The sequence below is a fragment of the Colwellia sp. 6_MG-2023 genome (assembly GCF_030547765.1).
In the GTDB taxonomy this organism is placed as follows: domain Bacteria; phylum Pseudomonadota; class Gammaproteobacteria; order Enterobacterales; family Alteromonadaceae; genus Colwellia.
In genome coordinates this window covers 1-186750 of sequence record NZ_JAUOPP010000006.1, presented here as the reverse complement: position 1 = coordinate 186750, position 186750 = coordinate 1, and the positions used below count along the sequence as shown (strand labels likewise).

General features: G+C 35.3%; 152 protein-coding genes. 68 read left to right on the top strand and 84 right to left on the bottom strand.

The features are described 5' to 3' along the window. Positions 1-352: 352 nt before the first annotated feature. The 3 genes from Q4503_RS06145 to Q4503_RS06135 all read right to left on the bottom strand — a co-directional run bounded on the left by Q4503_RS06145 (position 353) and on the right by Q4503_RS06135 (position 4040). Entirely contained in the window at positions 353-868 is a 516-nt protein-coding gene (locus tag Q4503_RS06145; RefSeq protein WP_303601705.1) for a hypothetical protein, read from the bottom strand. A gap of 200 nt (positions 869-1068) precedes the next feature. Next, entirely contained in the window at positions 1069-2889 is a 1821-nt protein-coding gene (locus tag Q4503_RS06140) for a bifunctional diguanylate cyclase/phosphodiesterase (protein ID WP_303601704.1), read from the bottom strand. A 14-nt stretch (positions 2890-2903) separates the two neighbouring features. Then, positions 2904-4040 carry an FIST signal transduction protein gene (locus Q4503_RS06135; RefSeq protein ID WP_303601703.1) on the bottom strand — a complete coding sequence of 379 codons (1137 nt, stop codon included), beginning with the start codon at positions 4038-4040 and terminating at the stop codon, positions 2904-2906. A 265-nt stretch (positions 4041-4305) separates the two neighbouring features. Between Q4503_RS06135 and Q4503_RS06130 the strand changes: the two genes are divergently transcribed. Beyond that, complete coding sequence (locus tag Q4503_RS06130) at positions 4306-5472, top strand: diguanylate cyclase (RefSeq protein ID WP_303601702.1); 1167 nt, start codon at positions 4306-4308, stop codon at positions 5470-5472. Between the two features lie 144 nt (positions 5473-5616). Then, a complete protein-coding gene (locus tag Q4503_RS06125) occupies positions 5617-6297 on the top strand; it encodes a phosphoglycolate phosphatase (protein ID WP_303601701.1) in 681 nt (226 codons plus the stop codon). A 116-nt stretch (positions 6298-6413) separates the two neighbouring features. Here the strand turns inward: Q4503_RS06125 and Q4503_RS06120 are convergent, their stop codons facing one another. Beyond that, positions 6414-7919, bottom strand: a complete 1506-nt coding sequence (locus Q4503_RS06120; RefSeq protein WP_215972494.1) for an FAD-dependent oxidoreductase — start codon at positions 7917-7919, stop codon at positions 6414-6416. A 561-nt stretch (positions 7920-8480) separates the two neighbouring features. Between Q4503_RS06120 and Q4503_RS06115 the strand changes: the two genes are divergently transcribed. Further along, the gene (locus Q4503_RS06115; RefSeq protein WP_303601700.1) at positions 8481-10277 is read left to right on the top strand and encodes a DUF885 family protein; all 1797 of its coding nucleotides are present in this window, start codon (positions 8481-8483) and stop codon (positions 10275-10277) included. 504 nt (positions 10278-10781) lie between these two features. Here Q4503_RS06115 and Q4503_RS06110 read toward each other — a convergent pair. Then, on the bottom strand, positions 10782-11354 hold the full coding sequence (locus Q4503_RS06110; RefSeq protein ID WP_303601699.1) for a DNA-J related domain-containing protein: 573 nt from the start codon (positions 11352-11354) through the stop codon (positions 10782-10784). Positions 11355-11637: 283 nt separating this feature from the next. Then, positions 11638-15015 carry a tetratricopeptide repeat protein gene (locus tag Q4503_RS06105; protein WP_303601698.1) on the bottom strand — a complete coding sequence of 1126 codons (3378 nt, stop codon included), beginning with the start codon at positions 15013-15015 and terminating at the stop codon, positions 11638-11640. A 298-nt stretch (positions 15016-15313) separates the two neighbouring features. Here Q4503_RS06105 and Q4503_RS06100 point away from each other — a divergent pair, with 298 nt between their 5' ends. After that, the gene (locus Q4503_RS06100) at positions 15314-15967 is read left to right on the top strand and encodes a hypothetical protein (RefSeq protein ID WP_303601697.1); all 654 of its coding nucleotides are present in this window, start codon (positions 15314-15316) and stop codon (positions 15965-15967) included. Positions 15968-15987: 20 nt separating this feature from the next. Here the strand turns inward: Q4503_RS06100 and Q4503_RS06095 are convergent, their stop codons facing one another. From Q4503_RS06095 to Q4503_RS06055, 9 genes are all read right to left on the bottom strand, one after another. After that, complete coding sequence (locus tag Q4503_RS06095) at positions 15988-16443, bottom strand: hypothetical protein (protein ID WP_303601696.1); 456 nt, start codon at positions 16441-16443, stop codon at positions 15988-15990. A gap of 340 nt (positions 16444-16783) precedes the next feature. Further along, on the bottom strand, positions 16784-17803 hold the full coding sequence (locus Q4503_RS06090; RefSeq protein WP_303601695.1) for an NAD(P)/FAD-dependent oxidoreductase: 1020 nt from the start codon (positions 17801-17803) through the stop codon (positions 16784-16786). Between the two features lie 394 nt (positions 17804-18197). Then, positions 18198-18566: a DUF1294 domain-containing protein gene (locus Q4503_RS06085; RefSeq protein WP_303601694.1), complete on the bottom strand. Its 369-nt coding sequence runs from the start codon at positions 18564-18566 to the stop codon at positions 18198-18200. Further along, the gene (locus Q4503_RS06080) at positions 18563-18802 is read right to left on the bottom strand and encodes a cold-shock protein (protein ID WP_303601693.1); all 240 of its coding nucleotides are present in this window, start codon (positions 18800-18802) and stop codon (positions 18563-18565) included. The genes Q4503_RS06085 and Q4503_RS06080 overlap by 4 nt, the downstream gene beginning before the upstream one ends. A 108-nt stretch (positions 18803-18910) precedes the next feature. Next, entirely contained in the window at positions 18911-19678 is a 768-nt protein-coding gene (locus Q4503_RS06075; RefSeq protein ID WP_159820768.1) for a TatD family hydrolase, read from the bottom strand. 108 nt (positions 19679-19786) lie between these two features. Next, positions 19787-20113, bottom strand: a complete 327-nt coding sequence (locus Q4503_RS06070; protein WP_215972486.1) for a PilZ domain-containing protein — start codon at positions 20111-20113, stop codon at positions 19787-19789. 10 nt (positions 20114-20123) lie between these two features. Then, entirely contained in the window at positions 20124-21086 is a 963-nt protein-coding gene (locus tag Q4503_RS06065; RefSeq protein ID WP_303601692.1) for a DNA polymerase III subunit, read from the bottom strand. 1 nt (position 21087) lies between these two features. Then, entirely contained in the window at positions 21088-21735 is a 648-nt protein-coding gene (gene tmk, locus Q4503_RS06060; protein ID WP_303601691.1) for a dTMP kinase, read from the bottom strand. Between the two features lie 194 nt (positions 21736-21929). Continuing rightward, positions 21930-22955 (bottom strand): DUF21 domain-containing protein, encoded by a 1026-nt coding sequence (locus Q4503_RS06055; RefSeq protein ID WP_215972483.1) that lies wholly within the window; start codon positions 22953-22955, stop codon positions 21930-21932. A 323-nt stretch (positions 22956-23278) separates the two neighbouring features. Here Q4503_RS06055 and Q4503_RS06050 point away from each other — a divergent pair, with 323 nt between their 5' ends. From Q4503_RS06050 to Q4503_RS06035, 4 genes are all read left to right on the top strand, one after another. Then, positions 23279-24064, top strand: coding sequence for a hypothetical protein (locus Q4503_RS06050; RefSeq protein ID WP_215972482.1), 786 nt, complete (start codon positions 23279-23281; stop codon positions 24062-24064). Between the two features lie 7 nt (positions 24065-24071). Next, a complete protein-coding gene (locus Q4503_RS06045; RefSeq protein ID WP_303601690.1) occupies positions 24072-24941 on the top strand; it encodes a mechanosensitive ion channel family protein in 870 nt (289 codons plus the stop codon). Positions 24942-25147: 206 nt separating this feature from the next. Next, complete coding sequence (locus Q4503_RS06040; protein ID WP_303601689.1) at positions 25148-26986, top strand: autotransporter assembly complex family protein; 1839 nt, start codon at positions 25148-25150, stop codon at positions 26984-26986. After that, on the top strand, positions 26983-30702 hold the full coding sequence (locus Q4503_RS06035; protein ID WP_303601688.1) for a translocation/assembly module TamB domain-containing protein: 3720 nt from the start codon (positions 26983-26985) through the stop codon (positions 30700-30702). The genes Q4503_RS06040 and Q4503_RS06035 overlap by 4 nt, the downstream gene beginning before the upstream one ends. Positions 30703-30904: 202 nt before the next feature. Here Q4503_RS06035 and mltG read toward each other — a convergent pair whose 3' ends face one another. The 9 genes from mltG to yceD all read right to left on the bottom strand — a co-directional run bounded on the left by mltG (position 30905) and on the right by yceD (position 38236). Continuing rightward, positions 30905-31909: an endolytic transglycosylase MltG gene (mltG, locus tag Q4503_RS06030; protein ID WP_303601687.1), complete on the bottom strand. Its 1005-nt coding sequence runs from the start codon at positions 31907-31909 to the stop codon at positions 30905-30907. A gap of 18 nt (positions 31910-31927) precedes the next feature. Then, on the bottom strand, positions 31928-32740 hold the full coding sequence (gene pabC, locus Q4503_RS06025) for an aminodeoxychorismate lyase (protein ID WP_215972477.1): 813 nt from the start codon (positions 32738-32740) through the stop codon (positions 31928-31930). Between the two features lie 121 nt (positions 32741-32861). Next, positions 32862-34103 carry a beta-ketoacyl-ACP synthase II gene (fabF, locus tag Q4503_RS06020; protein ID WP_303601686.1) on the bottom strand — a complete coding sequence of 414 codons (1242 nt, stop codon included), beginning with the start codon at positions 34101-34103 and terminating at the stop codon, positions 32862-32864. 120 nt (positions 34104-34223) lie between these two features. Continuing rightward, the gene (gene acpP, locus Q4503_RS06015; RefSeq protein ID WP_159820781.1) at positions 34224-34457 is read right to left on the bottom strand and encodes an acyl carrier protein; all 234 of its coding nucleotides are present in this window, start codon (positions 34455-34457) and stop codon (positions 34224-34226) included. A 163-nt stretch (positions 34458-34620) separates the two neighbouring features. Beyond that, the gene (fabG, locus tag Q4503_RS06010) at positions 34621-35355 is read right to left on the bottom strand and encodes a 3-oxoacyl-ACP reductase FabG (RefSeq protein ID WP_215972475.1); all 735 of its coding nucleotides are present in this window, start codon (positions 35353-35355) and stop codon (positions 34621-34623) included. Positions 35356-35389: 34 nt separating this feature from the next. Further along, positions 35390-36358: an ACP S-malonyltransferase gene (gene fabD, locus Q4503_RS06005; protein ID WP_303601685.1), complete on the bottom strand. Its 969-nt coding sequence runs from the start codon at positions 36356-36358 to the stop codon at positions 35390-35392. 52 nt (positions 36359-36410) lie between these two features. Beyond that, positions 36411-37460 (bottom strand): phosphate acyltransferase PlsX, encoded by a 1050-nt coding sequence (plsX, locus tag Q4503_RS06000; protein ID WP_303601684.1) that lies wholly within the window; start codon positions 37458-37460, stop codon positions 36411-36413. Positions 37461-37504: 44 nt separating this feature from the next. Further along, entirely contained in the window at positions 37505-37675 is a 171-nt protein-coding gene (gene rpmF / locus Q4503_RS05995; RefSeq protein ID WP_215972473.1) for a 50S ribosomal protein L32, read from the bottom strand. Positions 37676-37723: 48 nt separating this feature from the next. Then, the gene (gene yceD, locus Q4503_RS05990; RefSeq protein WP_215972472.1) at positions 37724-38236 is read right to left on the bottom strand and encodes a 23S rRNA accumulation protein YceD; all 513 of its coding nucleotides are present in this window, start codon (positions 38234-38236) and stop codon (positions 37724-37726) included. A gap of 157 nt (positions 38237-38393) precedes the next feature. Between yceD and Q4503_RS05985 the strand changes: the two genes are divergently transcribed. The 3 genes from Q4503_RS05985 to Q4503_RS05975 all read left to right on the top strand — a co-directional run bounded on the left by Q4503_RS05985 (position 38394) and on the right by Q4503_RS05975 (position 40329). Then, the gene (locus tag Q4503_RS05985) at positions 38394-38993 is read left to right on the top strand and encodes a nucleoside triphosphate pyrophosphatase (protein ID WP_303601683.1); all 600 of its coding nucleotides are present in this window, start codon (positions 38394-38396) and stop codon (positions 38991-38993) included. A 334-nt stretch (positions 38994-39327) separates the two neighbouring features. Further along, positions 39328-39906: a YceI family protein gene (locus Q4503_RS05980; RefSeq protein WP_215972470.1), complete on the top strand. Its 579-nt coding sequence runs from the start codon at positions 39328-39330 to the stop codon at positions 39904-39906. 51 nt (positions 39907-39957) lie between these two features. Further along, entirely contained in the window at positions 39958-40329 is a 372-nt protein-coding gene (locus Q4503_RS05975; RefSeq protein WP_215972469.1) for a hypothetical protein, read from the top strand. A 67-nt stretch (positions 40330-40396) separates the two neighbouring features. Here Q4503_RS05975 and Q4503_RS05970 read toward each other — a convergent pair whose 3' ends face one another. Beyond that, positions 40397-41044, bottom strand: coding sequence for an HAD-IA family hydrolase (locus Q4503_RS05970; RefSeq protein WP_215972468.1), 648 nt, complete (start codon positions 41042-41044; stop codon positions 40397-40399). A gap of 25 nt (positions 41045-41069) precedes the next feature. Further along, complete coding sequence (gene rluC / locus Q4503_RS05965; RefSeq protein ID WP_303601682.1) at positions 41070-42080, bottom strand: 23S rRNA pseudouridine(955/2504/2580) synthase RluC; 1011 nt, start codon at positions 42078-42080, stop codon at positions 41070-41072. Between the two features lie 728 nt (positions 42081-42808). Here rluC and rne point away from each other — a divergent pair. Next, on the top strand, positions 42809-46087 hold the full coding sequence (gene rne / locus Q4503_RS05960; RefSeq protein WP_303601681.1) for a ribonuclease E: 3279 nt from the start codon (positions 42809-42811) through the stop codon (positions 46085-46087). A 329-nt stretch (positions 46088-46416) separates the two neighbouring features. Here rne and Q4503_RS05955 read toward each other — a convergent pair whose 3' ends face one another. After that, complete coding sequence (locus Q4503_RS05955) at positions 46417-47571, bottom strand: PLP-dependent aminotransferase family protein (protein ID WP_215972465.1); 1155 nt, start codon at positions 47569-47571, stop codon at positions 46417-46419. 110 nt (positions 47572-47681) lie between these two features. On the opposite strand from Q4503_RS05955, the gene Q4503_RS05950 reads away from it, so the two are divergent. Beyond that, complete coding sequence (locus Q4503_RS05950; RefSeq protein ID WP_252727423.1) at positions 47682-48566, top strand: GyrI-like domain-containing protein; 885 nt, start codon at positions 47682-47684, stop codon at positions 48564-48566. A gap of 32 nt (positions 48567-48598) precedes the next feature. Here the strand turns inward: Q4503_RS05950 and Q4503_RS05945 are convergent, their stop codons facing one another. Then, complete coding sequence (locus tag Q4503_RS05945; protein WP_215972464.1) at positions 48599-49222, bottom strand: LysE family translocator; 624 nt, start codon at positions 49220-49222, stop codon at positions 48599-48601. A 262-nt stretch (positions 49223-49484) separates the two neighbouring features. Here Q4503_RS05945 and Q4503_RS05940 point away from each other — a divergent pair, with 262 nt between their 5' ends. Continuing rightward, positions 49485-51194 (top strand): proline--tRNA ligase, encoded by a 1710-nt coding sequence (locus Q4503_RS05940; protein ID WP_303601680.1) that lies wholly within the window; start codon positions 49485-49487, stop codon positions 51192-51194. A 206-nt stretch (positions 51195-51400) separates the two neighbouring features. Beyond that, on the top strand, positions 51401-52618 hold the full coding sequence (locus Q4503_RS05935) for a pyridoxal phosphate-dependent aminotransferase (RefSeq protein ID WP_303601679.1): 1218 nt from the start codon (positions 51401-51403) through the stop codon (positions 52616-52618). A gap of 58 nt (positions 52619-52676) precedes the next feature. Here the strand turns inward: Q4503_RS05935 and yfbR are convergent, their stop codons facing one another. From yfbR to Q4503_RS05920, 3 genes are all read right to left on the bottom strand, one after another. Further along, the gene (gene yfbR / locus Q4503_RS05930; protein ID WP_215972461.1) at positions 52677-53291 is read right to left on the bottom strand and encodes a 5'-deoxynucleotidase; all 615 of its coding nucleotides are present in this window, start codon (positions 53289-53291) and stop codon (positions 52677-52679) included. Positions 53292-53303: 12 nt separating this feature from the next. After that, a complete protein-coding gene (locus tag Q4503_RS05925; protein WP_303601678.1) occupies positions 53304-54845 on the bottom strand; it encodes a response regulator in 1542 nt (513 codons plus the stop codon). Positions 54846-54967: 122 nt separating this feature from the next. Then, positions 54968-55531, bottom strand: coding sequence for a DUF4136 domain-containing protein (locus Q4503_RS05920; protein ID WP_215972459.1), 564 nt, complete (start codon positions 55529-55531; stop codon positions 54968-54970). 512 nt (positions 55532-56043) lie between these two features. Between Q4503_RS05920 and Q4503_RS05915 the strand changes: the two genes are divergently transcribed. From Q4503_RS05915 to Q4503_RS05905, 3 genes are all read left to right on the top strand, one after another. After that, positions 56044-57771 carry an acetolactate synthase 3 large subunit gene (locus Q4503_RS05915; RefSeq protein ID WP_215972458.1) on the top strand — a complete coding sequence of 576 codons (1728 nt, stop codon included), beginning with the start codon at positions 56044-56046 and terminating at the stop codon, positions 57769-57771. Between the two features lie 85 nt (positions 57772-57856). Further along, positions 57857-58354 carry an acetolactate synthase small subunit gene (gene ilvN / locus Q4503_RS05910; protein WP_303601677.1) on the top strand — a complete coding sequence of 166 codons (498 nt, stop codon included), beginning with the start codon at positions 57857-57859 and terminating at the stop codon, positions 58352-58354. A gap of 88 nt (positions 58355-58442) precedes the next feature. Further along, entirely contained in the window at positions 58443-58652 is a 210-nt protein-coding gene (locus Q4503_RS05905) for a DUF1653 domain-containing protein (RefSeq protein ID WP_303601676.1), read from the top strand. Positions 58653-58691: 39 nt separating this feature from the next. Here Q4503_RS05905 and Q4503_RS05900 read toward each other — a convergent pair whose 3' ends face one another. The 7 genes from Q4503_RS05900 to Q4503_RS05870 form a co-directional block, all read right to left on the bottom strand. Further along, complete coding sequence (locus Q4503_RS05900; protein ID WP_215972455.1) at positions 58692-58961, bottom strand: acylphosphatase; 270 nt, start codon at positions 58959-58961, stop codon at positions 58692-58694. Positions 58962-59052: 91 nt separating this feature from the next. Next, positions 59053-59907, bottom strand: a complete 855-nt coding sequence (locus Q4503_RS05895) for a LytTR family DNA-binding domain-containing protein (protein ID WP_215972454.1) — start codon at positions 59905-59907, stop codon at positions 59053-59055. A gap of 44 nt (positions 59908-59951) precedes the next feature. After that, positions 59952-61016, bottom strand: a complete 1065-nt coding sequence (locus Q4503_RS05890) for a sensor histidine kinase (protein WP_303601675.1) — start codon at positions 61014-61016, stop codon at positions 59952-59954. A 121-nt stretch (positions 61017-61137) separates the two neighbouring features. Next, the gene (locus Q4503_RS05885) at positions 61138-61488 is read right to left on the bottom strand and encodes an HIT domain-containing protein (protein ID WP_215972452.1); all 351 of its coding nucleotides are present in this window, start codon (positions 61486-61488) and stop codon (positions 61138-61140) included. Between the two features lie 205 nt (positions 61489-61693). Then, positions 61694-62995, bottom strand: coding sequence for a thymidine phosphorylase (deoA, locus tag Q4503_RS05880; protein WP_303601674.1), 1302 nt, complete (start codon positions 62993-62995; stop codon positions 61694-61696). Between the two features lie 56 nt (positions 62996-63051). Continuing rightward, positions 63052-63552 carry a cytidine deaminase gene (locus Q4503_RS05875; protein WP_368506795.1) on the bottom strand — a complete coding sequence of 167 codons (501 nt, stop codon included), beginning with the start codon at positions 63550-63552 and terminating at the stop codon, positions 63052-63054. A gap of 130 nt (positions 63553-63682) precedes the next feature. After that, positions 63683-66802, bottom strand: coding sequence for a TonB-dependent receptor (locus Q4503_RS05870; protein WP_215972449.1), 3120 nt, complete (start codon positions 66800-66802; stop codon positions 63683-63685). Positions 66803-67284: 482 nt separating this feature from the next. On the opposite strand from Q4503_RS05870, the gene Q4503_RS05865 reads away from it, so the two are divergent. The 3 genes from Q4503_RS05865 (at position 67285) to Q4503_RS05855 (ending at position 70608) form a co-directional block, all read left to right on the top strand. Further along, entirely contained in the window at positions 67285-67908 is a 624-nt protein-coding gene (locus tag Q4503_RS05865) for a TetR/AcrR family transcriptional regulator (RefSeq protein ID WP_215972448.1), read from the top strand. Between the two features lie 77 nt (positions 67909-67985). Next, entirely contained in the window at positions 67986-69146 is a 1161-nt protein-coding gene (locus tag Q4503_RS05860; RefSeq protein ID WP_303601706.1) for an endonuclease/exonuclease/phosphatase family protein, read from the top strand. A gap of 22 nt (positions 69147-69168) precedes the next feature. Then, positions 69169-70608: an alkaline phosphatase gene (locus Q4503_RS05855; RefSeq protein WP_303601673.1), complete on the top strand. Its 1440-nt coding sequence runs from the start codon at positions 69169-69171 to the stop codon at positions 70606-70608. Between the two features lie 86 nt (positions 70609-70694). Here Q4503_RS05855 and Q4503_RS05850 read toward each other — a convergent pair whose 3' ends face one another. The 3 genes from Q4503_RS05850 to Q4503_RS05840 form a co-directional block, all read right to left on the bottom strand. Further along, positions 70695-71867, bottom strand: a complete 1173-nt coding sequence (locus Q4503_RS05850) for a cystathionine beta-lyase (RefSeq protein ID WP_303601672.1) — start codon at positions 71865-71867, stop codon at positions 70695-70697. 220 nt (positions 71868-72087) lie between these two features. Continuing rightward, positions 72088-72648 (bottom strand): hypothetical protein, encoded by a 561-nt coding sequence (locus tag Q4503_RS05845; protein ID WP_303601671.1) that lies wholly within the window; start codon positions 72646-72648, stop codon positions 72088-72090. Between the two features lie 215 nt (positions 72649-72863). Beyond that, positions 72864-75314, bottom strand: coding sequence for a DNA polymerase II (locus tag Q4503_RS05840; RefSeq protein WP_303601670.1), 2451 nt, complete (start codon positions 75312-75314; stop codon positions 72864-72866). Between the two features lie 90 nt (positions 75315-75404). On the opposite strand from Q4503_RS05840, the gene dinG reads away from it, so the two are divergent. After that, positions 75405-77534, top strand: a complete 2130-nt coding sequence (dinG, locus tag Q4503_RS05835; RefSeq protein ID WP_303601669.1) for an ATP-dependent DNA helicase DinG — start codon at positions 75405-75407, stop codon at positions 77532-77534. Positions 77535-77554: 20 nt separating this feature from the next. On the opposite strand, the gene Q4503_RS05830 is transcribed toward dinG, so the two are convergent. From Q4503_RS05830 to Q4503_RS05820, 3 genes are all read right to left on the bottom strand, one after another. Then, entirely contained in the window at positions 77555-78742 is a 1188-nt protein-coding gene (locus Q4503_RS05830) for a YbfB/YjiJ family MFS transporter (protein WP_303601668.1), read from the bottom strand. Positions 78743-79282: 540 nt separating this feature from the next. After that, the gene (locus Q4503_RS05825) at positions 79283-79903 is read right to left on the bottom strand and encodes a PEP-CTERM sorting domain-containing protein (protein ID WP_303601667.1); all 621 of its coding nucleotides are present in this window, start codon (positions 79901-79903) and stop codon (positions 79283-79285) included. A 146-nt stretch (positions 79904-80049) separates the two neighbouring features. Further along, positions 80050-80688, bottom strand: coding sequence for a PEP-CTERM sorting domain-containing protein (locus tag Q4503_RS05820; RefSeq protein WP_303601666.1), 639 nt, complete (start codon positions 80686-80688; stop codon positions 80050-80052). Positions 80689-81091: 403 nt separating this feature from the next. Here Q4503_RS05820 and Q4503_RS05815 point away from each other — a divergent pair, with 403 nt between their 5' ends. Continuing rightward, positions 81092-81964, top strand: a complete 873-nt coding sequence (locus Q4503_RS05815) for an alpha/beta fold hydrolase (protein ID WP_303601665.1) — start codon at positions 81092-81094, stop codon at positions 81962-81964. A gap of 85 nt (positions 81965-82049) precedes the next feature. After that, a complete protein-coding gene (locus tag Q4503_RS05810; protein WP_303601664.1) occupies positions 82050-83525 on the top strand; it encodes a Fic family protein in 1476 nt (491 codons plus the stop codon). A 298-nt stretch (positions 83526-83823) separates the two neighbouring features. Here Q4503_RS05810 and Q4503_RS05805 read toward each other — a convergent pair whose 3' ends face one another. Further along, a complete protein-coding gene (locus Q4503_RS05805) occupies positions 83824-84819 on the bottom strand; it encodes a helix-turn-helix transcriptional regulator (protein ID WP_159820818.1) in 996 nt (331 codons plus the stop codon). A gap of 126 nt (positions 84820-84945) precedes the next feature. On the opposite strand from Q4503_RS05805, the gene Q4503_RS05800 reads away from it, so the two are divergent. Together Q4503_RS05800 and Q4503_RS05795 are read left to right on the top strand one after the other, a co-directional pair. Beyond that, the gene (locus Q4503_RS05800; RefSeq protein ID WP_303601663.1) at positions 84946-86607 is read left to right on the top strand and encodes an FAD-dependent oxidoreductase; all 1662 of its coding nucleotides are present in this window, start codon (positions 84946-84948) and stop codon (positions 86605-86607) included. Continuing rightward, positions 86607-88343, top strand: coding sequence for a thiamine pyrophosphate-binding protein (locus Q4503_RS05795; RefSeq protein ID WP_303601662.1), 1737 nt, complete (start codon positions 86607-86609; stop codon positions 88341-88343). Before Q4503_RS05800 ends, Q4503_RS05795 begins: the two co-directional genes overlap by 1 nt. On the opposite strand, the gene Q4503_RS05790 is transcribed toward Q4503_RS05795, so the two are convergent. Both Q4503_RS05790 and Q4503_RS05785 read right to left on the bottom strand, forming a co-directional pair. After that, positions 88344-90368, bottom strand: a complete 2025-nt coding sequence (locus tag Q4503_RS05790; protein WP_303601661.1) for a tetratricopeptide repeat-containing sulfotransferase family protein — start codon at positions 90366-90368, stop codon at positions 88344-88346. 165 nt (positions 90369-90533) lie between these two features. Then, positions 90534-93185, bottom strand: a complete 2652-nt coding sequence (locus tag Q4503_RS05785; protein WP_303601660.1) for a TonB-dependent receptor — start codon at positions 93183-93185, stop codon at positions 90534-90536. Positions 93186-93413: 228 nt separating this feature from the next. On the opposite strand from Q4503_RS05785, the gene Q4503_RS05780 reads away from it, so the two are divergent. Then, entirely contained in the window at positions 93414-95363 is a 1950-nt protein-coding gene (locus Q4503_RS05780) for a choline BCCT transporter BetT (RefSeq protein WP_215972434.1), read from the top strand. 2 nt (positions 95364-95365) lie between these two features. Here Q4503_RS05780 and Q4503_RS05775 read toward each other — a convergent pair whose 3' ends face one another. Together Q4503_RS05775 and pdsO are read right to left on the bottom strand one after the other, a co-directional pair. Further along, the gene (locus Q4503_RS05775) at positions 95366-95863 is read right to left on the bottom strand and encodes a MarR family winged helix-turn-helix transcriptional regulator (RefSeq protein ID WP_303601659.1); all 498 of its coding nucleotides are present in this window, start codon (positions 95861-95863) and stop codon (positions 95366-95368) included. A gap of 158 nt (positions 95864-96021) precedes the next feature. After that, positions 96022-96894 (bottom strand): sortase-associated OmpA-like protein PdsO, encoded by an 873-nt coding sequence (pdsO, locus tag Q4503_RS05770; protein ID WP_303601658.1) that lies wholly within the window; start codon positions 96892-96894, stop codon positions 96022-96024. A 301-nt stretch (positions 96895-97195) separates the two neighbouring features. Here pdsO and pdsR point away from each other — a divergent pair, with 301 nt between their 5' ends. The 4 genes from pdsR to Q4503_RS05750 all read left to right on the top strand — a co-directional run bounded on the left by pdsR (position 97196) and on the right by Q4503_RS05750 (position 103397). Next, a complete protein-coding gene (gene pdsR / locus Q4503_RS05765) occupies positions 97196-97915 on the top strand; it encodes a proteobacterial dedicated sortase system response regulator (RefSeq protein WP_215972431.1) in 720 nt (239 codons plus the stop codon). Then, positions 97905-100124, top strand: coding sequence for a proteobacterial dedicated sortase system histidine kinase (gene pdsS / locus Q4503_RS05760; RefSeq protein ID WP_303601657.1), 2220 nt, complete (start codon positions 97905-97907; stop codon positions 100122-100124). Before pdsR ends, pdsS begins: the two co-directional genes overlap by 11 nt. 115 nt (positions 100125-100239) lie before the next feature. Then, positions 100240-101556 (top strand): 3-oxoacyl-ACP reductase, encoded by a 1317-nt coding sequence (locus Q4503_RS05755; protein ID WP_303601656.1) that lies wholly within the window; start codon positions 100240-100242, stop codon positions 101554-101556. Between the two features lie 320 nt (positions 101557-101876). Continuing rightward, positions 101877-103397 carry a hypothetical protein gene (locus Q4503_RS05750; protein ID WP_303601655.1) on the top strand — a complete coding sequence of 507 codons (1521 nt, stop codon included), beginning with the start codon at positions 101877-101879 and terminating at the stop codon, positions 103395-103397. A 129-nt stretch (positions 103398-103526) separates the two neighbouring features. Here the strand turns inward: Q4503_RS05750 and Q4503_RS05745 are convergent, their stop codons facing one another. From Q4503_RS05745 to Q4503_RS05720, 6 genes are all read right to left on the bottom strand, one after another. Next, complete coding sequence (locus tag Q4503_RS05745) at positions 103527-104285, bottom strand: Nif3-like dinuclear metal center hexameric protein (RefSeq protein WP_303601654.1); 759 nt, start codon at positions 104283-104285, stop codon at positions 103527-103529. Between the two features lie 253 nt (positions 104286-104538). Continuing rightward, positions 104539-104811 (bottom strand): DUF3325 domain-containing protein, encoded by a 273-nt coding sequence (locus Q4503_RS05740; protein ID WP_303601653.1) that lies wholly within the window; start codon positions 104809-104811, stop codon positions 104539-104541. Positions 104812-104818: 7 nt separating this feature from the next. Continuing rightward, positions 104819-106330, bottom strand: a complete 1512-nt coding sequence (locus tag Q4503_RS05735; RefSeq protein ID WP_303601652.1) for a PepSY domain-containing protein — start codon at positions 106328-106330, stop codon at positions 104819-104821. Further along, positions 106327-106608, bottom strand: a complete 282-nt coding sequence (locus tag Q4503_RS05730; protein ID WP_303601651.1) for a hypothetical protein — start codon at positions 106606-106608, stop codon at positions 106327-106329. Before Q4503_RS05730 ends, Q4503_RS05735 begins: the two co-directional genes overlap by 4 nt. A gap of 18 nt (positions 106609-106626) precedes the next feature. Further along, the gene (locus tag Q4503_RS05725; protein ID WP_303601650.1) at positions 106627-109038 is read right to left on the bottom strand and encodes a TonB-dependent siderophore receptor; all 2412 of its coding nucleotides are present in this window, start codon (positions 109036-109038) and stop codon (positions 106627-106629) included. 361 nt (positions 109039-109399) lie between these two features. Further along, a complete protein-coding gene (locus tag Q4503_RS05720) occupies positions 109400-110200 on the bottom strand; it encodes a class I SAM-dependent methyltransferase (RefSeq protein WP_303601649.1) in 801 nt (266 codons plus the stop codon). 80 nt (positions 110201-110280) lie between these two features. On the opposite strand from Q4503_RS05720, the gene gloB reads away from it, so the two are divergent. Together gloB and Q4503_RS05710 are read left to right on the top strand one after the other, a co-directional pair. Next, positions 110281-111096: a hydroxyacylglutathione hydrolase gene (gene gloB, locus Q4503_RS05715; protein ID WP_303601648.1), complete on the top strand. Its 816-nt coding sequence runs from the start codon at positions 110281-110283 to the stop codon at positions 111094-111096. A 76-nt stretch (positions 111097-111172) separates the two neighbouring features. Beyond that, positions 111173-112816, top strand: coding sequence for a LysM peptidoglycan-binding domain-containing protein (locus Q4503_RS05710; RefSeq protein WP_303601647.1), 1644 nt, complete (start codon positions 111173-111175; stop codon positions 112814-112816). Between the two features lie 99 nt (positions 112817-112915). On the opposite strand, the gene Q4503_RS05705 is transcribed toward Q4503_RS05710, so the two are convergent. Continuing rightward, the gene (locus Q4503_RS05705; RefSeq protein ID WP_303601646.1) at positions 112916-113398 is read right to left on the bottom strand and encodes a hypothetical protein; all 483 of its coding nucleotides are present in this window, start codon (positions 113396-113398) and stop codon (positions 112916-112918) included. Between the two features lie 887 nt (positions 113399-114285). On the opposite strand from Q4503_RS05705, the gene ccoN reads away from it, so the two are divergent. The 11 genes from ccoN to ttcA all read left to right on the top strand — a co-directional run bounded on the left by ccoN (position 114286) and on the right by ttcA (position 124698). Continuing rightward, positions 114286-115710: a cytochrome-c oxidase, cbb3-type subunit I gene (ccoN, locus tag Q4503_RS05700; protein WP_215972421.1), complete on the top strand. Its 1425-nt coding sequence runs from the start codon at positions 114286-114288 to the stop codon at positions 115708-115710. A gap of 11 nt (positions 115711-115721) precedes the next feature. Then, positions 115722-116366: a cytochrome-c oxidase, cbb3-type subunit II gene (ccoO, locus tag Q4503_RS05695; RefSeq protein ID WP_215972420.1), complete on the top strand. Its 645-nt coding sequence runs from the start codon at positions 115722-115724 to the stop codon at positions 116364-116366. Between the two features lie 10 nt (positions 116367-116376). After that, positions 116377-116598 carry a CcoQ/FixQ family Cbb3-type cytochrome c oxidase assembly chaperone gene (locus Q4503_RS05690; protein ID WP_215972506.1) on the top strand — a complete coding sequence of 74 codons (222 nt, stop codon included), beginning with the start codon at positions 116377-116379 and terminating at the stop codon, positions 116596-116598. Beyond that, entirely contained in the window at positions 116591-117562 is a 972-nt protein-coding gene (gene ccoP, locus Q4503_RS05685; protein WP_215972419.1) for a cytochrome-c oxidase, cbb3-type subunit III, read from the top strand. Before Q4503_RS05690 ends, ccoP begins: the two co-directional genes overlap by 8 nt. Before the next feature lie 184 nt (positions 117563-117746). Then, entirely contained in the window at positions 117747-118241 is a 495-nt protein-coding gene (locus Q4503_RS05680) for a FixH family protein (RefSeq protein ID WP_215972418.1), read from the top strand. Between the two features lie 3 nt (positions 118242-118244). Beyond that, positions 118245-120737 (top strand): heavy metal translocating P-type ATPase, encoded by a 2493-nt coding sequence (locus Q4503_RS05675; RefSeq protein WP_303601645.1) that lies wholly within the window; start codon positions 118245-118247, stop codon positions 120735-120737. 27 nt (positions 120738-120764) lie between these two features. After that, positions 120765-120962 carry a cbb3-type cytochrome oxidase assembly protein CcoS gene (gene ccoS, locus Q4503_RS05670; protein WP_215972416.1) on the top strand — a complete coding sequence of 66 codons (198 nt, stop codon included), beginning with the start codon at positions 120765-120767 and terminating at the stop codon, positions 120960-120962. Between the two features lie 35 nt (positions 120963-120997). Then, positions 120998-121735 (top strand): sulfite exporter TauE/SafE family protein, encoded by a 738-nt coding sequence (locus Q4503_RS05665; protein ID WP_303601644.1) that lies wholly within the window; start codon positions 120998-121000, stop codon positions 121733-121735. Between the two features lie 80 nt (positions 121736-121815). Beyond that, a complete protein-coding gene (fnr, locus tag Q4503_RS05660; protein WP_303601643.1) occupies positions 121816-122535 on the top strand; it encodes a fumarate/nitrate reduction transcriptional regulator Fnr in 720 nt (239 codons plus the stop codon). A 152-nt stretch (positions 122536-122687) separates the two neighbouring features. Beyond that, entirely contained in the window at positions 122688-123626 is a 939-nt protein-coding gene (gene uspE, locus Q4503_RS05655) for a universal stress protein UspE (RefSeq protein ID WP_303601642.1), read from the top strand. Between the two features lie 190 nt (positions 123627-123816). Continuing rightward, on the top strand, positions 123817-124698 hold the full coding sequence (gene ttcA / locus Q4503_RS05650; RefSeq protein ID WP_303601641.1) for a tRNA 2-thiocytidine(32) synthetase TtcA: 882 nt from the start codon (positions 123817-123819) through the stop codon (positions 124696-124698). A 154-nt stretch (positions 124699-124852) separates the two neighbouring features. On the opposite strand, the gene Q4503_RS05645 is transcribed toward ttcA, so the two are convergent. The 3 genes from Q4503_RS05645 to Q4503_RS05635 all read right to left on the bottom strand — a co-directional run bounded on the left by Q4503_RS05645 (position 124853) and on the right by Q4503_RS05635 (position 128782). Continuing rightward, entirely contained in the window at positions 124853-126151 is a 1299-nt protein-coding gene (locus tag Q4503_RS05645) for an Ig-like domain-containing protein (RefSeq protein ID WP_303601640.1), read from the bottom strand. Between the two features lie 64 nt (positions 126152-126215). Beyond that, positions 126216-126746, bottom strand: a complete 531-nt coding sequence (locus Q4503_RS05640; RefSeq protein WP_303601639.1) for an outer membrane beta-barrel protein — start codon at positions 126744-126746, stop codon at positions 126216-126218. 215 nt (positions 126747-126961) lie between these two features. After that, on the bottom strand, positions 126962-128782 hold the full coding sequence (locus Q4503_RS05635; protein WP_303601638.1) for an acyl-CoA dehydrogenase C-terminal domain-containing protein: 1821 nt from the start codon (positions 128780-128782) through the stop codon (positions 126962-126964). A gap of 291 nt (positions 128783-129073) precedes the next feature. Here Q4503_RS05635 and Q4503_RS05630 point away from each other — a divergent pair, with 291 nt between their 5' ends. After that, positions 129074-129478, top strand: a complete 405-nt coding sequence (locus Q4503_RS05630) for an RNA-binding S4 domain-containing protein (protein WP_215972408.1) — start codon at positions 129074-129076, stop codon at positions 129476-129478. A 28-nt stretch (positions 129479-129506) separates the two neighbouring features. Here Q4503_RS05630 and Q4503_RS05625 read toward each other — a convergent pair whose 3' ends face one another. From Q4503_RS05625 to zwf, 4 genes are all read right to left on the bottom strand, one after another. After that, positions 129507-130154 carry a bifunctional 4-hydroxy-2-oxoglutarate aldolase/2-dehydro-3-deoxy-phosphogluconate aldolase gene (locus tag Q4503_RS05625; RefSeq protein ID WP_215972407.1) on the bottom strand — a complete coding sequence of 216 codons (648 nt, stop codon included), beginning with the start codon at positions 130152-130154 and terminating at the stop codon, positions 129507-129509. 111 nt (positions 130155-130265) lie between these two features. Further along, entirely contained in the window at positions 130266-132080 is a 1815-nt protein-coding gene (edd, locus tag Q4503_RS05620) for a phosphogluconate dehydratase (protein ID WP_215972505.1), read from the bottom strand. Positions 132081-132169: 89 nt separating this feature from the next. After that, positions 132170-132865: a 6-phosphogluconolactonase gene (gene pgl, locus Q4503_RS05615; protein WP_303601637.1), complete on the bottom strand. Its 696-nt coding sequence runs from the start codon at positions 132863-132865 to the stop codon at positions 132170-132172. 2 nt (positions 132866-132867) lie between these two features. After that, positions 132868-134337, bottom strand: a complete 1470-nt coding sequence (gene zwf / locus Q4503_RS05610) for a glucose-6-phosphate dehydrogenase (RefSeq protein ID WP_215972405.1) — start codon at positions 134335-134337, stop codon at positions 132868-132870. Between the two features lie 528 nt (positions 134338-134865). Between zwf and Q4503_RS05605 the strand changes: the two genes are divergently transcribed. Both Q4503_RS05605 and pyk read left to right on the top strand, forming a co-directional pair. Then, positions 134866-135714 (top strand): MurR/RpiR family transcriptional regulator, encoded by an 849-nt coding sequence (locus tag Q4503_RS05605; protein WP_215972404.1) that lies wholly within the window; start codon positions 134866-134868, stop codon positions 135712-135714. 80 nt (positions 135715-135794) lie between these two features. Further along, positions 135795-137246, top strand: coding sequence for a pyruvate kinase (pyk, locus tag Q4503_RS05600; protein ID WP_215972403.1), 1452 nt, complete (start codon positions 135795-135797; stop codon positions 137244-137246). 173 nt (positions 137247-137419) lie between these two features. On the opposite strand, the gene Q4503_RS05595 is transcribed toward pyk, so the two are convergent. The 8 genes from Q4503_RS05595 to Q4503_RS05560 all read right to left on the bottom strand — a co-directional run bounded on the left by Q4503_RS05595 (position 137420) and on the right by Q4503_RS05560 (position 146129). Then, positions 137420-138877, bottom strand: coding sequence for an NAD-dependent succinate-semialdehyde dehydrogenase (locus tag Q4503_RS05595; protein WP_303601636.1), 1458 nt, complete (start codon positions 138875-138877; stop codon positions 137420-137422). A gap of 1031 nt (positions 138878-139908) precedes the next feature. Next, complete coding sequence (locus Q4503_RS05590; RefSeq protein ID WP_215972401.1) at positions 139909-140469, bottom strand: CBS domain-containing protein; 561 nt, start codon at positions 140467-140469, stop codon at positions 139909-139911. Between the two features lie 245 nt (positions 140470-140714). Further along, entirely contained in the window at positions 140715-141005 is a 291-nt protein-coding gene (locus tag Q4503_RS05585; RefSeq protein WP_215972400.1) for a hypothetical protein, read from the bottom strand. Between the two features lie 129 nt (positions 141006-141134). Beyond that, on the bottom strand, positions 141135-142019 hold the full coding sequence (locus Q4503_RS05580; protein WP_303601635.1) for a glucosaminidase domain-containing protein: 885 nt from the start codon (positions 142017-142019) through the stop codon (positions 141135-141137). 32 nt (positions 142020-142051) lie between these two features. Continuing rightward, the gene (locus Q4503_RS05575) at positions 142052-142885 is read right to left on the bottom strand and encodes a hypothetical protein (RefSeq protein ID WP_215972398.1); all 834 of its coding nucleotides are present in this window, start codon (positions 142883-142885) and stop codon (positions 142052-142054) included. Between the two features lie 118 nt (positions 142886-143003). Continuing rightward, positions 143004-143639, bottom strand: coding sequence for a LysE family translocator (locus tag Q4503_RS05570; protein ID WP_303601634.1), 636 nt, complete (start codon positions 143637-143639; stop codon positions 143004-143006). A gap of 15 nt (positions 143640-143654) precedes the next feature. Next, the gene (locus Q4503_RS05565; protein WP_215972396.1) at positions 143655-144245 is read right to left on the bottom strand and encodes a DUF1415 domain-containing protein; all 591 of its coding nucleotides are present in this window, start codon (positions 144243-144245) and stop codon (positions 143655-143657) included. Between the two features lie 96 nt (positions 144246-144341). Beyond that, positions 144342-146129: an ABC transporter ATP-binding protein/permease gene (locus tag Q4503_RS05560; RefSeq protein ID WP_303601633.1), complete on the bottom strand. Its 1788-nt coding sequence runs from the start codon at positions 146127-146129 to the stop codon at positions 144342-144344. A gap of 591 nt (positions 146130-146720) precedes the next feature. Here Q4503_RS05560 and Q4503_RS05555 point away from each other — a divergent pair. The 3 genes from Q4503_RS05555 to Q4503_RS05545 all read left to right on the top strand — a co-directional run bounded on the left by Q4503_RS05555 (position 146721) and on the right by Q4503_RS05545 (position 148129). Next, positions 146721-146969 carry a DUF3297 family protein gene (locus Q4503_RS05555; RefSeq protein WP_215972394.1) on the top strand — a complete coding sequence of 83 codons (249 nt, stop codon included), beginning with the start codon at positions 146721-146723 and terminating at the stop codon, positions 146967-146969. Positions 146970-147094: 125 nt separating this feature from the next. Beyond that, positions 147095-147400, top strand: a complete 306-nt coding sequence (locus Q4503_RS05550; RefSeq protein ID WP_215972393.1) for a DUF962 domain-containing protein — start codon at positions 147095-147097, stop codon at positions 147398-147400. A 132-nt stretch (positions 147401-147532) separates the two neighbouring features. Next, positions 147533-148129, top strand: a complete 597-nt coding sequence (locus Q4503_RS05545; RefSeq protein ID WP_303601632.1) for a 3'-5' exonuclease — start codon at positions 147533-147535, stop codon at positions 148127-148129. A gap of 735 nt (positions 148130-148864) precedes the next feature. On the opposite strand, the gene Q4503_RS05540 is transcribed toward Q4503_RS05545, so the two are convergent. From Q4503_RS05540 to Q4503_RS05505, 8 genes are all read right to left on the bottom strand, one after another. Further along, positions 148865-149806, bottom strand: coding sequence for a M14 family metallocarboxypeptidase (locus Q4503_RS05540; RefSeq protein WP_303601631.1), 942 nt, complete (start codon positions 149804-149806; stop codon positions 148865-148867). A 34-nt stretch (positions 149807-149840) separates the two neighbouring features. Next, positions 149841-150416 (bottom strand): elongation factor P-like protein YeiP, encoded by a 576-nt coding sequence (yeiP, locus tag Q4503_RS05535; RefSeq protein WP_215972390.1) that lies wholly within the window; start codon positions 150414-150416, stop codon positions 149841-149843. Between the two features lie 252 nt (positions 150417-150668). Beyond that, on the bottom strand, positions 150669-150806 hold the full coding sequence (locus tag Q4503_RS05530; protein ID WP_215972512.1) for a hypothetical protein: 138 nt from the start codon (positions 150804-150806) through the stop codon (positions 150669-150671). A 142-nt stretch (positions 150807-150948) separates the two neighbouring features. Continuing rightward, positions 150949-151500, bottom strand: a complete 552-nt coding sequence (locus Q4503_RS05525; RefSeq protein WP_215972389.1) for a DUF2058 domain-containing protein — start codon at positions 151498-151500, stop codon at positions 150949-150951. Between the two features lie 407 nt (positions 151501-151907). Further along, complete coding sequence (locus Q4503_RS05520; RefSeq protein WP_303601630.1) at positions 151908-155162, bottom strand: S41 family peptidase; 3255 nt, start codon at positions 155160-155162, stop codon at positions 151908-151910. An 808-nt stretch (positions 155163-155970) separates the two neighbouring features. Beyond that, entirely contained in the window at positions 155971-156471 is a 501-nt protein-coding gene (locus Q4503_RS05515) for a GNAT family N-acetyltransferase (protein WP_303601629.1), read from the bottom strand. A 354-nt stretch (positions 156472-156825) separates the two neighbouring features. After that, positions 156826-157467: an NTP transferase domain-containing protein gene (locus tag Q4503_RS05510; protein ID WP_215972927.1), complete on the bottom strand. Its 642-nt coding sequence runs from the start codon at positions 157465-157467 to the stop codon at positions 156826-156828. A 107-nt stretch (positions 157468-157574) separates the two neighbouring features. Then, a complete protein-coding gene (locus tag Q4503_RS05505) occupies positions 157575-157922 on the bottom strand; it encodes a hypothetical protein (protein ID WP_215972928.1) in 348 nt (115 codons plus the stop codon). Positions 157923-158144: 222 nt separating this feature from the next. Between Q4503_RS05505 and Q4503_RS05500 the strand changes: the two genes are divergently transcribed. From Q4503_RS05500 to pheA, 3 genes are all read left to right on the top strand, one after another. Beyond that, complete coding sequence (locus Q4503_RS05500; RefSeq protein ID WP_303601628.1) at positions 158145-160580, top strand: penicillin acylase family protein; 2436 nt, start codon at positions 158145-158147, stop codon at positions 160578-160580. Between the two features lie 74 nt (positions 160581-160654). Further along, entirely contained in the window at positions 160655-161041 is a 387-nt protein-coding gene (locus Q4503_RS05495; RefSeq protein WP_303601627.1) for an MAPEG family protein, read from the top strand. A 157-nt stretch (positions 161042-161198) separates the two neighbouring features. Then, positions 161199-162374 (top strand): prephenate dehydratase, encoded by a 1176-nt coding sequence (gene pheA / locus Q4503_RS05490; protein WP_215972931.1) that lies wholly within the window; start codon positions 161199-161201, stop codon positions 162372-162374. Between the two features lie 505 nt (positions 162375-162879). Here pheA and Q4503_RS05485 read toward each other — a convergent pair. Together Q4503_RS05485 and Q4503_RS05480 are read right to left on the bottom strand one after the other, a co-directional pair. Further along, entirely contained in the window at positions 162880-165996 is a 3117-nt protein-coding gene (locus tag Q4503_RS05485) for an efflux RND transporter permease subunit (protein ID WP_303601626.1), read from the bottom strand. After that, positions 165993-167096, bottom strand: coding sequence for an efflux RND transporter periplasmic adaptor subunit (locus Q4503_RS05480; RefSeq protein ID WP_303601625.1), 1104 nt, complete (start codon positions 167094-167096; stop codon positions 165993-165995). Before Q4503_RS05480 ends, Q4503_RS05485 begins: the two co-directional genes overlap by 4 nt. A gap of 135 nt (positions 167097-167231) precedes the next feature. Between Q4503_RS05480 and Q4503_RS05475 the strand changes: the two genes are divergently transcribed. The 3 genes from Q4503_RS05475 (at position 167232) to Q4503_RS05465 (ending at position 170407) form a co-directional block, all read left to right on the top strand. Next, positions 167232-167975: a hypothetical protein gene (locus tag Q4503_RS05475; protein WP_303601624.1), complete on the top strand. Its 744-nt coding sequence runs from the start codon at positions 167232-167234 to the stop codon at positions 167973-167975. Positions 167976-168097: 122 nt separating this feature from the next. Continuing rightward, positions 168098-168709 carry a hypothetical protein gene (locus Q4503_RS05470; RefSeq protein ID WP_303601623.1) on the top strand — a complete coding sequence of 204 codons (612 nt, stop codon included), beginning with the start codon at positions 168098-168100 and terminating at the stop codon, positions 168707-168709. 180 nt (positions 168710-168889) lie between these two features. Further along, positions 168890-170407 carry a methyl-accepting chemotaxis protein gene (locus Q4503_RS05465; protein WP_303601622.1) on the top strand — a complete coding sequence of 506 codons (1518 nt, stop codon included), beginning with the start codon at positions 168890-168892 and terminating at the stop codon, positions 170405-170407. Positions 170408-170479: 72 nt separating this feature from the next. On the opposite strand, the gene tyrA is transcribed toward Q4503_RS05465, so the two are convergent. Together tyrA and Q4503_RS05455 are read right to left on the bottom strand one after the other, a co-directional pair. Continuing rightward, positions 170480-171613 carry a bifunctional chorismate mutase/prephenate dehydrogenase gene (gene tyrA / locus Q4503_RS05460; protein WP_215972937.1) on the bottom strand — a complete coding sequence of 378 codons (1134 nt, stop codon included), beginning with the start codon at positions 171611-171613 and terminating at the stop codon, positions 170480-170482. Positions 171614-171700: 87 nt separating this feature from the next. Beyond that, complete coding sequence (locus Q4503_RS05455; RefSeq protein ID WP_215972938.1) at positions 171701-172795, bottom strand: 3-deoxy-7-phosphoheptulonate synthase; 1095 nt, start codon at positions 172793-172795, stop codon at positions 171701-171703. A gap of 347 nt (positions 172796-173142) precedes the next feature. On the opposite strand from Q4503_RS05455, the gene Q4503_RS05450 reads away from it, so the two are divergent. The 8 genes from Q4503_RS05450 to Q4503_RS05415 all read left to right on the top strand — a co-directional run bounded on the left by Q4503_RS05450 (position 173143) and on the right by Q4503_RS05415 (position 180427). Continuing rightward, positions 173143-174222 carry a PstS family phosphate ABC transporter substrate-binding protein gene (locus tag Q4503_RS05450; protein ID WP_215972939.1) on the top strand — a complete coding sequence of 360 codons (1080 nt, stop codon included), beginning with the start codon at positions 173143-173145 and terminating at the stop codon, positions 174220-174222. A 163-nt stretch (positions 174223-174385) separates the two neighbouring features. Next, a complete protein-coding gene (gene pstC, locus Q4503_RS05445) occupies positions 174386-175816 on the top strand; it encodes a phosphate ABC transporter permease subunit PstC (RefSeq protein ID WP_215972940.1) in 1431 nt (476 codons plus the stop codon). Further along, on the top strand, positions 175809-177167 hold the full coding sequence (gene pstA / locus Q4503_RS05440) for a phosphate ABC transporter permease PstA (protein ID WP_303601621.1): 1359 nt from the start codon (positions 175809-175811) through the stop codon (positions 177165-177167). Before pstC ends, pstA begins: the two co-directional genes overlap by 8 nt. Before the next feature lie 33 nt (positions 177168-177200). After that, positions 177201-178034, top strand: coding sequence for a phosphate ABC transporter ATP-binding protein PstB (gene pstB / locus Q4503_RS05435; protein ID WP_215972942.1), 834 nt, complete (start codon positions 177201-177203; stop codon positions 178032-178034). A gap of 12 nt (positions 178035-178046) precedes the next feature. Then, positions 178047-178811, top strand: a complete 765-nt coding sequence (gene phoU, locus Q4503_RS05430) for a phosphate signaling complex protein PhoU (protein WP_303601620.1) — start codon at positions 178047-178049, stop codon at positions 178809-178811. A 259-nt stretch (positions 178812-179070) separates the two neighbouring features. After that, on the top strand, positions 179071-179304 hold the full coding sequence (locus Q4503_RS05425; RefSeq protein ID WP_303601619.1) for a cysteine-rich CWC family protein: 234 nt from the start codon (positions 179071-179073) through the stop codon (positions 179302-179304). Positions 179305-179316: 12 nt separating this feature from the next. Beyond that, complete coding sequence (locus tag Q4503_RS05420) at positions 179317-179883, top strand: uracil-DNA glycosylase family protein (RefSeq protein WP_303601618.1); 567 nt, start codon at positions 179317-179319, stop codon at positions 179881-179883. A gap of 115 nt (positions 179884-179998) precedes the next feature. After that, the gene (locus Q4503_RS05415; RefSeq protein ID WP_215972946.1) at positions 179999-180427 is read left to right on the top strand and encodes a hypothetical protein; all 429 of its coding nucleotides are present in this window, start codon (positions 179999-180001) and stop codon (positions 180425-180427) included. A 199-nt stretch (positions 180428-180626) separates the two neighbouring features. On the opposite strand, the gene Q4503_RS05410 is transcribed toward Q4503_RS05415, so the two are convergent. Then, positions 180627-180803, bottom strand: a complete 177-nt coding sequence (locus tag Q4503_RS05410; protein WP_215972947.1) for a DUF3545 family protein — start codon at positions 180801-180803, stop codon at positions 180627-180629. A 217-nt stretch (positions 180804-181020) separates the two neighbouring features. Here Q4503_RS05410 and Q4503_RS05405 point away from each other — a divergent pair, with 217 nt between their 5' ends. From Q4503_RS05405 to Q4503_RS05390, 4 genes are all read left to right on the top strand, one after another. Beyond that, positions 181021-181935, top strand: coding sequence for a dienelactone hydrolase family protein (locus tag Q4503_RS05405; RefSeq protein ID WP_303601617.1), 915 nt, complete (start codon positions 181021-181023; stop codon positions 181933-181935). A 374-nt stretch (positions 181936-182309) separates the two neighbouring features. Next, positions 182310-182810: a hypothetical protein gene (locus Q4503_RS05400; RefSeq protein WP_303601616.1), complete on the top strand. Its 501-nt coding sequence runs from the start codon at positions 182310-182312 to the stop codon at positions 182808-182810. A 734-nt stretch (positions 182811-183544) separates the two neighbouring features. Next, positions 183545-183976, top strand: a complete 432-nt coding sequence (locus Q4503_RS05395) for a hypothetical protein (RefSeq protein WP_215972950.1) — start codon at positions 183545-183547, stop codon at positions 183974-183976. A 253-nt stretch (positions 183977-184229) separates the two neighbouring features. Continuing rightward, entirely contained in the window at positions 184230-185444 is a 1215-nt protein-coding gene (locus Q4503_RS05390; protein ID WP_215972951.1) for a Xaa-Pro peptidase family protein, read from the top strand. Positions 185445-186750 lie beyond the last annotated feature (1306 nt).

The following is a 186750-nucleotide window of genomic DNA, read 5'->3' as shown; positions in this document are numbered from 1 at the left end:
AAGAAAATAAGCCAACCCTTAATATTAATGACGTAGAGAAGAATGCTATGGTTAGGGCTTAACCCGATCTGAGGTTAATTAGTTGGCATGTTTAATTCTCAGTTAACTAAAGTCTATTGTCGGTACTGGTATTTCGGTACTGGTATTATAGAGAACGTTTATCTCTATTCTATCTATTGATTTATCATTTAAAATATCCACATTAATACTTATAATTATTGGTATTTATGACCTTTAAGAAGGATATGTATATTCATTTATACCCCACCCTTCTATTAATTGAAGTCAATATTAATTTTACTGAGTAAGTTTACATATCACTACTTAAAATCCATCAACAGTAATGTCAATTTCATCGTTCAGCCTGCTTTATAAAGTTTTTTCTATCGGCAGCTGTTGCGCTCTCATTACACTCACCATGTATAGTGTAAATTGACTTGTTAAGTGTACGATTCAGTTCAAAAAATCCTTTTCGGCAGTAACCATTTTCTTCAAGTTTTTCAACTAAACGAGTTTCAAGTTCATTGGTCATTTGACTGTCTCGTTTGTTACTTTTATTCGAACTTTTTGATTCTTGTTTATTAGGTCGTTCACCGCCTTTATCTCCCTTTTTGCCTTTTCCCTTTTCTTTGGCTTGCTTGTGTGATTTACCCTCGTTGCTATCGTCTTGTGGCGTAGTCTTGTATACAAAAATTAATGAAAAAGAAAACATTTTTGTATCATCTACAATATTACTTCTAAACACTTCTGTTATCTTATTGTCATATTTACTACTGCAACCAGATAAAATAAATAAAGTTATTAAAAAAACGACAATCGAATTTTTTAATGAAGTAGCATGTAGAAAGTTAGCGTGAATAAAGGTCATATAATGTAATCATAATAAAAAGAAGAGTAGATAAATATAATACTCCTTATTTAGTAAAGAAACGTAAAGCGGGTTATTTAATTAAACAACTAGCCAATTAACACTAATTAGCCTCTCGGCTATCTTAATACCTTAATACCTGAACAGTCAAAAAGAGAAAGCTTGATTCTAAGGTAAAGTGAGCTTAGTTTACTATTATCTTATTTTTGTGCATCGAATAACTGACAGAATTCTTCAAAAGGTAACGCTTTATTAAAAAAGTACCCTTGATATTGATAACAGCCGAGTTTTTTCAAACAATTTAATTCTTCTAGGGTTTCAACGCCTTCGGCTAAAACAGCCATATTAAGCGCCTTCCCCAAACTGATAATCATATTAACAATCGCTAGGCTTTCATCACTTTCTTCTATGCTGGACACGAAAGATCGATCTATTTTTAATATACTTGCGGGTATAAGCTTTAAGTAAGTTAAAGACGAATAACCCGTGCCAAAATCATCAATACCGCACGCAATTCCTTTGGCTTTTAAAGATGCAATCAGTTCAATGGAATCAGTAATATTTTCTATTAATAAGCTCTCTGTTAATTCCAAAGCTAAACGATTAGCTGAAATATTGTTTTGCTCAATAGCCGTCATGATTTTACTTTGAAAATTGTTCTCTATTAATTGTTTAGCGCTGACATTAATAGAGATTGCACCAAAACTTTGCGGTAGCCCACGTTGTTCTAGTTTTTTAATATCACGACATGCTTGTTCAAGCACCCATTGACCAATATATAAAATTAAATCACTTTCTTCAGCGATAGGAATATAGATAGCAGGGGATTCAATACCATGTTCCGGGTGATTCCAACGTAATAATGCTTCTGCCCCAATAATTTCATTATGATGGTTAAATTGGGGCTGGTAATACAATTCAAACTCTTTTGCTATTAATCCTTTTTTCATATCGTCGACATACGCAAGTCGTTTGTTTATTTTGTCTGACATTGCAGGATGATATTGCTTGCCTTGCAAATTCTTTTCACGTTTTGCTTCATACATGGCAATATCAGCAAATTTAATTAGGCTACTAGCAGTACTCTTTTGTAATGGGAAAAACACATAGCCAATACTACAATTAAGCTTATATGAATTATCTTTAATAATGAAAGGTTCTTCTATCGCTTGGTTAATTTCTTTAATAAATAAATTAGCTACCTGTTGATAATTTTGATCTAGCCCCTGCAAAATAATGATGAACTCATCGCCACCAAAACGTCCAACATGAACATTTTCATTACTTAAAGAATTAAGTCTATTTGCTAAGGTTATTAGTATGAGATCGCCAATACTATGCCCCATAGCATCATTAATAGGCTTAAACTTATTTAAATCAATAAATATAGTACAACCATACTCTGCTTTGATACTGGTCTGCTCAATAGCATTTTTAAGTAGTTTCTTAATATGTTGTCGATTGAATAAGCCAGTTAAGCCATCATGTTGTGATTGAAAAGCAAGTTTTTCTTCAATAAGCTGTCTAGAGTGTATTTCTTTGACCAAAGAATCATGTATTAAGGACGCATAACAACTTGTCGCTAATTTATTTAAAATAGGAGATAACGCCTTTTGAACATCCATAGCAAGAATATAATGCGTTTCAAAAACTAAAAAACCATGTCCAGGTACGATAAAACCATATAATTGATGGCCATTATCGTATTCCATTGCTATCGTCTCTTGCTGCTTATTTAATTGTTTAACAAAGCTTGATAATTTCAAGCAGTCTTGCCATGGTTTACCTGAATTGATTTTTGGGATACTTAATAAATTACGATAATCACCTTCTGCTATTGTTTCTATTTTCCTCGGAACGCCATTTTCATCGCAATAAACATAAAAGTGAGTACTGGTTAAATTTAAACGGCTAAAGCACACTTTTAAAAATACTTTTACCATGGCTTTTAAGTCAAGTTTATTGCCAATAGCCATGGCGAGTTCATGTTGCAACGAAATAAGTGATAAGGCTTTATTCATAAATTACCTATTTATTACCAGGTACTAATGACAATTGATCGGTTAAGAAGACTAAGCGCACCACTTTGACCGTTAGCAATTTCGCCAATGGAGAGTACACCAAATAATTCAGAAGATTTATTGTGTTTACTAATGACTTGTAGCTCCTGATTATACCTATCTTCCATATATAACACTCTACTTACACAGTCGAACATCATTGATGCTTGTTGGCTACCATTGATGTTTGAAAAAACTTCAATTGCGGCTTCTTCAGCTGCATTAATTAAGTTATCTTCACTGCCATGAAGTAAATATACCATAGAGTTAATAGCTATTTTACCAACACATTGTAAGTGACCATTAATCGCTAAAACAGGATCGCGAACAATTAAATTATTATTGATATCTTCAATACCTAATGGAAAGTGTTTGGTAATATCGTGAAAGTTACCGCTATCAAACTTGTAATGACTATTAATTTCTATGGCTTGGGCATAAACGTCAAATGCTGCTTGATAATTTAAGCTTAGTACTGTTTGTTCGTGTACCTCCGAGGCTAAAAAAGGCCCTTCCAATATTTGCCAACCATGAGCAATACTTGTCGTTATTTTAGAAGGTAAGGAAACGAGCAATACTGAATTACTATAGATACCGTTATTGGTAATAACACTTGGCCGTTGAACGAAATCTAAATAGCCCGCTCCACCTCCAGCAATAGAAATAGTATGATCGAGACAATCAAAAAGGCAATCAATGAAATCTTCGATATTAGTCATTAAGCCATCATAAAACATTAAGAAATCATCTTGATGATTAAGATTTTCATTTTTTTCTAATACTCTATTGATCTGTTCTTCTAATTCATCTTCATCACTGACTTGATCTAAGTCAGAAAAAAGTGACGTTTGATAAACCTCTTTAAAACCTATAATTAAAGCTCCTTGTTTATACAAAGCAGTTTGGTGAGTAATCATAGGGTACATTCCGCCAAAAACGGGTAACGAACAACCTGTTAACAATAACGTCAGTGCTTTTTCGTTGTATTCATTTTGGCTACAAATTAGCAGCATTAAGCTTTTTGCTCCTTTACCCTGAGCTAGCTGTAAACCTTTATTTAAATCATCAAGTGCTACACTTTCAATATACAAAGTGAATAATTCTTTATTCATATACTGGTATCCATCTGCATCTACCCATTTTTTTGTTATCAAAAATGCTTTTATTATATAAAAGTAGCGCTAATGCATAAAATTGTCTAGCTAATAGTAATCTCAAAACCTAGCCCCCCTTTTTTATTTCGCCTTAAAATAACCGACTTCAGAGCGTGTATTTTTTTTATCGAATCTAAAACTAGAAAAGCAATTAGTATATCAATACAATGGTGACTTTATTTAAGTAGAAGTTTTGGAGTATCAGTTGGTTAAGTTAAAAGGGATGAAGTCTACATTTTTATGTTTAATGGCAGTTACAGGCTTATTCTCATTATTAATTCACTTTCAAATACAGTGGCAAAGTCAATTAACGTTAATCAATTATTTGGTTTATCCATTACTGATCGTTACTGCTATCTTTGCAACCCAATTTAATCGCAGTAGAATTGCTATTTTATGCGGCTTATGGCTGGCATTTTTAGTTACAACAAACTCTCCGTCTATTAACACAAAACCTTTAATGCTAAATACACAATGGCTACTTTTATATGGCGCTAGTTTATTTATGCTATTGGCTTTAATAAAAGATCGCGCACTTTTATCTGTTCATATCGTCAGTAGGCTTATATTTATTGGTTTATGTGCCGCGATAACTTTTTATTGGCTACAGCTGAGCCAAAGTTTACATAGCTTAATACCACAAACGCCATTATGGACATCAGTTTTACCTTACGTTCCTATTATCATACCACTTGGCTTGTTGGGCCTTTTATTGGTATGGCGTAGTATTAGTAATCACGATTTAACACTCACAGCGCTACTGATTACCTTTATTGTTTGGTGTCTAAATCAGCTAAATATTATTGCTTTACCTTGGACGCTTATTGCCATAGTGATGTCTGCACTATATTTACTTGCCGTTAGCACTGACTCGTACTATTTAGCTTACCGCGATGATTTAACTGGATTACCTACTCGTCGTGCATTAAACCAACTCGCCTTATCACTGGGGCGTAAATACACAGTGGCTATGCTTGATATTGATCATTTTAAAAAATTTAATGATACCTACGGACATGACATTGGTGATGAAGTGCTAAAGCTGGTAGCAGCAAGAATGGCTGAAATGCGTAGTAGTGGTAAAATTTATCGCTATGGCGGCGAAGAATTTACTGTTGTTTTTCCAAGAAAAACAGCCGAGCAAGCTATTCCTGAGCTAGACAAACTACGTCAAAGTATTGCTAATTACGACATGGTGATTCGTAGCGATAAACGAACAGATAAAAAGAGTAGGAACACCAAAAAGAATAATAACAAAACGGTCAATGTTGCAGTATCAATTGGTGTAGCACAAAGAGAGCCAAAACAAAGTTTTGAGCAAGCATTAAAAAATGCTGATTTAGCACTATATCGCGCTAAAAAGAAAGGCCGAAATAATGTCAGTCAGTAGCATTATAACTTTTCTACTTAAGCTCGTGTAATACGAGCTTTAACACAAAGTTTTCAAACACTGTTATATTTTTCATATACGATGAAGCCTAAATGATATAATCGTGTAAATAACCACTAAATTAAAATGTTAATTGAGATCTTCATGAGTATAAAACAAAAACAGGTATTACTTTTCGATCTTGACGGCACATTGGTTGATAGCGCGCCCGATATTGCTTTGGCAGTTAATAGCACCCTAAAAGATCTAAATAAACCGGCATTTGATGAAAATACTATTCGTCAGTGGGTAGGTAATGGCGCTAAAGCATTAATAGAGCGTGCGTTATCTGGCTCAACCAATATTAATAAAGAACTCGATCGCACAGTAGTTGAAGATACTTTAGCTATTTTCTTAAGGCATTATCAACAATGTATATGTGTCAATTCTGTTTTATATTATGGTGTTAAAGAAGGTTTGCTTACTTTAAAAAAAGCGGGTTTTCGTTTAGCGATAATCACCAATAAACCTGAAAAGTTAATTCAGCCAATACTCTCAGGCTTAGGTATTGGTGATATGTTCGAAATATTGATTGGTGGCGACACCTTACCAGAAAAGAAACCTAACCCTGCACCACTTTTATTAGCCTTAAAGCAGCTTGATGTTACCGCAGACCAGTGCTTAATGATTGGTGATTCTAAAAATGATATTCTAGCCGCAAAAGCAGCTAACATAGACAGTGTTGGTTTTACTTATGGTTATAATTACGGTGAAGATATCGCACAATATAATCCACAATGGTGTTTTAATACTTTCCCTGAATTCACTTCAGCAGCTTTTGATTAAGCAATATAAGCTAAGTGTTAATTGCGTCATACTAATTAAAACTTAGATTCAAATAACAAACTGACTTACGCTAAGCGCCAAATCGCCAAATCGCCAAATCAATTATAGATTAAAGATTAAAGATTCTTCGCTAACGCCACAGGATAATCTCGCTGCTGTGCTAACGCTATAGCTCGCTCTGTTACTTCAGTTTCAGAGCATTTCAAGCTAACAGGAAAGTAATGTTCTGTTAAATAGTTTATGCCTATTTTTGCTAATTTCTCATCTGCATACATTAATTGCTCAGCAATAAGTCCACAATCAATAAAATTCTTTAAGATCGCATCGGCGGCGTCTAAAGCTGAAGAGGCTTTCACTATTTCAGCACGAGCGTAATGTTGACCATAAAAAGATACATCTGCAGTCCGTAAATTAGCATCTTCGCCCGGGATTTGTTGTGCCCCAAAAAGTGGTTTTGCCGCCACAGTCGCTGAACTAAATTCTGGCAGAAACTGCGCCATATGTTCAATTGAACCTAGCGTTCTGTTTTGAATTAATTGCTCAGGCCACTGTTTATCAATTTTTTCTATAAAGCGTTTGGCTAATTTAGGCTGAGCACTATTAACCGAGCTAGCCACTAAACCTTGATCAAAAAGTGTGATGTCTTGCGTCATGCCATGTAATTGAAAATATCCGTCTGGGTAAGGCGTTAATTGTGCCATACCTTGCGGCGTTCCCCGCTCACCATAAAAGACAATTTCAGGCCATATACCATGACATTGCGGCCAATGTGCAACATAAGCGGCTTTAAATTCAACCATGCGCTTACGTTTGGCACTTACCATGTCATCAATTTCACCGGTTTTGAAACCGCAGGCATTAATGACATAATCATAATTTTTATGCTGAACAATATCACTGCCATGTTGCTTTGTTGATACCTGCCAACCTGGTTTATCTGTTTGTTGAGTGAGCCCAACAACTTGATTATTTGTTTGCAGGTGACACGTAGGTAAACGCTCTATAGCTAAACTAACAATGGCTGCAAAACGAAATGCGGACAAGCCATATTCTTGTACTAACAACACCGGAAACTTAAGCTTGTTTAAATCAACGTTTTGCGCAAATGAAATTAACCAATCACTCGCATCTGCCGCTTTTTCTGGTATTGCTTTTCGCTGTAATACCTCAAGCTCAGCACGAGAATAAAAGCGAAAATAATCCGCTGGTTTACCCAATACTTGATTACGATTGTCTTTATTAACTAATTCTTGATATTTAGCACGCAATTTTTCTAAACGGGGTAATAAGTCTTCTGGCTCACCATTGTCTGTTTTAGGTAACGCAATCACCGTGGGGCGAATATTGACACTGTGAGGGTAAACTTTAACCGTATCAATTGATTGCTGCAATAAAACCAAACACTGCTCATCACTGATTTCACGATATAGGTTGCCACCCGCATGTAAATGACAAATAGGAGGGCCGTTAACCAAACTCGGTCCTTTTTCTATCAAGGTAGTATCTAAACCTAATTCAGCAAAACGTAATGCAATAGTCGATCCTGCAACGCCGCCGCCAATAATGGCAATTTTAATTTTAGAGTTGGATAAAGGTTGTTGAGTAATTAAAGGTTTATGCATATTTTCGGGTAATGTTATATCAAGTGAGTTAATTCAACTTGAACTTGCAGCTTTATCGATAAATTAACTTATCGTTTAATAAGTAACCTGAGTTCGGTTTAATAAATTAAAAACATCTTAAACCGAGTTCAGGATAAGTAATATCAACGTGATAAATAATATTTTACTACCTTTATAGCAAAGTTAAGGTCTTTGCAAAGGATCTACTAAATTAGGCGAGATTATACAGTAATGTTGTTAAGGGTGGTACTTATCACGTTTGTTTAATCATTACCCTACCGCTCTTTAATCCTATGTCTAATAAGTCATATTATTACGACAGATAAAAATAAAGCTCTAGTAGGTAGATCAACTTACCTATAAACAATACAATCTATTAATAAAGAGTCATTAGCTGAAAAGATTAAGCTAATTAGTCTGGCTAACAAGAACGACTAGCGTCATTGTTAAAGACCTAAAATGTAAGCCTCTCTTCATAGTAAATATGCTCAAATAGTATTGTTAATCTCGATTACTTTAATTACCTTAAAATATTTATACCTGCAAAAAATTAGGAAAACAATGAAATACAATAACGTAACTAAAAATTATAAAATCCGAAGTTTGCTTACCTGTCTGTGGCTTTTTGTTTATAGCAGCTGTTCATTTGCTAATGAGCAAGTAACTATAAATGCCAATGAAAAGCTAACAGAAATAATTAATGAAAGATGGGATTATTCTTTAAAAGAAAGTCCTTTATCTGCGACTCGTTCTGGATTAAGTGAATATAATCATTTACTTCCTCGTGTATCACCAAAAGATAACAATAATCGCCTTGTCGCAGAACAGGAATTTCTTAGCCGATTATCGAGCATAGACATTGAACAACTTACCGACGAAAATCGAATTAACCACCAATTACTAAAATGGGTGATTGAAGATTCTATCAGTCGCTATCAATTAAACTTATCTCGTATCCCACTAAATACCTTCAGTAGCTTTTTTCTATCGGTTCTTAGTATGGGTAATGGTTTAGTAATGAGTAATACTAAAGACTATCAAGACTATATTGCTCGATTAAATGAAATACCAAGGTATTTCAACGAAAACATTGAGAATATGCACACAGGAATTGAAACCAATTTTACCCTGCCAAAAATAGTTATTGAAGGGATCCTTCCTACCGTTAAAGCACAAATATATAAAGATCCAACAAAAAGCAGTTTATATAAACCATTTTTAAAGATGAATAACACGCTTTCAGAAGAAACAAAAGCACAGCTTAGAGCAAGCGCTAAACAAGCGATATCAAAATCGGCGATACCGGCGTTTGAAACATTTGCTGAATTTTTTGGTGGTGAATACTTAAAAGCAGCGCCTGAAAACCTTGGCGCAGAACAAATGAATAATGGCAAAGCCTATTATGCTCACCAAATTAAAACCTACACCACATTAACAGACATTACGGCACAAGAAATACATCAAATAGGGCTTAACGAAGTAAAGCGTATTCGTGAAGAAATGGACCAAATCATCAAGGACCTTAACTTCAAAGGCTCTTTTGAAGAGTTTACTCAATTTCTTCGAACTGATCCGCAATTCTATGCTAAATCTGCGAAAGACTTATTAAAAGAAGCTTCTTACGTTGCCAAACGTATTGATTATGTAATGCCTGAGTTCTTTGGAAAGCTACCACGTTTACCCTACGGCGTAGTACCCGTACCTAAAGAAATAGCGCCCAATTATACAACCGCTTCATATAATGGTGCTGTTATTGGTGGTAATCGTGGCGGCGCATACTGGTTAAATACTTATCAACTGGATCAACGCCCTTTATACGAACTTACCGCACTCACATTACACGAAGCAGTACCAGGTCATCATCATCAGTCAGCTATTTCAAGTGAACTAAAAAATGTACCTAAATTTCGTTTAGGGCTTTATTTTAGTGCATATGGTGAAGGTTGGGGATTATATTCAGAAAAGTTAGGTGTTGAAATGGGCGTTTACGACACACCCTATGATCATTTTGGCCGCTTAAGTTACGAAATGTGGCGAGCCTGTCGTTTGGTTATTGATACAGGCATACATTCTCAAGGTTGGAGTAGACAGCAAGGTATCGATTTTCTTGCCAGTAACACTTCGTTATCTGAAGCGAATGTAAGAGCTGAAGTAGATCGCTATATATCGTGGCCTGGACAAGCACTTTCATATAAATTAGGCGAGATTGCTATTTGGAAGCTTAGAAATAAAGCAGAAACAGCACTAGGCGAAAAATTCAACCTTCCTGATTTTCATGATGCTTTACTAGGCAATGGTGCATTACCACTAACCATGGTTGAAGCTGAAATTAACCGATTTATAGCAGCTAATAAGTGAGTTGATTTCAAATTAAATAAGTTAAACTCTACTACGTTAACGTTGATAAAATTTAATTGGAAAAATTAGGTAGTAAAAATAAAATATCATAAACTGCTCAGCCAACGGTTGTGCAGTTTATGAGTAATAACTATTCAAAAATAAACAGGCTGGTTATTTAAAGATCTGATCTTCCCTCTAATACCAAACGGATTATTAAATTGACCAACTTAGAGCTACATTAGCGAGCTTAGAACAAACACAATGAGTTAATTATAGTCATTCTATATTTCATTCATTTTGTGCGGTTATCAGTTTGCTAATGAGCTCCCGAAGGGCGAGTTTATAAGGCTTATATGCCGCGTTATTGATTTTGACAAGGGAATAACCATTCTCTGCAATCAATGCCTTGCCTCTAAGCCTTTTAATTCTCGCTAAGTGATCAATTAATTAGTCCGATTGGTATAACAACCTTGTTGTTATATAAAGTTCAATCATTACAGAGTCATCAATTAAATTTAGCATTCAACTTCGATAACTAACGCTTAATATTTCATAAGCTTTACGAATTTCAATAAAATCTTCTGGACAGCCTCCTTTATCTGGGTGGCTCATAGTGACTTTGCTTTTGTAAGCCTGACGAATATCCAGCCAATTTACATCTTTCTCTAGGCCTAATATAGTCAACGCTGCATCAACTTTATCAACCGCGCGATACTTTTGCCAAAAGCTTGCAAAGAGTGCGTTAACGTCGTCAACAGTGATGTTATTCAAATTAGACCAAGCTAAATAATAGTGAGCTAAATCAGTATCACGTGTGGTTAAGCTATGTTCATTTGCTGCGTTTTTAGCAATAAGACAAATTTCTAATGGAAAAATAGTGAGTAAGAAACCTTCCGTTTGAATATCACGTTGAATTTGATATAAGGCGTTCATAACAAAAAAGTTCTTCTGAAAAAGAATAACTTGAGGGTCTTCTTCTTTACCAATAAGGGAAATAAGATCATCTTTACAAAGGTTAACTAAATCAATTAATGAGCATGCACTATGTTGTTTTTTTAAATACTCCAAAATAGGAATAATCAAAGGATTGGTCATTAATTTAGCTTCCTTTAAATGAGTTTCTAACATGTATTACCATTGCGCTATGTTTTATATTAATTATGCTTTATATCAACTTTACTAGATACGACTGAATAAATGTTAGATTATTTTATATTTTTCATTATTATCTTTATCTAAAAACTAACCTACTGATAAATAAATGCTTCTAGTTCAAGTTCTATTTTTTTTATTCGTAATCTGACTATCCTAAACCCTAGTTGGGTACTAATGATAGGCAGTTACACAGATTTTGTTACAAGGTCTTTTTATAAGACTATTATTGTAAAGATGCTAACACTTTTTGATAAAAATACTGCTTATCATTATTACTTGTTTGAGTAAAATGAATAATGAATGCGTTCAATGTTTTAATAAGCTCTTCATCCGTAATATTTTTGTTTTCTTTCATTATTGTTAAGCATCGTGTTAAATAGATCTCAGCTTTGTCACTGTCGCCTGTTAATAAATAGAACCGTGCTAAACCAATTAAAGGACCTCTTAGCTCAGGGTGGTGCTCACCTAAGACCTCAATCTTAAAGTTAAGCCCTTCTTGATATAAGCTTAGTGCTTTATCCAACTGATTACTATCGAGATAAAGATTAGCAAGCTCCTGTGATGCAGTTAACGTGGTTGGGTGCTTTATACCTAATTTGGAGGTTAATTTTTTTACCGTATCTTCAATTAAAGGTCGTGCTTCGTCATAGCTTGCATTCAAGCGTAATAAACGTGAAAATTTCATTTGCGTTTGTAAGGTTTCAATATGGCTTTGACCTAGAATATCTTGTCTTAATTGCAATGTTTTTCTAAATAACCGTTCAGCCTCTGCTACTTTACCTAAACCACGGTAACTATCAGCAAGGTTATGCATTGATCTTAATACCGTAATATGACGTTCTCCAAAGACCACTGATGCATGCTGAATATGTGCTTTAATCATAGGCACTGCTAATTGATATTGCCCCATAGCTTCATATAATGAACCTAAGCTACTGGAACATACTAATGTTAATGGATCATATTCACCTAAAAGAACTCGACTATTTTCAATACACAAGTTGTACATCTCTTTAGCTTCTTCGTAGTCTCCTAGCCAGTAAGCTATCGTGCCCAATTGATTTAATGAACGAATGCTATCTTTATTTTTATTACCACAAAGGTTTTTTCGTTTTTCATAAACTTGTGTATATATTATTTTTGCTTTCTCTAGCGATCCCGTATCCTGATAAAAACCACCTAAATTACTTAAATAACCAAGGTATATACTACTTTTTTCACCATACAGCTCTTTACTTAGCGTGATAGACTCTTTAATTAATGGTAATTGAATGTTGAATTCAAATTTATTACCATAAAAACGAATGTACTGATTTAAAAAATTTAAATACTCTTTAGTTTGCTTTAATTGAGTGTCGTTATAGAATATTGACGCTGTAGTTAAATGCTTTTCTGCTGCGTCGAGTAACCCTAAATCTATATAAATACCAGCAATGACTGTTTGAATAGTCGCGTCAATTTCAGGGTGTTTTTTTAAAGCATTATCAGCAGTAATATTTTCACTGGCTTTTACCAAAATATCTTTAACTAATACTTCTTTACCTTTTGCTTTTTGGGGTTGGATTTCCTTAAACATATTAGTTAAAAATGTGGCTATTGCATCAGCTTTTTTACTTTGATATAAAGCGACATCACGTTCATAACCAACCTGCCTTGATTGATACCACGTTAAAAGACTAAAACCAATCATGACTAAGACAAACAGAGTAATGAAATTATTTTTTCTGTTTTCGTGCCGCTTAGATTTGGAAATAAACTCGATTTCATTAGCATTTAGATGAATACCCGAGCGTTTACTTAATTCAATATCGTCTAAAATCTTTTGCTTTGAATTGAGTAAAGTGTCAGTAGACTTATTACTTTCTAACCAATATAAACAATCATCCGCCAATTGTTCACGCTTATAAATTGCTTCACTATTTTCATTAACCCATTTGCTAATTCTATGCCAATGCTTTAATAAGGCTTCATGAGCAATAGTGATAAATTGTACTTCACTATTTATTTTTTCATTTTTAGCTTTTGAAGGAAAGTAACGCTGCTCCCCTGTTGATGTCTGAAGTATTGTTACGAAAAGATGCGCATCAAGAAAGCTTTGAATAAATTGTTTTTCGGCGGGATCAACAAAAATAGCTATTGGTGCTTTTCGTGCCGTAATACTCTGTTTATTACGGTAGTCTATTTTGACTAAAGCGTGCATTATACTATCCCAGCATTTTTGCGCAGATGGTGATAAAAGATTAAAGGTGATTTCTGCTTGCTGAGCTATCGCCCCTTCCATTCCCCCCATATCATGATAAACGCTAAGCAGTAATTTGTTATCTTTACTACGTTGCTGGTATAGCAAGTCAAGTGTGTACTCTAACAGTGGTAAAGCATCGTGGTTTTTAACCGCTGCGGCCAGTAATATCTCATCCAATTGTTCGCCGCTTATTTCATCTTTTTCAAATGTTAAGCCTGCAGCTATGGCTGGATTACGTATCATCCTTGTAATTTCAATGGGGCTGGCGGCTTGTAAGTCGTATTGACGCCCATTATCTTTTAAATCAGGAAAACCATTAACGTCGATACATTCTGCATAAAAATCATTTCGTAACATGGCAATGCATAATAAATTTTCGCATTGTGCTAACTGCTTTATACAAAGAACCAGGTTTTCTTTCAAACGCGTATCTAAATTATCATCCAGTAAAAATTGTTCAAACTGATCAATAACCAATAATTGGTAATTTTTTACTTTATTTGGACCGTCAATGTTTTCTGTTAATTCGCCAGTGTGTACTAGGCCGTTTTGAACGAGACTTTTTGTATATAATCCTGACGTTAGTTTGCGTGGTGTTTGTTCTACTTCCTTTATAAAGTTCGTCAATTCAATATCAGGCTTTAATAGAGATAATGTACTTAAAGCATTGATAATTGTAGCCGTAGGTGATTCATGAATACTTTGGTTGGGCGTTATAATATGATGTTGTTTTACGCGCAATTGAGAAAAGCCGGTTTCGCTGTTTAAATAAGGTAATACCCCTGCTCGAATCAATGACGATTTACCACTACCACTTTTCCCCAATAATAGTAAAAAATGACAACGGCGTTCAATACAATGCTTTAAACTTTGAATAACTTCCGCAATCGCTTTTGTTCTGCCAAAGTAGATAGGCGTATGACTTTCATCAAACGTATTCAAACCCATATATGGTGAACCATGGGTCCATTGTGTAAGACTCTGCCGTGGAGCAAAGTGTGATGTTTCATTTTTAAAAACAACATCACTAATAATTCGATAACCGCGTCGATAGATAGTTTCAATATATATCGGCTGCTTAGCATTACAACCTAACTTTTTTCTTAGACCCGCAATACATTTTTGGACAGGAGCATCGCCATAGAAAGTACCTGACCAACAAGCGATTAACAACTGTTCTGCGCTAATAGTTTGACCCGCGTTTTGACATAGATAAATGAGTACATCCATCATTTTAGGCTCAATGGTAAAACTATTATCTTTACTTATGAGTTGATTTGAACCGCTATCTACGGCCCATTCACCTAAGGTAAAAGAGTATTGTTTATCGGTTACATTTAACTGATCTTTGCTTGCCATTCTAGTACCAATAACTTAATAAGCCTTATCTATTGATATAAAGCTTATAGTATCAACAACGTCTTTACCATAAACATTACATAAAAAATAAAAACCAAAAACAACACTCCAAACCATTGATAATAAACAGATTTAATTAAAATCATCATGGTAAGGAAATCGTAAGGTTCTCTATATTCGCTTTATTGCAATATGGTAAGGAAGTCGTAAGTACTTTTACATAATAATTAGTAATAATAGTTCAAATGCAGGGGGAAGTATAAATTAACAAAGAACAAATCCATAAAGGAGAAAGGCAATGAAAACTATATTTGGTCTACTATTAATATCTGTTTTTTTATTGGTGGGTACAGTAACTAATGCTAACAACTTTAATATAAAAGTTAACACAAACGTTAATAATAAAAACTTGATTGATGTTTGGAATAATGACTTTTCTCAAAAAGCTTTTTTTAATGAGAAAAATAATACCACCTACTTAACTATTTATAATCAGCAAAATGAACTCGTCGCTGAACACCTTATACCAAGAGCAAAAAAACTGAAGAATATTACTTGGTCTACAAACAACAAATACCTAACCTTTACCGAAAATGATCAAAATTTATGGGTGTATAGCATTGAACACAATGCGAGTAAATTAATTGAAAACAACGTTATTAATACCAAAGAAAATAAATTTAGTGTGCAATGGTCGCCAAATAGTGAATGGATTCAATATTTATCGCATGTAAACTCTCGAAATAAAGCAAAAATCTATTCATTAAAACGCCATCGCTCTTTTATCTTACCTATAAATTCAAGCCAAATATCATCTATAAACTGGCAAGGTTATGACAATAAACTCATCATCAATTCCCCGTTTATGGAGCCAGAAAAACCTGAACAGATGATTATTTATGGAATTAAGTTGGTATTACAAGCTGACTCTCAGGTTGCACGCTTACACTAATTTATCAAACCAGTATTTATTTAGATATCATCCATGCGATTAGCAGCATGTATAATTTGTTGAGATTTTGCCGATTGGAGTTCAATTAAATTTTCAAGGTGCGTTTTCACTGTTTCACTTGGCATTAGTGCCTTGATAACGTTTAACCACTCGTTTAGCTGAACTCTTATTTGTGTCGTTACATCGAGTACAGTAGTAATGTTAACATCCGAATTTTCTTTAAAACTGATAATGCTTTCTGAGACCTTATGTTCAATATCTTCATCAATCCACGTACTAAGAACTCCAATAGCTTCATCGCTAATTAACTTTTGAATATCAAGAATATTTTCTGCTTGCTTTTCAATAATGTAATGAAGAAAAATACGTGTTCGTTCATCCTTTGTGTTTTCTAAAAAATGGGTATATAAGCCATTTAATTCTTGGTTTATTTCCATTACGTGCTGATAAATTTCTTTTAATTGATGATATCTCATTTTATTTCCTTAAATTTATAATAATCCCAATGCTATTAAATTATTGCCCACTTGTGCTGGTTAAAATAAGCCAAGGTTGCGTTGCTTTCAATCACAATAGCCAGCTATTGCTCAATCAAGCGTCTTATCTTGATTTATTTTTCCTTCGCACAACAAGATCACAAACTTAATAGAGGTGGTATAAGCCGTATCGCTTTTGATGGTCATGATTGAATTTACAATACCATGTTAACTATTGAAGTAACTATCAATCTCAATCTTAATCTTAACCTTAATCTTAATTTTAATTTTAATTTTAATTTTAATTTTAATTTTAAAAAAATATGTCACAACACATACTTTAAGAGTTAAGCAATTTTTGTAAAATAGGGCTTGTGGTTGTATACAGTGTCGCAACACGTTTTGTAGTATCCATTGACTGCTTAATAGCAAAAGCGGCTAATGCTGATTCATGAAAGCCACTTAAAATTAAATTTCTTTTACCTGGATAATAATTTATATCGCCGACAGCATATATACCCGTAATAGACGTTTGAAACTTTTCCGTATCTACACAAATTTGATGACGGTTCATTTCAAGATTCCAGTCAGCTATGGGACCAATTTTGGGTGATAAACCAAACATAACAAGTAAAGAATCAACATCAACGGTTCTTTTTATACCTGAAGATTGAATTATAAGCTTACTTAGTGAGTCTCCCTCTTTTTTATAATCAACCACTTGTCCACATAAAAATTGCATTTCATAATTTGTGCATAACTGCTCCATTTTATTAATACTCGCTTCTGAGGCTCTAAAATTAGTACTTCGATGAATCATCAAAACACTTTGTGCTATAGGTTGTAATGTCAGTGCCCAATCAAATGCACTATCACCACCACCTAATACCACAACATTTTTATCTTTAAAGGCATTTTTATCTTTTACTCTATAAAAAAGTTGGCGATCTTCAAATGCCTCAATCCCCTTAACTTTTAAACGAACAGGTTCGAAAGCACCACTGCCTGCGGCAATAATTACTGCTCTACATTCGATTAAAACATCTCTATCCGTTTTAACAAAAAACAAATCATCTCTTTCTTTATGTATCTCTATAACCTTTTGAGATAACAAATATTCTGGATTAAATGGTGAGGCTTGCTTTTCTAACGCCTCAATTATCGACTGCGCGGAAGCGACAGGAATAGCGGGAATATCATAAATAGGTTTGTCTGGGTAAAGTTGTGAACACTGGCCTCCTATTTCAGGAACGCTATCAACAACAATAGCTTTCAGACCTTGTAAACCTAATTCAAATATTTGAAATATTCCTACAGGGCCGGCACCAATAATAACAACATCTGTCTTTAAGTTTTCCATATTGAGTATTCCTAATATCTACGAATCTTTCAAGTTAAACTAAGCAAGAACAAGGCGGTAAATTTTTCTTTAAGCTATCTCTAAATTATTTAATAAAAGCAGTGTCATTGGTTCCATAAACTATATCATGAAGCCCATTATTGTATAACCCTAGTATCTTCATTTTTTATAGCGAAAAATACTCAGTATTTTGATAAAACGTTTGTAAAATAAAAGTCTTAAGGAAGTGGTTTTTCTTTAAAATATAACAACTTAGTAAAGAGAACTATTGACGTTTCAAAGCATTCGCCCCTAGTTATTTTAATGTTAGGGTTGATAGCTTTAGCTTCACCTAAATTTAAAAACAGTACGTTAATCTGTTTACTCGTTTACATTCATGATTTTACTCATACTATTAGCCTAGAATTTGTAACACCGTCTCCCCTTTTGGTGTAAAAAGCCACACTAATACAGCTAAATTTACAAATACCGTCAGCCAAAAAACTCTTCTAAATTCTTTCTTTTGAGATTTATGCCTTAATACTTGCTGTGCTATAGCGGCGCCTGGCCAACCACCAATCAAGGCAAGCATATGTAAAGAGCTTTCTGGTGTTCGCCAAACCTTGCGCTTTGCTTTTGACTTATCTGATGCATAAACTAAAAAGGTAATAGCACTAGCGCCTACATATAGGAATATAAGCTTCTGAGGAAAGTATTCGAACAGATAAAATATTATAATCGAGGTAATAAAAACAACCGACAAATAAATTGAAAAACGATTCATTTTTTGGCTGCCTTTATCTTTAATTTTTCACCCGAAAATGTCGCTTGATCTGCACAAATTCTGCCTTGCCTATCTTTTGATAAAGAAAAGGTAATAACATCATTTATTTGAGGTGTTCGATGTCGATTGATTAACGACTTTTTATGAATAAAAACCTGTTCACCACCACCATTAGGCGCGATAAAACCAAAAGCCTTGTCTTCATTCCATTTAATTAACTTACCTTTTGAGCGCATGCTCAACTCCTTATTAATCACTACACTATGCGATAATTTACCAGCGTTTGATAATTAATAAAGAGCTTTTCATTTTAAAAAAGGTCTTCGAAAATTGGTTTTTATAAGTTATAGCTTAAAAAGGCGATTAAAGTTGTCGGTTGATAATTTAGCAATAGTTTCAACCGATTGACCACGAATACTTGCTAAGTGTTTAGCGACTTCTACTACATACGCTGGTTGATTCTCTTTACCTCGATGTGGCACAGGGGCAAGGTATGGTGAATCTGTTTCAATCAAAAATCTATCATCAGGCACAAGTTTAGCAACTTCTCTTAGTTCATTCGCATTTTTAAATGTAACAATACCGGAGAATGAAATATAAAAACCTAGTTCAATTGCTTGCTTAGCCATATCCCAAGACTCTGTAAAACAATGTAAAATACCGCCAACTTCTGCTGCATTTTCAGAGCGTAATAAATCTAAGGTATCTTGCTGAGCAGCACGTGTGTGAATAATTAAAGGTTTATTCAGCTCTTTAGCAACAATGATATGTTTTTTAAACGAGTCTAGTTGTACCGCTTTAGTTTCTGGCGCGTAGTGATAGTCTAACCCTGTTTCACCCACCGCAATAACAGCAGGATCGCTGGCTAAGGTGCGTAACTCATCAATATTGACTTCATCTTCTTGATTTAATGGGTGCATACCACACGTAAGCATTACATTATCAAAGCCTTTAGTTTGTTCAGCCATGGCAGGAAAATCTTTCAAAGTAACACTAACACACAAAAGCTTATCTACTTTTACATCTTTTGCTGCCTGTACTACATTCGCTAAACTGTCACCATGAAGCGATAAATTTAAACGGTCTAAATGGCAATGTGAATCTATAAACAATGGAAAACTCCAATAATACTAAATTGATTAGGTTGGTGTAACTTACTAAAAAAAAAAAGCCCTAAGAATAACTAAAGGGCTTAGTAACAAATTGATAAAATTATGCTATTACATGGTTAATGTTGCTTCTGACGAACTTAACTGTCGTGCAATTGCTTTTTCAATTTGAAAACGTACTTTGTCAGGATCATCCCTAAAACTTACCCCAATTCCTGCAGGTGTTCCGTTTTGTGCTCCTGTTGGTGTTAACCAGCACACTTCACCGGTAATTAATGAAGGCTCTAAAGAGTCAGGTAATAATATATTTAGCTCAACCTCTGCACCTAAATCATAAGGCTCTACGGTACGAACAAACAAACCACCTTCTTTTAAAAAGGGCATATAAGAAATATATAAATCGTGTTCTGATTGAAATTCAATATTAATTGGGATCAAAATCGATATCCTACTCGTTAACTTTCGCTTGCTCAAGCACGTCACTTATCGCCATGATAAGTTTTTCATAAACAAACTGTTTGTTTGCTTGAGTATATGATTTTATTACTTTACACCCATTTATGATGACTTTGTAGAGGTTATTCAAAACTTCAGGGTCTAATGTTAATTTATTCGAAGGCTCGGTCGTAAGAATGAACTGATCACGATATAAATTGACAGTAATTTGCTCTAACCAACGCAAACCATGTTCATTACTTTGTAGCTGTGCAAGTAATTGAGGTTCTACTTGCTGCCCATCAAGAAAATTTACATAACATGTTTTGAACTGTTGAAAAGCATCATTAATAACGATGTTGGTTAACTCAGGTAACTGAGTTAAATTAATAAATGGACTGCTCAGTTCAGTTTTAGCGTCTATATTAACACCTTGCTCTGACATACTTTGCAGTAAAGCTTGCCCTACTTTCGGCCTAATATTAATAACTCTACATCGGCTAATAATGGTTGGTAACAGCATTTCAATATCATTCGTTAATAAAATAATAACGCTATTATCACTGGGCTCTTCAAGAGTTTTTAACAAGGCATTTGCGGCAGCTTGAGTCATTGTTTGTGCATGTTCAATTAAAACCGTTTTAAATTTCCCCAAATGAGCTGTTTGTTGTAAAAAGCGATTAGCATTACGAACGTCATCTACCCCTAAATTACTTTTTTCTGCAATAAGCGCCAGGTGATCGGGGTATGTTTTGCTTTTTAATAATAAACATGACTTACATTGGCCACAACTAACTAACACCTCGGTTTGATTAACCGTTTGCGGTTGCTTACAGCTTAGTAAGTGCAATAACCACTGCGCAAATTCAAGTTTACCTGATCCGGTAACACCATTAATTAAAATAGCATGAGGCAAAATATTACGACGGAACTGATTGCTAAAGATTTGTTGGTGAGAAAGTAGCCATGGTTTCATATTAAGAGTGCTTTTCTTGTTGCTGACTAAGCAAAACATCAATGATGTTGATTACATCTGATAATACTTTTTCTTTTGATTGAGCCGCATCAACCACTTCAAACTTTTCTGGTGATTGCTCTGCTTGCTTTAAATAACCATTGCGAGCACGAATTAAAAAGTCAGCCTTTTCATCTTCTAAGCGGTCAAGCCCTTCTCCACGGCTCTGTACTCTTTTCAAGCCTTCTGCAGGATCTAAGTCCAAAATAATATTCATATCAGGGCTAAAACCATTTAATGCTAAATCATTTACTTTGGTAATAGTCTCTATATCAATGCCTCTCGCATAATGCTGAAAGCTAAAGGTAGCCGCATCGAATCGGTCAGATATAACAACTTTGCCTGCCGATAACGCCGGTATTATTTTTTCTTGAATATGCTGTGCACGCCCAGCACCAAAAAGCATTAACTCAGTCATGAAAGTCATTTCTGGTGTTTTAGGATCTAAAATAACGTCTCTAATTTTTTCACCTATGGGTGTTCCACCAGGCTCTCTGGTAAGTAAAACATCAACCCCCTTTGAAATGAGGTATTTTTCAATGCTTTGTATAACGGTAGTTTTACCTGCGCCATTACTACCATCAAAAACAACCATAAAACCTTTTTTCATATAATTTCTCTATGTTTCAACTAAAATATTCAAGGAGTATATTCAAAATGAATAGTTCCTATTGAATACGTATCTTGTTGACTTTAATTGGTTACAGTAACCTTTATTCGCTGTATTTTCTCAAATTCACCGAGTAAATACAAACAACGGGTAGCTATACTAACACTCAACAATTTAATAAATTATGAACTTAGCTACCTAGTGCTCGGTAACATTCCTTTAAGCAGTAAGCCAAAAATATCTGCTCCGGTGATAATGCGTTTACTTTCGCCCCAAATAAGTAAAACATCATAATCTATAACGCCATCAAAGTTTTTATCGGTCGATCTATTAATTTTCATTTGCAGCATTGCTTCATTTAATGGGGTTGTTTCATCGGTGATAACAACAGGACGATGACAATAGTTATAAGGGTCAAAATTATCTGTTTGATATAATGCAGCCCTTGATAAACCGTCGGCATCTAATATTAATAATGGATAACCTTCTAAATTAGTTAGAATGACCCAACTATGATTTGTTTCGTTAACTTGCATCAGAAAAGGATCATCTGGGCTTTGTTTTATTGGCGGTATCATGGGTAAATCTAACTTAGTTGGTAAAGCGATGATTGACTTAGGATCAATAATTTCACCTTCTTCTGTTACATGTATTTCATCTAAAGCAAAAAAGTTTAATGCACCGATTCCTTCTACTTGATTAAGATCGGCTTCTTCGGCTGTAATATGTTGACGTATGATATTTCTAAGTTCGCTTTCTTCTAAGTAGGTTATACCTTCTTTTCCTAACCAAGCATCAAGAATCAGTGCAGTAGGTTTAGCAACAGGATAAAAAACAAACTGATAAAAACGAATAACTGGCGCTAAAATACTGCCCATTTTTAAAGCATTACGTGAAAAGTATGCTTGCGGAGTAATTTCACCAATAATGGTAATCGCGATAGTTGAAAATAAAAAAGCACTAACGCCAGTTAACACTGAATCTGACAACATAGTTAATAAAACATTAATACCAACATTACCCCATAAAATGGTAGATAAAAGAAAATTGGAATCATCTCTAAGCTTTAAAACTTTTTCAGCAGCTTTGTTACCTTTTTTAACTTCAACTTCTAAATGAAGCCGACTGATAGAGAAAAATGCAAGGTTTAAGCCTGAAAAAACAGCTGAATGTGTGATACAAATTGCGATAGCACACCAAGTAATAATGTCAGTTGACATATCAGATCCCTAAAATTAATTTTAAAGCATGTATTAATGCGAAATATTAACTGAACCTGCTTAGATCACAACTAATCATTTGCTATTTACTGCTTTATATTGCTTATAATGTTGTATATTTACTTCATCATTATGTTATACAGCAATGAATAATACTGACCTATTTATAATAAATGATTTTTACTTGTTTCTTTAATATAAGTTGCGGATACGATGGCGATTCTTTCTCTTGGTATTACCATTTTCATTTAAAATACGATAATGAAGGCCATTAAAGATGACTTGGCGTTTTATTTTTTAAATTACGATCTAATGAGTGAGCTATGAAGAACAATAATTGGTGGGGGGAATTTACTTTTGCCCTACAAGAGCAGAAGTGTTGGAGCGTAGGTGAGCGAGCAATTGTCCTTAGGCGTGAAGCCGCTGAATGGAATACCTGGAATATTGAAAGCGAAGAGGAAGATAACGATATTGTCGTGTCTGACGGTGCGTGTGTTAATGTAGACAATTTGACAATCACCGGTCGATTTTTAGAAAAAAACACCTCAGAAAAAATAAAGGTATCTCCTTTATTAGCAGACCGCACCGTTATTGCTCGCCCTTCATCCCCGTTAACACTTCTTGCAGGAGAAAAAATTCAATTATTTATTAGTACGCCTATTTGGTTTTACGCTGAAACATTTCCAAACGGAAAATGTTTGGTAGATTTACCTTTTTGGCGACCATCAGACTCATGGTTTGGCAGCTCTACTATTGATGGACAACTATGCTATGCAAAATATACTTCGGCAAAAACTAAAATTGAAGAGCTAGAGCTCCATCCACATAAAGCGACAACGCCCATTATGGTTATTAATAGCCACAATAAAGAATTAACAATTAATAGAATTAATGTGCCGGTAAATCATTTGAATTTGTACCATGATGATAAAAACCGACTGTGGACATCTCGAATCACCATTGAAATAGCAGACGACTCAGCGGATATTGAATTAATTATTGATAAAAATGTTTCTGCTGAATTCGAACCTCTTACGTTTATCAGTAGTCCACGAATATCTTCAGAGCATGGAAGATTAATCCGCAGAATTAGTAACTTATTTGGGTAAACAGTTTATGGAAGTCATTAGCGAATTTTTTAATATGTTTGAATCATCTCATTGGTACGCCTTAATACAGGCATTAATTTTATTTATTGTCGGTTACTTTGTTGCTAAAGCATTAAGTAGTGCAGCTGAAAAACTTGCCGCAAAAAAAATGACAACACATGGTCTTTTTTTATTAAAAAGAACCATTTTTTATACTGTATTAATATTGTTCCTATTGTCTGCTTTAAAACATATTGGTATCGATCTAACAATCTTACTTGGCGCAGCAGGAATTTTCACTGTTGCTGTTGGTTTTGCCTCACAAACATCTGCTTCAAATTTGATAAGTGGCTTGTTTTTAATGATAGAAAGACCTTTCTCTATTGGTGACGTTATTAAGGTCGATGGTTATACCGGTGAAGTTATTTCTATTGATTTATTATCAGTAAAATTAAGAACATTTGATAACTTGTTTGTTCGAATACCTAATGAGAGTATGATTAAAAGTGCCGTCACAACCTTGACTAAGTTTCCTATAAGAAGAGCTGACTTAAAATTAGGAATTGCCTATAAAGAAGACATTGAAAGAGTTAGACGTGTTTTATTAAACATTGCTGAAAAAAATGTTATTTGTTTAGAAGAACCTGCACCTTTATTTATTTTAACTGGTTTTGGAGAATCATCTGTTGATATTCAATTTTCAGTTTGGTCAAAAAGAGAAAACTACCTCACACTTAAAAATGAAATGTATCAAAATATTAAAAAAACGTTTGATGAACAAGGTATTGAAATACCCTTTCCTCACGTTAGCTTATACGCTGGTATGCAAAGCAAACCTTTCGATATTGTTTTAGCACCCCCAAAAAAAGGCGCTGAAGATAGCGTAAACAAAGAATAATCGTTAATTAACCATTTGAATAACGGCTAAAATAAGTATTTAAACCGTTCGATTATTCGCTAACTATTTTCATAAAGCACTTGATGAACTTGTCATACAAGAAAAGATATAAACATTTTTTGTAATGAAAGTTAGCATGGTGATATTGCATTTACTGTTATGCTATGTGCTTCTTTAATAATTAAAATGTTTATTGAATCGTTAAAATGCAATACATAGTTCAAAACGCAATACAAAGCGTAGCTCCAAAAGTACGACAAAAAACATTGCAAAAAATTAGCAAGCTTAATCTAGTGAAAAAAACTACGTCTTTGTTTTTTGCACTATGCTTAATTTCGCCCTACGCCTTATCAAATACGCTTTTAGTTGAACACCCAGATAAACTACCTCGTGAAGTTGTGCAAAATATTCATGCCTATTTAGGCAAATTACCCAAAGAGAGTAATGAGCGAGCTGCATTTATATTTACTGCGAAAAAAAAGGTTACCAATGCACTCAATGCTTTAGGGTATTACCGTGCAGTAGTAACCAATGTAATTAATAAAGCTACCGACAAAGATGTTTGGACACTAACTTTTAATATCGTGTTAAATGAACCAACACGAATAAAAAAATTACAGCTTAATATTGTTGGTGATGCAAATAAAGATTCCGCTTTTTCAGCAATAGTTAACAATATTCCGATACTAACCGGGGATGTGCTGCATCATGGAAAATACGAAAAATTTAAAGAAGACTTAACCTCGCTTGGATTAGAGCGTGGCTATTTCGATATTAAATTTACTAAGTCGACTATCGCAATACATCAAGATTTACAAACAGCGGATATTATTCTTAATTTAGATAGTGGTGTCCGTTATCAGTTTGGTGAAGTAAAGTTTACCCCATTCGAGCTAAACTCTGATGTTTTAGCGCCATTAATTCCTTTTAAGAAAGAAGATTATTACCAACAAGATTTATTGCAAAATTTACAAAATGAACTCGATGAAACTCAATATTTTAGTAATGTAATTGTTTGGCCTAATACCGAAAAAATTATTGATCATACTTTACCCATTGATATTTCATTAGAGCCAGCAACACGACATCAATTCGATTTAGGCCTAGGTTATTCAACAGATACAAAAGAAAACTTTTCTTTTGTATGGAAAACTCCCTTGGTTAACCGTTATGGACATCGACAAGAAACGAAGTTGTCTTATTCAAAAATAAATCCGACAGGATATTTTATTTACGGTATTCCTTTATCGCACCCTAATAATGATGTTTTACAATTAAAAGCCTTACTAGAAGAAAATGATTTCGCAGACTTAACAAGTAAATTCCTTTCTTTCCAAGTGGGTCGTGTTTACCTAAAAGATAGTATGTTGCGCCAGCCTTACCTTAGACACCTTTCTGAAGACTGGAGTACCGATGGTATAGATGATGATGCTAAATATTATATTCCTGGTTTTACTTGGTCTGATAAAGAATGGCAAGGCTCAGTTTTAGATCCAAGTACTGGTTTCCGCCAATATTATAATATAGAGGGAAGCTATGATAAGTTGGACTCTAAAACTTCATTTTTGCGCTTTAATGCACGTTGGAAATATATTTCATCGATAGCACCAAAACATCGTATTGTGACCCGAGCTGAAATTGGCTATGCCATTGTTAAAGATGATATAGAAGCAGAGCTTTCACCGTCACTGCGTTTTTATGCTGGTGGCGATCAAAGTATTAGAGGTTTCGGTTATCAATCGGTTGGCCCTAAAATAACGCTTACCCAAGGAGATAACACTGAAGAAGAGATCGTTGTTGGCGGAACGAATATGGTTGTTGCTAGTGTAGAGTATCAATACTACTTTACCCCCGAATGGCGAGGTGCACTGTTCACCGATGGCGGTAGTGTGAATAATAAAGACAAATTAGACTTTGTTTATTCTATTGGAACGGGCATTCATTATATTTCTCCTATTGGCCCCATCCGATTTGCCCTAGGTTATCCATTAAGTGAAGATGAGTCGTCATGGCGCATTCACTTTAGCATTGGCGCAGAACTATGATTTATAAACGTATTAGCTTCTACTTGACTACAATATTTACGGGAATACTCTGTTTATTCGCCATATTACTTTCAACACCTTTGGGAGCTCAACTAACCCTTTATTTTGTTGGCGATATTTCTCCTATACAAGTTAAATATCGCAGCGGTGCATTTTTAAAAGATTTACAGTTAAGCCACTTAGCCATTAACAATGAGCAAATGGAGGTTAATGCAACAGACATACGTTTAACATTAAATTTACGCTGTCTTTGGAAAAAACAAGTATGCATTGATGAACTGAGTCTTGCGTCTGTGCAAGTACTTTTAAATGAAAATAGCGCCACGTCATCAGATCAACTTATGGCAGAAATTATTATTCCGCCTATTTTCACCTTACCTTTTTCCATTAAAGTGAAACAGTTCAATTTAGCAAGAGCTCAAATAGAAAATCCAAACCTACAGGTAAAGTTAACTGATTTCTCGAGTATTTTAGAAATCAATGACGCGGCGCTAACAATAGAAAAATTCAGCCTGGCTGCTGCACATATAACCTTAGTTAGATCAGATACTGTTCCAGCTAATACCACTAAAACAGCTTGGCCTTTGGCTTCGTTACCAAAGGTATATTTACCTTTCAAATTTAATGTAAAGTCATTTACCGTTAAAGAGCTTATTGTTAATGAGTTAATAACTACTGGTGATGAGGAAACGTTAGTACATATAGAAAATGCAGTAGCACGCTTATCTTGGTTTAAAACAAAACTCACTATTGACACACTGTCATCAAACATTCAAAAAATGGGATCTTTTTCTTTAAAAGGTAAGCTTGATTTTGTTCCACCTTATAATGTTGATATAACAGTGGAAAACACAATTAAGGACAACGAAATAGTACCTGAGTTAAATGATTCTAGACAACAAACGTTACTCCAAGGAAACCTATCTCATTTAGCTATAACAGTAAGTAGCGAAGGAACCTTAGCATTAACCGCTGATGTAAAAATAGATCTAACCGATGCTAACTTACCTTATGAATTAACCACCCAGGTAATGCAATATACGTTACCTAGTGATATTACCCAAGTCATTACCCCTGCAATGTTTGTATTGCAAAGTCAAGGTGATCTTAATCAACAGACAATCGAATTTAACAGTGAATTCAGTGGGTTTGGTTATCAAAATGTCGCCGTTGAATTAAGTGCAAACTTGCAGAAAGATCTGCTTAAGATAAATACTTTTTATCTAAAAGATTTCAACGCAGATAATGAACTAAATTTAGTAGGCGAATTACAGTTAGGAGACAAATTATCTTGGGATATCAACCTTGATACCTCAGGCTTTACTTTGCCCAATATCGACAAACGTTTATCCGGACGTGTACAGGGTAATATTGCCAGTAAAGGTTTTTGGCATGGTGATGAATGGGCATTAAGTTTAGTAAATTCCAAGCTTACAGGACAAATTAATAATATAAAGCTTTTGGCTGAAGCTAACATTGAACTTAACCATCAAGGTAAATTAGCACCAAGTAAGGTGTTTATTGATTATGGTGATATAGCACTTAACCTTAACGGCTATAGCGATGAAAATTGGCACGTTAATGGACGAGTAAATGTTGACAGTGCCAACTTATGGTTAAAAGATATTGAAAGTAGCTTACGTTCAACAATTGATATTTCGGGACCTATTCAAGATCCTGAAATAACTTTACAAGGTGAGATTGAAAAACTCGTTATGGCAAACTTTTCAAGTGATGCCATTCATTTTAATGCCACCTATCGCCCTTTGAATAATCATGAACATAAAGTGGCGTTTACCAGTATGCTAATGAACTTAAATAAACACACAATTAAAGAGGTGAGCTTTTCAAGTAATGGTGACTTAGCACAACAACAAATTAATTTAGCCTGGCTTGGCGATTCATCACTTAATTTATCACTCGACAGTCAATATTCCCCTACAGATCAGCAATTAACGATACAAGCAGCTAATACTATTTTTTCTTTAGGTGAACAAGTATTCAAATCAAGTCAGCCTATTCATCTGCTTTATAATAATAAACTAAATACGCTAGCCGTTAATCAACATTGCTGGTTAGGAAGTTTGTCGCAATTATGTTTAAACGATAATACTGTTTTAAATTTGACTAAGGGAGATTTGACGGTAGCACTTCAGTTAGATACGGCACTGTTAAAACCTTTTATACCTGAAGAATTTCGCTTTGATAATACCATAAATGGCAATATTTCTATTCGCTGGCAACCAGATGCTACCCCATCTATTGATGCACAATTACTGATTAATGCCGGGCTACTACAAATAAATAAAGAAAATGAATTACATAAGTTGCTCGAATGGGAACAAGGCAAATTAAATTTACAAATGAACGACAACAGTATAAAAGGAAACATGACCTTGTCGACCGCTGTTGATAATACTGAATTATTAAATGCAAGTACGTCCATTTCGTTAACTGATAACAGGATTAAAGATAGCCATATTACCATTAATAATTTTAACCTTTCGCCAATACAAGTTTTTGTTCCCGAGCTCTCTTCATTAGACGGAATATTAAATACTAATATCACAGTCAATGGGATGTTAGATAAACCTATTATAAATGGCGAAATGAAATTAACCGATGGAAAAATAAAAATTGCAAGCAATATGAATACGCTAGAAAACATTAATATGGCTTTTGACTTCAAAGGACAACAAGCCATTGTTTCAGGTGGTGTTGATGTTAATAAAGTAACTGCAAACCTTACCGGTGATGCTGATTGGCAAAATGAATTACAAGGTAACTTTAATCTTGATGGCGAAGCCATAAGTTTTTCTGTTCCCCCAGATCTAGCATTAACCATTTCTCCTCACCTTAATGCACAAATAAATGCCTCAGAGCTTAAGTTATCGGGTCGCATAGAAGTGCTTAAAGGAAAGTTAGCCATCAACAAGTTGCCTCAAGGCAGCGTTAGCTTAAGCAAAGATGTCATCATTGTTAATGATGATGGTGAGCAAGTCACCCTTGAGAAACCTTTTAATATTTTAACAAACGTTCGTGTTGTTATCGCTGACGCTTTCCAAATTGAAGGGCAAGGGTTTGTTGGACGCCTCGGTGGTGAATTACAAGTAAGTCAGCAACCGCAACAACCTTTACAGTTATTTGGTAGTTTAAAAATTCCAGAAGGTCGTTATCGAGCTTATGGACAAGACTTATCAATCACAAAAGGGAATATATCTTTTAATGGCCCAGCCAATACGCCTTATGTCTCAATGCAAGCGACACGTAGTATTGAAAAAGAAGACATCATTGTTGGCATTGATGCTAAAGGTTTAGCGAATAGTTTACATATTACACTGTTTTCAAAACCTACTATGCAGCAATCAGAAGCCTTATCATATTTAGTTAGAGGCCGAGGCTTAGATGCTAAAACGAATAATAGTAATGCTGCAATAGGTGTGGCCTTAGGAACGGCAATAACAAACTTTTCGGGTGTACTAACTCAAATAGAAAAGCTACCCTTGCTCAATAAACTTGAAATTGACGGAGACGATGAACAAGCTTCTATTGCCGGATATTTAGGTGATCAAGTTTATGTGAAATACGGCGTAGGCGTAACTGAACCAATTAAAGAGCTGACGGTTAGGTTTTATATCTATAGTCGTTTATGGGTTGAAGCTGTTTCTGGTTTAGAAAACTCGGCGAATATTTACTATTCATTTGATATAAAGTAAATCGGATGTCGTTAACTGACGGGAGTACCCCACAAAAAATGACATTAATAAGCATATTCTTGCCAATTGACGTCTGTTAAATGCATTTTTGATGAACGGACAGGTAATTATCCTTCGAGTAAACTATGCCATAAGCAACGTAATAAGCAATATAGTAAAGAAAAGCTGTTACAGGCTCAAAATTACGCTTATTTTTTTGCGCTTACTGTTTTGCTCTTAGCTGTTTCAAATAATCTCTAACGGCACTGTTATGCTCCGCTAGCGTTCGGCTAAAAACATGTTTTCCATTCCCTTCGCTAACAAAGTAGTAATAATCACTCTCTTGGGGATTAAGTGCTGCTTTAATAGCTGATAACCCCGGCATTGCTATAGGACTTGGTGGTAAACCATTTATACGATAAGTGTTATAAGCTGTTTTCTCTCTTAAATGCGCCTTAGTAATGTCTCCCTTATAACGTTCACCTAAGCCATAAATAACCGTAGGATCGGTTTGTAATCGCATTTTTTTCGCTAACCGATTCATAAAGACCGAGGCGATCAAAGGCTGTTCGGGTATATGACTGGTCTCTTTTTCAATAATTGATGCCATAATTAAGGCTTCATATGGCGATTCATAAGGTAAACCGACTGCACGCGCTTGCCAAAGCTTGCTTAAGGTGTTTTGCATCGACGCATGAGCACGTTTTAAAATCTGAAGATCTTCTGTACCTTTAGTAAAAGCATAAGTTTCAGGGAGAAACCACCCTTCAGGATTAGCTTGTTCTATATTTAATCGTTGCGATATTTGTTCAATACTTAATGACTCTACAGTATGCATTAACTCTGAATGATTACCTAATTGAGTCAATAGCTCTTTAAACGTTGTGCCTTCAACAATAGTGAATTTAAATTGATGCTCGTTTGCACTAGTGATTAATGTCAGAATATTTTGCAAACTTGAGTTAGGCAAAATTTGATAAGTGCCAACTTTTATAATGGTTTTGTTAGGTTGTAAACGTGCGTAGACTCTAAGCCAAAAACGATTATCTATCCAACCTTTGCTCTCTAATGCCTTTGAAAATGAAGCAACAGAACTACCTTGTTCAATAGTAATTAATTGATGCTGTGTAATTGGTAAAGGCTTATTCATTTCTTTTTCTAATAAAAGAAAAAAGCCAAGAATAAATATAATCGCGCTACCAATACAAACATAAAGTATTTTTTTCATTAAAAACCTATTAATAATTTATTGCTCACGGTTAATACCATTACGGATAGTTAGTGCTATTGCTAAGGGTAAGTCTAATGATAATACCTGCCCGTTATAATTATTCACAGGCATGACGCCCATAACACAATTACACACAAATATTGCCTGTGCTTGAGCAACCTCCTCTAGAGAAATAGCTTTAATAATGGTTTCAGGGTAATGGCGCAATATAGTTTGACGCATAATACCATTTACACCACTTTGACTAACGTCTGGCGTATATAATGTGTCATTTAAGAAAATAAATAGATTAGCACTAGTTGCTTCTATCACGTCATTATTTATATTTGTCACCACCAAGTCATCCACATTACTCAAAGATAACTCTTGCCTTAATAAAACTTGTTCGAGACGGTTTAAATGCTTCAAACCACCTAACATAGGATTAATACCTATTTGTTGCTTACTGAGCCCTAAATTAATGCCGCTATGAATCAAATTATCATAATGTATCGGATAATCATGGATCATAATGATCAGATCATGATGATTGTTTGATGAGCGCGCATAACCTCGCCCACCACTACTTGCTGCAATAATAACTTTGAGCACAGCTAATGGATAGTTTTTTGCTATAGCAGCTAATTGTTGTGTTAATTCGTCTGATGAAGGAGATGAGAACCCCAGTTTTTCACAACCAGAAGTTAAACGTTCTACATGCTGTGTTAAGTATTCTACTTTACCATGAATGACTTTTGCCGTAGTAAACAGGCCATCCCCATAAGCAAGACCACGACTTTCAATATCAATATGATTTTGTTGTATTCCATTAACTAAACATAATTTCATTGTCGGTTCACTATATAGATAAAACAGGTTAAAACTAAATTAAAAAAGCCTGAGAACTTACACATATATGCTAAGTATTCAGGCTTAATAAATTGATTTCAAGCTTTAGTTACAAGTCACTTCAATTATTATATTTTTTAAATATTAATGACCCATTTGTACCACCAAAACCAAATGAATTACACAAAACATAATCTAAATTAATATCACGAGCTGAGCCGCGAATATAATCTAAATCACAACCTTCACCTGGATTATCTAAATTAATTGTTGGAGGAACACAAGAGCTCGCTAATGCTTGAATACTAAAGATACTTTCAACGGCACCAGCAGCACCTAATAAATGCCCAGTCATCGATTTAGTTGATCCCATTAATACATTATATGCATCGGCACCAAAAATTGATTTTACGGCATTAGTTTCAGCGATATCACCTGCAGGCGTTGAAGTACCATGCGCATTAATATAACCAATTTGATTAGCATTTATTTTAGCGTCATTTAAGGCATTTTCCATCGCACGTGCTGCACCAGCACCATCTGCTGGAGGTGATGTCATATGATAAGCATCACCACTCATACCAAAACCAACTAACTCAGCATAAATTTTTGCGCCACGTGCTTTGGCATGTTCATATTCTTCAACAACAACAACACCGGCACCATCACCTAAAACAAAACCATCACGATCTTTATCCCAAGGACGTGAAGCCGATTGAGGGTCATCATTACGTCTAGATAAAGCACGTGCTGCACCAAAACCGCCCATTCCTAATGTGGTAGATGCTTTTTCAGCACCACCAGCCACCATAACATCAGCATCACCGTATGCAATCATGCGAGCTGCATGACCAATATTGTGCACGCCACTAGTACAGGCTGTAGTAATAGAAATATTAGGTCCTTGCAAACCAAACATGATAGATAAATTACCTGAAATCATGTTAATGATTGTAGAAGGCACAAAAAACGGCGAAAGTCTTTTCGGACTACCTGTTTTTACCATTTTTTCATGATTTTGTTCTATTAGGCCTAACCCGCCAATACCAGAGCCAATAGCTACACCGATACGAGGTGAGTTTTGTTCATTAACTTCAATGCCAGAATCTTGGATTGCTTGAACGCCTGCGGCAACACCATATTGAATAAAAAGATCCATTTTTTTGGCTTCTTTTTTTTCCATATAGTTTTGCGCGTCAAAATCGTTAACTAAACCTGCAAACTTAGTTGAATACTCAGTTGTATCGAAATGATCAATATTACGAATACCACTTTTACCAAGTAATAAGTTTTCCCAGGTTTGTTCAGGGGTATTGCCTAGTGGGCTAAGCATACCAAGACCGGTAACAACAACACGTCTCATTGTGTTCTACCTCTTAATTATGAAATAGGAGATACAAAAAAAGCGGTCACTTAAATGATAAGTATACCGCCTTTTTTTCAATTACATTTTTACAATTAACTAGTAATAACTAGTTAACAATTACTGATTAGCGTTAACGTAATCGATTGCCGCTTGAACAGTAGTGATTTTTTCAGCTTCTTCGTCAGGAATTTCAGTATCAAATTCTTCTTCCAACGCCATAACTAATTCTACTGTGTCTAATGAATCAGCACCTAAATCATCAACGAAAGATGAATCAGTTTTAACTTCTGCTTCACTAACACCTAGTTGTTCAATAGTGATTTTTTTAACGCGTTCTTCGATAGTACTCATTTTTTTTCCTTTACTTACTGAAAGTGTAATTTATCAAATTGCGTGTAGTGTATTCGCCAAAGCCCTGCCATGCAAGCCTATAGCTTTATTTTTTTAGGTGGTCGAACCTGTTTACTACACTAAAATAGTGATACGAAACAATGTAGCCCTTTATATTTAAGGGTTACACCATATACATACCACCGTTAACATGAATCGTTTCGCCAGTGATATATGCGGCTGTATCTGACGCTAAAAAGGCGACAGTGCTCGCAATTTCTTCAGGTTTACCTAAACGATTAGCTGGAACTTGTGAGAAAATCCCCTCTTTTTGTTCATCAGTTAACGTTTGTGTCATATCTGTATCGATAAAACCTGGCGCAATAGTATTAACTGTTATGCCACGAGAAGCAACCTCACGTGCCAAAGACTTAGTAAAACCTAATAAACCCGCTTTAGCTGTTGCGTAGTTTACTTGCCCTGCATTACCCATTGAGCCCACTACAGAGCCAATATTAATGATTCGGCCATTACGTTTTTTCATCATAGGACGAATCGCAGCTTTACTTACCTTAAACACAGAAGTTAAGTTAGTATCAATTATATCTTGCCATTCATCATCTTTCATACGCATAAATAGATTATCGCGCGTGATACCGGCATTATTAACTAAAATATCAATACTACCATGTGCGTCTTTAATCGCTGAAAATAGTTCGGTAATAGAATCATCACTCGTCACATTTAATACGAGGCCATTGCCCTCACCTAAATATTCTGAAATTCTTTCTGCGCCATGTTCTGACGTCGCTGTTCCTACAACCGTAGCCCCTAACGCTTGTAATTGTGTCGCTATTGCTTTGCCAATACCACGACTAGCACCTGTAACAAGGGCTATTTTACCTGTTAATGAAAACATAATATTTCCTATTTGTTTTTTATTTTTATTAAATCTATTTAGCTTGCGTCAATTCTTTTGCTTTAACTAATGAGTCTTCTGTATTAAAAGAAACGCAGTTAATCGATTTATTGATACGTTTAACCAATCCTTGTAATACTTTTCCTGGACCTACTTCAATCATTTGAGTAACGCCCATCTCGCCAATTTTTGTTACTGTTTCACTCCAGCGTACAGGACTATATAGCTGTTTAACTAAAGCTGACTTAATAGCTTCACCACTTGTTTCAATAGCAACATCAACGTTATTTACAACATTAATTGATGGTGTTTTAAAGGTAATACCTTCAAGATCGGCAGCTAACTTAACCGCAGCATCAGCCATTAGTGCACAATGAGATGGTACACTTACTGGTAGAGGTAAAACGCGTTTAGCACCTGCTACTTTACACAGTTCACCCGCACGTTCAACAGCATCTTTATGACCCGCGATAACAACTTGACCAGGTGAATTAAAATTAACAGCTGCGACAACTTCTTTAACTTCATGTGAGTCTTGTGCTTGTGCACAAGCATCAATAATCGCTTGATCATCTAATCCAATCACTGCTGCCATTGCACCAACACCCGCCGGAACACAAGTTTGCATATATTCGCCACGTTTTTCGACTAACTTAACACCATCAGTTAACGAAATAACATCTGCACATACTAAAGCTGAGTATTCGCCTAAGCTGTGACCTGCTAAAACAGCAGGTAAAATATCAGATTCGGCTTGCCAAACACGCCACAACGCAACACTCGCAGTTAATAAGGCAGGTTGTGTGAAATTTGTTTGATTAAGTTGTTCTGCTGGTCCTTGCGCAACTAATCGCCACAAGTCATAACCTAGTGCGTCAGATGCTTCTTTAAAAGTATTTTGAACAATATCATTGTCACTAAAGTCACTTAACATAGCAACGGCTTGAGAGCCTTGCCCTGGGAATACGAAGGCTAATTCACCTTGTAAGGATATATTTTGCATTTTTATTTGTTACTCTTATGTTTATAAACAATATAGACAATATAATAAAATATTATTGAGGAGACAGACCTTGCTCTAAAGAGCATTTAATTTTATCAGGTACTTGACGCTCAACTTCTTTAACAGCTTCCATTATAGCGGAGAAAAAAGCGCCTGAATTTGCATTGCCATGGCTTTTTACAACGATACCGCGCAATCCTATCAAACTTGCACCGTTATACTGGTCGGGGTTCATTGACTTAAATAATTTTTTTAAACTAGGTTTAACAATAAAAGCTAACATTTTTACTAAAATGTTCTGTTGGAAGAGTGTTTTTGATCTTTTATACACTAAACGAGCAACACCTTCACAGGTTTTTAGTGCTACATTACCAACAAAGCCATCACAAACAATAACGTCAGCTTTATTAGAGAAAATATCTCCTCCCTCAATAAAACCAATATAATTGATATCTTTATTGTCAGATAATTCAAGTGCAGCTTGCTTAATATGGTCACTGCCTTTAATTGATTCTTCCCCCATATTGAGTAATGCTATACGAGGTTTATCAATACCATCAACTTGCTGGGCCATAACAGAACCCATAATTCCAAATTGGTAGAGTACATGTGAATCACAAAAAACATTCGCACCTAAATCAAGCATAAATACGTGTTTGTCATCATCATGTGTAGGTAAAGAAGAAATTAAGGCTGGACGTTCAACACCAGGTAATGTTTTTAAAACAAAATGTGCCATGGAAAATAAAGCACCTGTATTACCTGCACTAACACATGCTTGGGCTTTACCATCATGAACAAGATCTAATGCTTTACGCATAGATGAATCTTTTTTTGTTCGAAGAGCAAAGGCTGGTTTTTCATCCATTTCAACAACTTCTGAGGTCGGGAAAATAGATAACTGTTGATGTTGAGCTAATGCTTCTTTGGAAATATTTAATCGTGCAAGTTCTGATGTAATGATCTGTTCATCACCACAAAGAATTAGATGCAAGTTAGGCAGATGATTAATTGCCATTATTGCTGAAGGAATTGTTATAGAGGGGCCTTTATCGCCCCCCATAACATCTAACGCTAAGGTTAGTATTTCTTGACTATTCAAGCGAAAATTAATTAGCTATAAATAGGGTATTAAAGTAAATTCGCTTAGTTAGCGATTACTTTAACGCCTTTGTAAAAGCCATCAGCTGTTACATGGTGACGACGATGTGTTTCACCTGATACTGGATCTACTGATAAATTCTCTGCTGTTAAAGCATCATGTGAACGGCGCATGCCACGTCTTGAACGAGACTTTTTGCTTTTTTGAACTGCCATGAGTTACTCCTAAATCGGGTTATTAGTTAAATTGCTAAATGCGTTTAACTATTTAAATTGTTTTAATACGTCAAATGGGTTCGGCTTCTCAAGCTCTTCCGGCAATTCACCCCAAACCGTATCAGCATCAGCTGAACAGTCTTCAATGTTATGCCTTGGAATAAATGGAATAGAAAGTAAAAACTCTTCTTCCACTAGCTCTCGTAAGTTTACTTCACCATCTTCATTTAATTCTATTACATCATAATATGATGGAATATTTTCAGCTGCTTCTTCATTTTTTGCTGGACTAAAAATAAAATCTACTTTTAATTCCATATCAAAAAGCTCATTACACCGCTGACAAGTTAATGCAACTAATGCCGATGCTGTGCCTGACATTACTGTCAAACCACGTTCATCCACATCAAACTTAACACTAACTTGAGCATACTCACTGCGCATTTCGCTGACAGCAAGAAGCCTAGTCATTTCCGACACGTTAAATATACCTTCACACACAAGCCTGCGCTGTGCACTTCGGGATGGACTAATTGTAATCGGAAGCTTAAGATTCTGCATAAGTCGCGCATAATAAAGCTCCAAGAGGCAACTGTCAAAAGAAAATTAGCTTATTTTGTTTAAAAACGATAGATTGACCCAATAATAACAGTAATATGATAATTATTGTTTAATTGTTCATCAAAATTGATCAATTCTCACATTTTTAAGGATCTTCATGAAAACCTTAGTTTTAGGCTCTACCTCCCCTTTTCGTAAAAGTATTTTAGAAAAACTCAACTTAGCTTTTGAATGTGCTAAACCTGATGTGAATGAAACAGCTTTAGCCAATGAAGCACCTCAAGCGTTAGTTGAGCGTTTAGCAATTGCAAAAGCAAAAGCCGTAGCAAGTGAATTTTCTAATGCACTTATTATAGGCTCAGATCAAGTCGCAGTTTGTGACGGTGAAATTTTAGGTAAACCTCATACCTTTGAAAATGGTATAAAGCAGCTGACTAAGTTTAGTAATAAAAGTGTCACCTTTTATACTGGTTTATGTGTCTATGATAGTGCAAGTAATACTAGTACTTCATTAGTTGAACCTTTTATAGTGCATTTTAATGAATTGTCGCGCTCAGAAATAGAAAGCTATTTAAAAGCAGAACAACCTTACAATTGTGCAGGTAGTTTTAAAAGTGAAGGTCTAGGTATTTGTTTATTCAAAAAACTTGAAGGTGATGATCCTAATACGCTTATTGGTTTACCGTTAATTAAATTAGTTAGCTTACTTAAAGAGCATGGCTTAGATACCTTAGCGCAACAAAACCTAACGTGCTAACAACCGCTAGCAAATGCTTAATAAAAGCCGTAACCGGACGCTGTGTAAGCGTCTGGTCAATATCACTCTTTATAGACAATAAATAACCTGAACTATTGTTCTACTATTACATTTATTTTAGACTTTAGACTATTGAATTATTATTATTCAATAGTGATTTTGTTATTATATTCTTGATTTCACATAATCGCCTTGACTGTTAATCCTTTAATATAGGAAAACAGTTGGCATTTGTTCTTTCGTCGCTTATTGTGAACAATTATATTTACCCTATTAATAGGATAAGTAGATCGACTAATAAAAGTCATTGTATTGAAAGTCCAAAGGAATAAAAATGTTAAAAAAATATGTATTTTTACTATCTACGTTACTCTTGTCTTCAAACGCGATAGCTCAATGGGAGCTAGTGAATGATAAATCAACCATTAACTATGTTTCAACTAAAGCATCAAAAGTAGGAGAGGTAAATAGCTTTAAAAAGCTTAATGGTACGCTCAAAGATACAGGAGAATTATCTTTAGCTATTGACTTAAGTAGTGTTGAAACCAATATTGCTATTCGTAATGAACGTGTTAAAACTATGCTTTTTGACGTTGCTTCATTTTCAAACGCAAATATTAGCGCGAATTTAGATCCAAAGTTATTCAGCGAGCTCACTGTTGGTGAGTCATACCAAAGTACAATTAGTTTCAATTTATCTTTACATGGCGTATCACAACAAATAACAACAGATATACAAGTAGTTAAATTAGCTAAGAATGACATATTAGCCTTTTCATTAAGCCCAATCATTATTAATGCTAATAAGTATAATTTAGTCGCTGGTATTGAAAAGTTGCGTGAAGTTGCCAATCTTCCGTCAATCAGCCCTGTTGTTCCAGTGTCATTCAGTTTAGTATTTAAACAGCAATAAATTTAAAACTACAAATCTCTTCACGATTTTACAGCGATAATAAGGATACATATGAGCCAAATTAAAGGATTTGCTTTATCAATTATTCTGGTTATCGCTTTATTTTTAATTTCTGCAATATCTGCTGGTATTGTTGCTGATCTTATCGGCGTTTGGAAAAAGCCTATAATAGGTGCTTTTGCTGCTTTTTGTGTTGTTATGTGTGGTTATATAACAGCACCAAGTTACAAAAGAGAAGCTGCCCTTATTTGGTTCATTGTAGGCGCTATTGCAGCTTGGTTCTTATCAGGAGATTCTTTTTATCCAGAAGATCATGAACATGAATATCAGCTTACAATCATTCCTATTATCGCAACGTATCTCAGTGGTATATTTGCTCTATTGATATGCTTGGTTTGGCATAAACAGCGCGATAATCAATAAGTAGTATTTGAGAACTTTACAGATGCTGTCATTTAAACGTATTTTAAATAACCAAGTAACTCAACAACTAGACTAGCAACGCCTTTAACTCACTTAACGAGTCAACGATAACTTTAGGTGAATACTTTTCAAGTGTTGGCTTATCATGAACACCAAAACTTACTCCAATACTATCAATGCCTGCATTTTTTGCCATTTTTAAATCATAGCTTGTATCACCAATCATTAACGCTTCATGTGAAGATATACCTAATTCAGATAAAATACTAAGCAGCATTGTAGGATCCGGTTTTGATGGCATTTCATCAGCACAACGAGTTGTATGAAACAGATTCGTTGTGTTACTCAAACTTAAGACGCTTGCTAAACCTGCTCTACCTTTTCCTGTTGCAACAGCTAGTAACTTATTGTGCTGTTTTAAAGTAACAAGTAATTCCATCGCATCATTAAATAATGGCGATGGTGTAGTATTAACTTCAAGGTATTGATATTTGTACTGTACTGACATGGCTTCTATTTGTTCAGCTGTTATGTCAGTAAATAACCGGTCGAATACTACAGGCAAGCTTAACCCAATAATGTCTTTTACTTCATTATTGGTTGGTGTAACTAAACCAACAGTGTCGGCGGCTGATTGCATTGACGATACAATACGATCAACCGAATTCATCAATGTGCCATCCCAGTCAAAAATAATTAACTTATAATTTTTCATAAATACGTTCTAATTTAGTTGTTTGTTATTCTCTAACTAATTTAGTCAGTAATTTTTCCAAACTTGGCTCAAGCGGCGCTTCTATTGTTATACGCTCTTCTGTTTTTGGGTGAGTAAATTCAATGCTCGCGGCATGTAAAAACAAACGTTTTAAACCTTTGCTTTTCATCTCAGCATCAAAACCTTCATGACCATACTTTGCATCCATAGCGATAGAATGACCACTCACTTGACAATGCACACGAATTTGATGGGTTCTACCGGTTACAGGAAAAGCACGAACTAAGGTTGCACCGCGATAACGTTCTAATACTTTATATCGTGTTTCTGACTCTTTACCATTGATATTATCGGTAATTACTACGCGCTCTCCGGATTTAAGATCATTCTTTCTTAATCCCTCAGTAACACGGGTTAATTTAGTTGGCCAATGACCTTTCACCAAAGCATGATAAAATTTCTGAACATTTTTACTGCGTAGTTGTTCATGTAAGTGACGTAATGCCGAACGTTTTTTAGCAACCACCAAACAACCTGACGTATCTCTATCAAGTCGATGTACTAACTCTAACATACGAGCATCAGGGCGAAGAGAACGAAGCGCTTCAATTAAGCCAAAACTTAAACCACTACCGCCATGAACAGCCATTCCTGACGGTTTATTAATAACAATTAATCGGTCGTCTTCAAATAATATTTGTTTTTCAAGGTTAGCAACAATACTTAGACCTGTAGATACAGCATCTGCTTTTTCTGATACACGAATTGGCGCAATTCGCACAACATCATCAACCAATAACTTATAAACCGGTTTAATACGTTTTTTATTTACACGTATTTCACCTTTACGCATTAAACGATATAAATGACTTTTAGGAACACCTTTTAAGGTTCTTAATAAAAAATTATCAATACGCTGACCGGCATCTTCACCATCAATAGTTATATATTGTACTTGTGGTTTATCGTCAGTTTGATTTTCATCACCCTTTGATTTTTTTATCTCTGCTTTTTGTACTAGTGGTTTTTGTGACATGGCTTGCGTTTAATTAACTTAGATTCTTAATGACACGCAGTTTAACATACTTTTTTTACTGCATTTTGACATTTAATCTGTTTTTTTATTGGCTTATCATACTTTATAAGGGATAATGACGAGGTTAATACTTAACAACGTTATTTACTGGGTAAATTTCTAAATAAAAACTTACCTACACAGTGAATAAAAAAGTATTATATTTGAAGCTTTACAGAGAGATGTAAGAGGCAAACTGCGGCCACATTAGTATGCATAACCGATAAAAAGGTAATTGACACATTAATAGTACGGCCTATTGTACAATTAACGCGTGTAACTTGTTAATCATGACATAAACAGTTTTATCACTAAAAGATACTAGTCCAGCTCCATAAAGCAATTTATTTAAATTAACTTATTTTGCAAAAAAGTTTTAATTTAATAATTAAATGCGCAACAAAGAAGTGTAAAACATCACTAAGCAAATTTTTATTATTTAATTGCAAATATAAGTGCGCACAGCACATTCGCTGAGCACATAAAGAAACAAGAACGCTATGATACTTGAATAAGTCAGGTCATAGCCAATAGAAACAATCAAAATTTATAACAGCTTATCGTGGTTTGATGACACGTTAGGATTGACACCCGTGAGGTTGACAAAATGCTGTTACATCACTACAGATTGCACTACTTTGTGTACTAAGCACTAGTGTGCTGTGACTTAAAATTGAGTCACACAAACTATGAAACGTATGTTAATAAACGCTACCCAATCGGAAGAATTGCGTGTAGCACTCGTTGATGGACAAAAACTTTACGATTTAGATATCGAAAGTCCTGGCCATGAACAAAAAAAATCAAATATTTATAAAGCAAAAATCACACGTATTGAACCTTCTTTAGAAGCCGCTTTTGTTGACTATGGTGCTGATCGCCATGGTTTCTTACCAATGAAAGAAATCGCGCGTGAATACTTCCCTAAAGGTTATACATTCCAAGGTCGTCCAAGCATCAAAGATGTATTACACGAAGGCCAAGAAGTAATTGTTCAAATCGACAAAGAAGAACGTGGTCAAAAAGGCGCTGCGTTAACTACTTTTATCAGCTTAGCCGGTAGTTATTTAGTATTAATGCCAAATAATCCTCGTGCTGGTGGTATTTCACGTCGTATTGAAGGTGATGAACGTACTGATTTAAAAACCTCACTAAGTAAACTTGACCTACCTAAAGGCATGGGACTTATTGTTCGTACTGCCGGTGTTGGTAAAGCTTATGAAGAATTAGAATGGGATTTAAGCGTTTTATTACATCATTGGAAAGCAATCAGTGATGCAGCTGAAAGTCGTAAAGCACCTTTTTTAATTCATCAAGAAACCAACCTTATTTTACGCGCTATTCGCGATTATTTACGCCGTGACATTGGCGAAGTTTTAATTGATCGCCCAAAAACATTCGAAAGTGTTAAAAAGCATATTGAAATAGTACGCCCTGATTTCTTGAGTAAAATTAAGCTTTATACCAGTGATGTTCCTCTATTCACGCATTATCAAATTGAAACGCAAATTGAAACGGCATTTCAACGTGAAGTACGCTTACCTTCAGGCGGTTCAATCGTAATTGATCCAACAGAAGCTATGACTTCTATCGATATTAACTCTGCTCGCGCAACTAAAGGCAGCGATATCGAAGAAACAGCATTTAATACCAACTTAGAAGCAGCAGAAGAAATAGCCCGTCAATTACGTTTACGTGATTTAGGTGGTTTAGTTGTTATCGATTTTATCGATATGACCCCTGTTCGCCATCAACGTGAAGTTGAAAACCGTATGCGTGATTCTGTTCGTCAAGACAGAGCACGTATTCAATTAGGCCGAATTTCTCGTTTTGGTTTATTAGAAATGTCGCGTCAACGCTTGCGCCCTTCTATTGGTGAAACTAGCCAAGGTGTATGTCCTCGTTGTAGTGGTACTGGCCAAGTGCGTGGCGTTGAATCACTTGCTTTGTCTGTACTTCGTTTAATGGAAGAAGAAGCCATTAAAGAAAATACACTACACGTTCAAGCACAAGTACCTGTGCCTGTTGCTACTTACTTACTTAATGAAAAGCGCCGTTCAGTAATGCATATTGAAAAGCATCATGGCGTACGTGTTTTAATCATCCCTAACCCTCATATGGATACACCACAATATGAAGTGTTACGTGTTAAAAATGATGAAACAGTTAGTGAAGCTAGTTATGACATTTCGATTAAACAAGCAGAGCTTGAAGAAGCGAAAATGCCTAAGTTTGATAAAGTAGCGGTTAAACGTGATGAACCATTAATTCAAGCGATGGGCCAAGGAATGACAGCACCTAATGTTGCTCCTGTTGCGGAACCAGCGAAAGCACCAGTATCGAATAAAGCGGCTATTTCTGAAAGTAAACCTACAGGCTTTTTTACTTGGTTAAAAGGTTTGTTTACCTCAGAAGAAGTAGTTAAAGAAGAGAAAAAAACGGAAAGTAAACCTAAGCCTGAGAACAATAATCAACAACGTAATCGTCAAGGTCAACGCCGTGGTAATAACCGTAATGGTAACCGTGGTAACAACCGTAATGATGAACGTACTAATGATCGCAACCAAAATCGTAATGCAAAAGTAAATGATAAGTCTACTAATGCACGTAATGAACGCGATGATACGAAGAAAAATACACCTAATAAAGCTAAAGCGCATAATAAAAAACCTGAACATGATAAAAATAAACCAGTAAAAGAAGAAGTTGTTGCTGAGCGCCGTCAACGCAGAACTAACCGTAAAAAAGTACGTGTAAATAAGGCAAAGGTAGAGCAAGCCACGACTTCAGCTCAAGTTGCAGTACCTGAACAAAAAGAAGCGGTTAATAAACCCAAAAAACCAGCTAAAAATACGACTACAGAAACAGTTAGCACTACGGCTACTACTGAAAAAGCAGCTGAAACTGATAAACAAGCGACACCGGTAACAACAGAAGAAACGAAAGGAAACAATGAAGAGCGTTCTCGTAATAGACGTTCTCCAAGACACTTACGTTCTAATGGTCAACGTAGACGCCGTGACAAGAAACCAGAGGATGAAGTAGTACAAGGTGCAGCTGAAAATGCACCAGCTACCGATACACCAACGGAAAATACAGCTAAAGAAAATAATGAAGCAATTGAAGCGCGTTACCCGAAAGGTGAAACACCTGTAGCAAAAGCAACAGCAGAAACTGTTAGTGAAGCTACTACAACTGAAAAGCCAAAAGCTACAGTCAAAAAAGAAAGTAATACCGCTAAAAAAGTTGAGACTGAAGCACCAACGCCTGAAGTTACTTCTGAACCTGTTATTGCTGAATCGACTGCTGAATCGACTACTGCCGAGCCAGTTATTTCTGAGCCTGCTAATGCTGAGCCGGTTGTTTCTGATGCTACACCAGCTATTACTGAAGAAAAACACCAAGATTTACCATTAACTGAGGTTAAAGTTGAATCAAGCGTTAACAACGAAACTGCACCAACTAAAGCAGCAACAGCTAACGATAGCGATAGCGAAAAACCTGTTGATACTTCAACTGAGGTAGTAGAGCCAGTTCAAAAACCTATCGTCAATGAGGTTATCGTTGACACTGTTTCAGTAGATGAAACAACTGATAAGGTTGCTGATAATGGTGTTACTAATAATAGTAATGATGTGCAGGTAGAAACTACTGATAAAGTTGAAGCTGAGCAAGAAGCACCAAAAGCAGAGACTAAAGTTAAATCGAAAAAAGTTGAGGCTAAGGTTACCAAAAAAGCCCCAAATAAAGACAAGAAATTAGCAAGACAAGTGAAAAAAGCTAACCGCTTATCTGGTCGTGCTTCTTCACCAATGACAAAAACTGAAACGATAACAACTATTCACGAGATTCCAACTAGCTTTATGGCTAATGAAGACCGTGTAGCACATAAAGTTTCAGGACGTACTGCAATTTCTGCCGATGTAACAAGTAGAAGCTCTGCACCAGCGACAAAACCAACGTTATAAGCTTTAAAAGCTTATAAGCAAAAAGCCAGTTGTTATTATTAACAACTGGCTTTTTTAATTCTAAAATTTAGCTTGTTTTGAAATCAGTTTACATAGCTAGGACTTATGATGAAAAAGTGAAAAACGTTAGTTAACCTGAGCTCGGCTTAATATATTCTTCTCTAACAGCTACTTTTACTTGCTTCATCGTTAAATTGACTTGTAATAGATTAGCTATTGACGCGAAATTTTCCTTGAAGAAAAAACAACTATCAAGCTAGAGCATAAGTTAAATTTTATTAGTCTTTATTTCAATGAATTAAAAACACCTTAAACCGAGCTCAGGTGAGTTAATCACAATGCTGTTTGATCACTTCAGCTAACCGCTCAACAGCTGAAGCTAGCTCTTCTTCACTCGCGTTAGTAAAGTTTAATCGTAAAGCGGGAGTCACACATGTTCTATCATTATAAAATACAGAGCTTGGTACTACAGCTACACCATGCTCCAATGCCGACTTAGCTAAAGCATCTACATCACATTTAGGTAATGATAGCCATATAAACATCCCTCCATCAACTTCATTTACCTGACAAAGCGGCACTAAATGCAATGAGATATTTTTAAATAATGCCTTGTAACGCCTATAATAAAGTTGTCTTAACTCTTCTAAATGTTGTTCAAATCCATCATGTTGTAACAAGTCTAGTAATACTGCTTGCATTGGAATACTTGAGTGTAAGTCAGATGCTTGTTTAACAATATTCAAAGTATTAATCCAGTCAGCTCGACCAGTAACCAAACCTAATCTAATGCCTGGTGTTGCTATTTTCGAGTATGAACGCAGTACCAATGAATTATCAGGACAAAAGCTTGATACTAAGGGTAAAGCTTCTCCCTTAAAACGAAGCTCTCTATAAGGTACATCTTCAATAAATGCCACCTTATATTTATTACACAACGCTGCAACTTTTTGGCGTACAGCTAAAGACCAACATACACCCGTTGGGTTATGAAAGTCAGGTACTGCATAAAAAAGAGTAACATCATTAGTTGAGAAACAAATTTCTAATTCGTCTAAATCGGGTCCGTCAAAGCTTTGTGAAACACTTTTAATGTTAGCTTGAGTCAAACCAAATACTTGAATAGCCCCTAAATAACTCGGCGCTTCCATCACTATGATGTCGCCAGGATTAATAAATGCTCGTGCGATAAGATCTAACCCTTGCTGTGAGCCCGTACAAACAATTCCATCATGTGATTGAGGTAATTGATAACGTTCCTTTAAATATGTCAATAATGGAGCATAACCTGCCGTATTACCATATTGAAACAACTCAGTTCTATTAGGTAAATTAACTAATGCATTTGTCATTAGTGCCAATGGAAATTTATCATTTGCGGGTAAGCCTCCAGCCAAAGATATAACACCTGGCGCACTGGCAGCAGCTAAGATTTCACGGATATAAGAAGGTTGAATATTTTGTAACGATTTTGCTAGTTTCATGGTAAGTACAGTTTTTTATTAATGACTTGTAGAATACGATAACTTGAGATTTTTTACTTGTCCGTTTATGCTGTTATGTATGTCCATTTATGCTATAAATTTCAAAGATAATGCAAACTAACCAACAAATTTCACGCATTAACGACGTATTATATTTTATCCATCAAGATATAAGTCAAACATTACTCGCAAAAGATCTTGCCGCAATTGCCGCTTATTCAGAGCAACACTTTCATCGACTATTCAAAACGATTGTCGGAGAACCTGTACATCATTATATTCGCCGAATTAGAATTGAATTTGCAGCTAACCAGTTAATGTTTGACGCAACAACTTCTGTGTTAAACATCGCCATAAAATCTGGATTTTCATCCGTATCATCATTTAGCCGTGCTTTTAAAACAATATTTGCAATGTCACCAGGTGAATGGCGTAATAAAGATCGTCAACATCAAGATAAACCCTTTTTAGCTGATAAAGAAGTTGCTAAGTACTATCAACAACTTAATACAATGACTGTACCTAAATGTGAATTAATAAACCTTCCCCAGAGACATGTCGCTTATGTCCGTCATCAAGGGTATGATCGTTCTATAGCTAATGCTTGGCAAAAACTAAATGCATGGGCCAGCATTCAACAACGCGACTTTTCACAACAATACGGTTTGCATCATTCAAATCCTGCCTGGGTAGCCCTTGATAAGTGTCGTTATGTTGCATGTTTAGGTATTGATCGACCTATTCAACGCAGAGGATTAATCAATAGTATGACAATACCTGGAGGCTTACATGCTGTATTTAAGTTACAAGGAAAATATGGCGAGCTATTACCACAATTAAGTAATATTTTAGAATATTGGCTGCCCTCTTCAGGATTTAAAATGTTATCAACACCTGCTTACGTTCATTATCGGAAAAATCACTTTTTAACTGAAGATGAACGGTTTGACTTAGATTTTTGTTTACCTATATATTTAGGTGATAACGAGGGTTAAAAGTTATCACAACGAATAATAACATTTACAAACTAGCTTGCTGCTAACCATAAAGCAACAAGGATCATTAAAGTACCCGATAGCCGATTCAAATACTTTACATTATTTTGTTCCGTGAATACCTTACCTATGGTTTTTCCTCCTGCTGCATATAACATCATGCAGGTAAACTCTGAGACTAATATGATGGTAATTAACACTGATAATTGAGGAGCAAGCGCATATTGCGTATTAATAAAAGGCGGTAATAAAGAAATCATAAATGCCCAACCTTTAGGGTTAGCTATTGCCGTTATAAACCCTTGATAGAATAAGCTCCCCTTATTGGTATTGACGGTTGAACTATTATTAATTGAAATTGCTAATTTACCTTTTGAGCGCCACATATTTATACCGATATAAAACAAATACCCCGCACCAATAAATTTTAAAATATCAAATATCTGTGGTAATTCAAGCATAATGGCTGACACACCAATAACTGATGATACAGCCACAATGGCTACGCCAATTAACTCACCCCACATCATCCATAACGTTTTTCTAATACCAATAGACATACCCAGCACCATAGCTAAAGTCATACACATACCGGGTGTAATTGAGACAATAAAAAAGGTCGGAATAAATAAGCTAACTAAAGTAAAGTCTAACAAGCAGCACGCTCAACATAATAATGACAATAATAACGACTTTATCAATAAACCTTACCTTTCACAATTAGCTTATTTACAATAATTACTAATTAAAAATCAACGTCTTATTACTTGAAGAATAACTTACTTTTAGATTTGCAAATAAATTGTAAATTATTTCTGTTTCAACGCTTATCTCCCTGCTAGAATAGCGGCAATTTTATTTGTCATCATGTAACGTACTACTATTTCGTTTACATGATTTTTTCGGAAATACTTAGTAATGCGTACCAGTCAATACTTACTGTCTACTTTAAAAGAAACTCCTGCTAGTGCAGAAGTAATAAGCCACCAATTAATGCTACGCGCTGGGCTGGTAAGAAATCTTGCCTCAGGTCTATACACATGGTTACCAACAGGTTTACGTGTATTAAAAAAAGTTGAAAATATTGTTCGTGAAGAAATGCAACGCACGAATGCTAATGAAATATTAATGCCTATGGTTCAGCCTGCTGATTTATGGGAAGAATCGGGTCGTTGGGATGATTATGGCCCAGAATTATTACGATTAAATGATCGTCATAAACGTCCTTTCGTTTTAGGCCCAACTCATGAAGAAGTGATAACGAAGTTAGTCGCTAATGTAGTAAGTAGTTATAAACAACTACCACTTTCATTATTTCAAATTCAAACCAAATTTCGCGATGAAATTAGACCTAGATTCGGTGTAATGCGTAGTCGTGAATTTTTAATGAAAGATGCCTATTCATTTCATTTAGAGGACGATTGTTTAGAAAAAACATATAAAACAATGTTTGATGCATATTGTCGTATATTTGATCGCTTAGGACTAAACTATCGCCCCGTTTTAGCTGATAGTGGTTCAATTGGTGGTGACGCAAGCCATGAATTCCATGTGTTAGCAGAATCAGGTGAAGATGATATCGCTTTCAGTGACGTTAGCGACTTCGCTGCGAATGTTGAAAAAGCTGAAGCTTTAGCACCAACTGAGCAACGAGCAGAGCCTACGCAAGATTTAACTAAAGTTGCTACACCCAATGTGGCCAGTATCGAAGATGTTACTGACTTTTTAAAAGTAGATATCAAAAATACAGTTAAAACATTGCTTGTTTGTGGTGTTGAGAATGAAGATGGTACAACACCTATTATTGCCCTTGTCTTACGTGGTGATCATCAACTCAATGAAATTAAAGCAGAAAACTTACCACAAGTAGCAACACCATTAGCATTTGCAACCGATGATCAAATAATGTCTGCTGCAAATTGTAAAACAGGCTCTATAGGCCCTGTTGGGCTAGATGTTAAAGTGATTGTCGATAGAACTGCGGCACAATTAAGTGACTTTATTTGTGGTGCTAATGAAAATGATATGCACTTTACCGGTGTAAACTGGGAAAGAGATTGTTCAGACATTGAAATTGCAGACTTACGTAATGTTGTTGAAGGTGATCCAAGCCCTTGTGGCCAAGGAAAAATAATTATCAAACGTGGTATTGAAGTTGGTCATATTTTCCAATTAGGCACCAAATACGCTAAAGCAATGAACTGTACCGTATTAAATGAAGGTGGAAAAAACCAAACGTTAACCATGGGTTGTTATGGTATCGGTATTTCTCGTATTGTGGCTGCTGCAATAGAGCAAAATCATGATGAATATGGCATTAAATGGCCTGAAGCTATTGCCCCATTCCAAGCTGCGATTGTGCCAATGAATATGGCAAAATCAGCACGCGTAAAAGAAACGGCTGAAGCGTTATATGAAACATTAAAACAAAACAATATTGATGTTTTGTTTGATGATAGAAAAGAACGTCCAGGTGTTATGTTTGCTGATCATGAATTAATGGGGACACCATATTTATTGATTGTTGGCGAACGCAACCTCGATGCTCAACAAGTCGAATTGAAAAACCGCATTACAGGTGAAAAATCACTGATTGCTATTGATGATGTTATGTCACTTTTTAGTTAAATGTTAGTTATCATTGTGATGTGAATAAAAAGGAGCTTAGGCTCCTTTTTTGTTATGTTAATACCAATAAAATTGCTTTTTATACTGTTTTATACAAAACAATCACAAATTATCATTAAAAACTTACTCTTAGCTATTTCAATGCGTAGCATTTTTAGCAACAATGGACTATACCTTAACCCCTATACAAAAGAAGTACCCTTGCCATGAAAGCTATTATCAAGTCATCTAAATTAAACAATGTTTGTTATGAAATTAGAGGGCAAATAGCAGCCGAAGCGCGTCGCTTAGAAGATGAAGGCCATAAGATTCTCAAATTGAATATCGGTAACCCTGCCCCATTCGGTTTCGAAGCACCTGATGATATATTAAAAGACGTGATCTATAATTTACCTAGCTCTCAAGGCTACAGTGAATCAAAGGGAATATACTCTGCTCGTGTTGCTGTTATGCAATATTTTCAACAACAAGGCATTAAAGATGTCAGAGTGGATGATATTTTTATTGGTAACGGTGTTAGCGAGCTTATTGTCATGGCAATGCAAGGCTTGTTAAATAATGGCGATGAAGTCTTAATTCCAGCTCCTGACTACCCATTATGGACAGCAGCAGTTGCTTTATCAGGCGGTACTCCTAAGCATTATATTTGTGATGATGAAAATTTTTGGTATCCAGATATCGAAGATATGGAAAGTAAAATCACAGATAAAACTAAAGCCATTGTCTTAATTAATCCTAATAATCCAACCGGCTCTGTATACCCTGCGGAAGTACTTCAAGGCATTATAGCGCTTGCCAGAAAGCATAGTTTGATTATTTTTAGCGATGAAATTTACGATAAAATATTATACGACCAAGCTAAACATATTCCTACAGCATCACTTGCACAAGATGTGTTGATCATCACCATGGGTGGCTTATCTAAAAATTACCGTATTGCCGGTTTTAGAGCAGGTTGGATGGTTGTTTCTGGTCCTAAAATACATGCTGAAGATTATCTAGAAGGCCTTGATATATTAGCGTCAATGCGATTATGTGCCAATGTGCCGTGCCAACATGCTATTCAAACAGCTTTAGGTGGTTATCAAAGTATTAATGAGTTAATCACCGGAGATGGACGCTTATTAAAGCAACGTAATATTGCTGCAAAAATGATTAATGATATTGATGGTTTATCATGTCACCCTGCGATGGGCGCTTTATATCTTTTCGTGAAAGTAGATGCTGAGAAATTTAACATCACTAACGATGAAAAAATGATTTTAGATCTACTTAAACAAGAAAAAATTCTACTCGTTCATGGTAGTGCTTTTAATATTGAAGCTAATAACTATTTCAGATTAGTATTTTTGCCACATGTAGATGAATTAGTGCCAGCATTAGTAAAACTTAAAAATTTCTTTACCACTTACCAGCAAGTATAGGGCATAGACTAAGGTAAGCGAAGGTTAACCTTACCTCGCTTACCTTAAAACTTGCTAACTAATCTGGACGAGAAAGTTCATCTAATGTCTGCATACAAGCAGGGAATTGAGATTGGAAATATTCTTTAACTTCTGGCCATTGTTCGCAATGCTTGCTTACTCTACCTTCTAACAGTTTAGCCGCGTCGATAAATTCTCTATTACCCACATTTACTTCTGATAAACTATAATGATATGCAGCTAAATCATCTGCCGATTTAACAATAGCTTTCGTCTGCTTATCTACATTTGCTTGAATCACCAACGGCGCCATAGCTTGGTGTAAATATTCAGGCAATCCTTGGTATACCATAGAGTGCTCAACTTCACTTTCTATTTGCTTTATTTGCTTGGTTAATTCAGGATTATAATATTTTAATGGACTAGGAATATCCCCCACGCCTCCAGATTCACTGGCTTCATGATACAGTGCAGCTAAAGCTATTGCAGAAGGGTCATAAGTTCGTTTAAATTTTATTTTGCCAATTAAAGCAATTTGATGACTAATTAACGCGACTTCAAATGAGTGTTGTGCACAGGTTTCTGGCTCTCTTGAGGCCATTAATGGCCAACGTATTATTTTTCTTAGTCTTAACATCCACGCGCTAAAACTACCTTTTTTGTGGTGAAACATACAATCCTTTAACTAATTATTAGAAAATTTTTCTCTAATTGCAGTGAATTCATCAAAATTTTCAACAATTAAATCAACCAGCGAAGCATCAAACTTCTTATTTTTTTCTGAAATAATAAAGTCTTTTATTCTCTCATCTGACCATGGCTCTTTATAACACCGTTGCGAGCCTAATGCATCAAACACATCTACAACTGCCATAATTCTAGACTCTATAGGAATGCTCTCTCCTTTTAACCCATCTGGAAAACCAGAGCCATCCCAGTTTTCGTGGTGATAATGCGCCAGCCTCGAGGCTAATTTAGACAAGTTTGCAGTAGATTGTTGTAACATATCGCCGCCAATTTGGGTATGGGCTTTCATTATCTCCCATTCCTCATGGGGTAAATTTTTAGTTTTAAGTAATATATCTTCTGGCACTGCAATTTTTCCTAAATCATGCAATGGCGCAGCTAAATATAATGCTTTAACAAAAGAATCTTCTAACCCCGCTTTTTTTGCTAATAATTCACAAAGCGATGCCACCCGTTTTACATGTGAGCCGGTTTCTTGACTTCGAGCCTCAACTGCTTCACTAATAATGAACAGTAGCTCTTGTTGTGATTTTTCTATTTCTTTTTGTTTGCTTAAACTTTCTAAGATTAACGCGACATTATTCGCAAATAATTCTGCCAAATTTACATTAAAGTGCTCTTTGTCATTTTCAAACTCGATATACAAAACAGACGCAGCATTACCCGGTGACTGATAATAGCCAACAAAGCAATTTTCATTGCTGTAATGGCTTCTATCTTGAAAGACCTTTTTAATTTTTTCTTTGACATCATCTGGTATATTTGAAGACTCTAGAGAATCAGACTTACTGACATATCGACCAGTACAAGCAAGTATTAAACTCGAAGATTGCAGATCAAAATCAATTTGCGTTCGAGCAATGTATAAAGCCGAGCTATCAACATTCATTAACGATAATAAATGACTTAATGCCGCAGAGCCAAAAGCCTTCAATTGATCTTTCTTAAGTAAATCATGCGTCGCTTCAAGTAACTTTTTAAATGCATCTAAGCTACGTTGAATAGTCATAATATCTCGGTATGCTCGAATACTAGCATACACTGTGGTGATCATTTTATTAGAAGTAAAATCTGTCTTTTCTTTATAATCATTAATATCATATTCTTTAATGACTTTTGCTTCTGGGGCAGTTCCCGCTTGCCCTGTTCTAAGCACTAAGCGTATAGCTTGATTCTTTAGCTCCCTTCTTATCCATTGTACTAAATCTAAACCAGCGTGATCGGTTTCCATCACAACATCAACAAATGCCATACAAAAATCATTATCTGCTAATAATGTTTCTTTCGCTTCCTCCATAGAGTAAACCGACACTATTTCTAATTGGCGATTTTCAATTTCAATTTCATTTAACACCAGCTTAGTAACTTGGTGGACAGAATCATCATCATCAACAACCAAAATGCGCCATTTTTTATTGCATTTATGTCCACTTGCACTTTTACTTGCTTCTGATTCTTCTTTAAAAATAAAATCATTCATAGGGTTAATTTTTCATTTTCCGTTTAGCCTTATTAATCAGTGTAATGCACAAAATAAAAAAAGCATTAAAAATATACAAAAAAAGCGGCAAAAGCCGCTTTTAATTTAAAAACAAAAAGTTATTAATGAAATTGTGCCACTACATCATTGACAACTTCTTGGATATTATCTAAATGTATTTCATCATTGGTGATGCGTTTGGTTGCCCAGCCATGCCATACCGGTTGGTGTAATTTAACATCATATACATCAATACCTAATTTACCTTCAGTATATTGGCGAGCTATCGTTCTATATTCATCTGATCTAAACATACTGCCATAATAACCAGGCCACCAGCCAAAACGAGTACGATAAATTGCTGGGTAATTCATTATTTTAATCTTATCTCTATTACCTACAGTATAAGAAACGGTAAAGTCTGCTTTTTCGGCATCTTCAATCAATTGATAACCTTTCGCAATAAACGCTTTTTCAATCGCTTCATCTACACGAAGTTTCATTACTGGGTTAAAATCTTCACTTGCTGCCATGACTTTCTGTGATGTTAGCCAAGCAAAAGTTTTATAGTCTGCGGTATCAATATTTTCATTCTTATCAGAACCCACTTTTACTTTATAATTACTTGCACAGCTTGCAACAAGTAAAACTAATACAGTAACTAAGGTTACTTTTATAGCCTTCATATTTACCACCTTTTGCTTATTTCAATCAAAGTATAACTACAACATTTAGCACTATTTTAAATACTAACGTAAATACCAAAATACTACTGCTTATTAAATGTAACATTGCGTTAACTATAAAACATTACAAGAGACTAAAACAATCAAATTAAAGAGCGAATATATAATATTTCTTATATTTCAAGTAATTTATAATCGAATATTAAAAAAATATTAAGAAACACTATGCATTATTGTAATTAAAGGTTGACAGACTTTACTAAACCCTTTAAAAATAGAGCCAAGTATTATCTTTTTTATAAAAATTAAATTTATCTAAGCATGTATTCAATTAATCAAAACAATAAATTAAATGTCGTCCTCGTGGTCGTAGTGATAGTTAAATCACTCCGAGGATTAGGTTGTTTTAAAAATTAATTTTTAATTAAAGCAGATATACAAATAAATAACCAAACCCTCGCTCTATTTTAGACCGAGGGTTTTTTATGTATTAATCATTAATAGGTATCAATATGACAACAGAACTTTTTACTGGTGCAGAAATGGTAGTAAAAGCATTATCAGCACTAAAGGTTAAATATATTTTTGGCTATCCTGGAGGTTCAGTTTTAGATCTTTATGATGCTATTTTCCAACAAGATGAAATTGAACATATTTTAGTTCGCCATGAGCAAGCTGCAACTCATATGGCTGATGGTTACACTAGAGCGACCGGAGAAGTAGGTGTGGTTTTGGCAACATCAGGTCCAGGTGCTACAAACTGTGTTACAGGAATAGCGACAGCCTACATGGATTCAATTCCAATGGTAGTACTGGCAGGCCAAGTGCCAACAACCTTAATTGGTAATGATGCTTTTCAAGAAACTGATATTGTTGGTTGTACACGCCCTATCATTAAACATAGTTTTAATTGTCGTGATTTAGCCGATATCCCTAATGTTATTGCTAAAGCATTTTATATCGCTAGCACAGGTCGACCTGGACCAGTCGTAGTTGAATTACCAAAAGACTTGCTAATACCACAAAATAAAGCCCCTTTTGCTATTGAAACCAACCCGACAATACGCTCTTATAATCCGAATATTAAAGGCCATCCAAAACAAATTCGTAAAGCAGCTAAAGCAATCAGTGAAGCGAAAAAATTAGTGGTTTATTCTGGTGGTGGTGTAGTTATTGCTAATGCTTCGGAACTATTAACAACACTAGTGGAAACATTAAAAGCCCCCGTAACGAATACCCTAATGGGTCTTGGTGGTATATCAGGAACTCATGACAACTTTATTGGCATGTTAGGTATGCATGGTAGCTTAGAAGCAAATAAAGCAATGGCTAATGCTGATGTTATTCTTGCCCTTGGAGTTCGCTTTGACGATAGGGTAACGAATAATGTTGAAAAGTTCTGCCCTAATGCAAATATTATTCATGTCGATATCGATCCAACGTCAATCTCAAAAACTATCAATGCACATATTCCAGTAGTCGGTTTAGTTGATATTGTAATGCAACAATTGCTTGATGAACTTAGCGCAATTAATTTCATACCTGATGAAATAGCTTTAAAAGATTGGTGGCACCAAATCAATACATGGCGCGATGTAAAAAGTGTGAGCTACAAACAAGTTGAAGGTGAAAAAATCAAGCCTCAACGTGTGATAGAAGCTATGTATCGAATTACGAACGGTGAAGCTTATGTGGCTTCAGATGTTGGTCAGCATCAAATGTTTGCAGCCCAATACTATCCGTTTGATAAACCTCGTCAATGGATAAACTCAGGTGGCGCAGGAACTATGGGGTTTGGTCTACCCGCAGCCATGGGAGCTAAGCTTGCCTTTCCTGATAAACATGTTATTTGCATTACCGGTGACGGATCAATTCAAATGAATATTCAAGAGCTATCAACCTGTAAACAATACAATCTACCAGTAGTGATAATTACGTTAAATAACCGATCTCTGGGTATGGTACGCCAATGGCAAGATATGGTTTATGATGGCAGACATGCCTCATCTTACATGGAATCACTACCTGATTTCATAAAAGTTGCAGAGGCTTACGGCCATGTAGGTATTCAAATTGATACTTTAGATGAATTAGAGCCAAAACTAAAAGAAGCCTTTAGTATTAAAAATCAATTAGTGTTTGTCGACGTGTTAGTTGATGAAAAAGAACATGTGTATCCTATGCATATTCGCCAAGGTGGTATTGATGATATGTGGATCTCTAAAGGAGTTAAAGCCTAATGAAATATTTATCAAAATGTAAAAATAACACAAATAATATTGATGACATGTGGGCTGATATAACCACTAAAGGAGATAAGGCATAATGCGACATATTTTAGCCATTTTACTGGAAAATGAAGCCGGTGCTCTATCACGTATCGTAGGGCTTTTTTCTCAACGCGCTTTTAATATAGAGAGCTTAACTGTTGCTCCAACGGATGATAACAGCTTATCTCGAATCACCATTTCAACCATAGGTGATGACAAAGTTTTAGAGCAAATTGTTAAGCAAGTAAATAAGTTAGTTGACGTTATTAAAATATCTGAGCTAACTGATAGAAAACATGTAGAACGGGAATTATTACTGGTTAAAGTTGCGGCTGTAAATGACAAAGCACGCACAGAAGTTAAACGAGTTACAGATATTTTTCGGGGTTCTATTATCGATATTGGTAAACAGGTTTATACAATAGAATTAACAGGGAATAGTGATAAACTTAATGCCTTTATTGAAGTATTAAGTAATGAAACAGAAATCATAGAATCAGCTCGTTCAGGTTGTGTTGGCATGGCACGTGGCGATAAGTCTTTACGAATATAACATTAGCTTAATCTCCTTAAAAATAAGATGTTGTAAAGTATATTTACTTTACAACATTATTTTAACTTTACATTATTGGAAATATTTAATGATTAAATTAGGAAAATATCAACACTTTAAAGGGAATTATTATCAAGTACTTCACCTTGCAAAACATAGCGAAACAGAAGAATATTTGGTTGTTTATCACCCCTTCGACAACGTAGATGATATTTGGGTTCGCCCTTTAGCAATGTTCAACGAAACGATTGTTAGAGATGAAAAAAAAATACAGCGCTTCAAATATATAGAAGAATGATGACTATCTATTGAAAGTGTAGATTACACTTAGCAGCTATTAGCTGATAGAAAAAAAATTATGCTCTTGCCAATCGACTTGTTTGTGTTGAATTTTGGTAACCTCTGCTAGTGTAGGACCAGTTTCTAACCACACTAGCATTTTTTGGACATCAACATCTTTCCCCGAAAGAAAGACTTCTACGTCACCATCAGCTAAGTTTCGAGCATAACCACTAAGTCCATATTCAATTGCCTTTTGTTGACTTGATACCCGAAAGTAGACCCCTTGGACTTTCCCTGATATATGACTAATGTAACTAACATTCATTATGTAGACTCTTTTAATTATATTATTGATACTTACATAAACTAAAGTATAGACGCTAATTTTAAATTAAAAATTAAACTAGACAATAAAATTAGCTATTTATAGCTTGTTTAACTTTTTCTTTATAGCTGCGACTTACCTTTAATTCTTTGCCATTTTTCAATACCAACAAATATTCACCACTTGCTTGGCTACAAAATTTTTCCACATAATCTTTATTAACAATGGTAGAACGATGGTTTCTAATAAACACTTTAGGATCAAGGTGCTCTTCAAGTTGTTTCATTGTTTTTCTTAAGATATGTGTGTTTTCTTGTGGGATATCTTGCGACTGTTGCTGCATAGTATTAGTGGTATGAACACACATATAATCTCCTGCAGCATCGATCCAAATAATATCTTTGACTGGGACTCTGGTCACTTCACCAACATCTTTAATCGCTAATATATCGGAATAATTAGACAAGCTAACAGGCTGATTATTAGTAAGCTCGGTTAAAATCTGTTGGTAATCATTGCCGGTAACATCACTGACTAATCGAATCAATTTAGACTTATGCTCTGCATCGGTACTTGATCTGAAGTGTTGTCTAATTTTGTCGAGTGTCTGAGCAAGACGATCTTCATTGGTTGGCTTTAAAATATAATCGAGCGCCAATACTTCAAAAGCTTTAATCGCATACTGATCAAACGCTGTGGCAAACACCACCATTGGCATTTTCAACCCTTGCTTTTCAATTTCATCAATAACCTGAAAGCCAGTTAATCCAGGCATTTGAATATCAAGAAACATTAAGTCGACCTGACATTCTTTTATTGTTTCAATAGCTTCTCTACCATTACTGCATTGTTTAATGATATGGATATCGTTAAAGCTTTGTAGACGTATACTTAGTCCCTTTCGAGCAAGTGGCTCATCATCTACAATAATTGTGCGAAAAATCATAACTCAACCCTGATAATGTGTTGTAAATGGTTTTATTGAACACATTATAATAATTCAAACGGCATACGAATACTTACTTTAACACCAGAAGGAATATTATTAGCAACAACAAGCGAATAATTGTTACCATATAGAGCATTTAAACGTTCACGAGTATTCACTAACCCGACCCCATTTTCTCTATATAAATTACCATCAACTATCTCTGCACCAGGCCCATCATCCGCTAGCTCTATCATTAAATCGTTTGCAAATTTATTTACCGTAATTGTAATACTACCGCCTCGTTCTTGCGTGGCTACTGCATGCTTAATTGCGTTCTCAGCAATCGGTTGTAAAATCATGCTAGGTACTAATGCCTTTTCGCAATTTTCATTGATAGAAATATGAACTTGCAACCGTTCTTCAAAACGGACTTTCTCTATATCCAAATATAGCTCTAGTGCTTGAATTTCACTGTTTAGGCTAACTTTTTTCATCGGATCTTTATCAAGAGAATAACGTAAAAATTCACTTAATCTAGTAACCATGCCATTAGCCGTAGCATTATCCTTTAACAGTATGAGGGTTGAAATAGCATTAAGTGTATTAAATAAAAAGTGCGGATTAAGCTGATATCGCAACATTTTTAACTGAGCTTGATGGGCAACTGAATTTGCTTTTAATACATTTTGCTTTTCAACTTGTAACATTTGATAATACTTAGTACCAAAGTACAAAACACTCCAACTGAGAATAATATAAAATGACCAAACACTTGATTGGGTATACATCAATATAAAATCCGGCTTATAACCATGTTTATATATTTCCCAATAATTTAGGTTTTTAACGACTTGCCATAAAACACCGGTGATGTAAGAAGAAAAAATCACCACCAGCGCTACTTTAAATGGCGGAAGATTCCAAACTCTACGATATATATAGCGAAGAGGAACAGAAAGCAACCAGCCAGCATAAGCATTTAAAAAAATAATAACGACAAATATATCGCGCAAATCATGAAGCAAGGACCCCAAATAATGCACTAAAGCAAAGCCAAACCAACCTGCAGAATGTACAAGCCAGAATAGGCGATTTCGATTTTCGAGCAATGCTTTCCAATTCACATAAAATCCTAGAAAGTATAATATCTACATATACCTTAATTATGCGGTAGCCAACAATTAAGTGCACTGTCTTTAATCTTACCAATATAACTACTTATCGTTTTTCCCACTTAAAAGAGAATCAAAGCGCTAACATTTCACCTAAACGTTGACCTCCAAGTAAATGCATATGAATATGATAGACTTCTTGTCCACCATCTTTATTACAATTTACAATCAAGCGATAACCACTTTCATCAACCCCTTCTTGTTTAGCTAACTTTCTAGCAACAGTGAACATACGTCCCATGGTTAACTCATCAGCGTCAGTAACATCATTAGTGGTCGGGATATGCTTATTAGGTACAATTAAAATATGAGTACTTACGCGCGGGGCAATATCTCTAAAAGCGCTTACTAATTCATCTTGGTAAAGTAATGGGGTTGGGATTTCTTGTCTAATAATTTTAGAAAAAATAGTTTCATCTGTCATAGTGGTCTCTACAATATAAGTTACTTTATGATTTCTTTCTATTTTACGTTAAAACAACGTTCGGTAAACAACTAAATTATCCTTCATAAAAAACATCGGTAAAAGATAAAAATTTTACCCTGATTGCTTACACTCACTGTTCTTTATACAATTTATTTCTACTCAAACGGCAGAGTAGAAATAAAAGTAAATGGTGATTTAAACATTAATAAATAATTTGTGCTTCGTCTACTGGCGTATCTGAAAAACTTACTGCATCTGTATATTGTTTACTAGCAAGTTCAGCGCTATCGAGAGAGCTTGCATGCACCCTTGCAATAACATCACCTCGGTTTACACGTGTGCCAATAGGTAAAATACGATCAAAACCAACACTATGGTCAATTTTTTGATCATTACTAATACGCCCACCACCTAAACCAACAACAGAAAAACCAATGTCACGCGTTTGCATTGCTTTAATATATCCATTGCAAGGCGATAATATTTCAATGATATGCTCTGCTTTATTCATTGAACGCCAAGGCTGCTCAAGTAGATCTGTTGGTCCACCTAAAGCACTGATCATTTTAGCAAAAATTTCAGCCGCTTTACCTGAATCTAATGCATTGTCTATTTTTACTTGTGCTTCATCATCACTCTTAGCAAGTTTACTATTGATTAACATCGCTTTAGCTAAAGTTACAACCACTTGATGAAGCCTTGGCTCACGAAGCTTACCCGTTAAATATTTTACGGTTTCATACATTTCTAACGCATTACCCGCAGTATTACCAAGCACTTGATTCATATCAGTAATAATAGCTTGAGTGTTCACCCCTGCACCGTTAGAAACACTGGTAATACTATCTGCCAACGCTTTTGCTTGACTTAAATCTTCCATTTGAGCGCCATTGCCCATTTTTATATCCATGACTAACACATCAAGGCCCGCAGCAAGTTTTTTAGATAAAATAGACGCCGTGATAAGAGGAATAGACGCCACTGTTGCAGTAACATCTCTAATAGCATATAAACGTCTGTCTGCTGGTGCTAAATCAGGAGTTTGAGCAATGATAGCGACACCGAGATCAGCAACAATGCGTTTAAAATCAGATAAATTAGGCTGAACATTAAAACCCGCTATACTTTCAAGCTTATCTGCAGTGCCTCCAGTATGGCCAAGCCCTCGCCCTGATATCATTGGAACATAACCACCACAAGCAGCAACAATAGCTGCAAGCATAAAGCTAACTTTGTCACCAACCCCGCCAGTCGAATGTTTATCAATAACAGGTCCGTCTAAATGCTGCCAAGATAATACCTCCCCTGAATGCATCATGGCTTTTGTTAATTCTACAGTTTCTTGTGGTACTAAGCCTTTTTGAAAAATTGCCATTGCCATTGCGCCAACTTGCGCATCATTAAAATTATTAGATACTAAGCCATCAACAAAAAATTTAATTTCATCTTGTTTAAGTATTTTACCATCTCGTTTTTTAGCGATAATTTCTTGGGGTAATAACATTATTTAATCCTTTCTGTCTTTTTTAATTATTATTTTAATTCGTTGTTATATGTTTACTAAGTTTTATTGATAAGGTTGTAGGGAGTAAATGCATCTGGCAATAACTCTGCTACCGTCCAGTGCTGCTGTTGATTCAAATGGTTAGCTGCCATAATTAGCGCATCTTGAGGGAAAAACTCGGCAATCACTTGTCGGCAAGCACCACACGGCGGCGTCAATATTTCTTGCTCGGTATAAACAACCAATGCCGTGAACTCAACAGTTTTATTACTTGGATTATGAATAACACCTTGAGCAATACAATTACGTTCAGCGCAAACAGTTAACCCATAAGATGCATTTTCAACATTACAGCCTTGCACTATTTTAGTATCTGTCGTTAACGCGGCAGCACCTACTCTAAACTCACTATAAGGTGCATAAGCTTGCTGGTAAGCTTGCTTTGCATTGTCGACAAGGTTTTGCCAAACACTAGCATCAATATTGTTACTCATTAATTTACTCACTTTTTCTAGCTTAAGAATATTACTTGACCATACGGTCAAGTATTTAGTTATACTAACATCAATTATTAAATTTAGTAGTAAATATTTTTCTAAAAATATAATTAAAATAACTAAAATTTAGACATAAAAAAACCGTGCGATAAAGCACGGTTTTTAAAATGACTTTTTTATAAACTAATGATTAGAAATCGTAACTAACACCGATACGAATTTCCCATAATGATGCATCAGTTTGTCTACTTTTGTAACTAGGAGAAGTAAACTTATTATATGAATATTGACCGTCATCAGTAATTGAAGCTTCTACAGCACCTTGTAAGAAGTTACCTTCTTTAAGTACACCCCAATCATCATTTAAGAAGTTACCAACGTTTTCTATTACAAAGTAAGCACTTGCTTTATGATCTTCAGTGAAACCAGGAATTTCTTGCTCTACACGAACATCAAACTTAGTCCACCAACCACCGTCAAGGCTATTACGCTCCATGATTTCACCGCGAGTTAGACCTTCAGAAGCAATAAAGTTGTTAAATGCATCTAAATCAAAATCAGCACCATAAATAACTTTACTATCACTTTCTGTTGGAACATATAATAACTGGCGATTAGAGTCGTTATAACCAAATCCACTTGAGTTATTAGAGAAGTTATAATCATAACCATGAGTTTGCATCGCTTGACCGAACAAACTAAAGTTTGTGTCTAAGCCATCAAAGAATTCATGAGAGTAATGTACATTTAATGTAAATCTATGTGGAACTTCGTAATTTGAAGTTGCAACGCCTGGAGACTGTGGATCAGAAACTGCAATGCCATGGTAGTTAGAAAAGGCAACTGAACTAGTCATTGGGTGAACATCTTTAGCTTCTGTAAACGCATAAGAAGCTGTCATTGATAACCCATTTTCATACTCTTTACTAACACCGAAAGATACAACAGTTGTTTCGCCATCTTGACCACTAACATTTGTTAAGAAGAAGTCATTATCAAAACCACGAGAACTTTCATAGATGCGTCTGCCATCAGGAGCGACATCAGTTACTACTGCTGCTAAATCATTTACAATCGCAGAGTTTTCTTTGTCTGTGTATAAGTAATCTGCTGTGATTACATATTCTGATTCAGTAACATAAGTAAGACCTAATGAATATTTCCATTCTGAAGGAATTTCAAAACCAGGATCAGTTGAATTTGTGCTTGAATCTGCAGTTCCTGTGCTCACATTGTTAATTGATTGAACAGGAATATCATACCCTGCTTGTCCAGTACCATCAAAAGCAATAGCATCAGGACCCAAAATATATGCATCTCTTACAGAGCTATCTTGAATATTACGAACACCATCATTTGAATAACTATTAGAAATCCAAACGTTTGGATTACCACCAGAGTAAAGACCAGCACCGGCACGAACTTCTAATTGATCATTAACAACCCAATTCAAACCTAAACGTGGTTGAAGTAAATCAATACCATCTAAGTTTTGAGCGTTTGAAAAACCATAACGTGATTCGAAGTTAGGATTGTAATTTGGTTTATCATCACTTGTATACCAATCATAACGAAGACCAGCAGTGATGGTGACATCATATGACTCTAACTCAAACTTATCTTGAAAGTATACCGTATTTAATGCATAGCTAAATTCACCAGCAGCATCAGCAGGATTAAGTGAAGCCGCATTACCATAGTAAACATCATCAGCTAAACCATTTTCAAAGTCGGTAACATTATTAAAACGCGTTTCAGTTTGAGAATGTTGAACAAATAAATTGAAAACATCAAGCTCTTCTCTTTCAAAGCCAAAATATAACTCATGTTCATCTAGATAATAAGTACCAGCAATTTTTAATGATAGCGTATCGTAGTTCAATTCATTTGATTGACGAGAATCATCTGGCCCTAAATAAACATCAACGCCTCCAGAACCAACATCTTCAATTCTAAACTCACCAAAACCACTTGATTCATCTAAAGACGTTTGACGATTATCTAATTTAGAATAACCTAAACGAAACTCAGTAGAAAAGTTATCTGTCCAATCTGAATATAAAGATGAAACATAAGACGTAAATTCTGCACCACGTTCATAAAAATGGTTAGATAATGATAGTCGTGTAGAACCTTCGTCAGATTGACCAATTTCATAACCATCATTGTAGTTATAAACAAAGTTTAAACGATGTTGCTCATTAATGTTCCAATCTAACTTAACTAAGATTTTTTCATCATCAACTGGAATACTAGGTACCATTGTACCTGGATCATAATTATAATTATCTTTTGATATTTGAATAATGTTATCAATATCACTTTGTGAAATAGCGCCATTATCAAATGCAGTATATTGCATGATTTGAGAGCCATCTAACTTTTCATAAGCAGCAAAGAAGAATAATTCATCTTCTATTAATGGGAAGCCAACATTAAAACCATAACGTTTTTCGTTATAACTACCTGTATCAATAGAATCGCCTTCTAAACTATCACCTTTTAACGAGTCGCTTGTGTAATCAACAAAAACACTACCATGTAGCTCATTACCACCAGACTTAGTTACAGCATTAATGTTACAAGAGGTAAAGCCACCATATTGAACATCAAAAGGTGCTAGCTCAACAGAAACTTGATCAATTGCATCATATGAAAATGGAATACGAACTGTTGGATAACCATTGCCATTCAAACCAAAGTTATCATTCATACGTGCGCCATCAACAGTTAGACTGTTAAAGCGTGGGTTACCACCGGCACAAACAATTGCATTTGAGCTAGATTCATTAATATATACACGAGGATCAACACGAATAACGTCTTTCAGATCACGATCAACGCTTGGTGCTAGTTCAATATCTTGTAAATTAAAATTAGAAGCAGGACTAGTGCTACCATAATTACTATTAACTACACGTCCCGTTATCTCGATAGTTTCTATAGATTGTTGCGCTTCTAATGAAACACTAACAGGGTAAGTTTCACCTAAGGTTAAAAATACATTCGATAACTCAGTATCTTTAAAGCTATTTGAATCAATAATAATGTTATAAGGTCCGCCAACACGTAGACCCTTAGCAGAGAATTGACCTGATTCATTTACAACAGCTGTTTTCGTCGTTCCTGATGGTACATGTACAATCGTAATTTTTGTACCAGCAGCAGCATTGCCGTTAGGACCGACAATTTGACCTTTAATACCCGAAGAAGTTGTGTTTGCAGCAACATCTGTTGAAATAACAGAGGTTGACAAACCAAGCGCAACAACAAGGGCGCCCGCTATTCGAGAGATAGAGTGGGTTTTCATGTTAATATTCCTATGTGTTTTATGTATAAATTATTATTTTCTTCAGACAATACTCATCTAAAGTTTGTTTACCGTTTTTATCTGACCTAAAGCAATGTAGTCAATTTAACCAAAGTTTCATTACATTTTTATTACATACCTGTATAAATTAACTCAATTTCACTTAAAAAAAAAGCGTTATGATAAAAAACGAACCAAAAGGTCAGCTTTTTGCTTTTTATAGACAAGATCTATAGGATTAACAGATTATTTAGAAACAAATAAATAGACCAACAGGACAAGAAACTAAAAATAGTCAGAAATATAACCACTAAAAAAGTACATATTATTGGTATTGATTATGGTAGATGTAACCATAAAAATCCCCTTTAACTTCAGTGTAACCTTGGTATGATTTAATGGAAAAATGGTTAATAATCACCAGTAAAAGTTATGTAATCTCTTATGAAAAATAGTCAATATTAGTTAAAAATCAAATAAAAATGAATAAAAACTCTAAATCACAAAAAATACGAACAATCAGTACCGATAAAATACTGATTGCCGCTCAAGACGAATTTATATTACAAGGATATAAAGGAGCCACTGTGCAATCTATCGCAGATAACGCGGGGTTACCTAAAGCTAATGTTTTATATTACTTTAAAAATAAAGAAAATATATATCATGCTGTTTTAGAAAAAACCCTTAACATGTGGGATGAAGGCATCGGTGATATTTTACTCGAAGATGGTCCAAAGCTTGCGATAGAAAAATTTATTCGGGCTAAAGTTGCTATGTCTTTCAATAACCCAAAAGCGTCTAAGATTTATGCGATGGAAATTATTCAAGGTGCTCAACACCTAAAAGATTTTGCCCGCACCTACCTTCGTCAATGGGTGAGAGAGAAAGCAAAAATATTTCAGCACTGGATTGATAACGGTGAAATGCATGCAGTAGACCCAGTCAACTTAATATTGCTTATTTGGTCGTCAACTCAACACTATGCTGATTTTGACAATCAAATATTAACCATTATGAATCGTGCTGATTATGAGAGCGATGATATTGAACATGTTACAAATTTTCTGACAGATATAATTTTACGAGGCTGTAAATTAAAATGATAAAAAACTTTTTTAAGTTAAATGGGTTAATACTATTTAGTGCTTTTCTATTAAATACAACTATTGCGAGTAAAGCTATGGCTGCAAATAACACACAACTAAATACAGAAGCAACAACTAAACTACGTATCGCAACCTTCAATGTCAGTATGGAAGCATTCAACTATGCAAAACCGTCACCGAATAGAACACCTAACGTAACAGGTGATGAACTTACGCAAGCGTTAAGAGGTAATAATCCACAAATTAAAAATATTGCTGAAATAATCCAACGTGTTAATCCTGATATCATTTTACTAAATGAATTTGATCATGTAGATAAAAATCATGAAAACATTCTTTATTTTATGAAGAACTATTTAGGTAATGGACAGAATAAACAAAACGAGATTCATTACCCTTACTTTTATCAAGGTACTGTTAATACCGGTGTAAAAGTAAACAAAAACACCAATAATGAGAATAAAGATAATCAACCAACCACGAATAATTTACATGGTTATGGCTATTTTGAAGGTCATTATGGCATGGTATTATTATCAAAATACCCTATTGATAAAAAAGCAATTAGAACTTTCCAGCTCTTCAAATGGCGTGATATGCCAGGCGCTTTGAAGCCAATTGACCCAAGTACTAAAGAGCCTTGGTTTAGTGAAGATGTTTGGAGTAACTTAAGGTTATCATCAAAATCACATTGGGATATTCCAGTAAATATTAATGGCCAGACAGTGCATGTTCTAGCTAGCCACCCGACACCACCTGTGTTCGATGGCCCAGAGAATCGTAACGGTAAACGTAATCATGATGAAATTCGTTTTTGGTTTGATTACATTAATAACACACAAGCTAGCTACATCTATGATGATAATGGCAACAAAGGTGGATTATCCCCTAATCAACCTTTTGTTATAGTAGGCGATCAAAATGCCTCTAGTGTTGAAGGTGACGCAATTAATTCGAGTATTGAAGCGCTAATTACCGACAGTAAATTACAAGATCCTATGCCAACAAGCTTAGGTGGCCAGTTACATAAAAGTGATAATATAAATGCTAAATATCATACAGCATACTGGGGAATGCGAGCAGATTACGTTCTTCCTTCTGTATTTGGCTTTACAATTAGAGATTCTGGCGTATTTTGGCCACAGAAAAATGACGAAGCTTTTCGATTAATCAAAGATAGACAAGCTTCATCAGATCATAGACTTGTCTGGGTTGACCTTGACTTAACTAAATAATTTTTTATAAACAGGAAAAAAGATGAAACTATTTTTATCCGCTATTTCACTGTCATTACTTTGTGTTTCTTGTGCGAACACGGCTCACGTTAATGACAATATAGCAGCACAAGAGACAACGAACACACTAACAACGGTCATGCCAGCTAATTTACCCAAAAATATTATTATGGTGATTGGTGATGGTATGGGACCAGCTTACACAACTGCTTACCGCTATTTTAGTGACAACCCAAAAACAACAGTTGTAGAAGAAACAGTATTTGATCGCCACCTTAAAGGTTTATCAAGTACCTACCCTGCTCCGGTTTCTGGTGTAGTCACTGACTCCGCAGCAAGTGCAACGGCATTATCTACAGGCGTGAAAAGTTACAATGGTGCTATTGGTGTTGATGTAAATAAGAAAGAAATACAAACCGTATTAGAATGGGCAAAATTACAAGGTAAAAAGACAGGTGTAGTCGTAACGTCTCAAATTAATCATGCCACACCAGCTTCATATCTGGCACATAATGAAAGCCGTAGAAATTACAATGAAATTGCCGATAGCTATATCGACAATGGCATAAAAGCAGACCTTTATCTTGGTGGCGGTTGGAAGTACTTCATCCGCGAAGATAGAAACTTAGTTGATGAGTTTAAGAAATCGGGTTTTCATTATGTCGATAATTATCAAGATTTAAATAGTTTTCCTAAAGATAAACCTGTTTTAGGTCTTTTTGCTGATGTTGGTTTACCTTGGGCATTGGATGATACCAATAAACATCGCTTATCAACTATGACTAAAGCAGGTATTCACCATTTAATTGACTTACAAGAAACTGATGATTTAGCTGATAATGGCTTTTTCATGCTCATTGAAGGCAGTCAAGTTGATTGGGCTGCTCATGGTAATGATATAAGCGATGCTATGGCTGAAATGGATGATTTAGCAAAAACAATTGAATATTTAGAGCACTTTGTTGAACATCACCCTGATACACTTGTGGTAATAACTGCCGATCATAGTACAGGTGGTTTTACTATTGCTGCCAATGGTAAATATGAATGGAATGCTGAAAATTTGCGCACAATGAAGCACTCTGTTAATTATATCGCTAAGCAATTAACAACCAATGAAATAAACGCAAAAATCACAACAGAATTATTTAATTTTGAATTATCTGAAGAAGAGCTGAGTTTACTTAATGATAGTAAAAATAACGCTACAATAGAAAAAACTGCGAATATGTATCAAAGTAAAACTACACCTGCAAGTGAATTAGCATTAATAAAAAGTGTTAAGAAGGTGATGGATATGCGTAGTAATAGTGGTTGGACTACTGGTGGTCATACGGCCATCGATGTACCTGTATTTTCTTTTGGACAACACAGTGAGTTATTTAAAGGTCTACAAGACAACACCGATATAGCGAAAAAAATATTTATGTTGTTAGGTAAGGATAACTCAAAGACTAACTAACAGATTTATTAAGTTAAATCATTGATGCTCGTTATAAACCTATAACGAGCATCAATCAATGCGACTTTACAATAATGTGCTTATGGCTAAAGTTTGGTATTAAAACGAGCAAAACCCTGCTCTAAATCAGCAATTAAATCATCGACATCTTCTAGACCAATATGCAAACGAATTAACGGAAACTCTGCCGTCCACTTAGTTGCACTTCGAATTGAATCAATACTCGTAATACCTAAAATAAGTGATTCGAACCCCCCCCATGAATAACCCATTTTAAAATGCGATAAGCCATCAAGAAATGCGGTAAGTGCTGCTCTATTGCCACAGTTTAAGGTAAAAGAAAATAAACCATTAGAGCCGGTGAAGTCACGTTTAAAAAACTCATGCCCTGGACAAGACTCAAAAGCAGGATGTAAAATAGTATCAACCTCTGGTCGCTCTTTTAACCAGCTAGCTACTGTTAACGCACTCTTTTCATGTTGCTTTAAACGTACACCAATCGTTCTAATACCACGTAACGCAAGATATAAATCATCTGGTGAGGTACATTGCCCCATTAAATAACTATTATCGCGTAATTGTGGCCAATATTTTTCTGTTGCTGTCGCGGTGCCTAACATAACGTCAGAGTGTCCAACAATATATTTAGTGGCTGCTTGTATACTAATATCAACACCGTAATCAAAGGGCTTAAAATTAATACCTGCGCCCCAAGTATTATCAAGCATTACAATACAATCATGTTGATGTGCTATTTTGGCAATGGTTGGTACATCTTGTACTTCCATCGTAATTGAACCCGGAGACTCTAAGAAAACAATACGTGTATTGGGCTTTATTAATGCTTCAATACCAGCACCAATAAGTGGGTCATAATAAGTTGTTTCTACACCCATTTTAGCTAAAATTTTATCGCAATAGTCACGTGTTGGCTCATAAGCACTATCAACCATTAAAATATGATCGCCACTTTCTACAAAAGAGATTATTGCATTGGTTATCGCTGCCGTACCTGATGGATAAAGTGCACAACCTGCACCACCTTCTAATTCAGTCATTGCATCACTAAAAGCAAACGCTGTTGTTGTGCCTCTTCTACCATATACCATGGTTTGATTATTACGATTCTTTAAAGCATCATTCATTTCAGCCACAGTTTCAAACACAACAGTTGAAGCCCGTGTAACGCTTGGATTAACTACACCATTTGTCCATTTTGCTTTGCGACCTGCAGTAACAATTTTAGTATCTTGTTTCATTTAAATCTGACCTTTAGGTTTAATTACTTCAAATAGCTATCTAGCCATCTAAACTTATTTGTATTTATACAGGGAAATGAAAGAAAATTCACCTGTTATCTGTTAAGTTTTAAAACTGATAACTAATAAGAGAGAACTGAAATAGATATCTAGAACAACTCATTAGGTTAATCGTTAATAATAAAATTATTGAGATAAGTTTTAGGTTACTGCTATTTTGTTAGGATTGATACAGAACAGCATCCACTTTATTACTTGCCTTTAATTTATTATTTTCTTCATTTAAAATAATATTATCTGCCATTAGCTCTTCTAATTGGCTTTGTAGCTGGATAACTTTACTCGTAGTCGCGATTTTTTCTTGTTTATACTGTTTTTCTCTTTCTAGCGATTCTGAAAGTTTTAGTTGAGCACTTTCAAGTGTTACCATTAGCTTTTTAATGTTCACGTCGTTGTCATGCTTGGCGCTATTACTATTTTGTAATAACGTAAATTCTTCACTATTGTCATCATCAGCTAAAATTTGTGTTAAATAATCAAACCCATAAATAATAAGTGTCAGCATTATCGTTAAAAATAAAACAACTATATATTGATTGGCACTAACAGAGTCAAGGGCAGATTGTAGCCTTACGTACAGCCCCCCATTAGTCATCACCAGTGAACTAATAAACTCATTATGCCAAACAAACCAAATGACAATATACGACATAAGAAAATGAAAAGACGGTTTTAAATTTAAGATGATTCTAAGAAACAATTTTGTTTTATCTGATAACATAAAATTCCCTTTTATATACTTAAGCTCAGCTTAATAAATGTTCATTAAATCATGCCAGTTTTAAAATGGACAAGCAACCAGCATGCACCTAAGTAACTTGCTTAGTAATAAAGAGCTTAAAATAATTGCAGTATAAAAAGACAGAGTACACAAGTGGTAAAATAAAAATAGCGGCTAAAATATCAAATCAGTATGAGATAACGAACAACAATCGATTAAAATAAATTAATTTGCTTACTAACAATCTCATCAAAAGATTTCCCGAGAAAAGGTAAAACATCATCGGCTATTGGCTTAATCTGTTTATCGATATAATGCTCATAATCTAAATTTCCTTTCGATAACTCTATTGGCATTACACCATTTAAGGTCATCACATATTCAATAATACTTCTTTTTCTATACTTAGGTGATTGACCTGAGTCTATTGAAGCTTTATTAGCAATTAAACATGCCTTAATATGAGGTGGCGTATTAACATAATCGTTAAGATCTCTTCTTATTTTTTTCATATAAACTAGATTATTATCATGCTTTCCAGCCCTTATCTCGCTCAATAGAGTACAAATGTACTCATCTATAGGTAAATCATCAAATACTCGTCTGAACAATTCTTGCTGGAACACTTTACTCGCTTGAGTCCAGTCACTTCTAACCGTTTCTAGTCCTTTAAAAATTAATTTTCCATCACTTAACCCAACATACCTTTTTTTCGTACCAACCTTTTGTCCTTTAATTGCTTCCTGTCCACGAATTGTTGGCATTAAAAATTTGGTGAAGTGTGTTTCAAATTCAATTTCTAAATCACAAGGTAAGTCAAAAACTGCTTTTATATAATGTTGCCACTTTGCATTAATAAAGCCTTGTAAATCTCGACCTAAACTTTTACATTCAGCAGCAGCTCTATCATCACCAACATGCACAAAGATTGAATCGGTATCACCGTAAATAACACGAAAACCATGTTCTTCAATCCAGTGAGTTGTCTTTTTTAAAATTTCATGACTACGTTTAGTAATAGAGCCAGAAAGCCTAGGATCAAAAAAACGACACCCTGTTGAGCCTAAAACACCATAAAAACTGTTCATGATAATTTTAATTGCTTGTGACAATGCCGCATTTTTCTGCAATTTCGCCTTATCTCGCTCTAACCAAAGTGAAGTGATTATATCGGGTAAAAAATGTTTATCGCGCGAAAAATACGCGCCATCAAACCCCTCTACCACTTTTTTATTTTGAACGGGTAACGTGGTATTAGCTTCTTCTTTTTCGACAACTAATAAGCCTTCAACTAATCCCATAGGATCTATCTTAAAACTTCGAATAATACTCGGATATAGTGATTTAAAATCGAGCACTAACACATTGCTATACAGACCAGGTATTGAATTCATAACATAGCCACCGGGAGATATTAAGCCAGAAACACCGTCTCCCATATTAGGCGCGACATAACCACTACGGTGAAGTTTAGGTAAGTAAAGGTTAGTAAAAGCGGCAACAGAGCCACCTATTCTGTCAATTGCTAATCCGGTTAATTGCGCACGCAATTGGGCAAATTCTAATAATTGAGTTTTTTCAAAAATTAGCCATACTAATCGGCAATCTTCAAGGTTATAAGCCGCCAATGCTGGTTTATTATTTAAAAAATTATCGGTGATTTCATCAACTCTATTTTCAACATTATCAACTTTTTTCCCTATACCTAATAACGTATTGGCAACGTTGTCTAGGGAAAAACTAGGAAAGCTATAGGTTGCTGTTTTAAGTAAATCAATACCGTCAAGCACGACTCTGCCAGCAATTTCAATAAACTGCTGATCAGTATTATTACTGTTAGTTCGCCAGCGAGGTTCACTACCATCACGTCCAATGGAAAATTTTACTTGATGAAGATCGCAACGTTTTTGTAATAAACGAAAGTCAAAATTAATCACATTCCAACCAATAAAAATATCAGCATCAATAATGTCTACTTGCTTAATGAGTTCAATGAGTAACTCTTTTTCATTGGCAACCCAAACAATATAAGATTCGGCATCATACTGAGGATCACCTATCATTAAAACACGCTTCAATTCTTCATTATTATTAGCATAAAGACCAATTGAATAAAGCTCTCCTGCCATAGAACATTCAATATCAAGTGATAACATACTCAAATGAATTGCTAACGGCTGCGCTGACTTTTTACACTTAACTTTAAGAGGATTAAGATAAGTGTTATGTGTTTCGTGATTCATGCTATTACGGCTAAATAAAAAATCTATATCAGCAGTAATAAATCGCTCCATTAAATAACGATCATCAGGACGTATATCATCTTCATAACACTTAATTTTTTTTGCTCTAAGACATTCTCGCGCACGATAAAATTGCGATAAATTAGCAAAATAAAATCCATGAACATATAGTTGAGTAAAGGTTTTTAATTCTAATAACTGCTGCTTAACAAGCGATATTCCTTGGTGTTGTAATATAGCCTCTGCTTGCTTTGCCTGCGGTTGCTCAACAAAAAAAACGGCTAATTCATTATAAATAACAAGTTTTTGTGCTCCTTTTTCAGTTTTTAACCACAATGTTATCTGTAAATCGTTACCTTTATCTTGCACTTGGCGACTAAGTAAAAAGCCCTGTTGTATTTGTTGTGGCAGATTAGTTTGCATATTTTTTAAAATTAAATAGAGAGAAAAAACAAAGCCTGTTAATATATACAGCAGTGTACTTTATAATCTTACCTTTGGAAACTGCCTTAAATGCTAACTGACAAGTTAAAACTCATAATCCGTCAATCATATAAAGCAATTGGTGAGAATTTAAGTAACTTTAACCCTAGAAAGCAACAAACGTTTTTGATTGCTGAAATAGCAAAAACCTTAGCCGGTGAATACAGTAAAGATAGAAAAATTATCGCGATAGAAGCTGGCACGGGTACAGGTAAATCTCTTGCTTATAGTTTAGGTGCTATTCCTTTAGCCTTAGCGCGTGACAAAAAAGTTTGTATTTCTACTGCAACCGTAGCATTACAAGAGCAACTGGTTGATAAAGACTTACCTTTTTTAAAAAAATATGCCGGCTTAAAATTTGATTTTGCCTTAGTTAAAGGCCGACAACGTTATGTATGCAGACAAAAACTAACACAAGCTGTCGCGACTGATTCCCCTCAAGCAGGTTTTACTTTTGCTGAAAAACCACAAGCGAGCGATATTCGTACATTAAATGCTATGCATAAGGCATTAACTGACGGCTCTTGGCACGGTGACATAGATTCATGGAAAAGCCCTATCCCGCACCATATTTGGTCTCAAGTACAAAGTGATAAACATAGTTGTTTAAAAACGTTATCAGAACATCATCACTGCCCATTTCATAAAGCTCGAGAAACAATGGAACAGGCTCACGTGTTAGTCGTCAATCATAGCTTATTGTTAGCGGACCTTGAATTAGGTGGCGGTAAAATATTATCCCCTCCCGATGAAACTTTTTATATTATTGATGAAGCGCACCATTTACCTAAAGTGACCCGAGACCATTCGAGTGCAAGCGTTACCTTACGTGGTGCTATTGATTGGCTAACTAAGTTAAGGGAGACGGGTGATAAAATGGCGAAGTTGATTAAATCTCAACGTGCTATTTCTCCGGCATTAAAGCTTAGCGATGACTGCCAAGATTTATTAATAGAAATGCAGAAAGTACTTACGTTTGTTGATAATAATGCAAAAACCTATTTTCTAGAAAATAATGCCACAGACAATAGCAATAATTTCAAAAACAATGACGATAAGGTTTACCGCTTCGACAATGGCATAATTCCTAAATCATTAAAAAATTGGGCTGAAGATTGTAATGAATTAAGCAAAAAATCATTAAGCCACTTAAACAAACTTTATAATGCCTTAATTGAAGCAGTAAAAGATGGTGATTGCCAAATGTATCTTGCTGAGCCTGTTTTAAGTGAGGCTGGCTTTATGATACAAAGGTTAGAAAATTTACAGTCGCTTTGGCACATGTACGCTAAAACAGACAGTGATAAAGCTGCACCAATGGCAAGGTGGATTCAAATTCAAGATCCTGTTAAAGCTAGTGCTCGACAAGACTATTTATTGTGTGCTTCGCCAATAGAAGTCGGATTTACGTTAGAAGATAAACTTTGGAGTCAATGTGAAGGCGCTGTATTATGCTCAGCGACATTACTTGCCTTAAATTCCTTTGATAACTTTCGTTTTCAAGCTGGTTTAAGAAACGATGATGGTAGCCAGTATCAACAGGTAACGTCACCATTTGATTATCAAAATAATGCTCAACTGGTTGTTGCAAAAATGACGAACGAACCAAGTGCCATGCAATTCACCGACGAACTGATAGATAAACTACCTAAGTATTTAGAGCAAGGTAGTGCCAGCTTAGTACTTTTTTCTTCTTATTGGCAAATGGAAAAAGTTGCACAAGCGTTACGAGAAAAAAATCAACTTGATATTGCGGTACAGGGAGAGCATTCTCGCCAACATATCATTGAAAAACATAAGAAGAATTGTGACAACAATAAAAACAGTATTATTTTTGGCACACAAAGCTTTTCTGAAGGTTTAGATTTACCTGGTAATTACTTAAACAATTTAATTATCACAAAGCTGCCTTTTTCTGTACCAACCTCTCCCGTTGAACAAGCTCAAGCCGAATATATTACGGCAAAAGGAGGCAATCCTTTTATGTCATTATCAGTACCTGACACGTCTAAAAAACTTGTACAAGCCTGTGGGCGATTATTGCGTAATGAAAAAGACGAAGGCGTAATCACTTTGATGGATAAACGGGTAGTAACTAAAAGATACGGTAAGCAATTACTTGACTCTTTACCACCATTTGAACGTGTAATTGAAAGATAGAAAACACCATAGTAAAGATACTATTGAGCAGTATCTTTAGCTTCTTTATAATTAATTTTTGCATAAGTTAATAGTAAAATACCCATAGTAACAATGGTCGCGGTTAAATATAACGCCTCATTATAATTACCAAATTGTTTTATTAATGCAACTGAATATAATGGACCTAAAATTTGCCCTATGCCATAAGCAGATGTAATTGCTCCCATAATAAACACAGGATTTTTCTTAGAAAGTTGACCACCAAAATTCATAAATAAAGACACTAATCCGATAAAGGTAGCACCAAAAAGCAAACCACTAATAAGGTTCATTACAATATTGCTAGAAAGGGTAGGAATTATAATACCAACAATCTGTAATAGCATAGCAACAATCATAATATTAATGCTGCCAAAACGGTGTGCTAAACGCATCCATATAATACATGATGGAACACCAGCAATACCTACTGCTAACCAGACATATCCACCATAGCCGTCTAGCCCTTGTAACGAATTGACAATGTCGGGTAGAAAAGTTGCTTGTACAACCATACCAATACCTTCGGTAAAATAAGCCAATATTAAAATGATCACCATCGGAGAAAATAACGACTTATCAAATTTGTGTTTAACCACTTCATTGTTAGGCTGTTTATCAAACCGTAAAACATAAGCGGAATAACACGATAACAATGCTCCTAATATCGCTAAGATGATCCATGCATCTTGCCAATTTCCGCCAGCATAAAATACGCCCCTCATAACCAGATCAGTAATGAGTATTGAAAAGCCTAAACCACTAAAGTGTATCCCCATCGCTTTGGTTTTATTTACCGACTTTAGCTTTAACATGACAACGGCCGATCCTACAACCAAGGCCATTGCTGCTCCAAACCCAGCAAATAGCCTTGCAATAAACCAGATTGTACTATTGTCAGTAACGCCTAAAATAAAAGAGGAGATGACACAAATAAACAGTCCAAACCTGAAGTATTTAACTTTAGAATGAATATCTTTAATAAAAACAGAGAAAATAGAGCCAGTTAAATAGCCGACATAGTTGATGGAAGCCAGCACGCCAGCATAGGCAATAGTAATACTATCTTCTAACATTGCAGGTAGCAGCGAAGTAAACACAAAACGAGCCACGCCAACGCCTACAATAAGCGCAAATATACCTGCTAATAAAATAGCACTGTTACTCTCTCGATTAAATATAAGCATACTTCCCCATATATTTTTTTACGGTATATTACAGTCTATAACCAATTAAGTTGCATAAAGAAATCATTAATAATGATAAGTGGTATATAAAATACAAATTTAATCGATAAATTAGATAAGCTAGATAAAATAGTTAACATATTTCAATTAACGTATTTCATTGATGAATTTGTATCTTTCTAGTTTATTTTTAGGTTGTTGCAATAAATTAATATTATTGACAACACTTTCCTCAATTCTTCGATTATTAACTTTCTACGAAAAAAGATAACAACCATAAATTCACCTAAAATTTAACGTGAAAGTTTAACGTGGACAGAAAATTTAACGTGATTTAACGTGGATATGATTTAACGTGGACACCCACCTTTATTTATAAACAAAATTAAAGCAGGTGGAAGATAAAATCGCTAGGCGAGGGCTAATTTTTCAAAACTAACATAGCGGTCTATATTAGTTTTGAAGGCCAATAATACCAACTTACTTACGCGATCAACCTCACTGGTTATTGGTTATTGATTTTAAACAAGCAATATTTATTTAAGACTCCTTATTGCAACGACGCAATGTCAAACCTATTAACCCTAATGCAAAAATAGTCAGTGTCGTTGGCTCTGTTACCGCTTGCAACGGCTTAGGGCTGCTCCATACTGCGTAAGTTGAGGAGTTAGAAATACCGGTATTTAAACCTATACCCACTGTAAAAGGACTCGTTGTGTCCCAATTAGGATTGCTATTATTTAATGCCATTACGCCAAAGAGTGTGTTATTTGTATTACTTTTGTATGGCGTGATTACAAAACAATCATTGTAGGTATCACTACTGCAACCAAAAGTTAAATCAGGTAACGAATCAAATAAACCATCAACTGAATCTACAAAGACATCATTTAATAATGCCAATGATGCGACTTTACTTTCTTCTTCGGTTTGCCAGGAAAAATCGCTCTGTTCATCACATCCGCTAAACAAGTCAGGACAAGTGCCATCAACAAAGCTTACATCATAAAGCTTACCGTTGATGTTTATATTAGAAGCACCTAATAACTTACCGCTGGTCAGATCTATATTCAACATGAGCGTCGCATTGGCCAAGTTAAATAAACTACAGGCCGATATGAGCAAAGATAATATCATTACTTTAAAATATACTTTTTCCATTTTATTTTTTCCTTATGAACTTAACTCAATGTAACTTGGATGAATTTAACTTAGACACCCATTTTTATTTATAATCAAAATGGGTGTCTAAGTTAGTTAGGCTAAACGGATGAAGTAATTTCTATATTCAGCACTAACGGTAGTGCTTAGATGCTTATTTTATGACGAGATACCAATAACATTATACCGAATGCTAAAATGGCAAATGTTGATGGTTCAGGTACCTCGTGTATTATCGGATCAGCGATTGAATCATCAATAATCTCAACCCAATTAGGAGAGCTACCAAAATCTTTTGAACCATGTGCCCCGCCACCACCGCCACTACCGCCACCAGTGTCAGGTTCAATGTCTCTGCAGTTTATACTGCCGGTTATTGCACCAAATACACAACCTGTTTCCCATGCGGTTACTAATGGATCACTAAAACTGAGCGATTCAAAGAAAAACTTACCTGCTGTAATTTCAAAATCATTGTTAATAAGAGTACCTGAAAGACTATCGATACTATTAATATCAGTAACTGAAAATCCACTGAATAAATCGGTATCGAAGTATTCGAAAGAAACAAAATTAGTGAGTAAAATGGCATCGCCCCAAGTATAATCGACTAACTCTAATATTGCCTCAGCGGTTCCATATGAACCATCAGCGTTTGCATAGCAATCTTGGCATTGCCCAGTAAAATAATATGAGGTGATAATTCCGGCATTAGCAAATGGCACAATAATCATGAGTATGATTACGGCATAAATTTTACTCAAATAATTTTTAATATTTTGCATGGAAACTCTCTTTTAATGATTAATTAATTTTTTAATTGTAATCATTATCCTCAAATATTTTATTTAGTCCTTACGCTTTCCTTACCATTATCAATAAATCATATAGTCATCTGATATATATATTAATATTAAATAAAAAATTAAATTTTAGTCACATGCTAAATGCGCTTTTTAAGTTTTTAATCTTTTATAAATATCTTTAGTACTAATAAGAAATTATATATAGCAATGTATTAAGTTATTTGTTAAAAAAAAGGACTCATTAAGTACATGAGCGTGGCATCGGCAGAAATATGCGCGACGAGCGCACTATAAAATTGCTAGTTGCAAAACGTCTAATTCAGTTACGGAGTATCAAATCATTAAGATTACATTAATTATAATTTTATCGTTATTTCTAAATATGACCAATGCGAGTGAATGGGTAGATACAACACAGCACAAAATACATTACGTAGAAATGGGCGACAATATAAAATTGGAGGTGGTTGATTGGGGTGGAAAAGGTACTACTCTTGTATTTCTTGCTGGCCTTGCACTTAATGCCCATACATTTGACCCATTAGTTTCTTCGTTTGTTGATTCATATAGAGTTATCGGTATAACTCGTGTAGGTCATGGAAACTCAGAATCTCGCAATGAAAATTATTCAACAGCTAGGTTAGCCAAAGACATAATTACTATTTTAAATAAAATGAATATTGATAATGCTATTTTTGCAGGTCACTCTTTTGCAGGAGGTGAGTTAAATCATCTTGGAAGGCATTTTCCAGAAAGAGTAAAAGGCCTAATTTATATTGATGCTATTCAAGATTTAAATTATATGGACAGCCACTTAGCAGTGTGCCCAGATTTAGGTTACGCAACAATAGATATATTAAAGTATCAAGATAATTTCTATAATACACAAAGAGTTAAAAATACTGATGGTAGCTATTTACCATATGCTGACCTCTCAGTTTTGGGGAGGTTCTTTACTGAAGAAGAAGAACGCCATTACTCTGGAATTGAAGCACCTGCGATTGCAATTAGTCATATACCAGAACAAACAAAAGACTTTTTCATTGGCCTAGGTAATCCTAGCCAGAAGTGTTTTGAAGAAATGAACAAGCTAACTTACCTTGGTATCGCTAGTTTTATAAAAGATAAACAAAATGCAGATGTGGCAGCTATTCAGAATAGCCAACACATGATACATATGGCCACGCCTGAAAAACTTGTTATGGTAATGAAAAGTTGGCTTGCGAGAACATTTGCAATTAACAAGAATAACTAATCTCGTTATTATGGGTGGCCTGATAAGTTTACTGAATATTTTTCTGGCCAATTCATTCTTCTTAAAAACCAGGGCAACAATTTAAATGATAAGCATTGATGAAGTATATTCACTTGACGGTCGTGATTCTATCAAAGAATTAGAGAGGTCAAAGGAGCAGATTAATGATCTAAATGTTTCAAACTCGGAATTATTAGATCTTGCCGATGATATGTTCAGAGTGGGAAGCAAATCACACCTTAGATCGTTAAACCCATTAATTCGACAAGACTTAGGCTTGCAGCTTCAGTACATGACTCGTTCTGACGCTGAACTTCAATCGAATTATCAAGAATTGAAAAACAAATACGTTAGCCTTGGTAAAAGTTTTTCTTCAATTAGTTTTCTTTTTGATCTTGTCAGTCAAGATTTTACTCTGCTTGATATTGTGTTAATGCATGAGCTGTTGATGGATGATGGACAGTTTCGAACGAATGATGTTTATATACAATCGGCTGATGGTTCAAAACAGATTTTCCCTGCTGTCGATATTGAAGAGAAACTAGAAACTTTATTCGATTGGTATTATTCAATTATTAGTAAAGAGTCAATTTCAAGTTCGGTAATCGCCACACTCTTTCATTATTATTTTGTAGTAATTCACCCTTTTACAGATGCAAATGGAAGAGTGTCAAGACTGTTTCTTAATCTTATTTTAATAAAAGACGGTCTATTTCCTATAGTAATTCCAGACAATATTAGGAAACCATATTACGAATCTTTAGTAGCCGCAGATTCGGGTGATTTTGCAGCGCTAGTAGACCTTATTGCTGGACTTCAAAAAGTCAAAACCGATGAGTATCTAAAGCTTGCAAGCGAACTATCTGCGCTAGAACAAGAAATAGATTGCCTAGTTCTAACAGAAGATGGCAACACAGAAATGATTGAAAAGCTGCTTGAATTTCATGATTTCGATCTAAATAAGACTGCAATCGAGTCTTATTATGGAAAAGACAATATAGCTTCGGCAGTATTTCTGGCTCGTAAGATGAAAGAAAAAAATACTAATGTTAAGCATATTATTTTTCACCGCGACAGAGACAATGAGCAACCCCAGAAACTTAAACAGACCCTAAATAAATTTATAAAGGGTAATGGGCTAAGCAATTGTTCTACTGCTTTTATTACTAAGCTCTATGATATGGAGAGCTACTTTATAAATGCTCGCCACATATCAGAGACATACCCCCAAATAGAGCTTGAGCGCTCTGAAGAGCTTATTGAGCTGGCGACTGTTGAAGCCAGTGAGGTATCAAAAAAGAAGCTAAGAATTGCGTATTTTGAATACGGTAAATTTGGAAAAATTGCCGATCCTGAGGAAAGATCCATTGAAATAAATTCACTTTACGAATCTGACACTAAACAATATAGGTATGGAAAGGAGGTTCTGTTCGAGTTGGAAGCGCTTATAGCTAGAGAAATCGGTGAACCTGAGAAAGTGAGTTTAGTTAAAAAAAGCCAGTATATAAAAATAGAAGAATTTAGAAATGTAAGTTCTCTACTTAATAATGGCAATACATAAATCGGGTAGCCGGAGGTTTCTACCCACCAGCCCCCACACCACCCTGTATGAGGCTCCGCACAGGGCGGTTCATTAACCATGATGGATTTTGACCCAAATATTTCTAAGTGACAATAAACCTGCATTGGCTAAATACTCATTGCTCAATGCCTGATTTATCCCTTTGGTTTTCGCATTTCCCCATAACCCTTTTCTGGTCGTTTTTGCAGTGACATAGTTACTTTGGCCACCTGCTTAGCGATGTTGTTATGCATTTCATATCAACACAGCCACCCTTTAGATTATGTTAACAACTTAATTATGTTAACAACTTAAATAACTCACTTTTACTGCCAATATTCAGTTTTTGATAAATGCGGTAAAGGTGGTTTGACACCGTTGACGGAGAAAGCCCTAACTCTTTTGCTGCTTCTTTAAACGTTAATCCTTTCGCGAGTATTTGTACAACTTCATGTTCCCTAATCGATAAACTATCTAAAGGGCCTTGTGGCCAAATTTCAACAATGATTAAATCATTAAAGGGTTGGAGTTCAACTTGCAGTCCATCTACCGCATAACTTTTTCTAGCTAGATCTAAAGCAAAAGGTAATTTCAGTAAACTGCTCTCCAATTCAGTTTTGTTAGCATAATTCTCTTCAAGTAAATCAATAAAGCTACTTTGTACTTGATGAAAGTAACCTTGTTTATCACAAATCGCTTTATGACTATTAGAATGTAATTTACTGTTAGTTATTGTCGTTTGGTTATCATCAGTACGTGCAAGTTGTAAGAAAAGTGCATGTCTCGCTGCGGTGAGTAAATGATATAGCGCTTGTTTTTGTATTTGTTTATCTTGATCAGAAAAAGGCTTGTTACGCTTAAATCGATATAAGCTTAACAATGTAAATAACCCTGTTCGGTCATCAAGGTGAATTGATGATAAAACTCTTTCTATATTGTGTGGTTTAAAGCAAGTTAGATAAATTTCAGAACGATAAAAGTCTTCATCAGCCATTAAATCACGCATATCTATTGGTGAGCCTAAATTCTCAAACAGACTATTTACCAGAGGGTTTATTGACAAATTATCAAGTAAACACTGCGCTAATGATTCAGGTACATTTATCAAGGTATGATTATGAAAACGAACCGTTTGTTGATGTCCGTTACTCCAAATAGCTCCGTCAAAACTAATTAAGTGTTGTAGCTTTGATAATGCCCAATCACGATATTCAGATAAATCAATTTTACTGGTGCCTAAATAAAGATCACTAATAAACCGGTTCAATTTATCTTGTTCAATAATAACAGTCACAAGTAAAGAGCCTGATACACGTTAGCGATTTTTTTATCGAGTCGATTCATTGGGTAATTTTTACTATAGCGTTAAAAAAATGACGAGCTATGATAATGCTATGGCAACCAAAGTGATGCAAGAAATATGTCTAATGACAAGAACAAAAATACAGATGGCATGAATAGTAATAACAGCAAAGCAACTTACGACACTATTATTATTGGCGCAGGTATTGCTGGCCTAACCGCAGCACTCGAATTAGCAAAAGCCGATAAACAAATACTGATACTTGATGCACAAGATGAAACAAAGGTTGGAGGCTTAGCCAGGAGTGCATTTGGCGGTATGGCGTTGATAGGCACGCCAGAACAACAGCGAAGTAATATTATCGACTCACCAGCCATAGCATTAAAAGATTGGCATGATTTTGCTCATTTCTCCCAAGATGATATTTTCCCAAAACAATGGGCGAAGCTTTATGTGGAAAGCAGTTATCAAGATATTTACCACTATGTTAAAGATCTCGGTGTTAAGTTTTTACCGGCAGTAAATTGGGTTGAACGAGGCTTATACTCAGGCGGTAACTCAGTACCTCGTTACCATGTAATTTGGGGAACATCACTAGAGCTTGTTAATAAAATGCTGCTTGCGATTGCTCCCTTTAAAAATAAAAACATTCACTTTAATTTTAATTGCAAAGTTAACAAACTTATTAAGTCTGATGAAGCGGTTATTGGCTGCCAAGACACTAACAGTAACCTGTACTTTGCTGATAACACTATCGTAGCAAGCGGTGGTTTTACCGGTAATTTAGCAAAAGTAAAAGAACATTGGCCTAAACACTTTGCACCAGCACCTGAAAACCTATTAAACGGCACTCACCCCAGTTGTGATGGCGCCATGCATGACGAAGTTAATAGTATCGGCGGAAATCTTACCCATTTAGATAAAATGTGGAATTATGCTGCCGGCATCCCTCACCCTAAAGCAACATTTAACCAACAAGGTTTAAGTTTAATTCCTTGTAAATCGGCTCTTTGGCTTGATAGCAACGGAAAACGAATTGGTCCAGCCCCTATGGTAACTGGATTCGATACCCATGAATTATGTCGGCGTATGAGTGAACAAAAAGACGGCTATGCATGGCAAGTACTTAATTGGAAAATAGCCAGTAAAGAGTTTGCTGTTTCAGGCGCAGAGCATAATCCAATGATCCGTGATAAAAAATTATTTACTATGCTAAAAGAAACTTTATTAGGGAATCATCGACTAGTAAAACAGATGCAAGAAGAGTGTGACCACTTTATCGTTGCGAATACTGTTAGTGAATTAACTAATAAAATGAATGCATTAACTCAAAAAAAACGTGTTAATAACGAAGTTTTACAACAAACATTAGACGATTACGATGCCATTTTATCTCGACCTTCATCACAATGGAATGATGATCAAATAAGACGAATAGAACATGCTAGAAAATGGAAAGCAGATAAATTAAGAACATGTAAACCACATCCTATTCAAGACGAAAAACACGGCCCTCTCATTGCTATTAAAGTAGCACTGATCAGTCGAAAAAGTTTAGGGGGTATTCAAACAAATCTAAACTCTCAAGTAGTCAACCAACATGCCCAACCAATAACCGGTTTATATGCTATTGGCGAAGCATCTGGATTTGGTGGTGGCGGCTCAAATGGTGAAAAATCTTTAGAAGGTACTTTTTTAGCCGGTTGCATACTAACCGCTCAGCAAGCCGCAAAAAATATCAATAACTTAACGAGTATAAACACACAGGGAACCAAATAATGAAAAAAACAGCTGCATGGTTAACACGATACGCGTTAGAACAAATTGGCGTAAAATATACTTTTGGTATTCCTGGGGTTCACAATACTGAACTTTACGATGAATTAAATAATTCTGATCTAATTACACCCAACCTAGTCATGCACGAAGGTCATGGTGGTTTTATGGCTGATGCGATTAGTAGAGTCACTGATTCCATTGGCACATTAGTTATCGTTCCTGCTGCCGGCGTTACCCACGCAGCAAGTGGCATTGCTGAAGCTTATCTTGATGGTATACCTATGCTTGTTATTACTGGCGGTATTCGTAACGACTCCAAATTTGATTATCAACTCCATGAACTAGACCAACTTAAACTTGTTGCAGGATTTACCAAAGCAGCGTTTAAAATCAACAACCATGATGAGGTTATCGACACTATCTATAAAGCTTATGATATCGCGACCTCAGGAGAGCCTGGTCCGGTATTTATCGAAATCCCTGTAAACTTACAACTTGATAAAGCAGCAATTAATGCATTACCAACTTACGTTAAGCCCGAACAAGCAGCTTTATCAGCGAGTATGCTAACGCAAATTGAAAATGCAGCTCAGATGCTAATGAAAGCGAAAAATCCTGCTATCTTTGCGGGCTGGGGCGCGGCTCATGCGAGTAGTACCTTAATTGAGATTAGTGAAGTGATTGGCAGCCCTGTTGCGACGACTATGCAAGGAATCAGTGTATTTCCGGCAAACCATCCGTTACATACAGGGTTTTGTTTTGGCCCTGCCGCTGTCCCTGCGGCTCAAAATGCATTTGATAATGCTGATTGTGTGCTAGCTATTGGTACGCGTTTCGGAGAAATAGCGACCGGCAGCTTTGGTGGTCAATTACCGCAAAATTTAATTCATATCGATATCAACCCTGATGTTTTCGATGCCAATTATAAAAGTGCAATTGCTATTGAAGGTGATGCTAAACAAATTTGTCAACAACTGCTTAGCACGCTAAAAACTTTAGGAGTAACTACAGATTTTTCTGAGACAGCTAAAAAAATTGCGGCGGATAAAAAATCTTATCGTGAAACATGGTATCAACATGACTCAAAAGAGAAGGTAAATCCAGCTCTATATTTTGACGAGCTTAGAGCACAACTTAGTGATGATGCTCATATTGTTGTGGACGATGGCAATCATACATTTTTAACAGCTGAGCTGATGCCTATTCACCAAGCCTATGGTTTTATTTCACCTACAGATTTCAACTGTATGGGTTATGCGACGCCAGCAGCTATTGCGGTGAAAATGGCTAAGCCACAACAAGAAGTGCACGCTATTGTTGGCGACGGTGCGTTTATGATGACGGCAACTGAATTAGCGACTGCAGTTAGCCAAAATTTAGGGCTTGTTATCGGTGTATTTAACGATGGGGAGCTATCTCAAATAGCACAAGCACAGCAAATTCCTTACAACCGAAAAACATGTACAGTATTACCACAAACTAAACTTAAAGGCCTAGCGATGGCAACGGGTGCTGAATATGTACGCATTGAAAATAACAGTGACATTAAAACGGGGTTAACGAAAGCCAGAAGCTTAGCTCAACAAAATAAAACGGTTATTCTAGACATAAATATTGATTATTCTAAAGCAACCGCTTTTACCGAAGGCGCCGTTAAAACCAACTTAACACGTATGCCTCTACCAACCAAAGTACGTATGGTTGGTCGCGCCTTGGTTAGAAAAGTAACCGGATAGCTACTCTTTGCTATGTTCAATATTTAGCACCTTTTTTAAAGGGTCTAAATATTGTTCAAAATGCTTCCATTGTTCGGTAGCGCTTTTATATATCGGCTGTCGAACTTGTTCCGAGCTGGGTGTTTTAATATTACGTTTAGTTTTATGAAAATCAATACATGACTGTTCAAATGGTAGGCCACAAAAATCAAGTATTCGGTGCACTTGTTTATCTAAATCATCAACAACATCTTCATGGTTAACCGTTAAAACAAAATCAGGTAATACTTCATGCCAATGGTTCATTAACTTTAAATAAGCTTGATAGTAACGACCAATATCTTCTAACTTGTAACTAAAATCTTGCCCTTCAGCAAATAATTGCTTAAATCCGCTAAAACAACAAGCCATTGGCGAGCGTCTAGCATCAATAATTTTAGCATTTGGCAGTATTAATCGGATCAAGCCGATATGAAGAAAATTATTAGGCATTTTATCAATAAATAATGGCGCTTGTTCGCGGTAGACACGCGTTTCATCAATAAATTGCTGTCCAAAACGTTTAAAGTAATCTGGGTTAATCTCATGTAAATTTTTAGGATATTGATTTTCTTTATTTGTATCTACGTTTGAATTACGCCCTCTTAACCGAGAAGCTAGACCTAAGATATTATGCAGTTCCATGGTGCCATCTACTTGGCTATGCGAAGCAAGTATTTGTTCAAGCAAAGTAGAGCCTGCCCTTGGCAAACCGACAATAAAAATAGGATCGGGTGAAGCTAAGCCTAAATGACCTCGTTTTTCAAATAATTCTGCAGTGCAGTATTTTATTTGTTCTTCGACTTGTTGTTCTATTTTACTGATATCAAAACCATTTATTTCATTCTGAAGTTTATTGCCTTGTTGATAATATTGAAAGGCTTGTTGGTATTGAGCTCTATCTTCAAAAGCTTTACCTGTAGCGAAGCTCAATTGAATTTCATCTACTATTGGTAAGTTTTTCTTATCTTGTTGCGCTTGCATTTGGGCTATTTCATCATCGCTAAAGCGATAGGTTTTTGTATTCGCTAAACTCCAAAAGGCATCTCCATAACTTGGATTTATTTGATAGGCTTTTTGGTAAGCTAAAACCGCTTGCTTTATTTCACCTTTAGCCTTAAGTGCGTGGCCTAATTGTAAATGAAATCCTGCTATGTTATTTCCTTGTGAAATAGATTGCGAGATAGCTTGCTCAAAAAGAACAATAGCTTCTTCTATTTTACCCAACCCAGTTAACACATTAGCTTTGGCAACTTTAAAAGTAATATTATTGGGCTGAGCATTGAGTAATGTCTCAACTTGCTTTTCAGCCGCTTTATATTTACCTAAGCGAATAAGTAAATTGAGGTACTGAGAACGAGCATAAAGGTGAGTTGGCTCTAGCTCAAGCGCACTAGCGAGAAGAAATTCAGCATCATCATAGACTTTAAGTTCCATCCCTATTTCAGCTAACAAACACATGCCATCAATATGACGCTTATTGTTCTGTAAAAAATGTCGGCAAATCTGCTCTGCTTTTAATAATTTACCTTCATGCATTAATTCAGTGACCGCAAGTAAAGCTGGCGGTAACTTTTTTAATTTTTCTAATTGATTTGCTGTTTTTTGAACATTGCCTTGTTGTCCTGCATCTCGGTACAGTTCAATTAATTCTTGCCAACTTGCCACTAAACTAGGGTTAAGTTTCACAGCATGTTCAAAGGAGCTCATCGCACTTTTAGACTCTCCTAAAGCAAGATTGATAAAACCTTTTTCTTGATTCGCTCGACTGTGATGATCATCAAGCTTAAGTAACGTATTAATACTTGTTAATGCTTGAGCGTAGTTTTTTGCATAACGCTGTGCAACAGCAATTAAATACCATAGCTCAACTTGTTGTACTTTTTCTGTCGTTTTTGTTTGGAGTTTTTTACTTGCTAAAATAGCATCATTGAATTTTGCTGTTTGGATCAATTGTTGAATTGATTTTAATTGTGTTTCAAATGATTGAGGCGATATGGTGTCCAATGACTTAGCTCCGTGAAATATAAGGCTTAATAGCAATTCAATTAATTACTTTGTACTTTATCAATAAAAAACCGCTTGAGACAAATATCAAGCGGCTTTAGTACACTTAATTAAGTATCAGTTTTATGACTTTTACTTAACTTTATTTTCTACTTATCTTTTTATTTAATAGAAATCATACGAAAATCTAAAGCCAATAGTACGAGGTCTATTAGAGACCACTTTAGGCGTAAACTGCTGAGTATCAATATACAATACTGCACTCTCATCCGTTACATTATCGATAAATATTTCTGCTTTCCATTCATCATTAGTAACACCAAAGCTTAAATTAGCCAAAACATAACTATCTTGTATGTAACGACCACCGGCAAAGGTTTCACCATTTCGGTCTTGATAATTAACACCTGAGAAAACATCAGCTTCTTTTTGTATACTTAAACCTGAACCCGTACCGTAAATCAAATTAGTAGCGTCTTCTACCACATAAGCATCCATAGACATACCAGCAAGTCTATCGCCAGTGTAACTTATCGAGCCGTTAATATAACCTGTCATATCGTTAGCAATTGAATAAAAATATTGTGCTTGTAAATTACCTGAGAACTCGGCGGAATAAGGTAATTGACTGCCAACCGCTGGAGCAATACCGGCAAGTTGACTATTAACAGATGTTAGCTCACTATCAATAAAGCTAAAGGCACCGGATATAATTAAGTTATCTGTTGCTGCCCATGTAAAGTCACCATCAATACCTCTTATTTCTGCTTCACCAACATTGTCGGTAAACACTAAGAAACTAATGTTAGTAGGGTCATAACGCGATGTTTGTAAATCAGATATCTCTGAATAATAAGCTGTAGCATTAAAACGTAGTGATTGATCAAATAATGTTGATTTAAAACCAATTTCAAAGTTATCCAAACTATCCGTTGTTGAGTACACTGGAATACGGAAGCCATCAAAAGCGCCTTCTTGACTTGTCGCTGCTCCGCCGCCTACTCGGTTAGTCACTGGAGGTCTAAAGCCTTCTGAATATGAAGCAAATACCATCACTTCATCTGATATTTTCCAATCAATTGAAGCTTTGATAATGGTGTCATCTACCGTTAATGTACCGTCATCGTCAAGTAAGCTAGTGTCTAATTGACCGCTAGCAATAGCTGCTTGTATAGCAGCAGCTTCTTCTGCGCCGAAAAACTCAGTTAAGGCTTCATCGCTACCATCACCAAAGGCTCTTAATCGACCACTAACATCATCCCCGGTAGTCGCGCCTTTATAAATATCATCTATTTGATACCAACGGGCACCAAAGCTTGCGGTAACAGTGTCTGTTAAGTCATATTCTAACTGTCCAAACACAGCAATTTGATCAATAGTATGGGTTACATCATTTACAAAGCTCACTTCAGAAGGAAAAGGTCCGCCATCACTATTTGTGCCTTCAGAGCCAGCAAGCGTTCTTGCCATATCAGGGAATTTATCTGTACTCGCTATTTTGAATTGACCCACAGTTGATAATTCTTGAGAATCATAAAAAACACCAGCAGTAACACGCCAGCGGTTTTCAGCAGCGGTGCTAAATCTAAGTTCATGCGTAATTCGTGAGGTACTAGTTTCTTCTTTATAGTATTTAGTTGGGTCAAGACATTCTTGTTCTGATTCAACTATGCCTGCATAATTACAAACGTAGTAAGCAGAGAATGAACCACCATTAGTATAACCAGTGTAATCAATCGTTGAATTGATATCTCTATCTAGATAACCACCAGTATAAACAATGTCAAGATTCTGAAGACGACCTTCAAGGGTCCAGGTTGTAAGACCAAAATCATCATTATTGTTTTCTGGGATAAAACGATTCGTTGAAGTTTCACCTTCCAAGTTAGGATCGTAAGCAAAAACACCTTCAGTATCGAGTGACTGCTGAGTATGTTGAACTAAAAGGTTCCATTCATCATTAATAATGTAAGATAAGCCAAAACGTGCACCAGCGTAATCCGCAGTATTAAAGTCATCCTCTACTAAAGCAGCATTTTGTGGAGCGATAACAGGCACGTCTTGAGGATTTGTTAAAACACCACCAGAAATTCTACTAATAACTTCAGCACTGCCAGTATAGCCACCTTCACCAGGTGTGTTGAGTATATTGTCTATCCAACCACCTTGATGATCATTATACGTTGCAACACGTATAGCTAATGAATCTGTTAACGACATATTAAAGTAGGCTTCAACAGAGTTACTCATATCACCGCCTGACGTAGAGCCAGTGCTCGTATCAAAACCAGCAGAAAAACCATCATGGCTAGGTTTGTTAGTGATTATACGTACTGTACCTGATTGAGAGCTAGCCCCAAAAAGCGTGCCTTGAGGGCCAGGTAAAACTTCCACACGCTCAACATCACTCGCATAAACATCTAAATTACGACCTTGCATTGATACAGGTTGTTCATCTAAATAAAAAGCAACTGAAGGTTGTAATGCTTGCACTGATGAAACTGAAATATTTGTTTGTGTCGTTGCAGCGCCACGAATATATATTTCATTTTGCCCAGGGCCTGTCCCCTGAAAAACAACATTAGGTAAAAACTCTACATATTGGTCAAAGTTTGATACACCTAGTTTTTCTAAACTATCACCTGTTAAGGCTGTAACAGTAACAGGTACTTCTTGAATAGACTCTGCTCGTTTAGTTGATGTGACTTCAATAACTTCAATTTTTGATTTTTCTTGTGTTTTTACTTCTTCAGCATAGAGAGAGCCAGAAGCTGCTATCGCTGTTAACACTGCCGCATGCAGCTTTGTTAATTTCATATTATTATCCCTTTAGTATTGTGATTCTATTTTTTAATTATGTTTCGAGTTGATATTATTAGTGTACTAATTAAATTTTTATGAGCGCTAGCTTAACAAAATAAGCGTTCTTTTTCAAAGACGCATATAATGTTAAACTTTATGGAGAAGTTATATATAATGTATGATTATCTACAGCGTGACTAAGATAAAAATAATATCAATACAAATTAAATCAGAGGAATTAAATTGCCTACTACAGTTCAGGGCCACTTAAATAAGAAAGTATTTGTTGGGGCTTCGTCAGTGATCATTGCCCTTTTACTTTATACCGCTTTGCTTCCTAAACAAGCACAAAACTTATTTACACTTATACAGGCGAGCATTATCGATAACGGAAGTTGGTTTTATGTACTTACCGTTGCTTTTATTTTCTTTTTTGTTGTCTTTTTAGGCTTCTCTCGTTATGGAGATATTCGTTTAGGGCCTGATCATGCTACCCCCGATTACTCTATAACCACCTGGCTTTCTATGCTTTTTGCTGCAGGTATGGGCATTGGTTTAATGTTTTTTGGTGTCGCTGAACCATTAATGCATTATTTATCGCCGCCAACAGCTGAAACAGGTTCAATTGAAGCCGTTCGTGAAGCAATGAAAATGACATTCTTCCATTGGGGACTTCACGCTTGGGCAATTTATGCTGTTGTAGCATTAGTATTAGCCTATTTTAGTTATCGTCATAATTTACCGCTAACTTTACGCTCTGCTTTATACCCTTTAATTGGCGATAGAATTTATCAATGGCCAGGGCATTTAGTGGATATTTTTGCCGTTGTTGGTACCGTGTTCGGCGTTGCTACTTCGCTCGGCTTAGGCGCTTCTCAAGTTAACTCTGGTTTTAGTTATTTATTTAATATTGATATATCGCTCACAAACCAAATTATTATTATGTTCGCTATAACTGGATTAGCTGTTATCTCTGTAGCAACGGGGCTAGATAAAGGTATAAAGATCCTATCCGAAACCAACATGATTCTGGCCGTAATATTATTATTATTAGTTTTTATTCTAGGCCCAACCGTGTTTTTATTGCAGGCATATTTGCAAAACATGGGCGACTATTTGGCTGATATAGTACACAACACTTTTAATTTATTTGCTTATAAAAAGACGAACTGGATTGGCGGTTGGACTATTTTTTATTGGGGATGGTGGCTTGCTTGGGCGCCATTTGTTGGCTTATTTATTGCCCGAATTTCTCGTGGACGTACCATTAGAGAATTTATTATCGGCGTAATGCTGATACCAACAGTATTTACCTTATTTTGGATGACTATTTTTGGTAACAGTGCGATTGATTTAGTTCATGATCAAGGAGTTGTCGCCTTAGGCGAAATGGTAAGTAAAGATTCTTCTGTTGCTTTGTTTGTATTTCTTGAAAATTTCCCACTAAGCCAAGTACTTTCTTTTTTTAGTGTTTTAATGATCATAATATTTTTTGTTACCTCATGCGACTCAGGTGCCATGGTGGTTGATATGCTTTGTTCTTATGGCAAAAACAATACACCTCTTTGGCAGCGTATTTATTGGGCTGTAGGGATTGGTGTAGTTGCCAGTATACTTTTACTCGTTGGAGGACTAAATGCACTACAAACAATGACCATTGCCAGCGCATTACCTTTTTCTGTGGTGTTATTATTAGCCATTTTCGGTTTAATCAAATCATTAAGGATTGAAGCCTTTAAGCAAGATAGTCAACTAATTTCAGCCATCCCTCATACAAATAATGAAAATAACGATAGTTGGCAATTACGTTTAAAAAACATTGTCGATTTTCCAAATAAAACCAATGTAAATAAATTTATTAGTCAAACGGTTAAACCTGCATTTGATTTAGTCGCTAAAGAGCTACAAACAAATCAAATACAAGTAGATATATCTAATGATGATGGCCTGACATTAATTGTTAATCATGGTGAAGAGCAGGAATTTATTTACCGTGTACTTGCACGCAAATATGCGCAACCTGACTTTATCAACGAAGCCGATGATGATGAACAAAGTTATTACCGTGCAGAAGTTCACTTAAGTGAAGGTGGGCAAGATTATGATATTATGGGTTGGTCTAAAACCTCAGTGATCAATAACATTATTGATCAATATCATAAACATTTGCACTTTTTACATTTATTACGTTAGTCCTATGAAACGTCAGTTTTGTTAGCAATACTGGCGTTCATTGCATTTAGCTCTAATACGGGCGCAGCATCAATTTCATTAGCATCCATCATTTCAGCAAGGCGCTCAAGTGAAGATAATAATTGTGACTGTTCCCAACCAGCTAAACTCGAAAATTTTTCAATAAAATGCTCTTGAAGTGCTTGTGGTGCATTAAGTAAAAGTGCTTTGCCTTGATCCGTTAAATACAAACCAACTTTACGTTTATCTTGTGTATCTCTAACTCTTGAAACAAGATTTTTATTTTCTAAACGGTCAAGAATATTAGTTACCGTTGCCGCACTTAAGTTAACACTTTTGGCAACTTGACTAGAGTTTACCCCTGATATTTTATCAATTTCTAACATAATTAATAATTGTGGGCTGGTTAAACCTGAGGTTTTACTCAAGTGCTTGGAATGTAAATCTATCGCTCTAATCACTTTTCTTAAAGCAATTAATAATTCTTGGTGCTTTTCCATGACAAACTACTTTTACTTAAATTTCTGTTAGTTTAATCAAAATTAAAAGTAGTGCCTAGACATATTATGAAATAGACACCTTTATCAAGTAAAAACATAGTTTTTCTATTCATTACACAAAATATAGCGAACTATGATGGCTAAGTTAACTCTAATAATTAGTGATTATTTGCCATCTGGTTATGCTCTAACATTGATGGTTTATATAATTTGAGCAATACTCGGCGATCATAAAAACTCATTTTTTGTTCGTTATTTGCGACAACAGGTGACTTTTCTCCAAAAGCAAAAGTGGCAATTTGTTGCTCATCAACACCTTGTGCCATTAACAGTGTTTTTACTGAATTAACCCTAGCTTTCGACAATGCTTGATTATGTGCTTCTTCCCCCGTTAAATCGGTATAGCCTGACAAATCAATTTTCATGCTTGGAGAGTTATTTAATATGCTTGCTAGTGCAGCTACTTGCTCTTGGTAGTGGGCAGCAATATCACTTGAACCTGTCGAAAATTGTAGGCTCATTAATAGTTTATCGGCTTGTAACTGACCTTCTTGTTTTTGTTGATTTTCAAGTGCAGCTAACTGGTATTGATAAGATTCTTCTAAGTGCTGTAATTTTTCTTGGTATTGTTGTTTAGTCTGCTCACTCGATAATTGATAAGTTTGCTTTTCTTGTAACAGCGTTGCTGTTAACTCTTCGTTGTCATCATTCGCGTTCATTAACTTCGCAATTAAAGTGCCACCTAAACCTGCAATAAAAGCACCTACAGGTCCAGCAGCAATACCACCAATTAAAGCTCCAGTACCAAAGCCGATGTTTTCATTATTCGTTTTTGATTGTTGCTTTTCAGTTAATGTTAATTGTTTATCAATATCATTTTCAAATGCTGAAACAGAGGTGCTGGTAATCACAGTAACAAGCATTGTTGAAAGTAATATTTTTGTATAATTACGTGAGGAATTATATTTTAAGTGTGTTGTTTGTTGCTCTTTTAGTTGCTCTTTTAACATAGTAGATTGCATCTTGGTCATCATATTTTCCTTTTTTATATCAGTTTTAATTAAGTAAAGTTTGCTTGTTGTTGGTTGACGTAAGCTATTAAAACGTAATAAAAAGGCAGTGATATGCTGTAATAAAGGCAAATTGCTGAGCAATTGTGGCAACAATATGGCAATTTCAAAAATAAGGCGCGAAAAGAGTAAAAGTTAGATATAGTCCGAGACAGCGCTATTGTTTGCAATGTATTGACCATTCAAGGCATTGTTTTCTGTAACATAGAGATAATTGTTGTTAACTACTTATCTCTATCAAAAATTATTAAAGTATTTATAAATGACCAAACGAATTGCTATTGTTGAAGATGAAGCCGCCATACGTGAAAATTATGCTGATGTATTGCGTAGCCAAGGTTATCAAGTGCAAACTTATGCCTGTCGAGAAACAGCGACACAAGCTTTCAATTTACGTTTACCTAATTTAGTTATTTTAGATATTGGTTTGAATCAAGAATATGAAGGGGGATTTGTTTTATGTCAGCAATTGCGGGCCAAATCAGCGAGTTTACCTATCATTTTTTTAACCGCTCGCGATAACGACTTTGATACGGTGTCCGGGCTTCGTATTGGTGCCGATGATTATTTAACAAAAGATATTAGTTTACCGCACTTAACTGCGCGGATATCTGCCCTATTTCGTCGCCAAGAAGCTTTTAAACAGCCTATTAATAATGATCATATAACCCAAACAGGATCCTTAACAATTGATAGTCAACGCATGACCATTACATGGCAAAGTAAAGCCATTGACTTAACGATTACTGAGTTTTGGTTAGTACATGCACTAGCCAAGCACCCAGGACATGTTAAAAACCGTACGCAATTAATGACTGATTCAAAAATTTACGTTGATGACAGCACCATAACATCTCATATTAAACGTATTCGTAAAAAGTTTATTAAAACCGATGAACATTTTGACTGTATTGAAACCGTTTATGGTATGGGCTATCGCTGGTTAAGTGAAATGACTAACACAGACCCATATGCCCAATAACAAGTTTTTTCAATTACGCGTTGGTTTAAGAGCCAAAGTATTATTACTTTCTAGCTTTCTATTTGTCATTCCTTGGTTTGGCTATCAATATGTATGGGAAATGGAAAAGTATTTACGTTTTGGACAAGAGCAAACACTGGTAGGTACTGCTAGAGCACTAGCGACAGCATTACATGAACGTGAAAATTTATTTAACAACCAAGCCAGTTTTTTACCTAGCGTAGAGCAAGGTAAAGATTTATATGGCTATCAGTTCACTGAAGCGATCCAACTCGATGGCTTATCTAATGATTGGACAAATTTTTCACAACGAGCTCATTTTTATAATCAACAACAGCAACTATTTGCAAAAGATGCATTAAGTTTAAACTTTAAGGCAAGTGTTGGTAAATATGACAAATATTTATATTTATTTTTTCAGGTCGTTGATAATAAAGTTATATTTCGTGGTAAAAATAACCGCAGCATCACCAACAATGATCATTTAGCTCTATCATTTAGCGACACTAACAATGAATTAAATCGTTTTATTATCAGTAATAAACAAGCCGGTTGGATATCAGCCTTTAACATTACAGATGATCCTGATGATATCCCAAAACCAGCGCCTCAGATCCAAGGGCATTGGTTACTAACTCCCCAAGGTTATAATATTGAATTACGTGTTCCCTTAAAAACGCTAGGCGATAAAATTGCCTTTGCTTTTTTTGATGTAGATAGCCCTGGTGGCGAAGTTACTTCAGCTATAGGCTCTGCTGATCCAAGCAAGCTCAATAGTTTAGGCACCATATTAGTTCCTTCGCCTGAAATTGAGCGTATTGTAAAAGGTATGCGCTATACTAATTCGAGTATTTGGGTTGTTGACCAACATCATAGAGTACTCGCCAGTGCAGGCTCGTTAAAATCAGCTAGTGGCGTTTGGCAAACAAAAACCGACCCCTTAGATGATCAAGAAGAAAAAAGTCTTTGGTATCGATTTAAACAGCATTTATTACTTCCTCTGTATTATAAAATACTGACTAAACCGCCAACAGATTTCATTGACAAAATCTACGATGCTGGGCACTTAAGTGGCGAACATATTGTCCATGCCTTATCAGGCAAAGCTAAGTCTCAATGGCGATTAACAACAGACAAACAAGCATTAGTGCTATCTGCTGCTTACCCTATTTTCATTAACAATCAAGTGCAAGGTGCTGTAATTGTAGAAGAAACAACAAATGGTATACGCACATTAAGAAATAGAGCTTTAGAAAAGTTATTTACCGTAATTTTAGCCATAATGACTTTAGGGGCATTAACCTTTATTATTTTTGCCACACGCATTTCATCACGTATTCGACACTTATCTAACCAGGCAGAACATGCTATTGATCCCCAAGGACGTATTATTGGCAAAATATCGCCATCTAACAGTCATGATGAAATAGGTGATTTGTCGCGTAGTTTTACTACTGCCGTTAATCGACTTAGCGAATATAATCACTACTTAGAAAGCATGTCATCACGTTTATCTCACGAATTAAGAACACCGATTGCGGTAGTAAAAACATCTTTAGAAAACCTGGCGATACAAGAAAAACAAAAATTATTAGCTGATAACTCAGCAGATAAATCAATCGAAAGTAATCCTTATATTGAACGAGCACAAACAGGCATTAATACATTAAATTTAATTTTAACAAATATGAGCGAAGCGACCCGGCTTGAGCAGATGTTATCGAGTACAGAAAAAATTGATTTTGATTTAAAAACCGTTATTTCTGGCTGTATTGCTGGATATCAACAAGTATATAAAGAGCATACTTTTATATTGAATACTGATCTTGCTAAGTTAACATTTAAAGGCTCACCTGAGCATATTGTACAATTACTAGATAAAGTCGTTAATAACGCCGTTGAATTTAGTGAAGATAATGTTATCACCTTTGACTTAAAACGACATGATGAACAAGTGACTTTATTAGTTCATAACAATGGTATTCTATTACCTAAGCAACTAAATGAAAGCTTGTTTGATTCAATGGTTTCCTTACGTGAACATTATTCAGCTAATAAAAAAATCACCGAACAGCCTCACCTTGGCTTGGGTTTATATATAGCTCGATTGATCTGTCAATTTCACCAAGGTAAAATTAGCGCATATAACCATCGCTCACCTGATGGTGTAACGATAGATATTTGCTTACCATTAAAGTTTAACCGCTAAGTATAATGGCTAAAACTAGGTGAATTAAGTGAAGCACTAAAGTTAAAGAAAAGTTAGGCACTTATACAAAATAATTTGTTAAACTGAAAATATCACTCTATTAAAAATAAAACGCATGAGCTTAACAAATAAGTTTTTTTCGTTGCTTGGTTTTCCTGAGCCTATTGCTCTGCAGCGCTTCAATAGTAAAAATTCACTGCCTGAAAACGTTGCCCTATTAAGTATAAGTCAGCATATTAACCCAAATATTGAACAGGCCTTATTCCAGCTACCAACGCATATAATTAAAAGTATAGCTGATTTAACCATAAGGCCTATTAAAGCGGTTATTATTGATGCAACCGATTATCTTGATGAAAGTAGCTACCAACAATTATATACAACGATTAAAAGCACACTTAAACAGCTAGATAACAATGCAAAAATATTAATTATTGCTCACCCACAATCAACCAATAGAAGTGAAGATGAAAATACCTTTAGCCAGTCATTAATCGGCTTTAGTAAAAGTTTAGCGAAAGAAGTTGGCAGAAAAGGCAGCACCACTAATGTTATTTTTATTAATGATGAAGCCTATGCGACTCACTCAGCATTATCAAATCCTATAAACTTTTTTTTATCGAGCAAATCTTCCTTTATTAGTGGTCAAACCTTAACAATAAACGCTGAAAATAATTTAATAACCCCTCCTTCGGTGACATCAAAGATTAAAAAAACTGCGGTAGTCACAGGTGTTGGGCAAGGTATTGGCGCAGCGATAGCGACAAAGCTATCTGATGATGGATATTTTGTAATCGGCATTGATATAGAGCCAATGAAGGTACAGCTAAACAAGGTAATGAATACCTTACAAGGTGAAAGTGTCATTTTAGATGTCTCCGCAAAGGAGGCAGGAAATAAACTGGTCACCTTAGCTCAAAAGCACGGCGGTTTTGATTTAATCGTACATAATGCCGGCATAACCCGAGATAAAACATTAGCTAAAATGCCAGAAAATTTTTGGCAACAAACCCTAAATATTAACTTACTTGCCGTCATGCGTATTAATAAAACGCTATTATATGAGCAAGCTATTAATCCAGGAGGGCGTATCATTTGCTTATCTTCTATGAATGGTATTGCCGGTCAAGGTGGTCAAACTAATTACGCTTGCTCTAAGGCGGGCATAATTGGCTATGTTCAGAGTATGAATACCAAGTTAGCCCGTGATAAAATTACGATCAATGCCATAGCTCCAGGTTTTATCGAAACACAAATGACGAAAAAAATGCCTTTTTTTACTCGAGAAATGGGAAGAAGAATGAATGCCTTAGGGCAAGGTGGTTTACCTATTGATGTTGCAGAAGCCGTTAGTTTTTTAGGTGATGAACATAGTTTTGCTATATCAGGACAAACTCTTCGAGTTTGTGGGTTAAATATAATAGGGGCTTAACATACGACTAGTGACAATTTTATGGGCGACTACCGCTAGATTAAAAATTATAGCCTGACATTTATAAATGACCGAAGAGTAGTGTTATTTGCTTTTAATCATGCTTGTAATACCGTTAATATTGTAAAGTTATGTAAAGTTATGTAAATTTCACTAAATCAGTTATTATATGATGAACTTATTACGAGCAATACACTCTATCTGCAAGTACAATAATAACCAGGTTAACTTAACTGCTTAAAATTTGAGTAATCTAGCTAAGGGTGCATATTGCCCTAAATTTAATGTTCTGATAGTGGTAATTTACAAAAGGTAAACAAATGACAAACAATAATTCTCTATATTTTCAATTTAAACAAAATATACCGCTATGGTGTGTTCTACTATTTTCATTCACCTTAATGAGTTGTGGTGGTAGTTCAAGCTCTAAAACAGGCTATGTGCAGTTATATAACTTATCGCCAAATGCCCCTGGAATTTATTTAACAATAGATCAGTATGATGATGACGATTATGTTGAACAAACATATTCTGCAATTACATTTTCTAATACTAGTAGTCGTTTCTCTTATGAACCTGACACTTATGATATTGAATTAGCTTGGCAAAATGAGTTTGGAAATCAAAGCGATTTAGAAATTGTTTATCAAGACCAACTAAAAATCAGCAACGAGAGTGTTGAATTTATTGTTATCTCAGAAGATATTAAAGCGCCACAAGTTTTAGTTTATGAAATTCCTGTTAGAGATGATGATGAACTAAATGATGATAGTGATGATGATCTTTTCAATATTAAAGTTCTTAACATGCATAACTGGTCTGCTGGTTTAGACTTTTATTATTCTGAAGCTGATGAAACATTTAATGAAGCTCAATTACTAAATAAAACAAGCTATACTGAATTATCTGAGAATCAAAAATTAGATCAAGATAGCTATATTTTCTACATCACCTCAGCAGGTGAAAGTGACGTTTTATTCACTTCAGAAGATATCTCATTTCCTTATGCATCTGAGTATATTATTGTAATTAGAGAAAACACAGGTGTAGGTTCATCGCCATTCCTTATTGATATCGTATCTACTTCAACGACACAAGAATTTACAGATTCTGGTGCTGAAGCAAGCTACCGTGTATACAATGGTATTGTAGAAAATGATTTACTACCTGGTTATGAAAAAAATATCGACTTTCATATTAATGCAATTGATGATTCACCGGAAGTTGCTTCACTTGGTTATGGCGAATTTAGTCCATCAACAATTATTGAATCAGGTGATTACAGCATGAATGTCGTTTCATCTGAGAATCAAACTAAAATCATCAGTAACCACTTATTACCATTGAATGAAAATACTGATAAAACAATCTTCCTTTATTTATTAGAAGAAGCTGTAGATGAAGATGGTGATGGCGATATCGATGAAAATGGTGATGGTTATATTGATGAACTAGACATTACACTAAATTCACTTGTTGTTACTAATAGTACTTCTGAGAATATTTATAGTCATGAAATGACTGTAATTAACTTAATTGACCAAGATGAAATCATTGATGATTTCTCTAGTGTTAAAGTATATTTTGTTTTAAATGATGAAATCATTGAAACAGCATCACAAAGTTTAACGACTATTTTTGCAGTACCTACTACAGCTCAACTACTTAACAATACATATTCTATTTATGCTATTGGTAGCCTTGATAGTAGTAACATAGTGCTAGCATCAACTCAGTTAACACTTGATGAAGATAGTACAAACCAATTTATTATTTTAGAGAAAGATGCTGATAGTGCAACTGGATATAAAATGACATTTACTAATCAAAGTAATAATTAATATTATTAGATAAGTAACTGAATATAGAAATGAAAAAGCCTACTTAAAATAATTAAGTAGGCTTTTTTTATACATAAAAAATCAATAATGGTAAACTAATAACAAGGTCTATCGGCTCGTGCTTACACGCTAGACTGGGTTATCGATATCCACAAAAACAACATCGATATTTTGCTCTTTTGCTAAGCATTCACCTAAAGCTTTAACGCCGTAACGCTCAGTTGCATGATGACCTGCAGCAAAAAAATGTATATCCATTTCATGAGCAATATGTGTAGTCTTTTCTGAAGCTTCACCAGAAATAAAGGCGTCAATGCCCTGCTCTGCTGCTAACTCAATATAATCTTGTCCACCGCCAGTACACCAAGCAACCGTTCTAATTGGCTTATTTGATGGAGGCGCAATATGTAAGCAAGTTCGATTAAGTTTTTCACTAATTTTTTGAGCGAATACATCACTTGAATATTCTTTAGTTAACTCGCCTTGTATAGCAACGCTTAACTTATTACCTAACTCAAGTGGTCCAGTGATATCAATGTTTAACAGTTTTGCTAATTGTGCGTTATTGCCTAACGTTGGATGAATATCTAACGGTAAATGGTAGGCGAATAAACTAATGTCGTTATCAAGTAACGCTTTAATACGCTTATGCTTCATACCTCGAATAACATAAGACTCATTCTTCCAAAAATATCCATGATGAACGAGTATTGCATCAGCCTTCTCATCGATAGCCCTATTAATTAATGCTTGCGACGCTGTTACACCTGTAACTATTTTAGTTATTTCTTCTTTGCCTTGTATTTGCAGCCCATTAGGCGCGTAATCCTTTATTATTGCGGGCGTTAATAACTTATCTAAATATTGCTCTAACTCATTTCTATTCATTATTTTTAATCTTTTATAAAACGTACTAAGAATAAAAATATGATACTAGATCATCAGGCATTTATCATGCGTTAACATTAGATCTAACCACTGTGCATGATAATTAATTAAGTAAAAATGATATGTAAATTTGGGATAAGCGACTCTTTAGCTCCATAATGATAATAAATAGCTGTAGTGAATAGCTACATTCACACGATCAAAATCACCTTCTTTGTCTTGTGTTATATTATTTATATAACTTTATAAGAAATTACTTTTTTGAAGAAGATGAACTATAAATAATCACTACAAATAAAATATTAACAGACAAAAAAGCTAACCAATAAAGAATGGCGATGGAAAAGGTGAAAGACATCAGTGAAACTGATAATAATGATATTATAATAGTCAACCAGCCTGAAATTTTAAAATAAAGGCTTAAACGTGACGTGAGCGCTCTTTTAAAAATAGATTTGAAATGTTTATCCATACTCAATGACAAACATAACAAGCCAATAATCTGCGTAAGAAAGACAATAAGCATTACTTTATCACCCTACTGTAACCAATTTAGCAAACTCTTTTTTATTCAACCAAACCGCAGTTTTCATAAAAGCTACTCCCGTAAAGATGATAAACAATGTAAACGTTAGGTAAGCAGAGTTACCACTTATTATGGCGTTTTCTAATCTTTGACTGTCCTGAAGTAAATCAATGATCGGTATCAAATAACAGCCTAATGCCGTAATTGATAATTGTTCAATCCAAGCATTTTTAACTGGGCGTATGAAGCTATGAAGTAAACAAACCAACCAAGTCAATAAAAACACCTGAACTTCTGCTGTTGGTCTTTCAGCTAACATAACAGGTAATAATCTATTACTAAGAAAAAATGCGACTATAGCTAAGGGTAAGCCACTAATAGCAGCGATATTTAAACGCTCGACAATAGCATGTCCAATATGACGATTATTAACTTTTTCTTGACGTTTATTTACCCAGATAATCAAGCCCGTAGCAATCAGTGCGCTAGATAATAAACCGATAAAAAACAATAACCAACGTAAATCCGCTTTAGCAAAATGTCCTTCATGTAAACCAAAAAAAACTCGTCTTACTTCTGTTGCGGTACTGGCTTCTGAGTAACCGGCTAACGGTTCACCACTGTGAGATGAGAAAACTAACCGCGCTGACTGCCTAGAAAGTGTAAAATCTTTTATTCTATCGACAATAATTCGACCATTTTGATTATACGGTGCTTCAAAAGTAATTCGGCGAATTTGATTATCGCCTGGCCAATGTTCTGCTATTTGATGCTGAATAATAGCAAAGTCACTCAAAGGGAGTTGACGAGTAACACTGGTGTTTACTTTCTCTAAGCCAGGACTTAATACCCGGCTTAATTCTCGCTCACCGCCAACGTAATGGTCTGCACTAAAGGGCATATACATAATGACATAGATCATAATACCGCTAGTACAAATCATAATACAAAATGGCATGGTTACAACACCAGCAAGTGCGTGAAAATCGGTTAACGTTTTTGAAAGCTTGTTTATGCGTAAAGTAAAGAAGTCACGAAAAAATCGTCTATGTGTATAAATACCACTAAAAACAGCGACCAACATAAACATGGCAGCGATGCCAGCGATGTACCTGCCACCATAGCCACGAAGTTGTAGGGTGTAATGAAATACTCGAAAAAAGTTACCACCAGCAGATTCTCGAGGTGTTAATATTTCCCCTTCATTAGGTCCTAAGCTTAAGTTATGCCTTTTTCGTCCCTCACTCCATTGAACAGTCCAATGTTGTGTTCTGTTATCAGGTAGATAAATACGCCACCTATCAGCATCAATGCCTTCTTTATGTAACACAGACAAAGAACGATTAACCATGCCTTTTGTTGATGATACATTTACCAGCTCTGGTTTCATCCATTGTGTTATTTCAGGATTAAAGTAACTTAATGTTCCAGTCAAAAAAATAGTAAACAACAACCAACCTATGAGCAAACCAGAGTAGGTATGTAGCCAAATCATAGACTTTCTAAAGTCAGGTTTCATACGTCATCCATCAACCAAAAAGTAATCAATAAAAGGCAAAGAGATAACACAATATCTCGCCAAAGTAGCCATGAACTTTTACGGCTGAAGCTCATAATAATAACAGTAAAATAAACAACATAGCTGAGCATACTTGCTACCATGATTGCCTCATTTCTATCACATGCCTGTAACCAAACTAAAATAGGCACGCATGCGAAACTAAAAGCAGATGAAACAAAATAACCGCCAAAAATGGCGGCTATTGTGCGTAACAAAACATCATATTTATGTTTCATAGTTGAACGAATTAAGTATTAAAAACTATAAGTAACAGTCAGTTTAGCATTTCGGCTTTCACCTGGTAAACCACCTAAAAACATAGCTTTACTATAATAAGTCTCGTTGGCTAAATTACGTAAGTTCAATTGCACATCAAAATCTTCGCCAGCGTAACTAATCGCACTATCCCAAACAGTGTAAGCTTCAATAATTGCATAGTTAATACCAAATGAAGATGAAGAAATAGAGCGTTCATCTTCATAGGTCATACCGATACTAAATTTTATTGGGCTAGCTAAGCCATCAAACTGATGACTATAGTTAGTCCAAATACTTGCAAACTTCTCAGCAATACCTTTTGTTTGCTCATCAACTACACTTAGAGCATTTCCACCAGGTTCAGTAACAGGCTCTTGGTAAGTCGCATTGAAATTCATTGACCATTGTTCGTTAACTGCAAAGTTTATATCAACTTCAATACCTTGCGTACTATCTTGCTCGTCGTAATAATATTCTGCTACATCAATATTAAAAGCGGCATCTGCCGGATCATCTTCATACAACGGGTTTTCATAACGTAGATTAGTACGAGCGGTATCAAATAAGACAATCGAGCCTAATAAATCTTCATCAAGTGCTGTAAAGCGCACACCTAAATCCCAAGATACTGACTCAGAATCAGGACGGTTATCATCCTCGGTTAAACTGCCTAATACACTGTAAGCTGTTCTACCTTTTGAGTGGTTAATGAATGTAGAGAAATACTTAGAAAACTGATAGTTAAGTCCTAGATTATAAGTAAAGCCATCATCATCAGCGTCAAGCTCTGGGTTACCGTCACTAAATTGATTTTGATACGTTTGCTTAACAGAGCTGTAAGCACCACCGATACGAGCGGTTAATTCCTCATTAAAATAAACAACTTCTTGTAAGCTCAAGCCCCAAGCTGTTGCAGATTTATCGTATTTACTACGTAATGACGGATTATAATCTTCAAAACTTCCCGTTGGCCAGTTAGGATTACGAATATCTAAAATATAAGGAACTGCATCGCTTCTGGTATCATCAGCATCCCAAATTGAGTGCTGTTGATATTCCATATCACGCTTTTCGTAGTTAGCACTTAATAAGTGCTCACCTCTTAAACTTCCATAACTCCATGTGTTAGACAAATCAGCAAAGTACTGTAATGTTTTCTCGTCAGCGTTTATTTTACGGTATTCTTGTCGGCGTGCCGCATAAGGATATAGAACATCATCAAGAACTAAAGGCGCTCTAGGGTCAAGGTTAATGGTGCCACTACGATCATGATAAATATAATTATAAGCTGATGTTTGACGAACATAATCTGTAGAATAAGTTCGATATTGTAATTGATGAGTAAGGGTCCAATCATCTGTAATATTAAGGTCTTGACGAAGTTTGATTCTAAACTCTTTACCTTCATTCGGCGTAGAGATAGGTGAAATCAAACCAGTTTCACCTAAATCAAAAGGTTGCCAACCATCAGTAGAGGCTAAAGTACCTGCAAGCTCTTGGCGTTGTGAATCAGTTAGTTGTAGGCCACCACTGTCAATGTCGCCATTTACCAAGTCAGCAGCAGTAATATTTCCAGGTAATGAATCTACTAAAGTTAAATCAATTAGCCGAACCGGATCACCGATAGAATCTATTTGTACCGCATCATCAATATAAGCAGCAGATAAAAGTATTGTATTATCGTTTGAAAAAGCATGGCTTAATGATGTGTATAACTCTGAACGTTCAGAGCTTAAACCACGGTATCCATCTGAAGTTTCATAATTAGCTACTACGCGATAAGCCGTGTCTTCTGTTATGCCAGCAGTCGCATCGAACATAACGCCGTAATTATCCCATTGACCAACAACAGCTCTTATTTGATAAGCCTCTTCTTGTTGTGGTTTCTTTTCAATTAAGTTAATTACGCCACCCGCTGATCCCATACCATAAAGCCCTGTAGCAGGACCTTTTAATACTTCAATACTTTCAATGTTTGTCATTGAACGTGTAGGGTTATAACTATTTTCTAAATCGGCACCACCATACATACCATCGTACGCGTAGTTTACACCTAAGCCCCTGATAGCTAAATTATCTCCAACGCCATAATTATTACCATCTTGAGATAAACCACTCACATTTCGTAAACTTTCTTGTAATGTAGCCCCTGCTTGCTCACTAATTAATAGTTTGTCGACTACAACCACAGCTGCTGGTGTTTGCATCAAACTCATATTAGATTTAGTTGCAGTGCCTGACTCCAATATCAATTGATTATGTCTACCATAAATTGTTATTTTTTCAACTTTCTTTTCTTCAGCATTAACCGTATTAGTTTCATCGGCGAAAGTTGGAAGAGAAACAGTTACCAAAATACTGGCTACTGCTGCAGCGATAGGCCATGTTTTTTTCAATTTAAAGTTCATTATGTATTGTCTTTAGAGTTAGGTAGTAATTTTGAGCGAATGATAATGATTTGCATTAATTATTGCAATATATTTAATGATACATTTGAAACTTTTTCACTAAATGTTAAGTGAATATGAGTTTTGAGCACGATCTGAATGATTTTCGAACAAGCGACGAGCTAACTATGAGCAAGTTACGAACAAGAGAATTAATTACTATAGAAGGAAATTCAATGGGTTTACTTTATTTCTATAATAAAATAAATTCGGATAAGAGAAGGTTGTCTTAATATTAATAAAATGAAGTTATTCATCGATAACAATTAAGCTGTAATTTTATACTTTGATAATTACAGTTTAAATTAAATATTAGGAGTCATTATCTATTTAATTTTGATTTATGATGCATGCTTTTATTATTTTCAGAACTAACATTCATTGTAGGAATTTTAACAGGATTAAATTTAGCTCTTATTTGCCATTTGGGTTTTATTGGTGTTAAAGGTAACACCCTTTTTTTCGCTATAATGACATATACTGAACCGACACTTGTTAAATAATTTTTTGCAAAACTATGCCAGTAATTAGCCAAACCATGCTCATTCATTTTTCCTGCTAAACTACTATACAGACAACGTTCATCACTAAGAATTTCAAAACCCATTAATTGTAACCAGTCTTTTACCCGCATAGGCGAAAAGAAATGTTCATTCCAAGGCATTGTTTTTCTTCTATAAGGAATAATACGATTAAGTCCAGCTAAAGAAAATGGGTTAAAACCAGTAATAACAAGGTAACCATTAGGAATTAATGCTCTATTTGCTTCGCGAATAACATGATGAGGATCAAGAGAAAATTCTAATACATGGCTAAGTAAGCAAACATCGACACTATGCTCAAGTAAAGGTAAATCATCAAGCTCACAAACAATATCTGTATTGTAATTTTGTTGCGAACCAAAACAAGGATTCGGGCTACAGCTAACCTGGTTTTTTATTGGGCTGTGCTCGCAAGATATTTCATGACTTAAAGCACCTATTTTCAATAAATGATAACCAAAAAACTTTTGCCACCATGGTTCTAAAACGTTTTCAATAGCTGATAAAATTATATCTCCATTGGGTAAGTCTTTCCAAGATTTAGGATAATGGGGTTGTCGAAATGCTAGAGCAGGTTTCATAAATACAAGTTATTTCAATTGGTATTACTGATAATCTCAGTATAATTAACTCTGATTCTTAAGCAAGTTGGAAATTATAAATGAGCACAATCAAATCGAATAATACAGATATCATCAAGGCTTTGCCTGCATTCGCTGATAATTATATCTGGGGCATTACTAATAGCACTAAAGCTGCATTCGTTGACCCTGGTGATGCTGATGTTTGCATTACTTTTTTAGAAGAAAACCAACTCATACTTAATGCTATTTTAATCACTCATCATCATGCAGACCATACAGGCGGTATAAAGAAATTAGTCGCTTATTGCCAACAGCAACAATGGCCTCTCACCATTTATGGGCCAGCAAAAGAGACCATACCACACTGCGATGTTAAATTAACTGAAAATGACATTGTCACGTTACCTGAACTTGAAGTAAGTTTTACCGTTATAGATTTACCTGGACATACTGCTGGTCATATTGCTTACTTTACTCAAGAACAAACTACACCAATTCTGTTTTGTGGTGATACTTTATTTTCTGGTGGTTGTGGTCGACTTTTTGAAGGCACTCCCAGACAAATGCTAACGTCACTAACCAAATTAGCAAACTTACCTGAAAATACAAAAGTCTACTGTGCCCATGAGTATACACAAGCTAATCTAAAGTTTGCATTAGCAGTAGAGCCAAACAACGAAAATTTAATAAACTATAGTCAGCAAGTTAATAAGTTACGTAATAATAAACAAAGCACTATTCCAACCACTATTAAAGTTGAAAAACAAATTAATCCCTTTTTACGAAGTCATAAGGCGACAATTCAATCCAGTGCTATGACTTTTGATAATAACACTCAAGCGAATAGTTTAGATGCTTTCACTACAATTAGACGCTGGAAAGACCAATTTTAACGTGTTAGTCTAAAAGCTTGTGCGCTGTAAAGTGCTACTTAATGTTCTTTCCCTTACAAATTATCACTGGTTATTCATGAAATATTTTTTATTCCCTGCATTCATTTTTCTTAGTGGCTGCCAAAGCACATTATTGTCGCACGATAATAACAACACAGAAAACAACACTAACCAAGCAGAATATATAGCTTCTGCCACTGAAATAAACCAAGCCCTACTCTTTGATGAAAATATTGATGTTATGCATCCTGTTGACGATGTAGATTTTTCATTGTCAAACAAAACGACATTACAACAAAATAATGTTTGGCATCGAATTAGGCAGCAATTTACTTTTGATGTACCTGAAAACGAGCGTGTTATAGCGCAACGTGATTGGTACGTAAAACACCCAAGCTATTTAACACGAATAGGTAAACGAGCTGAGCCATTCTTGTACTATATCGTAGAGGAATTAGAGAAAAACAATGTTCCTATCGAACTTGCTTTATTACCGATTGTTGAAAGTGCATTTGACCCTTTTGCTTATTCTCATGGTAGAGCTTCCGGGATGTGGCAATTTATTCCTGGTACCGGAACACGTTTTGGTATGAAGCAAAACTGGTGGTATGACGGCCGCCGTGATGTTATTGCATCTACTGAAGGTGCTATAGCGTATATGAAATATTTGCATAAATTTTTCGATGGAGATTGGCTACTTGCCCTAGCAGCTTACAACTCAGGTGAAGGCCGAGTACAACGTGCGGTAAGAAAAAATAAAAGAATGGGTAAAAATACAGACTTTTGGTCATTAGATTTACCTAAAGAGACTAAAGCCTACGTCCCTAAATTATTAGCGCTCGCTGATATCATTAAGCGTCCTGAACAGTTTAACCTTAGCCTATATAAAATATCGAATGAAGAAGTAATTAGCCAAGTTGATATAGGATCACAGCTCGATTTAGCTAAAGCCGCTAGTTTAGCTGGCTTATCATTAACTGAATTACAACGTTTAAATCCCGGTTTCAACCGCTGGTCAACAGATCCTGAAGGCCCTCACCGCTTAGTTTTACCTAAACATAAAGTTGATAGTTTTGAAGTTAACTTAGCAAAACTGGAAAAAAGTGAACGATTAGATTGGCAACGTTATAAGATAAAGTCAGGTGATAATTTAGGTCGAATTGCTAAAAAGTTTCATACTAACATAGACTTAATCCGAAAAGTAAATAACATTGAAGGTAATCAAATAAGAGCTGGAAAGCATTTATTAATTCCTGTTGCAGCCAAATCACTTGATAGTTATATTTTATCTCAAGATCAACGTATTGCTTCAAAACAAGCTAAACCACAGCAAGGATTGAAAAAAACTCATACTGTTGTCGCTGGAGATAACCTTTGGGATATTGGACGCCGTTATAAAGTTAACAGCAATAATATAGCTAAATGGAACGGCATTGCGCCACGTGACACATTAAAACTAGGCCAAAAACTTGTTATTTGGCAAAAAACACAAGCATCCACTAAACGTGATGAAGTAACAAGAATTAATGCAAGTGTAGAACAAGCTGTTATGCGCAATATCACTTATAAAGTTCGCAGCGGAGACTCTTTTGCACGAATCGCAAGTAAGTTTAATGTGCGTATCAGTGATATTGAACGTTGGAATAGTTTAAGCAGAAGTAAATATTTACAACCTGGACAAAAACTAAAACTGTCTATTGATGTGACAAATAATATTTAAATATACGCTTAAAGCTTTAAGGGTATTTATTCATCTATTTTAATAAGATGTCATATTAAACGTGAATAAATACCTTTTACTCATATAACTTAGTTAGCGTTATAAGCGCTGACTATCAAAATCAATGAAAAAATCTTGTTGTTGAACCTTGTCTGCAATAAGAATTTTTACCGTAAACCATAATCGCCACGTCATCACATCTTCACTACAATTAGCAAGTAAACTTTCAGCAACTATGCCATTATTTTGGCCCTCTTTGAAAAAAACAGGTATCTTTCCCATAAACATACTTTTGCCTTCAAGATAACTTGCGATGCTCTGTATTTTATATTTTTCACCTAAAGCATCAAAATGCAACTGTATATAAAAAGGCAATTCTGTTTTAATTTTTCCTTCTTGAGCCACTTGCGAAAATTGAATATCAAAATGACCTGTATCAACACTTACCCGACACTGGCTTTGACTAGCTAAACAAACAAATGAAGAAGGTTGCAATTTGATATCATTGGTAGAAACTGGTGTTACTGGTTTACAAGCAATTATCGTAAAAATAAAGGCTAAAAAAACAAAAATTCTGTTCATTATAACTTTCTAAGTTCAAGCAAAAAGCGAATACTTACTTGACTCCATTAAACTAAAAAAATACATACTTATGCCACTTCAATTAACATAAACATACACGTAATAACATTAAGATACCATATCGTCCTGGTTACCAACATTGAGACAACCAAGAGTGAAATAATCAGACCTAAAATAATGTCAGGTTATGATACCTCAAGCCCGCAACTATTTATAAGAACATTACAACTAAGATTTCATTTCAATAATTAGTGCTTTTATTCAAAAAATATAAAAATCAATTTAAATAAAGCCCATTACTTGCTTTATAACTAATATTTTTTTTCTATATTATCAAAAGAAATATTAGTTATATTGATAACAATAACTATAAAAGATTACGCTTTTACACAATAGTATAGAAAGAGAATAAACTTAACATATGCGTTTTATTTCACATTTAAACAAAACCGACAATATGCCCCTAAAAAAACAAACAACTTAAAATAAATAAATTTTTCATGAACTTAAGTCAATATATAAAATTATGAGTGAATGAAATGATTGTTTTTTACTGACTAATCTTGTCTGGCTTTTATATTTTTTATTTATCAAAACAATAAGTCAGTAATTAGACAACAAGTTTAAATGTTTTGTTTTAATGGAGTTAATAGCCCTGTAACTTGATCTAAGTCAAATTTAAACGAATGCAACAGTTGATTTATAACACCACCAAGAGGTAAAATTGCTTTGCATATATACCATTTAGCTCGATTTTTTGAATATATCAATGCCATTTGACATGCAAATATAAATAGTAAAAATATAGTTCGTTTTTATAACTGAATTTAATGATAACGACGTTGTAAAAACTATTCTCTTAATAATAACACTGCGGAATACAAAACATGACTCAAAGTAATACGTCAGCAGTAGACTACAACTTCAATGTTGTACGTCAATTTACTGTAATGACCGTAATCTGGGGGATCGTTGGTACACTCGTAGGTGTACTCATCGCGGCACAATTAATTTGGCCTGCGTTAAACTTCGATACACCTTGGTTAACCTACTCTCGTCTTCGCCCACTTCATACTAATGCGGTAATTTTTGCCTTTGGTACAAGTGCCTTATTTGCAACTTCCTATTATGTGGTACAACGAACCTCTCAAGTACGATTGTTTGGTGGTAAGTTAGCTGCTTTCACTTTTTGGGGTTGGCAAGCGGTTATTCTATCCGCGATTATATCCTTACCTTTAGGTTATACTTCAACGAAAGAATACGCAGAGTTAGAATGGCCAATCGACATTCTTATTACTATCGTTTGGGTTTCATACGCTATCGTATTTTTCGGTACGTTAATTAAGCGTAAAGTTTCACATATTTATGTTGCTAACTGGTTCTTCGGCGCTTTCATTATCACTGTAGCTGTTTTACATATTGGTAATTCAATGGTTATTCCTATTGCAGGTATGAAATCATACTCCATCTATCCTGGAGCAATTGATGCCATGATGCAGTGGTGGTATGGACATAATGCCGTAGGCTTCTTATTAACCGCAGGTTTCTTGGGCATAATGTATTACTTTGTTCCAAAACAAGCGGAACGTCCTGTATATTCTTACCGTTTATCTATTGTTCACTTTTGGGCATTAGTTTCACTATACATTTGGGCTGGTCCACATCATTTGCATTACACTGCTTTACCTGATTGGGCTCAATCTGTTGGTATGGTTATGTCTATTGTATTATTCCTTCCATCTTGGGGTGGTATGATTAACGGTATAATGACACTATCTGGTGCTTGGCATAAACTTCGTCATGATCCTATTTTACGCTTCTTAATCGTTTCTCTTTCTTTCTACGGTATGTCTACCTTCGAAGGACCAATGATGGCAATTAAGTCAGTAAACGCGTTATCTCACTACACAGATTGGACTGTTGGTCACGTACATTCAGGTGCTTTAGGTTGGGTTGCAATGGTTTCAATTGGTGCAATGTATCACTTAATTCCGTTACTATTTAATCAAGGTCGCATGTACAGCATACGCTTAATCAACGTTCATTTTTGGATGCATACAGCAGGTATAGTACTTTATATTGTGGCTATGTGGATTTCAGGTGTTATGCAAGGATTAATGTGGCGTGCAGTAAATACTGACGGTACCTTAACTTACAGCTTTGTTGAGAGCTTAACAGCTTCATACCCATTCTACTTTATTCGTTTCTTAGGTGGTGTTCTCGTTGTAGCAGGTTTCATCTTAATGGCTTACAACATGTTTAAAACTATTGGTGCTAAAGACGGAAGTCTTAAAGCCATTGAAACAGCTTAAGGAGAATAAACATGAAAAATAACCATGAAAAAGTTGAAAAAAATGTTGGTTTGTTCTTTCTTTTCACTGTGTTGGCTATCAGCATTGGTGGATTAGTAGAAATAACACCTTTGTTTTTTCAAAAAGAAACAACAACACCTGTTGATAATTTAAAGCCATATACAGCATTACAAATGGAAGGCCGTGACATTTACATACGCGAAGGTTGTAGTAACTGTCATAGTCAAATGATCCGTCCATTCAGAGCTGAAACTGAGCGTTATGGTCACTATAGCGTTGCCGGTGAATCAGTTTGGGAACACCCTTTCTTATGGGGTTCTAAACGTACTGGTCCTGATTTAGCTCGTGTTGGCGGTCGTTACAGTGATGATTGGCATATTGCTCATCTAACTGATCCTCGTTCAGTTGTACCTGAGTCAAATATGCCTGCTTATAGCTGGTTAAACGTTAATACACTTGATGGTGAGTTAACAGGTAAAAAACTTGAAACATTTAATTGGTTAACACGTAATCGTAGCCATAAAGATGAGAATGGGAACCCTATTCCTCTTTATACTCAGGAAGAGATTGATGGCGCTAAAGATGCGGTTAAAGGTAAAACTGAAATGAGTGCCTTGATTGCCTACTTGCAATCACTTGGCCACGCATTGAAGTAAACTGATTATGATGGAATATGGAACACTTAGAGGGTTAATTGCCCTCCTTATATTGGCATTATTTATTATAATTGTAGTTTGGTCATATTCAAAAAAACGTAAGTCTTCATTTGATAAAGTTGCTAACTCTATTTTTGAAGAAGACGACGTTTTAAAAGAACAAACTATGAAAAACGATAAAACACGCCATTTTGATACAGATAGCAAACAGGAGACTAATAATAATGTCTAGCTTCTGGAGTATTTGGGTTTGGGTTCTTACCTTGGGATCACTAGTAGCTTATGTTTTTCTACTACGTTGGTGTTTAAAGAACTTTACAGGTGTTAAAGAAGGTGAGTCAATGGGACACAGCTTCGATGGCATTGAAGAATTAAACAATCCGCTACCTAAGTGGTGGAGTACGTTTTTCTTATTAACAATTATTTGGGCATTTGGTTATATTGCTCTTTACGGTTTAGGAGGCTGGTCTGGTCTTTTAGGTTGGAAGAGTTCAAACCAAGGTATTCTAAATATTGCTGAATCAAAGGCAAAAACAATAGAAAATTTAGCTAAAGATTCAGGTGTTTTAGTTCAATATGACCGTGAAGTTGCGCAAGCAAACGAAAAATATGGTCCAATTTTTGAAGCTTATGCTGCACGTACAATTGAAGACTTGTCGACAGATAGCGAAGCATTAAAAGTAGGCCAACGTTTGTTTATTCAGAACTGTGCTCAATGTCATGGCTCTGATGCTCACGGTACAACAGGCTTCCCTAACTTAGCTGATAAAGATTGGTTATATGGTGGTACACCAGAGAAAATCAAAGAAACTATCATGCATGGTCGAAAAGCATCAGGAATGGCGGCATGGTCTAACGTTCTTGGTGGTGAATCAGGTGTTAAAGAAGTAGCAGCTTATGTTATTAGCTTAAGCGGCCGTTCAGTTAACCCTGATCTTGCAAAAGCAGGTAAAGAGAAGTTTGCTCTTTGTGCAAGTTGTCATGGTCCTGATGGACAAGGTAGTTTAGCACTTGGTTTACCTATGGGTGCTCCAAACTTATCTGATAATATTTGGTTATATGGTGGCTCTCAACGCGCAATTGAAGAATCAATTCGCAATGGTCGTGCTGGCGTTATGCCTCCTTGGAAAGATATTTTAGGTGAACAGAAAGTACATGTAATAAGTGCTTATGTTTACTCACTTTCTCAAGATTAAAATTTAAGAAATAATCAAAACATTACATAGTTTGTAACAACCTATGTAAGTTACAAAAACCCTAGGTAACACATTGTTAACTAGGGTTTTTTATTATTAAATCTTACTAAAGAAAAGTAGCTCAAAAGGTAGATAAGCGCTATAATATGCGTCAAATTTAACCTATTGAATATTGTTATATATTATGAAAACATCTTGGTATCGTGAGCCTTGGGCTTGGTTAGTTTTTTTTCTTCCATTTTCTGCTGTTGTTGCAGGAACTATCACTTATGTAATTGCCAATACTGATCCGGATACGCTTGTTGTTGGTGACTATTACAAAACAGGTAAAGCCATTAATTTACAAGTTGCAAAGGTTAAACGAGCACAGAAGCTAGGAATACGCTTTACATTACAGCTTACTAATAATGAACTTATAATAGAGCCAACGGGTATTGAAAAAACATTTTCATTGCTCAATGTTAGTTTTTTTCACCCAACGCAAGAAAGCAAAGACTTTTCTTTAGCTTTAACACCTGATGGTAATGGTTATTTTAGACATAGTTTTGATCATGATATTTCGGGGAAATGGAAAATAACTATGTCTCCATTTGATAATGACTGGAAAATCCAAGAAACCATTGTATTACCTCAAAGTACTGTTATTGACATCATTCCCGATCCAACTAAAGCACAATAAACTATGTCCACTTCTTGTTTTCATTGTAATGAAGTTATTCCATCCGGTATAAACCTTTACGTTACCATTAATCAAAAAGAACAACCTATGTGTTGCATAGGTTGTCAAGCTGTTGCGCAAACTATTGTTGATAATAACTTGACCCAGTATTATCAATTTAGAACTGAGCCAGCCCAAAAAGGCGCCGAGCTAATACCTGAAGAATTAAAAAGCTTACAATCGAAAAAAAATAAATTACTTAATGAAGAAATGCTGCAAAGTGAATTTATTTATCAAGATCAAGGTGCAAAAGAAGCTATTTTAACGATTGAAGGGATTAATTGTGCTGCTTGTGCTTGGTTAATTGAAATGCAACTTACCAAGCTTAAGGGGATTAACGAAATAAGTGTCAATGCAACGACACAACGTGCAACCTTAAAGTGGCAAGATAAGGTTTTACAATTAAGTGAAATACTTGATGCCATAGAAGACATTGGTTATCAAGCCCTTCCCTTTAAAGCAAATGAAATAGAACAACGTAATAAGAAAACCAGCAAAGTATTTATCAAGCGTTTAGGCATCAGTGGCATTTTAATGATGCAAGTTATGATGATTGCTGTCGGGTTATATTTTGGCGCTTTTTCTGATATGGATGAAGATCATAAAATATACCTGCGTTGGGTTAGTTTTATTCTAGCCATCCCTATTGTTTCATACGGAGCTTTCCCTTTTTATATTGGCGCAATAAATGCTTTAAAGATTAAAAGATTGTCGATGGACGTTCCGGTATCAATTGCTATTATTTTAGCCTTTACCGCCAGTGCTTGGGCAACAATAACTGAGCAAGGAGAAGTCTATTTTGAGTCCGTATCTATGTTTACTTTCTTATTGCTTATCGGTAAGTTTTTAGAATTTAGAGCACGCTCATATGCTGCTCAAGTTTCAGCAAATTTGTTAAAGTTGATGCCAATGACGGCGACTAGATTAAAAAAAACAGGAAGTAACTCTCCTGCAATTAATGAAACAGTTCACACAAAGAATAGTGAATTACAAAAGTCAGCGAATGATGTTGAAAATATAAGTAATGAAGAGCTTATTGCTGCCAAACAATTAATTAAAGATGATCTAGTGTTAATTAAACCAGGTGAAGCTATTCCAGCAGACGGTATTATTATTAGTGGCGCCAGCCAAATTAATGAAGCAATGTTATCTGGCGAGCAAACGCCAGTATCAAAAACAATTGATGATGTGGTTTTTGCAGGAACCATTAATGGTGATGGAAACCTTACCGTCAAAGTACAACAACCAAGTAATCAATCATTTTTAAGTCAATTAATTCGTTTAAGTGAGAAATCTCAAGCATATAAGCCTAAATTGGCACGTTTTTCTGATAAGGTAGCACAATATTTTGTCGCTATTATTTTACTTACAGCCATTGGTACCGCACTTTATTGGCATCACCATTTACCCGAAGAAGCTTTTTGGATTACCTTATCCGTATTAGTCGCGACCTGCCCCTGTGCATTATCTTTGGCAACACCAACTGCCTTAACTTGTGCCACAACTCGATTAAATCGTGATGGTATAATGATAAAGTCAGCTCATGTCATGGAAACCATGCCTAAAATAGATTGCTTCGCTTTTGATAAAACAGGCACGTTAACAACAGGTGAGTTTGCGATAGATAGAGTTGAAATCTATGATAATCAATACACTAAAGCCGAAGCATTAGTGATAGCGGCAGCTTTAGAATCTCATTCTGAACATCCTTTAGCTAAGCCTTTCAAACAACATAGAGACTTTAATCTTCCGACAAAAGAAATCCAAGTTCAGTCTGGATTAGGTGTAACTGGTATTGTTAATGAGCACCCTTATCGTATTGGCAAAGCTAGCTGGCTGTTAACAGCTACAGAGCATAAAAATGATCAATCGTTAATGAGCGCTTCTTGTGTACTCGTTTTTGAAAATAAACTTATTGCAGCATTTTATCTGGTCGATAAGATCAGAGAAGACGCCTATATTTTATTAAACACGCTTAATGCCAGCCATCAAACAATGATGCTGTCTGGTGACAATCAAAGCGCCTGTGACAAAGTAGGTAAAACCTTATCTGTAACTCAATGTCATGGTAACTTAAGCGCCACAGATAAAATGTCAATAATCAAAGAGCAACAAAAGAACAATATTAACATTGCTATGGTAGGCGATGGTGTTAATGATTCTCCAGTATTTGGTGCTGCACATGTATCTATGGCAATGGGCTGCGGAACTGATATAGCCAAAAGCGGTGCTGATGTTATTTTACTTAATAGTAAACTAACAAGTATTAATACCTTAAATGATGTATCAATAAAGACTAAACGCATTATTTTTCAGAATTATTTATGGGCTTTTGGCTACAATGCTATTGTATTACCATTAGCTGTAGCCGGTTATATTACACCTTACATGGCTGTTATTGGTATGTCTGTTAGCTCAATTTTAGTGATCAGTAATTCACTACGCTTACTCAGATAATAGCCCTTAAGATCAAGAGAAACAAAAATGAGCATTATTTATTTTTTAATTCCAATCGCGGTATTACTAACAGCACTGGGTATTTATATGTTCTTTTGGGCAGTAAAAACTGAACAGTTTGATGACCTTGAAAAAGAAGGTATGAGTATTCTTTTTGATAATAAAGAGGATGATAAAACAACCAAACAAAGTAGTGATAAACCTGACAGTACAAATCATGGCTAACAAAGTCAGCAGTTCTCATAACGGTAACTAACTCAATGAACCTAGACTTATTCTCCGCATTTGTAATAGGATTACTTGGCTCAGGGCATTGTATTGTGATGTGCGGTGGGATTACCACCATGCTCACTTCAGCCCTTCCTGAGTCAAATAAATATAATAATCAAATACCTGTTAATAATCAGAGACCTATTAAGCACTCAACAGCATCCTCAATTACTCGTAGTAAAACCGCCTTAGTAATTTTATACAATATTGGTCGTATTTCTTCCTATGCTTTTATCGGCGCAATTGTGGGATTTACCGGCTCTATCGCGGCAAAAAATATTGGAATGCCACTTGCTGGTCTACGGTTAATTTCGGCAACCTTTATGATCTTACTTGGTTTATATTTAGGTCAGTGGTTGATGTGGTTAAATCGAATAGAAGCCCTAGGTAAGCATTTATGGCGTTACATATCACCTTTAGCCAGTAAAGCCATCCCTGTAAATTCACCAATAAAAGCACTTACTCTTGGCGCCATTTGGGGCTGGTTACCTTGCGGATTAGTCTACTCAACCTTAACTTGGGCACTGGCAAGCGGTAGCATATATACTGGGGCGAGTATTATGTTCTTTTTTGGCTTAGGTACTCTTCCCGCACTGTTAACTCTTTCTATTGGGTTTAGTAGCATTAAAAATACTTTAACTAAACCATCGTTCAAAAAGATAATGGCGTTAGTACTAATAACCTTTGGTATTTATAGTTTTATTGTTGCATACCACCAGATGTTCTAATACCATAGCATTATCCTAGAAATTAGAGTAAATACATAAATGAAAATTTACCCTATTCCTATAAAATAAATGAGTAGCCTATGTTAAATAATAGTTCCCCTGGTGCACAGCATATTAACTGTCAAAACTGTAGTGTTAGTGAACTTTGTCTACCTTTTACCTTAAATGATCAAGAACTTAATACGCTTGATCAAATTATTGATCGTAAACGTCCTTTCCACAAAGGTGATAAAATATTCACTGATGGTCAAGAAATGCAGGCGCTTTATGCTATTCGTTCTGGTACATTTAAAACTTTTACCGTTAATGAACAAGGTGAAGAACAAATCACTGGCTTTCACTTAGCTGGAGATTTACTAGGATTTGACGCTATTGCCGAATCAGAACATAAAAGTTTTGCTCAAGCTTTAGAAACATCGATGATATGTGAAATTCCTTACGATAATTTAGATACTTTATCTAATACTATGCCAAAACTTAAGAAACAAGTTTTACGCTTAATGAGTAACGAGATTAGAACCGATCAAGAAATGCTTACGTTGTTGAACAGAAAGAATGCCGAACAACGTGTTGCTACTTTTTTAGTCAGCTTAAGCAAACGCTATCGTGCCAGAGGTTTATCAGCCAATGAATTTCGCCTTACAATGACACGAAGCGATATTGGTAATTACATTGGACTTACCGTTGAAACAATCAGCCGTTTATTAAATCGTTTTCATAAAACAGGCTTAATTAAGGTTGATGGTAAACTTATTACTATCATAAACCTCAATGAACTTGTTAATTGTGCCGAACTTTAGCTCCTCAAAGGCTTTCTAGCGTTATAATTTATAATGCTTGTTTTAAATCCCTTATACTTTGATTTAAAACAAGCATTAATCTCACACTTTTGATATAAATTACTTAAGCTTTAATAAAGTTTAACCAATGTATAACAACAGGGAGAATTATCATGAAAACCTATCAAAAAATTCTAGTCGTTATCGACCCATCAACTGATGAACAAAAAGCATTACAAAGAGCAATAGACTTAGCTGCCAATATTAAAGCAAGTGGCGGTCAGGTGGAAGTAACTGCTTTTCTAAGTATCTTTGACTTCTCTTATGAGATGACTACTATCCTTTCCAACGATGATCGTGGCGCTATGCGACAATCTGTTATTAAAGATAAAGAGCTTTGGCTAGAAGGTATTATAAGTAATTTAAAGCCTGATATTGATATTAGTAACTTAGTTGTTTGGCATAATCGCCCTTTTGAATCTATTATTGAACAAGTAATCCAAAATAATTACGATCTAGTCATTAAAGGGACTCATCAACATGACAAATTCAAATCGGTAATTTTTACTCCTACTGATTGGCATATATTGCGTAAATGTCCATGTCCAGTATTATTAGTAAAAGAGCATGAATGGCCAAGCAATGGGAACATACTTGCAGCAATTAATGTCGGAAGTGATGAAACAGAGCACAATTCACTTAATAATAAAATTACTAAAGAAGCAAAAAAATTAGCACAGCTGATTCAAGGAAACGTTCATTTAGTAAATTCATTTCCTGGCACACCTGTTAACATTGCAATTGAAATACCAGAGTTTAACTCTAGTGAATACAATAATACTATGCTGCAACATCATAAAAAGTCGATGGCAGCACATGCGACTGAATTTGAAATTGATATCACTAACACTCACGTTGAAGAAGGCTTACCTGAAAGAGTCATTGAAGAAGTCGCGGATAAAATTGATGCTGAGCTAGTTGTGCTAGGCACAATAGGCCGAACGGGTATTTCTGCAGCATTAATTGGTAATACCGCAGAGCATGTCATTGACCAACTTAACTGTGATGTACTTGCGCTAAAACCTGAAGGTTATGTGTCTCCGCTACAGTAAAAGTATTTTCTCATACTGAAATCAAAGACTGAAAGAGGTATGTAACCTTTTTCAGTCTTTATTAAGCTAATATAACGTCGAAATAATCCCCTTTCAAACAACTTTAATACCACTTTAAACTTTTAACCTATGATAGAATTTACCATCGAAAATATAATATCTAATGTGATTAAGTGGTAAGTAGTTTTTAATGAATACTCAACAAGCTATTAGCAATAAGCTAGAAAAAAAAATCAGACACCTAACAGGCAAAGCCGTTTCTGATTACAACATGATTGAAGAAGGCGATAAAATTCTTTGTGCCATAAGTGGAGGTAAAGATTCTTTCGTAATGCTTGACATCCTTTTACACTTAAAACGTGTAGCGCCCATTAAATTTGACGTTATAGCTGTCAATCTCGATCAAAAACAGCCTGGCTTTCCTGAACATATACTACCTAATTACCTCGAAGAAAAAGGCATTGACTACTACATTATTGATAAAGACACCTACTCAGTAGTAAAACAAAAAGTACCTGAAGGAAAAACAACGTGCGCTTTATGTTCAAGACTCAGAAGAGGATCATTATATGGTTTTGCTGAAAAGATTGGTGCAACAAAAATAGCATTAGGTCATCATATGGATGACATCGTTGAAACCTTAATGATGAACATGTTTAATAATGCAAAATTAAAGGCTATGCCACCCAAACTACTAAGTGACGATAAACGAAATGTAGTAATAAGACCGCTATCATATTGCAGAGAGAAGGATATTGAGCAACTATCCGAGGTAAAGAGCTACCCTATTATTCCTTGTAACCTCTGTGGTTCACAAGAGAATTTACAAAGAAAACAAATAAAGCATATGCTTAATACTTGGGACCAAGAATCTCCTGGACGTGTAGAAAGTGTATTTAAAAGTACACAGAGTGTTAGTCTTTCTCAATTATCTGATCATGACTTATACAACTTTTCAGCACTTACCATCGATAGAACGGCTGAGCCAAAAGAACAAGAGTTTGGAGGAGCTGACATCTCATCGTCAAATTTAATTGACGTTAAAAACATAGAAATAATCGACGCTTCTTGATCGAATATAGGGAACACACAAACGTGTGTCCCCCTATTGAATGCATCTGGTGTAACTTATAAACCGTCTGAACCATCAAAACCTTACTATATTGAGATAACCTTTATATAAAGCTAAGTGTTTGGTTGGGTTTATTCGTTTTTATTACCTGTATTTATTCAAGAGTGATATTTATAGTGCTACTTTCTCCAGCATAAGTCACCGTAACAATCACTTCATCGGTACTTTTTGAAATATTCGTTAACTGATAACTCGCTGTGTTTGTACCTAAATCAATCAATTCCACCGTGACTAAACTAGTATCGCTAACTGACCAATGTGCAAACTCAGAAACATTCAAGCTTGTTGGGGTGTCGGTATAATAAGCCGTTAAGGTTAAGTCTACCGACTCTGATGATGCCAAGGTAATATCACTACCTTTATTAATTTTTATAGAGTCAAGTTCAGCTGTTCCTGTTACTGATACGGTTGCCGTAGTTTGATTGCCTCCACAAGAGCCAACAAGTTGCGTTGTACCCGCAATAAGGCCAACTAGGGTGCCTTTGTTATCACCTGTTGTCGTAATGCCGAGATAGTCACCACTTTCTTGTGACCAAACAATAGTATTATCAATAGAAGATGGCAAAGTAGTATTGGTTAACGTGGCCTGACCGTTAACTAAAATACGTTCTCCTATTGCGAGCGTAATATCATCGGTAACTATATCATCAAGTAAAATATCAAGATGGCCTACATTGAGTGGGTCGGCAATAACGGTTAATGAGTCGGTAATATCGTCTAAAGTCCCCGTTATTATACTGGTTTCAATGTCAGGTGATGAGGTATACAAGGTACCGTTTTTATCAATAGTCGCACTAGTATTGCTATCAAGACTAAAGCTGATATCTTTGATCGTATTCATTGAAATATAGCCATCTTCATAATTTACATTTGCAGTAATGTTGGTCGCCACACAGGTACCAATAGTACCCTCTTCCGGCTGAGGATGAATTAAGTTAATAGCGCTTACCGCAACGTCACTAACTGAAATTTCTCCTTCATCCACAATCCCATTAATGCTTGTTCCCATAATAATAACAATACCTTGATTATTCGAGGAATTGGCAACAGCGGTAACTAAACCTTGCTCATTAACAGTAGCGATGCTGTTATCACTTGAACTCCAATCAATACTTTCCGTTACGTCGATAACATCACCACTATTAGTTAAAGCCATTGCGCTAAGTTGATGAGTTTCACCTTTCGTTAATCGAATATGATCATCGTTGATCGTAAGTGACTCAATAAATAGCCCTTGCTCACGCAATTTTTCAAACGTAACTGCTTGACCGAGTTCGCTAGCGTTATTATCCGTATCGCAACCAAATAACATGATGTTCGTTAGGCATATAGCAATAAAATAAGCTATTGCGTTGCTTTTGATTTTGTTACTTTTCATTGTATTAGCTTTCATTGTTTAATTTTCACCGCAAATGCTTTTTATGAACTTTTATACATTCAAATAGCATGATTAATAACTAGAATTGGTAGATTACACCAAGAGAAATACCAGATATGGATATATCATCATCTTTATAGAGTGATTGATAACCAAACCTAAGTTGAGTATTTTCGATATAAGATATTTTTTGATGAAAAGTGATGCCCCAAGAAAAACCGGAATAGGTATCTTCGCCGTTATACGTTTCTGCAGGCCCCTGCACCGTCATATCGGTTACAGCATAGCCTAGTGATACATCTAAACCAAAACCACTGATAGTCTTTGATTGCAATACAAGGTAAAGAGCAATACTTTGTTCTAAATCGAATTCCATACGATAAATATTATCGGTATTGTTACCTCTTAGATACTGAGCTTCCAAGCCAATACGTTCTTTATTCGCTCCTATGCGAAAGGCAGTTGTACTAGGTTTCGCACGTTCATCACGAAGTTCAATAGAAGATAATATATAATCAACACCAACATAAGTTGAGTCGACAAAGGGTGATTTGGCAGCACTGGGAAATGAAAAGCTAATTAATAATAGCCAAAAAATAATTTTTATCATGAAGATCCATCTACATTTTATATCATATTTAGAGGTAGATAATATAGAACTGAGCGAATCTAATCAATACTTTTTACTATAACGGCCGCTGATTAAAGAAAACATAGATTAACCGTAAGTGTAAAGAAAAAAACCACAATCAATGATTATAACTATTGATTGTGGTTAATATCTATTTAAGCGAATAAAGGTTATTTAATTAACCTAGCGTCATCCTACAAAAACGATAACAACTCTTGGTCAAGCTGCATCAAGGTTTTAGGGTCTGCCATCATAGTTTTCGCTAACGACTTAGTTCTTGGTAACATGCGTTCAAAATAAAACTCTGCTGTTTTAATTTTTGCACGGTAAAAATCACGATTTTCAACATCTGTTGCTAACTTCTCGTAAGCAGCTTGTGCCATTTGAGCCCAAAAATAAGCCATCACGATATAACCAGAAAACATTAAATAATCAACTGACGCTGAACCAATGATATCTCTATCTTTCTTTGCTTTAAGTGCTAACCTAAGAGAATACTGCTGCCAATTAGCTGTTGCTTTACTTAATGGCCAAATAAACTTATTCATTTGACGCTTATGCGGGCTTTGTGAAATCATACTTTTATCTTTACAAAACGTTAGTATTTCTTTAGTAAAGGCTTTTAATGATTTTCCACGCGTTAGTAAGATCTTACGACCCAGCAAATCTAACGCCTGTATACCTGTTGTACCTTCATACAGTGTTGCAATACGTGCATCACGAACAATTTGCTCCATTCCCCACTCTTTTATAAAGCCGTGACCGCCGAATATTTGTAAACCATGGTTCGCACTTTCTGAGCCAAGTTCAGTTAAGAATGCTTTAAGGATAGGTGTAATAAAACCTAAACGTTCATCTGCTGCTTCTTTTTCAGCATCAGTTTTTGCCATTTCAATTTCATCAACAATTTTAGCCGTATAATAGATCATGGCACGACCACCTTCAGAAATAGCCTTCTGCGTCATTAACATTTTACGAACATCAGGATGAACAATAATAGGATCTGCTACTTGCTCAGGAAATTTCTTACCTGTAAGCGAGCGCATTGATAGACGCTCTTTTGCGTAAATTAATGAATTTTGATATGCCAATTCTGCAGTACATACACCTTGTAATGCAGTACCTACACGGGCGGTATTCATAAAAGTAAACATACATTCTAGACCTTTATGTTCCGGTCCAATGAGTTCACCAACAGCATTATCAAAATTCAGCACCGCAGTTGCAGAAGCTTTAATACCCATTTTATCTTCAATAGAGCCGCAAGTAACATGATTGCTTTCGCCTAAATTACCTTGCGCATCCGTTTTAACTTTAGGAACAATAAATAAAGAGATCCCCCGTGTACCTGCTGGCGCATTTGGAAGCCTAGCTAACACAATATGGATAATATTCTCTGTTAGGTCATGCTCACCCGCTGAAATAAAAATTTTAGTACCGGTAATATTATATGTGCCATCTTCATTTGGCTCAGCTTTCGTTTTAACTTGCCCTAAATCAGTACCACATTGTGGCTCAGTTAAGCACATAGTACCTGTCCAGCTACCTTCAGTTAAACGCGTTAAATAAAGCTCTTTTTGTGCTTCGCTGCCATGCGATTGTACTGTATTCATGGCACCATGGCTTAATCCTGGATACATAGCCCAAGACCAGTTAGCGGTACCCATCATTTCTGATTTAGCCATACCTAATGACGGTGGTAAGCCCTGACCGCCATGTTCAATAGGATGAGATAAGCTTTGCCAACCACCTTCAACATATTTGTTATAAGCTTCTTTAAAGCCCTTAGGTGTCGTTACAGCACCATTGTTAAAGGTACAACCTTCCTTGTCACCACTTTGATATAAAGGTAATAGTTCATTCTCACAAAACTTTGCACATTCTTGTAAAATTGCATCATTTAAATCAGGGGTTGCTTCGACAAATTCAGGGTATTTTTGGTAATGTCCATAATAATCAAATACATCTTCTATTAAAAATTTAATGTCTGCTATCGGTGCTTTATAACTAAGCATAGTTTTCTCCTACCACTGAAGTAATTGATGATGCGGTGATCATATTAATAATTGCCGTTAACTAAACACCTTTTAGTTATGTTTACTTAACGGTGATCACTATAAATAATAACAGAGATTAGAACACTGGTCATACCACCAACACAAGTTGTTTTTTAGTATTTTTTCTTATCAACATTAATATTTATTAATAACGTACTGTTTTTTATAAAATAAAATAGTCAAACCTTAGTTTGAAAAAGTGATAAAATAAGCAGTAGAAACAACTCTTTTTAAGGGCTAAAAAGATATATGTCAGAAAGTTATTTAGAAATACAGTTAGATAAACAACCAATAGAGTTATGTAAATTACTTAAAATTGCTGATCTTGTTGCAGGGGGTGGTGAAGCGAAAGTTGTTATTAGTGAAGGATATGTTTTACTCAACGGTGAAGTCGAATATCAAAAAAGGAAAAAAGTTTACCATGATGATATTGTTGAGTTTAATGGTGAAAGAATACAAGTTGTTATAAATGAAGAGCTAAGTGAAGATGATGTTTTTGATTATGTTCCTAATGAAATAATAACAACTGCTGAAGATTTAAATGAAAATACTCAATCAGTAAGTACGAAATCATCAAAAAATGAAGTAAAAGCAGCAGTACCAACAGTTGATGGCACCGCTAGGCTCTCTAAAAGAAAACCTATTTCTTTTTAGTTTCGTACTAAAATATCAATATAAGAAATTATTTAACGAGGTTAAGTACTTCGTTAGATAGTTTCGTTATTTCAGACCAATTTTTCGTTGCTACAACTTGACTAGGAACCAACCAAGAGCCACCACAACAAGCAACATTTGATAATGCTAAATAATCACGAACATTCTTTAAATTAATTCCGCCTGTAGGGCAAAAAGTAATATTAGGGAATGGACCACCAATCGCTTTAATAGCATTAACACCACCTGAAGCTTCTGCTGGGAAAAATTTCAAGTGATCATAACCTAAATCTGCTGCGCTCATTAAATCTGAAACAGAAGAAACACCAGGAATTAAAGCAATACTACTTTCACTCCCTGCTTTTAATAAATCTGGCGTTAAACCTGGGCTTAAGGCAAACTTAGCTCCTGCATCAATTGATTGCTGTAAGTGTAGACGGTTAGTAACAGTACCTGCCCCAACAACGGCCTCAGGCAACTCTTTAGCAATAGTGCTAATTACATCTAATGCAGCAGGCGTACGTAAGGTCACTTCTAATACTTTAATACCCGCAGCCAAAAGTGCTTCCGCAATGGGTAAAGCATCTTCAACTTTATCAATCACTAGTACAGGAACGATAGGTCCCATTGCAAAAAGATCTTTTGGCATAATTTGCCAATTATTTATTGATGTCATAAATCCTCTATTCTATTTTTTATTTAATATAATTCAATTTAATGTGTAATTTTTAGTTTTTTAAATGTATTAATTTAGCTTGGTTGACCAATACTTTTCTTTAGCAGAGGCTTACTCATCAAACAGAGAACATGCACCTGTTTCTGCTGAGCTTAAGTTACGACGCATAAACCCAAACAGTTCACGCCCCATGCCTTGATGATGTCCATTTTTTTGGAATAGAGCATTATCACGAGCAGCTAATTCTTGTTCGTCAACTAATAACGTTAATTCTCCCGTCACACCATCTACATTGATCATGTCACCCGTTTTAACTTTGGCAATTAGACCTCCATCTAAACCTTCAGGACATAAATGAATGGCTGCAGGTACTTTACCTGATGCACCAGACATACGACCATCAGTCACTAAAGCAACTTTAAAGCCCTTATCTTGTAACACTCCTAATGGTGGCGTTAATTTATGTAATTCAGGCATGCCACGAGCTTTGGGTCCTTGGAAACGAACTACCGCAACAAAGTCTTTCTCTAACTCACCGTTATCAAACGCCGATTGAAGCTCATGTTGATCTTCAAAAACAATCGCAGGAGCCTTTATTACAAGATGATCATCACTTAAAGATGAAGTTTTTAATACTGACGTACCTAAATTACCTTTCAACGTTTTTAAACCGCCATCAGCTTTAAATGGTTTGGCAACGGTTGTAATTACCGCTTCGTCTAATGATTTTTCAACGCCATCAACCCACTTAAGTTGACCATTATCCAATATTGGTTTTTGGGTATAACGTGTTAAACCACGACCACAAATTGTTTCAACATCTTCGTGCAATAACCCCGAATTAATAAGCTCTTTGAATAATAATGCCATACCACCCGCTTCTTGGAAGTGGTTAATATCAGCGTGACCATTTGGATAAATACGAGTGATTAACGGTACAGCTTGAGATAAATCATTAAAATCCTGGAAATTAATAATAATACCGGCAGCACGCGCAAATGCGATAATATGCATCGTTAAATTAGTAGAACCGCCTGTTGCTAATAACGCTACAATTGCATTAACAATAGACCGTTCGTCAACCATTTTACCAATAGGCATATAATTGCCTGACTGCTGTGTTAGACGAGTTACTTGACGGGCTGCGGCTTTTGTTAATTCTTCACGTAATGGCGTATTAGGCGCAACAAAAGAAGCACCCGGTAAATGTAACCCCATCACCTCAACGACTAACTGATTAGAGTTAGCTGTACCGAAGAAAGTACAAGTACCTGCAGCATGATAAGACGCAGACTCAGCTTCTAACAAGGCAGCTTCGTCAACTTCACCTTGTGCATATTGTTGACGTACACGCGCTTTTTCTTTATTAGGAATACCTGATGGCATAGGTCCAGCAGGAATAAAAGCTGTTGGCAAATGGCCAAATGTCATACTGGCAATAAGTAAACCGGGTACAATTTTATCGCAGATACCCAACATTAATGCGCCATCAAACATGTTATGAGATAAGCCAACTGCTGTGGCCATAGCAATAACATCACGGCTCATTAGGCTTAAATCCATACCAGGCTGACCTTGTGTAACACCGTCACACATTGCAGGAACACCACCTGCAAATTGAGCTACACCACCTGTAGCTTTAATTGCATCTTTGATAATTTGAGGATATGTCTCATAAGGCTGATGTGCACTCAACATATCATTGTATGCGGAAACAATGGCAACATCTGAATGGTTTAAGCCTTTAATCGCTTGTTTATCTTCTTTATTACAAGCCGCAAAACCATGCGCTAAATTACCACAAGATAAACTTGCACGATGAACAGTATTTGATTTTGCTGCCGCTATTTTAGCTAAGTACTCTTTTCGAGTTGTCGCACTTCGAGTGATAATACGTTCTGTAATATCTACTATTTCTTGCTTCATTGCTATTTTCATAGGCCTACTTCTTGATTTTTAACGGTAAATTATTAAATTAACATTTTTAATGAATATTAATTTGCAGATAATATTCCTTATTTAGCCCAATATATTTGGGTATCTATCACATCATTGTGTAAAAAAGCTCTAATTGGCATTTCAAAAATATCGTGAGTGCTCAGAGCTTTATCTAATACTTGTTTTTTATTATCACCACACACATGCAAAAACACATTTTTACTGGCTTTTAATGCCGAAAAACTAAACGTTATACGTTGATGAGGCGCTGTTTTTGGTTGAACTTTCATTAATGAATTAACATTATTAATATCTAGGCCTTGTTCAATTTCATCACTGCAAGGAAAAAGCGATGCAGTGTGACCATCTTCTCCCATACCTAAAATAACAACATCTAATGGTAATAATGCATGATTAGCAGCCAAATTAAGGTCTGCTAAAGTCTCGTCACATAATTCATCACCCTGCTTAAGGTGAAAAAACTTTGCCGAAGCAGCTTTATTAATGAGTAAATTTTCGTGAACTAATTTCGTATTACTATCATCTGAATTTATATCAACCCAACGTTCATCAGCTAGCGTAATCGTTACTTTCTTCCACTCAATTGACTTATTAGAAAGCGCCTTAAAAAAACCTTTAGGGGTTGAACCGCCTGAAACAGCAAGACTTGCCTTGCCTGTTAAGCTAATAGCCGACTGCAGTATTTTACTAATCTTATCAGCTAATGACTCGTCTAATTGTTCTCTGCTATCAAAGTTATTTAATTGATACATGATTATTCAACCCACTGGCGATCATCTCGCGCAATTAAAGAAATAGAAGAAACCGGTCCCCATGATCCCGCAGCATATGGCTTAGGTGCTTCATTCGTTGATTTCCATGCATCAATAATACTATCAGCCCATGTCCAAGCAGCTTCAACTTCATCGCGACTAACAAATAACGACTGGTTACCATTTAAAACTTCAAGCATTAAGCGCTCATAAGCATCAATAACACGTTGATCTTTATATGTATCATTAAAGCTTAAATCTAATTTGTTTTCCTGAATGTTCATTTGTGAAGCAATACCAGGAATCTTATTCATCATTTGCAATTCAACCCCTTCATCAGGTTGCAGACGAATAGTTAATTTATTTGCAGGTAAATCACTGTAGCTATCTTTGAAGATATTATGTGGTTGCTCTTTAAAATGAACAACTATCTCACTATGTTTAGCTGGCATACGCTTACCGGTTCTTAAATAGAAAGGTACACCTGACCAACGCCAATTATTAATTTCAGCTTTAATAGCAACAAAGGTTTCTGTTTTACTATTAGTATTCGCACCTTCTTCATTCAAATAACCAGGTACGCCAACACCATTTAAATAACCATCAGCATATTGGCCACGTACTGTTTTTTCTTTTACATTAGTACGATCAATAGGGGAAAGTGCTTTAACCGCTTTTAATTTTTCAGCACGAATACTTTCTGCACTTAAATCAGCAGGCGGTTCCATCGCTAACAGAGATAATACTTGTAATAAATGGTTTTGAATCATGTCGCGCATTTGTCCAGCTTCGTCGTAAAAGCCCCAACGCCCTTCTATACCAACACTTTCAGCAACAGTAATTTGAACATGGTCAATGCTATTTCGATCCCAATTGGTCGTAAATAGTGAATTAGCAAAACGCAGAACCAACAAATTTAAAACTGTTTCTTTACCTAAATAATGATCAATACGGTAAATTTGATTTTCTTTAAAGAAACGGGCTACTTGATTATTAATGACTCTAGAAGATTCTAAGCAATGACCAATTGGCTTTTCCATCACCACACGATCTTTATCAGTAACAAGATCTGCATGATTCAAACCGTCACAAATATTGCCGTAAATGGCAGGTGATGTAGAGAAATAATAAACACGGGTATCATTCCCAGTTGATAATGTTTTTGCTAAATCTTTGTAGGCATCAACTTTTACTAAATCAAGTTGTTGATAAACTAAACGCGCCATAAAGCGGGCCAACACAGACTCATCTAATGATTCTTTAACAAAAGTATTGATATTTTCTAGCACAAAAGCTTTAAATTCATCTAAATCGTGCGTTGGGCGAGCAACTCCAACAATACGGCTATTCTCATTAATTAACCCACACGCTTCTAATTGATATAGTGCCGGCAATAATTTACGGCGAGATAAATCACCTAAAGCACCAAAAATAACGATTTCACTGGCAGATTGACTATCTAATTTATTCATAAAAACTCTCTGACCTCTTAATACCTCAGTACAATTATACTGATGATAACTATCATTTTACTTCATGGGAATGATGAACAGTAAAATTCTCACCCATATACAACGACTCTCTCATAATTTAAATAAAACAGTAGAATTGTAACTTAGCTACATATGCATCTAATTTAGCGTTTGAGTGTTAATCAGTAAAGAACTTTCTGTAATTTTACTACATTTTATTTATAAAAAGCCTAAAAATATTAAAAAACTGACCTGAACTATAAGATTGTTCGAATTTAATGCGTTAATATTACAAACAAAACAAATCAAATATCGCTTTATTTATTAAAAATTTGCAAAGTCACTGTGTTTTACATTATATTAACGTTAATTTATGAAATAAAATTTCATTTTTTATGTTACTAAAAAAGAAAATAAATTACAGTAAGCATATACAGTTATAATGCAGTAACTATTATTAGTTATATAATTTCAATATTATCACGCCAATAAGTGGCTAGTAATAAGTAGGGCCAAGGTCACAAAATAATGAATATATTAGAAAAGATCACCAACGAGCTGGACACCCTAAGTAAATCTGAACGAAAAGTGGCAGAAGTTATACTCTCTTCACCCAATACTGTTATTCACTCAAGTATAGCTGCGTTAGCAAAACAAGCGAATATAAGTGAGCCAACAGTCAATCGTTTCTGCCGTCGATTAGATACAAAAGGTTATCCTGATTTTAAACTACATTTAGCACAAAGCTTAGCTAACGGTACTCCTTATGTTAACCGTCATGTAGATGAAAATGATAGCGCTGAAGATTATACCGATAAAATTTTTGAATCAACTATGGCTAATCTTGAGTTAGCACGTAAAAGTTTAGATTCATCCTTGATTAACCGATCTGTCGATGTGCTTACCCAAGCTAATAAAATATCGTTTTTCGGGTTAGGTGCTTCAGCCATTGTTGCTCATGATGCCCAAAATAAATTTTTCCGTTTTAATGTTCCTGTCGTTTATTTTGATGACATATTAATGCAACGTATGAGTGCTATAAATAGTCGTCAAGGTGATGTTGTTATTGTGATATCACATACAGGAAGAACAAAATCATTAGTTGAGGTTGCTAGTTTAGCAAAAGAAAATGATGCTACCGTCATTGGGATCACAACTAAAGACACACCACTTGCTAAAGAATGCAGTATTGTTTTATCTGTAGATGTTGCTGAAGATACTGATCTTTATATGCCAATGTCTTCAAGGATAGCGCAATTAGCACTGATAGACGTGCTTGCAACAGGTTTTACTTTAAGACGCGGTAGTAAGTTTAGAGATAATCTAAAGAAAGTAAAAGATAGCCTAAGAAGCTCACGATTCGACCGAAAAGATTAATAGTAAACTCATTGTACAAAAATTGAAAAAACCAAAATAAAATATATTTTTAGACACATTAAAAAGTTATAAGGATTAACATGCCTAGAAGAACGAAGATTGTTGCTACCCTTGGTCCAGCAACTGATGATAAAGCAAAATTAAAAGCAGTTCTTGCTGCCGGTGTAAACGTAGTAAGACTTAATTTTTCTCACGGCGTACCACAAGATCACATTGACAGAGCAAATAATGTACGTGAAGCGGCGAAAGAATTAGGTATATATGTTGGTATTTTAGGTGATTTACAAGGACCTAAAATCCGAATATCTACGTTTAAAGATGGCCCTATTAAATTAGCTATTGGTGATAAATTTGAACTTGATGCAACATTAGAGAAAGGCCAAGGCTGTCAAGAAAAAGTAGGCATTGATTATAAAAAACTTGTACAAGATGTTAACGAAAATGACATTTTATTACTTGATGATGGTCGTGTTCAACTAAGAGTATTATCAACTTCAGATACCTCAGTATTTACTGAAGTAACTGTTGGTGGACCATTATCAAACAATAAAGGCATTAATCGCCAAGGTGGCGGTTTAACGGCTCCAGCATTAACAGCAAAAGATAAAGAAGACATTAAATTAGCCGCTAAAATCAATGTTGACTTCTTAGCTGTTTCTTTCCCTCGTGATGCTGCCGATATGCGAGAAGCTCGCTCTTTAGCAGAAGCAGCTGGCTGTGATGCACGCTTAGTTTCAAAGATTGAACGTGCAGAAGCTGTAAATGACAATGACGTACTTGATGGTATTATTTTAGCCTCTGATGTTGTTATGGTTGCTCGTGGTGATTTAGGTGTTGAAATTGGTGATGCTGAACTTGTTGGTAAACAAAAACACATTATTGCTCGCTCTCGTCGATTAAACCGTGTTGTTATTACAGCCACACAAATGATGGAAACCATGATTGAGCAACCAATGCCAACACGTGCTGAAGTTATGGATGTTGCAAACGCAGTGCTAGATGGTACTGATGCTGTAATGTTAAGTGCTGAAACAGCTGCTGGTAAATATCCAGTAGAAACAGTGACGGCCATGGCCAATGTTTGTGTCGGTGCAGAAAAACACCGTTCGGTAAATATATCAAATCACAGAATGGATCTAACCTTCGATGAAATATCTGAAACGGTTGCCCTTTCTGCTATGTATGCAGCAAACCACTTAAACGGTGTTACTGCAATTATTGCATTAACAGAATCAGGACAAACCAGTAAATTAATGTCTCGCATTACTTCTGGTTTACCTATTTATTCATTATCTCGCCATGCTAAAACATTAAATAAAACAGCTATTTACCGTGGCGTTTACCCTATTGCTTTTGATTCAACTGACAGCAGTGTTGAGGCATTAAGTGATGATCTATTAAAAGTTGTTTGTAAAAACTCAGAGTTGGCCGTTGGCGATAAAATTATATTAACCCACGGTGATTTAATGGAAACAGTTGGCGCTTCAAATACATTAAAAGTATTAACGCTTGCTGAAAAGCACTTTAGTTAATTAGTAATAGTTAAATACTAGTCTTTAGCTACTATACTAATGGTCAGTTACTAAGACTAAATAGCTAACCTAATAAAAAAACAGCTAGATTATAGATTTACTCTATAAACTAGCTGTTTTTTATTTTTCAGTACTATATTAATCACGACGCCAATTTGACGATCATAATTGCGCTATTTATCTAAACCGCCCATACACAAGTATTTTATTTCTAAATAATCATCTAAGCCATACTTAGAGCCTTCGCGACCATTACCTGATTGTTTCATACCACCAAACGGCGCTGCTGCATTAGAAATCAATCCTTCGTTAATACCAACCATACCAAAATCTAAACCTTCAGCAACACGCCAAATTCGACCAATATCACGAGAGTAAAAATAAGCAGCTAAGCCAAATTCTGTATCATTCGCGATACTAATAGCTTCACTTTCATCTTTAAAGCTAATAATTGGTGCTACTGGGCCAAAAATTTCATAATGCGCTACTGGCATATCGTTCGTAACTTTAGAAAGTACTATAGGCGCTAAAAAGTTTTCGCCGATAGATAAATCATAATCACCAAAAGACATCTCTGCTCCCTGACTAATAGACTCATCTATAAGCTTTTTAACATCTTTAACTGCCTGTGCTGTGATCATAGGGCCAATCGTAACGCCTTTATCTAAACCATTCCCAATAGATAAACCTTTGACTGCTTCAATAAATTTTTCAGTAAACTCTACTAATACATTTTCCTGCACTAGAATACGGTTAGTACAAACACACGTTTGACCAGCATTTCGATACTTTGATACTAACGCACCAGCAACAGCGGCATCAATATCAGCATCATCAAAGACAATAAACGGCGCATTACCACCTAACTCCATTGATACTTTTTTCACGGTAGAGGCACATTGACTAATAAGCGACTTACCAACCTCTGTAGAGCCGGTAAAAGTAAACTTAGCTATGTCTTTATGCTCAGTTAGCACCTTTCCCATACCACGAGCATCATCACCAACAACAACATTAAAAACACCTGCTGGAATACCAGCCCTTTCAGCAAGCTCTGCCATAGCAAGTGCAGATAAAGGTGTTTGTGTTGCAGGTCTAACAACAAATGTACAACCCGCAGCAAGTGCCGCTGCTGCCTTACGAGCAATCATTGCATTAGGAAAATTCCATGGCGTAATAGCAGCAACCACACCGATTGGTTGTTTGATCACAACAATACGCTTATCATCTGATGACGCAGGAATAGTATCACCATAAATTCGCTTACCTTCTTCAGCAAACCATTCAATAAAAGCAGCACCATAAGCAATTTCACCTAAAGCTTCAGTTAAAGGTTTACCTTGCTCTAGAGTTAAAATACGACCTAAATCATCTTGATTTTCCATCATTAAGTCAAACCAATTACGTAATAACGTAGAGCGTTCATTTGCTGATTTTGCTGACCATGCTTTTAACGCTTTTTTAGCTGACTGTATCGCTAATTCAGTTTCAATTACGCCAGCATTACACACTTTAGCCACTTGCTTGCCTGTAGCAGGATTCAAAATTTCTATTTCATTTATAGCTGTGTGCCAACAGCCATTGATATAAGAAGCGTATTTTACTAATTTTCGATCGTTTAAATGTTGCATACTTTTTGACCCCTTAACTAATATAACATGGCAGAAATAATGCTTTACAGCCGTTATTATAACGTACAATAAAAATTATTTAGAGAAGTCTATCAGTAGCATTTCATTAGATGCATATGTTTATTGCGTTTCTTAAGATAAATCAGGGGGAAAACTCTTAATTGGAGCACTGACAACACGGCTTATTTCAGCCATCATAAGGTAACAATAATTTAATGTTATTGAGGTAACTATAACCTTGCTTATTAAGATATTAGCGGTATTGAAACTGGCTTACTGATTCGTGAGCGAGTATTTTGATTAAGTGATTACTTGAGGGAAAATAATAGTAAGTATGAACAACCTGTGAAGTATAGATAAAAGGCTATTACCTATACTTCTTTTGTTATATGTTCTTTGTGTTCTTTATAGGGGGCGATTAATTTAAAAACTAATTAACTTAACAAATTAATTATAAATTTATTAACTGTTATAGATCCATGCTAAAAAACATTTTGAATCGATTACATTAGTAAATTTAATTAATTTTGAACCGTTTTGATCAGTAACAACAATATTATTTTTGTTAACTGAAATAGATTGTACAGGTGATTTAATTGAATAAATCATACCTTTATATGTATAAGACATAATAAAACTCTTTTAATTTGCGTTTAAACGCATGAATAATAAAAGCTATATTATTGTGTGAAAACTTTTCGATATTTATAAATATCAACTCAATACGAGAATATATCTCGATAACTCAGACAATAATTGAAGCTTAATAATTTGAGTGATGACTAACTGTGAAAGGGAAAGACAAAACAATGATTACCGTGGAAAGTAAACTGTTAGATAAACGAGAGGAGAGTAAATAACACGGCAAGTATATAGATTAATTATGGTGAAGTAAACAACTTATACTAAAATACCGTTATTTAACTTAATAAAAATAAAAAAAGGTGCTAATGAATAGAACCTTTTTAAGTTATTGATCGAGCCATACTGTTTTTATATTTAAAATAAAAACAGTATGGCTGTTCTAGTAGTTAATCATTTATAGAGTTAAATATTTTACTAAACGATGTTGCTACATCGATAGTAATTGGCAATTTTAATTTTCTAGCAATATCACTAGATGAAATTACCCCTCGAATATGATGATGACTTTGATCGAGCACCAAACAATGGCGAACTTTATAATGTTTTAATGCTTCAATAACATCACTCACTTTAGCTTTTTCCAGCTCTTCAAAGTTAAATGCATTTAATGACGCTCTGGTAATCATAACATCAGACACTAATAACTCTTCGCGTGTAAAGCCTTGTGCTATTTTTGCCATAATATTCTGTTCGCTAACTTCATTACTGGTGATAACACCTAAAAATTCATCTTCATCTGTCACTACTATTTTCATATGAACATGTTCTTTCATCATTAACTTTATTGCATCGACAGCTAACGTACTCGCGTCAATCATAAGGGGTTTATGCTGATTAAAATCAGTGAAAATATTAATTGCAGGTGAATGCATATTTATATCTTGAAACTGTTCAGGTGTTGCAATTTGATCGATTTTGTCTAAATCAAGAAGAGAAAGTGTTTTCATAATAGCCTCTTTATCTGTTCTAATTTACTACAGATAATTCAATAAATTTTATGAACGAAGCAACCAAAATCATAACTATATTTTCACAATAATAACTACAATTTGATTAATTCGTTGTATGTTTGATAAAAAAATTTGACTACGCTAAAAAATATGAAGGTCGCTTACACAACATTATCACTATTGATTATTGTTAAATAAAATAGTTAAAGTTATAAGGTCTATTTATATTTCAGCATAAAGAATTATGAAATAGGTGGGGCTCTAGGATGAGCTACAAAACGAGTAGCAGTAACAAACGACGTACTTTTATTTAAAGTACGTACTGGATGATATTTGTTGATTTGATAAAGACCCGATACTGTAGGTAATGCATCGGTAGGTTGGTCGTTTACTTCACTATTATCGATAGATAAGTGAACAATAGCAGAATCAGCATTTTCAATATCAAAGGCGTTTTTATTCTCTGCAATACTATATGCAGTGACTAATACCAATAAAATGGCGCAATATCGAAAAAGGTAATTTAAGTTCATAACTTCATACTAAGTTAACTTAGATTAAGAGTAAATATAAATTTTCATATAATTGCAACCACTAAATAAATGTTATTCGGTCAAACTAAATAGGAAATAAATACTTCATATTATAGCTGACCGTAAAATTTATCCTTCAAGAAGCTCAGCAGGCAAATCGTCCTTTTCTTCCTCCCTTAAAAAAGGTGCATTTTGTCTAAGCATTTTGGTAATGTCGATAACATAATCAACACCACGTTCAGAGTAAGGTAATAAGCCTGTAGCTAACACTTCAGGATTTAACTCCTGCTCTTGTGATCTTAATTCAAACCGAATAGTTCGAAACACACGATATGCATTATGAGAATTAATATTATCAAAATAACGGGTAACGGCTTCATCTAAGCTTTGAAAAGCGGCAACCTCATGACTTGCACCAGTATTTCTACTATTTGGAACCATGCCACAGCCCTCTTGATAGCACCAAATCCCAAAGAAATTTAATCCAATACGAGAAAAACGTGAAGTGCCCCAAGCCGATTCATTTGCCGCTTGTACTAAAACTAAAGGCATAGGGATAATGTCTACACGCAAGAGTAAAGCGTTTAATTGTGACAAAGTCGAAGCGTTTTTATTAACCCGATATTTTTTAACTAAACGCTTTAATTCTTGATGTTCTTGCTCTGATAGAGGTAATTCTAATGAAACATGTTCAAGCCAAGTATTTAGTTTCGCTCTAGTTTCTAATAATTTTTTATTCTGCTTGATAACAGCAGGTTTTATAAAATCAAAAAACTTTTTCTTTTTAGTTTGTATATCTAAAATCGCACCAAAATCAGGTAGTTTCACCTCATGTAAAGGCTTCTCTATTACTTTTTCTATTGGCGCTTTTTTTGCTTTACTTGTTATAACTTTAGTTAATGGCTCATCAATCGGTATATCGACTACCGTTGGTTTCAAGAAGGTAAAAGGAGCGAGCAAAGCAAGCATTAAAAATAATATTAATACAACTTTAATTAATATTGTGATCTTCATAAACAATCCATAATCTATTGAATTTACTGAGCTTAGGCTGAGAATGTATCATCTGAATCAGATTTAATCGTTTTAGGCGCTACTTTTGTTACACCTTGCAGATTACCGACATACTTATCAGTTGCAATGCTAATACCAAAGATTTCACGATATAAGATCCCTTTAATATTATAATAAAGCGGAGCAAGAAATGAGAGACCAATCAATAAAACAATAATACCTAATGGGGCGAAGCTTGATTCAATTAATAATGCTAAAGGCATAAATAACAATACTAAGGAGAGGAATAAAACCACATAAATATAGAGTAAAGAAAAAAACTTAAAACGTAGCGTTTGAATAGATAAAATAATCGCTTTCATTGGTGTCATTTTTTTCTCAATTACCAAAGGAATTGTTAACGATAATGTTATCGCTAAAAATATACCTGGTAATACAAGTAACTGAAAGCCAATGCTAATTAATACCGAAGTAAATAAAGCACATAACACAACCCAACTTGCTCGTTGTAAAAAAGAAAAAATCATTTTCGCATGAGTTTTCATCCCCACAGCGTGTGATACCCCCATCATTTCAACAGCACCAAGAAAAGGCCAGACGGCAACAGTAACAACTACATTTAATAACATGCTTGCTTGAGGATCAGCTAATACCGCTTCAATTCCACCAAGATAATTGCTTCCAATAAAAGAAACCAACATACCAAGTAACACAGAAAACAATAAACCAACATTCATTGAAATTCTAGACTGTAATGTTTGTTGCCATGCCTCGGTAAAAATACCTTTAACATCAATTTGATAGTCACCTTTAAGGGCACTTTCAATATTACCGCCGACTTGTACAATAGTTATTTTTTCTGGCAAAACAATGATCCTTTTATGCTTTTTATCGTTAGATTTTATCACTAACATACGTGTGAAGAATTAAATGGCTAGATATTATACCCGAATATAAAACAGAATGTTGACAGAGGTATGTTATCTAGCTCAAATCACTGGCTACAATTTGTATCGCTAATAGCAGTAATACTAGACCCATCAACCGATCAATAAGGTAACCTTTTATTTGTAAGAAATTTCTCATTTTATGGTGGGTTAGTAAGTAAGATAAAAAAACAAACCAAATTGCAGTAGCGATAGCCATATATAAACCATAGCCAAGTTTAATTGAAAATGGTGTTTCTGGTGAAATAACAACTGAATACACACTAACAAAAAACAAAGTTGCTTTGACATTTAATCCATTAATCAAAAAACCGGTAAAAAAAGCATTTTTTGCCGAAGGTTTTTTCTCATCACTCAGCATGGAAACATTTACAGTGCTCAAAGGCTTTTTCGCGCGTAAACCGTGCCAAGCAATGTAACAAAAGTAACTAGCGGCAATATATTTTAGAGCCGTAAATAAGCGCTCATCACTAGCAATAATCACACCTACCCCAACAAGTGAATAAATAACATGTAATAAAATGCCGGTACCTATACCTAAACTTGTAAAAATGGCAATTCGACGATTGTATCGAATACTTTGCTTTAATATAATAGCAAAGTCAGGACCTGGACTTGCAACAGCAAGTAAATGTACTGCTGCAACAATAAAAAACTGTTCTAAATATGACATACTGGTTCTATTTACTTAAGGGTGCTTCGAATGGATACGTTGAAGTATTTCCTGAAAAAAGTTACTGCCTTTTTCATTGGCCAACGCAATATTATTTTCAGGAATTTTTTCTGGTTCATTATAAACAGATAAAACTCGAGCCATACTCGCTTCGCGAATTATATGAATAATAGGATATGGTGAACGGTTGGTAAAATTACTACTATCATCATAATCTTCCCCTTCAAAACAATATTCTGGATGCATACTTGCCAGTTGAAACAGACCTTCAAAACCAGATTCAACAAGTAGATCATTACCATAATCAACCAAATCTAAATAACGATCAAAACTACGAAAGCCATCACTATAAACAATTAGCGTGGTTTCTATTTCATCATGGGCTTGTAAATAACGACACTGCTCTATTAATTCATGTAAAGCAGCCTTTACTTGATCAGCCTTAGAATGATGATAATGAATAGTGTTATTCACAAATTCTTTTTTAGCGAACGGACAAAAATTAAGCGCTATTATAACTTCTTCTAGCCATTGTTTAGTCGCCTGAATTTCTGAAGGTATATCTGTACTTCCAATGTCCAAACTGTTCGTTTTACCTGTAGGCATAAATGTAATTCTACTTAAACTAAATACGCGCTAGTTTATCCTGAATATCAGTAAAATCATACGGTGAATACTCAATAACAAATGAGTACTAGTTCTTTAGTTAATAGATTGCTGTAATTGCCACATTTTGCTGTATTTACCTTGCAAGGCCAACAATTGTTGATGACTTCCTTGCTCCACAACTTCTCCATCATTCATTACAATAATATTATCACTATCAATAATCGTTGATAGTCGATGGGCAATAACCAAGCTTGTACGGTTTTTGGTAACATCATTAATCGCCCTTAAAATAGCTTGTTCTGAATGGCTATCTAATGATGATGTTGCTTCATCAAACACCAAAATTTGTGGATTTTTTAAAATAGTACGTGCAATGGCAACCCGTTGTTTTTCACCACCTGAAAGCTTTAAACCTCGCTCCCCTACCATAGTTTCTATACCATCAGGTAAACTATTTACAAACTTGGTTAAGTGCGCTAATTCTATAGCGTGCATCACTTGTGCTGCACTAGCGTCTGGATTACCATAATTCACATTGGCAAATAAAGTATCATTAAATAACACAGTATCTTGCGGTACTATACCGATGTTTTGACGCAATGAATGTTGTGTCACTTTGCTAATATCTTGATTATCAATACTAATAGAGCCTGAACTCATATCATAAAAACGAAATAGTAATTTAACCAATGTTGATTTTCCTGAGCCACTTTCACCAACAACGGCAACCTTGTCTCCTCCCTTTATCTTAAAGCTGACACCCTTAATAATCGGCCGTTTACTATTATATGCAAAATGGATATTATCAAAACAAATCTCAGCTTGATCAACAATTAACTCATTTGCATCAACGCAATCTTGTACTTTTGGCGATTTATCTAATAAGCCAAATAAATTTTCAATATTCGCTAACGAGCCTTTAATCTCACGATAAACAAAACCTAAAAAATTCAACGGCATAAATAACTGCATCATAAAAGCGTTAATCAGAACAAAGTCACCTAATGTCATTTTATCTTCACTAACATGTACCGCAGCAAGTGCCAACATTGACGTCATCGCTATAGCGATAATAAGCGCTTGTCCACCATTTAAAGCAAACAAGGATAAGCGATTTTTAATTTTGGCTTGTTCCCACGTACTTAATTGTTTGTCGTACGCCTGCGCTTCATAATCTTCATTGGTAAAATATTTAACTGTTTCATAATTAAGTAAGCTATCAATAGCACGTGTATTACTAGAAGAGTCAGCTTTATTGGCCGCTCTAACATAACGTGTTCGTAACTCTGTTGCGTATACTGAATAAGCAATATAACTAAGAATTGATCCTAAAGTAATTAATGCAAACCAGATACCGTAATTAATAAATAAAATAGTCACCACCATAACGATTTCAAGCAAGGTAGGTACAATATTAAAAATCATAAAGCGCATTAAAAAGCTAATCCCCGAAGTTCCACGATCAATATCGCGAGATAGCCCACCCGTTTGACGGTTTAAGTGAAAATCTAAATCAAGTTGATGCAAATGACGAAAAACTTTCAAACCAATGCGACGTATTGCTCGCTCGGTTACTCGCCCAAATAAAGTGTCGCGAATTTCAGCAAAGACCACAATAGATAACCGTACAAGGCCATAAGCTAGCACTAACCCTATAGGTACAACTAAAGCTTGTGCATTTTCAGGTGCTTTAGCGTCTAAGGTATCAACAATATCCTTTAAAATAAAAGGTAAATAAACACTCGCAATTTTTGTCAAAATTAAACAACAAAAAGCGACAGCAATTCGTGTTTTAAATTCAAATAAATACGGTAGGATAAGTTTAAAAGCTTTCCAATTTAGCGTGGTAACTTCGTGTTCAGGATAGCTTGAGCGACGCATAATCTATTAATATCAATGTGGTTTACAGGCATTCTATGCCAACTTGCCATGTTTATCACTCGCTAATACTTAAATAACTTATTTATTCTTGCAATAACTTAAGCACGCCACTAAAACACCATACTTATGTGGTTCAAAGTCACCTTAGTTATTTCACTTTTTTTAGCTATATACAATGTTTTATCTGTTTGTTTATATAAAGATTCAATTGAAGGGTTACCTTTAATCAAGTCAGTATCTTTTTTTCTGACTCATTCGGTGTTAATTCTCGGTTAAAACGCTAATAAGACCTGCCTCATAGACTATAAATTCTAGATTAGAAGCTAAGCTAAACGGATTTAAACTAACTTAACAATTATTTTAAATATGGTTACCCATTCAATTATATACTAATAAGTTTATAAAGCTTTGTAGGTAGAGTAATAGTTCAAATATAAACTTATCTATATAAACCATGCTATTAGCAAGGTTAGCAACAAATGCAAGTAAAAATTTCGAATATTTTCAGTATGTTTAGCTATGCTAAGTGCTTGAGCACTAGGTTGATATTGTCTAAAATAACGTACTTTTTATTTTATTTAGGTTAATTATATGAGCGATACTAAATCATTACCCGCTTTACCAGATCGCCTTTCAGGTAATCCTCGTAGCCCACATCATGTGGAAGAAATTTTTGAACACAACATTGGCATTCGATTAAACGGTAAAGAGCGTAACGATGTTGAAGAGTATTGTATTAGTGAAGGCTGGGTTAAAATTGCTTCACCAAAAGCGTTAGATCGCCGTGGACAACCGCTTTTACTAAAATTAAAAGGCACTGTTGAAGCTTTTTATAAATAAGTTTTTATAAAAGCATATAACAAGTTGTCAGCTTATTGCCTGGCAACTTAATATGCTTTTTGTTATTTTACTTTATATACTCGGCTAGTTACCCTCTATTGTACAACAATTAAAGGCGAGAAAAAATGACAAAAAAATACACTACTTTTAACGAATTTTATCCGTTTTATTTAAGTCAGCACACTAATGTAATGTGTCGTCGACTACATTTTTTTGGCTCTTGCTGCATTATTCTGTTGATATTATATGTTTCGATATCTAGCAAGTTACACTTATTATGGTATATCCCACTCATTGGCTATGGCTTCGCTTGGGTAGGACACTTCAGCTTTGAGAAAAACAAACCCGCCACATTTACTTATCCTATATATAGCTTAATAGGCGACTGGGTTATGTTTAAAGATATACTAACGGGTAAAATTAAGTTTTAAATTAATTTATATTGAACGAAAGTTAAATCAGCACTATTTCCTTAATCCTTCTTTATCTACAGTTTCCCCGATAACTACAGTAGTTTAACGAAAATAAAAATTTTCTGAGCGTTAACAATTAAAGGCAAAACTATGATTCGCCCTACTAAAGAAGAAATAAGAGAACTGCCCTTGTATAAAGGCCTTGCTCTTAACGATATTAACATCATTGAAAACAAACATGATGCTGATGATGCATTAAAAAAATTGCAAACTGAAGTATGCCTTGGTTTTGATACAGAAAGTAAGCCAATATTTAATAAAGGTGAGAAAAGCCCAGGTCCAACCTTGATACAGTTATCAACACCAGAAAAAGCTTACCTTTTTCCAACACGATTTCCTGTTGCAGTTGCAGCAGCTAGGAAGATATTGAGTGATCCGAAAATAGAAAAAGTAGGTTTTGGTATTAAAAATGATAACAAAGAGCTACGTAATAGACTAAATATTGAAATAGCAAATACACAAGACCTATCTATTACATTGAAAAACTTAGCCGGTGAAAAAAATAGTGTGGGAGCTCGTGCTGCTGTAGCAATGGTACTTAAATTAAGACTAGGAAAAGGTGCTCAAAAGTCTAATTGGAGTGCCTACCCACTTAAGAATAGTCAGATTTTGTATGCCGCAAACGATGCGCACTCCGCTATTTGTGTACAAAAAGCTTTAATGACAAATTATAAAATTAACACATAAAAAAAGTGCAGCTTTAATGGCTGCACTTTTTAACTAGCTTGTTATGCATCCTGCATTTATTTAGTGTTCTCATTCATCCTTAAAAACTGTCCTTAGTATATCCTTTGAGTAAAACCCTACTCATTGTCCCTAGCTATAAATCCTTTTACTTCCTTGCAAATTATATTCTCAATTACCTTGAGATTAATTCCATTTAACTGTGCTTCCTAAGCAATATCTTCCTAATATCAATTATCCTTAATTGATCACATCCTTGTTCGTTTATCCTTTGGTAAAAAATCCTGTTTACCTGATTTATCCTTTAAATCGTCCTTAAAATTTCAGCATTCCTTACTTTATAAATAGTCACCTAGGCAATCCATACCTTAGTAATATTTATATTTGATAAAAGCTTCCTGCTCTGTGTCTTCCTGACAAGATGAATAATACACTGAAAAGTCGACTTTAGGACTTCACTAATAAACATGTTTACGTTTGGAACTTATTGACAACAATAAAAAATAAAATAAAACCATTATAAATCAATGAATTAAACTCGATTTAAAATAGTTAATGTATAAAAAGACAATATCTCTCACACCTTTGTAAGAGATCTCTCACAAAATAACAAGCAAATGACTATCTAAAAATTTTTCGGGAAAATAAAAATTAAAGACACTATTTTTAATTTGGGTTAAAAAGCAGGCGAAATAGTGAAAAGCCTAGATGACTAGGCTAATTGATTGAAGATTATGTTTATAGAAGAGCATGCTTTTTGAGAATAAAATCAAGTGCGCCAGTTATTGCCGCTACTTGAGCAAGAATACAGTTTTCATCATCAGATTTAGGGCTATCCGGATAAACTTCAGTTGTAGTAACATAATTCGCATCAGTTAACCCCATACAAAGACCGAGCTCTCTGCCTGGATAATTTATAACGCCAAACTGCTCTATATCAACCCCAATTAACTTACCACTGTCATCGGCTGGAGCAATATGTGTCACTTTTTCAACAGCATCAATTATCGCTTGTTGAAACTCAGCTTGAGGGTTAAGAGTATTGCCAACCAAATAAAAGCCGTCTGGAATATTCCAAACTTTTTGTTCAATAGCATCGCGTGCTGAAAGTGCCGGTCTAAAAACCGTGTTGTCTGTATCAGTCGTTTCATGTAAATCTACATGCACTAGAATATCAACATTAAGCGATTGAATAAAATTCATTAAGGCTACAGATTCTTGGGCAGGACTCCCTTGATAAAATGATCGGTTAGGATCAACTGCATCAGGGTTCCATCGGTTAATCGTTTCATAACCCCAAGGGCTAACACAAGGGACAACTAACACATTAAAATAATCACTGTAGTTCGAATCTAAGTTAGCCGCTTCATTTTGCAAAAAACGTAATGCGCCCTGTACACCACTCGTTTCATAGCCATGCACTCCGCCTGATACTAACACTGTACTTTTATCACTTTGCCAATGCTTACTTTTTAATGCAAATAACGGGTAGCGCTGTTTATCAACTGACAACGCCCCATATTGCACAATATCAAAATGCGAAGATAAAGTATTAATTTTACTAATAACCTCATCTTGATACGAACGCTTTATTGTTTGCAACTCAAACCATTGCTTTTTATCAGTTGCATCCCACTTTTGTCCTAATGTACCAATAGTGCATTCAAGATTATTAGTCATATTACCTCTTTATCTTTATCTTTAATTTATGAACTTACTTAGAATCAGAGCGACCCATAAATTTATGCTCACTTGTATTCACTTTAATTTTATCGCCTGTAGAAATATGCTCAGGTACTTGTACTATTAACCCCGTTGAAAGTGTTGCGGGTTTAGTACGAGCACTTGCCGATGCGCCTTTTATTGATGGATCAGTTTCAGTAATAACCAAATCCACACTCGCAGGAAGGTCAACAGCAACAGGTACATCGTCAACAATTATAATTGACATACCTTGTGTTTCTTCATTAATAAATAAAAGCTCATCGCTAAGGCTATCTTTGTGTAAGTTATAAGGCGTGTAATCTTCATTGTCCATGAAAACATATTCATCACCATCGATATATGAAAACATTGATGGACGGCGACTTAAATCAGCAAAATTCAGCATATCTTCTGCTTTAAACGTTTCATCTACTTTTGCACCAGTAACCACATCATATAAACGCATACGATACAAACTACCGCCTGCTCTACCTTGAGGTACTGAACGAGTTATATCTCGTACTATTAACACTTTACCATTGTGCTCTATCGCTGCGTTTTTCTTTATTTCGCTAGCCTTTGGCATGAAAAATTCCTTAAATAATGAATAATTAAATTTATATAGGGTTGATAATTAGCAAAGAAAATACCACGAACACAGGGTAATGCAAGTATTCGATAAAACAAATGAGTATTAATTATCACTGCAACGTAATACAAAAAGTAAACTTTCATACATTAAATCATATAAATCTGAGATTTTAACCAATAAAAAAGGCTAGTATAAATAAATATACTAGCCTTCGATTTAAAGTTTATTTTTATTCGTTACCGAATGTTATTCATAAGAGCGCTCTAACCATGCCAACTGTAGCTTTAAATCAGCAATTTCATTATTTGCATCAGCTAGTTGTTGTTGTATAGTTTTTTGATCATTATCACTGCTTTCAACACTTAACTCAGTTTTTAATAACATATTATTTCTATCCTCATAGAGCATAAAGCCCATCAACATTGGTTACTACACATGTATTATTACATAGTGAGTTACAGAATTAATAGTATTACTAAGCTATGACAAATATTCACACCAGAAATAATGCTGAATTAATAAGATATTACCACATTAAATCATCTGGAATTTGATAATCCGCATAAGGATCATCTTCGTCTATTTGTTCATCAACTGCCTTATCATTTTGTACTAATATCACGTCCTTATCTAATTCAGCTAGTTTTTCAGCTGTTTCTCGGGTAACAATATAAGTCACATCTTCTAAACCACACAAAGATAAGCGTCCATTAACCAATGCTTTATGCGTAGTAGAATCTAAAGAAAGTTTTTTAATTTTACTACCAAAAGTGTAATTATATTCATTATCACCATCAGTACGCGTAAGTTGGTGGTGCGTTAAGATTTGTTTAATACGTAAGTTTTGTTCTTTATCTGCAAGCAACTGTTTTTTCTTTTCATTTAAAGCATTATCTCTTTCTTGCTTCTCTGCTTTAGCTTTTTCTAAATCTTGCTTAACTTGCTCTTGCAAAGACGCACCATGCTGCACACCACTACGCTTTTGCTTATTTTTTTTTCGTTTATCAGCATTTGCTTGACGTGTTTTTTGTTTGGTTGTTAAACCGGCATTAAGTAATTGATCTTGAAGTGAGGACATTATAATTTTCACTGAGATTTATTGATGCTTTATTCTAACAATAAAAAATGATGAGACAACCCCTGGATAGTTTATCCCATTATAAAAAGATAAAATATAAAACTAAATAACTTATAAACAAACAACAAAACCAAGTGCTTTTTCTTAGCTTAAAGGCTATCTTTACAATGCTATTAATTTGGTTAATTTAAGCAAAGTTTTTGTGATCGATCACTCTGTAATTTCTTGTGGAAAACTCATCAATTGCAAATAAATTTAACGATAAGTCAGGAAAAATAACTACTAGAGAAATACTTGTTAGGCCGAGCTTAGCTTAACAAGTAAGTTTTATTGCTTGTAGCAGGTAATAAAAAATCCGCGATAAACGCGGATTTTTATATTAATGAAGCTTATAAAATGAGAACTTATTATTTTAATTTGTTAAGTAATACTTCAACAGCTTTCTCAATTTGCTTGTCTTGACCATTTGCAGATGATTCTGGATCATTTTTGACCATGTGATCAGGTATAGTTTGATTGTTTTCTAAGTAATTACCTTTAGTGTCTTTCATACCAACTTGTGGTACACCTGCACGAAAGTCACCAGATATACCTGTTTCCCACCATACTGCTGTCATTGTGCCAGGTACAGGCATACCTACAATATCACCTAAATTCAATTCATCATAAGTGTAAGAGAAAGCATGTGCATCACTGTAGTTACCTTCATTGATAAGTAATACCGATGGTTTATTCCATTGATCTATAGGGTCACCAGCGTATTTACGACCACGAACGTGCATGGTGAAATATTCATTCCCACTAAGCAGTTTAGCTAAGTCGTTGTGTAACCAGCCACCACCGTTAAAGCGTGTATCAACGACTACCGCTTCTTTATCAAAATGTTTTCCTAATAAACTAGAATACACCGCTCTAAAGCTTGGATCATTCATACTTCTTACGTGAACATAAGCAAGGCGACCATTGGATAGTTTTTCAACTAACGCTTCTCGCGTACTTACCCAACGTTCATATAACAGATTACTGATTTCTCCTCCGGAGACTGGTTTTATTACTTCCTCAAAACTATCACCTTTAGCATTTTCAAAGGTAAACCTTACACGTTTACCATTTGTATGATTTAACAATTGGTATAAGTTTTGTGTTTTGGTCAATTCAACGCCATTTACTGCGACAAGCTTATCCCCAGGTTTAACTTTACTATTCGCTTTATCGAATGGCCCTTTTGCCAGCACTTCTTCAACAAGGAAGCCTTTACTGTAATCAAAAAATAAGCCTAAACGACCTGTACTGTCGTTAGTGCTTGTTGATTTTGGTCGATAAGATGAACCTATGTGCGACGCATTTAATTCGCCTGTCATTTCTGCAAACATATTAGCAAAATCACGACCATGGCCAATTGACGGTAATTTCTGACGGTAAGATTTGCCAACATCATCCCAGTCTATGCCGTGGAAGTCGTCACGGTAGAACTTATCTTTGATTACGCGCCAGCTATGGTCAAACATAAAAGCACGCTCTGAAGCGGTTTTCAGCTGCATAACAGGATTAGCACTAATTGGCTTTAAGCTGATGGTTTCACCAATATCGCCTTGCTTTAACTGACCGTCTGCAAGAATAAAGATTTTTTTACCATCTTCGCTAAAAGACATACTAGCCGATCTTGCATTAAGCTTTGCCACTAGCTCTGTTTTATTATCACGAATAGACTGACGCCATAAATCATAACCTTTCTCAAAACGGGCTAAATAATATAGCGCGGTAGTATCCTTAGTAAGGTATGCTTCGCTTAAGTTTGAAGAATGAACAGTAAGACGAACAGTGCGACGTTCAATATTATCCCATTCAATATCTACAACTTTTGACGCTTCAACTTTCTCTTTTTCAGTATCTTCGCTAGTCTCTTTAGCGCTATCTTCTTGGTCTTTATTCGATGCTTTTTCTTCTTTGGTTTCTAACTCTTTTTGTAGCTCATATTCTTCCTTCGACATACGGAATTTATCGTAACTATCTTGTGTTAAAAATGCCGCTAAAACATCACCTTCACGACCCCAACTACCGTGGTCACGCATACCAAAACGAGAACTCCACCAAAGCACAGCTTCACCATCTTTATGCCAGGTTGGAGCACCATTATTATAGCCAGATAAGCTAATATCTTTAGGCTGAGCTGAACCGTCTGACGGGAAAACCCCAATATTATTAACAAATAATCGGCTTCGTGGTGAGAAACTTGCGGTCATCCAATAACTGTCAGGTGCCCAAGCAAACGATATGTCACCATCTGCGTAGGAATAATTGTGCTCTTTTCCTAAAGCAACATTTACCTTTTTACTTTCACGGTCAATAACCTGAATTTCATCACGATTTGATAAGAAAGCTATTTTTTTACCATCGGGAGAATAAACGGGTTGGAAGCTATCAGAGTCAGCTAAATGAACCACTTCTTCTTTTAACGTCGTTGCTGCAAAAAAGTATGGTTCAGATTCGTTTGTAATACTTGTTTCGTATAACCCCCAATGCCCTTCACGTTCTGCAGCGTATAAAAGTGTTTTACCATCTTTATGAAAAGACACTGAACGCTCTTGTTGCGGTGTATTCGTAATGGCACGTGTTGTCTTAAACTCTGTACTGGCAACAAATACTTCGCCACGGGCGACAAAGGCAACTTCTTTTCCATCAGGCGATACTGAATATTCAGTAATTTTTCCACCTAAAGAAATTGGGAGTAATTCATCTTCTTGTATATCATTAGCTATTGCTATTTTTACATGAGCAACTGAGCCACTTTTACTCGTATACACACTACCATGATGCACAAAAGCTAATGTACCATTATCACTTATCGATAAACTACGAACAGGGTGTTCTTTAAATGCAGTTACTTGTTTTTTATTACTACCGTCTAGGTCTGTTTGCCAAACATTAAAAGTGCCAGACTTTTCTTCAGACGTATAATAAAAGCTGTTTTTGTCTTTCCAAACAGGATTATGATCTCCACCTTCAAATGTGGTTAACTGCTGATGCTTGCCTGATTTAAGATCTTGTAACCAAATGTCACGGGCAAAAGCTGAAACATCATGCTTTCTAAATTGGTTCTCATAGGATTTTTCATCACGATAAAGCACTTGTTTGCCATTGGGAGAATACTGCAGCTCAGATGCTGGAATAGTGGCAAGCATTTCAGGGGTGCTGCCTTTTATTGAAACGGTATAACTTTCAGTTAAACGAGAAGTTGGAAACACCGTTGATTGCTTTGAATCCATACGGCTTGAGATAAATAAGACTTCTTTGCCATCTTTGCTGAAATCTTGTGGAATATCATTCGATGAATGATAAGTTAACCGTTTTGCTTTTCCGCCACTTGCTGGCATTACATAAACATCTAAGTTGCCATTTCTGTCACTTGCAAATGCAATTTGTTTCCCATCACGAGACCAAATAGGATGGCCATCCCAGTCGCTATGAATAGTTAAAGGACGGGCTGTTCCGCCATTAGCTGGGACTGTGTATATATCGCCTTTGTAAGAGAATGCGATCGTTTTACTGTCGGGTGATATACTACTGTGTAAAAACCATTCTTCGCTTTTCTCTGCCGCTGTCGCTGTCGCTGTCGTGGCAAACATAGCCAAAGCCGACAACATATACTTTATTCTGTCCATTGTTACTTCCTTAATAACTTAAAATATTGTTTACACTTTATTATTGAATACTCAACAAATAAATTTCTGATACATAAAAATCAATCCTAATTACATTGAAGCTAAGCTATCAGATTTTTTTCATTGTATTATTCATGAATGATTTTGATATAGTATATCATTGATGTAATTATGACATGAATTCCATCCCAATTATCAATGCATTAGTCTTATTTATTCTTATATATCACACATAAAAGCTAATAAAGATATTACTAGGAGCAACCGCAACCAAACTATTTAATTAAGTAGAATAATACCAAGTCCATTAAGTTAGTCCCCACTCAGAGTTTGCCAGGGATTTGAGAACAAATAGAATTTTTTACCTATAGTTATTCTATATGAAAGAAATTCTGTGCGGTTATCATATCACTGGAAAGCTCCCAAAGGGCGAGTTGAAAAGGTTTATATGCCGTGTTATTGATTTTGACAAGGGAATAACCATTCTCTTCAATCAATGCCTTGCCTCTAAACCTTTTAACTCTCGCTGAGTGAGAAGAAACTTATTGGAATTGGTATAAGGTTCAAGGCGAGGACAAAAGAACCAATACATGGCCCATGTAAAATCATCAGACGAAAAAGCGTTTTATTGTGCGCCTTAATTTATGGTGTTAAACGATAAACTGATTGTTATTTATCAAAAATACAAACTTGAAAAATTTTAGCTAAATCCACACTAACAACTGTACTAAAAATAAAAGACTCCTGATTAAAGTAAAGTAATTAAGCGTAGCTAAAAACTCATAATCCAGTGAGACCAGTTATCCTGTTATCTGTATTTGAACCCAAGCTCTGTACAGGCTAATGACTTATTATTTAATGTAATAAAATTAGGTACATTACCAATAATTTCAAATCCTTGTTTTAATAATACATGTTTAGAAGCTGGATTATTTGCTAGTACCTTAGCTTCAAGGTATTGAACACCAAATTCTTTTTTTGCAATTTCAATTAGCGAAGCTAAACAGAGGCTGGCATAGCCTTGAGATAAAAATCGTTTTGAAACCCTATAACCTACAGAAGCTTTATTAGCACTAATATCTCTTAAATTAGCTCTTGCGATAATTTCATTATCTTTAATAAGTAAACCACAAAACGCAGTACTAGAAATTACTTTATTGAGTTCTTCATCAATATGTTGTGTAACACCTTGCTCTGAATAAAAATTATTCTCTCGAGGTTCAATTAATGATTCAAACCATGCTCTATTTTCTAGCTCAAAATCAAATAACGGCTGTAAATGGTGCTTAGATAAAAGTTCAAGCTGCATTGAAATACTCCATACGCATAGACATTATGCTGAATAGATGAGCGCATAACACTCAACTAAAAAACAAATTAAAATCAACAAAATAATACCAGTTTCATTAATTAGGTGAACAAATTTATATGTAGAAAAAATTGCCAAATACAAGGCATTTATTTCAATAACGAGTTGTTCTAATTATTAAATAAATAACGATGTAGTTGGTGATTTTAGCAAGTAGAAATGATCACATAGTTAGTGAGATTGGTATAATATAATAAATCAACCATTTGAAATGACTTAAAACATTAACTGCTTCTTAATTAGTTTTTAGTACTGCTTTTAATATAGGCTTTTCAAGAGTCTCTTAAATTGATGCTAGCTATTTTTGCTATTCAATTCTTGTAACTGTTCAGGTGTATCTAAATCAATAAATGCTAATGGCATTTTCTTTATATTGACGTATTCTCTATTTTTTTTAAGAACCTTCTTAGCTCCTTCATCGCCAGATAAAACGATAAGCTCCTTAAAGAAAGACCGTGGAAAAATAACGGGTGGACTCAAGTGGTCCCCATCACCCGCGATATGAATTTTTTCGGGTTTTTTTCGCCATTCATTTATTAAGCTTGTTAAATCATTAACCGTCAATTGCCATTGATCCACCAGAAAGATAAGTACCGCATCTATATCATTATCTAGTTCACTTACGCCTTTAGCGATAGAGCTTGATAGACCTTTTGACCAGTTATTATTCTTAATTAACGTTAAGTTTTCTGCAGAAGCTAAACTAGCCAAATCTGCTATTAATTTTTCACTTTGACAACCCAAGACACAAAAAGCTTTCGTGTTATCCGTTAAGCAAATACTATTCATCATAGATACTTGCCTACACAATAAGCTTTGCGGTAATTGATCTTTCTCAGCGATTAATACTAATTGCTTGGGTTGTCCAAGACGTGATGAACTTCCAGCAGCCATCAATAATAAAGCAATTTTTTTATGCTTAAGTTCAGAAACCATTAACAACTTTAAATATAAAATTAATAAAAACGTAGTACTATTATACAATAGCACCGGATAGTAGATATCACTCAAAAAATAGAAAAACGAGTCAAATTATTTAATATCTATTTTACTAAATGTATTCGGCTATCAGTTTTACTAATTTTGGGCTCTTTGGGTGAGGTAATCGACACATCTTTAGTAATAGATTCACCATTTTGATACCTATGATATGAGCAATGTTTTAAACCTATTTGATAACAAAAATCATTAAAACTTTGCAGATCTTCGCGAGTAATACATTCCCCTTCTTGGGTTAATAAGCCATCTATATACATAGAATCACCATTAATATTACAATTAGCAATAGCTGAATACGGCTTACCATATTCATCAACTTTTAATGCTCTGACCATTTTTACTTCGAAAATCCAATCACCAATTTTTACATGTTTTGACATTGACTCTGTCACTTGAAACTCCGAAAATAAAGTACATATAATAAGCGATTAATTATACATTTGATTAACATTAAAATCTAAATAAAACATTATTTTTATATTTTATTAAAAACAGTAACTTAAGCTTTACTTTTATTTACAATTTAATAAAAGCAACAAAAGCTTCGCTAGTTTGTTTTAATCAGTTATTCTTTCTATCATTATTTATTATCAATATTTTGACTTCTATTTACTATGTTAAAAAGAATTATTGTTTCTTTATTACTTATCAGCTCTCTTATTATCGCTTTTACCGCAACTTGGATATATAGCCAAATAGACAGTGCGTTACCCATTTTAGATGGTAAAAAGACAGTTTTTGGGCTCACAAAAAGTGCAACAATAGAGCGTGATGATCAAGGAATAGTAACGATAAAAGCCAGTAATCGACTTGACGTTGCAGTAGCAACAGGATTCGTTCATGCACAAGAGCGCTTTTTTCAAATGGATTTATTAAGACGTAACTCAGCAGGTGAATTATCAAGTTTATTTGGCTCTGTTGCACTTGAGCATGATAAGTCTATTCGTATTCATCGCTTTAGAGAGAGAGCAACTGACATAGTTAATCAATTACCCACAGAGCAGAAAGAATTATTAAAAGCTTATACCCGCGGCGTAAACCAAGGCTTAAAATACATAAGTTCACACCCATTTGAATACCTTTTACTTCAACAAGAGCCAACCCAATGGAGCGAAGAGGATTCAATTTTAACAATTTTTAGTATGTATATTGATCTGCAATATACCGATGGACAACGTGAACGTACTTTAGGTCTTATGAAAGCAATTTTATCTGCCGATGTTTATGCATTTTTAAATCCTCTTGGCAATGTTTGGGATGCAGCTATTGATAATAGCCAATATCAACCATCATCAATGCCCAAAAACGCTTGGCCGTCAGCATCAAGTGCTAATTTAATCACTATCGAGAAAAGTCACAATACTGCTATTAATGATGTGTCCAAAAAATATCAAGCTGATGAATTTCCTGGTTCGAATAACTGGGGTGTTTCGGGTGAAATAAGCAATACTGGTAGTGCAATTATTGCTAATGATATGCACTTAGGAATACGTGTACCTAATACTTGGTTTAGAGCAAGTTTTGAATATCCGAGCACAGCAAATAAAAAAGTAAAAATTACCGGAGCAACATTACCTGGTACACCTAACATAACTGTAGGTAGTAATGGCCAGATTGCGTGGGGGTTTACTAATAGCTATGGTGATTATAGTGATGTAATTAAAATAAAAAGTGTTAATAACGACACTCAATATATGACCAAAAATGGTGCTAAAGACTTCAGTTTTCATAAACAAATAATTGCTATTAAAGATGAGCAACCTGTTGAAATTACCATTAAAGAAACTATCTGGGGACCTATTATAGGTAAAAATAGCCAAGGTGAATTACTTGCCTATCGTTGGGTTGCTCACGACAAAGAAGCCGTGAACTTTATAGCAACCGAATTAGAACTTGCGACCAGTGTAAAAGAAGCATTTTCTATTGCCGCACATAGTGGTATTCCATCACAAAACATGATGGTAGGGGATAAATCAGGTAACCTTGGCTGGACAATTATGGGCCCTATCCCAAAGAAATTTGGTAACACCGGCGAAACCCCCACCTATTGGCATAATGGTGATAATGGCTGGACGGGCTATTTATCTCCTGCGAATTACCCTCAAATTTTAAATCCAAAAGACAATCGATTATGGACGGCTAATTCTCGTGTTGTTGGTGGTGAAATGTTAGAAAAAATAGGTAATGGTGGTTATGCATTAGGAGCACGTTCTAAACAAATTCGTGAAAACTTATTTGCCCTTAACACATTTAATGAAGAGTCTTTATTAGCAATTGCTTTAGATGATCGCGCTACATTTTTACAACCTTGGGTAAACTTTCTCTTGAGCAAAGTACTTAATGACGACGCTTTAACCGATGAAGTTATCAACAAACACAGACAATTTCAACAAGTTAAAGACTTACTTTCAGAAGATAAAGCATTAAGCGCAAGCATAGATTCAGTAAGTTATCGATTAGTGAGAAACTTTCGAATCAATGTTCGTGATTTAGTTTTTAGTGAATTTAATAGTACGCTCAAAAATGTCGATGATATCTATAGCTTTCGCAGCATTAGCGCTCAAATTGAAGTGCCTTTATGGCAACTAGTTAATCAACAACCTGATAACTTTTTAATGCGACCTTTAAATAGCTGGCAAGCAGTATTTAACCAAGCACTACAACAAACAATTGATGATATGACTTATCTCGATGAAAACAACAAACAAGCGCTAACCAAAGCGACTTGGGGGCAACAAAACACAACCGAAATACACCACCCGCTTAGTCAATCAATCCCTTTTATTGGCCGATGGTTAGACATGCCAGCTAAAGCACTGTCAGGCGACAGCTATATGCCAAAAGTGCAAGGTAAACGCTTTGGTGCATCAGAGCGTATGGTTGTTTCACCTGGGCATGAAGAAACGGGTATTTTTCATATGCCAACAAGTCAAGCAGGACATCCTTGGAGTCCTTATTATAAAAAAGGCCATACTGATTGGGAACAAGGAACTGCTTCCCCTTTTTTACCTGGTGAAACTAAATATAAACTGACACTACTGAGTTATTAATTATTATTTTTAACTATAAAAACATAAGCGATAAAACATTAACTTTAAAAATACTAACGATACAAAGGAAAAAAATGACGACATTAATTTGGTGCCTCTTTATTGCAGGGCTACTCCCATTAGTTGCTAAAGCCCCCGTAGTTTTCGCAATGAACAAACTCGGCGGTTACGACAACAATCACCCAAGAGAACAACAAAGCAAACTTACCGGGCTTGGCGCCCGAGCCTTAGCCGCGCACCAAAATGCGTTTGAATCATTGATTGTTTTTGCACCAGCCGTATTGTTAGCAATAGCGACTCATCATATTGGCGCCAATATCACATTATTAGCTATAGTCCATGTTTGCGCGCGCATCGCCTATCATATTTTTTATTTAATGGATTTTGATAAGCTCCGCAGTGTAGTGTGGTTTATTTCAACCGTAAGTAGCTTTAGTATTATAGTTTTATGTATCCCATAAAGTGCAATTACAACAAAAAATGGTCTAAATAAACTATTGACATAAATCACTCAAGCTCGCTAGAGTAGTCGCTCTAGCGAAGCAATGATCTAAAACCTTCATTTGGAAGGTTTTTTCATAAACAGAACAGCATAAATTAGCAAAATAGGAAATAAAAGTGAGCGAAAAATTAGATTTAAACGAAATACGTAAAGAAATTACAAGCTTAGACAATGAACTATTAACCTTATTTGCTAAACGTCGCGCACTCACACTTAATGTTGCTAAAAGTAAAGTGCAACAAATTCGTCCTATTCGTGATCAACAGCGCGAACAAGAGTTATTAATTCGCTTAATAAAACAAGGTAAAGAATTAGGCTTAGACGCCCATTATGTTACCAGTGTTTTTCAAACAATTATTGAAGATTCAGTATTAAATCAACAAGCTTACTTACAAAATTTAACCAATCCTAATATACAAACACCTACCGTAAGTGTTGCCTTCTTAGGCGATAAAGGATCATACAGTTATTTAGCAAGTCATCGTTACTTTTCAAGACGCGCTGAAAAAATTATAGAGTCTGGTTGCCAAAATTTTAGTGACATTTTACAACAAGTTGAATCGGGGCAAGTAGACTACGGTATGTTACCAATCGAAAATACTAGCTCTGGCAGTATTAATCAGGTTTATGACTTACTTCAACATACCAATTTATTTATTGTTGGCGAGATAACTCAACCCATTGAACATTGTTTGCTAACCGCGGTTAATACCTCTTTAGACAAAATAAAAACAATTTATGCACACGGTCAACCTTTTGCTCAATGTAGTAACTTTTTAGATAAACAAAACAATATTCGTATTGAATATTGTGATAGTACCGCAGATGCTATGGTTAAAGTTTCAGAATTACAAGATGAAACAATAGCGGTTATTGGTAGTGAAGAAGGTGGACAACTATATAAATTACAAGCCTTAGAAAAATCAATCGCTAATCAAAACGAAAACCACTCACGCTTTATTCTTGTCGCAAGAAAAGCAGTGGATGTTGCAGAGCAAATTCCAGCAAAAACCGCAATTATCTTAGCAACTGGTCAAAAAGCAGGTGCTTTAGTTGAATGTTTGTTAGTACTGAAGGAAAAAGGCATTAACATGTGTAAGCTTGAATCTCGCCCTATCCAAGGCCGTCCATGGGAAGAAATGTTTTATATTGATGTAGAAGCCAACTTGAAGAGCTTTGCTTTACAAGAAGCGATCAGTGAAATTACGGCTCATACAAATTTCATTAAAGTATTAGGTTGCTACCCCATTGAACATATAAGCCCAACCAGTGTTCCAAGCAACAAAATTTAAAGCACAAAAACAATAATGTAGTCTTGCCTATAAATAGACTACATTATTGTCTTCTGTTACTACTTACAAACGCACCTACGACATAAAACACAACAATACAAAACTCAGCAGAGTAAGATGAAGAAAAATTTAAATTTATCTTCAAACTAATCCTGCTAACTATAGCTAATCCCCCAAATCATTGTAGTCGCTAAATTTGCCTTCGCTTGTTGAACTGTTATTAACATAATAACAAGTCTGTATTTAACCTGAACTCGCTTTAAGATGTTTTTAATTTATTGAAATGATTAATAATATAACTATACTTTATACTCTAACTTGATCGTTTTACTTAATTCAAGGCAAATTTCGCGTCAATAGCTAGTCTATTGCAAGTAAATTTAACGAGAAAGTAAGGAAAAATAACTGTTAGAGAAAGATTTATTAAACCGAGCTCAGGTTATTTACTATTGTAATTAAACGCGACTAGCCTAATATGATTAAAAGCCTAACCGCGTAAATTCCATTATCCTTTCGTATCTACCCCTGCATTAGTTGTTAATGCTTTTTGCTTTTCTGCTATTTGATTCGCAATTGCTAACGGTGAGCCGGTATTTCTACAAAGCCAGTAATAAGCTCCAGGTACAATAAACAAAGTAAACACACTCGCCAATGAAACACCAGCAAAAATAACAACACCAATAACCATTCTGCTTTCAGCGCCTGGCCCTGATGCAAAAACTAACGGTACTGCACTCGTCACCGTGGTAAACGTTGTCATCACAATAGGCCTTAATCGTTGCTGTGCGGCGCTAATTAATGCTTCCTCGAACATAATACCTTTATCGCGAAGTTGGTTGGCAAACTCAACAATTAATATGCCATTTTTGGCCGATAAGCCAATTAACATCACAATGCCAATTTGACTGTATATATTCAAACTCATCCCCATCAGCTCAAGGCCTGTAAGCGCGCCTACTAAACCTAAAGGAACAGTCAAGAGAATAACCAATGGATGAACAAAACTTTCAAATTGCGCGGCTAAGACTAAAAAGGTAATCAATAACGCTAATATAAACACCAGTAAAATAGAACTACCTGACTCTTTTAATAATAACGATTGTCCTTTGTAATCTATTTGTGTTTCCTCAGGTAGATGCTGTTCGGCAACATTTTCTAAGAATTTTAAAGCGTCGCCCAAAGCGTAGCCATCAGCTAAGTTTGCTGTAATTGTAATACTACGTAATCGATTATAACGGTTCAATTGAGATGATGTAGCATCTTCAGTAATACTAATTAAGTTTGACAGCGGTATTAATTCGTTTGAACTTGATGAGCGAACATAAATATTGTCTATATCCGTAGGACTTCTATATTGCATTTCATCCCCTTCAACGATCACGTCATACTCTTCACCGCGATCAACAAACGTAGTAACTCGGCGCTGACCTAACATAGTCTCTAATGTTTGTGCTATATCCCCAACAGATACGCCTAAATCATAAGCTCTATCACGGTTTATCTTCACCATGAGTTGTGGGTATGTTTCTTTATAATCACTATCAACAGATGACAGGTTAGGATTTTTTTGCGCTTCAGCAATAACGATATCACGCCATTTTGCTAACTCACTGTAAGTATTACCTTGTAATACAAAGGCAACAGGCGAACTACCACCACCACCGCCAATACCACGACGCATAATAGCAAAAGCTCTTACATCGGTAACATCTTGTAATTCTTTGCTTATTTTTCCAATGAATTCAAAAGTATCAAAACTTCGCTCACCCCAATCAGGCATACCTACAACCGCTGTACCACCTTTACCGCCAAAGCCCGGCACTCGTACAATAACCCGATCAAGCTCACTGCGCTCTTGATATGCAAGAAGTTTATCTTCTATCACTTGCATATTTTTTACATTATTCTCGTAGCTTGCTCCCTCTGCACTCTGCATAACAATAAAAAGGTTACCACGATCTTCTTTTGGTGTGTATTCTGCTGGGAGCTGTATAAATAATAAATACACAGCGACAAGTGATACCGCAATAATGCTAATAATCAGAAATGGTTGATGAATACTCTTTGATAAAGCTCGCCCATAAGCAGCCTCGAAACGGGCAAAATTTCTATCTAGAAACTGTCCAAAAGACGAACTGCGTTTTCGATATTTTAACATTTTTGAACACATCATCGGCGTCAGTGACAAAGCCGTAATACTTGAAAAAATAACAGCCGCCGCAATTGCAATGGCAAACTCGGTAAATAATCGACCGACATTACCCGACAAAAAGACTAAAGGTACAAATACGGCAACCAAAACCAAGGTAGTTGCAATAACCGCAAAAGCAACTTCTCGTCCACCGTCATAAGCCGCCATTAAAGGTGTTTGTCCATTTTCGATACGGCGATAAATATTCTCTAAAACAACAATGGCATCATCAACCACTAAACCAATCGCTAAAACAAGTGCTAATAGGGTTAGTAAGTTAATAGAAAAACCAAACCAAGAAAGTGTCATCATTGAGCCAATTAAGGCCACGGGTACGGTAACGGCAGGGATTATTGTTGCTCTGACATTCCCCAAAAACAAGAAAATAACCAAAACAACCATCAACATAGCAATAATTAACGTACTGTAAACCTCATCAATTGAGCCTTCTATAAAGACAGACGAGTCATAACTGTTAATAATTGTAGTACCAATAGGTAATGAACTACGTACCGCAATCATTTCCTTACGCGCTTCTTTTACCACTTCTAAGGTATTGGCTTTAGACTGTTTTACAATACCCAGCCCAACCATGTTCTTACCATTTCCACGGAACAAATTCTCATCATCTTGAGCGTCAACACTTACATGGGCAATATCGCCTAAACGCACCAAGGAATTATCATCAGCTCGAGCAACCGCCATATTAGAAAAGTCTTCTGCTGTCAAATAACTACGCTGAACTCTTATTGAAAAATCTCGTTCAATAGACTCAACACGCCCTGCCGGCAATTCAATATTTTCACTACGTAAGGTTGACTCAATATCTTGTACAGTTACGTTTCGAGCAGCCATAGCTGAACGATTTAATAAAATTTTCATTGCATAGGTACGTCCTCCTCCTACACGTACTCGGGCAACACCGTCTACAACAGCAAAACGATCAACAATATATCTATTTGCATAATCGGTTAACTCTAACGTGGTCATATTTTCACTTTGCAAGGCAAACCAAACAATAACGTCTTCATCATCATTAGCTTTAGAAACCTCAGGAGGATCGGCTTGTTCAGGGATATTATTTAAAGCACGTGATATCCGATCACGAACATCATTGGTCGCGGCGTCAATATCACGATCTAAGTTAAACTCAATCGTAATATTTGATCGCCCTACTCGCGAGTTTGATGTAATAGTTTTAACACCTTCAACACCACTGATTCTATCTTCAAGCACTTGCGTTATTTTTGTTTCAACAATCGCTGCTGAAGCGCCAGGATAATTAGTATTAATACTGACTACCGGTGGATCAATATCCGGGTATTCTCTTAAAGGTAATAGTAAAAAAGCGACAATACCAAAAGTCACAATAAGTAAATTAATTACTGTGGCAAAAACAGGCCTTTTAACAGAGAGATCAGATAAAATCATTTAACTTCTCCCTCTACGATTGGGCTTTCCAACTGATTAATTATTTTTACTTTAGTGCCATCACGTAACTTTAATGCACCTTCAATAACAATTAGCTCTTGTTGTGTAACGCCATCTACTATTTCAACAACTCCGGGTAAGCGGCGGCCAATAGTGACACTTTTACGCATAGCAATTTTATCTTGTTCACTGTCTAGAATAACAAAAACATAATGCTTATCTTCTATCGGAATGATAGAGCTCTCAGGTAATTGCAATAATGTTTCAACTTGTCTTACTAATTCAATATTAAGTAACATACCTGGGCGTAACGCTAAATTTTCATTAGGAATTACCGCTCTTACTTTTAAAGAGCGTGTTATTGGGTTGATACGAGTATCAATTGAACTGATTTTTCCAATAAACTCTTGTCCTTTATAAGCAGAACTAAGTGCGGTTATTGATTGTCCTAATTTAATCGTAGGAAGAAACCGTTCCGGCAAATCAAAATCAACCTTGATTACAGATAAATCATCAAGGCTTGTAATCACACTACCCGCATCAATATAGCTTCCAACACTGACATCTCTAAAACCTAGAATTCCGTCAAAAGGTGCTTTTATAATTGAATCATTTACTCGCGTACGGGCACTTCGAAGTTGTGCAGCAATGGCTTTGGTCTTGGCTTCTTGTTGGTCAACTATTGATTTAGAGGTAGCTTTTGAACTTAATAAGTCTTGAAAACGTTTTAATTGCGCAACTGATTCAGACAAATTCGCTTCTAACTCACTTACTTTTGCTAATTCTTCCTGATTATTTAAACGAACAAGTACATCACCTTTTTTTACTAATTCGCCATCATTAAAAGAAATTTTTTCGACTAAATCTGCATACTTAGTTGTAATAAATACTTTTTCATTTGCCCTAGTAGTCCCTATAGCTTCAATACTATCCCTAAATTCGTTCAGCTTTGCGGTGGTCACTTTCACTGAAACAATACGTTGATATTCTGCTTGTGCTTGTTCTTCGTCAGGCCATTGGATATAAACTACAATACTGATAAGTAACAATAGAATAATAAATAAAGGTAAACGGTTCATGATAGAGCTGTTATTAGACATAAATGAAAGTCTCAATTTTTTAATAATTAGTATAGGAAAACTTTTATAGTATAAACTAATGCAATAAACATGACATTTACCTGACCTACTATTTACCTTAGAATATCAACCATTAACCGCAAACGAGATACAACTTTGAATAAACTCGCTGTACTAGCCTTTTCCATACTCTTAGTTTTAAGCACCATACTCTGGTATTTAGCTAACGGATCCCTCAATGAATACTTAAAAAGTCAAATCGAGTTACAAGGACACTACTACAGTGGACAAGAAGCATCGTTATTACTCGCTGAATTTTCTGATAATACCAATAGCGCTCAACTTAATCAGCTTACCTTGGCAAACTTAGCTAGCTATCAAGCTAAAAATGTACTCAGTGTTGATCAAGTATTTATTGAATTATCTGCACAGCAAAACAGCAGTTTACTGACCAAAATAGATAAAATAACACTAAACAAACTCATCATAAATATTGAAGAAAATAAAGAGGGTATCAGTAATATTGAGCAGCTTATTCAAACAATCAGTTTAACACTTGCTAAAGATTACCCACAAAGTTATCCGGCTATCAGTGCCAAAATATATGCACAAGAACACCCAGAACTTGATGCTGAGCAATATGCTAAAAATCACCCTGAAGTTGGCGTGATTACTGAACATACTAAAGCAAAAAAAAGTAGAGGAAAAGCTAAACCTAAAATGATGATAGCGGCGTTCAACATTAAAGAGCTAGAACTGAATATAACAAAAAAAGGCATTACCCAATTGGTACTAAAACAGAATATAACAGTGAACAACATAGGAGGCACTGAGGGAATAGAAATGAATCAAATTGGGGGTGAAATATTGTTAAACCTATTAAAGTTAGCACAAAACTAACCTAATGATATAAAGCACTCATTGATTGCAATGGACTTGAATTTTACAAAAGGCCGATTAAGCTTATACAGTAGCAGTGTATAATACATTCATATAACTACAATAAATAAGGTCGGCCAATTATGCCAATAGGGATATTTTCTTCTTGCAAAGTAATAGTGTTAAACACATTTATTTTTCTTCAATTAGGCATAAATAGTTCTCATGCAACTGAATTTGAAATAAGCTCAATAATTGGGCATAACTTTAGTTCAGATCTTAGCAGTAGTTCAACAGATACCTTAGTAACCAGTAACGAAAATAATGTTGCTTTAGCTTTTGCATGGCAAGACTCTACAACAGGCCAAGGTCAAATTTTACTTAACTATGTATCTCGTGATTTTACCGACGATATTAACCAATCAACTCACTCTTTCAATACACTATATGCTCACTTTAGTGGTGTAGGTTTCTTTAAGGAAAGAAATTATATAACCACCGTTGGCTTAGGTATTGGCGCAACTTACTTTCATAGCGATTTTGATGATGTAATTTCACCGTCAATCACTGCCACTATTGGTACTCGATATTCACTATCTGAAACGTTAATACTCATTACTGAGCTACGCGGATATGCTACGCTAACTGACGATAACGATACCTTGTTTTGTCAAAACGATAGCTGTGTAGCACATTTTGATGATGCAATATGGTTTGATACCCAAATTTCAATAGGAATTGCCTACCGTTTTTAACTTACTGATTAGCCGACTAAGTTACCCCCTCTTTAGAAGTACTTTAAAAATATAGAGCTCGCCTTAATAAAAAATTAAGCGTTACGCTTTTAAAATTACATTTTCTTTATTTAGATCAAGATAAAAAATAACAAAACTGGTATGTTAGGTAAAATTTAACCTTATTTTTAGTGAGGAAATGTGACGTCAACAAGCCAGCAATTAATTTCTGTTACTGATCGCAATGGTACATTTACTTATGTTAATGAACATTATTGTCATTTGACCGGTTATGACTCTTCAGAGTTACAGACAAAAAACATCAAACAATTAACGCATACAGAGATGCCAAGTATCGTTATTGATGAATTATCTGACACTTTATCAAAAGGCTTTTCTTGGCATGGGGTCATGCGGATAAAGACCAAACAAAATGAAGATGTTTGGCTTGATACTTTCACAACACCACAATATGAAAAAGGCCAAGTAGTAGGCTATCAATCGATCAGTAAAATTGCTGATGCAAGCTTACAAAAGAATGCCCATTCAATTTATACTGCATTAAATAGAAAAAACAAATGGGCTATTTTTGAGTTAACCAAAAACCACAAGTTTTTATTTTTAGTGCTACTTTCAATAATAAGTCAAATATTTATTTATTTTTACATTGGATTAACAACCTCCATTATTGCGGCCTTTAGCGCAATAGCCCCTATTCTGGTTTTTTGGTCAGATATTATTCCTACCGCCCAAAGAGCACAAAAAATGCAAAATGTATTCGACTCTATTTCTCGAAAAATTTATTTTGGTAAAGGGACAGCCAGTATATTTGATTTTAATTTTTCGATGCTAAAAACTAAAATCAAAGCCATTTTAGATCGCACAATAGATGCAGCCACACCAATAAGAACCGTTATGGCTAAAGTATCTGAAGGCCTTGATGAAAGTAGAGAAACCTTAGCAGAACAAAAAAGAGGCATTGAAGAGCTCAATACCTCAATGGCACAAATGCAATCATCAACCACAGAGATTGCACATAACACAACAATTGCAGCCGGTGATTTAGAAAGTACCTTTTCACAGTGTGAACAAGCACAACAAGATATTTACCAAACCACAAATAAAATACAAAACTTAGCAAAATCAGTTGAAAGTGCATCAAGCTCTGCAAATAGCTTAACGCAATCGGCAAATGGCGTTGGCGAACTAATGGAAGATATTCAATCCATTGCTGATCAAACTAACCTACTTGCTTTGAATGCAGCAATTGAAGCGGCTCGAGCAGGTGAACATGGACGAGGCTTTGCTGTTGTTGCCGATGAAGTAAGAAACTTATCCTCACGCACTCAAGACTCCGCAAAAGAAATTCATCAACGTTTAACGGTTATGCTTAATACCATACAAGAGTGGGTTGAGCTAATGAATCAAAATAAAGAAGAAGCTAACTTTTGTGTTGAAAGTGCACATGCATCGCATAGTACAATAGATTTAGTTGTTGATAGAATGCAAAATATTAGTCATGCAGCAACACAAATAGCAATAGCAGCAGAAGAGCAAAGTGCCGTATCATCTCAGATAACAAACAACCTTGACGATATTAGTCAAACAACTGAAAAAACTTTGTCAGAGACAGATAATGTTGCCCTACAAATGCAGCTACTAGCTAAAAGTGTTGAGGGAATTACCGATGTGGCAAACACTTTTATTCCTAAACAATAAGATTAAGAGGGAAAGCTACAATTTATCCTAGCTTTCCCTTAGCCTTTAACGATAGTTTTTCATAATTAAAGGCTAATATTTTTTCAGTTCATTAGCTTTTAGTAACATTGCCTTACTTTCAGCTAGAAAGTCATCGGCATAATCACCAAACCAATGCGAAACCTGTTTAAACATACTAACAAAGGCCTCTTTATCGCCTACTTCCACTTCTTCTAATAATTCTAAAAAGCGATAAGCAAAGCGTTTCATCATCGTAATATTATCAGGATTAGAAAAAATAATATCTGAATACAAAATAGGATCTTGAGCAAATAGGCGACCCACCATAATAAGCTCTAAACGATAAATAGGAGAGCTCATATTAACTAAATTCTCAATATCAGCCCCTTCCGACATTAAATGGTAACCATAAGCTATCGTAGAAAAATGGCGCATCACTTGTACCATTGACATAGCTTGATCATGCTCATGCGCTGACACTTGATAGGTTTTAGCTCCCCACACTCTAAATTGTTGTAACAGCCATTCATACTTAGCTTTATCGCGGCCATCACAAACAATAATAGTTTGCTTAATTAGTCCCGTTACATCTGGACCAAACATAGGATGCAAGCCAACAACAGGTCCTTGATGCGCTTTCATCATTTCAAATAAAGGCGTTTCTTTGATACTGGTAAAATCAGCTAAAATACAGTCATCGGGTAAATTATTTAGCTCATGAATAACCATTGATGTTAACCGAATAGGCACAGCAACAATAACCACACTAGCATCAGCTAAAATTTCTTTACTTTGCGGCCAATCGTCTTGTTCAATAACAGCAACTTGATAATTGGAACGTTGAAACAAATCAACAAAAACACGACCTAACTGCCCTTTACCACCAACAATAACCACTTTATTACAATCAGGGTTAATACACTGGTAACCACTCGCATCTTGACTTTTATATGAATCACGCATTAATCGACGTAAAACATCTTCGATTAAGTCGCCGCTTAATCCTGCATTTTCCGCTTGTTCTCGGCGTTGCTGAATTAATGCAGCTTCTCTATCAGGTGCAAAAATAGGCATGCCTTCCGCACTTTTTAACTCACCTACCTTTGTCGTAACCGCAAGGCGTTTCACTAATAGATTTACTAATTTACTATCAATGTCATCAATCTCATCGCGCAATGCTTTAAGATTGTCATCAAAATTACTCATAGTTTCTCTTACAGCTCATTTAATAAACAACAAGTGTTTAATAAGCCCGATGCTGAATTTATGATAAATTCAGCATCCCACTGTTGTTTAAACACGTTTCTTAAGTGCCTCATGAAGCATAGCATCGGCTTCAACCAATAGGGCCTTAGTAGTTTCTAAGTCAATACAAGCATCTGTAACCGATACACCGTATTCCATATCGGCAATAGCTAAGTCACTGCTTTGGTTACCTGCTTTTATATTACTTTCAAGCATTATACCAATAATTGATTTATTTCCTTCAACAATTTGGTTGAAAACATTGGTCGCAACCAGTGGTTGACGACGGTAATCTTTATTTGAATTACCATGACTACAATCAACAACAATACCTGATTTTAAATTATGCTTAGCTAGAATGTCTTCACATTCTTTAATATTCACACTGTCGTAATTAGGCTGTTTACCGCCACGTAAAATAACATGACCATCTGGATTACCAGACGTTTTAATTAACGCCACCTGCCCTTGTGGATTAATTCCCATAAAGCGATGTGAAGAAGCCGCAGACTGTAATGCATTAATGGCAACATCTAAACTACCATTGGTACCATTTTTAAAACCGATAGGCATTGATAAACCGCTTGCCATTTCCCTATGCGTTTGTGATTCAGTAGTACGCGCACCAATAGCTGACCAACTGAATAGTTCGGCTAAATATTGTGGACTAATAGGATCAAGCGCTTCAGTAGCTAAAGGTAACCCTAACTCTGTTAAGTAAATTAATAACTCACGAGCTTTTCTCAGGCCTGATTCTACATCGAAAGAGCCATCCATATGAGGATCATTAATTAACCCTTTCCAACCAACAGTAGTACGTGGCTTCTCAAAGTAAACGCGCATAACAATATACAAAGAATCTTGATACTTATCATGAAGCTTCTTTAACTCACGTGCATATTCTTTAGCACCTTCAACATCATGCACTGAGCATGGGCCACTGATCACAAGAAAACGCGAGTCGCGTTTATGCGTAATATCCGCAATTATTTTACGAGCTGATTTTACAAAAGCTCTACCGGGATCTTTTAAAGGTAACTCATTTCTAAGTTGCTCGGGTGTTATTAATACATGCTCTTCATTAACATGAATATCATTTAAAGTGCTTTTGTGAGCCTTATTATCAGCAGTTAAAGTTGCCATAGTTCTTTCCTAAAATTAATAATCGATAATTGAAATACACAAAATAAAACAAGATTTACTGAAAATATTGAAAAGATAAAATTGTAATTTTAGAGGCTTACAGCTTAATCAAAAATAAAAACATAAAATCGTAAAGATTTAATTACGTGCTTTGTAATGTTATTTTTACACATAATTTTCCTATAGTACAGCGTAAATTTTAAAAAACTAACGGACTATTCTTGCCTTCATATAACTGTAATATTTACGTCACGTAATTGTCATATTCAATTTCTACACTGTGGTTATATTAATAAAGCTCTATTAGACAACTTTATCACGCTAAAAATTTAACAAGTGGGAATATAATGACTAAAATAATGAAGAGTAAATTAACAAAAACAGTATTGACTTTATCTTTAACTGCCGCTGCTTTAATAAGCAATATTACCAATGCACAAAACAGTAGTCGCGATACCATTACTGCCGTTGGCTCTTCAACGGTTTATCCGTTTTCAACTGTAGTTGCAGAGCGTTTTGGTAAAAATACCGAGTTTAAAACACCAAAAATTGAATCTACCGGCACTGGCGGGGGCATGAAATTATTCTGCTCTAGTAATGCTATTAACACGCCTGACTTATCAAATGCTTCGCGTCGTATGCAAAAAAGTGAATTTGATATGTGTACTAAAAACGGTGTAACAAGTATCACTGAAGTACTGATTGGTTATGACGGTATTGTGGTTGCTAATTCAAATACCGCTAAGTTAATGAACATATCCCTGAAAGAAATTTTTCTAGCACTCGCTAAAGAAGTACCGGCAAAAGATGGTAGCGAAAAGCTTGTCACTAACCCATATAAGTTATGGAGTGACATTAATCCTGCGCTACCAGCAAACAAAATTGAAGTGTTAGGCCCTCCACCAACATCGGGAACACGTGATGCCTTCGCTGAATTAGTTTTAGAAGGCGGCTGTAATCAGTTTAGTTGGATTAAAGCAATGAAAAAGCAAGACAAATCTAAATATAAAGAAATTTGTCATAGCGTACGTGAAGATCATACTTACATTGAAGCTGGCGAAAATGACAACTTAATAGTACAGAAACTAACCGCTAACCCTAAAGCTTTTGGTATTTTTGGTTTTAGCTTTTTAGACCAAAATAGCGATACATTACAAGGCGCAGTAATTAATGGCCAAGGACCTTCGTTCGAAGCAATATCAGACGGTTCATACGCCGTTTCTCGTCCATTATATTTCTATGTGAAAAATGCTCATGTGGGTAAAGTTCCCGGTATTTTAGAGTTTTTAACCGAATATACCAGTGAAACTGCAATGGGTGAAGAAGGCTATTTAACTGATAAAGGGTTAATTCCATTAGGTGAAGAAAAATTAACGAGCATTCGTAAAAACGTCTTATCACTAACCCCTTTAGTATTAACTGAGTAGTATTAACTAAGAAATGTTAACTGAACAGTTACAACTAAATAACCTTAACTAAACTCAATCACTAATAATCATCACCACGCTTATAGGCGAGAAAGCACTTCTCGCCTAAACTTTATCAGCAATATATGTATTGTTTTTTTAATTGAAAAATTGGCCTTGATATATGAATTCATCTTTACTTTTTATTACCTTACTTTGCTTAACATTTTTCAGTTACTGGTTTGGAGTAAAGCGCTCATTAAAAGTTGCTGGTGGCGCAGAGCATAAAAAAAATCTAACCTGCTTACCACAGCAATTTGGCTTATTAACGGCAATGGTTTGTGGTTTACCGGCGTTGATCACATTGTTAATCTTTAACAGCGTTGAAAACACCATTATTGAGCAGATTCTTGCAACGACATTGCCTGCCAATATTCAAGCCCTTTCAACTATTGATCTTGGCCTTTACCTCAATAATATTCGCTCAATAGCTTCATCAGAAACAATAACAAACTTAATCAAGAGTATAGAAAATCAGAGCCTGAATAATGCTAATTTAGCGACACTTGAACAGCTCAAAGCGGCATTAACATTAAAAGAGTTACACCAACAAGTAACTTGGTTAAAAACCAGCTTAGTACTCGTTGTCGCGATTACTAGCGTTATCGTGCTCGTTAGACAATTTAGTATTACGTTTAAAGCTCGCCAAAAAGCTGAAGCAATCATACGTACGTTACTAGTTGCATCATCAGGCATTGCAATTTTAACAACGCTTGGCATCGTTATTTCCGTGCTATTTGAATCTATTCAATTTTTCAGAAGTGTGCCACCGACTGAATTTATGTTTGGTACTCAGTGGAGTCCACAAACGGCCATGCGGGTTGATCAAATAGGTGGGTCAGGTAGTTTTGGCGCAGTACCTCTTTTTGCAGGAACCCTACTAATCACCTTTATTGCCATGTTATTAGCTGTACCAGTAGGGTTAATGATTGCCATTTACTTATCTCAATACGCTAATACTAAACTACGCCGTGTTGCTAAACCTATGCTAGAAGTATTAGCTGGTATACCAACTGTCGTTTATGGTTTTTTTGCCGCCTTAACCGTTGCTCCTGTGATCAGAAACTTGGGAGAATCCTTTGGATTAAGCGTAGCATCTGAAAGCGCTTTAGCTGCTGGATTAGTAATGGGAACCATGATTATTCCTTTTGTCTCATCCTTGTCAGAAGATGCAATAAGTGCTGTACCTGAATCATTAAAAGAAGCGTCATTAGGCATGGGGGCAACCAAAAGCGAAACCGTTATTAAAGTACTATTGCCAGCAGCCCTACCAGGGATTGTGGGTGCAATATTGTTAGCAATTTCTCGTGCAATAGGCGAAACCATGATTGTTGTTATGGCCGCAGGAATGGCCGCAAACCTAACAGCAAACCCACTCGACTCAGTTACTACAGTCACAGTACAAATCGTTACCTTGCTAACAGGCGATCAAGAGTTTGATAGTCCAAAAACATTGGCTGCTTTCGCGCTTGGCTTAATGTTGTTTATCACGACACTTGGGTTAAATATTTTAGCACTGAAAGTTGTTAGAAAATATAGAGAGCAATATGACTAATTCAATAAAAAGCTCGACGGATAATACACAAATGAACGATTCAATTCAGCAGAAAAGCACCGTAACTATTACAGAGAAAGTAACAAAAAGCTTAAAAAAACGTCATAGAAAAGAAAAACGTTTCAAAATAGTAGGTTTACTTGCCGTACTTTTTGGTTTTATGTTGGTACTAACTTTAATCACAGATATTACAGCAAAAGCTATACCTGCATTTCATCAACACTGGGTAAAAATTGATGTTGATTATAAAAGCGCTTGGTTGAATATCGATGATACAGCCGCAGCAACACAGCTAACAAATCAAATGCAGACCGCAAATTATCGAAAAGTATTGAGAAACTCTATCTATCAAATGTTCTCAACAGGAGCAGAAAAAAAGCTAACGCGCCAAGATAAACGCCAGCTGACCAAGCTATTTTCAACCAATGCTGAATTCACGATTAAAGATAAATTAATTGCAAAGCCTAACTACATCAATAAAAAAATTGAACTGTGGGTGAAACTTGATGATGACGTAGATAGCTATCTAAAAGAAGATTTTCCGCTAGGCGAAGCAGGCCTTCGAGTATCGAAAAAACAAGCAGAGTGGATTGCAAAATTAAGTACTGAACAACGTATTGATAGTCGCTTTAATCTTAGTTTTTTCACTGCTAGTGACTCACGTGAACCTGAACTTGCAGGTATTAAGGGTGCATTAACAGGAACATTATTAACGATGTTTGTCACCTTGTTACTTTCATTTCCATTAGGCGTTGCAGGTGCAATATACCTTGAAGAGTTCGCACCTAAAAATCGCTGGACGGATATCATTGAGATAAACATTAATAACTTAGCTGCAGTACCATCAATTGTTTTCGGCTTACTCGGCTTAGCCGTCATTATTAATATGTTTGAACTACCACGCTCTGCCCCATTAGTTGGTGGCATAGTATTAACCTTAATGACATTACCAACCATTATTATCGCCAGTCGTGCTGCAATAAAGGCTGTGCCACCATCTTTAAGAGAAGCAGCATTAGGATTAGGCGCTTCAAAAATGCAAGTTACCTTCTCCCATGTATTACCACAAGCGATGCCAGGCATAATCACAGGTGGCATTATTGGTATTGCACAAGCCTTAGGAGAAACAGCACCATTGCTGATGATTGGCATGGTTGCTTTTATTGTTGATGTTCCAACAAGTATTCTCGATTCTGCCACAGTATTACCTGTACAAATATTTTTATGGGCCGACAGCCCTGAAAGAGCATTTTTAGCAAAAACCTCCGCGGCAATTTTAGTGTTACTCACACTACTATTAGTGATTAATATCACTGCAACAGTATTGCGCTCTAAGTTTGAAAAAAAATGATTTTTTTAAAAGAAACCGTTTAAGAAGAAACAAATGAATAATTTGAATATAAAAGAAAATGACTTATCAGAATTAGCGCTAACAGAAACTGTTGGGAATATTTATGCCGATAATGCAAAAATGTCAATTCGCAATGCCGATGTTTATTATGGTGAAAAACAAGCGATACACAATATCAGTTTAGATTTAGCGCAACATCAAGTTACAGCACTTATTGGGCCTTCAGGTTGTGGTAAGTCTACTTTTTTACGCTGTTTAAATCGTATGAATGACACCATTGATATTTGCCGAGTCACAGGACAATTAATGTTAGATAATGATGACATTTATGCGAAAGATTTAGATCCTGTCTTATTACGAGCTCGTGTGGGTATGGTTTTTCAAAAACCAAACCCTTTCCCAAAATCTATTTACGACAATGTTGCTTATGGCGCCCGCATTCACGGACTTACCAATAATAAAACAGAATTAGACGAGATTGTTGAAACAAGTTTACAAAAAGCCGGTTTGTTTAATGAAGTTAAAGATCGATTAAAAGAGCCTGGTACTGGCTTATCTGGTGGTCAACAACAACGCTTGTGTATCGCTAGAACTATCGCCGTGAGCCCAGAAGTCATTTTGATGGACGAACCAGCATCAGCACTTGATCCAATTGCTACCGCCATTATTGAAGAATTAATCGATGAGCTTAAAGAAAAGTACACTATCGCCATTGTAACCCATTCAATGCAGCAAGCAGCTCGTGTTTCACAGCACACCGCTTACTTTCATATGGGTAAGTTAGTTGAAATGGGAAAAACTGAAGATATTTTCACACGCCCTGAGCATAAACTAACTGAAAACTATATTACTGGCCGCTTCGGTTAATGGGAGAATAAAATGACAACACAAGACAATACCAATACACCAAGTGGTTTTACGACAAAATTAAATTTAGACAAGCACATTTCACGTCGTTTTAATCAAGAACTAGAGCAAGTAAGAAGCTTAGTTATGGACATGGGAGCCTTAGTTGAACAACAAGTAAACGACGGATTAAGTGCTGTATTAAATGCTGATGAAAAACTCGCAGAAAAAGTAATAAAACGTGATAAAAAAGTGAATACCATGGAGCTAGAAATTGATGAATATTGCACTCAAATTTTAGCTCGTCGACAACCAGCAGCAAGTGACTTACGCTTACTTGTCAGTGTCATCAAAAGTATTACTGATCTCGAACGTATGGGCGATGAAGCAGTAAAATTTGGTAAAAATGCCATTAAGTTAGCAAAAGGTAATTTTGCAGAACAAGAAAGTTCAAGACCGCTTGTTGAGTTAAAACACTTAGGAAAACATGTTAGTGATACGTTAAACAAGGCACTAACTGCTTACGCACAAATGGATGTCGCCGCAGCCTTAGACATCATAAAAAATGATAATATCGTCGATGAAGAATTTGATAACATTTCACGCTTATTAGTCACTAAAATGATGGAAAACCCACGAGAAATAAAAAATGCACTCAGAGTTACTTGGTGCGCTAGAGCACTAGAGCGTATTGGCGATCACACTACTAATCTATGTGAATATATTGTTTATTTAGTTGAAGGCAAAGATGTTCGGCACGCTACAATGGAACAAATTAGAGAATCAATCGACAACTAACAATAGCCTAGTAGCTTAAACATTAACTTACGGTGCTACGGGGTGTTAATAAAACAAAAAATAGGTGTTTCGGCTGATTCAATGAGCAACTCTTCTTTCACTCAGCCGACATCATTTACTTAGTAAATGCTTTTTAAAAAGAAGTATCATTGTTAATAGCCTTAATTTAATAACACCTATCAATGAAAGATGCTTCAATTCACTCAGAAAACTTTGTACACTCACGACACAAAGAATATCCTTACTAAAGATATAGTCTATGCAAATAATAATTCCACCTGAATCTTGTCCTTTTTGTCAGGGAAATAATACTTGTATGGTTAATGATATAAAATCTTGTTGGTGCAACAACACTCCTGTCCCTGCTGAATTAATTGCTTTAGTGCCAACACCATTACAACGTAAAGCATGTATTTGTGTTACTTGTATTTCTCTATTTAATGAAAGCCCGGCACTCTTTATAAAAAAATACCTAAACAGAGCAGCCACCTAAGTGTACATTTAGATGAAGACACTGATAGCAAAAATTAAACAATGTCAATTATGTGAAAATATTTTACCCTGTGAGCCCAATCCTGTATTTCAAGCAAACGAGCAAAGTAAAATTCTTATTTTAGGCCAAGCGCCAGGAATAAAAGCTCATCAGACATCCATACCTTTTAATGATAAAAGTGGTGATAGATTAAGAGCTTGGCTAGGTGTAAGTAAATCCCAGTTTTATAATGACGAACTATTCGCTATTTTGCCGATGAGTTTTTGTTATCCCGGTAAAGGTAAGTCTGGCGATCTGCCACCGTTGCCCCTTTGTGCAGATACATGGCGTAATGCACTGTTAGCAAAGCTAACAAAAGTAGAATTAACAATAATATTAGGGAAATATGCTATCGCATGGCATTTGCATACCAAAGCCCCTATTACACAGCTAGCACAGCAATGGCAAACGCTATTAAACTCAAAACAAATTGTGCTCCCACACCCTAGTCCTCGAAATAATATTTGGTTAAAGAAAAATAGCTGGTTTGAAGATGAGGTTATTCCTAAACTTCAAAGTAAAATACAATCGCTAATTTAAAATACACTTTACACATTCCCTGAAACGGTCTGTATTGAAATGAAAGGCAATTCATCGTATCTTAATATTAGTTACCTATACTTTTTATATTAATTATATTGGATACGTAAAAATAATGGACAAACTTAAAGGCACATCGTTACTCTTAATTATTATGTTAACAAGCCTTCTATCAGGTTGTAATGCAAATAAAGAACCCAAAATGTCCGAGAAGCAAGTCGCCACTTCTTTTTTTAATGCCATTTATAATGAAAAAGACATCGATAAAGCTATCGCTTTAAGCTCTGCCGATTTTAAAAAAGAAATAGAAAAATACCACACCGCCAGCAATGTTGCGCGTCGTTTATTCAACATGAGCTTTGACTCTGTTTCATTACATACCTCAGCCAAGAAAAAGCAAATACTTGATAATTACAATATTCAGGTAACTATGATGATACAGTTCACCGGTAAACGTGATGGCAATAGCTATAAAGACTATAAAAAAATTCTATTGATTAAAAATAAGGATCAATGGTTAGTCGATAAACTGGTGGAAGATTAATATGTTGTCAATTTGAGCTTATATTAAGAATAAGATACAGAGCAGAATTGAGTCCAATTTAAAAAGAAGAGCATTTCAGTGCTCTTCTTTTTTTAAACATTATTTGTGATTACTATTATTTGCAAAACTATCACTATATCAGCCTTAATAGGTTAATTAATGATTTAGTTTTTAACGTTAATTACTTATATTTCAATAATTAAAATGAATAATAATTATCACCAAAATCTAGCTCTCTTTTTTCACGTCGCTCATCTTTATAAGCTTCTATTTCGCGCCATTTACGTTTATTTTGTTTCTTACTTTTCTTTTTTTCAAATTCAGTCTCTTCTTCAAAGTCACTAAAATCTAATTCTTGCCATTGTTCATCTTGCATAATAAATACTCGTAAAGTTAATGTTTATTGCAATATAAATAGCTAATATGACAATTTGTTTACAAAAAAATTAAAGTAAAATGATAGCCATTAGTTTATTTTAATAAACTCAAAAAACAACTGATTTAGCACTTACTTTACTTTAGTTAACAAGTTGACAATAATGTAGATTCACAATATCAATGTACCGCTGACATAACACTATAAGAGTTTATTTATGACTACCAACAACGATAACAACAAAGAAAACGCCACTATTCCACAAGAAGCATTTGATTGGTATGACGAATATGCTCATGGCATTATTGATAGAAGAACATTTATGAAGCGCCTTGCCGGCTTAGCTGTTGTTGGCATGAGTACTAACATACTCGCTTCGGCATTATTACCAAACTATGCACAAGCCGAACAAGTTTCATTTAATGATAAAGACATCACGGCAAGCTATGAAACATTTGAATCACCTTTAGGGCTTGGTAGCGTTCAAGGCTACTTTGTAAAACCAGCTAATTTATCAGGCACCGCCCCCGCTGTTTTGGTAGTACACGAAAATAGAGGGTTAAATCCTTATATTAAAGATGTAGCTCGACGTGTTGCTAAAGCAGGTTTTATAGCATTTGCCCCCGATATATTACATACATTGGGCGGTTATCCAGGTAATGATGATGAAGGGAGAACAATGCAACGTACGTTAGATCGTGCAAAAGTTGAACAAGATTTTATTGCCTCCGCTAAATACCTTAAAAACCATCAACTATCTAATGGTAAACTTGGCGGTGTAGGCTTTTGTTTTGGTGGTTATATTATTAACATGCTTGCTGCAAGAGCACCTGATGTAATCAACGCCGGCGTACCTTTTTATGGCACCCCTGCGGCTAAAGAGTTGCGAAAAAACATTACAGCACCGTTAATGATTCAACTCGCCGAGCTGGATAAACGTGTCAATGCCACGTGGGATGAATACGAGCAAGACTTAAAAGCAAGTAACATTGATTATGTAATGCACATGTACAAAAACGCCAACCATGGCTTTCATAATGATTCAACCAGTCGTTACCTACAAAAAAGCGCTGACTTGGCTTGGGAAAGAACAATCACTTTCTTTAATAAACATTTATCTACAGCGCAGTAATTAACAGAACCATAATATTGATAGGTTTATATTGTAATCTATTCAAAACAAAGTGATGGTTGAGTCATGCTAGCCAACTCATTAGCTGAGTTTATTAAGATGCTCAACCATGATGTTCTTTCATGGGAAATAAACTGCCGATTTGGCGGCAAAAATTGTTTATTTATCTCTTTTTCTTCTAAACCATTCCTTCATCAAACAGCCTACTTATTATTTATAATAAAAAAGAAAGCACTATGTAGCTTGAACTAGACTTAATAAATGCTTTCCTCGCAGTTATTATTACTAACCTCGTCATAATGGCTCATATATTGCTCTAACGTTAAATAGTAAAAAATAATAGCACCACAATAACGAAGCAATGGATATTCATTATGATGATTTTTCAAAATTATGCTCAAGCAATCTCAAATGCAAAAGCTAATAATGAGTCACAGGTAAATTTTAATAAACCTATAACCGCCGTAGAAGCAATTCCCAGTGAAAAAGATACAGTCACACTTTCAGACAAAGCTCTAGCGATGATGAACGGTAAAACATATACCGAGGAAGCACCCACTTATATTCGTCCAGTAACGGCAAGAACATTACTTGCAAGCAATGACGAGCAAAACACTATAGGTAATACGACGACTAGTGATCAGCAAATACCTGACACTCGCTTTGCAGAGATAATGCAAAAAATATTAGATAAACGATTAGGGATTGATAGTGAAAAATTAGAAGAAATAGAAGTTATGATGGAGCAAGTAGCTAATGATGACAGTTTGAGCCCAGAAGTAAAACAAGAAGCCCTAGACAAGCTGACCGAGATGAGAGAACAAGTTTTTAAAGAAAGTATAGGTATGCAAGAAAATATACAACAAGCTGACTAATCCAGTAAATATAGACCATCCTACTTAACAAATGCCGTCACTATATGAGTGTGAACATAGCGTTTACTCATAAAAACATCTCCATAATATTGGCTATTATCCCTTTATTCCCCCAAGAATATACTATAGGTTGCTTATAAAATTATCAGTAACCTATAAATCATAACTTAAGATCTAATCGTCATGCTACATTTGATATACAGCTTTAGGTAAACAGCTCTTTCCTATCAATAGTGCCATATTAATACCAATCTCACTAACTATGCGATCATTGCTACTTGTTAAAATCATCAACTACATCGTTATTTAATAATTTTAACAACTAGTTATTAAAATAAATCCCTTCTATTTGGCAATTTTTTCTACGTATAAAATTGTTCACCTAATTAATGAGACTGGTATAAGCAATGCGTGCTACATACATAAATTGTATATCCCTCATCATCGTGAAATAAATCATCATCAAAAAAACTCGGCTACAAAAACGATTACTAAAACCTATCACCACAAAATAAAAAGTAAAAAACAAACCTAATAATGTAATAAAAAAACAACAAAGCTGACATAAAAATGCAACAAATTGAAAATAACGGTCATATTTAACGTATTTTTATTTCTTTTTTGTAATTTAATTACAAAAATGTATTTACATTCGATAAATTATTAGTATAATTACTCTAGTTCTTGAGGTGACACTCATTTAAATTATTTTCTTACGTGATACAGAGGTCTACATGAAAAAATTATTGATAGCATTAGCGTTAGTATTAACTGCAACAACAGCAACAGCGTCAAATACAAATGTGAAATTTGTAACAACTGATAACTCAACAGAAACTAATTTATGTTTATCAGCAGCAAAATACGGCTGGAAATCAGCATTAAGAAAATCACACAAAAAATTAAATTATGACATTATATGTAATGGTCAAAGCATAAAATCATTCTCTAAAAACTATAACGTTGAGCCAAAGAAAATAAATGACGACGTAACTACACAGTTTTTAGTTATACCTGCTAATGATAATTCAGCATCAAAAGTTTGTGCTCAAGCAGTAAGATCAGGCATCGATTCTGTTAAAAACACAGTAGACTTCAATGTTAAAGACGTTACCTGTAATGGCAAAAGCATTAGTAAGTTTGTAAAAGAATACAAGAACACATAGTTAAATAATTTTTAGACTTTTTTTATTCCCCGACAAAAAAGTTGCTTTAGCCACGTTATATTACGTGGCTTTTTTTTGCCTAAAAATTACAGCAAATTAATTACGATTTCCCCACTCAGTAAGAATTTACAACCCCCACCAGCTTTAAGCTCCTTCATTACCATGCCACATCCTTGTAATTTAAAAGAAGATCCAAAGAAAGGTTAATGTTACTCTGATCTTATTAATGATTGTATACAATGAGGACTTCACTATGACCATTGGCGTTGGCGGCTCTACCCCAGAAATAGAACTGAATAAATTAACAGATATGACAGCAGATATCGTTGCTATTACTGAGCGTGAATTTAACGAACGTATTTCACAAGCACAAACCTATATGCTCGAACAAAACATTGATGCTATGTACTTAGATGCTGGCACAAACTTAACCTATTTTACAGGCTTAAAATGGTATAAAAGTGAACGCTTAGTTGGCGCTATTTTGCCTGCAAAAGGCGAATTAACGTTTATAGCACCACACTTTGAACAAGGCTCTTTGCTCGATCATATGATCATACAAGGTCAATTTAATGGTTGGCATGAACATGAAAGCCCATATGCTTTATTTGCCCAAACATTAATAGGCATGAACATCCGTTCAGGTAATGTCGCAATAGATGAATCGGCACCTTTTTTTGTTTTTGATGGTTTTCGAAAAGCTGCTCCGCATATTAACTATACCAACGCATCAGATATTACCGCCCTGTGCCGACAAATAAAATCGAGCGCTGAAATAGCTTTAATGCAACGCGCTAAAGACATGACAATTGCTGTACATAAGGCCGCTGCACGTATATTAACCCCCGGCATCAGTACTGTTGAAGTTACAGAATTTATTAATGAAGCTCATAAACGGGTTGGTGCAAGCGGTTCATCGTTTTGTATTGTGCTTTTTGGCTTAGCGACATCATTCCCACATGGTGTAAAAGAACCACAAATCTTAAAAGAGAACGATTGGGTATTAATTGATACTGGCTGTTTAGTACAAGGCTATAACTCGGATATTACAAGAACTTATGCTTACGGTGAAGCAACACCTGAGCAACGTAACGCTTGGCAAGTTGAAAAAGAAGCCCAAATTAATGCCTTCAATGAAGCTAAACTCAATGCACCATGTGGTAATGTTGATGATGGCGCACGTGCCGTATTAGAAAAACACGGTTATGGACCCGATTATCAATTACCAGGCTTACCACACCGAACCGGTCATGGCTGTGGTCTTGATATTCATGAATGGCCATATTTAGTTAAAGGGACTGAAACTAAGCTACAAACAGGTATGGTATTTAGTAATGAGCCGATGTTAGTTATACCCGATAAATTTGGTATTCGTTTAGAAGATCATTTTTACATGGATGAACAAGGCCCGGTATGGTTTACCACACCATCGCACTCTATCGATGATCCCTTTGGATTAGAAGTCTAATTTTACTTACATATTAGATAACTGCGACTTACGAAATGACGGCGTTGAATGTAATTTTAATCGACTTCCATTTATCGATCGTCATCCTCATAGTTACTTAATCGAGGATTCATTGTCTAAGAACGAGATTCCCGATCAGACACTTCGGGAATGACGACTTCGAATGCCAATACACAGCAATTACCTACCCTATCAACACACTCTAAGTCTGCTTGAATCAAGTGCTGAAATGAACATATTACTTTGAGTATGATGAACATTTAATTAGTGCTTGGAGTTTACTTTTCTGTTTGGCGTCGCGGTGGCGACAACACCCAAGGGGCGACGTACCGCCGCGCCTCCCCTTGGAACCCCTGCGGCGCCCAACTCAGCAGAACACTACAATCCAATTTAGCTACAAAGCCTATTCCTGCCGAAAATCATCCCTTCACACGGCAGTTTACGCCATCCATGGCTGCGATCGACTTTGTGTTTATCTAAATTCAATTTTCGTTGCTGAGATGGGTATTGAGGCACTTGGCTAATTTACTTACACACTAGCTAACTTGAGTCTTTTGATCATTCAAAAATACAAAACCAATATTGTGATCCCTACTCTACCAAAAAACACCAAGTCTGCTTGAATCAAGTGCCGAAATGAAAGGTAATATTCACGTATGTTCATCATGGTGGATTATGCTTAATTATTGCTTGGCGTTTAGTTCACTGATCGCGTCGCGGTGACGACAGCACCCATGTAACGTCATGGCTCAGCTTGACTGACACTTTTCAAAATAACTATTCATTCACTGAGATGGGTATTTAAGTACTTGGCATAGCAAGTCGATATAAAGCACATAGCCTTTTTGAACATCCAAAAATACAAAACCAATATTGTGATCCCTACTCTACCAAAAAACACCAAGTCTGCTTTAATCAAGTGCCGTAATGAAAGGTAATATTCACGTATGTTCATCATGGATGATGAACAAAGCGATGTAGGGCATGGATGCCCGTTCAGCGCTGTTACGTCGAAGATATTACCTTGAATGGAGGATGACACTTGATTAGCAGCTCCGAGGGAGTCCAGAGGGATGCCGGAGGCAGTATCCCTTTGGGTGTTGTCGCCACCGCGACAATGTAATGATTATTCACTTCACACCATTTAATCGTTCAAAAAAACACCTAAAACAAACTGGTTTCCCCCTAACCTACCAACACGCGCCAAGCCTGCTTGAATCAAGTGCCGAAATGAAAGGTAATATTCACGTATGTTCATCATGGATGATGAACAAAGCGATGTAGGGCATGGATGCCCGTTCAGCGC

Bases quoted from the DNA above. Each gene is read 5' to 3' on its own strand.
- Q4503_RS06145 (WP_303601705.1), bottom strand. From the start codon at position 868: ATGACCTTTATTCACGCTAACTTTCTACATGCTACTTCATTAAAAAAT.
- Q4503_RS06140 (WP_303601704.1), bottom strand. From the start codon at position 2,889: ATGAATAAAGCCTTATCACTTATTTCGTTGCAACATGAACTCGCCATG.
- Q4503_RS06135 (WP_303601703.1), bottom strand. From the start codon at position 4,040: ATGAATAAAGAATTATTCACTTTGTATATTGAAAGTGTAGCACTTGAT.
- Q4503_RS06130 (WP_303601702.1), top strand. From the start codon at position 4,306: ATGAAGTCTACATTTTTATGTTTAATGGCAGTTACAGGCTTATTCTCA.
- Q4503_RS06125 (WP_303601701.1), top strand. From the start codon at position 5,617: ATGAGTATAAAACAAAAACAGGTATTACTTTTCGATCTTGACGGCACA.
- Q4503_RS06120 (WP_215972494.1), bottom strand. From the start codon at position 7,919: ATGCATAAACCTTTAATTACTCAACAACCTTTATCCAACTCTAAAATT.
- Q4503_RS06115 (WP_303601700.1), top strand. From the start codon at position 8,481: ATGAAATACAATAACGTAACTAAAAATTATAAAATCCGAAGTTTGCTT.
- Q4503_RS06110 (WP_303601699.1), bottom strand. From the start codon at position 11,354: ATGACCAATCCTTTGATTATTCCTATTTTGGAGTATTTAAAAAAACAA.
- Q4503_RS06105 (WP_303601698.1), bottom strand. From the start codon at position 15,015: ATGGCAAGCAAAGATCAGTTAAATGTAACCGATAAACAATACTCTTTT.
- Q4503_RS06100 (WP_303601697.1), top strand. From the start codon at position 15,314: ATGAAAACTATATTTGGTCTACTATTAATATCTGTTTTTTTATTGGTG.
- Q4503_RS06095 (WP_303601696.1), bottom strand. From the start codon at position 16,443: ATGAGATATCATCAATTAAAAGAAATTTATCAGCACGTAATGGAAATA.
- Q4503_RS06090 (WP_303601695.1), bottom strand. From the start codon at position 17,803: ATGGAAAACTTAAAGACAGATGTTGTTATTATTGGTGCCGGCCCTGTA.
- Q4503_RS06085 (WP_303601694.1), bottom strand. From the start codon at position 18,566: ATGAATCGTTTTTCAATTTATTTGTCGGTTGTTTTTATTACCTCGATT.
- Q4503_RS06080 (WP_303601693.1), bottom strand. From the start codon at position 18,802: ATGCGCTCAAAAGGTAAGTTAATTAAATGGAATGAAGACAAGGCTTTT.
- Q4503_RS06065 (WP_303601692.1), bottom strand. From the start codon at position 21,086: ATGAAACCATGGCTACTTTCTCACCAACAAATCTTTAGCAATCAGTTC.
- tmk (WP_303601691.1), bottom strand. From the start codon at position 21,735: ATGAAAAAAGGTTTTATGGTTGTTTTTGATGGTAGTAATGGCGCAGGT.
- Q4503_RS06055 (WP_215972483.1), bottom strand. From the start codon at position 22,955: ATGTCAACTGACATTATTACTTGGTGTGCTATCGCAATTTGTATCACA.
- Q4503_RS06050 (WP_215972482.1), top strand. From the start codon at position 23,279: ATGAAGAACAATAATTGGTGGGGGGAATTTACTTTTGCCCTACAAGAG.
- Q4503_RS06045 (WP_303601690.1), top strand. From the start codon at position 24,072: ATGGAAGTCATTAGCGAATTTTTTAATATGTTTGAATCATCTCATTGG.
- Q4503_RS06040 (WP_303601689.1), top strand. From the start codon at position 25,148: ATGCAATACATAGTTCAAAACGCAATACAAAGCGTAGCTCCAAAAGTA.
- Q4503_RS06035 (WP_303601688.1), top strand. From the start codon at position 26,983: ATGATTTATAAACGTATTAGCTTCTACTTGACTACAATATTTACGGGA.
- mltG (WP_303601687.1), bottom strand. From the start codon at position 31,909: ATGAAAAAAATACTTTATGTTTGTATTGGTAGCGCGATTATATTTATT.
- pabC (WP_215972477.1), bottom strand. From the start codon at position 32,740: ATGAAATTATGTTTAGTTAATGGAATACAACAAAATCATATTGATATT.
- fabF (WP_303601686.1), bottom strand. From the start codon at position 34,103: ATGAGACGTGTTGTTGTTACCGGTCTTGGTATGCTTAGCCCACTAGGC.
- acpP (WP_159820781.1), bottom strand. From the start codon at position 34,457: ATGAGTACTATCGAAGAACGCGTTAAAAAAATCACTATTGAACAACTA.
- fabG (WP_215972475.1), bottom strand. From the start codon at position 35,355: ATGTTTTCATTAACAGGTAAAATAGCCCTTGTTACAGGTGCTAGTCGT.
- fabD (WP_303601685.1), bottom strand. From the start codon at position 36,358: ATGCAAAATATATCCTTACAAGGTGAATTAGCCTTCGTATTCCCAGGG.
- rpmF (WP_215972473.1), bottom strand. From the start codon at position 37,675: ATGGCAGTTCAAAAAAGCAAAAAGTCTCGTTCAAGACGTGGCATGCGC.
- yceD (WP_215972472.1), bottom strand. From the start codon at position 38,236: ATGCAGAATCTTAAGCTTCCGATTACAATTAGTCCATCCCGAAGTGCA.
- Q4503_RS05985 (WP_303601683.1), top strand. From the start codon at position 38,394: ATGAAAACCTTAGTTTTAGGCTCTACCTCCCCTTTTCGTAAAAGTATT.
- Q4503_RS05980 (WP_215972470.1), top strand. From the start codon at position 39,328: ATGTTAAAAAAATATGTATTTTTACTATCTACGTTACTCTTGTCTTCA.
- Q4503_RS05975 (WP_215972469.1), top strand. From the start codon at position 39,958: ATGAGCCAAATTAAAGGATTTGCTTTATCAATTATTCTGGTTATCGCT.
- Q4503_RS05970 (WP_215972468.1), bottom strand. From the start codon at position 41,044: ATGAAAAATTATAAGTTAATTATTTTTGACTGGGATGGCACATTGATG.
- rluC (WP_303601682.1), bottom strand. From the start codon at position 42,080: ATGTCACAAAAACCACTAGTACAAAAAGCAGAGATAAAAAAATCAAAG.
- rne (WP_303601681.1), top strand. From the start codon at position 42,809: ATGAAACGTATGTTAATAAACGCTACCCAATCGGAAGAATTGCGTGTA.
- Q4503_RS05955 (WP_215972465.1), bottom strand. From the start codon at position 47,571: ATGAAACTAGCAAAATCGTTACAAAATATTCAACCTTCTTATATCCGT.
- Q4503_RS05950 (WP_252727423.1), top strand. From the start codon at position 47,682: ATGCAAACTAACCAACAAATTTCACGCATTAACGACGTATTATATTTT.
- Q4503_RS05940 (WP_303601680.1), top strand. From the start codon at position 49,485: ATGCGTACCAGTCAATACTTACTGTCTACTTTAAAAGAAACTCCTGCT.
- Q4503_RS05935 (WP_303601679.1), top strand. From the start codon at position 51,401: ATGAAAGCTATTATCAAGTCATCTAAATTAAACAATGTTTGTTATGAA.
- yfbR (WP_215972461.1), bottom strand. From the start codon at position 53,291: ATGTTTCACCACAAAAAAGGTAGTTTTAGCGCGTGGATGTTAAGACTA.
- Q4503_RS05925 (WP_303601678.1), bottom strand. From the start codon at position 54,845: ATGAATGATTTTATTTTTAAAGAAGAATCAGAAGCAAGTAAAAGTGCA.
- Q4503_RS05920 (WP_215972459.1), bottom strand. From the start codon at position 55,531: ATGAAGGCTATAAAAGTAACCTTAGTTACTGTATTAGTTTTACTTGTT.
- Q4503_RS05915 (WP_215972458.1), top strand. From the start codon at position 56,044: ATGACAACAGAACTTTTTACTGGTGCAGAAATGGTAGTAAAAGCATTA.
- ilvN (WP_303601677.1), top strand. From the start codon at position 57,857: ATGCGACATATTTTAGCCATTTTACTGGAAAATGAAGCCGGTGCTCTA.
- Q4503_RS05905 (WP_303601676.1), top strand. From the start codon at position 58,443: ATGATTAAATTAGGAAAATATCAACACTTTAAAGGGAATTATTATCAA.
- Q4503_RS05900 (WP_215972455.1), bottom strand. From the start codon at position 58,961: ATGAATGTTAGTTACATTAGTCATATATCAGGGAAAGTCCAAGGGGTC.
- Q4503_RS05895 (WP_215972454.1), bottom strand. From the start codon at position 59,907: ATGATTTTTCGCACAATTATTGTAGATGATGAGCCACTTGCTCGAAAG.
- Q4503_RS05885 (WP_215972452.1), bottom strand. From the start codon at position 61,488: ATGACAGATGAAACTATTTTTTCTAAAATTATTAGACAAGAAATCCCA.
- deoA (WP_303601674.1), bottom strand. From the start codon at position 62,995: ATGTTATTACCCCAAGAAATTATCGCTAAAAAACGAGATGGTAAAATA.
- Q4503_RS05870 (WP_215972449.1), bottom strand. From the start codon at position 66,802: ATGAAAACCCACTCTATCTCTCGAATAGCGGGCGCCCTTGTTGTTGCG.
- Q4503_RS05865 (WP_215972448.1), top strand. From the start codon at position 67,285: ATGAATAAAAACTCTAAATCACAAAAAATACGAACAATCAGTACCGAT.
- Q4503_RS05860 (WP_303601706.1), top strand. From the start codon at position 67,986: ATGGCTGCAAATAACACACAACTAAATACAGAAGCAACAACTAAACTA.
- Q4503_RS05855 (WP_303601673.1), top strand. From the start codon at position 69,169: ATGAAACTATTTTTATCCGCTATTTCACTGTCATTACTTTGTGTTTCT.
- Q4503_RS05850 (WP_303601672.1), bottom strand. From the start codon at position 71,867: ATGAAACAAGATACTAAAATTGTTACTGCAGGTCGCAAAGCAAAATGG.
- Q4503_RS05845 (WP_303601671.1), bottom strand. From the start codon at position 72,648: ATGTTATCAGATAAAACAAAATTGTTTCTTAGAATCATCTTAAATTTA.
- Q4503_RS05840 (WP_303601670.1), bottom strand. From the start codon at position 75,314: ATGCAAACTAATCTGCCACAACAAATACAACAGGGCTTTTTACTTAGT.
- dinG (WP_303601669.1), top strand. From the start codon at position 75,405: ATGCTAACTGACAAGTTAAAACTCATAATCCGTCAATCATATAAAGCA.
- Q4503_RS05830 (WP_303601668.1), bottom strand. From the start codon at position 78,742: ATGCTTATATTTAATCGAGAGAGTAACAGTGCTATTTTATTAGCAGGT.
- Q4503_RS05825 (WP_303601667.1), bottom strand. From the start codon at position 79,903: ATGGAAAAAGTATATTTTAAAGTAATGATATTATCTTTGCTCATATCG.
- Q4503_RS05820 (WP_303601666.1), bottom strand. From the start codon at position 80,688: ATGCAAAATATTAAAAATTATTTGAGTAAAATTTATGCCGTAATCATA.
- Q4503_RS05815 (WP_303601665.1), top strand. From the start codon at position 81,092: ATGACCAATGCGAGTGAATGGGTAGATACAACACAGCACAAAATACAT.
- Q4503_RS05810 (WP_303601664.1), top strand. From the start codon at position 82,050: ATGATAAGCATTGATGAAGTATATTCACTTGACGGTCGTGATTCTATC.
- Q4503_RS05800 (WP_303601663.1), top strand. From the start codon at position 84,946: ATGTCTAATGACAAGAACAAAAATACAGATGGCATGAATAGTAATAAC.
- Q4503_RS05795 (WP_303601662.1), top strand. From the start codon at position 86,607: ATGAAAAAAACAGCTGCATGGTTAACACGATACGCGTTAGAACAAATT.
- Q4503_RS05785 (WP_303601660.1), bottom strand. From the start codon at position 93,185: ATGAAATTAACAAAGCTGCATGCGGCAGTGTTAACAGCGATAGCAGCT.
- Q4503_RS05775 (WP_303601659.1), bottom strand. From the start codon at position 95,863: ATGGAAAAGCACCAAGAATTATTAATTGCTTTAAGAAAAGTGATTAGA.
- pdsO (WP_303601658.1), bottom strand. From the start codon at position 96,894: ATGACCAAGATGCAATCTACTATGTTAAAAGAGCAACTAAAAGAGCAA.
- pdsR (WP_215972431.1), top strand. From the start codon at position 97,196: ATGACCAAACGAATTGCTATTGTTGAAGATGAAGCCGCCATACGTGAA.
- pdsS (WP_303601657.1), top strand. From the start codon at position 97,905: ATGCCCAATAACAAGTTTTTTCAATTACGCGTTGGTTTAAGAGCCAAA.
- Q4503_RS05755 (WP_303601656.1), top strand. From the start codon at position 100,240: ATGAGCTTAACAAATAAGTTTTTTTCGTTGCTTGGTTTTCCTGAGCCT.
- Q4503_RS05750 (WP_303601655.1), top strand. From the start codon at position 101,877: ATGACAAACAATAATTCTCTATATTTTCAATTTAAACAAAATATACCG.
- Q4503_RS05745 (WP_303601654.1), bottom strand. From the start codon at position 104,285: ATGAATAGAAATGAGTTAGAGCAATATTTAGATAAGTTATTAACGCCC.
- Q4503_RS05740 (WP_303601653.1), bottom strand. From the start codon at position 104,811: ATGCTTATTGTCTTTCTTACGCAGATTATTGGCTTGTTATGTTTGTCA.
- Q4503_RS05735 (WP_303601652.1), bottom strand. From the start codon at position 106,330: ATGAAACCTGACTTTAGAAAGTCTATGATTTGGCTACATACCTACTCT.
- Q4503_RS05730 (WP_303601651.1), bottom strand. From the start codon at position 106,608: ATGAAACATAAATATGATGTTTTGTTACGCACAATAGCCGCCATTTTT.
- Q4503_RS05725 (WP_303601650.1), bottom strand. From the start codon at position 109,038: ATGAACTTTAAATTGAAAAAAACATGGCCTATCGCTGCAGCAGTAGCC.
- Q4503_RS05720 (WP_303601649.1), bottom strand. From the start codon at position 110,200: ATGAAACCTGCTCTAGCATTTCGACAACCCCATTATCCTAAATCTTGG.
- gloB (WP_303601648.1), top strand. From the start codon at position 110,281: ATGAGCACAATCAAATCGAATAATACAGATATCATCAAGGCTTTGCCT.
- Q4503_RS05710 (WP_303601647.1), top strand. From the start codon at position 111,173: ATGAAATATTTTTTATTCCCTGCATTCATTTTTCTTAGTGGCTGCCAA.
- Q4503_RS05705 (WP_303601646.1), bottom strand. From the start codon at position 113,398: ATGAACAGAATTTTTGTTTTTTTAGCCTTTATTTTTACGATAATTGCT.
- ccoN (WP_215972421.1), top strand. From the start codon at position 114,286: ATGACTCAAAGTAATACGTCAGCAGTAGACTACAACTTCAATGTTGTA.
- ccoO (WP_215972420.1), top strand. From the start codon at position 115,722: ATGAAAAATAACCATGAAAAAGTTGAAAAAAATGTTGGTTTGTTCTTT.
- Q4503_RS05690 (WP_215972506.1), top strand. From the start codon at position 116,377: ATGGAATATGGAACACTTAGAGGGTTAATTGCCCTCCTTATATTGGCA.
- ccoP (WP_215972419.1), top strand. From the start codon at position 116,591: ATGTCTAGCTTCTGGAGTATTTGGGTTTGGGTTCTTACCTTGGGATCA.
- Q4503_RS05680 (WP_215972418.1), top strand. From the start codon at position 117,747: ATGAAAACATCTTGGTATCGTGAGCCTTGGGCTTGGTTAGTTTTTTTT.
- Q4503_RS05675 (WP_303601645.1), top strand. From the start codon at position 118,245: ATGTCCACTTCTTGTTTTCATTGTAATGAAGTTATTCCATCCGGTATA.
- ccoS (WP_215972416.1), top strand. From the start codon at position 120,765: ATGAGCATTATTTATTTTTTAATTCCAATCGCGGTATTACTAACAGCA.
- Q4503_RS05665 (WP_303601644.1), top strand. From the start codon at position 120,998: ATGAACCTAGACTTATTCTCCGCATTTGTAATAGGATTACTTGGCTCA.
- fnr (WP_303601643.1), top strand. From the start codon at position 121,816: ATGTTAAATAATAGTTCCCCTGGTGCACAGCATATTAACTGTCAAAAC.
- uspE (WP_303601642.1), top strand. From the start codon at position 122,688: ATGAAAACCTATCAAAAAATTCTAGTCGTTATCGACCCATCAACTGAT.
- ttcA (WP_303601641.1), top strand. From the start codon at position 123,817: ATGAATACTCAACAAGCTATTAGCAATAAGCTAGAAAAAAAAATCAGA.
- Q4503_RS05645 (WP_303601640.1), bottom strand. From the start codon at position 126,151: ATGAAAGCTAATACAATGAAAAGTAACAAAATCAAAAGCAACGCAATA.
- Q4503_RS05640 (WP_303601639.1), bottom strand. From the start codon at position 126,746: ATGATAAAAATTATTTTTTGGCTATTATTAATTAGCTTTTCATTTCCC.
- Q4503_RS05635 (WP_303601638.1), bottom strand. From the start codon at position 128,782: ATGCTTAGTTATAAAGCACCGATAGCAGACATTAAATTTTTAATAGAA.
- Q4503_RS05630 (WP_215972408.1), top strand. From the start codon at position 129,074: ATGTCAGAAAGTTATTTAGAAATACAGTTAGATAAACAACCAATAGAG.
- Q4503_RS05625 (WP_215972407.1), bottom strand. From the start codon at position 130,154: ATGACATCAATAAATAATTGGCAAATTATGCCAAAAGATCTTTTTGCA.
- edd (WP_215972505.1), bottom strand. From the start codon at position 132,080: ATGAAGCAAGAAATAGTAGATATTACAGAACGTATTATCACTCGAAGT.
- pgl (WP_303601637.1), bottom strand. From the start codon at position 132,865: ATGTATCAATTAAATAACTTTGATAGCAGAGAACAATTAGACGAGTCA.
- zwf (WP_215972405.1), bottom strand. From the start codon at position 134,337: ATGAATAAATTAGATAGTCAATCTGCCAGTGAAATCGTTATTTTTGGT.
- Q4503_RS05605 (WP_215972404.1), top strand. From the start codon at position 134,866: ATGAATATATTAGAAAAGATCACCAACGAGCTGGACACCCTAAGTAAA.
- pyk (WP_215972403.1), top strand. From the start codon at position 135,795: ATGCCTAGAAGAACGAAGATTGTTGCTACCCTTGGTCCAGCAACTGAT.
- Q4503_RS05595 (WP_303601636.1), bottom strand. From the start codon at position 138,877: ATGCAACATTTAAACGATCGAAAATTAGTAAAATACGCTTCTTATATC.
- Q4503_RS05590 (WP_215972401.1), bottom strand. From the start codon at position 140,469: ATGAAAACACTTTCTCTTCTTGATTTAGACAAAATCGATCAAATTGCA.
- Q4503_RS05585 (WP_215972400.1), bottom strand. From the start codon at position 141,005: ATGAACTTAAATTACCTTTTTCGATATTGCGCCATTTTATTGGTATTA.
- Q4503_RS05580 (WP_303601635.1), bottom strand. From the start codon at position 142,019: ATGAAGATCACAATATTAATTAAAGTTGTATTAATATTATTTTTAATG.
- Q4503_RS05570 (WP_303601634.1), bottom strand. From the start codon at position 143,639: ATGTCATATTTAGAACAGTTTTTTATTGTTGCAGCAGTACATTTACTT.
- Q4503_RS05565 (WP_215972396.1), bottom strand. From the start codon at position 144,245: ATGCCTACAGGTAAAACGAACAGTTTGGACATTGGAAGTACAGATATA.
- Q4503_RS05560 (WP_303601633.1), bottom strand. From the start codon at position 146,129: ATGCGTCGCTCAAGCTATCCTGAACACGAAGTTACCACGCTAAATTGG.
- Q4503_RS05555 (WP_215972394.1), top strand. From the start codon at position 146,721: ATGAGCGATACTAAATCATTACCCGCTTTACCAGATCGCCTTTCAGGT.
- Q4503_RS05550 (WP_215972393.1), top strand. From the start codon at position 147,095: ATGACAAAAAAATACACTACTTTTAACGAATTTTATCCGTTTTATTTA.
- Q4503_RS05545 (WP_303601632.1), top strand. From the start codon at position 147,533: ATGATTCGCCCTACTAAAGAAGAAATAAGAGAACTGCCCTTGTATAAA.
- Q4503_RS05540 (WP_303601631.1), bottom strand. From the start codon at position 149,806: ATGACTAATAATCTTGAATGCACTATTGGTACATTAGGACAAAAGTGG.
- yeiP (WP_215972390.1), bottom strand. From the start codon at position 150,416: ATGCCAAAGGCTAGCGAAATAAAGAAAAACGCAGCGATAGAGCACAAT.
- Q4503_RS05530 (WP_215972512.1), bottom strand. From the start codon at position 150,806: ATGTTATTAAAAACTGAGTTAAGTGTTGAAAGCAGTGATAATGATCAA.
- Q4503_RS05525 (WP_215972389.1), bottom strand. From the start codon at position 151,500: ATGTCCTCACTTCAAGATCAATTACTTAATGCCGGTTTAACAACCAAA.
- Q4503_RS05520 (WP_303601630.1), bottom strand. From the start codon at position 155,162: ATGGACAGAATAAAGTATATGTTGTCGGCTTTGGCTATGTTTGCCACG.
- Q4503_RS05515 (WP_303601629.1), bottom strand. From the start codon at position 156,471: ATGCAGCTTGAACTTTTATCTAAGCACCATTTACAGCCGTTATTTGAT.
- Q4503_RS05510 (WP_215972927.1), bottom strand. From the start codon at position 157,467: ATGGTTTCTGAACTTAAGCATAAAAAAATTGCTTTATTATTGATGGCT.
- Q4503_RS05500 (WP_303601628.1), top strand. From the start codon at position 158,145: ATGTTAAAAAGAATTATTGTTTCTTTATTACTTATCAGCTCTCTTATT.
- Q4503_RS05495 (WP_303601627.1), top strand. From the start codon at position 160,655: ATGACGACATTAATTTGGTGCCTCTTTATTGCAGGGCTACTCCCATTA.
- Q4503_RS05485 (WP_303601626.1), bottom strand. From the start codon at position 165,996: ATGATTTTATCTGATCTCTCTGTTAAAAGGCCTGTTTTTGCCACAGTA.
- Q4503_RS05480 (WP_303601625.1), bottom strand. From the start codon at position 167,096: ATGTCTAATAACAGCTCTATCATGAACCGTTTACCTTTATTTATTATT.
- Q4503_RS05470 (WP_303601623.1), top strand. From the start codon at position 168,098: ATGCCAATAGGGATATTTTCTTCTTGCAAAGTAATAGTGTTAAACACA.
- tyrA (WP_215972937.1), bottom strand. From the start codon at position 171,613: ATGAGTAATTTTGATGACAATCTTAAAGCATTGCGCGATGAGATTGAT.
- Q4503_RS05455 (WP_215972938.1), bottom strand. From the start codon at position 172,795: ATGGCAACTTTAACTGCTGATAATAAGGCTCACAAAAGCACTTTAAAT.
- Q4503_RS05450 (WP_215972939.1), top strand. From the start codon at position 173,143: ATGACTAAAATAATGAAGAGTAAATTAACAAAAACAGTATTGACTTTA.
- pstC (WP_215972940.1), top strand. From the start codon at position 174,386: ATGAATTCATCTTTACTTTTTATTACCTTACTTTGCTTAACATTTTTC.
- pstA (WP_303601621.1), top strand. From the start codon at position 175,809: ATGACTAATTCAATAAAAAGCTCGACGGATAATACACAAATGAACGAT.
- pstB (WP_215972942.1), top strand. From the start codon at position 177,201: ATGAATAATTTGAATATAAAAGAAAATGACTTATCAGAATTAGCGCTA.
- phoU (WP_303601620.1), top strand. From the start codon at position 178,047: ATGACAACACAAGACAATACCAATACACCAAGTGGTTTTACGACAAAA.
- Q4503_RS05425 (WP_303601619.1), top strand. From the start codon at position 179,071: ATGCAAATAATAATTCCACCTGAATCTTGTCCTTTTTGTCAGGGAAAT.
- Q4503_RS05420 (WP_303601618.1), top strand. From the start codon at position 179,317: ATGAAGACACTGATAGCAAAAATTAAACAATGTCAATTATGTGAAAAT.
- Q4503_RS05415 (WP_215972946.1), top strand. From the start codon at position 179,999: ATGGACAAACTTAAAGGCACATCGTTACTCTTAATTATTATGTTAACA.
- Q4503_RS05410 (WP_215972947.1), bottom strand. From the start codon at position 180,803: ATGCAAGATGAACAATGGCAAGAATTAGATTTTAGTGACTTTGAAGAA.
- Q4503_RS05405 (WP_303601617.1), top strand. From the start codon at position 181,021: ATGACTACCAACAACGATAACAACAAAGAAAACGCCACTATTCCACAA.
- Q4503_RS05400 (WP_303601616.1), top strand. From the start codon at position 182,310: ATGATGATTTTTCAAAATTATGCTCAAGCAATCTCAAATGCAAAAGCT.
- Q4503_RS05395 (WP_215972950.1), top strand. From the start codon at position 183,545: ATGAAAAAATTATTGATAGCATTAGCGTTAGTATTAACTGCAACAACA.
- Q4503_RS05390 (WP_215972951.1), top strand. From the start codon at position 184,230: ATGACCATTGGCGTTGGCGGCTCTACCCCAGAAATAGAACTGAATAAA.